Below are 230,686 nucleotides of genomic sequence, written 5' to 3'. Positions count from 1 at the left end.
CGTTCTCTCCCTATTGGGGAGAGATGCCGAAGGCAGAGAGGGGCCTTAACAATTCCGTCAACTCGGCCTGCGTGGCAACTGTCTTATCTTTTGCATACCAACCATGCAGTTTTTCCGCAAGCTCTGGCATCACTACGCCTTCGTTTTTCCACTCGGCCATTAAGTTTTGTAAAACCGCCGGACGTGGACCCCACTTTGGCATCACCAAGTTGCCAGCCTCGTCCAAAATTAACAGTACCGGAATAGCCCTGCCGCCGTTGGTTAAATGCGCATCAATTAAAGGTAAGTTTTTATCCCTCAAAGTCAATTTCAACTCAATTTTATCTGGCGCAGCCAAAGCCATTTTATTGATTACCGGCACTATTTGGGCTGCGTCTCCGCACCAACCCTCGGTAATTACCAAGAACTTATATTTACCTTTAATGCCCTCCAAAGTAGCCAATAAATCTGCACTAAGTGCCGTCGTTTTATCTACCCTATTCATCCGCTGCACATTCATTTTACTGTAGTGCAACATTGCTTCTGAATGATCTGGACCTGTTGTTTCGCCTTTGGCCAAAAGCTCATCTACCAAATTTCTGTAGCTAGGGTAGTCTAGCGCTTCTTTATCAAAAATATTACTGTAATCAAGCATAAAAACGCTGTAATAAAATGGTTACGCCTATTCTTTTAAATCTTTAATTAACGAGATTTGCCCCCTCATTAAAATTACATTAAAACTCAACCGAATTTAAATGGATAGGATTAAGCGCAAAGTTCTTTTATTAGCTGCTGTTATTTGTATTACAACTGTAAAAATTTATGCCCAAACTGGAGGCACTGGTAAAATCAGTGGCAAAATTGTAGACGCTCAAACTAACGAAACAATTCCTTATGCGTCGGCGGTACTTACCGACAGAAAAACCAAAGCTACCGTAAAAATTGTACAAACCGATTTAGATGGCAATTTTACCATTTCCAATATTGCTAATGGCGTATATACTTTTAAAGCAAGTTACATTGGCTACCAAACCATGGTACGAGATTCTGTTGCAATTACAGGCGCCTTAAAAAGCATCAACTTCGGTATTATTAAAATGAAAACTGGCAAGGGCAACATTCTAAACGAAGTTACCGTTACCGCCCAAAAACCAACTATGCAATTGGGCATCGATAAAAAAATATTCTCGGTAGACCAAAGCGTGGTGAGTGAAGGTGGCTCAGCTACAGATGTGCTTCAAAATGTGCCTTCAGTACAAACTGATATGAACGGAGGTGTGTCGTTGAGAGGTTCAGCAGCTAGGGTACTTATCGACGGTAAGCAATCGTTAATTGGCGGTGGTGATGTAGCTCAGATTTTGGCTTCAATTCCAGCTAGTTCTATCGAAACCATTGAGGTAATTACCAATCCATCTTCAAAATACGATGCTGAAGGCCAAACTGGTATCATCAACATCGTACTAAAGAAAAACAAAAAACTGGGCTTAAACGGAAATGTAGCCATTACCGGTGGAAATAGGGACAATTACAATGCTTCTACCAACCTAGCGTTTCAAAACAAGAATGTAAACCTATATGCCAATTATAGTTATCGTTATGGTAACCGGCCTGGATTTGGTTTCAACAATACGTATTACAGAAACGAAATAAGAGGCATAGGATACGTTACTCAGGACAATAATTCCAACGAGCTGGAGAAAGGCCACAACGTTAAACTTGGGATGGATTACAACCTCACTGACAAAAGTACGGTGAGTGTTTCCGGAGGCTTTAACTCAAGAAACAGTGTTGAGGATGAATTTATCGGTATTAACGAATTTAGTGCGAGCAACGCACCTGTTAACCTTTCTAATCGAGTTAATAGCAGAGACCGCAGCGGCAACAACTACGATTTAAGTGTGGACTTCTTACAAAAATTCAAGAAAAAAGGCGAAGAACTTTCATTCAATGCCAGTTTCGCTACTGGAAATAACGATACGTACCAAACTTTTGACACCGACCGTTACTTTACCTCAGGAGCGCCTGTTACTTCTCCTTTTATACAGCAGATTACTAGCAGACCAAGCGATAATAAAAATTACAATATTCAGTTAGATTACATTTTGCCTTTAACGGAAAAATCTCGCCTAGAGGCTGGATATCGTACGCAATACCGTATTTCTAATAGCAGAACACTTGCAGATTCAGTGGTAAATAACATGTATATCTTTAGTCGCACCTTAAGTAATGATTTTAACAGCGATGACTACGTACACGCACTTTACTTAAACTATCAAAACCAAATTAAAAACTTTGGCTATCAGATTGGTTTAAGGGGTGAAGATGCCGCGTTAAGTACCGAAATGGGCGCTTATCTTCCAGGAGGAAATATTGCTTATACACCTGGCCGAGTAGCTTATACCCGTTTGTACCCAAGTGTGTTCCTAACTCAAAAACTTAAGAATGAGCAGCAGCTTCAACTGAGCTACAGCCGTCGTGTAAATCGTCCTCGTGGATGGGATACCAATCCATTTTTAGATGTATCAGATCCAATTAACTACCGCCAAGGTAATGTGAATTTAATGCCTGAAGATGTGCATGCGTTTGAATTGAGCTACAGCAGATTTTTCAAAAACTTCTCTTTAGTTTCTACCGCTTACTACCGTCAAACCAACGATGTGATTCAACGAATTAGATATGAACTTGAAGGTGGCATTAACTTAACCATTCCTCAAAACTTAACCAGTGCTAAAAACAGTGGTCTCGAATTGATTGGAAAGTTAGACTTATCTAAAAAGTGGAACATGACTACCAATTTCAATTTATACCAACGTAAAATTGAAGGGGTGGCCGAGTTTGGCACTTCAGACGTAGATGGCGTAGCTTACAATGCAAACATGACGCATAACATCACACTTCCTTACGCAATTACTTTACAGCTAAGGGCTGATTATCGTTCGAATGAAGTTACAGCACAAGGCACTTTCAAAGCCATGTACGGTTTCGATGCGGGTGCAAAAATGGATGTACTGAATAAAAAAGCTAGCTTAAGTTTCAACATCAGAAACTTATTTAATACTCGTAAGTTCCAAATGGAGTTCCAAAACACAGGTTCAAGCATTGATTTTAGCAGAGCTAGAGCCGGAAATATGGCTTCGTTAACTTTCTCTTACCGTTTTGGAAAATCCGATTTTACCCAAAAGAAAAAGAAACAGCAGGAAGCACCGAGATCTGACGAAGAAACTTTCTAAACAGATTGAAACATTTAAAAAGAAAATAAAAAAAGTCCCAAAGAAATTTAAACCTTTGGGACTTTTTAGTATCTTAAACTTAAAAACTTAGTAACATTCCATTTACGATATAGTTTAAATTGATTTCTAATCAGTTTCTAATTATATTGCATATTATATTTTACTGATATAGAACACCATAGACTTTGAAGAATTTTCTTGCCCTTGCCTTTTCTACCTTACTTTTAATTTCTTTTCAATCTAAATCGCAAACTACAGATAAAGGGATAGTCAGGGGAAAGGTTATTGAAGAGGTTGGAGCTTTGCCGATCCCATTTGCTGTGGTAGCTTTATTTGAAAGTGGTGCAGAGCAGCCATTAATTACGCTGCAAACAGATGAAAATGGCTTTTTTAAGTTTAGCAACGTCAAATTCGGCACGTATAAAGTAAAAGTAAGTTATGTTGGTTTTGGAGCACTATTTGTTAACGAAGTTGTGCTTAGCAAAGCTGATGCAGACAAAAACCTAGGTTCACTGAAACTCGCAGCTGAGCAAAACAACTTAAACGAAGTAGTAATTACCTCAGAAAAACCAGTGATTGAAGTTGGTGCCGATGTAATTACCTATAATGTAAGCTCAAGTATATTGGCTGAAGGAAGCACCGCAACGGATTTACTGAAAAACGTACCCATGGTTGAGGTAGATATTGATGGCAATACCACCATTTCTGGCAAACGCAGCACCCGGGTTTTTATTGATGGAAAGCCGTCTGACTACATGACCTCCAACATCGCTGATCTATTAAATGTACTGCCATCTGATGCCATTGAGAAAATTGAGGTGATGACAAACCCGCCAGCAAAATATTCAGCGGACGGCGAAGGGATCATTAACATTGTGATGAAAAAAGGTTTCAAAGTTGGCTTTAACGGAAATGTTGGACTAGCTGCAGGAACGCAGGGGAACAACAATGCCAATGCAAATGCATCGTATCGAGGCGAAAAATACAGTATTACCGGCGGCGGCGCATACAGAACTGGATTGGGCAGAAATAGCAGTGAAAGTTACAGAACCAATTTTTTCCCAGACACCACTTTTTACTACAATCAATTTAACAACTCGAGAAGTGAAAGTAATGGCGGCAATTTTAGAGTGGCTTTGGATTGGGATATCAATAAAAAACAAAACCTTCGCTTAAATACCAGTTATAATGTAAATGGAAGTAATAGCTTATCAGGAAACGATTTTTATTACATTAATGAAGAAGAAATCACTAAAAGGTTGCGAAACCAAGTGAACACTGGTGATAATAGCAGCAATAATTTTGTTTTTAATGCCGATTATAGCCTCAATACCGATACCGCCGGAGGGAAATTAACTGCTGGATTTACTGTAAATGCTAACAATAGCAGTGGGATGCGTAATTTCGAACGTAGCTATGCATTTCCTACGAACCTTAGTCCTAGTTTGCAGCAAAATGATAACGAAACTGGGAATCGTGGAGTCAACTTTAACTTAGATTACGATAAGCCTGTATTTAAAAAAAGGGATCGTTTGGAATTTGGAATTGCCTACAATTATCGTAAAAATGACAACGATTTGTTGGTGCAGAACTTTAATTACAAAACACAACAGTACATCAACAATGCCGAGCTAAGCAATCAGTTTTTCTACAACGAAAACATCTTAGCGGGTTATCTTTCCTACAATTATCGTAAAAATGGATGGTCAGCAAAGGCCTCCATGAGAAGCGAGTACACCAATGTCAACTTTGACCTCTCTACTGGCGAAGTATACAATGTCAGTCCTTATTTAAGCTTTTTTCCATCTGCTTCTATCAACCGTTTTTTTAAAAAACGATATAATATCGGCGCCACTTACAGCGTCCGTATTAATCGCCCAAGAGAAAACACTTTAAACCCTCAGGTAAACAATGCGGATACGTTGAATATTTCTTACGGTAACCCCGATTTGTCGCCGTCTTATACCCACCAATTTGATTTAAGTTTTGGTGCATTCGGTAATCAATGGTCTTTTACACCAAGGATCTCCTACTCTACCGCTAGCGGTGTAATTGAAAGGTATCGTTTCGTAAACCCTAACGGAATTTCAGAAAGTACTTTTAGCAATGTGGGCACCAATTATTCATTGGCGTTAATGTTAATTGGTAATTATCGACCAACTAAAAAAATATCCGCAAATGGTAATTTCAGTTTAATTCAAAGCAATTATACTTCTACTTTAAATAGCGCACTAAATCGTGGAGGGATCAGCATTAGAGCCAGAGGCGGTTTTTCAATGCAGCTGCCCTATAAAACTGCATTCGAAGCTAATTTGAATTACAATAACAATGTGAGCGCCATTGGGCGAAATAGTGCATCTATTAACACCAGTTTTGGTGCAAGGAAATCATTTTTCAAGAATACGCTTACTGCTCGTATCAGTGCTAATGATCCTTTCAGAGGCCGTAGAAATACTACTTATAACGAAGGCCTAAATTTTACTTCGAACACGTACGGTGTAGCTAATACCAACAATTTTGTTTTTAACCTCAACTATCGATTTACTAAAGTAAAAACCAACAAGGTGAATGTTCCTCCTCCGCCAACTACATCGAAAAGCAAGGAATAAATCATAATGATTATGTTTGTGCCTTTGTTATTGTGAAGTTTTAAAAAGATGAACGAAGAAAACCCTTGGCAAACGCTAAGTAGCGAAGAGAAATATAGCAACAATTGGATTTCTGTAACGGAACATCAGGTAGTTAACCCAAGTGGCGGCAGGGGAATTTATGGAGAGGTGCATTTCAAAAATATTGCCATCGGGGTATTACCGCTAGATGAACAGGGTTACACTTTACTAGTTGGCCAGTATCGCTATCCTTTAAAAGCATATAGTTGGGAAATCCCAGAAGGCGGTTGTCCAGAAGGTACTGATCCTGAATTAAGTGCCAAAAGAGAACTACTGGAGGAAACGGGATTAATAACAGGGCAATTAATAGAACTACAGCGCATGCATTTGTCCAATTCCGTTAGCGACGAACTGGCTATCATCTACCTAGCAAAAGACCTTACTCAAGGGCAAGCAGCACCGGAAGAAACAGAAGATTTACAATTGCTCAAACTGCCATTTGAAAAGGCCTATCAAATGGTGTTAAACGGTGAAATCACCGATAGTATGAGTGTTGCCGCGATCCTAAAAGCATATATTTTGCAAACCGAAGGCCTACTGTAACGTTGGCAGATTTATAAATCTTCCTACCTTTGCATAAAAAATTACTGAAAAAGCAATTGATGAAGAAGCTACTAGGCTACATTTTAACGCCAATCTTTTTTTTAACGTTCGGTTTATTTTTGGGTATTTTCCATCCCATCCAGTGGGTATGTTACAAGTTTTTTGGATACAAAGCACACAAATCGTCGGTGGATATCCTCAATTTTTTCCTTACCTACTCACAGCTAACCTTGCTTAATTCGGTAAGTTTTAAAAATAACCAACAGTTACCAACGGATAGGCCCATTATTTTCGTGGCTAACCATCAAAGCATGTACGATATCCCGAGCTTAATTTGGTTTTTACGCAAGCATCACCCTAAGTTTATTTCTAAAATTGAATTGACTAAAGGCATTCCATCTATTTCATTCAATTTAAAATACGGTGGCGGCGCTAACATCGATAGAAAGGACAGCAAACAATCCATCGGCGAGATTATTAAATTGGGCCGTAGGATGAATGAAAAGAATTGGAGCACCGTAATTTTTGCAGAAGGTACGAGAGCTAAAGATGGCCAGATGAAACCTTTTCAAGTTGGCGGAATTGCCACCTTGCTTAAAATAGTACCAAAGGCAGTAATTGTTCCAGTGGCTATTGAAAATTCTTGGAAGATTGTTCGTTTTGGGAGCTATCCGCTAGGCACGCTACTTCCATTGAAATGGACCGTATTAGCGCCAATTGAACGTGAAGACAAACCTGCCGAAGAATTGGTATTACAAGCCGAAAACGCAATTAAACAACATATCGGGCAGTAGCTATTCTTAATATCTTTGAAAACTGGAGCTATAAAATTAAAAAACTCATTTTACATAAATAATCTGAAGACTTCGTAAGTTTTTAAGCAAAAAATTTCGATATAAATAAGTTTTACGTAGTTTTAATGAAAAGCCCTAACAATTAACTTGACTACTGACCGAGCATTATATAAAATTTATATACCAAATGAAAAAGCCATAAAGTTCGATCGAACTTGGCTAGCAATAATTGTTGGAATTTGTGCTTTCTTATTACAGCTACTGCCGATTGAATTCGGCGCAACAACTTCAAAGATATTTATCATTTGCATTTTTGTATTTTATATAACCCAACTTGCAACGCGTTGGACTTATAAACCATTATACGGCGAATTAAAAGGTGAACTTGAATTTAATCTAGATGGTATCATCGTTGATGGGTATAAGTTCAATTTAGACGACATCGCGAACATCGAAGTGAACATTTTAGAGTATTACGGGAAATATGTTGGCGGTGGAAGATATAGCTTAAGTAGAATATTTTCACAAGGAGTTAAAAACCAATTAAGCTTCAGTACCGTAACAAATGAGTTTTATTACTTTAATTTCAGGCTTGAGAACAAAAACGATTATAAGAAAATGGAGCCTTTTTTAGATAAATACTTCAACGAAAAGAAGATGAGCTTTCGCTCAAAATACAATGCCGAACGAACGGAAATATTTAGTTAGTTTGTAAATCTACATATAACAACAAGTCTAGTTTAAACCTTATGCAAAGTGTGTAAACACAAAAATTCGAAGTCATTTTTATTTAGACTTTGTGCAGTGGATGGCTGCCACACTATTAATTAGGCTCAACCTAAATCTGCAAAACCTTAAACGTTCCTACTGTCTATCAGCTTGAAAAACGCATCTCTGTAAGTATCGCCAACCGGAATCGTTTTACCTCCGATGGAAATCCTACTGCGTTCAATGCTTTCTATTTTATCCACCGCAATAATGTAAGACTTATGCACCCTGATAAATTCACCTTTGGGTAAGGTTTCCTCCATCTTCTTCATGTTCTGCAGTGTAATTACACGCTCTGTTTTAGTGAAGATCGAGATATAATCTTTTAAGCCTTCGATGTAAAGAATGTCATCCAACTCAATTTTCTGAATCTTGTGCTCGGTTTTCACGAAAATGAAATCCTGAATTGGTGCAGCAGCAGTACTTGCAGGTGCAACCGGTTCAGGAATTGGTGCAACTGCCGCAGCTTCTTGCTTCTGATGCTGATTGCGTACCTTCTCCACTGCTTTATAGAATCTATCGAATGCAATTGGTTTTAATAGATAATCTGAAACATTCAAATCATAGCTTTCCAATGCATATTGCGAATAAGCCGTGGTTAAAATGTAGCTTGCCTTATTGCCAGCAATCTTTAAAAATTGTATTCCAGTAAGCTCTGGCATTTGAATATCTAAAAACACCAAATCAATATTTCCTTCTTGTACCAACTGCATAGCCTCAATGGCGCTTTCGGTACGTTTTACTAGGTCCAAAAATGGCACTTTAGCTACGTAATCAGCAATAATATCAAGCGCTAGCGGCTCATCATCAACGGCAATACATTTCAAAATCATAAATCAAGCATTAGTTCTGTGGTGTAATGAGTGGGTGTGTTTACAATATTCAGTTTATATCGCTCCGGATATAACAGTTGTAACCTACGTTCCACGTTATTTAGTCCAACTCCGCCTATGGCATCTTTATTGGTTGTATTTTTCTTATTAGTTACGCTAAAATGCAAAATTTTCTGGTTTGCAATAATATTGATTTTGATAGGATCAGACGGATCATTAGCCACGCCGTGCTTAAAGGCATTTTCTACAAACGAAATTAAGATTAGCGGAACAATTTGCTGTCCATCAATTACGCCGTTAATGCTAATTTCTACCGAAGCCCCGTCCTTAAATCTTAGTTTTTGCAGCTCCACATAGCTTTCTACGTACTCCACTTCCTTGTTCAAACTTACCCAACTATCATTACTTTCATAAATCATGTAGCGCATAATTTCCGAAAGCTTCAAAATAGCATCCGCTGTTTTATCTGATTTTTGATAAGCCAAAGAATAAATGTTGTTTAAAGAATTGAATAGGAAGTGTGGATTCAACTGCGATTTCAAAAACTGCAATTCCATATCCTTTTTTTCACTTTCTAAATTACGTTGTATGCGTTCGTTAGAAAACCAATCGACTGCAAATTTGATTACACTACTGGACACCAAGAAAAAGCCAGCAATAAACACTACCGAAATGATATAACTTGCTAAAGGAATATGCTGGATTTTATCATCAGCTTTGTACTGAAGCACATACTCTGGATAAAACTTAGCTACTGCAACCTTTATCGCTACGCTTACGGCAATTAGTAAAATAAAGCAAACAATAAACCAAAGGTATTGCTTCCTTTTTTTAATAAGTTCTGGAATTAGGAAAATGTAATTGATGTAAAAAACAGCGACATTAACCGCCCCAAAAACAGCGTAGTCTATTACAATCTCTTGAACGGCAAATTTCTTTTTCGAGAAAATCATTATTGCGGCAACCAGCGTTCCAATAATTCCCCAAAAAATACAGTTTAATATTAATGATGCTCTGCTATTATTCTTCATGTAATTTGTAGAAACTTTATCACCTAAACTACCTATAAGCGCAACGTCAACCAAGCACATTCGACCAACAGGCATTTTTTTTCTACGAATAGGCGATTTATTCGACAAACTGGCATTTTCACCGTTTATCTAGGATATTTTGCAATTGGTCTAAAACATTTTCACAGCATTTTAAGAATTATTCTATTTGTTCAAGCAAAGCGAATAAGTTATTTCAACCCAAACGATTTGCATTAAACTTAAAACCTTAAAATGATGAAAAAGTTAACAAACGTATCGCCTTTCCTACTTTTATTAGTACCTGTATTTGTGGTAATGTTAATTGCTTTTACAACAAACGGAAACATTGCTGGCAATGAAGATAATTTAGCTAAAGCTAACACTTCAGCAAATTCATCAACTATAGCAAAAGCCGCTAACGTAATTTTAAAATAAGGATGAACCAATTTGCCATACAAACTGTTGGGCTTAACCACCACTTTGGTTCGCAAGCCGTAGTTAAAGACTTATCTTTACAAGTACCAAAAGGCAGTATTTATGGCTTTTTAGGACCAAACGGAGCTGGAAAAACCACTACCATAAAAATTCTGCTGAATTTGTTGCAGTCGCCAACTGACACTGTTTTTGTGTTTGGCAAAGAATTGAATCACAATCGCATTGCTTGCTTGGCAAAAATGGGATCATTGGTGGAGCAGCCAGCAATTTATGTACACTTAACAGGCTTAGAAAATTTACGCAATCGCTGCATTTTATTAGGAATCAACAAAAGTAAAGCCGATGAAATGCTGGCTTTGGTTGGCTTAACTGAGGCGGCACATAAAAAAGCAGGCAAATATTCGCTGGGGATGAAACAGCGCTTAGGAATTGCCTTAGCATTAATCGGCGACCCCGAATTGCTACTGCTTGATGAGCCAACCAATGGACTAGATCCCAATGGGATTATAGAAATCCGAAACCTGATGATTAAGCTAGTTACCGAATATGGGAAAACCATCTTAGTATCCAGCCATTTACTTGCAGAAATTGAGCGAACCGCTACACATGTAGGCATCATCAACAAAGGGCAGTTACTTTTTCAAGGCACCATCAATGAACTTCAAGATTTAAGCAAGCCAAGTGTTAAAATAGAAGTTGACGACCACGCCTCAGCAATCAACTTATTAAAGACAAACGGACTGGAGATCATCAATGAAGAGGATGGAATTATCCATGTATCATACACCAGCAAAGCTGAAATGGGTAAACTAAATACTTTATTGATTCAAAATGGCTTGACCGTTTACAGTATCGGCACCGAGAAAAAGGACTTAGAACACTTATTCCTCGACATTACATCGAAGAATTAAATGATAAGCGCCAATTTCCAATGACCAGCGGAATGATAACCAATAATCAAGCGCCAATTTTCAAACAACCAAACAACTAACCAACCAAACACAACCATATGCGGTCTTTATACATATCTTTTGTTTCAGAATTTTACAAGTCACGCAAAACATTAGCTTTTTGGAGCGCTATCTTGCTACCATTGTCAATTTGTTTAATTATTGCGCTAGGTTTTATATTTAAGTACGACAACTTGGTGAAGTACCCTCCGCAAATGCTTTGGTTTTATTTTATTTATCCTATTGCGGGTATAATGGGTTCGCTTTTATTACCAATACTGGTGATATATAACACTTACGCCATTACCAATATGGAATATAAAGGAGATACTTGGAAAAGCCTATTTTCATTACCTCTACCCAAATTATCAATATATTCAAGCAAGTTCATCTACATTATATTTCTTACCTTTTTAACCATGCTCTTGTTTTCGGTGTTCATTATTACCGCAGGTTACAGTATCGAGTTATTTAGACCTCAACTTCATTTTAGTGGATTTAATCCTACGGAAATTATTTTCAGATCTTTTACTAAAATGTTTCTTTCATCTATTGGAATTATATCCTTGCAGTTTTTGATGAACCTGCTTTGGAATGACTTTTTAAAGCCTTTTGGATTAGGATTTTTATTAACCATTTTCGCATCTATCGCCGCAAATATGAACTGGAAATATGCGATCTACATTCCTCAAGCATTTCCGAGCCTAACGGTAATGAATATCATGAATTCGAAAAAAGGAATTGAATTTGCCATTTTTGACCAAGCCATTGCGCATAGTTTAATATGTGGCCTGGTGGTTTTTGTGGCTGGTTACTTCATTTTATTGAAGCGAAATATCAAATAGAAAATTTTAGTTTAGTTTTAGTTAATTTAGGAAAGGCGGCTGGTTACCGCCTTTTCGTTTTTTATCTGATAGGTTTGGGAATTACCACCAAACTTTCGTGCCCATTTTCATCTACGGATTGTACCCCAAAAAAATAATTATCCTTCGAATAGTTTAAGGTAGCCTGATTTTCCTTCACGAAAAATTTACGTTCCCAAAACGGACTAGTGGTTTCTCTCATCAGCACATAGTAGCCATAAGGAACTTTTCCTTTTGGAGCATCCCATTTCAATTGCGTTTTATTGGTAAGCCCCGAAGTTACCACGCCAACATTTTCTGGCTCTTGTGTTGACAGCGCTAAATTGGCCATTACCGACATATTCATCCGAGTTACTTTCTGCAGATAAGTATAATCCACGTACTCTGGTAAATCACCAAATTTAAAGCCGTTCTCTGTTCTGATATCTTGATGCTGTCTGTTGAAATCTTCGTTCATTTCCGTAATTCGAACAGCAGTAAATCCCTGCAGTGAAAAAGAAGTATGATCCCCGCCTCGTAAAAAACGATCTCTTCTATAAATCAGCTTCACGTCTAACTGATCTACGTATCGCTCTGCGACTTCTTTGATATACCTGGCCGCTTGGCGAGCATTACCATCGTTTTCGGTCCCAGCAGATTGTCGTGCCGCAGCCTGCGCTGGGGTTTCTAAAGCAGACACACCTTCGCTAAATACACGCACACTCCTGTTGTCTTTGAGGTCAGTTTCCATTCCATAAGAATTACCAACAATATCGTTATTCAACAACAAATGAACATTCCAGCCTTCTGCCTTAGCTCTTTTAGCCAAATTAGCAGCTCCGTATAGGCCTTGCTCCTCGCCTACAAAAGCAACAAAAACCAAAGTACAGCTAAATTGATGCTTGCTCATTACACGAGCCATCTCCATCACCGCAGCCACACCAGAGGCATCATCGTTCGCTCCCGGAGCAAAATCTTTGACGTTCATCACGTCGGTTACCCTAGAATCGTAATGCCCTGATACCATCAGCATTCTTTTGTCACTAGGATCAGTGCCTGGCAAAACAGCCATTACATTTTTTAACACCACAGGTTCTTTGATACGGCGACCATCCGCCGGTTGCGTAAAAGTGTCGAAAGAAACTTGCAATCTGCCGCCACTTTCAGCAGCATATTTTTCGAACTCGCTTTTGATCCAATTTCTTGCTGCACCAATACCTTTAGTTTTACTCAGTGTATCACTTAAGGTATGTCTGGTATGGAAAGAAACCATTTTTCTAATTAAGGTTTCCAAATTACTTGCCGACACTTCGTTAAGCATGCCTCCAATTTTCGGATCTCTCACGTCTGTTTTTTGCGCAAAGCTCACTTGCGAAGTGATAACGAATAAGCCTCCGAGTAATAATTTTCTAAAAAATTTCGTCATAGTTACCAGTTGTAAAATTCTGAATAGAAAGTTACAACTATTTAGCATTAGCTGTAAATTCACACCATATTGTTACTTAACCTAAACTAATTATTTTATGATAAAGAAATTTACCATTGGCGCATTGGCCGTTGCATTTTCTTTCAATGCAATTAACGTTAATGCGCAAGAGCCTGTTAACACAGAGGCCATTCAAAAAATCAGAAAAGAAGGCTTGGACAACTCGAAAGTAATGGACATTGCTTTCCAAATTACTGACGTGATTGGCCCACGCCTAGCCAATTCGCCCGGCATTAAAAAAGGTAGAGATTGGGCAGTGAAGTATTTCAATGAGTTAGGCCTTAAAAACGTTAAACAAGAAAGCTGGGGTGATTTTGGCAAAGGCTGGTCGGTAGAAAGATACTACGCAGCAACTACGGCACCTTTTTACCGTCCAATTATTGGCTATCCTAAAGCTTGGACGCCTGGCACTAACGGCCCAATCAAATCAGAAGTGATATTAATAAAAGCCGATACCGTTACTGATTTAGAAAAATACAAAGGCAAATTAGCTGGTAAAATTGTGGTAATTGAATCGGTAATGGTGCAACCGCTAAAAAACTCTTACACACCTGACGTAACGCGTCACACTGATGAGAAGTTAGCTGAAATGGCTGCTGCTGAGCCTGCTGCTCCAGGTCAAGGCCGTGGCAACAGAGGTGGCAATAACAACCAAATGGCAATGATGATGCGTATGCGTCAAAACCGTGCTGCTATTAATGAAATGCTCCTTCAAGAAAATGTAGGCTTAATTTTAACTTACGCCCGTGGTAGCTACGGCACTTTTTTTACCAGCAATGGAGCATCATACGCAGTTGATGCTAAACCAGTAGCTCCTGAGTTAGAGGTTTCTGCAGAAGATTTCTTGCACATTTTACGTTTGCTACGTGCTGGCCAGAAAGTAGAAGTTGAAGCTGACGTTAAAACCACTTTTTATCCTCAGGATGCAAAAGGCTATAACGTAGTAGCTGAAATTCCGGGTACTGATAAAAAATTGAAAGATGAAATTGTGATGATTGGTGGCCACTTTGATTCATGGCACTCTGGAACTGGCGCAACTGATAATGCAGCCGGCTCTATCGTAATGATTGAGGTAATGCGTATTTTGAAAGCCATCGACTTTAAACCGAAAAGAACCATCAGAATTGCACTTTGGGATGCTGAAGAACAAGGTCTATATGGCTCTAGAGGTTACGTGAAGCAACACTTTGCCGACCCAACCAAAATGGAGTTATTGCCAGAGCATGGAAAATTAAGTGCTTACTATAACTTAGATAATGGTACCGGAGCTGTACGTGGAATTTACCTACAGGGCAATGCTTCCGCTAGAGATATTTTCCAAGCGTGGTTAAATCCGTTTGCTGATTTAGGTGCTAAAACAGTTACCATTAATAACACTGGCGGTACAGATCATCAAGCTTACGATGCTGTTGGCTTACCTGGATTCCAATTTATCCAAGATCCAATGGACTACAACACACGTACACACCACACCAACCAAGATACTTACGATAGATTGGTAGAAGATGATTTGAAGAAATCAGCAACAATCATTGCTTCTTTCGTTTACCATACTTCTGAGCGTGCTGAAAAAATTCCACGTAAAGAATTACCAAAACCAGTAGCTCCTAGAAATTAACATGCAACAACGATGCCGCCCTCAAGGTGGCATCGTTGTTTTTAGGGATTTATATGCTAATTGGAAGCTTTAGAAAGCCCTGTTTCAAATTCAAAAACCAATTCCTCTGTCAATTTAGCTCCATTCCAAAGTGTCAAATAACTTTTAATGTAGTTCATATCGAAATTTGAATTTATCAGATGCTTCTTTTCTCCATCCCCTCCATTAATACCGTCGGCCCCATTTAAGCCATTTTCACCGCGTGGTCCTGCGTAGCACCTTCCATCACACCAACTACAGCCACTTCTACCGGGATTTCCGCCTTCGCCACCTTCACCGCCCGAAGCACCAAAACCTTTGTAACCACCTTTTCCTCCGTTTGAGATAAAAGAGAAAAAATAATCATTGGGAGTGTTAAAACCATGAAATCTAAATTCAAATTTACCGCCATTTCCTCCATTACCACCGTTACCGCCGTCGCCTCCCTTTCCGCCTCGCCCACCTTTATGTCCATTTCCACAGCCACTTCTACAATCAATCGTGCCAGACGAGCAATTACGCCCTCTATCTCCTTGTGCTCCTTTTCCACCCACCTTTCCATTGCCGCCTTTTCCTCCAGCTTGGCCAGTTAAATCTATAGACATAGGACCGCCAATAGTTTTAACCTTATCAGTAACAAACATTACACATGTTGCCGCATCCAATCCGGCACCGCCGGCATGTCCATTTTCACCATTGGTGTTTCCGTCATTTCCAGAAACCGCCACTTGGTTGTCTCCCGAAAATGAAATTATTTGAGATTTTTCATGCTCATACTCGTTGCAAACAATTGTTGTATTTGAAGAATTGAGCACAATTTTAGAATTAATGAGATTTAGCTTATGAAAAGCAAAAAACACCTTTTGATCATCTAAAGGCAAGGTTAAGGTTGCGTTTTTCAATGTTAAGCTTCCCCGCAGCTGTAACTTCGTGTAAAGTTGATTTACATTTGAAAAATCACTCGGATCTAAAAGAGCCGCAAAAGGTGCATGAGCATCAAGCACCGACTGGATGCTTAAATTGCCTGTTAGTTCAATACTTACCATATCCATTTAATTAGAGTTAAAGATTTACGATATTAAATTTAAGCTCATAAAAAGCTTATTTCTAAGCAAATACGCGTTCCTTAAAAGCCCAAACCACCAATTGATATGCATTTCTAAATCCCATTCTCTTCACCATATTCCTCCGATGTGTTTCAACTGTTAACTTGCTAATAAACAGTATGCCTGCTATTTCTTTGCTACTATAGCCTAGCGAGATTAACTTTAATATTTCAATTTCTCTTGCGCTAATTGTACCATGAGGAAAATCATTGTTAATTTGAATTGTCATTGCTCTTTTTTTATCCAAAATTATTTAGAGCCAAGTATTTTAAGTGAGCTGATAATACCCTAACTTACAGGGTGTTTTTACGGTACTGAAGTAGTTTAAAAAGCACGAGATTTGGAAAAAAATAGATATAAACAATCATGATTATCAAACTAAACAACGAAGAAAAAAAAATTACGGGTAAACCTTTCAAAAAAGCTGAAGTTAAGGAAATGGTTAAAGCATACAGGCGAACCATTGTTGACCCTAAAAAAGAATTTAAATTTGCGCATTTCACAGTGAAGGAAGTGCTGCAATTATGCATAGAGAACAATGTTTTGCCAGAAAGCGTATTAAAACTACTAAAAACACCAAGTGTTGGCTCAGAATATGGTGTTAAAATATATATGGGCAAACATGTGTCTGAAAATACCTGCCCAACCAATCGAGTTCCCGACTATTTAGGCCTTAATACTGCTATTTTATGTAATACCGAAGTGATCAAATTTAAACACTATTTGGATATGCTTGATGACGATAAATCAATCTCAATTCCCTTAGTGCCAGATCCAGGAGATGCAATAGACCAAGCAACGATATGCCCTCCAGACTGTCCTGAAGAAACTTACCCCGACCCGAAAGATGGATATGACCTAGGTGCATAATTTGTATGGATTTATTAAAGATACCTTTTTCTATCATTATAGAATGGATGTGCTTTTTTGCATCCATTCTATTTATTCCTAAAAAAGTACAGCCAAGCTATTGGAAGGCATTTATCGTGTATTTAGGCATTTTAGCCATATTCGAAACTTGTGCCCATTTAGTTGTTAAAACATTTCCAACCTTTAAAAGCAACCATGTCCTTTACAATGGGTTTTTACCTATCTATTGCTTTTTCCATTTTTGGATATTTTCAAAAGTTATCAATCTAAAGAGAATTAGAATCATTTGCTTAACACTAGCTGCTCTGTTATCTATTGGATATATGATCGAGTGGTATCATCAAGGCTTCGGCTCATATTTTTATAGAACAAATACTGCCTTTAGCGGGCTGGTAGTTTTACTTTGTATCACCTATTATTTTAGCCTTTTTAAGCAGGAGGAATATCATGATATTTTAAAAGATGCTGCGTTTTGGTTCGTTACAGGCTGCCTTATATTTTACGCAACTAATACTACTGTAAATGCCTTTTTTGCCGAAATCATTCGTGTAAAGATAAAGGGACAATTATCCATTCGTTATGCAATAATGAATATCTTAAATATCCTGATGTACAGCTGTTGGATGAAATCATTTTTATGCTTAAGGAACAAACGAATTTATACACGAGCATCATTCTAATATCGCTCATTTTCTTTATCATAGTTATAGGAATTATAGTACTGGTAATTACCTATTACCGAAAAAAAAGAACACATCTGGAAGAAAAGAAACTGCTTAACCAAAAGTTTGAATCAGAGCTATTGAAAACGCAAATAGAGGTTCAAGAACAAACCATGCAACTTATTGCCAGCAATTTACACGATAACATCGGACAACTGCTAAGTCTGACCAATTTGACCTTAGGCTCTGTTAATGTTAGGGAAGAGGAAAAGGCAGAGAAAAAGATCGACACCTCAATTGAGCTGGTAAATAAATCTATCAGTGAATTAAGGGCCCTTGCCAAGTTACTTCATGGTGAGCAGTTATTAGAATTAGGCATTGCCGCAGCTATTGAACAGGAAGTAAGTTGGCTAAGCAAAGCTGAAATTTACCAGGTTCAGTTTGAAAACGAGATGAAAGGAACGAGCCTGTTATCTCCACAAAAAGATCTCGTGATTTTAAGACTTTTCCAAGAGATTGTAAACAACATAGTTAAACATGCGCTGGCTACAAAAATTGAGATTAAACTGCATCAACAGGAAGATTGGATTTTTTTAAGTGTAGACGAAAATGGAATTGGTTTCGATTATGATGAAGCGAGAAAGAAAAATAATGGTTTAGGATTATATTCCATCGAGAAAAGAGTTAAAATGATCGGAGGTTCTTTCGATCTTCAATCTTCAATAAATAAAGGCACAAAAATTATTATCCAAATACCGTACCCATAAAATGAACGCAGAAAAAATAAAAATAGCTTTGGTTGATGACCACACCCTATTCAGATCAGGTTTGGCAAATCTGCTAACTGAATTTGACGAAGTAGATATTGTTTTTGAAGCAACCAATGGGACAGATCTGCAAGCAAAAATTAAATCCCAGCCAAATGTGCAAGTGATATTAATGGATATTAACATGCCAGTTATGGACGGTTTTAGCACCACCAAGTGGATCAAAGACAACTATCCGAAGAGCTATATTTTGGCATTAAGTATGTTTGAGGATGAAAAATCAATTATCAATATGATTAAAGCTGGTGCAAATGGCTACCTGCTTAAACAATCAAAACCTCTTGAAGTAATTACCGCCATCAAGCACATTGTAGAAAAAGGCTTCTACGTAAACGAACTAGTGACCGGTCGCTTATTGGTTTCGGTAAAAAATGATCATCCCGCTTTTACACTCACTGAAAGAGAACTCACATTTTTGCAACATTGCAGCACCGAACTTACCTACAAAGAAATTGCTGCTTTGATGAACGTTAGTCCACGCACAGTAGATAACTATCGCGAATCGCTCTTTTTAAAACTAAACCTAAAATCAAGAACAGGCCTGGTAGTGTACGGCATTAAAAACGATTTGATCAAAATCTAAGTTGGTTCATTGGTTCATTGGTTCATTGGTTCATTGGTTCATTGGTTCATTGGTTCATTAAGCTGAATCTGTGACGATTTGATGGTTTAATTACGCTCCAAAAACTCTCCTTTTTCCGTAATCTCCTGGATAAAATTTGCCAAAAAATTTTGATAACTAAAATATTAGTTATACATTAGATTAAGATATCTAATTAGTTAGGTGCTTTGCAAGGCCCTCACTTAAAAATTTACAATAATGGAAATTAAAGATTTAACAAGAGCAGAGGAACAAATTATGCAGGTAATGTGGCAGCTAGAGAGCGCTTTCGTAAAAGAAGTAATCGACCAGCTACCTGAGCCGAAACCGGCTTACAATACCGTATCAACCATTGTGCGCATTTTAGAAGTAAAAGGCTTTGTAGGTCATGAGGCTTTCGGTAAGGCGCACAAATATCATCCGCTGATTTCAAAAGAAGAGTACAAGAGACATGCTACCGAAAAACTTTTGGGCAACTATTTTGAAAACTCTGTTGAAAGTATGTTTTCATTTTTCGTAAAAGAAGAAAAGCTTGACTTAAGCGACGTGGATGAAATCCTCAAAATGATTAACAAATTCAAAAACAAACCGAAATGAGCTGGTCACACTATTTACTGCAAGTTAACATCTATTTGGTAGTTTTTTATGTCTTTTATAGACTATTGCTTGCAAACGAAACCTATTTTGTATTAAATAGGGTTTACCTGATTTGTGCTGGTATTTTCTCACTGGGCATACCATTTATCCAATTAGATTGGTTTAGCGAACGGGAAATTAGCCAACAGATTTATGTCAGTGTTGATCAAATTAACCAATTTATAGGCAATGCTTCTGTTGTAACCGAAGAGAAAAACTTCAATTGGGGCAACGCCATTGTATTGGTTTACTTGCTAGGTGTACTTCTTTTCTCGATGCGTTTTATTGCACAGTTAATTGGGGTAACAAAAATGCTTAAGGATTTTACTAGCGGATTGGCATTTTCGTTTTGGAACAAAAAAGTAGTTGCTGAAAATCTACCAGAAGCGGCTACAGTGCATCATCATGAGGATATACACATCAAGCAATTTCACACCGCCGACGTCATTTTCTTCGAAATTTTAGGAATTGTTACATGGTTTAATCCCATCATCTATTTTTACAAAGCAACCGTAAAAGCTATACATGAATATTTAGCAGATGAAGCTGCTGCCAAGTTTCAAGGCGACAAAGAAGCTTACTCTATGCTTTTACTCAATCAGGCTTTTGGCATTAACGTTAACACGCTCACCAATGGGTTCTTTAAAAAATCGATGATCAAAAAAAGAATTTTTATGCTTTACAAAGAAAGATCAAAAAAGACGGCCATTATAAAGTATGGCATATTCGTACCATTGTTCGCATCAGCTTTGCTATTGTCATCGGCAACTATTAGTAAAAACGAACAAATTTTGGCAGCCGCAAGTGAAATCCCACTGAACGAAGTGAAGACTGTTGTTTCGGAAACACTGGAACTCCCAAAAGAAAAGCCCACGGAAGTGCGCTTAGCCACTAAAGTCATCGCTAAAACAGCGAAAAATGATAACTACGAAGCATTTTATAAATTTTTAGGCAACAATATCAAGTATCCAAAAGAAGCAATTAACAACAATGTGCAAGGCAATTTAGTGGTAAGCTTTAGTGTTAAAAATAAGAAAATTGAGGCTGTTGTAGTGGAGCCGAAAATTGGCTATGGAGCGGATGAAGAAACGGCAGCAACAGTAGCCAAGTATAGCGGCGATGTATTTACCGATGGTAAGTATAGCATGCGTGTAGAATACAGATTGAATGGTGCATATACCGAAATATTTAACCAAAATGCAGTGCCGAAACAAGGCTACAATACACTTAATCCCATCACTATTATGGGCTATGCAATAGGCAACCCGGAAGATAGGATCTATAGCTTCGTCTCTCTAAAAAACCCTCCTAACTATCCCGGCGGAATTGTAGAATTTTACAAATTTTTAGGAGCCAATATCAAGTATCCAAAAGAAGCAGCTGAAAACAATATCCAAGGCAATGTGTTTGTATCGTTTGTTGTAGAAAAAGACGGCTCTGTAACCGATATTAAAATTGATAGGAAATTAGGCTACGGGACAGATGAAGAAGCTGTTAGGGTACTTAAACTTAGCAGGAGATGGAACCCTGGTCTTCTTGATGAAAAACCAGTGAGAACGAAATATAGTATTCCCATTAAGTTTGCGCTAAATAACGGTCAAAAAACTATGCCTAAGGCAATGGGCGAAAAAGTAGACGTAGCAACCTTTTTCAATAGAGCAACATTTCCTACTGATAATGCACCGCTCATTGTGTTAGACGGCAAACTGTTCGACGGACAGATTAAAGACATAAAGCAAGATGACATTGAAGCCATAACGATATTGAAAGACCAATCGGCCGTTGCTTTATACGGCATTTCCGCAAAGAATGGAGCTATTTTGATCACAACCAAAAATGGTCCTAAAGCAGTAACAGTAAAACCAAAAGATAACAATTAACGTGAGTTAATATTTAAGCCCTTCATTGTGAGTTACAAACCGTTCCATAGCTATACTAACTTACGCTTAAGATTGCTTATCCGAATTATCGGGGCAGGCTGTACCTCGTAATGACGATATCTGCTAATCTAAAGCAATTCATATATTGTTAGGTGGCTCAAATACCCAAACTCAATAATAACATATACTGAATTTCAAAAGCCCACAGGCCAATAACAAACAAAAAGCCCTGCCAAAAAAAAAATCGGCAGGGCTTTTAAATATCTCCTATGTCTCGGACAACTAAAGTTAAGTAATTAATTTCAATTTTCCGAATTTACTATGCTCGCATACAATCAATTACGACTGGAACATTTTGCCTTTTACCTTACGTTCGTTCTCTGTTAAGAAAATTTTACGTAAACGCATACTTGCAGGAGTTACCTCAATATATTCGTCAGCTTGGATGTATTCCATTGCCTCCTCTAAAGAAAACTTAATTGCCGGTGCAATACGAACGTTATCATCAGAACCTGAAGCACGCATGTTGGTTAAGGCTTTACCTTTAACGGCGTTGATCACTAAATCGTTATCACGAATGTGCTCACCCAAAATCTGACCTTCGTAAACATCCACACCTGGATCAACGAAGAAACGACCACGATCCTGTAATTTATCGATAGAGTAAGCAGTAGTTTGACCTTTATCCATAGAAATCAATACCCCATTCATACGACCAGGAATAGTTCCTTTCCAAGGCTCGTAAGCTTTGAAACGGTGTGCCATAATCGCCTCGCCAGCGGTAGCAGTTAAAACGTTGTTACGCAAACCAATAATACCACGAGAAGGAATTTCGAACTCCAAGTGCTGTAAATCGCCTTTTGGCTCCATAATCAACAACTCACCTTTACGTTGAGTTACCAATTCAATTACTTTACCAGAAACCTCAGCAGGTACATCTACAATTAAAGTTTCAACTGGCTCATGTTTTTTACCGTCGATTTCTTTTACAATTACCTGCGGTTGTCCTACTTGTAACTCGTAACCTTCGCGGCGCATCGTTTCAATTAAAACCGACAAGTGAAGGATACCTCTACCGTACACCAACCAAGCATCAGGAGATTCCGTTTCCACCACTTTAAGGGCCAAGTTTTTCTCCATCTCTTTCAACAAACGATCTTTGATACGTTGCGAGGTTACCAATTTACCTTCTTTACCAAAAAATGGCGAGTTGTTGATCGTGAACAACATGTTCATCGTTGGCTCGTCAATTTTGATTACTGGTAATTGTTCCGGCGCTTCGAAATCAGCAATAGTATCACCAATATCAAAACCGTCAATACCTACAACGGCACAAATATCTCCCGATTTAACCTCGGTAGTTTTTACCTTACCTAAACCTTCGAAAGTATATAATTCCTTAACTCTTGATTTTACCAATTTGCCATCACGCTTAATTAAGGTAACTGGCTGGTTTTCTTTGATGGAACCTCTGTGTACACGGCCAATAGCAATACGACCTACGAAAGAAGAATAATCTAACGAAGTGATCTGCATTTGCAAAGTACCATCGTTTACTGGCGCTGCAGGAATGTGCTCTACAATAGCGTCCAATAATGGGAAAAAGTTATCTGTTGGCTGCTTGTAATCGGTGCTCATCCAACCATTTTTAGATGAACCATAAATTACAGGGAAATCCAACTGCTCTTCCGTAGCTTCCAAGTTGAAGAACAACTCAAAAATTTGCTCGTAAACTTCTTCCGGGCGGCAGTTTTCTTTATCAACCTTGTTTACCACTACAATTGGTTTCAAACCTAAAGCCAAAGCTTTTTGCGTTACGAAACGAGTTTGTGGCATAGCGCCTTCAAAAGCATCGCAAAGCAAAAGCACGCCATCAGCCATTTTCAATACACGCTCAACCTCACCACCAAAATCGGCGTGACCAGGAGTATCGATAATGTTAATTTTAACGTCTTTATATTTTACAGAAACGTTTTTAGAAACGATAGTGATACCGCGTTCGCGTTCCAAATCGTTATTGTCCAAAATCAAATCTCCGGTTTCTTCGTTATCACGAAAAATAGAACAGGCATGTAAAATTTTGTCAACCGTGGTGGTTTTACCGTGGTCAACGTGTGCTATAATAGCTATGTTTCTAATCTTTTGCATTGTATGCGCTTGTATTTAAGGGCGCAAAGGTAGCAAAAAAAGCTGAAAGCCGAAAGCAAAAAGCACATTAAAAGCTGTTAAGTTTTTGTAAATCAATTGCATCGCATATCGGCAATGAAAGTCCCGCTTTTTGGCTTTAGTCCGCTACCTCGCTACGCTTTGGTATGCGGGCTACCGCCTGCAATCGGGTTTAGTTCACAAAATTCTTACTAAATTAGGGCAACAAACAGCTACCTTGCCATGTACCAAGCCAAACTAATTATCCATAGGGGCAAAAATCGTATTGCCGTTTATTTTGAAAACAAACCCGAATTTATTGAACGCTTTAAAAAACTGAAAGGCGCCACATGGAGCGCAACACTTAAGGTATGGCATTTGCCAGACACCCCAACTTATAGAAAGCAGTTTAAAATTGCGCCAGCTGCAACACAAAAAGATAATACCGAAACATTACTTAAGTTTAAGCAGTGGCTAATGAGCAGACGCTATAAAACACTATCCAAACTTATTTAAATGCCTTGAGCGTTTTCTTTCAATTTTTTAAAGACAAATTGCCTAGCCAAATTAACAATGAAGATATTATTGTTTTCAACCAAAAATATATCTTAACTAAGCAGCTATCATCATCTTACCAAAACCAAATGGTAAATGCTATTAAATTATATTTTGGCATCATTTTAACCAAAAAGATAAATATAGCGAAAATACATAGACCAAAACGCGAGAAAACCTTGCCCAATGTTTTAAGTAAAGAAGAGATAAAAGCCATATTAAATAGTCATATTAATCTAAAACATAGAGCTATGCTCAGCCTAATTTATGCCTGTGGCTTACGTAGAAGCGAGTTACTAAGTTTAAAACCGTCGGCCATAGATAGCAAAAGAGGTGTATTGCTAATTAAACTGGCCAAAGGCAAGAAAGACAGAATAGCACCGCTGTCTGAAAAATTATTGGTTTTACTTCGGGAGTATTATAAACTTTACACTCCTAAAACCTGGCTTTTTGAAGGGCAAGAACCCAATACCCCTTATTCTGAAAAAAGTTTACAAAGCGTACTAAAGCAAGCACTAATAAAAGCTCGCATTAATAAACCGGTGACTTTACATTGGCTAAGACACAGTTACGCCACACATTTGTTAGAAAGCGGAACCGATTTACGCTACATACAAGAGTTGTTGGGACACCGTAGCAGCAAAACTACAGAGATTTATACGCACGTAAGTACAAAGAGCTTACAAAATATAAAAAGCCCTTTTGACGATCTGTAATTTTGATTACATTTAACTGAATAAACACAGACAAATACAGTCTGTTTTGGTTGGCTTTGTCTGACAAAATCAGATGTATATGTTAGTTGGCAACCATATTATGACACCCTGCTACAATGAAAATTACGACAATATTAATATTAGCTGTTCTTCTTTCAAGTCTGAATCTTAATGGACAAAACCGAATTATTTTCGGTAGAGTGATTTCTGAGTATTTAGAACCACTTCCAGGGTTAGATATTGAAAACTCTGATAATGTAATTCTTGGAAAAACAGACATGGATGGATTTTTTAAAATTAGCATCCCTCAAGAAACTGATAGTTTGTTGTTTCGCTATGTAGGTATGGAATGGACTGACATTAGATTAAAGAAAGATTGTGATACAGTTGAAGTTGTAATGATGTATGATGGAACATATGATTTTATGACTTCTAAGAAAATCGATAGACTTCGTAAGAAACGATTTGATAAATTACTAACTGTCCATTCTGAAGCTGTAAGAAATGGACTTTTTAAAAATAACAATATCTGTTACGACAGAGATTTTAAAGCAGACAAGCCAGATTTAGACAGAATTAGCAGAGAATTAAAGGAATTCGGAAAAATAAATAAAAATGACTTTAAAGATTTAAATATTGGAGACATTGTAAAAATACCATTTGGATTAGATACATCGAAAAAAAGAATAAGTACTAATTATTCACCTTGTAGGAATTGTACAGATGAAGATTATGATTACGTAATTAAAGGAAAAATTATAAATAAACACAGAAGAAAGCTAATTCTAGAAATTAAAATTACAGAAATGCAGCCTTATGATTCTTTGGAATATAGAGGAAAGATTTTAAATGTCGGCAGTGATTTTAAATATGAGATGAAATACTTCGAAGTGATAATTGATAAATAAATACGGTTGCCAACACATGGTATAGTGCATGCGGGTTTCAGAGGTTCTCGAGCGTTTGTGGCTCGTAAAAAAAGCTGGTGTAAACTGATAGGAAATCGCTTCGTAATCCCGCACGACACCATACCATAAAACGTTGTGCGTCACCTTACAAAAACTATGCAGACAGAAGAACAATGTAAACCAAACCAACGATTTCTCTTTGCCGATGAATATTTTTCGGACAAAGCAATTGCAATTTGGCAAACTGAATGTATAAAACGTTGTAAAGACAAGCCGAAGGGACAAGCTTATGAAAAGTATATTAACTGGATACGAAAGGAGAATGAAATAGCTGTATTTACATTATACGCCTATGCAGACTTTGACATTCCTAAAAATTTTGATATTATATTTCATTTAGAGAATCCAAAAGATTTTATAAAAATTGACTATGAACTAACTCAAAGTATTCACGAAGCTTGGTTTCCATTAGACACAATTGACGATGGACATAAGCATCTTTGTGTGTTTTCGTTTGACAAAGCCATACCTGAAATACTTAAAACTTTGCATAAAGGGGACGACAAATTTTCAACTTCACCTAAAGCACAAAAGAAATTAGGTTTTTGTAATTCGAAAGACTTTGACGAAATAAAAACGAGCCTTGAAAAAAAACTTGAATTGAGGAAATTATATGGAGAAGAATGGTGGAAATATGACAATGAAGAATAAAAAGGCGAACGCACAACATCGGTTTGGCAATATGGCGGCTGAAGTGCTTCTATGAAACATTTGTACAAGTTTCAACATTCGTTCTTCTATTGAACTTTTGTGATAAAAATCCGCCACATCGCCAAGCCGAAAACCGTTATATGCTATGCTAAAAACGACCGTACATACATTCAACAACCTTGACAAATGGTTGTCCGACAACTTCTATTTTGAGGACGGACACGTTTTGGCAATCAAGGAAAATCCTCTTGAAATTATTGTTGGTTATAACGTTAAAGCAAACTATAAGGCAAATTCAGAAAGACACATTTTGCCCTTCAAAATCACTCCATCTAAAATTTACGAATGGACTTTTGACAAAGATGTGGTAAATGTTGGTGACGACAATTACATCGAATGTATTGAAGCAAGTGAAGTTGAAAATGGTGTTTGCATAGAATTCTCAACTCCTGCGACTTTTCGACTAGTAGCTGACAATCTCGAAATTGAAGAACAAGAATTAGTAAAAACGACTTTTAAGCCTTGGGCAAGCGAGACAGAAATGTATTTGACAACTGAACTTACAGAAATTCCAAGACCTGAATTTTGGAAAGAAAAATTAAGCAAATACGGACACTACATTTTGTTTCGTTTTTACGCAGGTGACGAAAGACAACCAGAACAAGTTCCATATCCAGACTACCAAGGCTACTACATACAACTTGCGGACAGAATTAGCTCGACACAAGAAGGAATTTTTCTAAAACATTTGAAAATGGAGAACGGAAAATTGAGTTTGAGTTTTGAAAATAAGGACGAAGAATTGAAAAATGTTTGGGACGACTTAACGATGGTTCTAGCAGACTTACCAAATGCTAAAATCAATAGCGGAAATTGTGAATTTACAGGAACAAATTGGAAACAGTATTTAACCGATAAAGTATTACCGACAACTGAATGAAAAGAAGCACAGCATATAACAAGGGTTCCTATGTAAAGCAGTTTTCCTAGAACCAAGTTAATCATTCCTTTTAAATATTCCAATAAATTGACATTTGGGGACTAAATTAATGCTCCTCAAACACCTCGATAATCATTAAGCTCAGGCTCCTATGTGTGGCTGCTTCTACGCGGAAACACCACCTGCACCCGTATGGTTGTATTGATTTTAAATACAGCTACCTGCTTTGCGGTGTGAAAGCATCAAGCTTCACAACCCATGTTTTGTAGTCTGGATTTTGTTTTTTGATGAGCTTTTAACAATTATGTTTTCTATATATATATCCTTTTTATGCCATAGCCTGTGGTTTTTGGTGATTGATCTGATAAGGTTTCCCTGTTTTGATAACCGACAGGATACGGTTCAATAATTTTCTGGCAATCTTAACTACAATACTTTTTGGGTTCTTGCCAATATGTGTACGGTAATAGGACTGCATCTGTGGATCTAGCCGCAGGGCAACCCAAGCAGCTTCTATAATATAACTACGTAGCAAACCTCGGCAACGTGGGGTTACCCCAAACACATTCTCTGTACCTCCGCTATTGCGCATCATCGGTACCAGTCCAATGTAGCTCGCAAAACTTGCCTCGTTGCCAAACCGCCTAATATCGCCCAGTTCGGCAATTAAGGCACTGGCCAAATAACCGCCAATACCCGGAATACTTTTAAGCAGATAATAATCCTGTTTATGGTGTTTACGGCAATGTGAACGTAGCTGGTTGGCCAGTTCCAGATATTCGCCATAGATAAACTCGTAAACACGCAACTTACTGTTTAGGCATTGCTGGCCTGTAGCAGAACGCCATTCGATGTGCTTAAGCCATTCGATAAACGACTTGGTCCAATTGGGATTGTCATGGGCCTCGGGAATTTTTATGCCCTGATAAAGCAGCAAGCTCTTGATGTGTGTTTTAGCCGACCGAAGCTGGCGGGTAATGGCAGCCCGATGCCTTAAAAGACTTTTTAGTTCGTCTTCCCAATCAGTTGGAATATGAATAGCCTTCAGTTCGCCCAACGATAGTTGCCTGCTCAGGTTACGGCAATCAAGTTTATCGGTCTTCTGGTAATATTGCTTGTTGCTGGTGGGCACATCTGCTGGGTTTACAACCGTTACATCCCAGCCCATCTGCATAAAATAACGTGCCGCACTAAAACCACAACAACCAGCCTCGTAGGTGAGCGCTATATCGTAACCGGGAAAGTTCCGCTCAACGTAATCATAAACCACTGAAGGGTCTGCCGGAACGGTGAAACTTTTGTGGTCGCTAATATCACTTCGGATATGAACCGACCAGCTTTTCTTGTGAATGTCGATACCAATGTATAACTTCGGTAAAGCAGTAATTTCTGTTGCCATATTTCAATTGTTTTGGTAGCTAATTAACGTTAGACTACATCTTTTTTGGATGGAACAGGATTGCTGCTTTTACATGGGTGCTTTGCGTCAGGCGGGCTGAAGTGCAAAATTCAACGGCAGTTTTTCAATTGAACTTTAGTAATAACATCAACTTTTGTGCTTCGATTTCCCGCCCGAACGGAAAGCCCGAAGACGTTATAGCCAATTATAAGATGATGAGTATATCAACAAATGAACGGAATTAAAAAACATAGAGGACTTAAGCGTTACTACAAAAATCTTGCTTCTAAAATTGATGATTGGTCTGGGTTAAATTTTACTGACCCAAAATTTGCTTGGTTTGACCTCTGGCACACACATTTCGACTGGCGAGGTTATGGAAATGAAAGTTTCAAAAAACGCAAGCCTCATTTAGACAAATTGTTCAGACATTTTGAATTGTTAGAACAAAAAGTAAAATGCTTGGAAACCGACTTTCAAATTTGGGCTACAATACTTGACAGTGAAAGTGCTAACGACGCATTATTTTTACATACGCCAAATCCAAATCATGACAATTTTCCTTGGATAATTAAACAGCTTAAAAAGGAAAGTACGTTGACCAATTCGAATTTGGATAAATATTTGAACGAATTACAAGGTTATGAAAAGCTTTACGGGCAGGCCGACGAGCCTTTCTGTGTACTCTATAAAAAGAATGTAGGTTTAATCAACTGGCTATAACAACAGGTTTAAGTTAAGCCTCGGGCGAAGTAAAAACTCCATAATTTGGAGTAATTTATTTAGATTAGTGAGATAGGTTCTGTTTTGCAAATAATAAGGCTCAACTTAAACCTGCAAACCGTTAGCTGGCATTTTACCGACAAACCTAAAAAAAAAGTATGAACTTTGACCCGACATATAATTATGGCGACACTGACCTAACAAATGACGAGAATTTAGTCCGCTGGAAATTTAGCGAACTAATAAAGAACCTAATAACCCTATCAAGTTCAGCAGAGCGGCAAGCAGAAATCATAGGAATTGGTGCGACTTGTGATGAAATGGCAATAGACTTTGACACTTACTTTACACTTGAATATCAAAATTATTTAGACAGTGGGCTCTTGACAGTTTCACAAGTTGAAAAACTTCAAGAACTGGACAATTATTTTGAAGATAGAAGTGGCGACAAATCGCCTGACTTTTGGGACGACTTCCTTTTGGAAAAAAATCCAGAATGGCAAAATGTTCGTCAAATGGCAAAGTATATACTGGAAGCATTAAATATGATTGATCTGACTATTGAATTTGATAGAACGGAAAAATATGAAACAACAAGATTGACAATACAAACAACAAAAACGAGACTGGTAAAACAAAACGCCAGCTAACAAGGGTTCCTATGTAAAGCAGTTTTCCTAGAACCAAGTTAATCATTCCTTTTAAATATTCCAATAAATTGACATTTGGGGACTAAATTAATGCTCCTCAAACACCTCGATAATCATTAAGCTCAGGCTCCTATGTGTGGCTGCTTCTACGCGGAAACACCACCTGCACCCGTATGGTTGTATTGATTTTAAATACAGCTACCTGCTTTGCGGTGTGAAAGCATCAAGCTTCACAACCCATGTTTTGTAGTCTGGATTTTGTTTTTTGATGAGCTTTTAACAATTATGTTTTCTATATATATATCCTTTTTATGCCATAGCCTGTGGTTTTTGGTGATTGATCTGATAAGGTTTCCCTGTTTTGATAACCGACAGGATACGGTTCAATAATTTTCTGGCAATCTTAACTACAATACTTTTTGGGTTCTTGCCAATATGTGTACGGTAATAGGACTGCATCTGTGGATCTAGCCGCAGGGCAACCCAAGCAGCTTCTATAATATAACTACGTAGCAAACCTCGGCAACGTGGGGTTACCCCAAACACATTCTCTGTACCTCCGCTATTGCGCATCATCGGTACCAGTCCAATGTAGCTCGCAAAACTTGCCTCGTTGCCAAACCGCCTAATATCGCCCAGTTCGGCAATTAAGGCACTGGCCAAATAACCGCCAATACCCGGAATACTTTTAAGCAGATAATAATCCTGTTTATGGTGTTTACGGCAATGTGAACGTAGCTGGTTGGCCAGTTCCAGATATTCGCCATAGATAAACTCGTAAACACGCAACTTACTGTTTAGGCATTGCTGGCCTGTAGCAGAACGCCATTCGATGTGCTTAAGCCATTCGATAAACGACTTGGTCCAATTGGGATTGTCATGGGCCTCGGGAATTTTTATGCCCTGATAAAGCAGCAAGCTCTTGATGTGTGTTTTAGCCGACCGAAGCTGGCGGGTAATGGCAGCCCGATGCCTTAAAAGACTTTTTAGTTCGTCTTCCCAATCAGTTGGAATATGAATAGCCTTCAGTTCGCCCAACGATAGTTGCCTGCTCAGGTTACGGCAATCAAGTTTATCGGTCTTCTGGTAATATTGCTTGTTGCTGGTGGGCACATCTGCTGGGTTTACAACCGTTACATCCCAGCCCATCTGCATAAAATAACGTGCCGCACTAAAACCACAACAACCAGCCTCGTAGGTGAGCGCTATATCGTAACCGGGAAAGTTCCGCTCAACGTAATCATAAACCACTGAAGGGTCTGCCGGAACGGTGAAACTTTTGTGGTCGCTAATATCACTTCGGATATGAACCGACCAGCTTTTCTTGTGAATGTCGATACCAATGTATAACTTCGGTAAAGCAGTAATTTCTGTTGCCATATTTCAATTGTTTTGGTAGCTAATTAACGTTAGACTACATCTTTTTTGGATGGAACAGGATTGCTGCTTTTACATGGGTGCTTTGCGTCAGGCGGGCTGAAGTGCAAAATTCAACAGGAGTTTTTCAATTGAACATCAGTAATAATATCGGCTTTTGTGCTTCGAAATCCCGCCCGAACGCAAAGCCCGAAACGTTGGTGGCAAGCTTAAACAACACGTAGTAATGAAAATAACGCAAGACAAAAATTTCCATAAGTTATTTGAAACTGACATTTATCTTGTTGGACATATTTTTGAAACTACTTACCTTATTGACAAGACAAATGAATACTCAATAATCTTAGGAGACTCCTACGGAGACCCATCTTGCGCATTAATCGACAAAGACAACAAATGGTGTTTGGTTGGTGGCTCGACTTTAATTCTGTGGACACCAGACAATACAGTAGAAATTAAAGATGATAACTTATATTGGGCTTCTAAACTTAGGCAGACAGACACAAATAAAGCTCATATTCTTATTGACCGTTGGGCTAATAATTCATCAATTTGGGAAATAGATATCAATTCTACTGAAAGAAAAAAATTATCGGATTTTGACAATTACAAAAACAAAGAGTTCACAGAAAATATCGATTGGTAGTAAAATAAAATGAATGAAAGTAAAATCATATTTTGACGAATTTTAGGCAGGAAATAAAACAACAATGACAAACAGAACAAAAAAGCCCGCTACCAACAAGGGTTCCTATGTAAAGCAGTTTTCCTAGAACCAAGTTAATCATTCCTTTTAAATATTCCAATAAATTGACATTTGGGGACTAAATTAATGCTCCTCAAACACCTCGATAATCATTAAGCTCAGGCTCCTATGTGTGGCTGCTTCTACGCGGAAACACCACCTGCACCCGTATGGTTGTATTGATTTTAAATACAGCTACCTGCTTTGCGGTGTGAAAGCATCAAGCTTCACAACCCATGTTTTGTAGTCTGGATTTTGTTTTTTGATGAGCTTTTAACAATTATGTTTTCTATATATATATCCTTTTTATGCCATAGCCTGTGGTTTTTGGTGATTGATCTGATAAGGTTTCCCTGTTTTGATAACCGACAGGATACGGTTCAATAATTTTCTGGCAATCTTAACTACAATACTTTTTGGGTTCTTGCCAATATGTGTACGGTAATAGGACTGCATCTGTGGATCTAGCCGCAGGGCAACCCAAGCAGCTTCTATAATATAACTACGTAGCAAACCTCGGCAACGTGGGGTTACCCCAAACACATTCTCTGTACCTCCGCTATTGCGCATCATCGGTACCAGTCCAATGTAGCTCGCAAAACTTGCCTCGTTGCCAAACCGCCTAATATCGCCCAGTTCGGCAATTAAGGCACTGGCCAAATAACCGCCAATACCCGGAATACTTTTAAGCAGATAATAATCCTGTTTATGGTGTTTACGGCAATGTGAACGTAGCTGGTTGGCCAGTTCCAGATATTCGCCATAGATAAACTCGTAAACACGCAACTTACTGTTTAGGCATTGCTGGCCTGTAGCAGAACGCCATTCGATGTGCTTAAGCCATTCGATAAACGACTTGGTCCAATTGGGATTGTCATGGGCCTCGGGAATTTTTATGCCCTGATAAAGCAGCAAGCTCTTGATGTGTGTTTTAGCCGACCGAAGCTGGCGGGTAATGGCAGCCCGATGCCTTAAAAGACTTTTTAGTTCGTCTTCCCAATCAGTTGGAATATGAATAGCCTTCAGTTCGCCCAACGATAGTTGCCTGCTCAGGTTACGGCAATCAAGTTTATCGGTCTTCTGGTAATATTGCTTGTTGCTGGTGGGCACATCTGCTGGGTTTACAACCGTTACATCCCAGCCCATCTGCATAAAATAACGTGCCGCACTAAAACCACAACAACCAGCCTCGTAGGTGAGCGCTATATCGTAACCGGGAAAGTTCCGCTCAACGTAATCATAAACCACTGAAGGGTCTGCCGGAACGGTGAAACTTTTGTGGTCGCTAATATCACTTCGGATATGAACCGACCAGCTTTTCTTGTGAATGTCGATACCAATGTATAACTTCGGTAAAGCAGTAATTTCTGTTGCCATATTTCAATTGTTTTGGTAGCTAATTAACGTTAGACTACATCTTTTTTGGATGGAACAGGATTGCTGCTTTTACATGGGTGCTTTGAAATAGTGCGGCGAAACTGCAAAGTTCACCAGTTGTTCTTCGGTTCAACTTTTGTACAAAATTGAGGTTTTGCGCTTCGATTGCCCCACAATCGCAAAGCCCCGAAACGTTATGTGCAACCCTGAACGACCGAAAGTGCTAACAAGAAACAGACAGTTTTAATGATTGATAAACAGACAACTTTAGATAAATTAAATGCCTTTAAAAAGCTGGACAAGTTCTCGACTTCAGCTTGGGAAGAACGGGGACTAAATCCTTCTGACAGCGAAATGTGCAACAGACTTCAAAGTTTGTTCAACGACTGTGCAGACAATTTAATAGAAGCAACAAATTCGGACTTTAAGCTAAGACAACTTAAAAGCATTTTAAAAAGCTGGCTAGACAGCGTTAATAGTTCGGACTATGACACCGAAGAACGAGAATTTATTTGCGACTATTTCGACCAACTTTCTAAAATTATTTCGGTTGACTTCAAGGACAATTTGAATAGTTGGCTTTATGGAAAAGTGCTTAACACCTTATTTAAGGTGACTTCTTTTTTTAAAGGACAAGACAAAATTATTGAAACCTTATCACAGGACTGCACTTTGTGCGGTTCAAAACTTGAGACGTTCATCACACGAAAAGAAGAAGGTATTCCCGACTATAATTGGACAATAATTCAGTGTAATAACTGCAATGAATTCAATTTACTTTCAACTGGACCTAATATTAAAGAACTACGTTTTGGAAATTACAAATCAATTGAACAACTATCAAAGACAGAATATACAGAAGAACAAGCCAACGCAAGACTTGAACAAATAAAATTCTTTAGAAAAAAATGACATTAAATCGGACGACATAAAAAAGAAGGGCAGCACATAACACGGGTTTTGCGTCAGGCGGGCTGATGTGCAAACTTGAAGCTTTGTGCTCCGAAACCCGCCCGAACGCAAAGCCCGAAACCGTTATGGGCAAGGCTAAGAGACCGCATCAGTAAAGACAATGAGACAAGAAATTGACAAGCTTTTTAAGGAAATAGATGAAAGACCACTTTTCTATATTGAAAGTGGAAGCCGACTTTGGGGCATAGCAAGTCCTGACAGCGACTTTGATGTTCGTGGCTTTCATCTTCAATCAAAACGACAATATTTCGACTTCAAAAAACACCGCGACATCATCGAAGTAATGGACGGTGACTTTGATTTTGTTTCCTACGATATCGACAAAATGTTTGGACTTTTAGTAAAAAGTAACCCGACTGTTTTTGAGTGGGTTAGAGCGAACATTGTTTACTTCAACGAACTTCCCGACTGGACAACTTTTCAGCAGGACGTAATTAAAAACTTTGACTTTAGGGCTTTGTTTCATCATTACATTTCTCTTGCAAAAGGAAACATAAACTTAATGGAGACAGGTAAAAAGTTTACTTACAAGACAGCGTTCTACTGCATTCGTGGACTTTTATCGGCTGACCTTGCAACTCGACAAATTATACCCGAGCTTTTAATTGACGACCTTTTCAAACAGTTCGACAACGACAACGATGTTTTGAAAATCGCAAAGGATAGTTTAGAAAGAAAAAAGCAGCAGACCGAAAAAGAAGAAGTATTAGAAAACGAAAAGCAAAAAATATTGACTGCAATCAAAGAGTTTACAGGACAACTTGAAAGCAAAGCACCTGGCAGCAGTAACAACCGACAAAAATTAGAAAGCGTTTTGACAGATTACAGTTTTAACTTAAAGACCAAATTTTACGGACAATGAGAAGAAGCCCAGCACATAACAGCACCTACAAGAAATTGGCGGTTCAGTGGTCAATTGAAGCTTTGTACTTCGTATCAAGTTTTGTGCTGGCAGACAGTTTTGAGCTTCGAAATCGCCAACTTCTTGTAGCTGCAAAACGTTATGCGGCATTTTAAGACGTCCACATAAAAAAACAGAATATGTTGACCATTGAAAAAATTAAAAAGGACTTTTCATACATAAAAGCTTGGACGGGTAATTCGGAAACATATCACGACTCTCCAATTTTTGAAGGTTACGGGAATTTGTGTGACTTGTATTTTAAATCAAAAGACAAGCAAATAAAACAAGAACAAGTTGACAAATACAATGAATTCAAGGAGAACTTTAAAAGTCACCTATCTGACATTGAACAGTATATTTTAAGTTCATTGAAAAATTCAGAAGTGAACATAGAAAACACAATCAGACAAACAAAACTAACTCTGGACATAATTGAAATTCCTTTTGACAATTTTAAATATGACTTGGTATTGGTATGTGGTAAAACTTATAAAAAGTTCTTTTTTCTGACAAGAAATATAGATATAAGGGTTGAATTCAAGAACGGACGAATAAAATCAATTCAAAGAAAAAAAGATACGACTGAAGACAATGAATAACGAAAGAAAAACGCCCTATAACAGCCGTTTTGCAAAAGCGGGGGGTTCGTGCTTCTATGACAGTGAAGTGCTAAATTCAAGTTTTGTGCATCTAATGAAGTTTAGTGCTGAAAATCCCCGCCTTCGCAAAGCGGCAAAACGTTAGCTGCAACTTTATGAGAACAGTGCGAACATTAACAATATTGCTTTTATTTTGGCTGACTGCAAACCCAACAGTTGCACAGAATCTTCCTATCGTGCGACAAGACCACCCTATTTATCAGCTTGAATCACGACTAATGAAAGGGGACAAATCCGCATTATTTGACATTGCACCATATTTTGATAGTAAGCAAAAAGTAATAGAATTTTTAGGGTATCACCGACTTGAAACTTTTGAATCAGAAATTGCAAAAAGAGTTGTTTCAGAAAATTCTTTATTCACAAATGAAGAATTTAGCATTACCGATTCCTCGACGACAAAACAGTTCACCGACTTTCTTAATCTAAACAAAGACAAAATTATTTTCTCAAAATTGGCTACATCGTTTTTGATTACACCGCTTGACAAACGAACAGTATCCTTTGAAATTAGGGCAGTATCAGAAACAAGAAAACAAGAACTTCAAGACAGTGCTAAAGCACTGCTAAACCTTGTTTGGGTTAAAGAAAACAAGATTGATTCTTTAATTGAGCGGAGAAATCCTATTTTACTATTAACAATTGCTTCCGAACTTTTTAAAATAAGAAGTAGATTTAATCGCTACTATTTTTGCGAAGAAGAATTTATCAACCTACTTCAATATTTAACAGGGACTGAAATAGGAGTTAAAAATGAAAAAGGAATAATCTCTTGGCATATTGATAAAGACTATTACCCAGAATCCAAATTAAATCTGCTTATTTATTTTTCTAAGTATTATTCTAAATATTCTTGGAATGAAAAGAAATCTATTTTCGTAAATCCAAATCAAGAAATCAAACCCGTTGGAAAAGAAGAGCAACTTTTCCAATTACTTAATAGCAAAAATGATTCAATTGCAATTGATGCGTTTACTCAACTTACTGTTTGTAATCCTTCAATTGTTACTCAACTTGCTAACGAATATCAAAGTGCAGGTATTGATAAAAGCTATGTAATTCCAACTTTCCCTTACAAATTCTTAAAACAACTTGTATTGCTGACAGCTTATTGTAAAGAAAATAATATTAATTTCGTTGGGACGAAAGAGCTACAGAAAAATATTTCGTTATTAAAATCAGATTTGTCGTTTTCAGCACGAAGAAAATTAGAAGATACACTTATTAAAACACTTGCTCTTGGCGACATAACTGCGTTTGAATATTGGGCATTGATTTATGAACAATCTTGGGGATTGACTTATTCAGCAGGAAGAATTTTAGATATTTTCTACTCAAACCATTTTTCTAAAATATTGAAAAATGACAAACAATTAAATTTGTATCTGAAAAAATCTTCGCTATTTGACAACCTTGGTATTATTGGCGTGTGCAACAACTATCTGAAAAAGTTCACATACTTGAAAGAAAACGGAGTAGTAAGATTAAATTCGCTGCAATCCACCGATGCAGAAATTAATACCCAAATTGAAAAAGCAAAAACAATTTGCTATCAACCCGTAAAAATTCCTAATGACACTATGAAAGTTAATAATGCAAATAAAGACTTTGTAGTTAATAACATTAGACAAAATATTATTGCAATTAAAAAAATAAAAGACGAAGAAAAAATGGAAGATTCGCTAACTGAATTACTCTCGAAAATAAATTACAAACAGATTGGCGAAGCAATGAAAGAAATTGAAGATATAATGTTTAAAGAATCTGAATGGAAAAAATACTCTTTCCTTGAAAGAGATTTCGGTTTTTTCATTTATGACGACTTTAACACAATTACAACACGGAAAGAATTTCTTGCTGACTATGAAAAATTTTCAGAATTTAACTTCTACAAGAATATGCTTACCAAAGCAGGGACAAATTATTTCAATGATGAAAAGACTTTAGATTATGACAAAATATTTGATGCACTCAAATATAATGTAGTAGTTGCATTTGTTGGTGGAGGTGGGGGGAGATACGATAATGAAGTTTATGCAATAATCAAATTATTAGAGTTGACACACAAAACGACATTAGGTTATCCTGAAAAACTATGTAACTCAAATGGTATTTATGGTTGCGACTCACAAGATAGAGCAAATTATTGGATACAGTATTTGATAGAAAATAAATTACTAAAACTGACACACAATGAGCCGATATCTTTTCATTACGAATAAAAAAGCAGCCGCTAAAAAGGTCATTGCCAAAAGCGGGGCTGAACGGCTTCGATTGGACATTTGTGCAAGGTTCAACATTCGTTCATCGGCTGAACTTTTGTGCTAAAAATACCCGCCTTCTGCAATACCCAAACCGTTGGCAGCAATTATGATGACAGAACGTAAACTAAAAATCATATTCGGACTTTTATCAATTGGACTTTTGACAACACTACTATTCAAGTTGACAAATGCCCCAGGAGGAATGGTTTTGTCCGGACTTTTTTTAGGCGTGATGATGATTGTAGGAATTATTATTGGTTGCTCAATAGTTTCTGGAATTTTAAGACTGATTTTTAAACAGACATCTTTCTTGACAATATTATTCATTACGACAACCATTTCATTTTTAGTCTTCCATTACCAATTGTACTCACCGACCTTGATAGTTGTAGTTCCCGATGGCTATAGAGGTGAAATCAATTTGGTGTTATCAAACGTGGACGACAATATTTTGGCAGTTGACAGTAATGGAATTGGATATTTGAACGAATGGACGTTTGACAAGACATATTCAAGACCAATAGTTAAACAAGCTGACGGTAAGAATTTAGACGAATATTTAATTGGATTTAATCCTTCGACATTTTTTGGAAAAGGAAAATCTTGTTGCGTTGGAAAGCGTGAAATTCAAAGCTTATCATTTAAAATTGGAACTAAACCACATCTTGAAGATGAATACTTTGAAAGCAAATCTTTAACTGAGCTTGCAGACAAAAAGAAAACCATTTTCACAGAACTGGACAAACACACAGTAATTCAAACAGAAGCGACAATTATTGACACGAAAGAAAAATAACTGCTGGTAACATAGGCTTGTCGCTATGGCGGTTTTAGGAATGAGTTGAACGACAGAATTTTACATTAACTTTTAGAACAGGTTTTGGCGGAGTTAAATCGCCACAGCAACAAGCCCTATCCGTTATGTGGCATTTTAAAAGACAGACACCAATGAAAAAAGAACTATCAATATTGACTTTCGTTTTGACAATCTCTTTAACCAGTTGCGGACAGAAAAAAACCGAAAATACAAGTCAAGAGAAGCAAACGTTCATTAAATCCCTTAACTTATTACGTCAGGACTTTTTGGACAATCCTGAAAATTGGGAAAACAAAACTTTGCCTGACTTTTTGAAAGCATTAAGTGCATACACAGAAGCCGTTCAAGGTCATTAAGACAATATGAAACTAAATGTAAACGCTGACAAAACCAGACTGGCAGACTTTTGCAGACATTTTAAAGGTGCTAAAATCTATGAGTAGACAACTGACAAAACTTAATTTTAAACTTTGGTTAGAATTTGAAGAAGTTGATCCGAATAACTGGGATATTGAAAACGAGTTTTGCAATATTCACGTTGACTTAGAAGACGGACGGCATTATGGAATTAATGTTTGGACTTATAAGTTTTTACAAACCGCAATTGACGATGACAAGAAAACAGGACAAAATTTAAGCGGACTTTATCAAAAACCGCCTGACTTATTTGTGAAGGAATTGACAAGAGAATGTATTCAAGAAACAATTGAAGACTTACTTAAAATTGGCGATTTAGAAAGGGTTTTGAACCCAAGCATTTATGACAAACGAAAAGAGAAATAGAAAACTGGCAGTAACAGCCGTTTTGCAAAAGCGGGGGTTTTGTGCTTCTATGACAGTGAAGTACGAGATTCAAGCTTTGTGCATCTAATGAAGTTTAGTGCTGAAAATCCTCACCTTCGAAAAGCGGCAAAACGTTACAAGCAACTATAATGATACGACACTGTATAACAATCATACTGACTTTTTTGACGCTGACTTTTATTTACGGTCAGACAAAGAGGACTTCGTGTGACTGCCCCAAAACGGAATTTGCAGGTACAAAAGCTGACACGACTTTTCAACTTTCAAACGGCAAGACAATTGTTTTGTGTGGTTACAAAAATCCAGACAGTAAACCGACAACTTTTTCTGAGTTCATTCTTTCAGTTTGCGGACAAGACACAATCATTGACTTTTGGGGTGCCGTGCTGACCTGCCGACTAAAAGTTAAGAAAGACACATTGCTTGTTGACGAACTTCAAAACTTGCCGACAGGAAAGAGTTTTAAATTTCAAGAAACTGTTTGGACAACAGAGAAGATATATTTCAGCGGACAAAAAACCATTAGAAAACTTGTAATAAACCGACAAATCAGAAAATACAATCAAAACGAAATCCAATCCGTCTTGAAAACCTACGAGACTGCAAAGCTCGGACTTGATGACAGTAAAATGGAAATTGCAAACAAGTTATTCATCGCGACAATTTCGGGCGACAAAAAAGCAAGACTATATTTCAAAGAATTTAAAAATAAGTTCGGGACGCTTGACGGAGCATTTGCAGAAGAATACAGCGACTTGACAGCAATGTTAGAACTATGGGACAAGAAAGAATAGCTGCTTGCAACACGGGTTTTGCGTCAGGCTGGGTGACTTGCAAACTTGGAGCTTTGTGCCTCTATTCAAGTTTAGTGCTGGTTGATCCCGCATGTGCGGCACTCCGAAATCCGCCACTGCGCCAAGCGCCAAAAAACGTTATGGGCAAGGCTAAAAGACGTACCACGTGAAAGCAAAAATATTCTCACATAGGCAACTTATCGGCACGACAGTTTTGCAAGTCGGTGACGAAAGTATGGGCGGAATATTCGGAGAGTTTACCCCTACAGAAATATACTTTGACAAAATACAGAAATATGTTTGGGAATTTTGGCAGACTAGTAAGCCAGACTATCAAAAGTGGTATTCTTTACGACTAAATGTCCAATTAGAAAATGGAGTTTTTCTCTTTCCTCAAGGTGGATATACAATTGACGACATTAAAGAACTACCTAACGAACCTAAACGTATTGACATAGTAGGATTGGAAAATAAAATTCTTCAAGACTTTTTACAAACTAACCCTCCAAGACCTTTTGTTGAAGAACCTTGGAACGAATTACAGATAGAACAGAAAATTGCATTTGAAGACGAACTAAAAAAGGAATTAGGTATAAATGTGAAATCATTCCTTGACATTATCAGAAAGCCAGAGAAACACATACTGTTTGACAGTGAATTTTCTGCATTTTGCCACGACCAAAGAAATGACGATGTTTTGTTTGAAATTAGGAAACCTAAATTTGAAAAGCAATTTGCATTAGTTCATTTAACCTGGACAAGTAAAAAAGAAAAAGAAGGTTATCCTAACACGACTTTTTATTCAGACTTTGACGAATTTAAATACTCAAAAATGTATGCCGACAAAGCTAAGTGGGAAGATTAAAATGACAACTTAAACAAGAAGCCCGCCCCATAACATCTGTTTGGCATCATTATAACAAAATGAACTACAAGGAATTCAAGGAAATAATAAAGTTTCAAATTAATAATTTGACAGACCAAAAATGTATTGCGTTTGGTTTATTGATTTGTAATCGACTTTTGCCTGAATATCAAAACTTCTACGACCAAAATAAATGGGGCAACCCCGACAAACTGAAAGAAGCAATTGAGTTTTGTGAATCCTCAAAGTCAAATATTATTACAGACAATAAAATCTTAGCTGTTCTAATCGAACAAGTTGAATCTGTTATTCCTGACACTGAAAATTTTGGTGACTATTCAGGAAGTTGTGCTTTATATTCAAGTGCGTCTGTTTTAGAATTATTAGAATACTTTGTAGATAAAGACAAAAGTCATATAATAAATATTAGCGAATATATGACCGACACAACTGACATCAAAATACGAGAAAGAAATTTTGAAATTGCAAATGAAGAAGTCGGAGAACATGATGATATGATAAACGAATGGAAACTACAAATAGAACTGACAAAATAACGTCGCCTAACAACAGGTTTAAAAAATTGCGGGGCGAAGTGCTTTATGTGCCTTTATACTTTTTTACTAAATTTAGTGCTGTGGATAATTTATGCAAAAAATAAGGCTCAATTTGAACCTGCAAAACGTTACCTGCCATTTTAATGCCCGAAACTGCAAACATAAAACGACAATTTTTTAACTCACTAAAACGTGGGACAGGCGAAGCCTATTTATTAGTGAAAGACAATCCGAATATTGACTTTTCGAATCACGTTATAAAAGGGGCTTTGAATAATTACGCTTATGACGGACAATGTGAAGGAAATCGGGCACAATATATCTTTGACATTATTTCCATATCAAAACAGAAAGACAAAATTCGTAAAGCTATTTTAAAAGGTTTAGCGACAGAACAAAACGAAACTTGGAATTTGACACATTTGTTTGCACTCGCAAAACTTTATGCTCAACAAAATGACACGGAAGTAAAACAAGCAATTTACGATAGATTTTTAAACAATCCAATTGAAGGTTCTGATTGGGTTGGTGCTTATGAAATATTAGAACTTGACGGACTAAACGGCCTGTTTTATGTTGCCGAAAAATTTGGAAAATACATAGAACAAAATCCTGACGATTGGCAGGACGATTGGATAATTAAACGTTTTCAGGAAGAAAACAAAAGCATAAAAGTTTACGAAGAACTTAAAAAGAAAGCCAAGACAAACAAGTTCATTCGCATTTATCTTGACAATATAAAACGAACAAAAGCTAGTCAAGAAAAACACAAAACAAAACCAACAAAATACAAAGACATTATTGACGAAGTCTTGAACATTAAACCGTTTATCTCTTTCAGACGAAAAAGAAACTTAACAGACGAAGAAATAAATCAGGTTGCCAAACAACTCACTAACGAAACGAATAAATCAAATATTGAAAAACTGTTAGATATTTTTGATTATCACAAATTTCCTTACGACAGCCAAATAATTTTAGACTTGGCAAAGCAAAAGTGGACAAGCAAAAACAGAATTGTTGAATATGCAATCAACGCATTAAAACATTTAAAAAGCAAAGACATTAGAACTTTTGCTATGGACAAAATAAAGGACACAAAAAATCCGAATAACTATTTAGAAATTTTGGTTTCTAATTACAAAAGTGGCGATTTCAAACTATTAAGCCAAATTGCAAATCAGACAAAAAGTGAACATAAAATTGAGCAGTTGGCAGGGATTTATTCAGACATTTTCAAAGCCATTAAAACAAAAGAGTGTAAAGAGCCACTTGAAGTCTTATACAACAAAATGAATTGTGCAATTCACCGAAACGGAATTGTTGAAATTCTAATCGAGAACAAGGTAATAAGTGACAAAATTAGACAAGAAATAAAGTTTGACTGTGACTTAGAAACAAGAAAACTAGCAGTATGAATATAAAAATGGCAGGTAACATCGGCTTGGCAATATGGCGGCTGAAGCGCTTCCTTGAAACATTTGCGCAGGGTTCAACAGCAGTAATTCTACTGAACTTTTGTGCTAAAAATCAGCCACATCGCCAAGCAAAAAAACGTTAGCGGCAAGCTTAAACGAAACTACATAAATCTCAAATATGATTTCAAATATAATTACTGAACAAAAAGTAAAAGAAGCTGAAAATTTGCTTTTAAACGCAATGAATAAAAGCGATATTGAAATGCTAGATGAATTGCTTTACGATGATTTGCTTTTTGTTCTCCCAAATGGAGAAGTGATAACAAAGCAAATGGATTTAGAAACTCATAAATCTGGAAAATTAATTTTGGAAGAAATAAATTCCTCAATTGACAATATAAATTTTATCCAAGAAAATGTTGTGGTCACTTTGAACTCAAAAATCAAAGGAAAAATGTTAGACCAAAATTTTGAAGGCAATTTTAGATATATTCGTGTCTGGAAAATCTTTGATGATAAATTGAAAGTTATTGCCGGAAGTTGTTTGGCTATATGAAAGCTAGCCGGTAACGCTAGCTAAGTTCCCGGTTAATTGTTCGTTTTATTTTACTATTTTCGTTTTGTGCAGGGTTCAACAGCAGTAATTCTATTGAACTTTTGTGCTAAAGAGCCCGCCCTGCTGTAGGCAGAAACCGTTATTGGCTATGTAAAGACACTGCAAATAATAATCGAAATTCTAAAAAATTTAAGAATGTACAGCATCGACCTATCATTTGTAATTGTTTTAACAATTGGCTTTCTAATCTACAATCCCATAATGACATTAATTTTCGTCAAACGAAGGTATAATGGCAACATCAAATTTGGGAATGTATCTAGTGACAAAACCGAATTATTGATATTTCTTATGGCATTTATAGGACAACTTATATTTACTGTTTTCAAGGATCCGAGCATATGGTGGCTGATATATTTTGTCACCATAACGACCCTTGTATTAGTAGACAAATTTGAAAAAAGACATTCTTCGAAAAAACACAACCACTAACAAGGGCTTAAGTTACCCCCGTACGATGCAAAACTTTGTTCTTCAGTAATTAATCTTTAAGTTAGCACTCAGGCTCTCACATCTCTCCTATTTCGAGCGAAACTTAAAGCCACGAACCCTTATGTGCCATTTTACCAGCTGACAGTATAATGACAACAATAATGACAAAAAGAAATAAATAATATGAGAAATTACTTTCAATTTTATTATTAACATTATCGGTGACGAATTTGCTTGGACAAAATAATTCACCAACAAACAAATCATTCCCGACAAATATTCAAGAAGGTAGTGAAAAAGAACTTAATAAATTTGACGGCAAAGTAGTGGCGTTTGACGGGACAATTGAGAAGATTGAAAACAGTAGAAACAACACTCCATTTTACAAACTAAAAATTGCGGGCGACAATTATTTGTGGACAGTTTTAATGTTTAAAAATGAAGCAAATAAAATTGGTGACAAAGTTAGGGTTGTTGGGTATTTAAGAACAAACGAACCAAATGAAGACGAGAAAAAATATTTAGACGGAAAATATATGGTAATTGCTTTTGGACTAATTGACTTTAATAATTCAAACTTTTTATTTTTTGGTGGCGCAGGACAACAAAAACAAGAATGGATAGACGGAAAAATACCAAGTGCGAAATAAAAACAGCAGCTAACACGGGGTTTACGTCAGGCGGGGTGACGTGCACACTTGGAGCTTTGTGCTTCTATTCAAGGTTCAGCGCTGGTTGATCCCGCATATGCGGAACCCCGAAACCCATCCGAACGCAATGCCCGAAAAGGTTACCAGTAATGCTATGACAGACTACGAACTACAAAATATCGACCCCGACGACATAAGCGATTTACTCGTTAAAGTTGAAAAGTCATTTGACATTAAGTTTGGCGACACCGAACTAAAGCACATTTCGACTTTTGGTGAACTGTGTGATCATATTGCAAATAAAATCCAACTTGACAATTCAGACGACTGTACCAGTCAACAAGCATTTTATAAGTTACGTGACGCAATTTCATTTACACTTCAAATCGACAATAAAACAATTTCTACAAACTTTTCGCTTGTAGACATTTTGCCAAGAGAAAGCAGACGTTCACGGACACGAAAGCTGGAAGAGCAATTAGGTTTTAAACTTAATATTTTGCGACCACCACATTGGGTTACAGGGACACTTGTAGTTATATTACTTGCTTCTCTTGTTGGACTCTTCCTTAATTGGCAAATCGGGCTTTTAGGACTTGCATTTTCAATCGCAGGCCTTTCGTTAGCAAGTAAAATCGGAAACGAGCTTGACTTACAAACAGTTGGGCAAGTTGCAGAAAAAATGGCAAGAGAAAATTACTTAAAGTCAAGACGAAACCCAAAGACATTTAATAAGAACGAAATTGAAAAAGTTCTGTCTGACTGGTTTAGTTATGACCTTGACCTAGACAAAAGTAAGTTAACAAGAGAAGCTAAATTTGTGTGACCACACAAAGAAGCACTACTGGTAACAAGGGTTCCTATGTAAAGCAGTTTTCCTAGAACCAAGTTAATCATTCCTTTTAAATATTCCAATAAATTGACATTTGGGGACTAAATTAATGCTCCTCAAACACCTCGATAATCATTAAGCTCAGGCTCCTATGTGTGGCTGCTTCTACGCGGAAACACCACCTGCACCCGTATGGTTGTATTGATTTTAAATACAGCTACCTGCTTTGCGGTGTGAAAGCATCAAGCTTCACAACCCATGTTTTGTAGTCTGGATTTTGTTTTTTGATGAGCTTTTAACAATTATGTTTTCTATATATATATCCTTTTTATGCCATAGCCTGTGGTTTTTGGTGATTGATCTGATAAGGTTTCCCTGTTTTGATAACCGACAGGATACGGTTCAATAATTTTCTGGCAATCTTAACTACAATACTTTTTGGGTTCTTGCCAATATGTGTACGGTAATAGGACTGCATCTGTGGATCTAGCCGCAGGGCAACCCAAGCAGCTTCTATAATATAACTACGTAGCAAACCTCGGCAACGTGGGGTTACCCCAAACACATTCTCTGTACCTCCGCTATTGCGCATCATCGGTACCAGTCCAATGTAGCTCGCAAAACTTGCCTCGTTGCCAAACCGCCTAATATCGCCCAGTTCGGCAATTAAGGCACTGGCCAAATAACCGCCAATACCCGGAATACTTTTAAGCAGATAATAATCCTGTTTATGGTGTTTACGGCAATGTGAACGTAGCTGGTTGGCCAGTTCCAGATATTCGCCATAGATAAACTCGTAAACACGCAACTTACTGTTTAGGCATTGCTGGCCTGTAGCAGAACGCCATTCGATGTGCTTAAGCCATTCGATAAACGACTTGGTCCAATTGGGATTGTCATGGGCCTCGGGAATTTTTATGCCCTGATAAAGCAGCAAGCTCTTGATGTGTGTTTTAGCCGACCGAAGCTGGCGGGTAATGGCAGCCCGATGCCTTAAAAGACTTTTTAGTTCGTCTTCCCAATCAGTTGGAATATGAATAGCCTTCAGTTCGCCCAACGATAGTTGCCTGCTCAGGTTACGGCAATCAAGTTTATCGGTCTTCTGGTAATATTGCTTGTTGCTGGTGGGCACATCTGCTGGGTTTACAACCGTTACATCCCAGCCCATCTGCATAAAATAACGTGCCGCACTAAAACCACAACAACCAGCCTCGTAGGTGAGCGCTATATCGTAACCGGGAAAGTTCCGCTCAACGTAATCATAAACCACTGAAGGGTCTGCCGGAACGGTGAAACTTTTGTGGTCGCTAATATCACTTCGGATATGAACCGACCAGCTTTTCTTGTGAATGTCGATACCAATGTATAACTTCGGTAAAGCAGTAATTTCTGTTGCCATATTTCAATTGTTTTGGTAGCTAATTAACGTTAGACTACATCTTTTTTGGATGGAACAGGATTGCTGCTTTTACATGGGTGCTTTGCAATCGTAGGGAAACTGCAAAGTTCAACGGTTGTGCTTCTATTCAAGTTCAGTGCAGGTTGATCCCGCATGTGCGGAACTCTGAAATCCACCACAACGCAAAGCCGCAAACCCTTAGATATTTTAAGAAAAATTGCGTAAAAAAGACAGAATGATTTGGAGTAAAGTTAAAAAGAACGTTGAAAGTAAGTTTTCAAAAAAGCTGAATAAAAAAATTCAACTTTATATAACTTCATATGGAACAGCATATGATGTTTCTGACCTATTCAACAGAGGTTGGATAACAGTAAACGGAAAAGAAGTCGTAAACTTCTCAACGCCTGATTCGTTTTACTTAAATGGAAGCGATTTTCATTTTGCAACGCCAGCTATATATGGTAGCTCCGAAGAAATAAAGTATACCGAGAGAAATAAAAATACTTTATCAGAAAAGGGAGAGTTTTCGAAGTATGACTTAACACATTGTTGTTATGCTTACCTTGACTTAAATATTGATGAAGCAATAAACCATAAAAGTCCAATCATAAATATGTTAGCTGTTTTAGATAAAAGACTTGGCAAAAGAAGATTGTTGAAACTAAATGAAATGGAACTACATCCTTTAGTTAGATATTTTTTGAATATAAGATTAGAATCTGAAGTAACGCAAAAACAATAGTGGAAAAACAAAAAAAATCTGCTAACAAGGGTTTTGCTTCAGGCGGGCTGAAGTGCAAAATTCAACAGTAGCCTTCAATTAAACATTAGTAATAAATTAGCTTCTGTACTTCGAAACCCGCCCGTACGCAAAGCCGCAAACCGTTGTAGGACATTTTAAAAGACGATCCCATGCAGACAAGAAAACATACAGCTTGGAAGAATAACCGAAAGTTCGGTGACGTTTGGGGTGGACGAAATTTTCCAAAGCTTGCTGACAAAATATTTAACAGAAAACATAATTTAACTGCACCAAAAAGTGACGAGGCAACGCCAATTTATATCGTTGACAATCCTTCCAGAGACTTCTACTTTCCTGTGACAGCTGACGAAATAAAAGCAACTCTTGACAAACTACCCAAAAACCACACCGCCCATTTGACACATATTTGGTTGCAGAAAATCAAAAAGACGGATTACGTAAATGGTGACACCTTTCAAGGTTCTTTTATTTGCGGTAGCAAAGTTTATTTAATTGTTCTACATCCATTTCCGACTGACAATAAAATGAGACTCGGAAAAAACAAACCATTACAAAAGACACTTAACTTTTACAAAAGTTATACGACAGATTTAAAGGAAGACAAAAATGGCTGGTATTTACAATGGACAGAAGAAACGATTAGAAAATATTTTTTAGAAAGTTTATTACTTCACGAAATTGGACACTCACTAAACAGTTTTTACAAAAGGTATTGGAGCAAAACTACAACAACTAAAATTGAAAATTACGCAGACAATTACGTTTCGGTATGGGCAGACAAATTAAGAGAAATATATAAACCAGATGAGAATAACGCCATATAACAGCAAATTTACAATAGCCGGGGGGGGGGCGCAAAGTCACAAAACGTCGGCCTTCATTTTAAACGAATACCAGAGAAAAGGACTAAATTGTTATGAAATATATTAAACTAACTTTTATTGCATTTGGACTTTTACTTTTGGGTTGTAACCAAACGGACAGTAATAAACAGTCAACTACAAAAAATGAAAAACCTATTGACACTGCTTACAATTCAACACTTCAAGACGAGAAAGCAACTAGTGACGAACTTAAAGAATACGAAATTGACATCATAAAAGCTGTAATTACTTTATTCAAAGAGAAAGATATTAACAGAATTTCAAACAAAATCAGTTACCCATTATACAGGCAATATCCAATACCACCTGTTAAAGACAAAGAAGAATTTAAAAAGAGATTTAGCGAAATCTTTGACCAAATCCTAATTGATAAAATTGCAAATTCCAAAATCAGTCAATGGTCTGAAGTGGGTTGGAGAGGAATAATGCTTGACAACGGTGATTTGTGGATGGCGAATTCTGACGGAATAATAACAACCGTAAATTACCAAAGTGACTTTGAAAAAAAATATAGAACTAATTTGATAACTAAGGACAGGTACAACTTACACGTTTCATTAAAAACTTTTCAAAGCCCTGTCTATAAAATAAAGACAAATAAATATCTAATTCGAATTGACGAGCTATCTAACAACAAATACAGGTATGCTTCTTGGAAAGTTGACGAAAAAGAAAATTCAAGGCCCGACATGGTTTTAAATAATGGCCAATGGGAACACCTGGGAAGCGGTGGGAATCACGTTATTACTTTTGTAAATGGGATTTACACTTATAAAGTTTACCGAAATATTGTGGGAGAAGACAATTCACCAAACATAACACTTGAAATTGAAAAAAATGGAGAAATAATTTTAACAGCAGACGGGACGCTAATAATTGAATAGACACCACGAACCGCCAACGGCCGTTTGGCGCAAGTGCGATTTTTTTGTGGCAAATCCACATTCACGTTTCACAAGAAATATTATCTTAGTTGAACATCATCAGTTCTGAAGTTCGCAACTGACGCAAAGCCCTGCACCGTTAAGCGATAGCCAGACCTACAATTATGAAGAATTTCATTACAACTAAAATTGCCTCTACACTTATTGCAAATGGATATCCATTAACCAACCTAATTGTTTCAGAAAGCTTAAATATTGATGGTGGAGAAATTTGGGATAAAGAGGTAGCCTTTTTGAATTGTGATATTGAAAACCTCACCTGTATAATGGTTTATTTCAACAGACCAGTAACCTTTAAAAATTGTCATTTTAACAATGCTTCATTTAATTTCTCTTACTTCCAAAAAGGCTTGACTATTGAAGATTGCATTTTTGACAAATATCTTGACTTTGAAGCTGGCGGGCACAATGAAATTGGCACTCCAATTATTATAAAGAATAATGAATTTAGAGAATTTGTAAATTTTTTCGACTACTGGTTTACAGGCGAAGTGGAAATTACCAACAACAAATTTTTCAAAGGGACTAACATTGCTAGTAAAAATCAATATATAAGTTTCGACATACCTCCAGTTTTTAAAGAAAATATTGGGCTACTAAATCTTGAAAGTGAATGTCGAGAAGAAGAACGATAAATTCTACTACTTATAACAACAGGTTTAGGTTAAGCCTTTGACGAAGCGCTAATACGAAACTTTGAAGTTATTTATTTAGATTAGTAAGATAGGTTCTGTTGTACAGATAATTAGGCTCAACTTAAACCTGCAAAACGTTAGGCGCAAGCAAATCAAACAGCTATGAGACACAGTCTAATTTTTCTGACAATAATTGGACTACTATATTCATGTAATCAGTCTGACAAGAAAACAGTTGTCCATGATAAGGCAGCTCAAGCACAACATAATGATACGGCAGTAACTAGTGCTGAACGGAAAATTATAATTAAAGAACTAAAACGACTTCAAGTAATTTTTACTGCTATTGACAAGGAAAAAGTTGCTGACATTTTCGGTTTTCCAATCTCTGAAGAAAACTTAGGTATATACATCGACAACAGTAGTTTTAATGAAAACCTGAAGAAAAACAGTAACAAGATAACAAGAAGCATGTTTATTAGTTCTTATTATGATATTTCAGAGAGTTTACAAATTGATCAAATAAGCCACAGATGAAGCAAATGAAAATTACGAAGGAACGTATTTTGTTTATGACCTAGCAGACAATAAAGTGATAACATTTATCCAAGAAAATGAATTCCTAAACTATTTGACAGCTCATAACTTGGAAACTGGATTAGAATTTAAAGATTTCAGCTATTATTATAAAAAACACTGGAATGGCTGGAGATTTTGGTTTTTAGCATAACATTAGTCGTACGTATAGCAACAGGGGTCAAGTTAAGCCTTGGACGAAGTGCAAAGGATGATCTTGCACCAATAACAAAGCTCAAATTTAAACCAGCCCAACTTTCATACGCCAATTCTAAAATGACATCTTCTTTAAATTTATAAAACTTCTTAATGAGAACTTCGGACTCCTTGCTTCGATCGTTTTCTTATTTGGTCTCCTATCCTTCATAAATAGTTCACGTGACGAAAGCAGAAATTAAGCGGACCAAAAATTGCCAAAAATGCGACTTTTTCGCCCATTTTTCAGTTATTGACCTACAAGCATTAACTTACAGTAGATAACGTTTTATTTCTCACTCTAAAAATTAAAATTATGAAAAAGAAATCTTTAATTTTTTGCCTCGCTGTATTGTTAACTGGCGCAATTTCCTTTACTGCTAATGCAGTTACCGAAGAAGGTAGCGAATTTAGTTTCACCACATCATGTGGCACACACACCGCCGTATTTTACGGCACTCCGTCACAGCAATGGTCGCAAGCAGTAGCTTATGCCGAGTCCTTCAGCGGCTGCGGCGGCGAAGTACCATTTATTATTAGATTAGCTCCAGCTGAAAATCCACCATCGTAACCTTAACAAAATTACATTTAAAGGCTGTTTTCGGACAGCCTTTTTCATTAGCAGCGTTTTACTTAGGCATTAACTATATTGGTGCTTTGTTTTCGACGCTATATTTAACAACAGAATTCAGAGAAAGCTACTATGCTCAAACACAAAACTTATTAGGAAATGTAGCAATAAGTGCAACAGAGATTGCATTGTTTGACCGTTTACTGAAACAAGATATAAACGACTTAAAAGAGGAGTGTATTTTTAGCAGTGGTTATGTATTGCATACGCTCGAAGCGAGCATCTGGTATATGCTGACAACTGACAATTATAAGGATGCTGTTTTGAAAGCGGTAAATTTAGGCGAAGACAAGGACACTACGGGCGCACTCGCTGGACTTCTTTACGGACTTGATAGTATTCCAACAAATTGGTTAACACAAATAGCAAGATATAAAGACATTGAAGAACTTTCGGAACGGTTAGCCGAGCATCTTGCTAGTAAGCTACAAAGAACCCTTAAACATTAGCAACAATAATCTCTGGCAAAAAGCTATTTTTAAACCAACAATACACTCCCCTACTAATAATGACAGTCGAAAATAGAAATGCTTTATTGACAACATTGTTTTACAGCATATCAGTGTCAGCAATTGTGCTAATGAATAATTCTGCACAGTTCAAATCTGGACCTTGTACACCAGGCTTAGATTTATTATCATTCTTTCTTTTAGGACCAATTAGTACAGTGCTTTTAATTAAGAATGGACTCTATGCTTTTTGCTATAAAAAACAAACCAAACTATCATTCCTCATCCACTTAGTTTCATTAATCATTTGGCTGCTAGTATTATTTTTAAACTAAATCCAACAGGCCTGCTAAATCCTTATTCCAAATGTTATCAATGCTCCAAAGAACGAAATTTGCAGTAGCAACACTCACCATCATTTTTTTATTGGGCTGCAACGCAACAAACCAAAGCGCAGAAGATTGGAAATCCATCACTATTGGTTATTATGTATTTGATTTTCCCAGCGATTTTGAATTGGTTACTGAAAAAGGTATTGACTCCTATGTCGGTAAAATAAAAAATGACAGCATGCAGTTTGATTTCGACTTCGGGATGTATTCTAATAGCCTAGAAAAGTCGCCCGAAGAATATCTGCAAAACGGAAGTTGGCGTGAGGATCTTAGTTTAAGATTTATGGAAGACGGCATTACGTACAACCAAAACACACTGCCAAAGGTAAAAGTTTTACTGATCCGCCCTGCTACTTTAAAAGATAGTTTGCTAGGAAAAGGCTGCGATTATGTTGCAAAATGCCAACATGGGGCTACGCAGTTTAACCATCCTATTTATTTGCCAAATGAAATTAAGCAGCTAAATTTCCTGATTGACACGGTGGATCATCACTACAAAAAAGTAGTGTGGACAAAAGCGCCAATGAAAGGTACCGCCTCAATTTATTTAAAGAAGTTGAACTGCGATAATTTAAACACACAAAGTTTAGCCCTATCAATGTACAGCAGCTCCTTAACTGCCAAGCAACAAGAAATGGCTTTAAAAATTTTTAAATCTGTACGTGTGAAAAATAAATAATAGCCCTAATTTAGGATATGAGATCTATCCTAGTTTTAATTTTATTGGGCTTAACAGTTTGCGGAAGATTACAAAAACCAATTGAACAATCGCAACCAAATACTGGCAAAATACAAGAATCAAAAACAAGTCTAAAAACCGACAGCGTTTACTCTTTTAAATTAAGAATTGACACATTGCATGAAATCACTATTAAAAGGGAATATGTGAACCATTCAAATTACCATCAAACCTTCTATCTGAATAATGAAAAAATATATACAGACACAACCAACTATCTTGTCGACAGTAGCAAATACAGCAAGGTAATTGCCGAAAATGGCAATGTTCTACTTTTTATGGAGTGTGATGGGCGACCAAACTTAGATTATATATCCGCTTATGCCATTGATATCAAAAACAAAAAAATGACTTATCTGTCTTCAAGCGTTTTCAATGATGAACCGGGAGGCAAAACCAAACCCTTTACTGACATTGATGGAGATGGATTTTTGGAATACGGCGGTTTCGACTTATCGGAAAAGCACCCACACCCGGATTCTATGTACTACCATCCTTCTAAATTTTACGAAATCAAAAAAGGTAGGCTGCTTTTCGACAGCCTACTCACTAAAAAAGAAGATATAAAGGAAAATGGAATTTACCTCGCTCAACCACTTGATAAAAATGGCTATTGCTGTCAGGTAATAAAAAGGCCGAGGTATAAACGCTAGTCAATTAGCAGTTGCATGCTAAGTCTGTTTTAACGAGTTTTACCCGCCATAATTGTAAAAAGAAACGATAAGGCATAAAAATTAAAATGAGTTCTATTAATTTCCCTTTCATCAATAGCCTTAGCCGGAACAAAGCAGCTTCAATTTTTATAGCTTTAATTATCATTAGCAGTTGCAACAATTCAAATAAATTAAACCCGGCGATTGCAGCCGAAAAGCATTACTTCTCTGCCATAGCAAATAATGACGTTAAATTATCTACTGCTAAAAAAGGTGAATGGCGGTTTGAACATAAAGAGGCTATTCAAACCTTTGAAAGCTACCGTATGCAATCGATTAAAAATATAGATACAAATCGCAATACCATTTACTTAAAACCCATTGGCAAATTTACCTTTCCGCAGGAACAGGCGCTTGAACTTACTAGGCTATATTTGAGCATCTTTTTTCAAACAAAAACAGTGCTATTAGAAGTAGATACAGATAGTGATATTCCCAATAGCGCCAAACGATTAAGAGATAACCATTTTCAATTATTGGCGCCATACCTGCTAGACTCCGTTTTAATGCAGCAAGTACCTAAAAATGCACATGCCCTTATGGCATTTACCGCTAAAGATTTGTACCCATCAAACAATTGGAATTACATTTTCGGGTTGGCATCTTATCAGAACAGAGTTGGTGTAAGCTCAATTTATCGGCTACAAAGTGCGGATTTAAATAGAAGTGAAAGTTCAACATTCCTACGCAGACTATTGAGCGTTTCAAGTCATGAAATTGGCCACATGTTTAGCATCAGCCATTGCGCTGTATCTGCCTGTGTAATGAATGGCGGCAACAGTTTAAAGGAATTAGACCTGCAGCCCAACAGACTTTGTGCTGAATGCCAAAAGAAACTATTTTGGCGTTTACGTTACAACAATAAAAAAAGACTGGAAGAACTTTGTCGCTTTCTTTCAGAAAATCACTTAAAGCACGACTATGAGTTATTAGCTAGTGATTTAAAAGCCCTCAAGTAAATTGCGCCTAAAATATCCACCAAAAAAATCATTAAAAAGAAACGGGGACTCGGCATACCACCTTGTCCCCGCCATCTAAATTAACGCTCTCAGATATATAAACTCATTTGAATTACCTTTATTGCATGAGCAGAAAAATATTTTCATTTTTTAAAAAGTGCACCAAAGCAAAAGCCCCGAACTAAGTCCGAGGCTTTGCTATATAACAATCAAAAATGAAAAACTATGGCATTAACACAGTGTCAATTACGTGGATTACGCCATTAGATTGGTTTACGTCAGCGATAGTGATTTTAGCATCATTACCTTTTGCATCTCTTACGTATAAATCTTTACCTTTTGACCAAAAAGTAAGGTTTTCGCCTTGTACGGTTTTCATTGTTGCTTTACCGTTTCCTTTTTTAACTGCAGCCCAAACCGCTTTAGAGCTATAGTTTCCTGCCAATACGTGGTAAGTTAAAATTTTGGTTAACATCGCTTTGTTTTCTGGTTTAACCAAAGTTTCTACTGTGCCTTTTGGCAATTTGTCAAACGCAGCATTAGTTGGTGCAAAAACAGTGAAAGGTCCTTTTGATGATAATGTTTCTACCAAACCTGCTGCTTTTACCGCTGCAACTAAAGTAGTGTGATCTTTTGAGTTAACTGCGTTTTCAACAATGTTTTTTGAAGGGTACATTGGAGCTCCGCCAACCATTACTGTTTTTTCTTTTGACATTTGAGCCGAAGCATCATTTCCTACAAACATTACTGCTAATGACAATGCGCCTAAGGCTACAATTTTTGATAACTTTTTCATACTATTAATTTTTTTGATGGATTAAATTGTTTTTCTCACATTTACGGAAACCGATAGTTGCTTGGTTTTTTATTTTTAATTTTTTTTGAAAGGATTAGTCTGATCTGCCTCAAAATCAAGGCTAATAGAATTCATGCAGTATCTTTTTCCAGTTGGCTTAGGACCATCATCAAATACGTGACCTAGGTGTGAACCACATCTTCCGCACAATACTTCGGTACGTACCATATTATAGGATAAGTCTTCCTTATATACTACACTACCTTTTGCTCCGGGTTCAAAAAAGGAAGGCCATCCGCAGCTGCTTTCAAATTTCGAATCCGAACGGAACAACCTGTTACCACAAACTGCACAATAGTAAGTGCCTCGTTGATTAAACGTATTATATTTTCCAGTAAACGCTTTTTCCGTAGCACCCTCTCTTGCCACAGCGTATAAATCGGGTGATAAAATTTTTTTCCATTCTGCGTTGCCCACTTTAATTTTATTGGTAGCCGTACGAGAATAATATGGATTTTTGGCCTTCTGCTGCGCAAAAACGGCAAATGCTGTGCTAACCAACAGTAGCACTAAGCATTGTTTTATGATTGTCTTCATTGCTTTAATTTTATTTTTATTTACGAACACCAATCAAAAACAGATTTTATTTGTTTCAACTATCATACAATTTTATATTTTTGTCACAAGCAATTTTATTTTTGAACACTCAGGTAAAGCTTTCTGAACAAGAAATTGTTTCGTTACTGCTTCAGCAGGACGAACGAGGATTTAATTATCTCTACGATAATTATTCGGCAGCGATATATGGGGTTGTTACCAGGGTGGTAGCTTCAAAAGACTATGCCGATGAAGTGATACAGGATGTTTTTGTAAAAATTTGGAAAAACATTGCTCAGTTCGACGCAGAGAAAGGCCGTTTATACACTTGGATGATCAACTTGGCACGCAATACGGCCATAGATTATGTACGATCCAAAGGGTTTCAGAACGAACAAAAAAACCAAAGTATTCCAGATTTCGTAAATGACAGTAATCAGTACTCAACTACGGCAAATGTTGACCACATTGGTTTGAAAGATGTTTTGGCTCAAATTAAGCAAGATTGGCGAGAACTGATTGATTTAGCCTATTTTAAAGGTTATACACAACAAGAAATTGCCGAAAGGCTTGATATTCCAATTGGAACTATCAAAACAAGAACTAGAAACGCCCTCATTGAATTAAAAAGATTGTTAAAAGACCACAGGTAACATTGGATATTAAAGAGTACATAGCATCAGGCATTATCGAAGCCTACGTAATGGGACTAGCCTCTGAGGAAGAAGTTCGCATTTTGGAATGCGTACAAAAAAATAATCCAGAGGTTAGGCAAGCTATTTTGGAGGCTCAAAGTACTCTGGAAGACTTTGCCTCTCAACAAGCTATTGCCCCACCTGCCGAATTAAAATCGACCATTTGGGCCAAAATTTCTGAGGAAGGGGCTGAAAAACCACAATCTGTAACCGTGCCTCAACAAATACAGGAGGAAGAAGAAGTTGCCAGCATTCCGCTGTACCCACCACAAAATACCGTAAGCCCAAATAAAACGTTCAATTGGTTTGCGGTAGCGGCAAGTATTTTATTAGTGGCCAGTGTAGCATTTAATTTTTATTTAAGCAATAATCAAAAGGCTACACAGGAGCAGTTAGCTTCTTTAATTACTGAGCAAAAAAACAACACCATCGCTTATCAGAACTTAAAAAGTAGATGGGATATGGCTAATGATCCTACCGTAAAAACAGTGCCCTTGTTAGGTGTTGAAAAACATCCTGACATGAAGGCAATGGTATACATGGAGGAAAAATCAAAACAAGTGTATTTAACTTTGGAAAATATGCCTGTTGCACCAGAAAACCAACAATACCAGTTATGGGCCATTGTAGATGGCAAACCGGTAAGCTTAGGTGTATATGACCAACAAGCCAAAGAGGAAATGCAAAAAATGGCCGTAATCAATGCAGCCCAAGCTTTCGCTATCACACTTGAAAAACGTGGCGGCAGCCCTACCCCTACCATGGAAAACATGTATGTGATGGGTAAGATCTAATCGATCCAAATCTTCGTTTATTGGCAGTTTCCCAAGCGAGGGTTATCTAAAGAAGCACATTTAAAAAGGTATTTGCTTTGCGGATAAGCCGCCGATGGATTATCATTAACTACTAACGAAGGTAACGCAACGCCTTTATAGCTTGGCATGGTAATTTGCGCTGCCGAGCCATTACCTAAGCAAACATCTTTTGCCGCAGCATTTCCGTTAAAACTGTAGTCAATCATGGCATCCAACAATCGGTAAACGGCATAATAGTCATAAGCATCTATCCCAGTTCTCGTACTCGGCAAAACATGATCCGCCACGTAGTTGTAGCCATTAATGGATGCTGATTTCACCAACACAAAATCCTTTTCCGCGTTGGCAATATTGCAGTTTTTAAAAATATCGATAGCCATGCGATGATCGTTGGTATCGTCATCATCGTACACTTGCGTAAGCAGTTTCGTGTTGGCAGGGAAACCCTTCAGCTGCGTATCGTTTAACCAATAGCTGTACCATTGTGCCATGGCAAATATAAACCTTCCATTTTGGCCCCAGCCCTCTTCACTAAATGCTTTTGAAGCCAAGCCAAAAGATGCGCCACCACCAAAGGAATGTCCCACAAAACCAACTTTTTTGGTATCGATAAGCTGCGGATAATCTGTTACTGCTTTTTTGAAACTTTGCCACAGTGTATTATACCTCGAATCAATATCAACCCCCGTTGTTGGATAAGGCGCAAAAACAACTACATAACCTTTTTTAGCGATGAACTGATAGAGGCCTAAGTTATAGTTCACATCCTCGCCGCCATAAGGATGCGAGTAAAATAGCACAGGCCTTGGCCCTGAAACTTCCTTTGGATAAAAAATAGTGACTTGCTTGCCCGTATAAGTTGGGCTAGCGAAACTTACGGTAGCTACGGTGTAAGTGCCTTCCGCACCATATCCGCTTTGTGGCCTAGAAATTGGCCCCAGTAAATCGTCATCTGTTTCTACCGGAGCTGTATCGGTACTGTGTTTAGAACAAGATAAAAATGCAGCTAAAGAAAGTAGCGCTAAAAGGTAAATTCTTCTCATAGAAAAAGTCGTTTAATACTTACTTGGAGAAGAAAAAACCCATTAGGTTTAATCCAAATAAACATTTATCCGTTAGTCCTACTTGAGCTAGTGAAATATAAATTAGAAAGATGTCCTCTTCGCAAATGCCCATTCCAAAAACTTAGGAAAAGCCCTGCCCCAAGTTGGCACATCGTGTTTACCACCAACCATCTCGTAGTAAAAAATATCATCTGGGCGCTGGTAGCCCTTTTTAACTAGCTCTTTAATTACATCAATGGTGTCATCTATGGAGTCGATGATAAAGTTTTGATTTCTATCTGCTTTCTCATCTTCAGTTCCCGTCATTAACCAAAATTTCAGGTTTGGCTTTCCTTTGGAATCAGCTATCATTTGATGCAAAATTCGGTCACTATCGGTGTAGCCTTCACTCAAATCTTTTCTACGCCACCAAAAAGAACCCGAAAAAACGCCTACCACATCGAAGATATCACTATGGTTCCAGGCCACATCAAAAGCAGTTAAACCACCTAATGAAAATCCGGCGAAGGCCTTTTTACCATTGATGGGCTTACCTATTTCTTTCTGTAAAAAAGGCAGTAGCTCGTTAAGTACAAAGTCCGTATATAAATGAGATTTACTTCCTCTCTTTTTAAAATCAAGCTGATTTGCTACGCCATACTCCTGCAAACGATCTTCTCCGGCCTTAATTCCAACGGCAACCACAGGTTCTATCAGCCATTTGGCATAAAGAGATTTCAAGCTTTCTTCTAGTTGCATTTGCGCTAAGTCCTGTCCATCGTTAACTAAAAGTAGATGCAGCACCTCATTACCAAGTAGGTTTTCAGGCATATACACTTCTATGTCAACAGTACGTTGCAGCGATTTAGATTTGAGTTGGTAGGCAGTTTTAATAACGACAAGTTTAAATTTACAGAAAGACGAAGCTCCTGCGCTTCAATCTCAATTAAAGTGCAAAGTTACCAATAACTCAAAAAACAGGCAACCCGATTATTGAATTTGTGTTTTTAAATATTTGTAAGATATTTTTTGTGCGTTGAAAATGATTTACTTATCTTGATAAAACAAATCCATTGCCCATGAGAGAAGAACTACAAAAATGGTACAGCCCTAGTCTCAATAAAGACATGGAGACTTTGGTTTTTGGTCATGCCGGACATCCAGTTATTTTGTTTCCAACCAGTATGGGCCGCTATTATGAAAATAAGGATTTCAAGCTGATTGATGCCGTAGCGAACTTTATTAACGAAGGGAAAATCAAAGTTTACTGCCCCGATAGTGTTGACGCTTTGAGTTGGTATAATAAAAACATTCATCCAGCAGACAGGGTAAAAAATCACATTTGGTACGACAAATATCTGTTGGAAGAGCTGCTTCCGCTAGCGAAAAATGAAACTGGACGTTCCAAAGTAATTACCGCTGGATGCAGTTTTGGTGGTTACCATGCGGCTAATTTTGGCTTCAGACATCCTTGGGCGGTAAGCCATATTTTCAGCATGAGCGGCGCTTTTGACATTACAGGACAGCTAGATGGTTTTTACAACAATGATGTTTATTTCAATAATCCAGTTGATTATTTGCCAAATAACATCAACCCAGAACTTTGGGAGTTAAAAATTGTTCTAGGAGCTAGCGACCGTGATATTTGCCGACAAGACAATGAAAGATTATCTGGAATTTTGCACCAAAAAGGCATTGACCATTGGTTAGATATCCGACAGAACGCAGACCACGATTGGCCGATATGGCGAGACATGTTCCCAGAATATATTTACCAACTATAACGCGGTCAAGTATTAGGATTCAGCTGCCTGTCAGCATTAAAAAACATTACAACTTTAAACGTTACAACAATAATTAAAAACATAATATACCAATGAAGAAAATAGGAATCTTATTTGGCCAAGAGCGTTCATTCCCTCAAGCTTTTGTAGATCGAGTAAATCAAAAAGCAGTTGCCGGAATTACAGCCGAATTTGTAAAAATTGATAAAGTTTTTCAAGCTGAACAACCTGAATATGCCGTAATCATAGATCGAATTTCTCAAGATGTTCCGTTTTACAGAGCCTATTTAAAAAATGCGGCCATGGGCGGCACTGCAGTAATTAACAATCCGTTTTGGTGGAGTGCCGATGAAAAGTTTTTTAACAACGCCTTGGCGGAAAACATTGGTGTTCCCGTACCTAAAACAGCACTGATTCCTTCGAGGGAGCACCCAGACGACACCAACGAACAATCATTTTCCAACTTGGTAATGCCTTTTGATTGGGATGCAATTTTCGAATATACCGGTTTCCCTGCCTACATGAAACCTTTTGATGGTGGCGGCTGGAAAGAAGTCTATAAACTGCGTAGTAAGGAAGAGTTTTTCGAAAAACACAGCGAAACAAAGCAAACTGTAATGATGCTTCAGGAAGAAATTATTTTCGAAGAGTATTTTAGATGTTATTGTATCGGTGGAAAACATGTGCGCATCATGCAGTACGAACCACGCAACCCGCATCATTTGCGCTATGTAGTTGATGGTCCAAAACCGAGCGAAAAGCTACTAAAAACCATCGAAGAATATACCTTGAAACTAAACCAGTATTTAGGTTATGATTTCAATACAGTAGAATTCGCTGTGCGCAATGGTGTACCAATAGCCATCGACTTTTGCAACCCAGCTCCAGATGCGGCACTTGAAAGTGTAGGCGCTGAAAATTTTGAATGGGTGGTGGAAACCGCAGCAAATTATGCCATTGAAAAAGCCTTGGAACAAGAATTTGGCAAAAACAACCTCACTTGGGGCAATTATGTAAAAAGTAGTGCTGCAGGAACTCCTTTAACAGGCAAAGCACCTAAAGCCGCAGCGAAAGCTAAACCAGCGGCCAAACCAAAGGCGACAGCAAAAACAGCAACTAAAAAATCAACCAAATAAAACCAATTTGACTATCTATGAATGAGTTTACCTTAGGGATAGAAGAAGAATACATGATTGTTGATCCCGTAACAAGGGAACTAACGTCACACGACCAAAAAATTGTAGAGGCTGCTCAAAAAATCCATAAAGACCAGGTGAAGGCAGAAATGCATCAAGCGGTAGTGGAAGTAGGAACCGGGATATGCAGGAACACTACCGAAGCGAGGCAGGAAATTTCGCAACTGCGTTACACTGTGGCTCAACTTGCTGGCGAGCAGGGACTACGTATTGGTGCGGCCGGGACCCATCCGTTTTCCCATTGGGAGAAACAGCTCATTACAGAGCACCCGAGGTACAACGAAATTGTGAACGAGCTGCAGGAAGCGGCCAGATCCAATCTTATTTTTGGACTGCACGTTCACGTGGGTTTTCAATCTAGGGAATTAGCCGTACATATTGCCAACCAAGTGCGCTATTTTTTGCCGCATGTGTTTGCCTTATCTACCAATTCCCCTTTTTGGGAAGGAAGAAATACTGGTTACAAGTCTTTCCGCACCAAAGTGTTCGATAAATTTCCACGCACCGGAATTCCTGATATTTTCAATAGCATTGAGGATTACGATAATTATGTTAAGCTTCTCATCAAAACCAACTGTATTGACAATGCCAAAAAGATATGGTGGGATATCAGGGTACATCCATTTTTTGAAACTATTGAGTTTAGGGTATGTGATTGCCCCATGCTAATTGACGAAACAATGGCTTTCACGGCCTTATTTCAAGCTTTATGCGCTAAACTTTACAAATTGCGTTTACAGAATTTAAACTTCATTTCCTACAGCAGGGCACTCATTAATGAAAATAAGTGGAGGGCGGCACGTTACGGAATTGACGGAAATTTGATAGACTTTGGTAAAGAAATGGAAGTAAATTGCCGAAATTTGGTGCTCGAATTATTAGACTTTGTTGATGATGTAGTAGATGAGTTAGGCAGCCGCGAGGACATTAACTATGTACACCAAATTTTAGCGAATGGCACCGGCGCCGATCGGCAATTGGCTGTTTATGAGCAAACCAAAAGCTACGAATCGGTAGTGGATTACATCACAACGCAAACCTTAATTGGTGCAAAATAAAAATGAGCGATTTAAATAGCATAAAGATAGCCGTTATAGACATGAATAATGGGTTCCCTAACCAGGGAATGAGGGGCATACACGAAATTTTACATCGATACAAAACCCATCACCAACTTGATTTAGTAGTAGATGTGTTTGACATCAGACAAAAAAATGAAGTTCCAGATTTAAGCTACAACATCTACATCTCTAGTGGTGGGCCCGGCAATCCTTACGATGGCGAAGGGCAGCAATGGGAATCGGATTTTTTCGATTTACTGGATAGGATAGATGATTTCAATTTGATCCATAACGAAAAGAAACACGTCTTCTTAATTTGCCATTCTTTCCAGCTGGCCTGTAGGAAATATGCTTTAGGGGAAGTAATCCAGCGCAAATCAAATGCATTTGGCATTTTCCCAATTACGATGACCGCTGATGGATCAAAAGAAAAAGTTTTCAACGGATTACCTAATCCATTTTTTTCAGTAGATAGTAGAGATTGGCAAGTGGTTCAACCGAACCAAGTGGTATTTGACAAAATGGGCGCAAAATTATTGGCAATAGAAAAGGAAAGACCTCATGTAGACCTAGAACGCTGCATGATGGCCATCCGTTTCTCGCCTTACATGATTGGCACGCAATTCCATCCCGAAGCAGATCCGGTTGGTATGAAAATGTATTTGGAATTACAGGAAAAAATGGACCTGATCATTAAAAATCATGGTAAGGAAAAATATGATGACATGATTGGCAGTTTAGAAAACCCTGATAGAATAATGCTTACCCAAAGTGTTATTTTACCTAATTTTTTAGATGAAGCCATCAATACCCTACAAGCAGTTTAGGCAGCACAACCGTCATTGCGAGGTACAGCGTGCTCCGATAATTCGGAGAAGCGATCTCATCAAAACTGAAATGCTTTAAGATTGCTTCGTACCTCGCAATGACGAAACCAACAACGCAATTACCATGACAACGAGCCACAGAAAAACATTCAACGGTAACTTTAGCGAAGGAAAATATCAAAATTTCTTAAGCCAGTTGGATGAAGATTACCCCAAAATCACTTTCCGGGTAGCCGAATCGCCATTGTTTATTCCTGACGATTTAAAGCAGAAATTGATAAGGGCTGGAGATGAAATCATCCGCACAATTAAGCAGCCGAACTTCAAAAATCTTACGCAAAAATCAATTCCAGGCAACTGGGAAGTTCCCAATGAAAATGACCACCCACATTTTTTAACCTTTGATTTTGGACTGTGCAAAAATGCTGACGGAGAAATTGCACCTATGTTGATTGAGTTGCAAGGTTTTCCTTCATTGTATGGTTTTCAAGCACATTTGGCCAATACTTACAAAAAAGCTTACCAGCTTGATTCCAATCTAACGCCCTACTTCAACGGATTAAATGACCAGCGTTATTGCGACTTGCTCAAAAAAGTAATTGTTGGGCCTCATGATCCAAAAGAAGTGGTATTGATGGACGTAGATGCCCCAAATCAAAAAACTGCAATCGATTTTTTTGTTACAGCAAGTAAAATTGGCATCAAAATACTTTCTATTGAAGATATCACGCAAGAAGGGAAAAAACTTTACTATAGCGATGGAGGCGAAAAGACGCAGATTAAACGCATCTACAATCGTTTAATTTTTGATGAAGTAGCCAATGATCCTAGCGTTTTCAACAAGGGTTTTGATCCTCGGGAAGACTTAGAAGTAGAATGGATAACACATCCTAATTGGTTTTATCGCATCAGTAAGTACACTATGCCTTTTTTGCATGGCGAATTTGTTCCCGAAACCAAGTTTTTAAATGAAGTAGCGGACATTCCAACAGATTTAGAGAACTACGTGCTTAAACCTCTATTTTCATTTGCCGGTATGGGTGTAATCATTGATGTTCAACCTGAAGATCTTGCTAAGATAACTGATCCAGAAAATTGGGTATTACAGCGAAAGGTAAGCTATGAACCAGTGGTGCAATCACCAAGTGGAGGCGTAAAAGCAGAAATACGCTTAATGTACTTGTGGCCTGATGGCGAGGAGCCGCAGCTTTGTATCAATTTGGCACGTTTAAGTCGCGGAAAGATGATTGGTGTACGCTACAATGCAGATTTTGACTGGGTTGGCGGTACTGTTGGTTTAATGAATGATACTCCATAAGTCGTTTCTAAATGAAGCTGCTTTTTACACTCTTCCAACAATTTGACATCCAGCAATTACACAATTAAGCTATATTTGTAAACATGGATATTCAGTTCATATTGATGATAGCGATTTTTATACTGGCCTTAGCCTATATCGGCAGGTTGGTGTATCGTAGCATTAGTCCAAAAAGTAATTCTTGTGGCACTGGCTGCGGTAAATGTGCAGCAAACTTTGATCAAATCCCTGATTTAAAAAAATAGTTGCTATGGTTGAGAAATTTGCCGCCTATTTAAAAAGCCGAATGCCAATTACAGCGCAGCAAGCTGAAGAAGCTGTAAGTTGTTTAAAAACCAAGCAAGTTAAAAAAGGGCAGTTTTTACTTAGTGCCGGCGATTTAAAAAGTGAAGCCTATTTCGTGAACAGCGGTTTACTACGCTATTATTCCGTAGATGAAAAAGGCAAAGAGCACATTATCCAATTTGCACCAGAAGATTGGATGGTATCTGACAGGGACACCACTGTTTTCAATGAGCCTTCCATCTTTTTTATTGATGCCATTGAAGATACCGAAGTTGTGGTTGTAAAGGGCGACTTTTTCCCTGCCATGAAAAACATAATTCCCGAGATTTTAGAACTGAATATTTTGATGCTGCATAATTCCATTCGGTTTATGCAAAAGCGAATCAACATGTTATTAAGCGCCACTGCTGAAGAACGCTACCTTGATTTCATTAAATTGTATCCTAGTTTAACGTTACGTGTACCACAGTGGATGATTGCTTCTTACTTAGGAATTACACCAGAGTCATTAAGCAGGGTGCGTAAAGATTTGGCTAAAAGGCACTTCAAATAAATGGATTAACTGCTTGAACTGGCTATTTGACTAACTGATTGGGCAATGAGCTAGTGAACTAGTGAGCCAATGAACCAAATTAATTACTTAACATACATCAATGCTTCGCTAAACAGCTTGCCTTAACTTTGTGTTATTAAATAGAAATCATACAAAATAAAAATATTATGGCAACAACTAAATGGGCGTTAGACCCAACCCACAGCGAATTACAGTTTAAAGTAAAACACTTAATGATTACTACCGTAACTGGAAGCATTAAATCTTTCAGTGCAGAACTTGAATCGGAAGGTGAAGACTTTACCAATGCGTCAATTTCTTTTTCAGGCGACATCAGCTCAATTGACACTGGCAATGGAGATAGAGATGGTCACTTGAAAAGCGGTGATTTCTTTGATGCGGAAAAATATCCTGCTATCAGCTTTAAATCAACTAGTGTTGAGAAAGATGGCAGCGACTATATTGTTAAAGGCGATTTGACCATTAAAGATGTGACTAAACCTGTAAAATTAAATGCTGAATTTGGCGGTATCGCAACGGATCCTTGGGGAAATACCAAAGCTGGGTTTACTTTAAGTGGAAAAGTTAACCGTACTGAATTTGGCTTAACCTGGAATGCAGCCTTAGAAACTGGCGGTGTAATGGTAAGCGAAGAAGTTAAAATTTTAGGCGAATTACAGTTTGTGAAACAAGCTTAATCTGATAAAAAAATGCCGAGAAATTTCTCGGCATTTTTTTTATCTCTTACTCTTATTAGTTTTTCTGGATCAAGCAAACGGCATAAGCTACTACACCCTCTTCCCTACCAATAAAACCCATTTGTTCATTTGTGGTAGCTTTAATGGAAATATCTTCTACACTAATGCCAATGGCTTCTGCAATGTTCTCTTGCATTTGAGGAATATGTGGATTGATTTTCGGTGCTTCTAAACAGAGCATCGCATCAATATTACCTACCTCGTAGTTTTTCTCTTTGAGAAGTTTCACAGTTTCTTTTAATAGCACTAGGCTGCTAATTCCCTTCCACTGCGGATCTGTATTTTTAAAATGGAAACCAATGTCTCTTAAATTAGCCGCACCAAGGAGGGCGTCGCAAATGGCATGGAGTAAAACGTCAGCATCAGAATGGCCAAAAGCGCCTTTATGATGCTCCAAATTTACGCCTCCAACCACAAATGGATGATGATCTTTTAATTGGTGAACATCAAAACCAAAACCTACTTTAATACGCATCATTACTTTACTACCTTATCAATGGTCCAGGCTAATGAAAATCTTAATGTATTAGCTAGAGGGCTATTTTGAGGATTGGCTACTAAATAAGAGAAATCAAGGTTAAATACGTTGTACTTTAATCCACCTCCCAAAGTGAGGTACCTTCTGTCTCCTTTTGCAGGGTTTTCGTAAAAATATCCAGCCCTTACTGCAAATTGCTGGTTGTAGGTATACTCCACACCTGTAGATATGCCGATTTCCTTCAGTTCTTCTTTGAAACCGCCAGGTGCATCAGCAAATGAGCCAAAAATACCAGCCGGTACAGAACGATTAGGATCCTTTCCTGCAATAATTTCACCATTGGTATCTCTAACAGGCTCTGTTGGAACCATTAACTTATTGAAGTCAAGCGCAAAAGTGAACTGGTTATAATCATCAATGATAAAAGTTGATGCGCCACCCAATTTCATATTTGCAGGCAAAAATCCTTTATTTTGCGTTTCCGCGAAACTCATTTTAGTACCAATATTCGATAAGTTTAATCCCGCGGAAAGAATCGCATCTTTTCCGAATAACACGGTTGGTTTTTTGAAAAAAGCGGAAACATCCACAGCAACTGCAGTGCCCGCCTTCTGCTGGCTACCGCTTCCCAAACCTGGAGTTAAATTCGAACGAATAAATCTAGCTGAAGTGCCAAGCGAGAAATTTTCACCAAATTTGCGAGAATATGTAGCATCAAATGCCAACTCATTTGGGTTAAAATTTCCTTGTGTAATTGCATTTTCATCGGTAAAAGCAATGTCTCCTAAAGAAAAATATCTTAACGAAGCACCAATCACTGTACGTTCGTCTACTTGATAGAAACCACTTAAATAAGCAAGGTTAATATCTGGCACCAAGTTCTTTAGCCACGGACTGTAAGACAAACTAACGCCGTAAGGTCTTTCCAAAAAGGCAAGCTTAGCCGGATTTATACTCATTGCATTTCCGTCAGGCATAACCGCTACACCGGCTTCGCCCATGGCACCAGCTCTGGCATCAGGTGTAATCAATAAAAAAGGTACATAGGGATAAATACCATTTGTTTGCGAGGTACTACTACCGGAAGTCTGCTGAGCTAAAACTTTATTTCCTGCGAAAAACAAAAAAAGCATCAAGGCCCAGCTCAGGGATTTCAATTTCATCATAAACCGTTTAATCAGCGCAATTTAACATAGTGTTTGTTAATTTCAAAAAGTATCTCACAGGTTGTTTGAATTTCTGCATGCTAAACGTTCAATGTCATAGATTATTATGCTTTATCACTTTTTAATTTAAAGCGAGGCTATATGGTTCTTAAGGACACTAATTGACTAGCGCACACATCAAAAATTTCTATTAAAGAGCCTCAACTTGGGCAATTTTTTCCGTGGTTTTATTTTTTTTAATAACTACTAACAATATAACTTTTCTTTAATCGTTAAGCATGCTTAAAGAACAAACAATAATTATTTCCAAACTACACAATAAAAGGCTTTTATATTTTTTTTATCCAAAGAAAGAAGATTTTTGAAATCACAATCTTTTTTTGTGTATTTTTATCCACTAAAGTGCAATTTGCAATATATGAATAGAATTTACTTATACGTTGTCGTATCATTATTTGGCGTTGGGGCGTTAAGCTCATGCGGTGGTGGCGGCTCTAAAGGCGGTGCCTATTCCGAAAAAACGGGCTATGCTTATAACCAACGTGAAAATGGTGGTTTCGAAGTAAAAAAGAACTTTAAAAGAGGACCAGGACCTGGTTTAATAGAAATAGAAGGTGGTGAGTTTATTATGGGCGGCAGTGCAGTGGATGTTCCGGGACAGGATATGTCTGCCTATAACTACAAACGCCAAATAACAGTTAGTTCATTCTATATGGACGAAACTGAGGTTTCTAACACTGATTGGCTGGAATACCTTCACTGGATTAAAACAACATTTAGAGGCAAACCACAATTAACTGAGTACTACTACGAAGCTCTTCCAGACACTTTGGTTTGGAGAAAGCCGCTTTCGTATAATGAACCATACGTTAACAACTACTTAAGACATCCAGCTTACGGAGACTACCCCGTAGTAGGTGTTAGCTGGTTACAAGCTTCGGATTATTGCGTTTGGCGTACCGATAGAGTGAATGAATTTATTCTAAGACAAAAAGGTATTATGACGCCTTTTAGAGAGCTGAACAAACCTGCCGGAAAAGGTGCTAATGCTAACGCTAACGCAGGAGCAAAGTCAGATATGATTTACAATACGGATGCCTATCTTAATGGTCAGATTAAGGACACAGGAAAAAATGCTCCTCTCGACCTTAGCGCAACAACTAATCCTAACGGTAAAGGAAAAGCATTAAGAAATGTTAGGTTAGAAGATGGTGAAATTTTCCAACCCTACCGTTTGCCAACAGAAGCTGAGTGGGAATATGCAGCCCTTGGGTTAATAGGTAATACACAATATGCGAACATTAACGAAAAGAAAATTTACCCATGGAACGGCTTAGGTATCGCTTCGCCTAAAAAATCAACTCGAGGAATGATACTAGCTAACTTTAAACGTGGAAAAGGGGATTACATGGGTGTTGGCGGTTCACTTAACGATAAAGGAAGTATTACTCAATCTGTTCGTAGTTTTACACCTAATGATTTTGGCCTTTACAATATGGCTGGAAACGTGAATGAGTGGGTACAGGATGTGTACAGATTGAACACTTTTGAGGCAACTGAAGGACTTAATCCGTTTAGAGGAAATGAATATTCAGATAAAGAAAGGGATCCTCAATCAAGTGTGATTAAGTTAGACGGCAAAGGCCGACCTGTAATGAAACCTGCTGCTTCGGGAGTAAAGCAATCATGGGCTCAACTGCAATCTAAATATGTAGATTCCACTTACAAAGCTGACCAACGAGGTTTTAAGGATGAAGAGAAGAATTTATCCAACGGAGAAGTTATTACTTTATACAACAACAAATCAAGAGTGTACAAAGGTGGCTCTTGGAATGACCAAGCAATGTGGCTTAATCCTGCAGCAAGAAGATTTTTACAAGAGGATGAGTCTACTGCCGATATTGGCTTCCGTTGCGCAATGACGATGTTAGGAGCTCCAGAGGTTAAATCTGCTGGCAAGCCGCAATTTAGAAACAAACCTGCTAAACCATTTAAGGTTAAATAAGGAGTTGCTGTTTCAGTAACATTAAACATAAACGAGAAAGGCTTCCAAATTGGAAGCCTTTCTCGTTTATCATCTATTGAAAATTTAGCTGAAATGAATTAGTACAGCATTCTTTTCGATTTTATCTCCTTTTGATATTTCCACTTTTTTTATTGTTGCATCGGTTGGAGATTTAATGATATTCTCCATTTTCATCGCTTCTAAAACTAACAAACTATCGCCCTTTTTCACCTCTTGCCCCTCACCTACTAAAACGTTTAATACCAACCCGGGCATTGGCGCTTTAAGCTGTGCTATTTTATTGGAATTAAGGTTTTCCATCCCCAATTGTTTCAGCAAAAGATCAAGTTGTGTGGAAACATTAACATGATAAACATTACCATTGACCTTAATTTTAGCCAGCTTCTCCAAGCGGTCGAATTCTACAACTTCTACGTTATAGGACCGTCCATCGTAGATGATATGCTGAGTGCTATCATTTAGCTTTAGCACATCTAATTCCATCGGCTTGTCATTTATGCTCAGTGCCCCATTGACCATCTCAATGTTATACTCCAAATTATTGTTAACGGTTACTTTATTCATGTTAATTAGTTAAAGCATATTGAATTAAATTAGCGCCCATTTTTAGCGCATTAGCTCTACTTTCTTGCGTATCCGAAGGGTACGTGCCATAATCTTCCCACCCATTGCCTAAATCGCACTCATAAGTATAATAGCAAACTACCCGGCCCTGATAAATCAATGCAAAACCTTGAGGCCGTTTATTATCATGCTCATGAATTTTCGGCAAACCGTTAGGAAACTTGAATTTTTGATTGTAGATCGGGTGATTAGCCGGCAACTCAACAAAATTAAGCTCAGGAAAAACTTTCTTCATTTGCGTCCTGATAAACTTATCTAAGCCATAATTATCATCAATGTGAAGAAAACCACCGCCAACTAAATATTTTCTCAAGTTAGCAACTTCTTGCGCATTAAACGATACATTGCCGTGGCCAGTCATATACACAAACGGATAGTTGAAAATTTCTGCACTTCCAACATCAACAATTGCCTCGTCGGCAACAAAGTTAGTAGCGATATATTTATTGCAAAATGCGATAAGATTTGGCAACGCGGTCCTGTTGGCATACCAATCGCCACCCCCTGCATATTTGAGCTTACCTAATTTGTACGTTGGTGGCGCCGTGAACGATGTTAATAGCAAGAACGCCAAAGCCACGGCACACCTAACTATCCTGTGGTTAAGAGAAACGCAATTGATGGTTTTGGTAACTGATAACCGTACACTAGCAAATGACCACTTCATTATTGTCTATTGATAAAATTCACCTCGAAGCATGCAGCTAACCCAGCAGTTTCTGTACGAAGGCGTGTATCACCTAAAGTTACTGGTTTATATCCGCTTTGCAAAGCAAGTTCTATCTCTTCGGGACTAAAATCGCCTTCTGGACCAATTAAAATCAAGTATTTTTGATGCGGAACAATGACATCAACAATGGCCTGCTTTTGTGTATCTAGGCAATGTGCTATCATTTTAACTTCGTCAGATGTCTGTTTAAAGAAGTTTTTAAATGAAATGGCTGCATTAATTTTTGGATGGTAAGCTGTTAATGATTGTTTTACTGCAGAAGTGACTACTTTTTCTAAACGTTCTTCCTTCACCACTTTTCTTTCAGAACGGTCGCAGATCAAAGGGGTAACTTCGTCAATACCTATTTCGGTAGCTTTTTCTAAGAACCATTCCAACCTATCCATATTTTTAGTTGGCGCAATGGCGATATGAAGATGGTGATTGCGCTTGCCGAATTCCGATTGCTTGCTAATTACCTGCAGCTTAACTGCCCGTTTTGATATTTCAAGGATTTTTGCTTCATAAAGCCCGCCGATACCATCAATTAAATGTACGATATCGCCAACTTTTAAACGCAACACCTTATTACAATGATTACTTTCTTCCTCGTTTAAGGTGTAGGTATCTGAGGCAATATCAGGCGTGTAGAACAAATGCATCCTTAATGTTAAAAGTCAAAATTAAAAAGTAAAACGGCAATTAACCAATTTAAACGATTCGACAGTTAACCCTTTTAATGGATATCCAACATATCGCTTTTATTGATCACAATCTCCAACTTCACCGTTTCAATATTCTGTTCGGTTTTTTTAAGGATAGTAAACAAGTAACCATAACACTCTTCCCTATCGCCTACTTCAGGTATTTTACCAAAAGCGTGAGATACCAAACCACCTACCGTGTCAAAATCTTCATCTTCGGGCAAGTCGTGTGGCAAATGCTCATTTACATCGTAAACCGTAGCGTAAGCGTTTACCACAAATTCGGTATCGCTAATTTTCTCTACAATTGGTTTCTCCTCATCATACTCATCTTGTATCTCCCCAACAATTTCCTCTACGATATCTTCAAGCGTTACCATACCTGCCGTACCACCAAACTCATCAAGTACAATGGCAATCTGAATACGCTTTTGTTGAAGCTCACTTAGTAAGTCGTTAATTTTCTTTGTTTCTGGAACGAAATAAGGCTTTCTGATGATATCTGCTAACGACCAATCTTGATTGCTTGCCAGCAAAGGCAACACATCCTTTGCGTGGATAATCCCTACAATCTTATCAATGATTTCATCGTAAACCGGCATACGGGAATAACCTTCAGAAATGATCTTCTCTACCACTACTTCCTTAGAAGCATCAAGCTCAATACCGGAAATTTTGGTACGCGGCACCATGATATTTTTAACTACACGCTCATTGAAATCGAAAACATTCTTGATCAACTCGTGCTCGTTATCTTCTAGCGCTCCACTTTCTTTGCCCTGCTCCAATAAGTACTGTAACTCCTCATTACTGTGCAATGACTCATGACCGCCAGAAGTACTGATTCCAAAAGGCTTCAAAATAATGGTGGCCAATCCGTTCAATACCCAAATAGCAGGTTTTAATACGATATAGAAACCTTGTAGCGGCGCTGATACAAACAAAGTTGTCGCAACTGGCCGTTGTATAGCTAAAGATTTGGGAGCAAGCTCGCCGAAAACGATGTGCATAATGGTAATTACCGAAAATGCTACGATTGTTGCAGCAGTGTGCAATACCGCATCGCTAACGGTAATGTCTAAACTGTTGAACATGTTTAGAAATATAGTGTGCATTACACCTTCACCAACCCAACCTAAGCCAAGTGATGCCAATGTAATGCCCAACTGTGTAGCCGCCAAATATCCATCGAGGTTGTGAATAATATTTCGGGCCATTTTGCCCAATCTGCTTCCAGATTTTGCCTTGATTTCAATTTGCGACGCCCTTACTTTAACAATTGCAAACTCGGCTGCAACGAAAAAGCCGTTCAACAACACCAAAAATAATGCAAACAAAAGGCGCCACCCAATTGAACCACTATCGGTTTCGGTTGGAGTAACCACAGCCAAAACAGAAGTTGGTAAATTTGCACTAAACAATGCCACTAAGGGCGTACCGACGGAGTAAATCATTAAGAATTATCTAAATGTGTTATTATAGAGCTCAATGCTCTCATTGATTACCTTATGTGCATATCTAACGCCTAAAAGGTGCTCAATGGTAACTTGTTTATTTTCTAAGGCCTTATAATCCTGAAAGAATTTTACAATCTCTTTCATGGTATGCGGAGGTAGCTCGCCCAAATCATTGATATGGTTAACCGACGGGTCATTTTTTGCTACCGCAATAATTTTATCATCTTGCTCTCCATTGTCAATCATGTGCATTACACCTATAACTTTAGCTTCAATAATAGTCATAGGATACACATCTACTGAACACAATACTAAGATATCCAATGGATCTTTATCATCACAATAAGTTTGTGGAATAAAGCCATAGTTTGCTGGATACATTACTGAAGAGAACAATACTCTATCTAACTTGATTAAGCTAGAATCTTTATCTATTTCGTATTTCGCTTTTGATCCCTTTGGGATTTCTATTATTGCATTTACTATTTCTGGCAAATTATCACCAGGAGATACGCTGTGCCACGGATGGGTTTCGTCTTTAATCATCTTTTTCTTTAAACTCTGTTTCTTCTAAATTATTGGTATTTTTTGATATTCTATTTCTTACAAAGGTGATTACTAGAGGAATAGTGGTAATGGCGATAAATCCAAAAATGATATAACCTAAATATTCCTCAATCTGCTTTGCAAAACTTTTACCTAAAAAATAACCCAGCAAAGTTAAGGAACAAATCCATAAAAGTGCACCCGAAACATTATAGAGTACAAATTTCTTAAAATCCATCCTGATAATGCCGGCAACAATAGGTGCGAAAGTTCTAACTATTGGCACAAACCTTCCCATAATTAAAGCAAATGCGCCTTGTTTACGATAATAATCTTCTGCCGTTTTTAGGAATTTCTTTTTAAAGAAGAAGGTATCTTCTTTGGTGTGCAATACCGGTCCTGTTTTTCTACCGAACCAATATCCTGTAAAATTTCCGGATATAGCTGCAATGATGAGCGTAAATACTAGTACGTAAATGTTAACGTCCAATTTACCAGTTGCCACAAACATCCCTGCTAAAAACAGCAGATAATCTCCTGGCAAGAAAAAACCAAAAAACAAGCCTGTCTCAGCAAAAATGACGAAAACAACCAAATAGAAACCACCTTCCCTAAGGAGTTTTTCAGGATCTATAAGATGCTGCAGATGGTTCCAAAATTGCTCCATAGTTACAATTATTCGTAAAACTACAAATAATATTCTATATCGCTATGCTATATTAAGTTTAAAATAAGCGAAGGATAAACACCTAAAATCAAAATAACTACGGTTGAAATTACCAGTACAACTTTATATTGTACAGGAGTTTCCAATTCAATCTCCTTACCTTCTTTAAAGTAAACTGCTATGATTACCCTAAAGTAGTAGTAGAAACCAATCAGGGCATTTAAAATAGCAATTATTACAAGAATGATTTGGTAGTTCTCCAAAACATTTAGGAACATTACATACTTACCGATAAAGCCCGCAGTTAACGGAATACCGGCTAAGGATAACATGGCAACAGTCAAAGTTAATGCTGCCAATGGATTGCGCTTAGCTAGGCCGTTGAAACTCTCTATATCATCGCTACCTGTTTTTTGCTTTACATTGATTAATACCGCAAATGCCACAATACTTGCGAATGTGTAAGCAGCTGCATAAACCAAAACATTACTAGCCGAATTTGAAGTTAAAACTACAAGTGAGAACAGTAGGTAGCCTGCATGTGAAATACTCGAATAGGCAAGCATCCTTTTAAAATTCTTTTGGTAAAGTGCTGTAATATTACCTACACATAAAGTGATGATAACAATCACTAACAAAGCTGGCATCCAGAAATCGTGTAATGGTTCAAAAGCGCCAGCGAACAGCCTTAAAAACGCTGCAAAACCTGCGGTTTTCACTACCGTTGACATGAATGCAGTAATCAGTGAAGGTGAACCTTCATACACATCTGGTGTCCAGAAATGGAAAGGTGCTGCACCAACTTTAAAGCACAAACCAACCATCATTAAAATTATCCCCGGGTAAAAAAGAGGTGACACGTTGGTCATGTTGTTCACCAAGTTTGTTTGTATTGCATCAATATCAAACGAACCCGTTGCCCCATAAACTAAGGCTATACCGAACAATAAAAATCCGGTAGAAAAAGCACCCATTAAAAAATACTTCAATGATGCTTCATTGGAAGCAAAATTCAATTTTCTAATCCCTGCCAGGATATACAAACATACCGACATGATTTCAACACCAATAAAGAGCATTGAAAGGTTTTTATAAGAAACCATGATGATAATGCCACAAAGTGCGAAGAGAATTAATGTAAAATATTCTGCAATGTTAGAACTGTTATCTGCAAAATAGCGCTGCGTAAGTAGGAAAATCAACAATGTGCCAATGATTGAAATACCTCCAAAAGCTAATGCAAAGTTGTCTATCTGCATCATCGAAAAATATACCGTTGGTTGATCCCAAGCACTAACTGTAAAACCTAAAGCTACCAACAGACCAAGCAAGGTGATAGGCAATAAAGCTTTTTTCGCTTTAAACAAACCAGTATAAAGAACTACTAAAGCCGTTACGGCAATGGTGATAATGATATTCATGCTTAGTTAATCCCTGTTAATTTATGATTAATCTGTTCCAATAAGTGTTGTACCGAGGCATCTGACAATTGCAATAATGGCTTAGGATATACGCCGATAATAATGATAAGTGCACAGATGGTATAAAGCACCACCTTCTCAGTTCCTGCAATATCTTTAAAGCTGGCAGTTAAAGCGTTCGTTTCGCCCAGCATAATTTTTTGATAGCTCCTCAACATGTATACCGCACCGAAAATAATGGTTAAACCAGCCACAGCTCCCAACCAAGCGCTGTAGTTGTAAACGCTCATCAACAATAAAAATTCACCAATAAAGCCATTCGTACCTGGCAAAGCTACCGTTCCCAAAAGAATGATTAAGAAAGTAATCGCTAATTGCGGTGCCACTTTCGCTAAACCGCCCAACTCATCAACTTTATTAGTTTCTAAGCGAGATTTAATGATATCCAACACGAAGAACAATCCAACCACGTTAATACCGTGACTTAACATCTGAATCATACTTCCTTGTAAACCTTGTTGGCTAATGGTAAAAATACCCGCTGCAATTAACCCAACGTGGCTGATTGACGAATAGGCTACCAAGCGCTTAGCGTCTTTTTGCCTGAAGGCGATGATAGCCGCATATACGATACCGATAACCGCTAAAGCCATTACTACTCCAGTCCAATCTTGAACGCCATGAGGTACAACTGGCAATAACCATCTAATTACACCGTAAATACCCATTTTTAGCATAATCCCTGATAGCAACATAGTACCAGGTGTTGGCGCTGTTGTATAGGTATCTGGCTGCCAAGTGTGAAATGGAAAAATTGGCATCTTAATCGCAAATGCAATAAAGAAAGCCCAGAAAATCCACCCTTGTTGAGTAGCATCCAATTGCAATTTGTAGAACTCAGCTATTTCAAAATTATTAGCCGGATTTTGAAGGTACAAATAGATAATTCCCAAAAGCATGAATAAAGAACCTGCAATGGTATACACGAAAAACTTCATGTTAACTTTGATGCGATCTTTACCGCCCCAAGTAGCACAAATGAAATAAATCGGGATTAAAGCAGCTTCCCAGCCAATGTAGAACAAGAAGGCATCCATCGCAGTGAACACCAAAAGTAAGCCACTTTGCATGAATAAAATCAATGCGTAGAAAGCATTGGCATTTTTATATTCGTTTTTAAAGCTAGCTAAAATGATCAACGGTGTTAACACGTTTGTTAATAACACCGTAACCAAGCTAATCCCATCCAAACCAACGTGGAAATTAATGCCTAGCTGTTGTATCCAAGTGAAATTGGTTTCAAATTGTGTGCTTGCATCTGGAATAAATTTAAACAACAAACCAAGGGCTACCGCCAATGAGAAGATTGAAAAAATTAAAGCAGCTACCTTTGCTGTGTTTTGCTTAGCAAATAAAGCTGTGACTATTGCACCAGCTAAAGGTAGGAATATGAGTATTAAAAGTTCCATTTATTAAGATCTGAACTGATTTTAAGCGATAGACAAATAAGTGTAAAGCATTAAAGCTACCACACCAACAACCATCATAATGATGTAATAACCAACATTTCCCGACTGTAACAAACGCAAGCTTTTGCTTCCTTCGTTGGCCGTCCAACCTAAACCATTTACTAATCCATCAATCACTTTGTTATCAATGATTTTATAGAAGAAGTTAGAAAATGCGTCTAAAGGTTTTCTAATGATAGTATCATAAATCTCATCCAAATAAAACTTGTGATAAGATAATTTTTCTAAAGCAGTTCGAGGAGCTTCGTCTGCTACCGGTACTTCAGCCTTTTTAACATACTTGCTATAAGCTAAAAGGATGGCAACAACTGCCGCTAACATTGAAACTCCCATTAAAGTAAACTCTGTGTTATGGCTTAGCTCTAAATGATTTTGTGTCACTTTTGCACCAGTTAACCAATGCGCTAACCACTCATTTCCACCAAATACATGAGGAATATTCAAAAAACCTCCAAGGGCTGCTAAAATAGCCAAAACTACTAATGGAAGTGTCATCGCCTTTGGTGACTCGTGGATGTGCTCTTCTGCATGATGCGAACCTCTGAATTTACCGTAAAAAGTTAAAAACATCATACGGAACATATAAAAAGCGGTTAAAAATGCTGTTAGCACTCCAACACCCCACAGCACTGGACTGTATTGATATGTATGGGCTAAAATTTCATCCTTCGAAAAGAAACCAGAAAATGGCGGTATACCTGCAATTGCAATTGTTCCTACCATCATCGTAGCGAAAGTAGTTTTCAATTTAGATTTCAATCCACCCATGTGGCGCATGTCCTGCTCATGATGCAATGAGTGAATTACTGCTCCAGCGCCTAAGAATAACAAAGCTTTGAAAAAAGCGTGAGTTAATACGTGGAAGAATGAACCTGTGTAAGCGCCTACTCCCAAACCTAAGAACATGTAACCAAGCTGAGATACCGTAGAGTAAGCTAGCACTTTCTTGATATCAGTTTGAGTTAATGCAATTAACGCCGCAATTAACGCTGTTGCTGCTCCAATAATGGCAATGATATTTTGTGCAATTGGTGCTAAATCAAACACAACGCTTGAACGGGCAATCATGTAAATACCGGCGGTTACCATGGTGGCTGCGTGAATTAACGCTGAAACTGGTGTTGGTCCAGCCATCGCATCTGGCAACCAAGTAAATAGAGGCAACTGTGCTGATTTACCACAAGCTCCGATAAACAATAATATCGCAATAACAGTGATGGTATCGTTTCCAGGCAACATGTTTACTGCTTGAGGGAATACTTTAGCAAACTCTAAACTTCCAAAAACTTGGAACATTAAAAATACCCCTAAAAGGAAACCTAAATCACCAATACGGTTCATTACAAACGCTTTTTTAGCGGCACTTGCATAACTGCTGTTGGTAAACCAAAAACCGATTAAAAGGTATGAACATAAACCTACGCCTTCCCATCCGATAAACATTACGATGTAGTTTGATCCTAAGACCAAAATCAACATAAAGAAGATAAATAGGTTTAAGTAAGCGAAGAACTTCCCAAAACCAGCATCCTCATGCATATATGCACTTGAGTAAACGTGAATCAAAAATCCGATGCCAGTGATGATTAACAACATCATTGCACTCAAAGGATCATACAGAAAGGATAATGGAATATGTAAGTTTCCTACACTAATCCAATCGAATAAGTTAACGGTAAATTGTTTTTCGGCGCTTGAACTAAGCTCCATGAAAAAACATACGCTAAGAATAAATGAAGCTAAAACCACCCCACTGCCAATTACGCCAACTACTCCTTTGCTCAATGTATTGCGACCTAAGCCGTTTATCACAAAGCCTAAAAGCGGAAGAACTGGAATTAACCAAAGTAAACTTGTAATCATTTTATTTTATTAGAATTACCACTTAAGGCGATTTAATACATTAATATCTATTGATTGTGTGTTGCGATATACCATAACGATGATACTTAAACCAACGGCAACTTCAGCAGCGGCCAAGGCCATGATAAAGAACACGAATACTTGTCCAGATGGATCATTGTGATGTACCGAAAATGCTGCTAAAAGCAAGTTGACCGCGTTTAGCATCAACTCAACCGACATGAAAATTACGATAGCATTTCTTCGTGTTAGTACACCAACAACGCCAATGGTAAAGATAATGGCACAAAACCAAATGTAATGGTTTAATGGTACCGACTGCATATTTTCAAATAAACTACCCATTTGCTTTTTCCTCCTTTTTGGTTAATAGTACCGCACCCACCATTGCACTTAACAGCAATAGTGAAGAAAGCTCAAAAGGTAACATGAACGGCCCAAAGAGCTCCTTACCAAGGTTTTCTACCAATCCTAAACTTGGATTTTTTAATACTAGCGGACTGGTAATTGCCACCGATTTCAAAGAACCAATTAAAGTAACTACCAAACATCCACCGGCTACTATGCCTATAATTTTAAGCAAAGCCGATTTATTGGGCTCATTTTCTTTATTGAGGTTTAATAACATGAGCACAAATAGGAAAAGTACCATAATGGCTCCCATGTAAACAATAAAATTAACTACTGCTAAAAATTGTGCGTTTAGCAATACATAATGAACCGTAAACGTAAAGAACGTTAAGATTAAGTATAGCACACTATGGATTGGATTTTTTGCAAAAACCACCATCAGCGCAAATATTACGCTTAGTGTTGCTACGAAATAGAATACTGATGTACCCATTAATTTTTATTTAGTTGTTTCAATTTTACCGTCATTGCGAGGCACGAAGCAATCTTATTTGTTTTACTCTATCATTGTTAGGATTGCTTCGTTCCTCGCAATGACGGAAAGGCTTATTTCTCTAGTGGAGCTTCTACCAATTTATCTTTACCGTAAATGAAATCTTTACGCAGGTAATCTGCAGGCACAATTGGTCCATCTAAGTAAATGGCCTCCTTAGGACAAGCCTCTTCACATAACCCGCAGAAAATACAGCGCAACATGTTAATTTCATAAACCGATGCATATTTCTCCTCACGATAAAGGTGTTTCTCATCGTTTTTACGCTCAGCGGCAATCATGGTAATTGCTTCTGCTGGGCATGATAACGCACAAAGACCACAAGCGGTACAGCGTTCTCTACCCTGCTCGTCTCTTTTTAGGGAGTGCATACCTCTCCAGTTGATGGAAAACTCACGTTCCTGCTCTGGATATTTAACGGTAGCTGGCTTCTTTAAAAAGTGGCTGATAGTAGTTTTTAAACCACTTGCAATTGCTGGCAAATACATGCGCTCTGCCAAGCTCAAGGGTTTTGGTACTAATACTTTTTTCTTATTGCTTAATGATTCCATGTCGCTCTAAAAATTATTTACTATAGCAATAACAATTCCTGTAATTACAATATTTGCGATGGCAAGAGGAATTAAACCTTTCCAGCCTAAGCCCATCAACTGATCATAACGGAAACGAGGGATAGTCCAACGTACCCACATGAAAAAGAAGATAAATGCAAATATTTTCATGAAGAAGATAAAAGACCCAAATAATGGTGCCCAAGTTGGACCCCAATGCGCCGCAATGTAATCCATACCTGGATAGTTATAGCCTCCAAAGTATAGTGCTGCCATTACCGTTGAAGAAACAAACATGTTGATGTACTCAGCAAATAGGTAAAATCCTAATTTCATTGAAGAGTACTCCATGTGATATCCACCATTTAACTCGGCCTCACATTCAGGTAAATCAAAAGGTGCACGGTTAGTTTCAGCAAAGGCACAAACCATAAAAATAAGGAAGCCTAATGGTTGCTTAAAGAAGTTCCATGTGAACCATCCGTCAGCCCAAAAACCATGTTGCTGAGATACAATCTCTTTTAAGCTAAGTGTATTGGTTACCAAAAGCAAAGCAATGATGGAAAGTCCCATTGCAATTTCGTAACTGATATTTTGCGATGCAGCACGGATAGCACTTAACAAAGAATATTTGTTGTTTGATGCCCAGCCACCAATCATTACGCCATAAACACCTAATGAAATTACGCCAAAAATGTATAGTAAACCCACATTGATATCCGTTACCTGCAAGGCTACAGTTTTACCGGCAATTTGAACATCTTGTCCCCAAGGAATAACCGCTGTACCTATACAAGCACAAAGCATGGCTAAACCAGGACCTACCATAAACAGCCATTTATTAGCGTTCGCAGGTACAATTTCTTCTTTCATGAACATCTTTACCCCATCGGCCAATGGCTGTAAAATACCAAAGGGACCAGCTCTATCAGGGCCAAGCCTATCTTGCAAAAATGCAGCTACTTTACGCTCAGCATAAGTAGAGTACATTGCAATGAGTAAGCTAATGGCAAATAATGCTGTAATTAGGATAAACTTCTCTATAACAAAATCGATTTCCATTAGATTTTAGTAGTTTTTTCTAGTTCACGTTTATTTGCTTCTTGTAACGACAAGTTTTCTTTAATTACCGGAAGCGGTTTAAATGTTTCGTAATGGTTTGAAGCAATTACTGAAGTATCAGGAATGTGCGTTGGATGCTCTAAAGTCCAATCAGCAGTTTTCTTTTTATCAAAACGACATTCGTTGCAGATAAATTCTTCCACCTCACCAAACTGATCTTTTCTGGCGGTTACACGCAACACATCTTCGCCTTTGTACCAAAGTGTTACCTTACCATTACATTTTTCGTGTGTACAATTTCTGTGTGCATCAATTGGCTTAGTAAACCAAACACGGTTTTTGAAACGGAAAGTTCTGTCAGTTAAGGCACCAACCGGGCAAACATCAATTACGTTTCCTGAAAAATCATTATCTACCGCTGTTTGGATATAGGTAGAGATTTCTGAGTGATCTCCGCGGTTTAAGATGCCATGAACACGTTTATTGGTAATTTGATCGGCAGTAAACACACAACGGTAGCACAAAATGCAACGGTTCATGTGTAATTGAATTTTATCGCCGATGTCAATTCTATCGAAGGTACGGCGTTCAAACTCGTATCTGGTTTTTTGCAAGCCATGCTCATACCCAAGGTTTTGCAAATCGCACTCACCAGCCTGATCGCAAACAGGGCAATCTAACGGGTGGTTAATTAACAAAATCTCTACTACGCCAGCACGTGCTTCTAAAACTTCAGGCGATGTAATATTTTGCACTTCCATACCGTCCATCACTGTTGTACGGCAAGATGCTACCAATTTAGGCATCGGTCGAGGATCTTTTTCAGAACCTTTGCTCACCTTCACAATACAGGTTCGGCATTTACCGCCACTGCCTTTTAATTTGGAATAATAGCACATAGCAGGAGGTACGATGTCGCCCCCAATCTGGCGGGCAGCATTTAAAATGGTAGTACCATTTTCTACCTCTACTGTTATTCCATCAATGGTTACTTTAACTAAATCACTCATTCTTTAAGTCAAAAGTGAAAATTAAAAATTAAAAACCTAAGTGGTTTCTAACTATTCTTTATTTAAATTAATGATTATTGAGGCTACAATTTTTGAAATTTCGTCAACCTTTACCAATAACCCTTTTATTATCTCTCTATCTATTTCAATGACTTCCGTATCTCTAATCAAGCAAAGCCAATATTTTGTCTCATTTGCGGATTTTAATGCAATTGCATAAAAATTCCTAAAATCTTTTTTTGAACTTCCTGCCTTAGCCTCTACCAAGTTAGCCCCTACAGAAGTCGCACTTCTTAATAGTTGGTCAGCAATGGAAAAGTATAGTCTGTCAAATTTTGCGTTGGATATCAGGTTAATGATCGCTTTCGAAAAATGATAAGCTCTCTTTTTGATATCGTATGTCTTTTCATCAGACATTTTTACTTTTTAATTTTGACTTTTAACTTCTTCCGGAGCTTTCTCAATCGGATTAGCATAATTTGCTAAACCATAATTAGTACTTTGGCTTTTCATTGGCTCTTTTACATGCCATTCAAATTCATCTCTAAAATGCCTAATAGCACTTGCCACCGGCCACGAAGCTGCATCGCCAAGCGGACAAATGGTATTACCCTCAATTTTACGCTGTACATCCCACAATAAATCGATATCTTCCATCGTTCCATGGCCAAACTCAATTTTATGAAGGATTTTTTCTAACCAACCTGTACCTTCTCTACATGGAGAGCACTGACCACAACTTTCGTGATGGTAGAAACGTGAAAAATTCCAAGTGTTGCGAACAATACATTGATCTTCATCAAAAGCGATAAAACCACCTGAACCTAACATGGTTCCTGTAGCAAAACCACCTTCCGATAATGACTCGTAACTCATTAAGCGAGGTTCGCCATTGGCATATTTCAAGGTTAAATTAGCTGGCAAAATTGGTACTGATGAACCTCCGGCAACAGTCGCTTTTAGTCGTTTACCATTGGCAATGCCACCGCAATATTCATCAGAATAAATGAACTCTTCCACCGGTAAACCCAACTCTATTTCGTAAACGCCAGGCTTAACCAAATTACCCGAAGCTGATATCAATTTAGTTCCTGTACTTCTACCAATACCAATTTTAGCATATTCATCACCACCATCATTTACAATTGGTACAACGGCAGCTATGGACTCCACATTGTTTACTACCGTTGGGCAGCCATACAAACCAGCAATTGCGGGAAATGGTGGTTTAATACGTGGATTTCCTCTTTTGCCTTCTAAAGATTCCAGCAATGCAGTTTCTTCTCCGCAGATATAAGCACCGCCACCCGGCTGTACATAAAGTTCTAAATCATAACCTGTGCCGAGGATATTTTTACCTAAAAATCCAGCAGCTTTAGCTTCAGCTATAGCACGCTCCAGAATTCTAATTTGAGGCATCATCTCCCCTCTTACATAAATATAAGAAGTATTGGCGCCCAAGGCAAAACTCGATACAATCATCCCCTCAATTAACGCATGAGGAATATGTGTCATTAAATACCTGTCCTTAAAAGTCCCTGGTTCAGATTCGTCTGCGTTGCAAACCAAATAACGTGGCACACCCTCTGGCTTTGCCAAAAAGCTCCATTTCATTCCGGTAGGGAAACCTGCTCCACCACGACCTCTTAGTCCAGATTTTTTCACCTCCTCCACAATTTCATCTGGAGTTAAGGTTTTTAATGCTTTCTCAACAGCACGGTAACCGCCTTTTTGACGATAAACCTCTAGCGTGTTGATGCCGGGCACATTGATATGTTCTAATAATAGTTTACGTCCCATTTTGTTAGATATGAGATGTGAGATGTGAGATGTAAGACTAGGTGTCCAATCTCAAACTCAAATCTATTGTCGCAAATCTTTATTTTTTAAATCGTCTATTAATTGATCTACCGATTGCTCGGTTAAATTTTCGTAAAACGTATACTCCGGACCAATTTGTAAAACCGGACCAAAACCACAGGCGGCCAAACACTCTACACCTCTCCAACTGAAAAGTCCATCAGCAGTTACTTCGCCTTCTTTTACGCCTAATTTTTGCTCAATATGGTTCATGATTTTTTCGGCTCCTACCAAACAACATGGTCCGGTACGGCAAACCTCCAAAACGTATTTCCCTTTAGGTTCTAAAAAGTACATCGTATAAAAACTTGCTACTTCATAAACCTCAATTGGCTGAATGTTAAGATATTCCGCAACTTTATCCATGGCGGGCACGCTAGTCCAACCGTATTCTGCCTGTACCAAATGTAACAAAGGCAAAAGAGCAGATTTTTGTCTTCCTTCAGGATAGCGTTTTACAACTTCATCAAACTTAGCTAGCAAAGCTGATGAAAATTCTACAGGTTGTGTTTCTTCTACTTTAAGCATCTAATTCTCCTGCAATAATGTTCATACTACTCATGTTGATAATGGCATCAGATAACAACATACCCTCGCTCATTTTAGCATACATTTGGTAGTTAATAAAACTAGGTCTTCTAAAATGCAGACGATAAGGGCTTCGGCCGCCATCGTTAATTAAATAAAAACCTAATTCACCATTTCCTCCTTCAACTGCGTGATATACTTCCGCTTTCGGCGCATCAATTTCTCCCATCACAATTTTAAAGTGATAGATCAACGCTTCCATGTTATTATAAACTTGTTCTTTTCCAGGAAGATAAAAATCAGGCACATCGGCATGGAATACACCTTTAGGCTCCGATTTTATTTTTTCCATAGCCTGTTCAATAATGCGCAAGCTTTGCCACATTTCCTCGTTACGCACTAAATACCTATCAAAGATATCGCCGCTGGTACCCACCGGAATTTCGAAATCAAAATCCTGATAAGAAGAATATGGCTCGCTGATACGTACATCGTAGTCAATTCCTGTTGCACGCAACAATGGACCTGTCCAACTGTAGCTTAGTGCATTTTCTGCTGTTACCTCTGCTACACCTTTGGTACGATCGATGAAGATTCTATTGCGGTTTAGCAAGCCTTCAAACTCACGCATCGCCACTGGAAACTCCTTCAAAAACTTATTGATCTTCGCAAAAGCGACATCGTTAAAATCTCTTTCTAAGCCACCAATACGACCAATATTAGTAGTTAAACGAGCTCCGCAAATTTCTTCGAAAATCTCGTAAATATGTTCTCTATATTGGAAAAGATAAAGGAAAGTGGTAGTTGCTCCAGTATCTTGCGCAATAATGGTATTACAGATGATATGATCTGCAATACGCGAAAGTTCCATGATAATTACCCTTAAATAATCTACCCTTTTAGGCGTTTGAATATTCAAAAGCTTCTCTACAGTCATGTGCCAACCCATATTATTAATTGGCGATGAACAATAGTTTAAACGATCTGTTAAAGGGGTAATTTGATAAAACGGACGATGTTCCGCAATTTTTTCAAAAGCCCTGTGAATGTAGCCAATAGTGGAAACACCACTAACGATACGCTCGCCATCCATTTGCAAAACGTTTTGGAAAACACCATGTGTTGCTGGGTGTGTAGGCCCTAGGTTTAGGGTTACCAATTCACTTTGCGGATCGTTATCTGTATATACTGGTTGATTGTAACTCATAACTATCTACCAAAAAATTCGTCTTTTTTATCTACCCTGTTTGGATCTTCCAACGGGTATTGTTTCAGCATAGGGTGCACGCCCAAGTCATCCATGTTTAATATTCTCCTTAAATCTGGATGTCCTTCGAACTTCACACCAAAGAAATCATAAGTCTCTCTCTCCATCCAATTTGCACCGTTCCATAATACGGTAGCACTAGCAATTCTAGGATCTTTTTCGTTTAAGAATACTTTAACACGAACCCTAATACCGCTCACCATGCTATGCAAATGATAAACAACAGCAATATGTTCCTTTTCAGGATAGTGAACCGCAGTAATATCAGTTAAAAAGTTAAAGTTGATACGACCGTTTTCTTTAAGGAAAGAAAGCACGTCAATTACTTTATCTTTAGTAGTGGAGAAGGTTAACAAGCCATAAGGCTCTGAAACATCAAAAAGCTGCTCTCCAAATTTCTCTCCAAGGAGATCAATCAATTCTGTATTTGTTGCTTTAGCCATTATTGTATTCCGTAACTCGCTAACAATTCTTTGTACTCAGGAGAATGTCTTCTTCTGCCCGATTCATTTTTCACTAAATCCTGTATGCGCTGGAAGCCATCTAAGATAGCTTCTGGTCTTGGTGGACAGCCCGGAACGTAAACATCCACCGGGATGATCTCATCAATACCCTGCAATACCGAATAAGTATCAAAAATGCCTCCGCTTGATGCGCATGCACCAACTGCCATAACCCAACGAGGTTCTGCCATTTGAAGGTACACTTGCTTTAACACCGGCCCCATTTTCTTGGCAATGGTACCCATTACCATTAAAACATCAGCCTGGCGTGGCGAGAAGCTTAACCTTTCTGAACCGAAACGGCCAAAATCATAATGCGAACCCATGGTAGCCATAAATTCGATACCACAGCAAGAAGTTGCAAATGGTAGCGGCCACAATGAATGTGAACGGGCTAAACCAATTGCTTTGTCTAAAGAAGTGGCAAAAAAACCATTTCCTTCAATGCCTGGAGGCGCCTCAACTATTTTGATTTCACTCATGCTAATAAACAAAAATGCTTGTCCAAATATAATTAGGACAAGCAGCAAATTTACAATATTTAGTAGGAATTGGAGGTTAACAGCATCATTTAGAAACAATCTAAATAATTAGCTTTTAACTTTCTAATGCCAATCTAATGCTCTCTTTTTTAAGATATAGATAAAGCCTAATAATAGTGTTCCCATAAACACAAACATCTCTATTAATCCATTCCACCCTAGCTCTTTAAAGTTAACCGCCCAAGGGTACATGAAAATTACTTCCACATCAAACAATACAAATAAAATGGCTACTAAAAAATACTTAATAGAAAATGGCTGACGGGCATTACCAATTACTTTAATTCCTGATTCGAAGGTGGTAAGTTTATCGTTGGTTTTCCTTTTAGGGCCTAAAAAGTGGGTAGCTACAAGTGTTACCACAACAAAACCTAAAGCTACAATTACCTGAAATATAATAGGAATAAAATCTTGCGCTGTACTTTGTGCTTGCATAACAATGATGATTTTTGGCAAAATTAAAATAAAAAGGCAGGATTACAAATCCTGCCTTATCTATAAGCTTATAAATATTATTTCTTAATTGGAGTTTTTTTAGCTGCTGCGCCACCGCCTGCTAAAAACTTCAAGTTATCTGTTGCCAAGGCATTTGCTGGATCAAGAGCTAAAGTTTTGTTAAAATATTCCTTAGCCTTTTCTTTATCCGTAGCTGCCCAAATAGCACCTAGATAGTTGTAAGCTTCAACCAACTGCGTTTTAGAAGCTGCTTCTTTACCTTTTGATGTAATAAGTTCAATGTACTTCTCGTAGTAAGGCACTGCTAACTTACCAGTGTTTTCCGCATCATCAAGATTTTTGTTAACACGAGCTCTGTAAAGGTATGCCACTTCATAATCGGGAGCTAACTTGGTTAACTTAGAAAATGCAGTATCAGCTTTAACCAGCATATCTTTTGAAGTTGTATTACCTCCTTGATTGGCATAAGCCCAAGCAAAGTAATTAGACGCACCTAAATAGTAATAAGCCATTGCTATGTTAGGGTTTTTAGAATTTGCTTTAACTACTTTTTCGTATACTTCTGAAGCTTTAACAAAGTTCTTAGCAGTATAATATTTATTACCAATAGTAGCTAACTCTTCAACTTTAGTTGAATCCAACTCAACAGCCTTAGCAATATTAATATAAGCCAAGCTGTCTTGACCTAAGCTTTGTTGTGCTCTACCTAAATAAAGATAATCTGAACCGATGATACGAGAAGCATCTTGAGTTCTACCGAAAAGCTCATTCATGTATTTTAATCCTTGCTCGTAGTTTTTGTTTTCGATTGAAGAATAACCTCTCATCCTTGTTACTACGAACGTTTTAGGATTTTTTGGATCCGGCGCATTCAAAGTAGCTACCTCTTTTTCTAAAGTTTCAAAATCGCTAGCATACACTAAGAACTGGGCGTAACGTAAACGAGAATCAAAAGACTTATCAGTTAAGTCTAGATACTTTCTCATATTTTGTAATGCTTCAGCTTTTTTAGCTGGACCATTTTTTGGATCTGCAAAAGACCACTGCATCTGAGCTTCTGCTAACTCTCTGTAAGCAGGTCCGTAATTAGGATCTGTTTCGATCACTTTTTTGATTTCAGTTTCAGCTTCAGCAAAAGCAAATGCATCTTTATACATTTTACCGATTTGCACGTGAGCTCTAGATAGATTTGGATTGATATCTAACGCTCTTAAATACATCGGATAAGCTTCAGTGTTCTTTCTTTGATAAGCATAAAAATCAGCTAAAGCCAAGAAAGTCTCAGGATCTTTATCTTTTGAATCTAACTCGTCAGCTTTTTGTAAGTTAGGCAACGCCTGAGCATAATCAACATTTTTCTGATCAATGTAAGCTCTACCAATCGCTAAGTAAGTCTGATAATCTTTAGCTTTCAAGCCAATAGCCTTATCAAAGTTAGTTTTAGCGTTAGCAGCATTGCCTTGCAATAAATCCGTTTGGCCTAAACCAACAAAATTCAAAGCATTTTTAGCATCTGCGGTAGTACCATTGGTAAACGCCACTCTTGCTGAGTCAATATCATCTGTTAATAAATAAACTTTCCCTAGGTTAAAGTAGTTGTCACCTTCTTTAGGTTGATTTGCCACTAAAGTTTTTAACATAGATGTTGCTTTTTGGTATTGTTCAGCATCTATTGCTTTTTTAGCATCGGCTAAACTTTGAGCAAATGAGGCAGTGCTACCCATCAATAATAAGCCCGTGGCCAAGGCTATGTTCTTCTTAATCATTTTCATTGTCTGCATTTGTTAATTTAAGAAATACTGCGACTGCATATTTACAGCTTTCTCTATTTCCCTAAGTTGATAAATTCTATTTTTTGTCGTTAGTTTTAAAGTTAAATTCTCTTTCGGCTATTTTGTGGGGTCCTAGACCCGACTTCAATACTATTAATTGTCCGCGTTGACTTAGTAACCAGTTTGCAAAACCCGTGCCTAAACCATTTGTTCCTTCAGCGTTTATTACGTAAACATTTCTTAAAAATGGATATTTTCCATTAATCAAATTACCCTGTGTAGGCTGATAAAACGCATCTCCGCCCTTTTTATTGGGTAAATTTTTAACCGCTAAAGTTTTAACCTGCCCTAAATAAGCTGAAGCGCCTTTAACATTTTTTAACAACCAGCTTACTCCAATTACTCCGATGTAGCCTTTATTGTCAGCTACATACTTAATTACGTCGTCGGTTGTTTTTAGTGTATAAACGCCTTGCTTCGGCAATTCTTTAATGCCTGCTGAATCTATAAAATACCTGATCGTACTCGAATAGGCGTTATCAAACACTAATTTTTTACCGGAAGTTGAGGTACCACGCATCACATTGTAGGCTTCTTCTACAGTTATCGTAGAATCAGGCACGTCTTTATTTACTATTAACGCTAAGCCATCAATTGCAAACCTGTCTGTATAAATTGGGCTATTCTTTCGCTTGTAAAAAGATTCCTCGGCAGGTTTTAACATTCTCGACAAGATAAGCATTTTTATTTTGCCTTCCCTAAATTTTGGCAAAATCTCATTTTCGTTGCCAACAACTACCTTTACGGTAGCATCTGGATAGTCGGATTTGAACACTTCGATTTGATCATCAAGAATACGAGCATAGGTTTCATCAACTAATATTGTTGTATTACCCGAAGTACGCGTTTCACTAACCTTATCTTTATCTGTTTTCCTTCTACATGAAAAACAGGTAAAAGCAAAAACCAGAACGAGTGCCAAGCTCCATACTTTTCTCATTATAATCTATTATCTCTTGTTATTCTAAAAAATCTAATCGCTGCGTAAACAATTAATACCACGCTAAAAGCAATACGGTATTTTTGAGGAAACTTCTCTGAGTCTAAGTTCATTTGATCACCAAAAAAAGCCACAGCTATTGCCAAGGCAAAAAAGATGATGATCATTGCAACCCCTAAAATAAACAGAAATCGCTTTTGAGGCGATTTCTGTTCTGAATTATCTGAATTAAACATGCTTAACTATTGTTGCAAGCTAAATTTAATTGGAATGTTATACTTAACACGCACCGGTTTACCATTTTGCATACCCGGATTCCAACGTCTACTTAACTTTAATACACGTACTGCTTCTTCATCTGTACCGTAACCCAATTTTCTATCAATTTTGATATCGGTTAACGATCCATCTTTTTCTACGGTGAAGGATACGAATACGTTTCCTTGTATATTGTTTTCAGCAGCCATTGGTGGATATTTAATGTTATCTCCAAGGAATTTGTAGAATTTTTCGATACCACCTGGATAAGCTGGAGGGTTCTCCATACTTACAAAGTTGTATACATTATTATCTTCTACTACTACCGCTTGTTTAGGACCTTCACCTGCTGTAGTAATCTGTACTGGTTCAGCAGTTGGGTCACCTTCAATTGTTTTCTGACCTGGGTCAGCTTTTTTCAAATCCTCAACGGTTGGTGGTTGCTCATCACGCACCAAATTGTCAGGTTTAACAATTGGCGGAGGGAACTTCACCTGATCCTGCTTTGGTGGTGGCGGCTCCACTGGTGGAGGAGTTTGCACCTCAGGATTAATTGGTGGAGGTGGTTGCATAACTACCTCGGTTACTTTCTCTGGCGGCGGTTCAGGAACCAATCCTTTAATTAAAGCATAAAGCCTTGGAGCCAGAAAAAGGAATACGAAAATTGCCGAAGCAATAAACAACGATTTAGTTGTATTAGAAGCGTTAGTTTGACGAAGCTCGTAAGCACCGTAAGCCTTGTTCTTCTTTGCAAATACAACGTCAATCCATTCCTTATTAAATAAATCTATTTTAGACATTGCTCAATTTTTTATTTAGTTATCAACTCACTATAAAATCCCTTTGGATTTCATAAAATCTCTTTCGCTATCCAAAAGATGCTTAGGATCATCATCAACGGCAGGTGCGCTGATATTGGTTTTAGTGATATTGATTTCATCCATGATGTCTACAAAGTTTTTGTAAGTAGCACCATCGGTTGGTTTAACAATCACTACAATATCTCTACCTGTTGATTCTTTAACTTCCTTTTTGTTCTTTAACAATGAAGCTCTAATGTTATTAAAACCTTCAATTGTTGGAGCCGATTTACCAGCCTCTCCCATATACCAAGCAATCCTATCATTTTTGCCCAATAAAATGGTCATCGTCTGCGACTCTCTAAGTTCAAGCCTGTTTTCATCCTTTGCATCCTTATCAGGCTTTGCAATATCCATAGCCTGTGGCTTTGATAACGACGTGGTTAACATAAAGAAGGTAATCAAAAGGAAAGCTAAATCCACCATCGCAGTTAAATCTACTTTGGTTGATTGCTTCTTACTCCTTACCTTGCCTTTGCCCCCGTCGTTACTGGAGGTATCTAATTCTGCCATTGCTTAAATCTTATTGTGCACCGCCTTCAGACGATGTGATTAAACTAAACTTGTTAATTTTCTGTCTTTGAAGCAAATCAACTACCTTTCTAACTACCGGATATTCTTCGTCTGCGTTTCCTTTGATACTTAAACGCATGTCGATACCGTGTAATTCAGAAGTTGCATAACGAGCCTCTTTAATCCAATTAAATAACTCGTTGTTGTTAGTTGTATCCAAAGGAATACCTGATTGGATACCTGATTTGTTTCTTTGCTCTCCATTCATGGCTAAGAACTGTTTTAAGTTTCCAAACGGCACACCAAATGAAGATACAACTGCAAATTTTTGCGCTTCTTCTTCGGTGAATGTTTGACCATAAATGTTGCCCATTCTAGCAAGTGTTGCTTTTTTTACGTCTTGACCAACGATTTCTAAGAACACTTTGCCTCTACCAATGCTCACAATAGAGATATCTTTATCTGGCACTTTAAATTGTACCGAAGAAGACGGAGTTGTAATCTCCAATGGATCTGGCTGGCGGGCAGTAGCTGTTAAAATAAAGAACGTAAGCAACAGGAACGACACATCGCACATGGCAGTCATGTCAATCGAGGTACTTGTTCTTTTAACCTTTGCTTTCCCCATAATCTAAAAATTATTAATACTTTAACTAATGATGCTATTTGTTCCGGTTTTCCATAAAGCCGGCAAAAGAAAAATTAAATAATTCTTATTTATGCGTGCTAGCATAAGTTTGGATGATGCTGAAACCAGCTTCATCAATAGCATAAGTTAATTTATCGATTTTAGAAGTAAGGATGTTATACATGATGATCGCGAAAGTTGAGGTAGAGATACCCGTTGCTGTGTTGATCAAAGCTTCAGAGATACCAGTTGCTAATGCCGCTTGATCTGGAGCACCTGAGTTAGCTAAACCACCAAACGCCTTGATCATACCTGTTACTGTACCTAATAGACCTGTTAATGTACCTACAGATACTAATGTAGCAATTACAGTTAAGTTTTGCTCTAACATTGGCATTTCTAAAGCAGTAGCTTCTTCGATATCTTTTTGGATAGCAACAATTGATTGCTCAACATCTAAGTTAGTATCAACTTCTACTTCGCTGTATTTTTTCAAACCTGATTTGATTACGTTAGCAACCGAACCTTCTTGTTTATCACACTCAGCCATTGCAGCTTGGATGTTACCAGTGCTTAAGAAAGATTGAATTTTTTTAACGAATCCTTCTAAATTACCTTTACCAGTAGCTTTACCAATAACGATTAAACGCTCAATTGAGAATACGAATACCATTAAAAGCATACCAATTAGGATAGGCACGATGAAACCTCCTTTGAAGGCCATACCACCGTAGTTACCTGGGTGAGGAAGGAATGAGTGAGTATCGTCATTGTAGAAAGCTAAAGATAGTGAGCTGTTTGCTTTAGCTACGTCTTCTGGAATGTTAAAGTTAGATGGTTTACCTAATACGAAGATAAAAAGGGTTACACCAATAATAATACAGATTGGAATAACTAGGGTAGCAAATAAGTTAGACGCTGAAGCGCTGCTCTCTTTTTTAGCTGGTGTAGGTTTTGGTGCGTTTGCCATTTTTTTAATTTTTAGTTTTAGTACTTGTTTTTTAAATTTCTAATTAAATAAATAAGTTAATACACTCAACGCAGCCTAGGCCGAATTGTTGCGGAAGCAAATTTATAATTTTGATTTAAATTACAAATTAAATATTCGCTACACAATTAATTCGTTACTTAAGCTACATGAAGCGTGCATAACTAAAAAAGATTGCCCTTTGAGACAATCTTTACGCAATTAAAACTAAAAATTTAATTAAATGCAAATTTTTGAAAGAAAAAAAAGTGTTACACCACCATTTCTTTAAGCTGTGGCATGCCTTTTTTCATCTCTTCATCGGCAAATTCTTTAAAGTCCTCAAAGTTGTCTAGAAATGCTTTTGCCAACTCGTTTGCTTTTGTATCATAGGCCGTTGCATCACTCCAAGTGTTTCTTGGATTTAGTACTTCTGTTGGCACATTAGCGCAAGAAGCGGGCATTGCTAAACCAAAAACGGGATGGTTTACAAAAGTTGCATTTTCCAAATCACCGTTAAGTGCGGCAGTAATCATAGCTCTAGTGTAGGAAAGTTTCATTCTACTTCCCACGCCATAAGGGCCTCCGCTCCAACCAGTATTTACCAGCCAAACATTAACTTGATTTTTTTTCATTTTTTCGCCCAGTAATTTTGCATACGCTGTAGGATGCAAAGGCAAAAACGCTTTTCCAAAGCATGCAGAAAAAGTAAGTTGTGGTTCGGTAACGCCAGTTTCAGTACCGGCTACTTTTGCAGTGTAGCCTGATATAAAGTGAAACATGGCCTGTCCAGGTGTTAGTTTTGAAATTGGCGGCAATACTCCGAAAGCATCAGCAGTTAGGAAAAAGATATTTTTTGGCACTGGTGCTACCGATGGTTCCATTGCATTGCTAATGAAGTGCAAAGGGTAAGCCACTCGAGTATTTTCCGTTTTATCGATGTTAGAAAAATCCACATGACGCGAATTAGGAAAGTAGTTGATATTTTCTAATAGCGCACCAAATTTAATGGCGTTAAAAATTTGCGGTTCTTTTTCAGCTGTTAAATCAACACACTTGGCGTAACATCCCCCTTCGAAGTTGAATATGGTGCCTTCGCCCCAGCCATGTTCATCATCTCCAACCAAGGCTCTATTAGGATCGGCAGAGAGTGTGGTTTTACCTGTTCCTGAAAGACCGAAAAACACCGCAGAATCTCCATCTTTACCAACATTGGCCGAGCAATGCATTGAAAGGGTGTTTTTTTGATGTGGCAATACGAAGTTAAGCACCGAAAATATGCCTTTTTTTATTTCTCCAGTATAAGCTGTACCGCCAATAAGTATAATTTTCTTAGTAAAGTTTAATATGGAGAAGTTCTCTTGTCTGGTGCCGTCGGTGGCTGGATTGGCCAAGAATGAAGGAATGGCGATAATGGTCCATTCTGGCTGAGTTGGCATTTCCTCATCCTCATTATACCTTAAAAATAAATTGTTGGCAAAAATATTCTGAAAAGCATGCTCGGTAATTACCCTGATGCTAGTTGCGTAGTTTTTATTGGCACAAGCGTAGGCATCCCTTACGTAAACCTGCTTGCCTTCTACAAACGCTACCATTTTCTGGTAAAGCGCATCAAAATAATGCTCACTAATTTTGATGTTCACATCTCCCCACCAAACAGTTTCGCGGGTTAGGTCATCATCAACAATAAATCTGTCCTTTGGTGAGCGGCCCTTGAATTTCCCTGTGTCAACAGCTAAGGCTCCAGAATCGGCTAATGTCCCCTCGCCATTCTTGATTGCTTCTTCGACTAATTCGGGCACACTGAGCTGGTATTTGAAATCCAACGCAGAAAGCCCCAGGTAGTCTAACTGAGGTTTTTGGTTTCTATACTTGGTCATATTTTTGGTTTAAATATGCCGCAAAGCTAAGGAGTTATTTATCCAAAAAACACCAAATTGTGATAAAAATTTTACTTATTGTGTCAATTACACTATTTAATATTTATCTGACATACAGATATTTAAACACAAAATTAACCGCCAGACTTTTTGATTTTATATCCTTCCTTTTGAAGATATAAAAAGACTTTTTCCTTAAAATCGCCCTGCAAGATTATCTCACCGTCTTTTGCATTTCCACCAACACCACATTTCGTTTTTAGCGTTTTAGTTAATTGCTGCAAATCTTCATCAGTACCAACAAAACCAGTAACCAAGGTAACCGTTTTACCTCCCCTATTTTTTCTATCGAGCATTACTCTCAAATCTTGCTGTGCATTTGGTAAAGTATCCTCAGCTGCGCTATTGGTATCTTCGTACACAAAGTCAGGATCAGTTGAAAACATGATACCGCTAAAATCATTAAATGTCTTTTTCTTTTTCATGCTATCTACAATGGTTATTAGTTCACTAGTTGATTGGTGTATTAGTCACCCATCTTGTATCAGTTTGAATTTCTAAGGCTGCGTTAAAACATTTAACGAAGCAGGCACTATTTTTATTTCCAGCATTTCGCCTAACTGAAGCGGCTCGCCATCTAAATGTACCGCATCCGGGGCATTGCGCTCAATACGAATGTGTTTTCCTCTGATAATTTTTACCAAGCTTGACTGGTGTGTTTTTGCGGTGATCATTTGGAAAGCCAACAAAGGTAACTTTAGTAAGGATATAGGATGAATGATACAAACATCCAAATAGCCATCAGTTAGTGAAGATTTAGGCGATATATATACATTGTTGCCGTATTGAGATGAGTTAGCGATACTGATCGCAAATGCTGGCTTATCGTGCTTCACGCCATCTATCTCAATCCGATAAGGCTGTGCTTTGTAGGTGGTGATTTCTTTAAATCCTAATTCCACATAGCTTTTTAAGCCTCGTTTTTTGTTGCCGGCAAAAACCGAACTCAAATGGGCATCAAAACCCATTCCTGCCATATTAAAGAACTTTTTACCGTTTAGCTCGGCAGTATCAATAGTTTGGGACTGTGCTGCATTAATTAAAGCAATGGCCTTTTTGGGATCAAGAGGGATTTTTAAGAACCTGGCCAAACCGTTGCCTGAGCCAAATGGTACAATACCCAGTACTTTATCACTATGCACCAATTTACTTGCTACCTCATTGATAGTCCCATCGCCCCCTACAGCCACAATGATGTCGTAATTTTTCTTTTCTGCCTCTTCGGCAAGCTCAGCGGCATGCCCCACATATTCAGTAAAGGTGTAAATAGGTGCAAATTTTTCCTTGTCAAGATATTTATCTATCAAAGCCGGCAAAGTAGATTTCTTTTTACCGCCCGAAATAGGATTAATGACAAATAGGATATTGGACTTGCTCACCGACATAAATAATTAGCGCACAAAATAATTGATAATTTTTGAGTATTAAAATTTATTGTAGTAGTTTTGCGGCGTTAGAGTGGACTGATTTGCTCATCCCTAGTTTTGGATGGATTGCAACCACGTAAAAAAAAGTGCTAATTTATTTCTACACTTCTATTTACCAGCCTATTTGGGTAGCCAGCCATTTTAACTTTTATTGTTTTTTTATTTAATAAAATTTTAAGATGTCTTATTTATTTACATCAGAATCAGTATCTGAAGGTCACCCAGATAAAATTGCTGACCAAATTTCTGACGCTCTAATTGATAACTTTTTAGCTTTTGATGCAGATTCGAAAGTGGCTTGCGAAACCTTAGTTACTACTGGTCAGGTAATTTTAGCAGGCGAAGTGAAGTCAAAAACATATTTGGATGTACAACAAATTGCTAGAGATGTGATCGAAAAAATCGGTTACACCAAAAGCGAGTATATGTTCGAAGCAAAATCATGTGGTGTGCTTTCTGCTATTCACGAGCAATCTGCGGATATTAACCAAGGTGTTGATAGAACCACTAAAGAAGAGCAAGGTGCCGGCGATCAAGGAATGATGTTTGGTTATGCTACCAACGAAACTGAAGATTTTATGCCTTTGGCTTTAAACTTGTCGCACAAATTATTACAAGAGCTTGCTGTTTTGAGACGTGAAAACAAGGAAATCACTTATTTACGTCCAGATGCTAAATCGCAAGTTACGTTGGAGTACGATGACAACAACAAACCAGTAAGAATTGATGCTATTGTAATTTCTACTCAGCATGATGACTTTGCTGATGAACCTGCAATGTTGGCAAAAATCAAAGAAGATATCATCAACATCTTGATTCCTAGAATTATTGAAAGCAATCCGCAATACGCACATTTATTCAATGATCAAATTCAATATCATATTAACCCAACAGGTAAGTTTGTAATTGGCGGGCCTCACGGTGATACTGGCTTAACTGGAAGAAAAATTATTGTAGATACTTACGGTGGCAAAGGTGCTCATGGTGGTGGTGCTTTCTCAGGTAAAGATCCAAGTAAAGTAGATAGAAGTGCGGCTTATGCTACACGTCACATTGCTAAAAACTTAGTTGCAGCTGGCGTAGCCGATGAAATTTTGGTACAGGTTTCTTATGCTATTGGCGTAGCTAAACCAATGGGAATTTACATTAACACTTACGGCACAAGCAAAGTAGGTAAAACCGATGGCGAGATTGCCAAAATTGTAGAGGATATTTTTGACATGCGCCCTTACTTTATTGAGCAGCGCTTGAAATTAAGAAACCCGATTTATAGTGAAACTGCTGCCTACGGACACATGGGCCGCAAATCGGAAACAGTTACTAAGACTTTTAAATCGCCAAATGGCGAACAAAAAACCTTAAATGTAGAGTTATTTACTTGGGAAAAACTGGATTATGTTGACCAAGTTAAAACCGCATTTGGTTTATAAGATCAAAAATCACCTGGCACAACACTACGGATATGGCCAGGTGATTTCTTTTTAAAGCTATATTCCTTTAGCTTTCATAAAACTTTTTTCCTCATCGAGTATATACTTATCGTCAATAGCGTAGGATTTAATTTTATTGATTTGCATTTCATCTAAAATGTCTACAAAGTTTTTATAAACCGAAGTGCTTGTGGGCTTAATGATGACATACAGGTCTTTGAATTTTGAATTTTGATGATCTTTAGCGACTAAAGCGCTTTGCTCCAAAATCGCCTTCCGTATTTGCGAGAAATTTGCCACCTTCATTAGACTATTACTGGCTTCGCCCATATAAAAAGCCAGTTGGTTATCTTTTCCTAATAAAATGGTCATTGTTTTTGATGCTGGATAGGGTGTTCTGACTTGCGTATTAGCTGTTGGATCAGGCTTTGCGATATCCATTGCATTCATCTTACCTAACGAAGTGGTGAGCATAAAAAACGTAATGAGTAGAAAAGCTAGATCAACCATTGCAGTTAAATCCACACCCATTACAGGTTTGCGAGTACTTCCTTTTACGGCCTTGCCGTTTTGAGGAACATTAAGAGTAGCCATTAGTTCATTTTTTAAAGATGATGGCTACACTCAATTTATTCCATAAAGATTTTACTTAATGGCAGTAATTACCCCACATCCTATACGAGGTCCGGAATTTCCTGTAGGTTGTGTTTCGTAATCATCAATGCCTCCGTGTACTATAATTCCCCTGCCGATGATATTGCTAGGTTCATCTGCTGCAACGCTCCATCTATTACTGCTTATTGATATTTTAGCCTGCCCTTTGCTATCAAGGGATATGTTACCGATATCACCCGAGTGAAAACTTTCAGAATCCCATTTGCCATGCTGTTCGTTGGTAGGGTTCCAGTGCCCATGAGTATTTTCCCCCATGTTACCGCAATCGCCGTGCTCGTGAAAATGAACTGCTACGCTGCTATCCGCTTTTTCAGGAAGATTAATTTCCATATCCATCTTGACTTTCCCATCAGACATTTGAAAAAACTCAACTTTGCCTATTTCGGCATTATTTGACGTGGCATTTAATGTAGCCGCCGCTACTTTTTTATCCTCTGTTTTACAACTAACAATTGAAACACTTATTAAGAGTAGGGCGTAAGAAAGGTACTTTTTCATCATTTAAATTATTTAATTAGAGTTCTATTGATTGACTTTGAACGTATATAAGTGGTTAATTTACAACAAGTCGATTTCGATTTGGTTTGTAAAGACGGTTCATTTTAGGTAGTTAGTGCAAAACCATTCGCTTAAATGGTTGTTTTTAACTTATAAATTTAACGATTATGGAACAGCCAGTTGAAATGAATACCCTTAGCCAAATCTTAGAGAAACTAAGAAAAAAAGGCATAGATCACGAGTTAAAGATGACCGATCACGGTAAAATGCAATCAAAAGATTTGAACAGAATTTACAGTACCGATGACCTAACTATAGTAAAAACCTATAGGTTTGAGGGAATGTCGGATCCGGCGGATAACTCTGTACTTTATTTAGTAGAAGATAATGATAAGAACATTGGATATATTTTGGATGCCTACGGTGCATATTCGGATAACGATGGAGCAGCATTTGCAGACTTCCTTAAAAAAATCAATACTGCCGATAGAGATGAGCAAGAACTGTTCAAGTGAGATAATCAATAGAAATCTCCCAAAAAACTAATTAATAGCCCATTAACCCCAAATTAATGGGCTTTTTTATTTCTTAAGTCAAATTTTAGGCAAGATTAACTATCTTTAAGGCAACACCCATTTTTGTTAAACCTAACGAAATAAATGAAAAAGCCTGTTACCATTAAAGAGATTGCAAAAAAACTTAATCTATCTTTCTCTACCGTATCAAGAGCTTTACATCAACACCGTAGTATTAGTGCTGCTACACAACAAAGAGTGAGGGAAACGGCTGCAGAGTTAGGTTATGAGCCTAACCAGACGGCCATATTTTTTCAGCAAGGTAAGACTTTTACGATTGGTGTGATATTGCCTGAATTGGAAGAATCCTTTTTTGCAGAGGCGATAAGTGCCATTGAAGATATCGCTTACGATAGTAATTACACTTTGATGGTTGCTCAATCTCACGATGATGAAAATCGGGAAAAACTGTTGGTAGAAAAAATGAGAAGCCATCGAATTGACGGGCTATTAGTTTCTGTGGCTAAAAACACCAAGAATTTCGATCACTTTGAGCTATTAAAAAATTATGGAATTCCAGTAGTTTATTTCGATAGAGTACCTCCGCTAAAAAACATTAATTATGTGGCGAGTAATATAGAAGCTGGGAGTATGGAAGCTGTAAATTATTTACTCAAGCGAGGTCATCGAAATATTGGTTTAGTCAACGGCCCTCAATCTTTAGTTTCTAGCGGGCAAAGAAAGGAAGGCTATATTAAAGCGATGCAAAAAAACAGGCTAAAGTTTGATCCAACTTTTGTTGTGAACTGCGATTTAAGTGAATCAGGAACAATTGAAGCATTACAAACACTAGTAAAACATAAACGTAAGCCAACAGCAATTGTAGGCTTTAATGATTATGTAACCGCTTTTGCTATTAAGGAAGCGCTAAAGCTGGGCATCAAAGTAAATGACGATATTGAGTTTGTGAGCTTTTCAAATGCACCAATTACCAAATACATGCAATATCCACCTCTAGCATCAGTGGAGCAGTTCCCGGCAATACAAGGACAAAGGGCAATTAATACCTTGTTGGATTTAATCAAGAACAAAGATGATGCTGAGCAAGGATTTTATAAAATTGTAATAGAGCCAGAATTAAGGGAGCACCAGTAAGCTATTAATAATCAGCTGGTAAAACTTAGCGACTTTAGCAGCCGCTATCATCCAAAGCAAACGTATTTTTCCGCTCCTTCCACTTACCTGCCGTAAAATCCGGAAATTGTTGCGGTTTATTTCCTTCTTTTAAGGATTTTGTGGAAAGCGGCGTAATTACACTCATCGTTACTGAATCATAAACATCAATTGGTGTTTGCTTTTTATCTCGCACCGCAATTACAAAGGCATTGAAAACAAACCAATCCATGCCGCCATGACCTGCGCCAAGTGCATTGCTTTCATATTTCTTCCATAGTGGATGGTCATATTTTTTGAACCAGTCCTCCGCTTTGTCCCAACTATGCGGTTTAGACACTCCCTCGATATGAACCGATTTATTGACATCCATCCACAAACCATTAGTGCCCTGTACCCTGAAGCCCAATGAATAAGGACGCGGCAAGTGAGTATCGTGTGTTAACATTACAGTTTCGCCATTAGCACAATTGATCAAGGTGGTGGTAACATCGCCGTTTTTATAATTGATCTTTGCATTTGGATGACCAGGAGATTTTGACTCTACATAACTGGCTAAACCTCTGGCTTTTGAGCTAAACGATACCAAATTCGTAAATCGGTTGCCTCTGTTAATGTTAATGCACTGCATAATTGGTCCAACACCATGCGTAGGATACAAATCACCATCAACATCGATATTGAACTGGGTGCGCCATTGCGCTTCACTTAAGGCATTTGGACCAAACTCTACACCACCACCATAATATTGTTTGCCATTATTAAATAGCACTTCTCTTAAGTCGTGCTGATAGCCACCTTCCAAATGCACCAACTCTCCAAAAACATTTTGCCTTACCATGTTAAGTGCAGCAAGCACATCCCTACGGTAGCAAACATTTTCCAGTGTCATGTAAGGCATACCGGTTTTTTCTGACGCACGTACAATATCCCAATGTTCTTTTACCGTTAAGCCTGCAATTACTTCGCAGCCAACGTATTTTCCAGCATTCATAGCATAAATCGACTGCTCGCAGTGAAATTGCCACGGTGTGGAGATGATTACGCCATCAATATCTTTACGATCTAGCAGTGCTTTATAAGCATCTAAAGAGCCAGTGTATTCTTTTGCTGCAGCTTTGCCTGATTTTGCAATGGCAGCTCTACAGATTTTTAAGGAGCTTTCCTGCGTGTCGCAAATAGCTACAATTTCCACATCATCCCTTAGTAAACCCGCATTAATGTGATTCATCCCCCTAGCGCCCACACCAATGTAACCTAAACGAACTTTTTGTGTATCTTTTGCAAATAATGCTCCAGAAGGTAAAATACTGAAGCTTGCTGACGCAAGTGCACCGGTTTTAATAAAGTCTCTTCTTTCCATACATTTGGTTTTGTTTGGTGGTATAATTTTCGGTTAAATTATAAAAAATGACAAAGGAAACAGCACGGTGCATTGCATATTTGCTACGCAAACGTTTGATATCATTCTTTAAGCTATCTTAAATTAGTATGGAAAAAACTTTCAGTCACGTTTATCAAATTGGGCATTTCAACATCAAAGTTAACTTTAACAAATTTGTTGTAAGTATTGATTTTACACCATTTGAGCACGGCGAAGATTTAAAGTATTTGTATCGTTCAAGCAGTAGCTTGATCGCTATGATTAAGGTGCGTTACCACGAACTTTTCGGCCAAAATCTCCTTATATCCAACGATTCGTTTGTTGCAGAAATTTGGGGACATTTAATTGCTTACCGTATATCCATTAGGGTTAAAAGGCGTATTAAATTTAAACCCATACAAAAGCTCACCAAATTTGTCGCATTCAGAAGCGGCGTGGTTGATTGTGGAGAAAGCGCAGTGGATAGCAACAGATGGCTTTGGGATTTGTTAGGCAGGCTCTTCTTTAAGCATTATCGCTAACATAGTGATCTTTACTGTGAATAACAATTAGTTGACGCAATTACGCTATTTAGTTGAGGGTAAAAGGTACTTCATTAAAAATTCCGCCGCTGCGTTTTTCACTGTTAAAAGATTAGAAAATACCATCCAGTGATGTGTTTCATCTGGAACTACCAAATATTCCACTTTGACGTTTTGCTCCTTCAATCGGTTAACCAAATCTAGACTTTGTGTAAAAGCCACATTTTGATCATCGTCGCCATGGATAATCAAAACTGGTGATTTCCAAGTATCCACGTATTTCGAAGGTGAAGAGTTCCATGCCAATTGTGCTGCTAAGGAAGCATCTGGAGGAAGAGGCTCATCTGTTTTCCTTACTTCACGATTATGTACGCCATGAATATCTACCCCAACTTTAAAGATATCCGAATTTTTTGCCAATGCAAACGCTGTTAAATAACCGCCATAAGAGCCGCCAAATACGCCAATTCTATCTACATCTATATCTTTTTGCTGAGCGAGCCATTTCCCTGCGGCTAAAATATCCTTATATTCAAAAGCTCCCAAAACGCCTACACTATCAGGATTTTGAAACTGATAGCCATAGCCGGTGCCCATTCTGTAGTTTACGGCCAATACCGCAATACCTTTACTTGCTAAAAATTGGTTTACAGCATAATCGTAGAAATAATAATCCATAAAATGCCAACCTAAAAACATTTGTCGGCGTGGGCCACCGTGAACATAAACCACTGCAGGCATTTTGCCTTTCACATTTTTTGGCTTAAACAGTTGCGCATAAAGCTGGAAGTTATCTGCTGATTTTAACACTGCTTGTTGTGGATTTGCAAGCTTAGAATAATCAAAGCCTTTAAAAAACTCTGCAGCAATGTTAACGGTAATGGACTGTTTCGCTACATCTAGAACTGCTGGAGCTGGAGGTTGCGTTGAAGTGCTGTGAATGTATGCAATCTGTTTATTAGCATTGATAAAAATTGGATTCGAACCAATGTGATCACCTTTTGTAAGCATTTTGAATTGAGTACCATCAGTATTAACAATGCCAATATGCTTTCTGTCGATGTCCTTTATGTCATTTCCAAAGTTGGCCGCAAAAGTGATTTGTTTACCATCTTCGCTAAAATTAACTTGATCTACAGTAAAATTGCCTTTGGTTAGTTGTAAGAAATTTTTACCATTCGGCTGTACTGAGTAAAGATGTGGCCATCCATCCTGATAACTCAAGAAAACAAGACTATTAGCGGTTGGCCAGCTCAAATTTGCACCACCTTGCCATGCTGGATATGAACCTTCTAAAGTTTTAGGCGCTCGCCAAATTTCAGTTACATTTTTACCTTCTGCATCGGCTACCATTACAGTCCAGGGCTTATGTTTCCTTGCCGTTACCGAGTCCACTTTACCGCCGGTTGCCGGTTGTCTGATAAAGGCAATGTTATTTCCATCGGGCGACCACTGCGGAAAATCATCACGCTCGAAAGATGGCGCAATCCAATTAATTCGGTCTGCTGATTCATCAAAGATCCCAATAAAACTATGTGTACCCCGTCTAGAAGCAAAAGCTATCTTTTTCCCGTTAGGCGACCATTGCATTGCTCTCGGATTGCCTTTTACATAAAACAACTGTTTCGCTGCCGCATTTCCGTCGATAGGTACTGACCAGATCTGATCTCTATTGACAAAAGCGACGGTATTAGATTTTGGATTAATTACAGGATAATCGCCTTCACTTAAAAGCTTCACTTCACCTGACGATAAATTAATGCTATATAATGCGATTTTTGTTACGCCAGTGCCAGAGTTTGGATTAATTGGCCTAACTGTTCCATTTCCACCATGATCGCCACCGCGAACGAAAACTGCCCATTTTCCGTCCTTACTGATATTCAAATTGGACAATTCCTGACCATCGTCGGCACTAAAATTAGTTAACTGTAGCGTATTAGCGTATGGGCGAGCACTTTTGTACACATTACGTATTCCCGACTTGTTCACCACAAAAAAAACATCTCCGTTAGTTGGATTTGCCGCTAAGTTAGAGATGTAAGGTGTTTTAAGTATATCAGACAAGCTATACGACTGTGCAAAACAAGTTGCAACGATACAGAAATAAGCTAAAAGGATACCTGAAAGACGTTTTAACATACTGCAAGGATTACGATTGGGAATAATGATGAAGTTAGCAATAAACTTCTATTATTACACTATCAAGATAAGTTATGAACCTTTAAACAAAGTAAATTTGGACTTTTAAACAAAGTGATTCTCGTTTTTTATATTCACTTTTGCTATTGGTAATTTCAATAATTATTGGTGAAAAAAATCTTCAAAATTCTTAAATACATCATGTTCGTTTTATTAGGCATCATCATTCTGCTTGCTATTTCTACCTATTTCTATATGCGTTTGCCTAAATTTGGAAAAGCGCCCAGCGTCAAGCGTTTAGAACGCATGATGCAATCTCCAAACTATAAAGATGGCAAATTTCAGAATATCAGTTACACACCAAATTTAACAGAAGGATATTCGATGGTGGGTATCCTGGTTGACATGTTCTTTAAAAAGCATCCACGACGCAAGCCTATCGACCCCATACCTTCGGTTAAAACAGACCTGTTAAATTTACCGAAAGAGGCTGATGTGCTGGTTTGGTTTGGGCATTCATCATATTTCATGCAAATCAATGGAAAACGATTCTTAATTGATCCTGTGTTCAGCGGAAATGCATCGCCTTTGCCCGGCACTACCAAATCGTTTAAAGGCAGTGATGTTTACGGCGTGAACGATTTTCCGAATATCGATTACTTAATCATTAGTCACGACCACTACGACCATTTGGATTACGAAACCATTGTAGCCCTGCGCAGCAAAGTTGGAAAAGTGATTTGCGGCCTAGGGGTTGGAGAACATTTTGAGCACTGGGGATATCAAGCTGAGCAGCTTATTGAAAAAGATTGGAATGAAAGTGTACAGCTGTCCGATAACTTCACAATCAATACCGTACCGGGAAGGCATTTTTCTGGCCGTGGATTCTCCAGAAATAACACCTTGTGGACATCCTATGTATTGGAAACTCCTGTAGGCAAAATATTTATTGGTGGAGATAGCGGTTATGACACGCACTTCAAAACCATTGGGCAGCGCTTTGGCCCCATTGATTTAGCCATTATGGAAAACGGACAGTACAATGTAGCTTGGCAAGCCATACATACCTTACCTCATGAAACTTTACAAGCGGCAAAGGATTTAGGCGCTAAAAGGTTATTTCCAGTACACTCTTCAAAATTTATGCTGGCTTTACACGAGTGGGATGAACCTTTAAAAGAATTGACTAAACTTAACAATGATACGATACCATTGGTGACACCGATGATTGGCGAAATAGTTGATTTAAAGAACCAGCACCAAACGTTTAAGCAATGGTGGAACACAGTAAAGTAAATACGTCACAACGAACTATTGAGCTAACTTCCTGCTATATCGGACCGGAAATATCTCCAGAACAATTTATACCGGAGCATATTTTTATGTATTTGGCCAAAGGCGAAGTAGCCGGTTACGATGGCGACTCGAAGTACACCATGAAATCAGGCGAATACTGCTTGATCAGAAAAAATTATCTGGCAAGATATACAAAACAGGAGCTTAATGGTGAATTTGAAAAAGTTGTTGTGGTATTTGACGAAGCCTTCTTGAAAGCTTTTCAGCAAAAGTACCAAATCAATAAAGGCAATACCTTAGCTAAAGGTGCCTTTGTTGAACTGGCAAAAACGCAATTGATTACTAATTTTGTGTATTCTTTAATGCCGTATTATAACGTTGGCCATCAAATTGACGAAGCCTTCGATTTATTGAAAAGGGAAGAGCTATTGTTAATTTTGCTACAAACAAACCCGCAGTTGGACGATATTTTGTTTGATTTTGGTATTCCACAAAAAATAAACCTGGAAGCTTTCATGAACAGAAACTACAAGTTCAATGTGGGCTTGGAGCGTTTTGCCTACTTAACAGGAAGGAGCCTTTCTTCGTTCAAAAGAGATTTCCTTAAAATTTTCGCTGACACACCTAGCAGGTGGATTGTTAAAAAGCGACTAAAGGAGGCGCATTTTCTTATCCAAAAGAAACAGCTTAAACCTAGCGAAATTTATCTGGATTTAGGATTTGAAGATCTTTCTCACTTCTCCTTCGCCTTTAAAAAGTTATTTGGCTATGCGCCGAGTAAGTTGATCGGCTAAGCTTGCCAATTGCGCAAGACTATAGCATTCTATTAAAACTTACGCCATTATACACTTCACTTTAAATAGGATATTGAGCGGAAAAAAGGCTGCAAAAGCAAAAACCCACTCAGATTATCTCTAAGTGGGTTTCTTGCGGTCCGGACGGGGTCCGAACTTTAGCTCTGTGCGGTCTGGACGGGACTGGAACTTCCGCTCTTTAAACCGCCTAGAAGCCACTATTTTCGCGCTACTTTCATTTTGCCATTTCATCACCAAAAAAAGTGGTAAACGAATTGGTAAACATAATATTTAAATCCTTTTGGATCAGTTTCAATGAACAATTTATATTACAAATATAATAAATTATCCCACATAGCCCATTAAAATCCTTAAAACCTAAGTGGTGGGGAGTGAACAAAACCAATACAAAGCGAAAGCTACATAACACAGCGCTTAAGTGGCTTCAATTATTAAATCCTAGGATAAATCTAGTTCTTGGCCAATACCGTCTCGCTGTAATTTACCTTGCCATCCTTATCGATCTGTGCCAAACGCACATATACCTGCGCTTTTGCCCCATCCAGTTTTTCCAGGCCCTCTCCGTTCACTTCCTGCTTGGCGCAGGCAGCGACTATGCATACTGCGAAGATCATTAGTCCCACTTTCATCCAACGTTTTCGAACGGCTGGCAATAGCAACAGCCCAAAGATGCCAAAACCTGCCAGAGCAGTTCCAGCAATTGGAATAGCTAAGCTGTAGTCTAGTGCCGTAGCGGAGTTACCATCGGTAGCCTTGGATTTCACCGTTGCCAGTGCTGTCCACGACCGGCCATCATTGGAAGTCTCCACCACAAAACGGTCGCAATTGGATTCGCTCAATGTTCTCCAGTCCAACTTTAAGCTTCCTGCATTAAATTTTGCAGAGAAGCTATGCAGTGTCACGGGCAGTACCGTGGTAAAATGTCCCGTAGGTACTGTAACCGCCGTTCCATTTCCGGATGGCACCCTAGTCCAGTTGGCCACATTCATCACCGCCGAACGGATCGCCGCCGCATTGGCATATGGCTTTCCAGCTCCATTGAAGTTAGCTGACTCATAGTTGATGTAACTACTTCCAGTATAGTGCGCTCCTATGAAAAAGGCGCTCTCTCCAGCTACAAGGCCGGGTGGGATATTTGAGTTTGTAGTACTGAGCGTTGATGAAGGATGGCCAACCATATTCAGGTTGTCCCAATCGGCACTGCTGGTGATCAGTACAAAACTCCCCGACTGCACAGTGTTCCAGTGCAGACCAGCGATCATTACAGCGCCAACGCCATCAGGTTCGCCTCCCCCCTTTTGGAAAATGAAGAACTGGTCTCCAGTATTGCCCATAGAAAGCCTTGGTGAAACCGCCGCAGGCGTACCTATACTGGACCCATCAACTGTAGCGGCGTAAAAACCTGGAGTAAGTGTCAGCACCACCTCTTTACCGGCCTCAACAACTGCTGTAGTAGTCAAGGACATAGATCCCTCGGTATTGGCGTTGGCCGCAAACCATCCTCCCTTATAGCCCCTATCGGTAAAATAGAGTACCGTTCCCACTGTTATCCTCTTCAGTGCAACAAATGAAATCCTATCAAACCGTGGCCCGGTAGTAGTAATTCCAGGCTGGGCGTCATAGCCAGTAAAGAGCAGATCACCAGCAGCAAGATCGGTCTGGGCTTTCGTTTTTCCAGCGCCAAATAAAAGGGTTAGGGCAATTAGCAGGCCCATAGATTTTGAGCAGTTAATTTTAAGCATATTTTATCGTTTTAGTTTGCAAATTTATATCTATCCGCCCCACAACTCCATTTGGTGCAAACCTACTGATTTAATTGCGGATCCGCCAACTGCAATTGTAATTGCCCAACACTGATCCGTTTCTTCAGCTTATTGCTTTTTTAGATAGAGCGAGATGGTTATCTACCGACTTGATGGCAAGTTGCAACAGGTAATCTTTTTTATATCAAAAACTTAGAGTGGCAACATTATTGCTTGTTTTTGATAAATTTTGTAACTTTGTCTCAATGGCACTAGCAGTCAACATATCGAATATCTTCCCTCCGTATCTTTTTTGGGATATGGATGCGTCCAAATTGGATGTCAAATCGGACAAGGATATTATTATCCCGCGTGCCCTTTTTGCCACCACGGCAGATAGTTTCGAGAATGACATTAAGACGCTAGAAAGTCTCTACACAAGAGCACAAATTTTGATAGAGTTAAAGGCTACTAAAGAACGGATTAGCAATCAAGTATGTAATTTGGTTGCCAAAAGATACCACGTAAAGCAATTTTCGAGGTTCTAATGTCGGCAGTTTCCGCAGAATTATTACAGACTATAAAAGAGTTGCAGAGTTTGCCATCATTGACTCATGCAATATTGGGCGGTGGAACAAATCTCGCCATCAGATTTTCCCATAGACAATCTATAGATATAGACTTTTTCTTCTCTGGAATTATTGGAAAAGCAGGTTTTCTCGAAATTGAGAAACAAGTGAAGGATTATTATAAAGATCGGATTTTTGGTCTATCCTATCCATGTGATGAAAGTGATCAGTTCACGTTTATGCGCTTTTTTGTACGTATTAATGGTGGAAATGCCATTAAAGTAGAGCTAATGCAGAATGCCAATTTTGTGGATGTTATAGAGGAACTTGAAGGAGTGCGCATGGCAAGTATTTGTGACATAGGGCTGTTAAAGCTGATGGCGGTAGCTAACCGAGCCAGCCAAAAGGATGTATATGATCTGGATTATATAACAGAACTCGTCCCGTTGGCTGAATTGATGGATTTACTTAAAAGTAAGCGGGAAAAGTTTTGCAGCGACCAGCACAAAACAATTTTTGACCTCGATGGCGAAATTAGTCCAATAGAAAATCCATTACTTCTCTTAAAATTTGAAGAAACAGCACTCGTTAGCCAATCTCGACCCGGCCATGCTGAGCACCGGGTAGTACCTATGAAAACGCAAAAAAACTGGCAGGTAGCACGAAGTAGCTATAGAAGCAAAATAAGAAAATATTTTGGACAAAAAGGAATTGATTTTCCTTCTATAGCACCACTTAATTAAGACATTGATAGTTCTACAATCATTTGCAAAGCAACTATCAAACTAAGCAATAGAAAAAACATAGCCTACTGGCTAAGTGATAGTCCAGGAGTGTTCATCACAAAGATTTTCCAGCTCGCTATCTACAACTCTTCGACATAGGCAGATTTTGAAAAATTCCTTTGCATGCTCTCAGCGCAATAAAAAAGCTATTTGCAAGTCACATTCCATAAACGCCTTTATGATTTGGGGGAACTGCAAAAGTGCAGGACCGAATCCTTGACTGGGGATATACTAAAAGTGGCACCTAATTTCGCTTAACAGGCATCATTTGAGAGATTTAAAAGGGTTTAAACGTAGAAATCATTACTCTGGGTTAAATGGCCCACCGACATGCTTTAGAACTTCTTAAATTTGTCTCACATCGAAAAATTGCCGCCCGCTCTGATATAGTAGATTATCATTAGTGATTTTTGCGTATAAACGGAGGCGATGTAGCCATTTGCACAGCAAAGAGCTTTGGAAAGAATAGCTACTTGAAATTCTCTGAAGACAAGATTACGAATATCGTATTATCAGCGGCATGGGCTTGCAAAAGCTGAGCAATAGGTTTGGTGGCCGGTTTGAAACGAAAAAGCAGTGCTTACTTTTGAGGAAATCTACACTCTTGCGCCCATCGATGCGCTAAGCGCATTCGGCATATACATCCCTGTCAGAACGCTTTCCAGTGATATTGACAGCGGGAAGGGCACGAGATATCCCAGTCTCTTGTTTCCTATATTTTCCGAATGTTATTGTGGCCTGATCCAGAACTAGCAGGCCATGGTAGATTGGATAACCAGTCGTAATAATTATATATTATTGGTCTGGTGAAACTTTTTATGGATATATTTGTTTATCAATTAGTTTCCCTCTTCCTGTTCTGGACCCCCTATTGTTATTTTGTTTTCAACAAAGCTATGTTGGTTTTTGATTAAATTCTTTACATTTGTTGCTAAGAATTTTAGCAAAATGTCAATCCTTTCAGATAATCTGCGGTATTTAAGATATATCAACAAGCTGTCGCAAAGGGAGTTTAGCGAAAAAATCATAGTCAGTAGAGGAAGGTATTCGACCTACGAGCAAGAGGTGGCTGAACCGCCTATTGACGTCCTTAAAAGAATCGCTTCCTACTATCACATCAGCATTGACCTGCTGGTAACTGCAGACCTCCAGAAAGTTCCGGAGGAAGAGATCAAACTGGTGGAAAGTATTATTTGCAAATTCCGTTGATAGGATGTTCTAGCAACTGACAAATCTCATTTTTGCGAACAAGAATCATTTAACTATATTTATTGTTGGCTCTACCAAAGGGCACGATTAAACGCTTTAATTAAAACCAATCACGATGCCTAATTTCGAAGAGGCTTTTCTTGAAATCAGAAGATATCTATCCCTATGGGCAACTGAAGTTAAACTAGCAAACGCTTCAGGATATTTTAATATTAATAAGATATCGGAAAGTACCGCAATGTCACTACTCAATCTTGTATTTGAGCTTGAACTTAGGGATCTTAACCGAGAAAAAAGCAACTATCCGGGGGTTGATCTAGGGGACGACAAAGTTGGGAAATTGGCTTTCCAGGTGACTTCTCAAACGGATAATTCAAAATTGCTCGGAAGCCTTAATACTTTTGTGACGCAAAACTACGGGAAACGTTATCCCAATGGGATAAGATTTTTCATCATAGGTAATAGGATAAAAAAAAGCAAGAATACCGCCCCTTTTTCTAAATACCTCGACATATTTGATCACAACCAACATATCTACTATCTGGATGATCTCATAGAGATTATCGAAGATATATACCACAATGATGAAAAGCGTTTCAACAAGATTAAAGCTCTTCTGGAAAGAGAATTTGGTATATCATCCCCATTGGTTGCTAAACCAGTCATCGACTTCAACTCGGCTTCGGAAAGATACACATTCTACAAAAGACTTATTGTTGGCAAGTATCGTGACACGGCAAATAATTTTGTTCAATTTGATTGTAAATTGAACGGTACGAAAATTACTTCCAACGAACTGAGCCAGATTGTCAGGAAAGATGATGGTTTATTAATCATTGGTCCTTCGGGTTGTGGTAAATCAATGCTATCAAGAATGCTAGCCATTAATTTTCTCGATGATGGGGTAGCCTTAATTTTTGAAAGTAAATATTATGATTCAGACCTTGGTACCCTGCTCGAAAAATCAATTACGCCATTTGGATTCAATTCCATCACTGATCTTTTCGGAATAGCAAGGGAACTTGATCTACAAGTTCTTATGATATTTGACGGAATTAATGAATGTGATATTCAAAAAAGACCGAAGTTATTACTTGAGATAGAGAAAATCAAACTTGATCATAAGGTAAAAATATTGCTTAGCGATCAGCAATATGATCCATTATTCGGCTCACTCAACCTTCCGCGGATTGACATCAATTTCCCGTCATTTGAGACCAAAAGAGCCATTACCGGAAAATACAGCGGAAAAATGGTCGGGGATAAATTCGACCTCATCTTGGAAACCATTTCAACATCAATGGAAGCTAAAATGTTGGGAGAGATTACGGCTGAGAACATCGACCGGATGAGCAGGTTTACACTTTTCGAGGTTTTCATAAGGCAAAAACTCGGCGCAGTACAAGCAGATGGATTTGAATTCATGTCGCATATCGCAAGCATTCTATCGGAGGAAATTTCTTTTAGTATACCAGAGCGCAAAGTTGAAGAAATTCTGCGTTCGAATGCCCTACCCTATTCCATTTATGAGAACTGTATCGAGGCTAAGATTTTGGAAAGAACAATGGGCAAGACCAGTTTTTACCACGAGATGTTCTATGATTTCTTTGTAGTCGAAAGTATTATCCGATTTTCTCCTACCTCTAAATCAATACTTACACACCTAAACGCACCCAAAAACTATGATAAGAAATCTTTGATTATTGGAGCAATTACCGATATATCGATCTTGAACGAAGTATTGGCACAAATTATCGACGTAAATCTTCTTAATGCACTTTACGAAGGGGAAGCTGGAGAGTTCGTGAAGAATTGGGCAATGAGAAAAGTGGTCGATACCATTGAAATGGCAGGGAAGGAAATTGAAGGACTAAGATATGAACTCACTAACAATGAGATTGATGCAGTTAGTTTTGTAGAGGAAACACTCACAAAATGGACAGATCAAGAATATGCTTTCATAAAATTAATACCATATAGATTATCAGAGGGAGAATATATACTTGAATTCTCCGAAGTGATAGAAAAAATGGATAAAAAAATGCTGGAACAAATAAAAGAACTTAAGGAAGCATGCCGGAGCCAGCAAATTAGTGCATCATCTGCAGTGTTTGTAGCGACCTATCAAAGCCACTCCCAAAAGAAATCTGCGATCTCTTCCATAATGGAAAAATTGCATTCCGGATTCCTCCGTTTTGATGACGGTCCAACCTTTCCAAAAGAGGCGTTAGATTCGTTGTCTGACAGCGCCCCCATCAATGTGGGAAAATTCTTCTTCATAGTTGTATTACTTAGATATCGTGACGAGTTGCAACAATTTTATCCTTATGTATTAGATCTAATCAAAAACAAATGGAGAAGCACTCCACACCCCCTATTATTTGCTGTTCTTGACTCAATCTATTTTTTTCCAAGAAATGAGGCAGAACGACAAGCGCTCATAGATGGTCTAGATGAAATACAGGGTCAAACCACTAATGCTTGGCTATCCACATCAATATTTGATGCGCTTTCTGCAATGGGTGCTTTGGAAGAAGATACTGAACGACATATCTCAGTTGCCGAACATGAAATAGATCAAGTCATCTCTGAAGATGAATCAGATGAAAATTGCAAAGAAATTTTCAGCCTTTATTGTCGTCAATTTGATCATCCTTACAGTAATGCCTACCATACAGCGATTTTAAATCTAACTAAAAAAAAGAAAGATAAATTCTTTCGTATGGCTTTAAAGGGTCTTTATTTTCCATTCTTCGGAGCAACGCTTTTATCCGATGCTTTCAAAATGCTCGAAGACAAAATGTGTCCGCTCATTGTTAGACTGACAGAGGTACCCATTACAGATAGGACAATACCACAAGATGCATTTCAACTTTTTCTTATGTCGCATATCATATTGGGCAAATTCAACTACCCTTTGGTTAGTCGGTTTAAAGAAGCTGCAGACCTAAGCGAACGATCCCTTTACGCTGCGGCCGAATTATGTTACTGGCACAATAGAACTGACCTTGAGCCAAAGCAGCTCAAAGCTTCCGCGAACAAGGCTGTCGAATTCCTTTTTGAAAAGTCCAATTGCTATACGATCGATACTTTACGCCAGTACAGATATAATATCGCCCAGATAACCATTAGGAAATTATTTGAACGGAAGTCTGTAGTGTTGTTTGAAGAGTCATATAAGGATCTTGTCGTTAAAAGGAGTATTGAAGCAATAGAGAACTTAGGGGGGCAAAAGCCGATAAAATCCATTAGTTTCAACGACGATCCGAATATTCATGCGATCGACCTTTTGCAGCAATATGGAGACGCATCGGTAATAGAACCACTGAAGAATTTGTCTGGGCATCCCAAGTATGGCAAAGATGCAGTAAAGGCCATAAAGAAGCTCAGCACATCAAACCAATAAAAATGAAACACGCTTTAATTGGCTACTCCTATCAGCAGCACGTCACATCGCTTTTTCTGTCTTTAATGGATTCGAAGAGGAAAATTGACTCGTTGGAGATTGAAATTAATACCAACCACAAATTTGATGATGTAAGCCTTAATTTGGGAAACGAACAAGTGTTTTTCCAGATCAAGGATTTTGAAGAGATTTCGATAGACGATCTCGAAGTGTCGCATCAGAGTATAAACATCAAAGGGAAGCCGCACCGATTGGCACCAGGCAAAAATGCCATCTTCTTCAAGCAGATAAATTTGGAAACCGATAGCGAAATTTTAGGTTTTCGTTCCAAGTTGTTCAATGGCATTCATATCGTTTCGATGAATAGGTCGGAAATCGATCAGGCCATAGAGGATTTGTACGAAACCGATCCATGGCGAAAGAACATCATTTCGCAGTTCCTGAACAAAAAGTTAGATAAACGGGAGTTTGTCATCCAACGAAAGGATCTGCCCCTTGTCAGCCACTACAGTACCCAATTATCAGAACCAACGGTTATAGTCTCAAGATCTATCCTAAGGGATGAAAAGGTATTGCTTATCGAAGGAAAGCCCGGTGTAGGAAAAAGCCATTTGGTAAACCTTTTGACCAAGACTACTGCAAATTTTATACTCTACCGATTCTGGATTTCCAACCAGGACCCCCACAAACAAGATCGGCTCATTTTTGAGAATTTCATTGTCGACCTATCAAAACGATTATTTACCGATTTTGTCAACCGTAGTGAAGATGATATAATTTCCGAAATATCAAATAGGAATGCGACGTTTATCCTAGATGGACTAGACCATGTTGAGAACTACAACAACACTGATCTTGAACGGTTTGTCAGATTCATTGATAGGATAAAAGAAAGGACAAGGGCTATCATATTGAGCAGGCCGCTCAGGCAGCGACCAAATTGGAAGAGACAACTTTTGGAAAATTGGAATTTGGAGCAGACCAAACAGGTCCTAGAAGAATTGTACCATATTGAATATGAAATAGCGGATAGCATATATAAGATCACGTTGGGATATCCAATACTGGTAAAGTACATTTCGGAGCACTACAAAAAATATGGGACGATTCCCGATACCAAGAGGTTCGAAGACATAAACAGTTACTACGACCAGATCGTGTCGCAAGAAAAAGGGAAACAGGCCTTGGCGCTCTTCCTATGTACCAGTTCATTTCTAATGCACTCAGAGGTTTCATTATTACTGGGAAAGGAAACGTCCCCCCTGATCACGGAGTTTATCAGTGAGAGGCCGTATCTTTTTGATCTAAGGCTGAACAGGATCACCTTGTTCCACGACAGCTTTCATACCTATCTCAGGAATTCAGCAATTGACTACAGTACGATGGCGGAACGGATTTCTGAGCAAGTCTACCAGTCGATAATGGCCGGTGAAAAACGGTTCCAATCGAGACTTTTGAACTTCGAATTTTCTATCGACCAGTGCAGGTCGATTGTCCAAAAATTTGCATCATTAGATTACTTCAAAATACAAATAGGCAATGTAACTGACTATGAGGCATTCAGGGATCTGTACACAAATATACGTCAGTTGCTTTGTAAGCTGGAACCGAAGGACCTTAGTATCGAACAGTACTATGATCTAGGCCTAATTTTAAGTCTTACCGTGCGAGACCATGGCTCGTCGATCAATGGATTTTACTATATCTATGCCCGGGCTCTTTTAATGAACGGAGTTAACGAAGAACACATCACCAGTAGCAGATACCTCTTTGGAATGCTCTACTACCTAAATACAGGTGATGGAACTCACATGGAAAATCTTAAAAGCAACAGCTACTTTGAAACTTCCGAGTTCTTCCGCGAACTAAAAAACGATATATCAAAGGAGAACGATTATTTTAGTCACTATCACCGACCTCTTTCTCCAAAGACAATAATAGACGCCCTATCCAACACAGAACTTGCGAGCAATAGAGACAACCTTGTTTATATATTGGCAGACCTATACGTAAACCGTCAGGATGATCAACAGTGCGTTTCACTCCTGGAAACCATCGAGAACTATATGGAGGGAAAAGAAGACAGGGCAGTTGAAGAACTAACGGAAATCACTGCAACAACCGCATTCAAACATCACCGCGCCACCCACGTTTTGAGTGATGCGAAGCGAAGGCTACTCGCTATCGGAAAGTGTAGCGAAACAAATGATTTCATAAACTTATCATTAGGAGATCTAATAAAAAACGGTAGGTCAAAAGGCGATTACGAACTGTGGACCGAGGTTGTTGATTATCTACGATTGTCAATCTATCAAAATCGTAAGATAGACATCGAATCGATATCGGGTTTTTGGACTAAGTATGATAAACGTCACGATTACACTTTCTTAAAATCGCCAGGAGCTTTGATTCCATTTGAAGAGCTGGGCTATCTTGACTGGAAAGATAGCGTCAGCTTCCTGATCGAGATACAGGGAATCTCCGAAAAGGGTTATAGGTGGTTAGTTGGATCTTACATTGAACAAAAGGGTGTCGAATTTCTCGAACCGCTTTTGAATGAATTCGATCATACTCAGCTTCGCACGTCCTGGCTATTGCTTCCGCCAGAATTCCTGAACGTACTACCTATGGAAGTTTTTGACGCTGAGCTTGACGAACAGATGTATTATCACAGAAGTAGCAGGACAATTGAGGTACACGATATCATCAATGCCCTAAAGTCCGAGAAGGCTTGGCTAGTCAAAAGGGAGTTGAAACTGGCGGGATTCAAAATCAAGATCGACACCGAACACCCAGAAATAGAATTTGTCAGAAGTACAGGCATAAACATTCAAATTCATGAACGTGAGCAATATGACGATGACATACTGAACGTAGAACAAAGTAATGAGCCGTTAAAAACAATCATAGATGTAGCCAAAGAGACCGACGACTACTATTGGGCCTTACCCAAACCGGAAAAGTTTCATTGCTTCGACCAGGCCGACATCCGCAAAAACATCAATCAGATCTTCTTCCATGGCCTAACTGCGAAGACAAAAAATTCCGAAGCATTTCATAGTGCATTCTTCCTTTCTGGAAACATGGTAAAAATCCTTCACGACGCCAAAGTCAAAGTTGATTATGGCCGGCTATTCAAGAGTTTTTGTGCTTTTATTGACCTTTCGCATTTTCAGCTCCAGTAGTTTTTTGACAAAAGAATGGATGTCAGAAGCCATCCATTCTTTTGTTGTTATTATCCAATTAAGGATTTAACCTCAATGCTCCTGATTCGTAACCGCTTCCGAATGAAAGGCGAATACCACCACCGAAACTTATCATCGTGATCGGTATAGCTTGGGGCGGCTGTTGTCCGCTTCGCAGATCCTCAACGGTAAACCTGCCTTTCTTTCCAAGGGTGGTCTGGTAGTCACCAAAGGCAAAAATTTCGAATCCGGATGTAATCTCATAGGAGGCCTTCGCCCCCATCAGCGCAGTCCAGGCATTGGTACGCTCTGTCTTGGCAGCCGATTGATCAAATACAAATGTAACCGGGTTAGTCGGCCCGCCACCGAACGGACCTCCGCCGGTCTGATTCTGTATAACAACGGTCTGTTTTCGGGTATAAGTTGGAAATTGCTCGAATATCATCCCTGCCTTTGCGTAGAGTTCCAACCCCAAACGTCCTTCTCCAAGACGATATACTGGTCCTAATGCCACAGTATAATACTTAAAACGTAGCGGAGAATGGTAAGTATTTGAAAGTGTTGAGGTGCTTGTAGCGTCCTGTTCTGTTACAGGATCAGGTGTCTGGTGCGGGTTTCTGGCAAACCTTGCATCTATACCTATACCTAGTCCACTGCCCGGAAAAAAATAGCTGCCCGACAGACCCATTACATAACCGTTTCTTGCCCTAGAAAGACTATCTCGATACGCTGAGGTGGGATTGCTTACTCCACCAAAGAAGCCAAACTTAATAAGACTGCCCTGCGACCACACATTGTCTGCAAACGATAATGCCACTATAAACAATGTGATGGATCTGATCAAAAAAGATGTTTTCATAATCTAAAAATTTAAAGTGGAACCATAATTTATCATTGACATATCAGCCGGAGCAGAAAATTGTTACCCTAATTGATCCGAAAACGATCTATGTACTATGGCAATCGGCAGAAAAAGGCCGCAAGCTTAGGTATGTCGCCAGACCTAAGCTTGCACCGATTAAAACGCAAAAACGCCATTCCGCCCATAGGGTGGAATGGCGTTTTTGCCGCCCGATAGTGTTCAATCACCTACATAGTCTATCAGTGCTGTTACCAGTTCATAGCGTTTGACTACAAAATCCCCTTTCCTTTCGGCGCAAAGGGCATCATGGTATAGGTTTGTAAGCCATCCCTGGGGAAGGCCTATTTCTTTTTCAAGGGTGCAAAATCCGTTAAAGCCGAGTTCTACGCCCGCCTTATCGACTGCTTTTTTTACCAGTTCGATAAGGTCAATTGCATTATACATTGCCATTCTATTTGTTTTTATTTAATTGTATACAGCTATTTTGGCGGAAGCTTTGCAAGAGGTCTTTTTGCCGAGCGGTCATAATTGACCTGATATCCATTCGATTGCAGAATTCCCTCCAAAAGGTTACGGGCATTTGTGGCATCCCAATCGTCCGTTTTGGTCATGTCCAAGTAATGAAGCCCTTCAAAATCCCTTACCATCCGTGCTATAATGCTCAATGCACGATATGCTGTTTTATCTGCCAGATTGCTCATATTGCTTTCCCTTTAATTCCAACAGCTTGTTGTACAGGTCGAGCCAGTACAACTTCCGCTGTTCGTCCAACACCTTTGGCGGATCGTGCCGAAACTCTTTCATCAGTTCGGTCTGTTCGAGCGCACCATCCAAATCCGTTACCTCGATCTCGAAGCCGTTCAGATCCCTTAAAATCGTTTTCATCCTAGTACCTTGTTATTAAAAGTGGTCCGTGCGATCGCACGGACCGAATTTTTAGTCTTTTTTGATGGCGTCCTGCAAACCCTTAATCCGTTCTTCCAACCGATTGTGGCGTTTTTGATACTCGGCTTTATGAACTTTCTCGATTTCAGCGAGTTCATCGGGCACGTGCTGGCGTGCAAATTTCTGTAGCAGGTCAAGCCCCGCACCTGTCTGTTGGGTAAGGTGCTGAACGATAAAGTCACGGCGTATGAGTGTCTTTTGTTCCTCGGTCAGTTTACCGCTAAGTTTGAGCCTGTCCTTTTCTTCCAAATAAAATTTCTGCTTCAATCCAAAGTCGGCAAAGTGATCCTTTTTGAGTGCAGACAGCATCAAAAAATATAGTGCCTGTTCCTCCAGATCGCTGAACTTATCCCTATAGACAGCTTTGTGAACCAAGCTTTTGGTATCGGCTACAATCTTCTCCTGCTCGATTTCCTTAAAGCGTTTGTCCTTGTATCTCAGCTTTTCTATTTCCTTCTCGGGGTCGTTGGATTTGGTTTCAGGGCTGCCCTGCACATAGCCCAAAGTGATCTCTCTTTTGCTCACCTGCACACATTCGACGATCTTTCCCTGTTCGATCAGTTCGGCAAGCTTCGCCATTTCCTGTTGATAGTTTTCCTCCGACCGCTGAAACTCTTCCATTGACTCTGCGAACGATTCTGCATCCCCGTCCTGCTCTGCAATCGGCAGTACTGGTGGCTTCGGATATTTGCGAAAATCATCCTTTGATACTACTGTATAACCCGCCTCGACCAGCATTTCGTTAACACTATCATTGGAGTTGTAGCCAAAACATAATAGCCGTTTTGGATCATCATCCGCCAACTGCTTTGCCCTTTCGAACAGGAAAGCCGTGTTTTTTTCCTCCAAACAGGTTCTTTGACCACAATTGCCCTGCTCGGCAGGTTCGCCAAAAAGTGAGAACAGACTGCTGTTAAATGGACATTTGGCACAATCCGTCTTATCAAAACCATACTCTTTTAGGGCGGTTGTGTACTTGTTAAAGATTGCCTTTGATAACTGTTTTACTCCGTACGTACGCCAAGAGCCGAAAGTATTTTCATTTTCGAAATGTTGCGTAAAAATTTCCTGTTGGGTTTCGGGCGCAAACTTGCATAGTTCCAGAGCTACACCGACATTGATCACCTCTGAGGAAAGAAGCGCTTTAAATTCTTCCAAAAGGTCATTGAGCGCCAATCGGCTACGGATGTATTTTTCGGACTTGCTGAACTTCGCACAGAGGGCGGCAACATCATATTGTCTCGTTTCTGCGAGATTTTTAAAGGCTGCCGCTCCTCCATCGGCGGAACATCGCTCCGCTGCAGGTTCTCGACTATGGCAATATCTACCATTTCATCATCTGAAAGCACCCTTACCTCGGCAGGAATTGTTTTCTTTCCCGCCAGTCGGGATGCTCTGATACGGCGCTCGCCAACTGCCGTTTGGTACTTTGTTCCTACCTTGCGTAGCACGACTGCCTGTATAACTCCCGTTTCGGAAATACTTAGCGAAAGCTCCCTCAGTTCTTCCTCGGAAAATGAGGTACGGGGGTTAAATGGGTTGGGTGAAATCTGCGACAGCTGGATATCTACAATCTTTCTGTCATTTACTGCTGTACTCATCATACTAATTTTAAAAATGAATAATAGTGGTGGTCTTTATAAGTTTACCGTTGATCGGGTCGATTTGGTAACCGTTGTTCTGGATAATCTTCATCAGTGCATTGGCCGAAGCGCACAGGTAGGCATCATCCATACTGGACATGTGGAGATTGGCAAAACCTTCGATCTGCTTAAGGAGCTTGCCGATTTGGCGCAATGCTTTCGGCTCGGTTTCCATCGCCCTCAAACTGAGCGCTTGGTCTTCTTCCTCATGCCATTGTCGCATTAAGCGATCCCAATGTATTTTATCACGCCGTTCAAGCTCGGTCGCATCTGCCCCCACATATCCCAATTGTGCAGTCGTTCGATTTTTCTTGTGCCATGCAATCTCCCTAAGAAGGGATTTTGTTCCGCTTCGTGCCGTTCCCAAACCCCTGCCGATCAAATTGATTCGAAAATGTTCATGCAACAATTCTTCGAGTAATTCCGCATAGATTTTGCTCCTTACGCCTGTAATTGGGCTTTTTACTGCCGAAACGTACAGGTTATAAATCCGCTGACTGTAGCGGTATTTATCATTTAAATCTGATACTTTCATATTTGTCCCTTATCTGCCAAAAAACTCATGATAGTGAGCCTAGCCCTTATATTAGTCTGTCGGATATATTCCATTGCACCTCTTTTCCGTGTATAGGAATGGCTTCCCACTTTCCACGAAGTTTTTGTGCGATGGATGAGCGACGGGGTATTGTAAGCGTTGTAGGTCGTTCCAAGAATTTCTACCTCCTTTTTGAAATTTGGGGCGACGCTTACGAAAATTGCTCCACTTTCCTTATCGGGATACCAACTGGACAGAAGGATCTTACCCTGCTCGTCCTGGATGTTAAACCACATAAAATCCCTGTCGTTTAGAATAATGAGGAAGAGGTTGTCGAGAACGAAATTTTCGTCCAACAACACTTTTTCCTCATACTTCCGATATTTGATCGTTACAATTTTCATCCTAACCATTTCTAGGGTTCATACTTGTAGAGTGCCTGTACGAAATGGTAAAAACGGCTGTTCTTTCGCTCCTTTTCTGCGTATTTTTGGATGCAGTCTACCGTGAACAGGGCATTGGGATAATCGAAAAGCTGGTCAGCAAAACGTCTCGGCTTCAATAGTTTATTGCCCTCGCCCAAAACCCTTCGGTTCGTATCTTCGGCGACCTTACACCAAAAGTCAACCGTAATCATTTCATTGTCCCAATCTTGTTTGATTTTATCCCTGTCCTCCATCAGTACTTTGTGCAGGGATTTGATGACCCGTAATATTTCGGGCAGTTCTTCGGGAAACAATTGGGCCAATAGATACCCCCGTTCCGGATTAGTCATATTTCTAATTGTTTTCATCACATATTTATTTAAAGTAGCGACCGCCAAGGCGGTCGCTTTTGGTTCAACCTATGTGTGTTTTGTACCACACTAGAAACTGTTTAGCGCTATAAATACCATTGTTGTTCAAATGCCTTTGCCAAGCCCCCTCAGACCTGCACCAACGGAAGCTGAATCTTTTCTTTAGCTGTTGCCTTACCTCTTCGGATGGTATGCCGTCAAAAATCAACTGTATCCGATTTGCCTCAACGTTCTGCACTATTTTTACCCCTTGCACTTCGACCGTCTCTGTTTCCCTGTTTTCGAATTTTGCGAGTTGTGCCCTGCGGATTTTCAGCCGTCTGATATTTGCATTGTTGTTTGTGAGCCTATATAAGGGATACCCCACCCCGTGGAAGTGGTCGGGCGTGTTCAGCATCTGCCAAATTGCTTCGGTTGCGCCCTCTAGTTTCAAAAAGCCCTCTTTATCGTTCTTTCTGATACACTTGTTAGCCGACTTCATAAATGCCTGTAATTTTTCCAGTTGTGAAATCTTCGCATCGATCTTGTCCAATGCTTCGGGGTCGTCGGAAGAAATGGCGGTGTTGCTTTCGATGGTCTTGGCCTTTTCCCTGTAGTGGTCTGCTTTCTTACTGGCATCAATCGACCTTTGAAAGGTATTGCCGATTTTTGCCCTGTAATTTCTGTCACGCTTTTCCGAATGGTGGCCTACCAAAATTGGTTGCCCCATGGGAATAACAGAAGCCATTTCGCTTGCCGTTTGGCTCAAAGCGTTCGCTTTCGCTTCATTTTTTCTTGCCTGTTCCTCTGCGTGGTCGATTCTGTTCTGTTTACGCTCTTCAAAATTGTGTTTCATAACCTTTTATTTTTCTGATTACTTTTTACTTCCTTCGGGGCGATTTTGAGAATGGCACTTTCGGGGCAACGTTCGGTAGCAGTTACCTGCTTTATAACCCCTTCGATTCCCGACATCGAAACCACCGTTAACCGCACCTTCCCGCCTTCGTGCGCGACCGTTACCGTGAAGGTTTCCAGCCCTGAAAACCCCGTTTTTCCAATCCCAAAAGCCGATTTTTTTTGGTAATGAGAGGAGGAGCCGTTTCGTACTACCTTTTTCCCGTTTTCAATGCGATATGTTTTCGTGACTGACATTTTTTTTTTTCGTCTAAAGAGCCGGAGTATGCCGTGTTTCGTTTCGTGAGCCCGCTTTACGCCGCGATACCGACTGCCACAAGGTTTTGGTGACAAATACTACCCCCTTGCGGGGTGGAGATTTTTCACCAAACTCGCTATGACCTTGGGGCTGTCGGGAAGCGGAAGTCCCTTTGCTCACAGAAATGAAACACGCTGCATTCCGGGGCTTGGACGGCAAAGAAGGGAAGCAACGAAAGCAGCATTGAAAACGAGGAAGGAAATCACCTTTAATCCATTATTGCCTAAATCATCCCAACTTTTTAATTCGTATATCCATCACCAAAATTTTAGCAACCCCAGCATCCAGCACCTAGAGAAAGGGCAAAAAAAAATGGCGGGAAAATCCCGCCACTACATCACATGTAACCACAAAAACTTAACTGCCCACCGAACCATCCAGTAGCTCGTGCAACTTTTGCTGCAACAGTTTTTTATCGGGCAGCTGTGTTCTGTATTCTGCCACCATCGTTGGGGAAAGGCTTCTGCTCATCGCATATTCTACCACTTCCTGGTCACGGTTCTTGCAAAGCAAAATCCCGATGGAGGGATTTTCGTTTTCACGCTTTACATCACGGTCGAGTGCCTCCAAATAAAAATTAAGCTGCCCCAGATGCTCCGGCCTGAACTTTTCCGCTTTGAGTTCAAGTGCAACCAGACATTGCAAACCACGGTGGTAGAACAGCAGATCGATAAAAAAATCTGACATACCGACCTGAACGCGGTACTGCTCACCAACAAAAAGAAAGTCCTTTCCCAGTTCTACAATGAAGTCTTTCATTTTCCTGATCAAATTCTTTTGAAGGTCGCTTTCATTGTACTGTTCCGGGAGGTTCAAGAATTCAAAGATGTAGCTGTCCCTAAAGGCACCTGCAATATTATTTTCCATTTCTCGCGGCAGTGCTGCGAGTTTTGCACCACCGAGCATTGTACGTTCAAAAAGCGAACTGCTGATCTGCCTTTCCAGTTGTCTTGAACTGTACCGTTCCCGAATGGACATCTTGATATAAAACTCACGTTCTTCCATCACAGTTGTAGCCCCCATAATGATCATATTGTGTGACCAACTGATTTCTCGCAGCAGTGCTGCGAGTTTTGGCTGGCCGATATAAGTTTCGTAAAACTGTTTCATGCGCCAAAGGTTCGAATGCGAAAAACCTTTAAGTTCCGGTTCTTTCTTTTTGATATGAGCTGCCAGTTCCGTTACAATTCCCTTTCCCCATTCAGCGGTTTCGACCTTTGCTGCAATGTATTTCCCTATCTTCCAATACAGGTCTATCAATTCGGCATTTACTACCCTAAATGCCCTTTCCCGTGATTCCCTGATCAGTTTGATCACTTCATTAAATCTGTTCTCCATTACAAACTCCTTTCTCCATTATTGTTTTTTAATTACCAAATCCTTTAATGCCGGATCGTTCATCAGACGTTCCATTTCCGAGTAGATAATATCCTCAATATCCTGCTTGATCTGCATATAGTTTCGCTGTACCATGGCAGGAGTTACATTCCTTACTTCGGGTATCGGCACATAGCTTTCCTCTTCGGCCTTGATGGCCTGGTGATCATTTATAATTTCGCAATGGAATGTTTTCAGTTCGATCTTTTCCGTTGGATTGTCGGACACCATTCCCACGAATTCGCCACTGCTCAATCCCGAAATCTTGGATGCTGGAATGGCACTATCCAACTGTTTTGATCTGCTGATCGAGGTGTCACCGCAATTGATGGAATAACTTACCCGGTCCTGCATGATCTTCCCAAAGCGTTCGGATAACGAACGGGCAGTATCGCCAACTACCTGCCCCGATATAATATTCCCGGTAATGTTCACGATTACGTCGGCCTGTTCCCGCCCGTAATCCTTGCGCAGCTGGCTAAAGTCCTGTACGCCCAGACAGGTAGAAACCAAGTTACTACGGGCAGTAGCAATGAGCGAGTCGATACCGTTGAGGTACAGGGTCGGGAACTCATCGAATATCAGCGAAGATTTCAGTTTTCCTTTCTGGTTCACCAGTTTTACCAAGCGGTTAACGTACAGGGAGATCACGGCTCCGTAGGTCTGTATCTTCTGCGGGTTGTTCCCCATGCAGATGATCTTGGGGTCGTCTGGATTATTCAGGTCCAGCGTAAAATCGTTTCCGGAAAGCACATAGTACAATTGCGGAGAAGCCAACCTTGCCATAGCGATCTTGGCCGATGCAATCTGCCCCTCCAATTGCTCCATTACGTCATTGAGGTAGGCATTTACAAAGGGGTTGATCAATACCTCGATTTCCTTTTCCGAGCGCAGCAGCGTAAACAGACTATCGTAGTCTACCTGCATGAGTTCGATAACGTGCGGCAGGGTGCAAAACTGTCCATCATTGTACTTACGGAGATACCAGATAATGGCGGTTACAAAGTTGATTGGGGACTCGACAAAGAAATCTCCAGTCTTGGAAATCCACTGTTTATTAAGCCCCAATAAAATGGTCCTGGCGCTTTCCGCCGCGTCGGTAATATCGACCATTGCCGCAGGATCAAGCGCATTGCCACGGTGCGAGCGGTTCAGGTCGTCAAAGTTGATGTAGAAAAACTTCGGTACTTTTTTAAATACCCCCTTGCTTTTCAGCCAGTTATTGTAGGCAATCCGGGTAAGATCATCGAACTTGAAGTCGTACACGAACATTGTATGACCCTTGGCTATGTGCTGGGTAATAAAGTGCCTGATTACGAAATAACTTTTTCCGGCTCCAGGTGTGCCAATTACCAAAGACCCGCGATGCGGATTGATCACATTGATCCAACTTTCACGGTATTTGTTCTTCAATCTGTACCTTGCCGGAAGGTTCACCGAAAATTCGTTTTCGATGTACCGTTCCTCCTGGGGAAAAGTCTCCTGCTGGTCGTTGAAAATATCTTCGTTCAGTTTGTCGCGGATGATTCGGGAAAGCAGGGTTCCTCCTGAGAGTATCAGCAAAAATCCCAGCGAGGTTACGCCCATATAAAGCGCAGCCACGTATACCATCTGCATTGATACCACAAGGCATAGGTAGCTGGCAAAATAAACCACCAATCCGCAGATAATGTAGGCAAATGCAGTTCTGTAGCCGAGCTTTTCATCTTTCTTTCCACGTCCGCCAATGAGTGAAATGATAAGGAAGCCAAGGGCAATGAGCTTGGAGCGAATGAAGCTGCCGAAAAGCCCTGTGCGCTCAATGTTGCCCATCAGGTGATCGGTCAGCTGAACGGTAAGCCCCCAAGTTTTAAAAGCACCGTAGCAGTAATAATAAAAGTGCAATGCCAGAATACTGATTGCAATAAGCCTGGTCAGATCCAATATCTTACCAAGGGCCTGTTGGTTCTCTGTTGATGACATATCATTTGATTTAAGGGTTATGCTAATGTTGATTTGTTTTCTTCTGTTTTAAGCGTTACCGCTAGCGGTAGATATTCCTTCTTTTCTTACGCTTTTTCTTTTTCTGCTGGCGCAGTTCGTACGGGATATATTCAGGGGTGTACTCTATGCGTATCAGGCAATCAAGCAGGTCGGTAAAGAACGATGGCGCGGTACTTGCCGATGTCCAGTTAAAGGCGCTGGAAGTGGTATCGACATTAGCCGCCTTTGCATCTATTTTATGGGAAACTTCCCGTAATTGTTCGATATTCACGCCACCAGCTTCAAGTCGCGATTCCATGCATCGTTCCTGGACCATCTTCGCACTATAGGGCTTGCCCAGTTCGCTACCATTCAGCACACATTTTCCCGCGTGGTCTACATAGGTCAGTCCATAAACCAATCCCTGTTCGCTGCGGCGCATGACGAGACTGATCTGATTAGTGGCAAGTGCTTTTTGAAGTTCTTCCAACGAGGTCACTGGAGATTTAAAGGCCATATCGACAGCCATCCTCACGCGACTTTTACTTGCTATACTCTTCTCCCTGTTTCCATCAAAGTATTCCCGCAGGTTTGAAAGCGTAGGTTTGTTATAAAAACTGCTGGCCTTAATAGGTACGCCAATCGGTTTTTGTTCTGCATCCAGCAAGCGATAAAGCAGTCCGCCACGTTGATAAACACGGGAATCTTCCCCGCCACGATCTGCCCGAATGTTGTATAATCCAAGTACTGCATTGAGTTCGGCAAGGCTGGCATATTTGTACTTTGGCAGAATATTGACCAATACATTCTGTATGGCTTTTTTGGTCTCCAACTTTCCGTATTCCACGACCTTGGCAGATATCGGTTCCTGTCTGTACTGTTGGGCAGTATCCTGGTCCTGTGCACGTACCAAACCAAATTCCTCTTCGATGGCTTTACGTGCCGGTTCGGACTTGCGCTTGCCGATCAGATAGGTGTTGATGTGCGAGCTGTCACGCCGTACCGTAGTGGTTACGATATGAATGTGGGGATGTGCCGCATCGTAATGTTGGTACACCAGATAGGGCTGTTCCCCGAAGCCGATTCCCTGCATATATCGGTCAGCAATCTCGGTCAATTTCTCCTTTGTCAGCCCCGTTTCCGAGGGCGAAAAGTTGAGCGAAATGTGCATTGCCTTTAGCCCGGCACGGTGGTTCAATTCGGCCTGCCTCTGCATGCCCTCCAGTTTCAAACTAAAGCCCATCCGCTCGGGATCGAAGGGATAATTCCCAGCAGCAATGCATACTGCTACGCCCTTTCCAACCTTGATCTCGTTGTAGCTGATCATGCGGTTCAGCGAAGTTCCCTGACTTATTTTCGCAACCATAGTTCAACGGTTTTTTGGATCTGCAATTTGATTTCTTCCAGCTTGTTCAGCATGGTACGCTTTTCTACTTCGTGGGTGGTAAGCCAGCGCATGAACTGGGGAGTTTCCCGAAGTACGTGCAGCTTTTTTACGGACTGGTTAAAGTTCACGCCAATACGGTTCAGTTCTTGGCGCAACAGTGCCAGTTCAGCGATCAGATCATCTACCGATCTGTTCCGGTAGGTGGTTACTACTGGCTTTCCAAAAATCAGACTGCGCAGGTAGTCGCTCAGTTTTCTAAAGGTGGTCTGCTTCCACTTTTTTTCGATTCCCTGATACTCATTTGAGGTCAGGCGAAGGCCGACAATTCGGGTTCTTCGTGGTTCTTTTTGTTCTTCCATCACTATTCCTCCTCTCTAAAAAAAACTCCAAAGTCATCAATAGCTGCCCAGGTAAAAAGCAGTCTTCATCATGACCAATTATCTTCCCAAATCTCCCCCCGCCGAGTTCCGAGGCTAAAGGGGGGGCAAGATCGATTTGTTTAACAAATCAACATCTTGCCGTTCGCGGCGAAAGCAGGTGAACGCAATAATTCAATCCTGTGGAGTAGAAAAATGGTTCTGTGAAATCCATTTGCTGTCTGCTGTTGCCGCAAACGTTGAATAAAGTTACAGAGGTAGTACTGCATTTACACATCAACTAAAGATTCTTAAGTCTTCAAAATGAATAGGTTGATGTATTTTTGTAACGATAAATGATTGTTTAATTTAAACCAAAAGTGATGGCAGAGACAAATGTGTTCGCTCAGGTACTGGAAATGGTCCTGAGTACACCCGGGATGACGGATGTGGTTAGGATTGACTTTAAGATCTCCAGAAAAAATGTGTTGCTATTGAGTAACATTATCGACCGGGGACTTAATTCGAACGGCAATGAAAAGGATGGCGGACTGCTTGCCAACATCGCCAAGGAAACCTTGGACGAACTCCAGGCAATAGGCAGCGAGTGTCTTGAAAAAGCAGGACTTGTTGAGCTGAGTAACAAGCTCAAATCTTTGGCGAAATCGTAATTTTTTTCAACCCCCGATCCGAAAGATCGGGGTTTTATTTTTTAGTTGATTCTAAGTATAGAGACTGGACTTGATGGAGTAAGGATGATATTGTTATATTTGAGTTGAGTACCAATTTAACGCAATCAATGGATCACACTACTACTGAACACCAAGCACAACAGCCAACGACTAACAATCCCGCACCGAGTGCTGCCGGGTCTCCATTAAATTCACTATCTCCAATTGACGATGCGGACAAGGATGGCAGCTACAGCAAAATGCTACTTTGGGCTTTGAACAACCGTGAGGAAAAAGACATTAAAAACATTGCTCTAACAGGCCCGTATGGTTCTGGAAAAAGTAGCGTACTGAAGACTTTCGAGAAGAAATACGCTAGCGATGAACTGGTATTCCTGAACATTTCACTGGCTACTTTTAAAGAGGAAAAAGGCGAAGCCGCTAGCAAGCTTAAAAAAATAGGTAGTGGTAACACCGTTGGTCCGCATGGGCAAGAGGATAACGACCAAAATGGCCATACGACCGCGGCAGAAAAACAGGCACTTTTACGCTTAGTAGAGCTTAGTATTCTACAGCAGATTTTTTACCACGAAAAAGATGAGGATATTCCAGATACAAGGTTTAAAAAAACAAGAAGCTTTTCTGAAGAAAGTGCAAAGTGGCTAACGTTAAGTATCTTTCTTTTTCTTACTTCTTTGGTTTACCTACTCTACTCTAAAGCGATTTGGAGTTCGTTTAACATTGAATTGCCCGAGTCTGGAAATTCCATGCTCAACATTATGGCTTGGGGCATTGTTCTTTGGATGGGTTTTTCATTTATCAAACAATCCATTCGCCCCCTGAGAAGCATCCAGTTAAAAAAGTTCAATTTTCACGATGCCGAATTTGCGATGGACGATAACATCAGCAAGTCGATTTTAAATGAGCACTTGGACGAACTGCTATATTTTTTTGAAGTAACCAAATATACCGTGGTGGTGTTCGAAGACTTGGATCGCTTTGAGCAGACAGAAATCTTTACCAAGCTAAGGGAACTCAACCATTTGATCAACTACTCGAAGAAAATGAACAACCGCAAAGTAGCGTTTGTATATGCTGTTCGCGATGACATGTTCCGTGATAAGGATCGGACCAAATTTTTCGACTTTATCATACCCATTATCCCTGTAGTGAACTCTACCAACTCGAACGAAATCTTAAGGGATATCGTTAAGACAAATGCTTACCACATAAAAGAGGATCTGCTCGACAACATATCGCTTTATGTGGATGATATGCGGCTGCTGTTCAACATTATGAACGAGTACTACCTTTATCAAAACAAACTGGATAAAAATCTGGACCAAAACAAATTACTTGGCATCTTAATCTACAAAAATATTTATCCAAATGATTTTGTAGACCTAAGTAACAATAAAGGCTTGCTCTACAACGCAATCCACAAAAAAGATGGGTTTATCGCAGACCGCACTGACGAATTAAATAATGAAATAGAAGCCATAAAAAACGAGATCAAAAGGCTTGAAGGTGTTAGCATCACCAACGCCACGGAACTTAGAAAGTTGTACGTACTTGGTTTTTTACAACAATACCCGGATGCGAACGCTTTTAAGCTGAATAATATTGACTACCGGATTGAGCAGTTAAGCGAAGAAGGAATATTTAACGTGCTGATTGGGAATACTAATAGAAAATATGGCCATAAGGATTATTATAATAATAATGCTTTTTCGGACGCTTCTATAGCGTTTTCTAAAATAGAAGCCAAAGTGGACCCAACAGCGACCTATGCAGAAAGATTAGCCCACATAGAGGACCTTAAACAAGGAAAAATTGATGAATTAAAAATCAAGATCAATAACATTCAAAATCAAATACAGTCGGTTAAGCACACCCCAATTAATACCTTACTTAAAAACGATCTGGTCGAGATCAAAATGGATGACGATGCACAGCAGCAATTGGTCAGCGTACTATTGCGTGGCGATTATATCAATGAGAGCTATCAAGACTATATTTCTATTTTCTATCCTGGTAGCTTAACCAAAACAGACCGCGATTTCATACTTAATGTTAAGGCACACAAAAGGGTCGACTTTGATTTTCAGCTGAACGAGATTGACCAGGTGATCAAAAAGATACCAGATTTTGAATTTGAAAGTAATTATATATTGAACTATAGCTTGGTAGATCATGTGCTTACCAAAGCAAGACATGCACAAACTAGAACCAAAATCATGACCCTGCTTTCTGACGAAAGTGAAATTGCTCTATCTTTTATGGATGGCTATAAATCATATACCAAACATGGCGGACTATTTATCAAGACCTTGGCAAAAGAGTGGTCAAACATCTGGGATTTCCTCAGAGGCAAATCACTTTTCAAAGATGATTACTTTAAACTGATTATCGAAAATGCAGAGTTGGAAGACCTTAAGAGAATTGCAAATAAATCTCCACTGGTCGAGGACATTCGAGAGCACGACAGCTTTTTAAGTATCAGCAAAAACGAGGAAAAACTGAAAAAAATAATTGAAACTTTTAAGATTAAATTTACCAGCTTAGCTCTAGAAGATGTCCCAAAAACGCTTGTAGATTTTGTGTTTGAAAATAATTACTATCAAATTAACGAAAGCAACATACAAACCTGGCTAAAAGCTAAGGGCAATTTTGTGGAAGAGGAGTTCTACCAACAAAATTATTCCTCTTTCAATAGGCAGGGTAAAACTTTACGGCCACTAATAGATTATGTTGACACGAATTTAAGCCACTACCTCAGCACCGTATGGCTTAACCTTGGGAGCGCTCAAAGCGAAGATCCAGAATACCTGTCATTTATCATCAACTCTTCAAACTTAGCGGCAGAGCTTAAGCGCGAAATTTTACTGAAAAACACAACAAAACTAGCTGATATCATGGAGTTTGATGAGCTTGACATTAAGCAGTTGGTATTGGACATGGGGGCTATTGAAGTTAAGTGGCACAACTTGATGAACTATTTTGCCGCAGCCGAAGATGTATTCGATGAGCATCTGGTAAATTTTATCAATCACGAGGACAATGCAAAAGCGTTGTCGGAAGAGCGTTTGGAATATGATAAAGAAGATGAGGAACAGCGCGTTTTGGCAGACAAATTCGCAAAGGCCTTAGTCCTATGTGACGATATTGATGATAGTTTTTACGCTGGCCTTATCAATCGCATGCCATGGTGGTATGGGAACTTAGATTTCACTGCACTGAGCGAAGATAAAGTAAAAATGCTCATTTCAATTTTGACTGTTACAAAAGCAAACTATAATCGCATGCGTGAAAATTTTAAAAATCTTTTGATCAATCTTTTAGAAAGAGATCCTAAAAAAGTACACGATAACCCCGATGATTTTGAAATGGATGAAGAAGACATCGCAAAGATTTTAGTTTCACCAAAATTTTCCATCAAGCAGAAAAGTACTATTGTTCACCGCTTAAATGAAGAAACAATTATTGCAAATAGGAACCTAATCAATCGGATCGGCGTATTGGCAGCTATCAGCGATGAAATGGAAACCAGCAAACCTATGGTTACCGCCGCATTAAAATCTGAAATGCCGACACCAGATAAAGTTATCCTATACAATAAGAAAAAGAGCCTTTACAATAAAGCAGAATTCTTTGAGCTGATCGAATTTTTTGGAAAACCCTTTAATGAAATTAAGCCAAATCATAAACAGCTAGTAATTCAGGATATTCCGGAAAATTGGAAGTTTGCAAGCAATATCCATAAGCTTGGCTTTACTTATGCACCAACCACCGAAGACAAAGGTATTCGTATCCGTAACTTAAAAAAAGAAAAAGCATAGATTTAAACTGTACCAGCTAAGAAAAGTAAAATTTTATTTCTTCCGCAGTTAGTAAGCCAGAGTTAATTAGGGCGTTGCTTATATTGTACGGGAACCTAAATAATGAGCCTAACTAAGCACTTTTTCCAAATCGTTCTTCAAAAGCTCGATTCTTGTATCCAGTCCATTCCTTACAATTGCTTTTTTTAAAATATCCATTTTTCTTAGAACAATTGATTTCAAATAGGCGGCACGATTTTCTTCAGACATCGAAAGAAAGTTTTCATCGTTTAGAACGATGGGAATACCAATCGATTTTTCCTTTTTCCTATAGGATTCTATTTCCTGTAATTCCTTCAATAAGTCGGGGATTGGATTTACATAGAACTGGAACAGGATTATCTTCAAATCATTACCATAATCTGGGTATTCCAGTTTCTTAATTTTTTCGATAAATCCCCCCGAAGCCCATAGGAAGCTCCTAATATTCCTGCCGATTTGAAAAGCTGTATTTTTTTCTTGCTCCGTCCACTTCGAGTCGGCAGTACTGGAAAGAAAACCGCCAAAAATATTTTTTTCCTCCATCTTAATTCACATTTAACTTAATGGCCTTTCAATATCAGATTTAGACCATAGCCCCACTGATAAGTATAAAGTCTGTTCGGACTTGATAGTCTGCAAATACGTATCACATCGGTGTTTTACATACCTGTTTTGAGCACTAATTTAGAAGTAATATCTTTTGTAGAAACTCCGGTCCTAAAAATAAAACTAAGTCTAAATTTGCGAGATTGCCTTGTACATTTGTTATCTGTACTATTTTAACATTTTGTAATACTTTTCTTACCTGTACTCGCAAAGGTCAACCGTTGTAGTTAAATTTGATCACATTACGCTTTCTTCTTTTGGCTTCTATTTCCTAATTGAAAAAGCGCCGCTTTCCACTTAAATAGACAACATGAAAAAACCTTTACCACAACTAAAGCGCGTAGCTGCAGTATCGTTATTGGTACTTGCCGGACTTGGCGCAAAAGCACAAACCTTCTGGACGGACGATTTTGAGAATACTGGTTCACCCAGCGGAAGCTCCATCAGGACGCCGAGTATTTCCTATACCAACGGCTCCTCCTACTTCAACAGGATCAACAAGAACAGTCCCGGAATTAGCTTTTACAACCTTGCGGCCTATACCAACGTTACCGGAGATTATTACTGGGCGGGACAGGACCAGGACGACGCCAACACTAAACAGCCGGAACAAAGTATCACCTGGACCGAGATCGATATTGCCGGAAGGACCAATATCCAGTTCAAGGGCAAATTTGCCTTTAACAATGATTCCGATGCCTGGGAAAACCAACAGTATCCGGGCAGCACTTTTTCCCATACCGACTACATTATCTTGGAATATGCGATTGATAACAGTACCACCTTTACGCCACTGATCCATTTTAAACCTGAAGATATTACCGCAGGCACGGGCAAAAGACTTTCAAGGGATGTGGATTTCAACGGCATTGGTGACGGAGCTGCATTTAGACCATCAAAGGCATTTGCCTACTTCACCCAATCCATCAGCGTATCGGGCACTAAGTTAAAGTTGAGATTGCGCGTTTATTCCAACGGCACACCAGAAGAATGGGCGATAGATGATTTTTCCCTCACCCAGCTCAATCCGCTTCCGGTGAAACTCAGCGATTTTAGCGCCTCCAAACTGAATAACGGGGTCAAACTAAAGTGGCAGACTACAAGCGAGACTAACAGTAGTCATTTCCAGATCTTACGATCGGCAAATGGGAAAGACTTCAGCGAACTGGGGCAAGTCGCATCAGCAGCCAACGCCAACCTTGGGGCAATCTACGGTTTCAACGACCCACTTCCACTGGCCGGCACCAACTACTATCGATTGGTTCAGGTTGATTTGAACGGAACAAAAATAGAAGTAGGACAAACCGCCGTTGATTTCGGACTTTCGGATAAGGTCGTGGTGACATACCCAAACCCGGTAAAGGACAAGCTTTCCGTCGTGTTTCCACAACAAGCCAAAACGCTTACGCTGGCGACTATTGATGGAAAGATCTGCTATCAACTTGACCTCAAAGCGGGAACGTTGCAATTGTCCATACCAACAGAAAGCCTAAGCAGAGGCACGTACGTTCTTCGTACAGTGATGGCAGACGGCTCGGTGTCCAGCAAGACCATCATCAAACCATAACATTTCTTCTTGGTAAGAAACAAAAAAGGCTGGCAACCTGATGTTGCCAGCCTATATGCATCAAAGCAAGATTGAAAATGGGCAGACTTGAAAGTTGGGCGTTGGGACTACCACCACAGAAAGAAGATTATCTCGCTAAACTTATCCCAAATGAAATGGCATGGTTTTGTTTAAATAAAGGTTCTTCTTTACCATTTCCGTAGGTCACATTAAGCCCAAGATTGGGCGTTAAATAAAAGTCAAGCTTACTGGTGAAATAAGTGTACTTCTTTTGCGGATTTACAGTGCGATTGTCCGAGTATACATAATTGAATTTAAACGAGTTTGTCCAGTTTATACGATTAAAGTCTTTGCCTTTCTTAGTCTTGACATTCCAGGCAATCATCTTCAAATAAACAGGAATAGTTAATCTACCATAATCGTCGGTACTTGCAACGCCAACCTGGTGCCTAACACCATTTGAGTTTGAAATTCCGGTGAGTAAGTTTAGCGTCAAGCCGGTATTAACCATTTGGTACTTAATGTACGTGCTGGTGGTGAAATAATACAATCTGTCCTTAAAGGTTTTATCTGCGATGAGTTCCGGCGCACCTTCCATAAACCATGAAAATTTAAGTCCCTTAAAATCATAGGCCAAACCCACAGGCAAACCCACGGCAATGTTATTCGGTGAGCTTGCTACTCCCGAACCAATATTTACATCCATCGTCGGCTTTAAATAATAACGCCAGCGCTTGGTCGAATTTATCAGCTCGTTGATGAAATAGTAACCACCAGCTTTTTCAGTTTGTCCCGGAATCCTATTCAAATCAAAAGACAAATTCAAAGTTGTACTATCCTTTGCTACAAATGTGGTACCATAGCCAATGGAGAATAGCTTTTCCTGGGCAAGGCCCGTAAGGGAAAAAATGGTAAACGCGAATAAAAAATAGATCTTTTTCATAGTTGCGCGTAATAGGATGAAACATTGGAAATCAAATCCGAAACCGTTTTTACCGACGAGAACAAAGCATTTGTCATCGCTGTCATGTCAATCTTACTAAACTTTCGCTTGATTTCACCAGCCAGCGCATCGGCCATGAAAGGAGAAAAAAACTTATCCAGCTTATCCGTCAGCTGAATTTCTTCAAACGTGTATCTAGTGTTCAGGGCAATCATCTCCCGCACACCTTTTTCATACTTGTTCATAATAAATAGTTGTTAAGCGTTAATACTTAACTAATATACAATGAATTAGTTAGTAAATAAAAGGTGTTTTTACTGTATAAAAAGGGGGTGTTTTTACTGACAATAGCACTATACGCTTTCTCTAAATAATTCTTGAACTCGACCAATCGGTCGTAAAGTGGTCTATCGATATGGTCTAGGTGCAAATCTTTCCACGCAGTGGGCCGAAGTGGCTCTCCAGGAAAATCCTAATATCGTTTACCAAATGGGAGGGATTAATTTGAAATGGTGGGTTGGCAATCGTGCCGATCTAAAATAACTTTCCAATTCCTTAACACTGATCTGTTTATTGTCTGACATCTTTAAAATCCTTTTTCCAAAGTTGAAGATATCTGGAACCTGTTGCAGGAAAATGTTAATCTACTTCCCGAAATAGTATAATTAAAGCGTTTTGCGTTTCTTGTAGGTCCGAAGCTAAATTTATTAACCAGTTTAATACTATGCCACTATGGAAGCACACCGCTATGTGATCTTAGTTGTACAAACTATTATTGCACTACTTGCCACAATTTACATTAATCTGCATGGGCGTTTTAACGAATTTCACAAAGCACTGGTAAGCCCATTATTTTACATTTCATTTTTGTTGAGCTTTATCATTGCCCTGCTGATGTTGTTTTACATCGATATGCTCAGTACTAATCTTTCGAAAAGGTATCCCTTTGCCAAAAACAAGCTATTTCACCTCATCTGGCACTTGATATTAGGTGTCACGGCTCCCACTATAGCAAACCTGATATTGATGATGGGATTCTATACCTTAAGTGGAAGGAATTTGTTAGATACCTATTATATCAATGATGACCTTCCTATCGTATTTTTCTATCTCTTGTTCATCAATGGGTTCTATTTTGTTTGGAATATATTGAAGCCCTTTATAAAAGGCCATCAAACTCCGGATACCACAGAGCCACAAACGGAAACTCAATCTGGAACTGATCAGCAATATCTTCTAGTTTATAATTATCAGGGCACGACCTTTAAGCTACATATTCCCAGCGAGGTACTTTACATCTATACGGAAGCACGAAATACAAAAGTTTTCACGGTAAAAGGCAACGAATATTTCTGCGCCAAAACATTAGCTGGTTTGCTTAAAGATCATTCTGCTGTCGGACTTTGCCAGGTAAACCCATCGGCTATCATCAACCTGCTGGCATTGAAAGGCCATACCCCCGGTAACAGGTCTAAAACCCTAATGCCAGTATTTAAAGCTGAACATGATCTCGTAATGTCTACCCGAAATCTGGACACTCTGCGAATTACCCGGAAATATATTCCTGATTTAAAAAGCAGGTTCAACAGTCACGGCAATTATCCTCCAGGTCAAAATTCATAAATAGCAAGCAGAAAAAACTTGTAGTGTAAAGTCCTGTGGCGTGTGACGCAAACATAAGGACGGCTCAAGCACTAATTTTGGCGGATGGCGCAAAATCTCAATTTACGACTTGTTTTACTGGAAAATAGCGTTTTACCTTTACCACATCCGGCAACGGAGAAAATACAAACGGTAAACTATTCGCACCATGAAAGCACGCACTATCACACTCGAAATTATCATTGGTCTTTTGGTACTGCTATGGGTATACGCCGCACTAAGTAAATGGGCAGATTACCATGCCTTTTATCGACAGCTTGCCTGGAACAAGGTAGTTGGCGGTTACGAAGATTTTCTCTTTTACTTTCTGCCAGGAATTGAACTTATTGCAGCACTTACACTCATTTTTAAACCAAGCCGGATTTATGGCCTTTGGCTATCAGCTGGATTAATGCTGGCATTTACAGGATATGTTTTTTATGTGGTTTATGTGGACCAAAGTAAAGCTACCTGTACTTGTGGAGGTGTAATCTCGGCAATGAGTTGGAAACAGCATTTCGTATTTAATCTTTTTTATCTGGCAATAAGTTGTGTTGGAATTTATCTGCACAGAACAATACTACAACCACCCAATAATACAAAGCATAAACTGGGCGTAGCCGAAAACCCAAACCAAGAGTAGGCATAATTTAACAACTTTCACTATGAAAAAGTTAACATCAACACTGGGCGTATTCGCCCTAGCAATTGGAGCAGCAGCAGCAATGGCAATGGCACCAGCTCCGAAAAAAGCGGAGGTAAAAACTGCAAGTGATCCGCACTGGTTTCAAATTGGGAGCGGAGGATATCTTGGGCAAGACTCTGAAGCGAACAAGCAAATTGAATGCGGAACACCGGAAACGATGGACTGCACAGTTGGATACGAGGAATACGATTTCCAAAACAATGTTCCTCTCAGTGATCCGATTCCTTTAAGAGGAAATAAGCAATTGTAGTTAAGAAGGCAACCTTTACAGGTTGCCTTTTTCAATATCTTCTAATACGATTACTTTTCTCTTCCTAATAACCTTCTCAATTTTTAGATCGAAAGTTGCCAGTTCTTGATTCATGATGTCAAGATTCGATAGATTCCAATTTAGTTCAAAATTAATTTTTTTGCTCCGATCAACTTCGAGCAGTATCGGATTTTCGCTGGTTCCATTAATGTTTAATTCTAGAAACATTGGAATAGCATCATTGGCAATGATTTTTTTTGCTTTGTAAAGACTGACCATATAGCCTTTTTTTTGATCTATACGGTAAGTTTTTGTGTACCTATCCCCATGGCCATTTGGGCTTATTGCATAGCAAACAATATCCACCAACTCTTCGCGGCTTTTAATATTAAAAAACTTATCAAGATCTGCAACCATAAATTTGCTGAAACCTTTCGTAGTCGAACCTGGATACATTAAATCATAACAAAATTGGAATACAGTATCAGCAACGGTTTCTACTTCTCCTTTTACAGGACAGCTATCTTTCCGTACAAATCTTGTCGGCATATGTCTCATTTCCCAGGAATTATTTGAATATGCAAAATCATATAAACCAAAAAGTGAATTGTTATTGTTAAATACTCGCACTATTTTGTTTACTGAATCGACTTTAGACATTGCCATAGCAGAAAACTCTTTACGATACTTACTAAAATATGAGTAGAATAAAATTTTATGCTTGTTCTGTTCGTACCTCACCAAGATATCAGGATTTACTGCTCGCCGAATGTCTGTATTTAATTCATCCATCTTGGTGTCAAGAGATAATCGCTCGTCATTAATTAGCTTTCGTATGTTTTGAGCATTTGTTGAATTTCCATCTGTAATGGCAACAACTTTTCTATGTTTATCTATCCAGACTTGTTGTGGATACTTAATTGCAGGAAAATATTTTTTTAATAACGTGTCCGCTACTACTTGAACGAAGCTTATTTCTTTAGCGATTATGTTAGTTCTCCAAAATTCTTTGACATCATTAATTTTCTCAAAAGTCACTGGTAAAATTTGCAATTCTTTTGAAAATATTTTTTGAAGACTGTCTAATTTAGGCATGGCACTCACGCAGGGCGCACAACCAATGTACCACTGATCAATTATTATGGCTTTGCCCCGAAAATCGCTTAACTTACCGCTTCCATCTTTATGGTTCAGCATTTTTTCTAAAACAAGATCTGGAACAGTGTCTCCAATTTTTAACGGCTTTACTTGCGCTTTTGAATAGAAAAAAAAGATGGCAAGCGCAATTGTAATTATATGTTTTAATTTCATAATATTTAGTTATATCCTGGATTCTGTAATAAATTGGGGGCTGCTTGAATATCACTTTCAGGGATTGGAAACAATTTGCCTGTCGATTTCCACTCCGGCTTTAAAGGAGTTAATATTTGATCAAGTTTGCCTGTTCTGCGTAGGTCAAAAAAGCGTAAACCCCATTCCGCAAAAAGCTCTAATCGTCTTTCTGCAATGATAGCTTCAACCAAACTTTGTCCAGACAAACCGCTTAAACTCGCTAAACCTGCCCTATTTCTTATTCTATTTAAATCATCTATGGCTGTTGCATCATTTATGTAAGCCTTAGCTTCAGCTCTATTCAAATAGATTTCTGCTAGTCGGATCATCATCTGACATTCTGTTTTCGTAGAATTAGTTTGAACTTTATATTTGTAAGGATAAAAATATGTTACTCCAGAAACGGTCTTGCCGGCAATCCATGAAGTTTTTCTCTTGTCAACAAGTGTAAATGCATTTAACAAGGTAGGCTGCAACTGATGGGTTGGCCGTAAAGTTGCAACTGCAAACGGAATAAAGGTCAGTCCTTCAAATGTGTTAGTGCTTGAGCTACCGGTAGTAGTTTGCCAAATTGCTTCGGTGCTGGTAATCAAAAAAGCTCTATTTAAGTCTGTTTCTAGGCTATATACGGAACTTTGATTTATCACTTCGTTACTATTTTCCAAAGCATCATTCCAACGACCTAAATAAGTGTTGATCCTAGAAAGAAAAGCAGAAACTACAATGCTGTTGACACGGTATCGTCCAGTAGAAGGATAAGTTGTCTTTAAGAGATTTTTAGCTTGGGATAGATCAGCAAAAATCTGCGTTTGAACCTCGGAAATTGATGTTCTTCCCATTTTTATCACAGCATCATAATCCTTGGACGTTAGTACCAAAGGAACGTCGCCGAATAGGCTTATTAAATTCCAGTAGCAGTATGCACGAACAAACAAAGCCTCTCCCAGCAATTGATTAACAACCTGAGCAGCAAGTTGTGAATTTTGCAGACCGTCAATAATTGAATTACTTTGATTAATTACTTGATATGCTTTATTCCAAAAGTTAAAATTTACATAAGAGTTTTCCTTACTAAGTTTACTATTTGCAAACTCCTGAATTGTCGTCGTTGTTGTATTTGCAGGCAAAAGTTCATCAGCGTAAAGACCTAGATATATTGTATTACCTCCCGAAGAAAAATGCCCATTTGAATTAGATAAAGATATATACAAGCCATTTACTGCCGCTGTAGCAGTTTCAGCAGTTAGAAATATAGTCGAACTTGCAACCTTATTGGAAGGTGGTCCAACTGTTAGGAAATCTTTGCAGCTTGAGGAAGCGGTAAAGATAATAACATAAATTGCGATTATTTTAGTTTTCATTTTAATAGCTTATTTGAAGTCCAATATTATAGGTCTTAAGAGGGGATGCAATTGAAGGGTTTTGTGTTTCTGGATCATACCCTTTAAAGTGATTGAAGGTCAGCAGGTTTTGGCCCTGAAGATATATGCGTAGATATTTAGCTCCAATTTTTTGACAAACCTTATTATCTAAAGCATAACTAATTGATAAATTCCTCAATCGAATGAAAGATTGATCGCTATAAGCGAAACTGCTGTTAGCCGTGTTACTTGCTTGCGTTCCTGCGTTTGCCGATGATATTTTAGGTAAATCAGTCATATCGCCAGAGGTTTTCCATCGCTCATTCAAAAATTCTGGAATGTTACGCATAGTACCCGCAGGGATTGACACACCATAGAAATAGTAGATTGGGTCTCTACCTAACTGTTTTTTAAAATCGAAAAACAATTGTACCTCAAACCCGTCGCAAGTGAAGGTGTTTTGCCACCCACCATAAAATTTAGGATCAAGATTGCCATTTATTTGGTAATCCAAAACGTTTAAAGAATTGTCGTTGTTAGCATCTAAGAATTGTAATAAACCTGTCTGCGTATTAACGCCAAGTGCTTTGTAATTATAGATGCTATTTAGGGATTGTCCAACAACGAACGCACTGTTGTAAGCCGAAGTTTGGATTCCAGGGAATGACCGCAAGACATTCTTAGGAAATGTTAAGTTTAAGTTGCTGCTCCAATGGAATTTTCCTTTTGTTATTGATCCTGATAAAGTAAGTTCCCAACCTTTATTTTCAACCTCTGCTGGAAAATTTGCAAGTACTGATGTAAAGCCGGTTATTGCAGGAATTTTGTAGCTTACCAATTGGTTTCCACTTCTATTTTGAAAATAGCCAACTGATAAGAGAACTTTATCTTTCAGCAAACCTAGATCTATCGCCGCTTCTAATTTTCTATTCCTTTCCCAAGCGTAATCGGCATTATAAAGGTTTGAAGGTACTAAGCCAGTGGAACCAGCATAGTTATTAGAGGGTGCGTTCCATGTTTCGACAAATTGGTAATCGCCAATTTGATCGTTTCCAGTTACACCATAACTTCCTCTGATTTTCCCAAAACTTAAAAAAGGAATGTCATTAAACCATTTTTCGGAGGAGAAGATCCAAGCAGCACCAATTGCACCAAAGTTGGCAAACTGTTTTCCTGGTCCAAAACGGCTGCTACCATCACGTCTACCAGTGAAATTGATCAAATACTTGTCTTTTAAATTGTAATTAATTCTTCCGAAGACTGCATTGTATCTATACAAGGACGAGGCACTTGTTGCATCAATAACGGCTGCCGCATCAAAGTTCTCCAGTAGGGCTTCGCTACTGTATCCGGTCCCAGAGACAGATAAACGGTCGTTACCTCTTGAAAGAAAGGTCATTCCAACCAAAGCGCTTAATTTGCCTTTCCAAATCTGCCCCGTATAATCCAATTGTGGTTCGATATTCCAATTTGTGAACTGGTTTTTTGCAAAATCGGCAGAGTGACCTGGGGTTGTACTGGTAGGACTTTTGGCATCAGCAGGAGAAAGTGATTTTTCATTGGTAAACTGCTGGTTATATCCCATTAATACCTTCGCTGAAAATCCATTCCAAATTTTATAGGAAGCGTTCAAGCTTGCTGCAAGGTTGTTTGTGCGTATGGTGTAGGTTTCGCGTAAATATGCGTAAGGGTTTTGGAATGTTACACCGTTATAAGTCCATTGCAATTTTCCATTGGTATCAAAGAAATCTGGTGTATTCGGTGATAGAAAGGTGTTAAATGTCAAATCAGACGATGGAGCACGGTTTTCAACCGTAGTGAAGTTTCCAGAAAAGCTTACGTTAAAACGCTTATCATCGGAAGTATGGTTAATATTAGCCAACATGCTCCCACGTTGGTTAGGTAAGCTGCCCGGGAAAACGGAAGTTTCCCTGTAATATGTTCCGCTTAGTAGAAATTGAGTTGAACTACTTCCTCCAGATAAAGACAGATTTGCGTTAGATGTGTGACCCGTTCCCCCCAAAAATTCTCTTTGGTAATCGGTGTAACGGTTTTGGTCAAAGACTAAAAGGTCGGGGGCGTTACTTATCGTAGGATTCGTTGCAGCATTGGCAAAAGCTTCTTTGCGCATTGCGATATACTCTTCGGTATTTAGTAGAGGCAAAAGTTTTCCAACCTGTGCAATACCCTGGTTGAAGGTGGCACTAATTTGTGTTTTGCCAGCCTTACCTTTTTTTGTAGTAATTAGTACTACTCCATTTGCGCCACGACTACCGTAAATAGCTGTCGCGTCGGCATCCTTTAGAACTTCAATGCTTTCAATGTCTGTCGGATTGATGGTGTTGAATGGGCTAACTCCTGAACCTTGATTGAAATTATTGATTGCTGAGTTCAGCATTTGCACATTTTCGTTTGCTGCGGCAAATGGAATTCCGTCAATCAAAATTAGTGGCTGTGATCCCTGGGCAATGGAGTTGCGTCCACGTATCTGAACGCTAAAGGAAGAACCCGGTACGCCAGATTGTTGCGTAACCACCAAACCCGGCACGCGGCCAATCATTGCCGCCAATGGATTGGATACGGGTTGGTTGGCAATATCCTTTGCAGATATGGTTCCTACGGAACCGGTGTTTAACCTACGGGTGGTTGTACCATAGGCAATCACCTGTACCTGATCCAGTTGTCCGGACATTTCCACAAGGGTAACGTTAATTACAGGGCTACGCTGCACTTCTTGTTCTACAGTAGTGTAGCCTAAAAATGAAAAAACCAACACTTGTGTTGTATTGGCGTTAATGGTGAAGTTTCCTTTGCTGTCGGTTGCAGTTTGTCGGCTGGTGCCTTTAACTGTTACCGTAACGCCCGGCAAAGGATCGCCCCGTTCATTCGTGACCTTTCCAGTAATGTTTTGCTGTACTTCAGAGTTTGGTTTTATCCCCGGCTTTTCGGTAACTACAATGGTTTTCTCCACTATCTCGTAGGAGAGGGGCTGGTCTTTAAAAATTTGCTCCAGTGCCTCTTTTAATTGAGTACCGTTAAGTTTTAGGGTTACCGTGTTGCCTTTGGCTATGCTGTTGTTTTTGTAAAAAAATTGGAAGCCTGTTTGCTTGCTTACTGTTTGCAGCACCGTTTTTAAAGGCGTATTTTTTGCATTAAGGTTAATGTTTTGCGCAAGCACATTATTAGCGGTAACCTGCAAACAGGCAAGAACAATGGCCAATATGGTTAAGTGGATGCGCATAAGAGTTCGTTTGAATGCCAGTGATAATGGCAATGGTGAAGCTTTAGCCTTGGACGAGCCATGCCGCAAGCTTTGAAAAAAATTCATAACTTCGTTCGGGTTTAGTTGAAAAATCTGTGTAGTAACGGTTTAGATAGCTTACCCTTATGGCTGGCCACGTCTGCAAACGGTGCCAGCCTTTTTTTATGGGCTTATTAACTACCTAAAAATTAAAAAATACGTGTTTTACTTCATCAAGTGTGAATCTCCTTTCGTCTCATTTGGTTTATTGGTATGTTAGTTAGTCAAATTACGGTTCAATAATCAGTTTGCGGCTGTTGCGCGCTGCCACTAGTTTGGTTTTTACCCCGGTAAGTTGCAGTATGCGCAACATGGCTGATAGGTTTGATGTTCTGGCAACACTTCCCGTAAACAACTCCTGTGTTGGCTTTCCGTTGTACTGTATGTCCACATCGTACCATCTGGATACTTCTGCAAGTACGGTCTGCAATGGTGCATCACGGAAGAAGAGCATGCCGTTTTTCCAGGCCAAGGCACTTTCCATGTCGGCACTTGAAACTTCCAATCCGCCATTGAACAACACGCTTTGTTGTCCTGGGCTGATGGTTTGAGATTGCTTCGTTCCCCGCAATGAAGATACACGTACGGAGCCTTCTTCAAGAGTGGTTATCGTTCTATCGGCTTGATAAGTGTTCACGTTGAAATGCGTTCCCAAAACCTTGATCTGTTGATCGGCGGTTTCAACTATAAATGGATGTTTTGCATCTTTTGTTACCTCAAAATAAGCTTCGCCGGTTAGCACTACCCTACGTTCGGCACCTGTAAAGCGTGTAGGATATTCAATTTTGGTCGCAGCGTTTAACCGAACTTTGGTGCCATCGGGCAGCTGTAATTGATACTCACCGCCACGAGGTATGCTAACAACGTTGTTTTGTACCTCATCACTGCCCGGAGCTTGGTCCTGGTAAATCAATTCGCCATTGCTGGTTTTGCTGATCACGGTACCTGCTACTTTGGCAAGTTGCCCGGTGTTGGCATTGTCCAGTACAATGGTTCTGCCATCGGCTAATGTTAATGTTGCCCGTTTTCCTCCGGGTGCAACATCGCTAATCACCTGCGCATGCTCATTTGTGGTGCTGATCATGTCTCTACTGTTGTACTTGTATACAAAGTATAACGATCCGGCTAAGGCGGCGGCGGCGGCAATCCACGGATACCAAAGTTTAAGTATGCTTCGGCGTTGTTTGCTGTTAATTTGTTTGTTGATACGTTCGAGCAAATTTTCGGTTGGCTCATGCAATTGATCCAAATTACTTGGCACTGGTGCATCAAGGTACTTTTCGGTAAGTTTGGAGAGCAAAGTTCGGTCAGCTTTTTCCAGTTCCAGAAAAAGTTCATCCAATTCAGCTTTTGTAATTTTGCCGGACTGGTGTTTGCCGAATAGTTCTTCAATTCTTTCCATGTCAAATACCCTGTTTTTTGATAAGACAATCCCCAAAGGGAAACTGACTATCGGGATTTTAAAAAAAAGTGCCAGCGGCCTGAACCGCTGGCGGAGCGTTATTTACTAATCTCTGTACTCGTACTCAAAAGTAAGCGAACCTGTTGCCTCGTAGGCGCCAGCTGCGTTGGTACCGACAATAATGTTGTTGTTCAGCTTTAGCCATTTTGTAGACTGATCTCTGTGTGGGGGAACAATCAAGGCAATTTGCAGCATATTCCTAAAGCAAATGCCGCAGTTGTAACCGTAGTTACTGGCTGCCGAGCTGCTAGTTCCGCTTAGGAAGGTGGCTTGATCTGTAGAAAGGTTAAAATTGTCGGAAACCCAGGTTTTAAAGCTAGATTCTACTGCCGAAGCTTCGGCAAGGCGGTTGGTTGTGGTCATCGCATAGATTTCCGCAATCTTGGCGGCAACGCCGTCAGGTGTCAAGTTTTGTTTCATAATGATTTAATGATAAAAATGTCTACACGGCGGGCCCATCCGTTTGGTGATAAGACAAGCGTGAAAACAAAACTGACTATCGGTTAATCAAAAATAAATTAAGGGTATGTTGCAACACTCTGGGAGCGGGTTACAATTGTTGAAGGACAATGAGCAAAGCCAACGGAGCCAGTACTTTTCCTGATCTTTCGAAATGTGCCTTAACGGCACTTACAGCTTTTGTAAGGTGGTTGTGTACCGTATTGGAACTTACGTTCATGAGTTCGGCGGCTTCCTGATAACTGCGTCCCTCAATTTTACAAAGGATGAAGGCTTTCCGGCGCTGTTCGGGCAAAAGCGCTATGGCTTGGTCCAATAGTGTTTGCGTTTCGTTCAATTGAAGCAATTGCTGGGTACTATCGCTTATTTCTGAACTCACGGCTTGAACCTGTTCATATAATCGGCTTCGGGTTTTTAGGCTTTTGAAAAAGTTGATAGCCATGTGTTGAGCCATTCGGTACAAATAAGCTTCGAACGATTGGTGTATAATTATCTGCTCACGCTTTTCCCATACCTTGACAAACAGATCCTGGATGAGTTCTTCGGTTTCCTCAGTGTTTTTGACCATGCGTAACAAGCGCCAATAAAGTGGTTTTGCATGCAAGCGGTAAAGTGTATTGAATGCCGCACGATCTCCTCTTCTCAAAAGCTCAAGTAGTTCTTGTTCGTTGCTATGGGAATCGGTTAGTGGCATTAGGTCAGTTGGTTAACTCAAAGTTAACGATTAACTTTTTTAAAATGAAATAAGCTTAAAAGTCCCGATAGTGTTATATGCAAAAAGAGGCCCATACGGACCTCTTTTCGTTTACTGTGCTTATGGCAAAAGCTTGTTCAGTAACTTATGGTGATAAAAGTAATGTAAAAAACAATACTGCACGCATTTGTAACTAAATTTCTCAAATAAGAGAAGATAGGTAACATTGCAAACTTCGGAGAGCGAACAATTTGTTATCTGCTGAAGCTGAACCCCAAATAGACCGCTGCTACAAAACCTATATAACCGTCATGGCTTTTTGATGTGTGGCCGTAATCTCCGCTTATTGTCTCGGTTTTGCTGGTATACGACGACGACAGATAGCCTACACCGATATGAGAACCCAGATAGAACACTTTTGATAACCTGAATTTTACGCCGTATCCCACATTCAGTGCCAGGTTGTCGAATGCTTCGGACCTCCTTGTGGGCTGTGGGATAGTATAAGGAGTTCCGGAATAGATAAAGCTGTCGTAGGCATTGTACTCGTGAAAGTAGCCCAGGTTGAACAGTACATAGGAACTGAACCAGTGTTCGTCACCTGCCAGATAGCAACGGTAATTAAATTCAAGCCCCAAGTTTTTTTGATCGGCGTTGAATGAGCGACCTACCCGGAACTGCGGTCCCAGATCAAATTGGTGCTTACTGTATTTCAGCGTGAAAAGTACTGCGGTAGGGAATCCGTACCTGGTCAGTGATTGGTTTATCGAGATACCATAACCGATCTTCTCTTTATACCTTACGCTGTCGCTTTTGTTTTGGGCAGAACTCAGCGCTGCATCGTTTTGGGAGCAACCAAGTAATGGCAGTAGAGCGCAGATGATGGTTGCAATTCTATTTCTCATATTTTAAAGTTTGATTGGGTTCAACTAAATCTACGGTAAACCAAATGAAAGGTTTTCTTTTGTTCCTCCCAGAGGTGAATCCACTCGCCGTAATATAAAAAATGGCATTTTATGCGGCGGAATACCTGTCTATGGTTATCTCCCGGACTGACATACAGCACAACATAATCGCCTTTCTTAACTACACAGCTTGGAAATATGTAGAAAAGGTAGTCGCCTTGGTAAAGATAGTGTCCTCTCAGATTTCCATTTTTGGTTACTTCGAAGCAAATGCGCTGTTTAGCTAAAGTGCCAATGTCCAGCATATCGGTTAATTGCAGCAACACTGGTTTAGGATTTCAATTGTTTTCTTCTTTCCATCAGCCCAACTAAAATCTCTCCGGCGAGCACATTGATTTTTTCAGTGTCAGCGATGTCTATATCTAGTATCCGCTCTATCTGATCCTCGTACCAGTCCCTGTTGTGCGTGTATTGCAGTTCGGTATTGATACCAACAAGCGGAAAAACGGTCCTGTACAAATTTGGCTCGAACATCGACATATCAATGCCCGCGTTGATGTAGCTTTGCAGTAATTTCCTGCATTTAAGTTCTGCTACAATAGCAGATATTATGGCCTCAAAAAATGGTTCGACTACATTTTGTTTCATCGTGGATAGTACATTGTTAGATCAACCACCCGTATAAGTTTGTCGGGTGGTGTACGATCTCATTTGTTACTTGGCTGTTAAAACATCCAATTTTAATACTTCTGCGATAACCTCGCTGGTTACATCCGTACCGCCGGCGAAAAGTGCTGATTCCTGGTCTATGATGTACTGTAATCCCTTTTTGCTGGCTATGGTCTGCACGGCATCCTTGACGAGCTTGTAGGTGCTTTCGTTCAGTGCCGCATTCATTTTTTGCAGGTTTCCATCCAGTTCCTGCTGGCGGTCCTGTAAGTTCTGTTGCATTTTTTGGATTCGGCTTTCTTCATATTGGTTCACGGTTGCGGACTTATCTGCCTTACTGCCCATATAATCGTTATAAGCTTTTTGCAACTGTTTGTCCAGTTCGATCAATTCGGCTTCGCTCTGCTTAGTGATTTCCTGGATTTCCTTCAGGGCTTTCTTTCGTGAGGGAATGGTATCAACTACTGTTCTGGTGTTGACATGACCAATTTTTGTTTGGGCTAAAGCTGTGTTCCCCCCAACGCAAAGCAGGAGGAATAAAAATATAGTTAACTGTTTTTTCATTTTGAATTGTTTTTTAATTATTGTTTTTCCAACGATCTGCTTGCGACATTGAAACCATCTATTTGTATGGAGTAAGTATATTTTCCAGGGGATAAAGCGGGCAATTCCACCTGACCGTGTCCTCGTTCGTTTAATATCCACTTTTCAACTAGTTTTCCGTACGTATCGTAAAGGTTCAGTCCTGCTTTTCGTATGTTTGGGTGGACATAGAAACGGATGATGGCATGATCTTTAAATGGGTTGGGAGTATTCTGATACAGAAGAACTGCACTTGTATCGACAGCGATATTAACTTCTTTAGAATTACGTACTACATCAATTGCCGTCAGTTCCTGTTTTTCATAAATGATGTAATCTGTACCATTTTTAGTGGCTACCACCCTTTGAGCATTTTCGACATCGAACGAACTTCGTTCAATATTTTGAGCAAAAGTGTTTGACGCAAGGAAAATGGTTATTCCATAAAATATTGTCTTCATAGGATTGAATTTAAATGTGATGTTTTAAATATGGTACCGGATCTAAAGTCCGATACCATACTGTCTTACGCAAGTTGTCAGGTGTAAAAATTATTGTTTCATCATTTTTTTGGTTGCTACTACCTGTCCGTCTGCTACGAGCGTATAGGTGTAAACACCTGTACTCAAATCGGAACCGAATACGGTAATGCTTCCCAGTCCTCTTTCGACCACTTCAACCGAGTTCATAAAGCGACCATTTCCATCATAGAAATGGATCTGTGCTTTTTTCACTGTCTCAGGGATGGAGAAGTTGATTACAGTTTGCTCAGCAAAAGGGTTCGGAACGTTCTGGTCGAGCACGATCGCATTGCGGTTGCTCAACGTTACGTTCAGGTTCTTGCGAACCTCTTCCTGCGCTGCTGGTGTGTTCGCCTGGATCGCACTATGGCTCAACTGGCACAAATAAGGCAGGATACCAGATAAACAGTTCTCCAATTGGGTCAAACGGTTGTTCAGATCGTCAATGGTTGTTTGTTGTGCGTTGATCGTGGAATCCTGTTCGGCGTTCTCCGTAACCAAAACATCAATAATCGAATCTTTGCTTTCAACTTCACTGTTCAATTCTTCGATTGCCTCCGCCAAAATAGGAACTACCTTTTCGTACTTCACATGCAACAAGCTATCGTCAGCCTCGAAAGTTAATCGTGGGTCGATGGTCTGGATTTCCTGTGCAATAAATCCTACCTGGTTTAAGCTGTCCAAACCAAGTTCATGGTGAACAGTGTGGTCCCAATCATAGGAAACACCACGCATAGCCAGCACTTTGTCGAGCGAACCAGTCAAATTCTGTACGTTGGTTTTGATAGATTCGTCGGAAAGGGAAATCGCATCTACCTTTTTGTTCAGTTCAATGATCGCAGCAGTGTTGATAGAAATGAATCCGTTATAGTTCAGTGCCTTGTAAGTTACTGCCGAGTCGATCGGATTTCCAAGGGAATCAATAGATGATGGATGATAGCTCTCGTAGACCAAGCTAGGGAAAACATTGGCAACATCCTGTGCAATGTATCCGTACTGCAAATGGTTGTCAAAATTCATCTGTGGGTAGTGGGTAGTATCCATCGTGTAACTTACTGGCTTCAACAATTGGATCAATTTAAGGGTGCTGTTCAACCTGTTGACATTGCTCTTGAACATTGAATCAGAAGTCTGTACATAAGACGCCGTTGTTTGGATAAGTCCATCAAAATAGCCTGCACGAGCAAAACCTCCACCGGTAGCGGAACCGTAGACACCGTACGCTATACCGACCGATGAATTATTGTCGGCATGACCCACTACACCATACGACGCAAAAGGGTCATTTGCTCTAAAGTAGCCACCATAGCTGCTTGATGCGCTAGCATAGCTGCCCCTCCAGGCATATCCTTTAGCACCGAAGTTCAGCGCTGCGTTGCGACCTTCGAACGATCCACCTGTATTGCTTATTCTTTGGATGAACTGGTTTCCCTGGGCGATGCCAAATGCACCGATATATTCCGTTCCCTGAACTGTTCCTATGTCACGGTTATCGGCGTGCGAAGCAATCGTTGAAATGGAAAGCGTCGTGATTTCTTTCTGATAGACGTTAAATTTAGCAGGAAGCGGTGTACTGCAATTATACCCAACTGCAACCTTATTTACGGTTGTATTGGTAGTAGGGGTCAAATTGCTGAAATAAAAATTCTGTGCGTTGAGGTTAATTCGCGTTGGAGCAAACAAAGCTCCCGCTGTAGCTGGCGCACCACAAATAGCTCCGATACTTGGCAATGGTTGCCAGGTTCCGTCCCCAGCAAGGTACTGTTGGGTACTTCCAGAGAATCCAAGCTTAGATAGGGTAAGGTCGTTCACATTTGCTGCGTTGATCTGTCCAAGCATCAGGAATTGACCTCCAGTAGTTGAAACGTTACGGAAACGGGCGTTGCCGTTTACGTCAAGCCTTTGCGTAGGCTGGTTTGGATAACTCAGTCCAATGGCAACATTTCCTGCACCGGAAAAGATCATATTGTTCCCACCTAACTGAACTTGTCGGTTCGTGGTGAAAGGAGTACTGGTACCTGGAGTTCCGATATACTCGTCTCCCAATCGGATAATGCTTCCCGGGTTTCTGGATGTACCGTTATCGGCAAAGAAGATAGCCCCACCTGCTGGACCTTGTGGACCCACTGGACCTTGCGGACCTTGTGGGCCAGTTAAGCCAATCGGCCCCTGTGGACCTGCCGGACCTGTTGCTCCTGTTGGACCTGTCGGACCAGTGGGACCTGTTGCACCGATTGGCCCCTGAATACCTGCGCAGTCGCCAGGGCTTGGACCGCCGCTACCATCAAGATCTTCGGTCGCAATGTCGAAAATTCCATCCTCATTAAGATCCCAACAATCAAGCCCGTCAGATGTCCTGTTAACATAGATCACGTCACCATTACTATTGACCGCAAGTACACCGAGTCCTGGATTATTCGTAACCGGAGAGGTCGTATTCAAGTTCGTAAAGCGAAGTCCCGAACTACCGCCCGCGACATTGGTTGCACCCCAGGAGTTTACTTCCACAGTTGCTGTTGGTGTTTGGCTATTTGCAGCAGGTCCATACAGGTTCGCATTTGGATCGCCACCGATCCCGGTATACACACCGTCAGTTGCAGTAGGCGTCATTCTCATTGCCTCCAGACCGTCCGCTGTTCCTGCTTCGCCCGAGGCTCCATCGTTTGTGGTAAAAATATACCGCATATCAGAGTATCCCACGCTACCCCAGGCCAAAGTTCCAATATTCGTTCCATCGAAAACTCCCAGGTACGTGTGTGCTTCGGGTGCAGAGGCGTAAGTTCCCATATCCATCCAGGAGCGCCAGCTGTTAGGCCCATTGAATCCCAGGTGGAGCAAACTTCTTGGTTGGGTCAGGGAGGTTGAACCGAGATAGCTAATGGCAACACGGGTAACGTTTGGAGAGCTGATACTTGACGCATAAGCAAAACCTTCGGTATTGATCAATGCTCCACGGCTGGTGATACGCATCCGTTCTCCAGTTGCAGTTGAACCGCCACTACCGGACCATGCGGTCTGGATGATGAAAGGTGTATGTTCCTGCCATTGCAGGTATCCGTGCTGGCGACTACCCGTAGGTGCTACAAAGTTCTGCAGTCCTATCTTCAAACCGTCTGTTCCTGTCTGCCCGGTACCAGGGAGGCCACCGCCTCCAATATTCGAAATTTGCACAAAAGTGGCCAGACCACTTTCAGCATTGATATGCATACGGTTCTGTGGTTTGTTTACGTCCGTAAACAATGGACCCACACCGATATATCCTGCCGGGAAACTAAGTTCATTCATTGGCCCGGACGCCGTCATACGCATCATTTCATAGCCATTCTGTGAATTCCCAAGTAGTGGCTGAACAGCACCGGGAAGCGTATTCTGCGTTGTTCCGAACAGGAAACGAAGGTTATCAGGTCCATCCGTACCTCCGGCATCGTCGCTCCAGTAAACCACAGCATCGCTACGGTTGGTACCTTCGGGCTTCATCCCAACGTACATCGCATCTGAATTTTCGCGGGATAGCACCCCGGTTTTCATCCATCCACGAAACTGGCCACCATTAAAAATTGTGTTGTTCGGCCCTTCCAGGTGGAGCATCGTCAATGGTGATTCAGTAGCGAAATAGTTATTGAAGCCAATTCCCAAATGGCCTCTGACATCAACCATATAGTTCGTACCGAGGTAGTTGAGCAGTTCATCCCCATTGAGGCGCATTCGGGTTGTGTTGTTTGTCCTAAAAAACAATGGATTTACTCCATTTGTTGCATTCCAGCCCAAAAATTTGGCAGCTGTATAGTTGTTGCCGGTTACACCAGCATCTGAACTTTGTGAATGTAGTATTGGAGACATCAAAAGTGCTCCAAGTGTAATTAGAAATATTTTTTTTATCATAATAAGATGTTTCTTTCATCTTATTAATTGTACAAAACCCGTTTTTACTTCGACCTTACCAACAATTTTGTAAAAATATACGCCATCATTACAATTACTTCCGTTAATATCCCTTCCATCCCAACTAATGATATTCGACTTGGACACGCCATTAAAAATAGTTGACCCCCATCGATTTAAGATGTAAAATTCAGTATCTGAAGGGGATTTAACTTCCCAGGTGTCGTTTATACCGTCATTATTGGGCGTTAATACATTTGGTATAATACCAAAAGACATTTCATAGACACTGATGTCATCTATATAATAATAGCCGAAATCGGCTTGTAGGGGATTAAAAAGTTCAATTTGGGAACTATTGTCATCAAAGAATAAGCCAATCGTAAGATACTTTTCCCCACCTTGGGCGATGTAACTTATCTTTACTTCAACCCAATCAGTCGTGTCGCATAGTGCAGAGTTGGTAGGAAAAACTTGTATAGGCAAGAAAGGAATCGGAGTTCCATAAGGCCCACCAATCGCCGTATTTGAAAAGGCAATTCCAAGATTTTTTATACAGTATCTGGAACTTTCAGCTAAACTGAAGAATCCGCTAAAAATGTATTCCTTTTGAGCCGTTAATTCAGAGAGCAACTGAGTTTGGATGTACTCTCTTTGATTCTCGTTGATATTCTCAAAGCCGCTAACGATACCACAATATCCATTCCCAGAATGAGCATTTTGATACCCTACAGTATTCATAGGGACGGAAACAGCAGACAAACCGCAACTATTAAAGTAGTCACTTGAACCACCCGTCGCTGGTATCCAATCTGAAACGGTGAAATCAGCAAGCCCCGAAGGACAGCTTTGGAACTCTTCGAAACTTCCATTCGGCACTAAATTCTCCTGCGCAGTAACAAACTGAAGGTAAAAAAGTAATATAATATGTAAAAAAGGTTTTATCAATCAATAAGTTTGTTATAAAAGTAATCGTTTGTTTCTATCCGAAATCGCTTCGGACAGGGAAACTCGACACATTCCGTAGACGAGCCTCCGTTAAAAAGGTTGGATTATTTTCCCATAGATTGTGAATTATTAGTGGAACAAAATAGTGATCGTTCAATGTCCATTCGGGTAATGGACTTCCGGAACTGTATGCATTCCACACACAGGCGTAGCATTCAGCTACGTGTTTCCGCCAATGAATAGATTTCTGTTTGGTCTTTAGTTTTTAGAGCGTTAATATGAGTTCAAATTTAGCTACGCAGTACATAAGCTATTTATGTTCTACGAATAAAGCGTGACAAGAATGTCAAGGATTTTGTAGTACTCTTCCAGGCTGACTGGAAGGAAAGCAAAGCGCGTTGTAAGCTGCTTCAGTAAATAAGATTTAGGCCGTTTGATGGCTTAATTCGAGATTAAAAATTTCTTATTTCCGTTAAAAGTATAAATTCTACTTATATATGGGTACATATATAAGGTTATTTTTAAAACCCTTTTTATATTATTTTGTTCAATGGCATCAAATGAAGACAAATTATTATTTGAATTACTGGGCAAACGTATTAAGGAATTGAGAACAAAGGCGGGTTATTCTAGCCAGGAAACTTTTGCCTATGATGCCGAAATTCCGAGATCGCTATATGGTCGATATGAAAAAGGCTCAAACATAACCGTTTCAAGCTTATATCGTATCTTGAAAGCTCATAAACTGTCTTTTGATGATTTTTTCTCCGAAGGATTTGACGAATTAAAGCAGGAATAAATTTCTTCTTTATATTCTGATTATCAAATTGGCATCGGCTCTTGGTGTCCACCCAAAAGATCTGCTTCTTTTTTGATCTTACTTCCATAAATAATATTTTACGCTTTAGATTAGTGTACCGGGAAACCCAAATGACAATTGATCGTTACTATTGTCACGCTTGAAGGGTTCCCCAGGTTAACCACTATTCACTGATGATAGCACAATCTGCTATCACTGACCGTTTGGATCAATGCAAACTTATGGGGCATAAATAGAATTTTATCATTTTACCGCCGTAGTTTGAACGTAATTTTAAGTGGAGCCCTCTACGGCGAACGTACGGCTATCGGTAAACATTGGCTAACAGAATGTTTTAGCGACATTAGCACCGACATTTAAAAAGGAGAAAATTTTTGTTTGAAATGTAATTTGGCTCTAGGGAGTACCATTAAAATTCTAATGATTTTACCGCCGTACGTTGGACGTATTTTTAACTAGAGCCGACTACGGCGACCCTACTATTCTAGATAAACAGCGGCTTGCAGGATGGTATGGCTTCGATTAATTTAATCTGCTAGTTCAAAGGGAGCAAATTTTTGTTTGAAATGTAGTGCACTGACGGTATTTGTCTTTCTATAGATTTCGGAAGCGTGTTTGGAAATGGTTTTCTGTGCTACGTATAGTATTTCTGCAATCTCTGAAAATGTTTTATCGCGAAGGATCAATGATGCCACTTCAAGTTGTCTCCTTGATAGTTCATACGAAAATATGTCTCGCGAATCTGTAAAAAAACCTATCCTTGTCAGTGCTTCATTTTCTTTTCTTTGCTCTAAGAATAGGCGATAGACGTATGCTCCAACTGTCAGCAGGAAAAGTACGTTGACTAATGAAATGTTAAGGCCGTGGTATCCAGTGATAACGGTAATTAAAGGATTGGCCGACATCAGCAATATGGCCGCATAACTGGAATAGATCATAACCTTTTTTTCTTTTGCTATCTTCACACCGTGGCGTTTTCTTAATTGTACTTCAAGTGAAATGCAGAAAGCAAGGGTTAAAATTATAGGCAGTGCGAGAAAAAGACCTTCTGCGATCCTGTAGTTTCCATCAAAGATATAGGTAACAAAAATAGCAGAGAGATAAGCTCCAATAATTATCGGTAACATAAATTTTCCACTAGCTTTCTTTTCTTCTTTTTTATTGAATTTGAAAGACAGGTAAAGTGTATAATAAAGTGCTAAAGCAATTCCACAGCCATTTGCCAGCACTAGTTGTAAACGAATGTCTATTGCCCCTGGTTCGAAAATGGTATAAAAGCTTACTGCATTGAATAGTAAAAATCCAGCTATCAGCAAGAGAAATCGCCAATCTGACCGTTTGTAGGTCTTTAGCATAAGATCAAAGAGGTGCCAAGATAATATTGCGCCTTGTAAGAATATGAATGTCAAGAGTGTATATCGCAAGGTAAAGTCGAGCATCGCAAACAGCGTTATAGATTTCGGCGGTAAAGTAAATTCATAAATTCGAAATACGCTACCGTATTTACCACATAAATTGCAAATACGATTACCGTATTTACCACATTAATTTCGAAACAGCGATAAAAAACCGCACAAGGGATTGTGCGGTTTTGTATTTTCAACTCACCAGTTTTAGGGTAATTTATAGATCATCGTGAACGTCAGTTCACCAGTTGCCGTCGGGTCTCCAACAAGTCCCGTCGTTAGTTTAGCCGTACTTTTCGATTCTACATATTTTGCATATGCGGGACTTGGCGAATCAGGATACACAAGGGTAATATTCAATTGGTACAGAAAGCAAAACCAGCATTGGTCACCGAAATATTGAGCCACCTGACCGTTCAACCCGTTCAGGTATACTTTTTGGTCGTTGGTCAATGTAAAATTATCGGTTACAAATTTTTTAAAATCAGTTTTCACGGCTGTTGCCTGTGCCGCTAGCCGAGCAGGTGGTAGTGCATAAAGATCAGCGATTAGTTGGCTCACGCCATTAGGTGTAAAAGCATAACTCATTAATAAAAAGTTTTAAATTGGACAATAGTAACAGTCTAAATATATAATCAAATTCTATATATTTTCGCTGTGGTAAAATAAATTACAATGAAATCTGCAAAATCTCGCTTTGGTATTGCTTTCCGCATAATCATATCAGCCCTTATAACCTTTTATTTAGGGATTCACGGAGATAAGCCAGATTTAATAGCTCGTGTAGTCACACAACCAAACTTTTATCTGTCTTTAGTGGCAAGTTTTCCGGTCACATTTGCAATTGTCTACTGGATTCATTGGATCTCGCTCGTTCTTGATGAAAATTATGACTGGCGTTTTAAGCTTTTTAAAAGGAGTCTTTTACAAGCATTGCTGGGATTAATCGTTCCAGTGTTGTTTGACCTTCTTTTTGTCACTGCCTATACACTATTCAACCCCGAACATTTTGATAGTAATGAATTCTTCAATATTGATTTGCCAATGATTGCGATTTTAATTGCATTCCTAAACGTGATTTATGCGGTACGGTCGTTATTGGCGGATCCAAGGGGAACAGCAGAACAGCAACCAATGAATTTAGATCAATCGCCTACTATTCTCGTTCATTACCGTAAAGTCACAAAGCGATTGGATGTCAAACAGGATATTTTGTACTTCTACTTGTCAAAACCGAAAGTTATGGTAGTTACCAATGAACGCGAATACTCTTTGGGCAAGGGAACAATTAACGAAATGGAGCAGCTTTACTGCTCTTTCGGGTTCTGCCGGATCAGCAGCCGAACGCTGGTGAATATGTCAATAGTAAAAGATCTCGTGCCAGCCACCACCCGTTACAATTCCAAACTCGAATTTTTTGACCCTTCGGTGATACCCGATCCGGATAGTGACGATCTCCTGGTTAAAGGTGAATATCGTGAAAAGGTAGACGCCCAACTGGCTAAACGCAATACCAATCAAAGTATTCCATTTCCAGCATAAACCTGCCTGCAAATCTGGTTACTTTTTTGCAAATCCGGTCACTATTTTGGATGTGTGTACTGGGATTAGCTTTTATTCTACCAATTTGTCTATTTGGTAAAGATACATTTGCTGAAAACAGCTATACATCTTCAAATGACACATAAGCTTCTTGCAATCGCCATTGCGTTTTCCTTCGGCATTGCCACTTACATTATGATACGACAGATTGGTTCTACAAATGCTAGATCCAATAGTGACATTGTTAACGATATTGAACACTCCACTGTCAACAAATCACTTAGCGCTGACAGTTCAAAACGAAAGAAATATAACTTTCGCTGAGGAAGAAGCCACGTGGTTTTTGAAATTGAAACGTATGACAAACGTATAATATTTGTCGCATCTTAAGTAAATCGACCTAAATCAAATTCATGGGTAACAAATTTTATCAATCATTGATATAACATTGGGAGCAGATTATAAGGTGGAATAGAATGTTTTTAAATATTGTATTCCACAAAACCTGTTTTCACTAAACCGAACAGCTATTTGGGGAAACCCAGATGGCTATTTTTTTGGTTTTTTTTTGATTTTGTGGGATTTCTATAAACAACCCCGCAAAAAGATTAAAGTCTTAACAATGGTTTAATAAAAAGTAAATTTTATGTTTGGCACTAATGATAACGACTATTCATCCAGCTATTCGCTGGAACTACAGGACAAACTACTATTGGCCGTTGTATCGATAAGAACAAAAACGGCGAAAATAATTCGGCAGGATTTATTCAGCACCTTACTTGCTAGCGCAAGAAAGGAAATAGGCGAAAAAGTACTTGATCTGGAAAAGCAAGCTACTGGATATCCCCACTCGCGCCCAGTTATTGACCTTGTGCTGCGCAAGCTCCAGGAATTTGCAACTGGCGAAGAGGAAGAACTTACTCCCGATGTAATGAAGATCACCTATCACCTGGAACTGGTTTCCAGATTGGAGCGTTTCAACTGGGAGAACCATCAGTTAGGCTTATTTCCTCCCCTGGACGAACTGCTGGTCTACCTGAATTTCAATAGCAAGTCCTACACTACCTTGTTGCAACAATGGCTAAAGAAAAGGGTACTACGGGCGGAGAGCCTTAACTTAAAGCTCCACGAACTGAACCTGATCTATACCAATTTTTTGCAGCTGCACCGCAAGCCAGATGTCCAGTTCAACGACGAAGATCCGGACGTTACAACAATAATGGTGCAATGGTTTGAACACGAAAGGCAGTTCATAGAAAATGAGATCAAAATTTTTCAGCTGGAGCACGAGCATAGCGTTCCTGGTACGGGGAAAATCAAATGGAAGCTATCCAGCGACCAACTTGCGATCTTCGTTCGGGCCTGTTTTGACTGTGGTATTATAGAAGCCAAATCAATGAGTGCGGTCTATCAATTCATCATTCCCCACATCAGTACAAAGCATCGTGACGACCTCTCCCCGTCAGCTGTCCGCACCAGTGCCTATAATCCAGAACAGGTAGATAAGGATGGCCTAAAAAGCAAATTGCAAAGTATGATGAAATGGATAGATGGCTATTAAAATAAATGGGCTGCTACAACAGCAGCCCTTCATCGGCGAATGAGTAATACCCATCTGCCGCAATTATTAAATGATCCAGTATTTCAATCTGCATCAATTTGCCAGCTTCAGCTACATTCTTCGTATATCTTCGATCTGCTTCGCTAGGAGTTATATTTCCAGTTGGATGATTATGCGCCAGGACAATTCTATTAGCCCCCATCACAAGGGCTGTACTGAAGATTATACGCGTATCCATGTTTACGTGATCAATCCCGCCAGTTGCCAACTCCACTATCGCCAATACCCTCAGCTGGTTGTTAAGAAGCAAAGCCTTACTCTGTTCCTGATATTCTAATTTACCAGGATTCCAGTATTTCATAAAAATCCCATATGAGTCTGCGGAACCTGAAATTTTAGGCAGTAATTTTCTGTCAACCTTAGTTTTATAAACTACTTCAACTTCCGATACCTGCCAGTCTCCCAAATTTTTCAATGATTTCATAATGCCATTATTTAATTGTTAATAATGGCACCCTGATCCGGGCAGGCGCAAGCAAGCGCAAGAAGCAACGCAATAAAAGCGCAAGCGATTATGGCGGAATTTCTTGCGGCGCTCCGCGGCGCCTTGCCCGAACTTTGCCTTTTATTGACAATAAAAACCACATTTTAATTGGCTGATCATCAATCACTAACAACTACCTACAACTCGGAACAGCTAAATTGTGATTTATCCGCTTTTGTTAACCCCCGTACTTTGTCTCAGCAATTCGTTGCAGACTAGATGTTTAACTAAATCAGAAAGATATGTTGAGTAACATTAGCTGGATGCAATTTTTTACAGGTATGGGATCACTGCTAGTTATCTATTACCTCTATGTAGCGGTGCGCTACTATCCCGACAAATTGAAAGGCTTGTTTGCCGGAAGAAAAAGGACTGAAATAAACCCTTCGTTCTTGCAGCACGACGGAAGTGAACCCACAGACGACACACAAAGCTCCGAAGAGGAATACGATGAGTTTAAGGAGATCGAAAACCTGGTAAGCACCTTACAGGATGTTATCCGAGAAGGTTCCGAAAATATAAATGAAGTTGGCGACTTCAAGAAAGAGATCGCAGTTGTGCTCCGAAGAGCCTACGATCTTAAGGAGTCGCCCTACCGACCATCTATCAATGAACTGATCAAATCAGAATGCTCAAAGTACCGAACATTTACGCTAAGTGAAAAGGAAGTAGATGCATTGTGGGACGAAACAGTGTAAATGTTCATAGCGGAATGGAATTCCCCGACCAAACCAGTGTGATGGAAATGTGATGTGGGGTTTTGAGCCGGCGAACCATTCCGCTTTTTAAGAGATAGCACCAGTAATTCAATTTAAAATTTTACTCCAAAAATATAAGGGATTTGGCGATTCCATCTTCGGAATTCGCCCCCTAGACCACCAATCAATGAACTGATAAAATGCAATGTGCAAATCAGCATTGCCGAAGATCAGTGTAAATGTTCAAAGCGGAGCGCTTCCCCAACCAGACCAGTGTAATGGAAGATGTGATGTGGGGTTTAGTGTCGGCTGAAGCACTCCGCTTTTTTAATTAATCACCAAAAATCAATTAGGTATGAAAACGTGCAGAGGAAACAGTGGGGACCATCTAAAAAAAATGATTGCGCTAACAGCTTTGTTAGCAATGCTCACACAAAATTTACTGGCCCAGGATGGGCTTGCCGGGATTAACCAGGCAAATCAGGAAGTAAGAAGCTATTTCAGTGCGGGAACCAATTTGATGTACGCCGTTGGCGCATTGCTTGGACTGATCGGGGCTATCAAGGTGTACCAGAAATGGAATGCGGGAGATCCCGATACTGGAAAGGTAGCTGCAGCCTGGTTCGGAAGCTGTGTGTTTCTGGTCGTAGTAACTACGGTAATTCAGGCATTCTTTGGTGTGTAACCGTAAACTGACGCTCAATGGAAACAACATTGAAAGAAAGATTGTGGGAGTATATCGCACTTCACAATCCGGAGCTAAAGTTTGAATTACAGGAAGAATACCGTGTAAGTGCATATCTGGAAGAGAAGATCGCCGAAGTGATGCCCGAAGCGAACTACCTGTCGTCAAACGGGATGGACGTGGTGACGGTAGCCGAAATATGTATGGAAAGGCTGACCGAAGAATTAAAGCCTTCCAAATTTCTGTATGTGAAAAGGATCCTAGAGGACGAGTTTCCAATAGCGTATGATGCCTTACAGCAGAGTTACCTGCTTAATTACGAAGTGCTCAATATTCTGGAAAGTTGTAGAGAAATATTTGAAAGGTTCGGATTTAATGAAAATACCGGAATTCAAAGAACGCTCCGCTACGCCATTATGAATGAGATCAACCACTATCTAAGTTAAGCTTGGGGATAAGGGTATTGCGCAGGTGCACGAAAGTACACCTATTAAATAAAATAATACGATGGAAAAGGCCACTTATCAAATAAATAAAGGGATCAATAAAAGTATTGAATTCAAAGGTCTGAAGGCACAGTATATCTGGTATGTAGGCGCTGGTATGGTAGGTGTGCTCATACTGTTTGCCCTGCTTTATTTCATTGGCATCCCGTCCCTGATCTGCGTTCTAATTGCGGCTGTTCTGGGAGGTGGAGTTGTTGCCAAAGTTTACGCAATGAGCAACAAATATGGTGAACATGGGCTGATGAAGGCTCTCGCAAGGAAGAAGGTTCCAAGTGTGATCAAGATACGGAACAGGAATATTTTTTTAACCACAAACCATAGAAAAAATGGCAATGCATGAATATGAAAGAGAAATGCGCAGCAAACTCTTGTCAAAAAGTGAGTTGAATCAAAACGAGCGTGCGCTGCTGGATAGGCTGAACGGAAAACAGCCAACGTTGGACATCTGCGGACAGATTTATTTCGTGAACTGGCATCTACGGACTTTGGAACGAAAGGATGATTTTTCAACCCTTGGTATTTCTTTCGATGACCTTGAGCCTTATTATGATGACGATTTTACCCGTTGTGATATTCCCTATAATAAGAAGACACATCAATTAGTTGAGGATTTTGATCCAGATTTAACTGAGCTTCCAGCGGATACAATAATCGTTTCATTTCCAACACCTAATGAGATGGATGTTGTTGGAAGCGTGCGTGCGGGAGAGGGCTATTTGGAAGATCGCCTAGAGGAAACTCCGCAAAGATCACACTTTGAGGCCAAGGAACTTACCGGAAAAAAAAGTTGGCTAGTCAACAACATCAACTCTAATCGGAAGGAACGAGGGCTACCACCTTTAAGAAGGAGTGGACGTTCACGAGGCAAAGGAATTTAAAAAAGACATAAAACAGCTCACCTCCCAGATTTAAGTACCATGTAAAATAATAACATAGACCTAAGTCCAAACAACAAAATGAGAGAATAGATCAATCTAACCGGGCATACGCCCCCTAAAGGAAATGTGAAGATGGAAAAAGTGTTGAAGGAAGTGTTTCCAATAATGGATGTGGAACACAATTGCATATTGAGCAATAAAGGTGACGTAACGGTAGCTTTCCGTGCGGAACTACCGGAAATATTCACCTTGTCGAACGAGGAATACGAGACGTTCCACCACACCTGGGTAAAGGCTATAAAGGTGTTGCCCAAACACAGTGTGATGTGTAAACAGGACTGGTTTGTTCAAACCAAGTACAATGCAGATTTTAAAAAGGAAGACACCAGTTTCCTTAGCCGCAGCAGTGAGCGGTTTTTTAACGAGCGCCCTTTCCTCGACCATAGCTGCTACATCATGCTGACCAAAATGCCCAATGGCAGAAAACCTGCTACCTCATTATTCTCCAATCTGACCAGAAGGAACATTGTTCCCGAGGAAACGATCAGTAAGACATTGTTACAGGAATTCCTCGATTGTGTTGGTCAGTTCAAGCGCGTCCTTGAAGACAGTGGGTTTATCAAGCTTTTTAGACTAGAAGCCGAACAATTGATGAGCCAGCCCACACAGGTGGGGCTTATTGAAAAATATCTCTGTCTAAACGAGCGAAAAAACGACCTGGTTTACGGCGACATCTGTTTTGGTGAAGGATTGCAAGTCGGGGATAAACATTGCCTGTTGTATACATTGGGAGCTGCCGAAGACCTACCGGGGCAATGTGCGAGTAAGATCACCTACGATAAATATTCTACTGACCGTACCAAATTTTCTGTAGGTTTTGCAAGTCCTTTGGGGCAACTGCTTTCCTGCAATCACCTCTACAGTCAGTACGTATTCGTGGACGACGCCCATAAGACGCTCAAACAACTGGAAAGCAAAAGGCTACGATTGCAATCACTTTCGGCTTACAGTCGTGAAAACACCATTTCACGCGATGCCACAAATGATTTCCTTAACGAAGCGATCAGTCAGCAGCGCCTTCCTGTAAAGGCACACTATAATGTGCTGGCCTGGACGGAAGAAAAGCAGGAACTGAAGGAACTCCGCAATATGGTTTCCTCGGCCCTGGCCCAAATGGATGCTTCAGCGAAATTGGAAACTGTTGGCGCACCACAGATATTTTGGGCGGGAATTCCTGGAAATGCTGCCGATTTTCCGATGAACGACACTTTCGATTCGTTTGCCGAACAGGCAACGTGCTTTCTGAACCTGGAAACAGGCTACCGAACTTCAATCAGTCCAGTGGGTATCCGTTTGGGAGATAGGCTTACAGGAAAACCGGTCCACGTTGACATTTCCGATGAACCGATGGAAAAAGGCATTTGTACAAATCGCAATAAATTTCTAATTGGCCCCTCAGGTTCCGGGAAATCTTTCCTGACAAACCACATCGTCCGGAGCTACTATGAACAGGGAACGCACATCGTACTGGTGGACGTTGGACACTCCTATAAAGGATTGTGTGATATGTTGCAGGGCTATTATTTTACGTACAGTGAAGAGAACCCGATCCGTTTCAATCCGTTCTTTATTGGCGAAGGTGATACTTTGGATACCGAGAAAAAGGAAAGTATCAAAACACTTTTGCTTGCCCTTTGGAAAAAGGATGATGAGGAATTTAAGCGTTCGGAATACGTAGCGCTTTCAAATGCCATCAGCGGTTATTTCGATGAACTGGAAAAGAACAGCAGCCTGTTTCCCTGCTTTGATACCTTCTATGAGTTTTTGAAGGAAAAATATGTACCAATCCTGGAAGCGGAAAAGGTAAAAGACCGAGATTTTGATGTCAATAATTTTCTTTATGTCCTACGGCCGTATTACAAAGGTGGCGAATTCGATTACCTGCTCAATGCAACGGAAAATCTGAACCTGTTACAAGAGCGGTTCATTGTGTTCGAGCTTGACAACATTAAAGACCATAAGATCCTGTTTCCAGTGGTTACCATCATTATAATGGAGGTTTTCATTAGCAAGATGCGAAAGCTGAAGGGCCAACGAAAAATGATCTTGATTGAAGAGGCCTGGAAGGCATTGATGACCGAAGGCTTTGCCGAGTACATCAAATATCTTTTCAAAACTGTCCGCAAATTTTTTGGCGAAGCCATTGTGGTAACCCAGGAAATCGAGGACATTATCAGCTCGCCAGTAGTCAAACAAGCGATAGTCAACAACTCGGATTGTAAAATCTTGCTGGACCAGAGCAAGTACCAGAACAAATTTGACCAGATACAGGAGCTATTGGGACTGACCGAAAAGGAAAAAGCACTGGTACTGTCAGTTAACAAAGCAAATGATCCTTCCAAAAAATACAAAGAGGTATTCATATCCTTGGGTGGTGTGCTTTCCAAAGTTTACAGAACTGAAGTATCTGTGGAGGAATACCTGGCCTATACCACAGAGCAGACCGAAAAAGTAAAACTCAGCCAGTACACCGAGAAATTCGGTGGAGATATCCGCAAAGGCATTATGGCGATGGCCGATGCGATCAGGAATAAATAGTAATCCACAAAATCAAATACAATGAAGCAGCTAAGAAAAATAGCGATGGCACTCGCCTTTGTGGCAGTGATCATCTTGCCGACGCAACAAGCCCACGCTGGGATCATCGGATTGATCAAAGCGGTATTGACCAAGGCTATAAAAGCAGCGGATCTTCAAGTTCAGCGGAAACAGAACAGGGTGCTTGATCTACAGAACGCACAAAAGAAGCTGGAGAACAGTATGGCTAAACAGAAGCTGAACGAAATTTCCGATTGGGCGCAAAAACAAAAGCAGCAGTACCAACAGTATTTCGACGAACTGAAAAAGGTAAAGGATGCCATTCGTGATTACCAACGTGTAAAGGACATTATTGCGATGCAATTGCGGATCACAAATGAGTATGGCAAAGTTTGGGAGTTGATCAAAAAAGACAAACATTTCACCGCAAAGGAATTGCAATATATGGAGCAGGTCTATTCCGGAATGTTGCAACAGACGCTTCAAAATGTTAAACACCTCCGCAATATTACCACTTCCTACTCCACACAAATGAGTGATGGAAAACGCCTCGAGCTTACCAATGCCATTGGCGAAGAGGTACAGCGCAACTATGACGATCTGCGCCGCTTTAATGCCAGCAACATACAATTGAGCTTGTCAAGGGCTAAGAGCCGACAGGATTCAGACCAGATCAGGGCACTTTACGGAATTGGACAAAATCGATAGCTATGAAAACGATCATCTTAACAGCCATTGCCTTACTGATAACCGGTATTTCAATGGCACAAAAGGGCAAGGAACTTAAAATCCAACTGGAACAGTTGGCAAAGTACCAGATACAATCGAACGCAGTAAAAGAGAAAAACCGGATTGACGAGCAGGGACTGAACAACATCAGCAGGTATAAAAATGGAACCTCAGTGCTCTACAGCGAGTATTTCAAATCCCTTTTTACAGTAAATGGAACTGTCAAACACAGTGACAAGGCCGTGTATATACGCGACGTGATCAATGAGATCAAAAGGTTTTTCCCTTTCTCAATTAGCAAAGCGTCCAGTAGCGGATTATATGAGCGTGGAGAGGTAGCATATTTCCAGAAGGTCTACGATAATGTGCTGCAAGACTGTAATGACATTATTAGAAACCTGAACGCGGTTACACAAAACAACCAGCTCGAAATGACCGATGACCAGCGCCTAGAGCGGATTGACCTCCTGCACGACCGGATGGTCAGTGCCTATATGTTCTCACGCAAATTCTGTGATCACATCGAAAACGTCAAACGTGCCCGGGAAAAGGAAAAACAGGATGTCCAAAAGATGGAACAGCTCTACGGGATTAGTAACCATAAAAAAGATAAGCAATGAAAAATATCGCATTCACGGTAGTGGTCTGGTCGATGCTATCGATTAGCCAAAGCAACTGTGCACTGGCACAGACGCAGGAAGCCAAACAGCTTGCCCTTAACATCGCAAAGTTGAAACAGATGAAAAGCATACTCACCCAATTTAAAGATGCTTATCAGATACTGAACAACGGTTATAATGAGATCAGGGATATTTCCAAAGGCGACTACAATCAACATAAGGAATATCTCGATGGACTGCTGAACGTAAGCCCTACCGTTCGCAATTACAGCCGCGTACCGGCGATCATTAAGTATCAATATCAACTGGTATCGGAAAACCGTAACGCCTACGCCCGTTTTTCTTCCAGTAAGATATTCCGTCCGGAAGAGCTGGCCTATATGAGCAAGGTGTACAACCAGCTGCTTAACCAGAGCCTGAACAATCTAAAGGAACTGACGACCATCCTTACCAACGGCAAGACCAGGATGTCAGATGATGAACGCTTGCAGGCTATCGACAGGATCTATCTGGATATGGAAGAGAAACTGAATTTCCTACGATCCTTCAACAATTCTACGGGCGCACTGGCACTACAGCGCCAGAAGGCAAGCAATGATGCAAAAACAGTGGAAACCCTTTATGGAATTAAATTTTAAGCATATGAAAAAGCTATTGAAAATTACTGTGGTCCTTGTGCTGGCGACCATCCCTGTCTTGGCCTTTGGGCAATCGTCGGACAGTGGGGTAAGAAGCTTCCATACCGTATTGGAACAGATCTATGAGGATATGATGCCACTTTGCAGCGACCTGATCGGTGTGTCACGGGCCATTGCGGGATTTGCGGCAACCTGGTATATCGCCTATAGGGTGTGGAGACACATCGCAAATGCGGAACCCATCGACTTCTTTCCCTTGTTCCGGCCCTTTGTACTGGGATTTTGTATCATGATATTTCCGTCGGTGCTGGCAATGATCAACGCGGTAATGAAGCCAACAGTGACCGGAACTGCTGCAATGGTAGACAATTCGAACAGCGCAGTGGCAGTGCTGCTAAAAAAGCGTGACGAAGCCTTTCAAAGGAGTGATGCCTGGCAAATGTATGTAGGTGTTAACGGTATGGGCGATCAGGACAAATGGTACCGCTATACCCACGACGGAGCGGACCCTGCAGAACAGAGCGTATTGGAAAGTTTGGGAAATGGATTTTTGTTCAATGGACAGAAAATAATGTTCGCCTTCAAATATTACATCAGGCAATTATTCAGTGAAATACTCCAGATCATTTTTGAAGGTGCGGCGCTTTGTATAAATACCTTAAGGACCTTTCAACTGATCGTCCTTTCGATACTCGGACCACTGATCTTCGGACTTGCTGTTTTTGACGGTTTTCAGCACACATTGACCGCTTGGCTGGCACGGTACATCAATATTTTCCTTTGGCTTCCGGTGGCGAATATTTTTGGGGCGATCATCGGAAAGATCCAACAGGAAATGATCAAGTTGGATATCCACCAGATGAATACTACCGGCGACACTTCATTCTTTAATGAAACGGACACCGCCTATATGATCTTTATGATTATTGGCATCATCGGATATTTTACCGTACCAAGCGTGGCCAGCTATATCGTTCAGGCAGGTGGCGGTGGTGCGCTGCAGACCAAGGCAACCGGAGCGTTCAACACAGTTTCGACCAGTCCAATCAAATTGATCAAAAACAATATGTAGTATGTTTAAGAAAGCAAAAAATATCGACCAGGCATTTAGGCAGGTGCGGAACTTCTGCTGCCTGATGCTGATCTGCTGCCTGATTATTACGTGCATAGCCATATTCAAAAGCTACAGCACTGTTTCTTCAATGCAGCAAAAGGTGTATATCCTGGCCAATGGAAAAGTTTTGGATGCGTACGCGTCAGATCGGAAGGACAACGTTCCCGTGGAGGCTCGCGACCATATCCGCACCTTCCATCAGTTTTTCTTTACGCTTGATCCGGACGACAATGCCATACAGCAGACCATTACAAAGGCGCTGTATCTGGCCGATGGATCTGCCAAAAGGCTGTATGACGACCTACGTGAAACGGGGTATTATTCCAATCTCATTTCGGGAAATATCAATCAGACCATTTCCATTGACAGCGTGCAGGTAAGTACAAGCGATTATCCGTTCAGGTTCCGTTGCTATGCAACACAGGAAATCATCAGGCCAACGACCATTACCACGCGTAGCCTGATTACCGAAGGTGCTCTGCGTAACGTATCGCGAAGTGACAACAACCCGCACGGGTTTTTGATCGAGCGCTGGAGCACGATCGAAAACCGGGATATCAAGACAGAGAATAGAAGATAAAAAGATGAAGTATGGAAAAGCAAAGTAATAAATCAGCTGGGCAAAAGGAAAAACTTGCGGTTAAGGTTTTCCGCAAAGTGGGCTCATTAATGGGCAAGGCGCAATCGGTCTGGGCTGAATGGATGAACCAAAGAACAGCAGGCCTGTCCAGAAGAACCCTATATATCTCATTGATCCTTTTTGTGGCGATCAGTATTGCCTACAATTCGACGGTACTGGTGGGTGGAAATTCTGCGTCGATGGGCTTTGGAAGCATTGAGGTTCCCAGTAAGGCCCCGCAGCCGCAAATAATTGATAAGGCCTTTCAAGCGGAAATCAAAAGGGTGAAACGCTTCACCAAATTTATGGATAGCCTACAAGGTTCCCCCTCGGGGAAGAAAACCTATGACAGTATTATGAAAGCTCGTCCAGGACTGCTGGATAGTGCAAAAGCAATGGAAAATTGGATCAATAACTTTTAAAGAGCGGATATGAAAACAGACGCAAAACTGGCACGGGAAAGAAAGTTCTATACCGTGCTTCCGATTATCGCCCTGCCTTTTCTCACGTTGTTGTTCTGGCTGCTTGGTGGCGGAAGCGGAGTCAATGGACAGGAAATTTCGGAAAAGGGAATCAAATCGCTGAATACGGAACTGCCTGTCGCAGGAACTGAGAATGGCCCGAAGGATAAATTGGCCTACTACGAGCTTGCCGAAAAGGATAGCGCCAAATTGTTGGAACAGATGCGGAACGATACGAATTATCGTCCGGGAGCAAATGGTTACTATGGTTCTTCCGGAATGCCCATAAACAATTATGGCGATCCGACTACACAGCAGATCTATCAGAATTTAAGCAACCTGGAAAGACAGATGCAGACTGGTTACGCCCAAGCTCCCCCAAGATGGCAGGATTATAACTATGAAAGTCCGAAATCCTACAGTGGCAGATCATCAAGCTCAACAGGTTATGGGAATATAGGTATGGACCAACCTGAGCACGATCCGGAGCTCGACCAGTTGAATGCGATGTTGGACAAAGTGATGGAAATCCAAAATCCCGAGCTTGCCAACGAAAGATTGAAAGAAACGACGGAGAAAAGACGCGGACAGGTGTATGCCGTCACTACCCCAAAAAAAAGTCAGGAAATCACCTTGTTGGACGGAGATAACAAGGAACAGGTTGGTAACGGATTTTATGCCCTGGCCGAAAAAAATCCTGCTAATGCACCTCAGAACGCTATTCGAGCAGTGGTTCACGAAGATCAGATTATCGTAAATGGTTCTACCATAAAAATGAGACTGGTCGATGAAATAGCGGTCAATGGCGTAAATATCCCAAAAGACAACTTCATTTTTGGTACTGCCCAACTGAGTGGCGAACGCCTCGTGATCAAGATCGAAAGCATCCGTTTTGGCAGATCGCTATTCCCGGTTGATCTGGCCGTGTTCGACCTGGATGGTTTGGATGGAGTTTATATACCTGGGTCGATCACACGCGATGCCGTAAAGCAATCGGCAGACCGACCGCTACAATCCATCAGCCTGAGTTCGCTTGACCAGTCCTGGGGCGTACAGGCGGCTGGTGCCGGTGTTGAAATGGTCAAGGGAATGTTCTCCAAAAAAGCCAGGCTGGTAAGGGTAAAAGTTAAGGCAGGATACCAAATCCTTTTAAGGGACGAAAAGCAAAAGCAAAGTTCCGGCAGATAAGTAATCGTTAAATCAGAATAGTATGAAAAAGTTAAGTGCAGTAACGAAGGGATTGTTCCTGTTCCTGGTGTCATTTGGCTCCGTTGCGCAGGAAAATATCCAAAGAAAGCTTTTGGAACAGTCTTCCTATAAGCTGGAAATAAGCAACACCAAGACCAGCAATATCATATTTCCATATGCAATTGTCAGTGTTGACCGTGGGAGTGCCGAAATTCTTGCCCAGAAAGCGACCGGGGTAGAAAATATTCTACAGGTTAAGGCTGCAAAGACGGGGTTTACGCCTTCCAATCTGAGTGTAGTAACAGCGGACGGGAAACTGACCACATTTGTTGTGAGCTACGTTGAAAATCCCTCTTCGATCAACCTTTCTATTGATGGCAACGCTAAGTCCAGGGAAGACAATATTTTTCTCCCGAAGGAGAACATTAACGAGGCGGAGGTTCGAAAATATGCGGAATATGTTTTCCAGAACAAGGAATATACGGCCAGTTATGGGAAAAACAACAATGGCATAGGCCTTAACCTGAAAGGGCTGTTCATAAAGGATGGTATCCTTTATTTCCAGTTCAAGGTTAGCAATTGGTCAAATATTTCCTATGATATCGACCAGTTCCGCTTCTTCATCCGCGATCAGCGCCGGACAAACCGTACCGCATCCCAGGAAATCGAGGTGTTGCCAATATACGTAAACAAGGAACCGAACCGTGTGGTTGGCAGATCCTATGACATTTACGTATTTGCATTGCCAAAATTCACCATACCGGACCAAAAGTATTTTGCCGTGCAGATGATGGAAAAAGATGGTGGGAGACATTTAGACCTAAAGATCGGCAATAGCAAGATTTTAAGGGCACGTCCGCTGCGATAAACACAAGGACATGTTGGTACGAGAGCAGGATTTTTCAGAATTCCAAATATTTCTGGAAAATCAAAGATGGAATAATGGCTATGAATATGTAGCCTATTTAGACGACGGCTTTGTGGAAGACAGGTATGAAATTGCTTGCTTCGCTACCCATCAAGAAGCATTAGCATACTGCCAAGACGAATCTACAGATTTAGATCGGTACGAAGTATTGAGCATTCGTTCAGCCTACCGGGTTATGTCAGAAGGGCCAAAAATCTGTCGGAATGGCGCTATTGACGTAAAAGCCATGGTAGATGCCCATTACGAAAAATTGCAAAATGAATTAATAACAGAAAAAAAGAAAGGAGTAAAAATGGAAACACAGGTTTTTAATGAGGACAATTATAGTTTTCTCAACAGCCAGCTCGAAAATATGGGCTTCACAGATTATCCCCAGAATGAGCTTATCAAGAAAATGAAATCAAACCGCACGGAATTTTCTATCAGCCAAAGCTTTGATTTCAGTACGCACCTGGGGCCCAACACGGGCAAGGCAAGCGCCACACTGCAATTCAGTAAATCCGAAGAAACAGGAATGTACTTTTTTAATCGTTACGATATGGCAGTGGTGAGAAGTAACGAACAGGATTTGACCACGCAGACTTTTTATACGAACAACCGAATCACGGTAAAGGAGGCATATAACCTTATGAACGGGCGATCGGTATTCAAAAAAATAAAAAATAAGGATGGTGAAGAAAGAGAAGTGTGGTTGCAGCTGGATTTCAGAAACACCGATAAAAACGGGAACTTCCTGTTAGCCAGATACGGTAAGGAATATTTTGATCTTTCTAGCCAGTTGGACAAGTATGCTTTTAAAGGACTGGAATATGCACAGAGCAAAGCTGAATTCTCCAATAAGCTGAAAAAGGGAAACCGCCAAAAAGCGACATTGGTTTTCCCCAATGGCAAGGAAAAAAACTGCTTTGTCCAGGCAAATCCGTCCGCACGTAGTTTGGTTTTCTTTGATGAAAATCAAACACGTTTGAGACCGGAAAAAATTCCAATGGCACCGCAAAGACCGGAAACGGTTGCCGAAGAGAGTCAGCAAGGTCAAACTATGCAGCAAGCTCCTGGAGTTACCCCGGAAACTCCGGCACATGTCGGCCCGAAAATCGCTGAAGCAGCTACCGTGCAACAACCGGAAAGTGGACAGTTAGACAAGGGGGGCCAGTCAGAAGATCTGCAAAAGACCGAAGGTTTGGTTGATGGTATGGATAAACACGACAAACCATCATTTGAAAGGCCAGAAGAAGGAAAATCTGAATCCGCAGGACAGGCCGAAGAAAAAAAAGAAGACATTAATATCTTCACTAAACGACTTTCGGAAGAAGCTGAGAAGTCCGGTCAGCAAAAACAGAAAGCGGAAAAGACCGAAGATCAGGAGGCGGGCACCAAAAAGCAGCGCCCAGGTCGTCGAAGATCAATGTCCGCATAATGTACATTAATTAATATCGGATGCGATTTAAACCGCATCCGATTTCTACTAACTGCCATTATTAATTGAAAAAACCATTGAGTTATGGAAAACAGGCTTGAGGCAGAATTATTGCGTTTGCAGGAAGCTGACGAACGTTTTAAAAAGACATTTTCTTTTGATATGTCATCTAATAAGGCTTTGTCCATAGAGAGATTGCGCGATTATGACAGGCTTATCGCCAAGTACGGCAATACACGTGATCCCAGGGAACGTTTGACGATCAGGGTACTGAAATTTGAACGGAGACGGATGGAGAAACAGGTATATCCGAATAGGCTGTTCAGATGGTTTCGAAAGATATTTATCATTCCGGTAAGGAGGTACAATCTTGAACGACAAGAGCGAAAGCTGGAGCAAGCAAATAAACTTTCGGTTTCCGAGCAACTAAATAGGATCGGCCTCGGGGAACATTATCGCAGAGTGGAAAGGGAAATGAAAAATGGCGAAGTTCAGTTTACTGTTCCGGTTTCCCGTCACGTAAAAGAAAATGAGTGGATCAACCACAATCTCTCATATGAGCGAAATTCTTTTGGAGAATACAATCTGGTTTCTAATAGAGTACAGATCGTAGACGAAACAGAACCGAAGAAAGCAAGGCAACAGATCTTTAAGCCAGGGGACGGAACCTTTGTTGACGAACAGGAAAGTTATAACCTGCTAAATGGCCGGGCAATCCAGAGAGATGGTAAATGGCTGAAACTTGATCTTAACGATAGGGACACGGAAGGAAACTACCGTGTAAAGGAGATCACTAGCTCATTTGATGTGGATCGGTGTCTAAAAGATCTGGGAGCGAAGGAATGGAACAGTACCGTGCAACGGGAAAAGCTTGCAGCAGACATAAGAAAGGGCAACCGTTCGCAGGTTACTATTGGCCGGAAGCAATATTTTGTTGAGGCCAATCCGCAGTTCAAAAAAATAGATATCTACGATCCGAATCTGCAAAAGATATCGGTCGCCGAAGTCCATGGCAAAAAAACCGTAAAGGAGAGCCTGGCACAGAACGGCAGCAAAGTTAAAGTTGCTAAATCTAGCGCAATGCGGATGGCATAAAATTAATAGTTATGGAAAGTTTAAAGCTTTTAACGAAATTTTTTGAAGCCGTAAAGAATGACGGAAGGATAAGTATCACCCATATCGGGCTATACGCGTCACTGGTTGAATACTGGCAGTCAAATGGTTGTCAGCACCCGATGAAGGTTTTCTGTCATCAGGTAATCGACATTGCAAAGATATCGCACGTAACTTATCGGAAATGCATCAATGAACTCAACGACTATGGCTATTTAAGGTATGTGCGTTCTTGCAAAAGAACTAAGGCAAGTGAGATTTATCTCAACAATAGTGTTTAATATTCAAAATTTTTTAGTGATGGGAAAAGAGTGGGAAGACAGATTAGCAGACAACGAGATTAAGAGTTTTTTCATCCTAATGATGAACGACCTAAAAAAAGAGATCCTAACCGAGATCAAGCAAGTTGTAACGCAGGGACAAATTCCAAATATCCAGAAATGGATAAAATCAGTTGAGGTGAAAAAACTGCTTAACGTATCGCACGGCAAACTGCAGACCATGCGAAATTCAAAAACCATATCCTTTACCAGGATTGGGGGAACGATTTACTACAATATGGAAGAGATCGAAAAAATGATGCAAGGTGGAGGTAACAGGAGATGAAAGATCAAACATTTAGCCCCGGAATAGGTTCTATGGTCCCTCCCGAAAGGAAACATGTTGAGATTTATTTCATTGCTCAAGGCGCTACAGAAGAGGATGCCGCAGAATTCTATGATCTATATAAAAAAAAAAATGGCGAAGCAACAAGGGTTTGCCTATTTCAAACTGGAAACAACATGCCTGGAGAAACATATGGTATGGAAAATAAAAAAGGCTTCGGACTCGAAGCCTTTTTTTACAGGGACAATGTCCAATATCACTCACCAGCGTTTTATCCCGTCATTATAATAAACTAAAGGCTGCCACTTGGCAGCCTCTTCATGATGCCCAATTTGTAACAGCGTGCTGCCCGTCGATATCCTTCATCTGATTATGGACAGAACTCATGCTCTTCATTAGTCGCTCCTTCCCTACCTGGCAATACTGTTTGGTTGTTTTCATAGATTGGTGTCCCATCATCAACGAGACGTCCTCCAATGGCAGAAAAAAATGATTTAGCATAATGTGCGCAAAGGTGTGCCTTGCCAAATGAGTTGTCAAAGGCCTGGAAAAGCCAGCAATTGTACCAACAGGCTTGAGGTAGTCATTGTATTTTTGGTTGCTAATTATCGGAAGTAGCTTTCCAGTTTTCAAAACAAGCGGGTGATCATGGTAACGATTTACAATCTCTTCGACTATCGGCAGCATCGGCACCAATTCAGTGCTCATGGTTTTCTGCCTGTCACGGACCAGACACTTGCCCCGACCGCCATGGTCGACGATATTTGCCGCTGTCAGATCGGCAAGCTCGGCGTATGCAAATCCCGTAAAGCATTGGAAAATGAACATATCCTTTATGATGTTCAGCTTATCGTTTTCGAAAATCTTAGCATGAAGCTTTATTACATCGGAATATTCCAATGGGGTTACCTTTTTAGATTTGGGATTGTACTGGAAGTTCTGTACCCTATTCTTGTCGAGCCACTCTTTCTCAACAGCATAATCCAAAAATGCTTTTAGATGGATTACCCTCCTTTCAGTAGTAATTGGACTCAAAGGCTCTTCTTTGTGCAACGTAAGATATGCAACCAACTCTCTGGCAAAATCCTGCTTAATATCTGACAGAAGAATATCTTTTCCACCAGAGTAATAACTGATGAAATCTAGGATATGTTTTTTGGAAGTCTTCCAAGTTGTGTGCGTTGACGACTTCATCAGTTTGGCATTAACCTGTAACTGAAGTTCTTCCATCTTAGCATCTACCACTTCCACAAGGGTATGCTTAGTTTCCTTCTGCTTTTTTTCCTCCAATGCACTCCAATTGGCCGACTTGCCATTGAAGATATTCTTGACCATTTGTGGCTGAACATACTGATATTCCCGGCATAGATTTTCAAAGATCCTTTCCAAGTCCTTCTGCACCTCTAAAATCCTAAAATTAATATCCTCTGCTTCCCTGCTCCCTTCGGTATTCCTTTTGGTTTCTGTATCCCAAAACTCTGGTGCCATTTTCTTACCGATTGACAGATCGACGTCCTCTCCATCGATTGTTATCTTGACGTAAAGGGGAGCTACACCTTTTTTGTCCAATTTTGCCTTGAACAGCCAAAACATTACGGACATTTTCTGATTGCTTTTCATCTTTCACTTCTTAAGGTTAAACATGCGCCTAAAGCGGCGTGAAGTCCTTAAAACCGACCTTTTACGGAAAAACCGTTTACCTAATTTACGGCACCTACATGGTAAATGAAATGGTAAACATAATCCCTAAACTGCAATGAATTATTTTGTACAGTTTATTTGAAAATGTTTGATGAAAAATGCGTGGAAACAAAAAAAGCGCACTGTATAGTGCGCTTTTAAAGGCTTTTAACTTGACCTTGCGGTCCGGACGGGACTCGAACCCGCGACCTCCGCCGTGACAGGGCGGCATTCTAACCAGCTGAACTACCGAACCGTTTTCCTTACTTTCAGACGTCCGTCTTTCCGTTTGGGTCTGCAAATATAGCTTGTTTTATTTGTTTTGCAATAAAAATTTTAAATTATTTATAACAAGCTGTTTTTCAGTGATAAAATTTTAAATCCAAAAAATTAAATCGTTCTTACTCCTTATACTTTTAAAGAAAAGAGCCTAGTTAACTGCTCCCTCTTTCATTTTTTCTGCATTTTCAGCAAACTGCAGCTTATCAATCAGCTCTTGAATTTCACCATCCATAATAGCTGGCAAGTTGTAAAGCGTTAAACCAATACGGTGATCCGTTACACGTCCCTGCGGATAGTTGTAGGTTCTAATCTTCGCTGATCTATCTCCCGTTGAAACCATCGTTTTACGTTTAGCCGCAATGTCACCATGTTTTTTCTGTACTTCTAAATCATATAACTTAGAGCGCAACATCTCCATAGCCAGCTCGCGGTTGGCCAACTGCGAACGTTCCACCTGACAAACTACCACAATACCCGATGGCCTGTGCGTTAATTGCACCTTCGTTTCTACCTTATTTACGTTCTGTCCACCAGCACCACCTGAACGAGAGGTCTGCAAATCCACATCAGCAGGGTTAATATATACATCCACCTCCTCGGCCTCTGGCAACACCGCTACCGAAGCCGCCGAAGTATGCACACGTCCCTGCGTTTCTGTATCAGGCACACGCTGTACACGGTGTACACCACTTTCGTACTTCAAGGTCCCGTAAACATCATCTCCGCTTACCTTTAATACCACCTCTTTATAACCTCCAGCAGTACCTTCAGTTACATCCATTACCTCTACTTTCCAACCTCTGGTATCAAAATAACGCGTATACATACGGTACAAATCGCCCGCAAAAAGCGCAGCCTCATCACCGCCGGTACCACCTCTAATCTCAAACACCGCATTTTTAGCATCTTCTGGGTCTTTCGGAATCAGCATCAATCTAATGCGCTCTTCCATTTCCTCCTGTTGCACCAACAAAATGTCCTGCTCCTCCTTCGCCATTTCACGCATCTCAGGATCTTTCTCGTTGCTTAAAATATCTTTATTGGCCTCAATGTTGCTCATTACGTTTTTGTACACCTTGTACTCCTCCACAATCTTCGTAAGGTCTTTATACTCCTTGTTAAGAGCGGCAAAACGCTTCATGTCCTGTATCACATCAGGATTACTCAATTGCTCTTCTACATCTTCCCAGCGCAACTTAATGGCTTCTAATTTATCTAACATATTTTTATAAGAAAATCACTATCAATATTCCAATTAAAGCAAGCCCCGCTTTCCGCTCCTCCCGATAAAATCGGGGATCCGCTTCAATCGGGTTTATTACACTAAAAACAGTGCAAAAACGACACGCTTTAATTATCGGACAGCAAAAATACGGCTTTTTCGCTTAACACCGCAATTAATTTATTGCCCACCGCAACCTGCTTAATTGGTAATGTTATGGGCATTTTTTGCTTGCTACTCTCCAAATTACCTGGCTGATATTTGAACAGCTCAGTACCCTTGAAGTAAACAATGGTATTGCTGGTAATGTTGAAATCTGAAAGACTATCAATTGGCAAATCCTTAACGAAAGCACCAAACCTGTCAAATTGCAGTATGCCACCACTTTTGCGCTGCAAGAATACGTATTGGTCAGATGCGGCAATCTTCTTCGCGTCTACCACTTCATCAAATAGTTGAAATAAATTTGCCGATCTGATATCTTCTGTAAAATTACTACTAAGTTTAATCAGCACATTAGCCGTTCTTTCGAAAATCCAAAGGCTATTGTTATTTCCGGATGCTACTGCCGACACCAATAAGTTGCCATTTTTTGCAAAGGAGTAGTTGGTAATTTCATTCAAATTATTGTTGAGCACCACTACCTGCTGAAAGTCGGCGTAAAACAAAACTACTCTTAAAGGATCGGAGACATCTACACTTTGCAACCTTCCGAACCTGTTATTGCTATAGCGCCATTTCAATCTGCCGTTCATGTCGTACTTCAACAGCTCATCCCTTGCGGATAAAAGATAAACGTTATCCAGGTTATCAACATAAACCGACCTGGCAACGGTATCAATTTGAGCTACTTGTTTGAATTGTGCGTTGGCCGTACTGTTTTGGAACAGCACCACAATTAAACAATTACACAGCACAACAATTAACCTTCTCATCTTTCAAAATACGCTAGCTTCAATTTTTCGCCATCAAACACACCGTACGAATTATAGTTTAACCACTCGCCAATGTTAATATACGTGCTGCTTTCGCTTAGTTTAATGGTTAAGGGTAAATGCCGATGCCCAAACACAAAATAATCAAAATGCTGCTTGCTCAATTGCTCTTTTGCATAAACTGCCAGCCATTCCTTATCTTCTCCAACAAATACCTCTTCGGTTTTACTGGCAGCCCTACTATGCGCCGACCAACCGTTGGCAATACCCATTCCAATACGCGGAGGCACCATGCCAAACAACCACTGGCATATTGGGTTCCTGAAAATCTTCCTTAAAAACTTGTACTTCTTATCTCCAGGACCTAAACCATCACCGTGGTGCAAAAAGAACTTCTTGCCATTTCGTTCAATCAGTAATTCATCGCTAACAATCTCCATCCCTATTTCCTGAGTAAAATAATCTTTCACCCACATATCATGATTGCCTTTGAAGAAATAGATTTTTATGCCGCTATCCGCCATTTCGGCTAGCTTACCCTGTAAACGTACAAAACCCTTAGGCACAACATATTTGTACTCGAACCAAAAATCAAACACATCGCCCATTAAAAATAGTTCGCCACAGGTAGGCTGTATAAAGTTCAACCACCTTACAATACGGTCTTCACGCTTTCTGCTCTCTGCATGGTTTGGAGAACCCAAGTGAAAATCCGATGCGAAATATATGTTCTTAGTCATGTAGGTTTCAAATTTACAATTTTAGATTTTAGATTATGGCATGTAATGAATTTGTAGGCTTGCATAAAAGTCGATTTAGATTTTTGCAGCTTTAAATTAAAGTCAGTAAACCAGCTCAAAACCAATAGATTTCAGTTTATTTTAAGCGCAGGCGTTAAACATTAGCAGATGAAAAAGGCTAAATCTATAGGATTTATAGAAATTATTGCATTCTATCTAGAATTCATCTAAATAGCTGCATGTTTTTATAACTTAATTTTGTACTTTTGCACAAAATTTTTAAATATGATCTCTACTGATATAGCTATTATTGGCGCCGGACCGGTTGGTTTATTTGCAATTTTTGAAGCGGGTTTGTTAAAGATGCGTTGTCATTTAATTGATTATTTACCACAGGTGGGCGGTCAGCTATCAGAAATATATCCTAAAAAACCTATTTACGATATCCCCGGATTTCCTTCGGTTTTAGCGCAAGAGCTTATTGACAACTTAATGGAGCAGGCAAAACCTTTTCACCCTGGTTTTACTTTGGGAGAAAGAATTGAAGGTTTGGAAAAAAGAGGCGAAGCTGATTTTGTACTAACCACCAACATGGGAACCGTAATTGAGGCTAAGGTAGTAGTAATTGCTGGCGGATTAGGTTGTTTTGAGCCACGTAAACCTGCAGTTGCTGGATTAGAGAAATTTGAAAATGGCCGTGGTGTAAATTATATGATCTTGGATCCGGAGAAATACCGTGGCCAGAAAATGGTAATTGCCGGCGGTGGTGACTCGGCGTTGGACTGGACTATTTTCCTTGCTGAAGTATGTAGCGAATTAACTTTGGTACACCGTAGCGAAAGCTTTAGAGGTGCTCCAGACTCGGTAGCGAAAGTGATGGAACTTGCAGAAAAGGGCAAAATCAACCTAGTGTTAAATAGCAATCTTAATGCGGTACATGGTGAAGGCAAATTGGAAAGTGTGGAAATTATCCATAACAAAACCATGGAGACAACTAGTGTTGAAGCTGACCACTTGATTCCTTTATTTGGCCTTAGTCCTAAATTAGGCCCAATTGAGCAATGGGGACTCAACATTAGTAAAAGTGCAATTGAAGTGAATGTTGATGACTACTCGACCAACGTACCCGGGGTTTACGCCATTGGCGATATCAATACTTACACCAACAAACTGAAATTGATCTTATGTGGCTTCCACGAAGCCGCTTTGATGAGCCACAGCGCTTATCAGTATATGAACCCTGGTGTAAAATATACCATGAAATACACTACGGTTAACGGTGTAAGTGAATTTTAAGCATTAAAAACAGCAATCGAAAATGAGCGATATCAATATTACCGTAGAAGATAGAGAAGGCAATGTAGCTGAGCTGGTTGCCCCAACAGACATGGGTCTCAGCTTAATGGAATTTCTTAAAGCTAGCGAGTACGATGTTTTAGCAACTTGCGGCGGCATGGCTTTATGTGCTACATGTTGCGTTGATGTACTTGAAGGCGAGGATAAGCTCAACGAAATGAGTGACGATGAATACGCTATGCTTGATACACTTCCTGATTTACTACCAAACTCTAGATTGGCATGCCAACTACAGTTAAGCCCTGCAATGGAAGGCTTAAAGGTAAGGTTACATGCAATGGACTACTAGTCCTCCTCTTTGCTCCTGCATCTCGTTACAAAACAGCTAGTTAATGTGAGTACTGCTCTCACCTAGCTCAACTGACCCTGAAATGAATTCAGGTTGACGGGGTTATGGGTGTTTCGCTCTGAACACACCGTACTGAAAAGAAAAATTATGCAGTATTTAGTCACCTTTCAATAGAAGAACAACTAAGATATTGACAAACAACCTTACAATAAGTTCATTAACAAGCAGATAACCGCTTTACGTTGAAGAATTAACGTATAGATAGTTCCCTTTAAACATTTTCACTAACATTAATCACTGCTTCTCTCCCTCAAAGGGAGAGATGTCCGTAGGAAAGAGAGAGGGTACCTCGCAAGATTTAAATCTACGAGTCTACATTTAAAAATAAGATTGAATCTAGTTTGAAGACTCGTTTGCTTTCAGTATAGGGCTGCCAATGGTTTTGTAATTGCCATCACCTTTTAAAATAGCCAGCATTTGATTTTGGTTTTGAAATAGAGATTTAGCTTTTGCAATTTCCTTATCATACTGAAATGCCTGCTCAATCCGACCTTTTTCTTGATAATAACGACTAATAATTTGGGTTTCCAGTGCCCGTTTGATCTCTAGCTTATGTGCCGCTAAATCATTTTTCTTTGCATTGGCTATCTTTGTCTTCAACGCTTCCAAATCGGCTTTAATCACCGATTTATCATCTCTATCCACTTCTTTCTTTAGCTCATTAATTAAGCGCTCACTTCTTGAAGTATAGCTATAATCTTTATTACCCAATGAAGCAATGAATTGACCGTACTGTGCATCAGACACCTGAAAATCCTTGGCTGAAGCTACAGTATGATTTTGTTTCTTAAAACTATTTGCATAGTCAAAAAATAAATTTTTATTAAGTAATGATATAGTTACTGGGCTGTATTTGTCTGCATCTACCACTATATCTGGATAAACTCCGGCACCGTCATATACAGTACGTCCTGCTTTTGTGCCGAAGGCTTTCATGGTGCTATCTGCAAATTTCTGTACTGAGCCATCTTGTTTTCGATGGGCATAATCTAATGCCTGGATACATCGCCCAGATGGCGTATAATATTTAGCCACTGTAACCTTTACCAAGCTGTTGTAAGGCAAATTAAAGGTTTGCTGCACCAATCCCTTTCCATAGCTGCGTTGCCCTATTACAATGCCCCTATCGAGGTCTTGGAAAGCGCCTGCCACAATTTCTGAAGCAGATGCCGATGAACCATTGATTAATACCACAACAGGCAAAGTTGGTGCGATGGCATTGGCCATGGTTCTGTAGCTAATACTTTTTTCGGGGTTGCGACCTTTTTGGGTAACCACCAGTACGTTTTTATCTACAAATAAATTGATAATTTTTACTGCTTCCTGTAAAATTCCACCGCCATTGTTTCTTAAATCTAAAATAAGTCCTTTTGGTTTTTGCTTAGTAATGCTTTCCAGTGCATCTTTAACTTCTTGCCCTGAATTCTCCAAAAACTTATCTAAACGGATATAGCCAATTTGCTCGTCGAGCATCCCGTAATAAGGTACATTTTTCTGCTTTATTTCTTCTCTTACAATCGTTTTTTCAATCGTTTTTCCTTCCCTTACCAAGGTTAGCGTAACCGGCGTACCTTTTGGACCACGCAGCAGCTGGCTAATCTGGCTTCTTTCTTTTCCTGTAGTCTCTACGCCATTGATTTTTGATATCTGATCACCAGGTTGTATATCGGCTTTATAAGATGGATATCCCTCACTTACTTCATTCACGAACAATTTACCGTCAATAGTTAGCGTACCTGCGCCAATACCGCCGTATTGTGTACTTACGTATTTTAGTTTATATTCTTCAATTTCCGATTCAGGTACGTATTCCGTATAAGGATCCAAACTTTCTAACATGGCATCAATACCTTGTTTCATCAATTGCGATGGGTTGGTTTCATCTACATAATTGATATTGATTTCCTTATATAAAGAAGCAAACACGTCCAGGTTTTTGGAGACCTGAAAAAGATCTTCTTTAAACGCCAAGGCAAATGTGGTAACAATTAAGATGGCACCAAAAAGTGCAATTTTTACTCTCTTCATGAAATCCGTTTTAGGTGAAACTCAATTGATGGCACATCATTATTGAATTTACATTAACTAAGCATAACAACGTAGTTGTGCTTTAAATTGAGAAGTAAATTTAACAAACCATTATGATTTTTCAAATCATATGGAGTGTGTTTAAAAGATGGGAGGTGTGTTAGGGACGTTACAATCTATTTCCGTCAGGATCTGCCAATGCTTTACGAATGGTAAATTCGATATAAGCCGCATCGCGATTTACCAGCTTAGCTAAGGTGTGCACCAATTGATCTTCTTGCCCAGGAGTGAAAGGAATTTCTACTGCAGCTAGTTCACGATATTTCCTTAAAAACTTTGTTTTAACTTTTTGCCAGTTCTCGGTAGTAAGCGTAAAATTTGCCATTGGTGAATAATTTTATTGAGCAAAGATAATTAATTTGACCGGCAGTAAAATAAAAAAGCCCCAATTAATTGGGGCTTTTTTATTTTAAGCGTTATCGATTTTCGGTGAAATCGAGGAATAACGCGGGATAACTTGTTGTTCCCACCAGATCACCCCTAACTGTAAAGGTGTAAACCCTGTTTTTTAGCAGTGTTGTAGCGGTGGTTCTAGTAACCGATTTACCAGTAGCTAAATCCGTACATTTTAATGTGTTATAAACGCCAGAAGGTACTCTAACAAATTCAGAAGCCGATTTATAAGCAACACCATTTATCGGAGTTGTAGTATCGATTACATCAACACCATCAACCTTATAGGTTCTAGTTATTTGTAAAGATAAAGTGCTCGTATTTGGAGCTGGATTTACCAACCTGATGTAAGCAGCTGCTGTATCAGGTTCTGGAAGTTTATCTTCAACTATAAATCCGTCAGCTTTCTTAGTAACAGGATCAAAATAGCCATTCACGTAAAAGCTATAGTTTCTTCCAGATACCACATTTGCTGACACTTTCGCAATTTCCAAATCAGGGCCAAAGCCATAAACCGTACTTACTACAGCGGTTGAAGGAGATTTAGCAGTTAACACTACCTGACCAGCAGGAGCTAATGCGTAACCCCTAGCCGGACTAAGATTTCCCATAGTAAGGGCATTAGGGCTTTCAGTTCCTGTAGTAGATACCACAGTAGCAAACCTTACATCATTTGCGTAAGCATTGAAAGTTACGGTAGTAGTGGTTGGTGCCGGTGTAGCGCTCCTAACATAGGTAAAATTATAAACTTTAAATTGAGCACCACTATATGGTGTTGTGATATCTTCTACCGCATTTTTTTTACACCCTAAAAAAAGTATGCTGAGTAGAAATAAAAATGATATCGATTTATTTAAATTTCTCATGTTTGAATCCAATTAATTTTTTTCAAAAATCCACATTATATCAGTATGGTAGCTGTCTTTATCACCTCCGATTTTCTTAAGAGTTTCTAGATTCCATACCCACTCAGAGTTGTATCTAGGTCTAATTCTGTAAACCGGTTTTCCTTGGTTAGCAGTAGCCAAACGACTTTGGTCAGGAATTTGAAATCCTCTGAACACCTGATCTGTTGTGCTGCCTGGTTCCAAATCCGTGTAGTGATATCTGCGTAGGTCAGTCCATGCCTCATTAAACGCCCATCCCCATTGTGCAATATATTTCTGTAGCATAATATCGCCCAGTTTCAAATTGTTTGCATCTGTAGGTATCGCTGCCGATGAAAGGAAAGCAGTTTTCTCTGTGGCAGTAATGGCCGTAATTGCAGAGTTAGCTGCCTCAGCATTTGCAGTATTTACAAAGTCTATATGTGCAGAGATTCCATTTTTATACGCAGCTAATGCAGTTGGTTTATCTCCTTTTCTAAAAGCTGCCTCAGCTTTAATAAACTGTAACTGTGCGTAGGTCATCCAAGGAACGCTAGACTTAGCATTGAATACATAGTTACCTGGTAAATCTATTCCAGAAACGTTATTGGTTCCCCAAATTGTTTTCGGTGCAGTGTTTCCTGTAGTAGGAACAGCAAAAGTAGCCTCTCCACCATAAAAACCACCGTCGGTAGCAGGAAAAATAAGTCTTCTTAAACGTGGATCAACAACACCATTAAACTGAGTACCATTAAGCGTTTTTAAGAAGAAATTTGTTTGGCGTACCGATGTAAAGTTACCTCTATCTGGACTTAAATAATTTTTAGAAGCATTAGCTAGTCCTGTATACTTAAACTTAGCATCATCAGCATTACTAGCGAATGATTTGTTTACAGCATCGATGATAGCATCTGGATTATAGGTGGTTTTATTCGAAAAGTGATTTAAAGCCATAGCTTTTAATCCATAAGCAAATTTTAACCATTTTTCTCTGTTTCCATTGTAAATGATATCATTAGCACCGATATATGCAGCGTCAACTTTGCCGTCGGTTCTCTGCAAGTTAGTAATTGCTAAATCTAATTGCTTAATTATCTCGCCGTAAACATACTCTTGGCTATCATAATCAAAGGTTTTTCTACTGGTATCAAATGCTTGGCTTACTATGATTTGACCTTGCAATACCGTTAAATTTAACCATCCCCAAGCTTTAAAAACATGACCTATACCTAGCAAATCCCATCTTTGTTCACTTTCAGAGATTCTCATCATATCATTTAAATTGTAGCCCATTAAAAAGTAAACTACTCTCCAATGTTCTGCTGCTGGGTCAGAAGCCGAATAAAGGTATCCGTGTCTATCCCAAGTGTCCAATGCAGTAACTTCGCTCCAAAATTGAGCATATTTACCTACATAGCGACCATCAATTGGTGCCGCAAAGCACCCATGTAAAAGCAGCAATCCTGTTCCATCCAAAAAAGATGTAGTCTAACGTTAATTAGCTACCAAAACAATTGAAATATGGCAACAGAAATTACTGCTTTACCGAAGTTATACATTGGTATCGACATTCACAAGAAAAGCTGGTCGGTTCATATCCGAAGTGATATTAGCGACCACAAAAGTTTCACCGTTCCGGCAGACCCTTCAGTGGTTTATGATTACGTTGAGCGGAACTTTCCCGGTTACGATATAGCGCTCACCTACGAGGCTGGTTGTTGTGGTTTTAGTGCGGCACGTTATTTTATGCAGATGGGCTGGGATGTAACGGTTGTAAACCCAGCAGATGTGCCCACCAGCAACAAGCAATATTACCAGAAGACCGATAAACTTGATTGCCGTAACCTGAGCAGGCAACTATCGTTGGGCGAACTGAAGGCTATTCATATTCCAACTGATTGGGAAGACGAACTAAAAAGTCTTTTAAGGCATCGGGCTGCCATTACCCGCCAGCTTCGGTCGGCTAAAACACACATCAAGAGCTTGCTGCTTTATCAGGGCATAAAAATTCCCGAGGCCCATGACAATCCCAATTGGACCAAGTCGTTTATCGAATGGCTTAAGCACATCGAATGGCGTTCTGCTACAGGCCAGCAATGCCTAAACAGTAAGTTGCGTGTTTACGAGTTTATCTATGGCGAATATCTGGAACTGGCCAACCAGCTACGTTCACATTGCCGTAAACACCATAAACAGGATTATTATCTGCTTAAAAGTATTCCGGGTATTGGCGGTTATTTGGCCAGTGCCTTAATTGCCGAACTGGGCGATATTAGGCGGTTTGGCAACGAGGCAAGTTTTGCGAGCTACATTGGACTGGTACCGATGATGCGCAATAGCGGAGGTACAGAGAATGTGTTTGGGGTAACCCCACGTTGCCGAGGTTTGCTACGTAGTTATATTATAGAAGCTGCTTGGGTTGCCCTGCGGCTAGATCCACAGATGCAGTCCTATTACCGTACACATATTGGCAAGAACCCAAAAAGTATTGTAGTTAAGATTGCCAGAAAATTATTGAACCGTATCCTGTCGGTTATCAAAACAGGGAAACCTTATCAGATCAATCACCAAAAACCACAGGCTATGGCATAAAAAGGATATATATATAGAAAACATAATTGTTAAAAGCTCATCAAAAAACAAAATCCAGACTACAAAACATGGGTTGTGAAGCTTGATGCTTTCACACCGCAAAGCAGGTAGCTGTATTTAAAATCAATACAACCATACGGGTGCAGGTGGTGTTTCCGCGTAGAAGCAGCCACACATAGGAGCCTGAGCTTAATGATTATCGAGGTGTTTGAGGAGCATTAATTTAGTCCCCAAATGTCAATTTATTGGAATATTTAAAAGGAATGATTAACTTGGTTCTAGGAAAACTGCTTTACATAGGAAGCCATGTTAGTCATCATTGGTCCTAAGTATAGATTAGGAGCAACAATATCTGGTGCATTAGGGCTTCTATTTACATCTAGCCATTTTTTACAACCTGTAGAGGTAATAACCAAAGCTATTAACAAAGTTTTTATTACAATACTTTTCATAATCAATTTATTATAGACCAATTCTAACTCCAAAATTTATACCTGTTGAGATTGGGAAGTTACCGAAATCAATACCCATACCGCCCGCACCAACTGTTGCAGCGTTATTTCCATTAGCAATTGGGTCAGCTCCTGAATAATTGGTGATCAAGAACACATCAGTAGCAGTTACAAACGCTGATGCCGATTTAAAGAATTTTTGTCTCGCCATAACCTTACTTGGAATTACATAAGATAAAGTAATATCTCTCATTCTAATCCAGTTTATGTTTCTTTCGATAAATAACTCTTCACTAATTCCTGAATAATAGGTGCTATCAAAGAATGGATTTACTACGATATTGTTTACTGTTGGGTTAGCTGTATTCTCCAATCCATCACGTAACACACCTTTAATTACTCTAGGTGTTTCCCTATCTAATGTTCTTAAAGCCAAACCTCTTTGCGTTAAGTAATGCTCTGTAGCATTTAACACATCTCCACCTTTTCTAATATCTATCAAGAAAGAAAGTCTGAAGCTTTTGTAACTGAATTCGTTAGTTAATCCTAAAGTCCATTTTGGCCAAGTATCTGTACCGTTAACAATATAATCTGCCGAACGATAAGGCAAACCAGTACCAGGATTGATTAGGATTTCACCAGCGTTATTTCTAAGATAGAATGTACCAGAGAACGCCGTTAGAGGCAAGCCCGGTCTAGCTGTTTTTCTAATCCCACCATACAACCAAGTGTCCGAGTTATAAGACTCTGGCAAATCCCTAGGTAATGAAATCACTTTCGATCTTGATACGTCAAAGTTTGCAATTACGTTCCAAGTGAAATCTTTTTTCATTATTGGTTTAAAGGTCAACAATGTTTCGTAACCATGGTTTTGAGTTACACCACCATTCATATCAGCTAACACGAAACCAGTTCCATAACTCGCTCTGATATCACGTACAATTTGCTCAGACGTTTTCTTCTTATAATACGTGAACTCTACATTAATTCGGCTGTCTAAAAATGATAGCTCGGTTCCGATTTCATATGAAGTAGCCATTTCAGGTTTCAAATTAAAGTTAGGACCAGTAAATCCGTAACGATATCCACCAACGGTATTGTTTTCATATAAAAGTGCCGGGTAAATTTTGTAAGGTCTAGAGTCTCTACCTACTTGAGATATTGCAGCTCTAATCTTTCCATAATTTAATACGCTTTTTATAGCACTTAATGCTTTTATATCCGTAAAATTGATACTAGTTGAAACCGATGGATAGAAGAACGAGTTGTTCTCTACTGGCAACGTTGACGACCAGTCATTTCTTCCTGTTACTGTCAAATAAGCTATTTTATTATAGTTAAATCTAGCTTGACCATAAACTGAAGCTACCCTTCTTTGTACTTGAGTTGTTAATACCCTTCTAGTGGTAGCATCGGTGTTGTTTATTGAAGCAAAATCTGGCTCTAGGAATTTCTCGCCATATCCAGCAAGTGCATTACTTTCTTCAGATTTAGCTTCAGCACCTCCCAATAGATCAAGTCTAAATTTCGGAAACAGATCTTTCTGATATTGAACAAAACTGTTAACGTTTAGGTTTTTAGTGTTTCTGGTGATCTGATCAAACGCACCACCCCTTAACGCAGCTCTTGCCGATTGTGGATGTTGGAATGTAGCACTCTCAAAACTTCCGATATCAAAACCAACCCTAGTAGTAAAGCTTAAACCTGCTGTTGGTTTTATTACAAAACTAGATGCAGCGAAAACCCTATTATTGATATCTCTTAAGTTATTTTTATTGATACTGAAGTAAGGGTTATCAATTTCATCTTGTGGAGCTAAGTTTGAAAAAAACTGTCTTCTTAATCCACCAGCGGTAAGGTAATCTTTTGCATCATCAGTGGCAGGCCAAATCAAAAGACCGATTAATGGGCCACCAGCTCCTTTAAATACTTTATCATTTGAAGAGTAGCTATATGTTAACGACAAATCGATGTTAAACCAGTTGTTAACTTTTGCATTTGTTGCACCGCTTAGTGTAAACCTGTCGTATCCTGTATTAGGTACTACACCATTTTGGTTCGAATAAGTTGATGAAATTCTATAAGTAGCTTTATCACTTCCCCCCTCGAACGAAAGATTATGTTTTTGCGTTAGCGCTGTTTCGAAGAAATTCGAAATATTATCGTAGAACTGAGTTCCCGGTTGATATTTAGGCCCGAAATATGAAGCACTGGTGAAAGCGGATTGTCCACTTAAACCTAAACCATACTCTCTTTGAACCTCAGGCATTTTTGTAACCTGATCAATTCTAAATGCATTACTATAGTTTATACGACCTTCTCCAGCTTTTCCTCTTCTTGTGGTAATTAGGATCGCTCCATTTGCTGCGTCAATACCATAAAGTGCAGCGGCTTCTGGCCCTTTCAAAATAGTGATGTCCTCGATGTCCTCCGCACTAAAATCTGAAGATCTGTTGGAAAAATCAACCCCCCTGTTTTCAAACGAAGTAGAGGATGTTGTACTAGACGCCAATTCGCCGGTAGCAAACGTACTGTTATCAGATGGGATACCATCAATAACAATTAAGGGCTGGTTATTACTGTTAATTGAGCTAATACCCCTCAATGTAATGGTACTTGATGCACCAGGCACACCCGATGTGCTATTCACTTGCAAGCCGGCAACCCTACCTTGTAATCCATTGATAAAGTTTTCCCTTTGAGTTTGCGCCACTTCTGTACCTTTAACAGATTGACTGGATGTTCCTAAGGCCTTTTTAGATTCCTTTATACCCAAAGCTCCCGTAACCTCAACTTCTGCTAGTTGGTTGGCATCATTTTTCAGCACAACATCGATTACGTTATCAGTTCCAACCTTCACCTCCTGACTAACTGTTCCAATAAAGCTAAAGACAATTGTTTGTCCTACATTAACTTTTATGGAATAAACTCCATCACTAGAAGCCGTTGAGCCTCCAGTGGCACCCTTGATCCGTACTGTAGCACCTGGAAGCGGTAATCTTGCCTCATCAAGTATCTTGCCCGTAATAGTCTTCTGCTGTGCCATTACCTGCAATGCCAAGAGAAAGGATCCCAAGAACAGCATGAGTAATTTTTTTTTCATAAACTCTCGTTTGGTTAATTAGTAATTAATTTTTGTTCGTTGATTTTCATTGATTTAGAAAAACGCATATTAACGCATTAAGCTTAAATCTCACGTAAATATCACAAATGTTTTCCAGTTAAAAAAGAAATTTTAACAAATATTTAACAAAAAGAATTAAATTACCGTACAAACCCCGCAAAAATCCGCATAACATTCGCACTCCTTTCAAGAATTTAACCTGTTTTAATTATTTTTTACTACCTTAAACCCTGTTAAATACCACTAAAAAATGTTAAAAAAAGAACGGCATAATATCATTATGCGTCAAATTAATCTCCACAACCGCGTTTTAAGTTCGGATTTAGTAGAGTTATTAAACGTATCAGAAGACACTATAAGAAGAGATTTACAAGAATTAGCTGACGAAAATCTTTTAAACAAAGTACACGGAGGCGCTCTTTCGAAATCCTATCAATCTACTTTTGATGATAGTAAAGTGTATGCTAAGGATGCGAAAATTGCCATTGCCAAAAAAGCCTCTTCTCTGATCAAAGACGGTATGGTTGTGTTAACCGGCGGAGGAACAACCGTTATAGAACTTGCTAAACAGCTTCCGCAACACATCCATGCAACGTTTATTACCATAAGCCCATTAGTTGCGGTTGAACTGGCCAAATACGAAAAAATCGAAGTAATTTTAATAGGTGGTCTGTTTGCTAAAAACTCTCAAATTAGTTACGGCGGCCATGTAATTAGTCAATTAGCAGATATAAGAGCTGATTTATGCCTCATGGGAACTAGTGCTTTGGATCCGTCAGATGGTGTTACAGATACAGATTGGGAAATTAACCAGCTGAAAAAAGCAATGATTGCTTCTTCTAAAAAAACGGCTGTTTTATGTATTTCTGAAAAGTTGGGAATAACCCTTAGATTAAAAGTTGCGGGACTTGAAAACATCGGCTACTTAGTGACCGAGTTAGATCCAAGCAGTGAAATTTTAGCAGCTTACCAAACCAAAGGTTTACAAATTATATAGTAAGTCTTAAAGAAAAAAGGAGCTTCTCTAATTGAAAAGCTCCTTTCTCTTTTTTAAAACGCTGGGTTCGCAGGTGTATTAGGATTGTTATCTCTTTCTTGATTCGGATAAGGCATGAATTTTCGCTTCATTTCAGCATCTGGCCTGCCAAACCTTCTCATGTCTTCCAATTTTAATCCCGACATAAAAAGTTCAATGCATCTGTGTTTGTAGATCAAATCTAGTAGCTGGGTTTGCGTATAAGGCCCCACTAAAGCTGGTAAATTTGCATTAACCCCGTAAATATCATTGTTTTTTGTTACCACTTTATTCAGTTCAGTTAGTGCATTCCCTAGATCCGGAACAGCCTGACGTGCATAAGCTTCAGCTTTAATCAACATCATCTCTCCAGGTAAATAAACTGGAATTTGGGTGAAGGTTGCATCTCCAAAACCCTTTATGCGCACCGTTGTATTCACCGTGGTATAAAAACCTATTCTACCATCTCCTGCATCAGGGACATTAGCTCCGGTTTGACCTAAACTCAAATTTTTTGGTTGTATAACGTTGTTGGTAGAAGTTGAGATTTCAAAAATCGGGTTAAGATTAAGTGCATCGTAGGTAAAAACAGATTTTTTAGTTAAATCCACCGCATTTGCAGCAGTTAACGCTAATGCATAATTACCCGTAAATAAAGCATATCTAGCTTTCAAGGCATTTAACGTGTTAACGATATCAATACCCGAAGGAACATTACCTAAGAAAGAACTGCTAATAGCATTTGCAGCAACTACATTTAAAGCATTATCTATAGTGGAAATTGCCTTGCTATAACCTTGCGCCCTAGTAATAAATTGAACATTTTTTCCTGTTCCATCGGGCACCCTTTCCCAATATTCGGCTAAATTGCCGAGAGCCAATGCCTTGAAAATGCTGGCATGAGCAATTAAACCTGCTGCGTAATTTTTATCTGGCAACGTTGCTGCGTTATTAATTACATTATCCGCATCGTAAATTATCTTGTTTGCGCTAGTCCAAACATTGCCTACTATGGTGTTATCGCCATCAACTTGAACGCCACCAGCAGCTAATCTTTCTTCGTTGGTGTTACCTGTGTTAACAGAAATAACTTCATTTGTAGTTAGTCCATTTAACGTAATGCCAGCATAAAGCAAACCTGGTCTTGTTGTTGAATAATTTTTTTGTAATCCAACGGTAACGCCGGTTAATCCTTTAGCCGAGCTTAATACTTCGTTTGCCGTAGCTGCGTTAGGATTTAAATATTCCTTGTTGCATCCCAAAGTAAACATAGTTGCAGTTAAAAGAAATGCGCAACCTATATATCGTGATTGTAAATGTTTCATAAAAATGATCTTAAATTAAAACTTTGCCTGTAAACCTATAGAGAATGTGCGAGGGATTGGAACTGATCCAAAATCAATATTTCTTAACAAGGTTGATTGGCCTCCCGAGTTAAGCTCTGGATCGTATCCCTTATAATTATCCCAAGAGATCAAATTTCTTCCACTTAAGTTAACTGCTAAGTTTTTGATGAATTTAACTTGCCCAACATTGTAGCTCAAAGAAATTTCTCTCAACTTTACAAAAGAGCCGTCGTCTATACGCCATTCTTCTACGTTATACGCTCCCGCAACATAACCTCTTGGCAATTTACCCATTTGTTCCGCTTCAGCAACCTTTCCATTACCAACACCTTGACGAGTTCTCCAATCTGCATTCCAAACATCTCCTCCTTGTACAGCATCCAACTGTATGCGTAAGCTTAATTTTTTATACGAAAAATCGTTTACAAATGATCCTGTGTAGTCAGGATTTGGATCTCCAATAACTTTTCGTTGGATATTATTTGCAGCCTGGCCTTCGGTTAGTGGAATACCCGACGCATTTGTGGCAATAGTACCATCTGAATTACGCTGGAAGTAAGTTCCATAAAATACACCGATAGGATAACCATCAATAATTGATACCGGAGCGCCTGGGTTTGTAGCAAAAGTTTGCCTAGCGCCAGAGCCAGTAATTTTATTTCTGTTTCGGTTGTAGATTAAAGTTGAAGTCCATGTGAAATCTTTTGTTTTAAGCGGTACTCCCGTCAGCATCACTTCCACCCCTTTATTTTTTAATTTGCCATCTATATTGTCCAGCAAACTAGAGAAGCCATTTGTAGGGGCAATTAATACTTGCAACAATAAATCTGTTACATTTTTATTGTAGTAATTGAATGTTAATCCTAACCTGTTATTGAAAAATGACATATCTGTACCTACTTCAAACTCTGTTTGGCGTTCAGGTACCACGTCTGTATTCGCCAAAACAGAAAGCGAGCCTAGCGTAGTTTTACTGTTTAGAGAATTTGGAGTGTACACATTGAAACGGTCATACGCTCCAATACCTGTTAAGTTTCCAGATTGCCCATACGCGGCTCTTATTTTAAAGGCATTCCACCATGACGAAACACCTAAGTTTTTCCAATATTCGGCTGATGATAATACATAACTGATATTAGCCTTCGGATAAATTTGCGTTCTGTTATTCTCACCAAACACAGTTGACTGGTCAACCCTAATTGCACCTGTTACAAACAAATGATCTTTGTACTTAAAGTTCTGTTGTAAATAAGCACCACTAATAGAAAACTCTGATCTGCTATCGGAACCCTGTAACATGGTACTAGCTCCATTCACTACCTGTACAAAAGGGGCTAAACCACGTCCATTTGTTAAACTGTATAAGTCTTTTTGATACTGATATGATCCTCCCAACTGCGTAGTTGAGCTTAATACGCTTGAAATTTTAGTGTCGTAGGTAAAGTTAAGCTCATTATTGAATAAGGTTGTAGTTGCATTTGCAGCGCTAGCATATCCGTTTAAAGAAGGATCTAGCGTTGGACCACCACCCCAAAATCCGGTACTCACGTTGTACGCAAATGGTGGAATAAATGTGGTACCATTCTGTATCGAATTGTCCACACCCATCGTATAATCAATAGTTAAATTCTTAATTGGGTTAAGTTTCAACCCTGCATTTGCGATGATACGATTCGTAAATTGGCGCTGCTTAATATCTTCAATAACTGATACTGGATTAACACGGCCTCGCTCGCCAACAGCCTTAAGATTACCCAGCGCATCTCTAGCGAAGATATCGTGAAAGTTGCCTATGATCGTTACAGAATTCATAGGAGAGAAAAAAGAATTTCCATCAGGCTTTTCATTGGCATTACTATGAATATAGTTAAATCCTACGTTCATCTTTGCCCATTTGTTAATTGTCTGATCAACATTAGCCCTAAAGTTAATTCTGGTAAAATCAGTGTTCTTAATGATTCCTTGATTAGAAAAATAACCCGCAGAAGTATAAAACTTCGTGTTATCATTACCTCCAGACACAGATACTGAATTGTCCGTACCTACTCCTGTTCTAAAAATATAATCCTGATAATTATACCTAGTTACCGGTGTAGTTGTAGTTAATGCCGGTGAAAGTACATCTTGAGTTTGCGCTGTTGGTCCATCGGTTGGCCCGCCAAATTTAGTAGGAGATTGATTGACTTCTACCTGCTTACGTAATTCGCTAATTACTAAACTCGAATTAAAACTCACTTGAGGCACGCCACTTTGACCACGTTTGGTAAAAATTTGGATTACTCCGGCGTTAGCTCTAGAACCGTAGATGGCTGCCGCGGCCGCCCCATTCAATACCTCTATGCGCTCTATATCGTTAGGACTAATATCTACCATTCTATTCTGTCCTATACTTCCAACGAAATTACCACCATCGTAATTTGAAGATGTATTGGTAACTCTCTTGGTTGAGTTGTTAACAATTACACCATCAATGATGTATAATGGCTCTGAAGAAGAATTGACAGAGCTAACCCCTCTTAGCCTTACTGAAATACCACCAGCTGGATCGCCAGAGTTTTGACTAATTTGGGCACCTGGTGTCTTGCCTTGTAGTGATGCTAATGCATTTCCGCTAGGAGCTCTATTTAAATCATCTCCCTTAACACTACTTACATAACTACCTAATTGCTTACGCGTAGTACCTTGCGAAGTACCCGTTACAATTACTTCATCAAGTCCCATGGCATCCTGTGTTAATGAGAAATCAGCAACAATATTGGTACTTGAGCCCAAAGTAATTTGCTTGACAATAGTTTTATAACCTATAAATGTGGTTGATAGCTGATAATTTCCCGGCGCAAGACTTACCGTTAACGAGTATGTGCCGTCCACATTGGCAGCTACAGCAAAACTAGTCCCTTGGATTCTTACCCCCGCTCCTGGGATAGGTGCTTTGCTTCCCTCTTCCGTAATTTTCCCGGTAATGGTGTATCGGCTATTTTGAGCATTTGCCGTAATGAATAACAGCAAAAAAAGTGGTGCCACAAGGAAAATCCTTAGTGCTGCACACCATAAAGTGTTGAATTTCTTCATACCTGATTAAATAAATGGTTAGTTATCTGGCAGTAAGCCAGCTTTCGCAACATTAATGTTACTTGAGATAAATATCCATATTTATTTCAAATTGGCAAGGAGAAAAATTATAAACAAATTAACATCTACAAAGGCAAACTAATCTTTCCCATACAAACAGAAGGCACTCCGGCCCTATCGCCAAAATTAACCGGCTCACCGCCAATGGTTTCATTCGCTAGTAAGGCAAATAAAACCGCTTCTTTTGCATCCGGATTAATTGAAAGTTCGGATGTACTTTTAAACGAAATTTGCGGCAATGCTGCTTTCAAAAATTTTAGCAATAATGGATTGTGCATGCCTCCACCACTTAAATAAACCACTGGGTTTGACATCTCACCAAGCACTCTTTTAATAGCATTGATTATTCCTTCGGCGGAAAAACGACACAACGTTGCCATTACATCTTCTCTTGATAAACTTTCTGTCTTAGTCGAAAATTGTGCCTCTTGAAGATACTTCATGCTGAAAAGCTCAGGCCCAGTAGTTTTTGGAAATGCAGCGGCGAAAAAACTATCTTCTAGTAGCTTGTTTAACAGTACTTCGTTAACTTCACCACTCTGTGCAATGGCTGCATCTTTATCATAATATAAGCCCTCAAAATATCGCTGTACATATTGATCCATCAAGGTATTGCCTGGTCCCACATCGGTAGAGAAAACTTTTGAAGCATTTAAGCTCCCCGGCAGGTAGGTATAATTGGCAATACCACCTATATTGAGCATAATTCTATCTTCTCCCCTTTCAGAGAAAATCAGATAATCACCATATACTGCCAAAGGTGCACCTTCACCGCCAGCGGCAATATGCTTCTGCCGGAAATCACTCAAAGTGATAATTCCAGTGTGAACAGCAATATGATCGCCATCGCCAATTTGTAAAGTTGCATTAGGAAATTCATCTCTACAGTGCAGTGACTTAGGGGCGTGATAAATCGTTTGCCCGTGACTGGCAATAAAATCAATATCGTTGTTGGTATAGCCCCATTCGGCAATTGCTTCATTTATAAGCTTAGCATGGGTTATTGCCACCTGCTCGTTCATTAAGCAAACCATTTCTAAATCCACTTCTCTTTTGGAGAAAATCGATTTTACCTGCTTTCTAAAAGTATCCGTGTAATCTGCGGTTTTAAATCGCAGCAGTTTAATCTGCGCCTTATCGCCGTATCCTTTAAAAGCACATAATGCAATATCAAGTCCATCCATGGATGTCCCCGACATTAAGCCAATGATCAATTTTTCTTCCTTAATGGATTTCTGGTAAAGGTTTGCGATTTGGTTCATCTCTTAAAAATTATAACTCCGCCAAATAAACTAAAATTATATTTAAGTTGACGAGTGAAGCTTAGTTTATCACTTAACGCTCTACACCGGGAATACATATTAAAAAAGTTTTTTAATTTTTTTAAAAAGTGCAAACGCTTTAAATGGGGTTTAAAGGCACATTTCACCTAAACTTGTCATTTTACCGTAGTTAGCGCTATTTTTTTTTATAGTTAACTGTTCTATATTTACTGCTCCGTTCAATAAAAACCAAGATTAATGGCAAGATTAAATCTCTTAGAAGAAACGAGGTTCGAAAAGCTTCCTGTAAGTATTTTTAAAAATCCGAAAGAAGCATCATTAAGTGTTGCAAACCGTATTGCGTCACTTATCAAAGACAAACAACAAAAAGGTGAAAATGCAGTATTAGGTTTAGCCACAGGTGCTACACCAGTTGCGGTTTACGCCGAATTGGTAAGGCTGCACAAAGAAGAAGGCTTAAGTTTTAAAAATGTAATTACCTTCAATTTGGATGAGTATTATCCAATGCAACCTAATTCCGTACAAAGTTACGTGACCTTTATGAATGAAAATCTTTTCAATCATATCGATATCGACAAAAACAACGTACACATTCCTGACGGCACCTTAAAACTTGAAGAAATTCCAGCTTTCTGTTTAGATTATGAAAAGAAAATAGAAAGACTTGGCGGACTGGATATTCAAATTTTAGGTATTGGTCGTACTGGTCACATCGGTTTCAACGAGCCCGGATCTGCACCAAACTCAGGCACACGATTAGTAACTTTAGATGACTTGACACGCCGCGATGCTGCCCGTGACTTCGGTGGTAAATCTAACGTACCAACCAAAGCCATCACCATGGGTATTGGTACTATCTTCAAAGCCAAAGAAATTATCTTAATGGCTTGGAACAGGAAGAAAGCATCAATTATCAAGAAAGCGGTGGAAGGAGAAATTTCAAGCGAAGTTCCGGCAACTTATTTGCAACTATCTGATAATGTAGAGTTTATTTTAGATGAAGACGCGGCTGTTGATCTAACGAGATTTAACACTCCTTGGTTAGCTAGAGATTGCGATTGGACGCCAGAATTGACCAGAAAAGCAGTAATTTGGTTAGCTAGGCATTTAAAGAAACCTATCCTTAAATTAACGGAAGACGACTATAACAACAACGGTATGGCTCAGTTAGCAACGGAGCAAGGCCCAGTTTATGATATCAACATTGACATCTTCAACAAATTACAGCATACCATTACTGGTTGGCCAGGTGGAAAACCTAATGCCGACGATAGCCAGCGTCCAGAGCGAGCGAATCCTGCTAAAAAAAGAGCTATCGTATTCTCACCACATCCTGATGATGATGTGATTTCCATGGGCGGAACCTTTATCCGTTTAGCTGATCAAGGTCACGAAGTTCACGTAGCATATCAAACATCGGGAAATACCGCAGTATGGGATGATGATGTATTACGTTTCGTTGAGTTTAACATAGATTTCTCTGAAAAAATGGGAATTGATCAAACTCAAATGAGAAAAACTTACGATGATATGCGTGAGTTTATGGCCAATAAACGTCCTAATCAAATTGATACAGAAGAAATTAAACTGGTAAAAGGTTTAATCAGAAAAGGTGAAGCTATCGCAGGCGCTCGTTTTTCGGGACTTCCTGATGAAAACATCCATTTTATGGCCTTACCTTTTTATGAAACTGGTAAAGTAAAGAAAAATCCAGTTTCTGATGTAGATGTGGAACTAACCATGGAATTACTGCAAAAAGTAAAGCCGCAACAAGTTTTTGCCGCTGGCGATTTTGAAGATCCACATGGCACACACATTGTATGTTTCAATATCATTGTTGAGGCGTTAAGACGCTTAAGAGCTACCGAAGATTGGGTAAATGATTGTTGGTTGTGGATGTACCGTGGTGCTTGGCATGAGTTTGAACCGCATGAAATTGAAATGGCTGTACCTTTAAGCCCTAACGAAGTAGAGCGCAAAAAATTAGCCATTTTCAAACACCAATCTCAAAAAGATATTCCGGTTTTCCCTGGGGATGATCCCCGTGAATTTTGGCAAAGAGCGGAAGACAGAAACCGCGAAACAGCAAAAATTTACGATGATTTGGGATTAGCCGATTACGAAGCAATGGAAGCTTTTGTGAGATACCATTATTAATATCGGACCATTATCATTGCCTTAGTAAAGCGAACATAATTTCACTGCATTACCACTCCGAAATAAATTCGGGATGACGAATTAGGTGAGTAACAACAAATATCTTCTATCTTTAGGCTAACAAACTAAATGATAGAAGATATTTTTATTTAAAACAGTATGGAAACTAAACCACAACGCCTCTTATCACTCGATTTTTTTAGAGGATTAACTGTCGCTGCCATGATTTTGGTAAACAACCCCGGTAGTTGGGCGCATATCTATCCTCCCTTGGAACATGCCGAATGGCATGGCTGCACACCTACAGATTTAGTATTTCCATTTTTTCTTTTCATCGTTGGCGTGTCTATTGCTTATGCTATGGGCAGTAAACGAGAAGACCACACTACGCATTCAAAAACCATCTTTAAAGCACTAAAGCGATCTGTCACCTTGTTTTTATTAGGTTTTATCTTGGCATTTTTCCCGCGTAACTTTAGCGATTTCAATTTCTTGGAAGCCTTAAGTACCGTTCGTATTCCTGGCGTTTTACAACGCATTGCGGTTGTCTTCTTCATTTCGTCGGTATTATTTTTAAAGCTGAGCGATAAGAGGATTTTCCAAACTATGGTGGTATTACTTTTTGGTTATTGGGCATTAATGAATTTTGTGCCCGTACCCGATTTTGGCCCGGCAAATTTGGAAAAAGAAACCAACTTAGGTGCATGGCTTGACCGAACTATTTTGACGGAAGCCCACTTGTGGAAATCCGCTAAAACTTGGGATCCTGAGGGGATTTTAAGTACCCTGCCCGCTATCTGTACATGTCTATTTGGTGTTTTAGTAGGTGTTTATTTAAAGAAGAAAAATATCGAACCAGCAACCAAAATTGCTTGGTTATTTTCAGTAGGTACTTTGGCGGTAATTGGTGGTTTATTATGGGGATTGCAATTTCCCATCAATAAAGCTTTATGGACCAGCTCATATGTGCTCTACACTGGCGGCTTGGCCACTATTATTTTATCGCTTAGTTATTGGCTAATCGATGTAAATCAGTACAATCGTTTTACTAAGCCTTTTGTAGTATATGGCGTAAATGCCATTACCGTTTTCTTTTTATCGGGCTTAATGCCTAGGTTAATCAACATGTTTAAGGTTGATTTTGAAGGTGAAAAAGTTGGCGCATTGAGCTATACCTATAAAGCGTGGTTCGCTCCAGCATTTTCAAACCCTTTAAATAGTTCATTAGCTTACGCCATTGCATTTGTAATGTGTTGGTACGTAATTTTATGGGCAATGTATAAAAAGAATATTATTATTAAGGTTTAAGATTGATAGGCGCAACGGGCAAAGCCCCAAAGACACGATGCTTAAATTCGCTTCTAAAGCCAACTATCTGATTGTAACTTTTGGTGATTGATTTCATCTAACATATAATTAACATTTACCCGCTTAACTAAATTTATAAAATGAAGAAAAATCTGCATTTAGTTGCCGTTGGTGTGCTTTCTTTGGCATTAGTACATCCAGCAATTGCCCAAAAAAAACCAGCAACAAAAGCCACAGTTGTAAAAGCGGCTACCAAACCGGTTGCCAGTGCTGTTTTACCGGTTGACCCTGATGTAAAAATCGGAAAACTTCCAAATGGCTTAGTGTATTACATCCGCAAAAATGCCGAGCCAAAGAACAGAGCCGAATTGTATTTAGGTAATAAAATTGGCTCTTTAATGGAAAACGAAGATCAATTAGGCTTGGCGCACTTTACCGAGCATATGGCCTTTAACGGAACCACTGATTTTCCTAAAAACGAAATCATCAATTACCTGCAAAAAGCAGGGGTACGTTTTGGTGCCGACTTAAACGCCTATACCGGATTCAACCAAACCGTTTATCAATTACCAATTCCAACTGATAGCGCAGCCGTTTTTAAAACTGGCTTCAAAATTTTAGCCAATTGGGCCGGAAAAGTATCCATGGATGGTAAGGAGATTGATAATGAACGTGGCGTAATTATAGAAGAAGACCGTCAGCGTGGTAAAAATGCGCAGCAAAGAATGAGCAAACAATTGTTGCCTTTCTTATTAGGTGATTCGAGATACGCAAAACGCATTCCTATTGGTGACGTAGATTTACTTCAGAAATTTACCCACGATAAAATCCGAAACTTCTACAAAGATTGGTACCGTCCTAACTTGCAAACTGTAATAGCAGTGGGTGATTTTGACGTGAACGAAGTAGAAAAATTGATTATCGAGAATTTCTCTGGTTTAAAAAATCCAGCCAACGAAAAAGCTCGCACTTATTATAATATCCCTGACAATGCGCAACCTTTAGTTAAAATAGCGACTGATGCCGAGCAGCCTTACAATGTTGCTCAAGTAATTTATAAACAAAAGCAGGGACCTTTAAAAACAGAAGCTGATTATAAATTGCAACTAATGCAAAATATGGTTAACAGCATGTTGGGCTCTCGCATTAATGAAATTATGCAAAAGGGAAATGCACCATTCTTATTTGCTCAAAGTGCTTACGGTCCTTACCAAGGCGGCATGATTTGGGATTTAAATGCATTACAAACCGTTGCAGTTGCTAAAACCGGTGCCGAATTGGAAAAAGCCTTAACTGCTGCTTTAGCGGAAAATGAGCGTATGGCAAAATTTGGCTTTACGGCAGGTGAGTTTGAAACGGTGAAGAAGAAAATAGAAGCCAGCAACGAAAAGCAGTTCAAGGAAAAAGACAAAACTAAATCGAGTGCTTATGTACAACAGTATTTGAACAACTTCTTAATCGGATCTGCCATTCCTTCGGAGGAATTTACTTACGCACTTACCAAAAAGTTGCTTCAAACTGTTACCCTAGCTGACGTAAATGCTGCAGCCAAGGCGATGGTTACAAAGAACAACCAGATCATTGTTGTACAGGCCCCTGAAAAAGAAAAAGCTAACCTACCTAGCGAGGCTGCCCTAATTGCTACATTAAAAAATGCTGGCAATGGCGTTACACCTTACGTAGATAATGCGGTAAACAAACCGCTTATCGCTCAAATGCCAAAAGCAGGAACTATTGTAAATCAAACTAAAAATGAGAAAGTTGGTGTAACAATGCTTACTTTGAGTAACGGCGTTAAAGTAGTATTGAAACCTACCGATTTTAAAAACGACCAAGTAATCTTCACCTCGTTTGGTAAAGGCGGGTCGTCATTAGCTAGTAATGATGATTTTGTTTCTGCAGATAATGCTAATTTAATCGCCCAAAGTGGCGTAGGTGATTTTAACCCTACCCAACTCAGCAAATATCTGGCTGGAAAATCAGTTGGCGCAGGTGCGTACATCGCTGATTTGTACCAAGGTTTTTCTGGATCATCATCTCCGAAAGATTTGGAAACTGCTTTTCAATTGATTTACGCTTATGCAACCAACCCACGCAAGGATGCGGACATCTTTAACAAAAATGTAAGCGATATGAAGGTAATTACGGCTAATAAAAGCAGTAACCCTAGCAGTGTTTACGCGGACACCGTACAAGCAGTAATGGCTAATTACAACAAACGTGGCATGCCTACTACGTTGGCTGATCTTGATAAAATTAGCTTAGATAAGGCTTTTGCCTTTTACAAAGATCGATTTGCTGATAATGGCGGACAAACTTTTGTTTTCGTTGGTAATTTTGACGTGGAGAAAATCAAACCATTGATCACCACTTATCTGGCTAGCCTACCATCTTTAAACAAGAATGAGAATTTTGTAGATAACGGTATAAATCCGCCAAAAGGCAAAGTAAGTAAAACCGTTAAAAAAGGTTTAGAAGACAAAGCTACTGTTCAATTAATTTTTCACGACGACTACACTTTTAATGCAGATAACAACGTAATGCTTGATGCATTGAAAGCTTCATTGGATATCAAAATTACTGAGCGCTTACGCGAAAAAGAAAGTGGCGTTTATAGTCCTAGAGTTTCATTAAGTTTAGAAAAATATCCTACGGCACATTATTACTTTACCATCTCATTCAATTGCGCTAAAGCAAATGTAGAGAAACTGGTTAATGCGGCGCTAGAAGAAGTAAGTGCCTTTAGACAAAACGGTGTAACTACTGAAGACTTGCAGAAGTTTAAATCTGAGGAATTAAGGCAAGAGGAATTGAGTTTACGTGACAATGGCTATTGGTTAAATTACTTGTCAAATCGTTTAAAATATGGCGATAATATTGAGCAGGTACTAGATAACAGCAAACGTATTAACGGCGTAACCGTTGAAGCTACCAAAGCGGCTGCCCTAAAATATTTAAGTGGCGATAATTATATCCGCTTAGTATTGGAACCTGAAAAGTAGGTTGCTGCAACAATAAACTTCAAGAAGGGGCTGTTTCGAAAGAGATAGCCCCTTTTTTGTATCGCAAGATTCTTGCAGATCTATCAACTCTGGGTGATTTTTCGGATTAAGATAATTTCAATTACTTAGCCTCTACACCAATAGGCCCACTGGGGTCACTCTCGTTTTTGAGTCTGTCCAATGCGGTAACCAAATAGCTGTAACGCTTACCTTTTTCTACGGTCGTATCTAGAAAAAACGTATAGTCTTCAAAACTAATTTTGACGATATTGCGTGCATCCAGCGTATTTATCTTCTCCCCCTCATTAAATCTGTACACTACATATCCCGATGCCGTTTCACCATCCTTAGCTCTCAAAGGTTTAATCCATTTTAATTGTACCCCATCCGCAGTTGCATCGGCTGTTAAATGTTGAGGTTCGTTAGGAGCCACATCATCAAGCCAAGGCATTTGAGGAGGTAATGCAGGATATTTATAGAAATCATTTCTTAAAGAATCAGCAAATCCCCTGGCTACCGTAGATAGTGATTTAGAACTAAAATACACGCTTCCTTGCACTCTGTTATTTGCCCTAATGGCCCTAATCTGATTAGGTAGCTCATTGGGTTTTGCCCAGGCAGCTTCTCTTTTTGTGGTTCCATTGTGCACTAGATAAGCCGCCTGCCCAATATACAGATGCCTGCCAAAAGTATTGTTGCCCCACCAATCCAGTAAAACTTTGAATGGCGCCGCCGCTCTCGAAAACGAAAAATAAATCTGAGGATTGATGTAATCTACCCAACCTTCCTTTATCCATTTCCTTGAATCTGCATATAGTTCTCCATAATTGGATAATCCATTGGTTTTTGAACCTAAAGTATCTTCCCTAAAATTACGCCAAATAGCAAACGGACTTACCCCAAACTTCACATATTTTTTATAGTGATGTACGCTGTCGTTAACCATTTTAACTAGCAGGTCTACATTGTTTCTTCTCCAATCGTCTATTTTCGTAAATCCATTAGGGTATTTGGCAAAAGTAGCGCTATCGTTAATTACTTGCCCAGCAATACGATACGGGTAAAAATAATCATCGAAATGCACCCCATCAATATCGTAGCCTTTCACTACATCCAATATTACTTGAGTGATATATTCTCTATTTTCAGGCAACCCTGGATCAAAAAGTTTTTGTCCACCGTAGGTATAAAATAACTCTGGCTGTTTGTTAGTGATATGCTCTGGGTTAGTAACCGATCTAGCTGACATCGTAGCTCGATAAGGGTTAAACCAAGCATGTAATTCCATGCCCCTACTGTGGGCTTCTTTAATGGCAAAAGCTAATGGATCATAACCTTCGGCTGGTGCCAAGCCCTGCTTACCCATTAACCAGTGGCTCCACAACTCTCGTGATTTAGCGTAAACTGCATCTGCCGTAGGTCTAATTTGTAACAAAATTGCGTTTAAACCCTGTTTCTTATGTTGTTCCAAAATACCAATTAGCTCTTGCTTCTGCTGGTCAACACTTAGCCCAGGTCTGGACGGCCAGTCGATATTAGTAACCGTCGCTATCCATACTCCTCTAAACTCACGCTTCGGCGCAATTTTTATTTCGCTTTGAGCGTTAACTGATATTACAACTATTAAAAGTAGGAATGATATTAAAAAAAGTTGCTTAAGCGAGATTTTGGGCATGTACAAACAATTTGGTGATAAGCTATAAAGGTTAACGTACGTTTTCGTCTTTGCATACAAAAGTGACATTATTTTTATACATTTTTAGATTTTTTGCTAAGTTAGCATTTACATTAACGCTGCAACTTTACTTTTTGGAGATTAAAACACAAGATGCAAACACAAGAAAACGCCGTGGATAACAAGGTAGATCGGAATAAAGTTTACTTCTTAATCATTGTTATTGCAGCATTGCTGGGCATAAATGGTTATTTATATTTTAAAGATCAGCAGCAAAGCAACAGGTTTGTAACCATTAGTACGGAAAAAGACCGCTTAAAACTTGAGGTTGAGAAAATTGAGGTAGAATTAGACAGGGTTAACCTGCTTAATGTGACGCTGAACGATCGCCTAATTGAAGAGCAGAAACTTGCAAGAAATAAAATTGCTGAACTCAAGCTAGCGTTAAAAAAAGGCGAGCTTACGCAGAAAGAGTTGGACGAAGCTCACAAACAGATCAATACGCTTCGTGACTTTGTTAAAAGCTATAACAATCAAATTGCCATTTTAGAGCAAGAAAACTCCTATTTGAAAACAGAAAGAGACAGCTTAAAATCTAGCTTGAGCAACTATAACGAGCAGGCAGAAAATCTACGTCGCGAAAATCGAAATCTTAACAAGAAAATTAAAGCTGGTTCTTCTCTAAAGGCATCCAATATTAGCATTGTTGCTTATAAGGTGAAAGATAATGGCAAAACTTCGGTGGTTACCAAAGCAAATTCTACTAACAAATTAACTATTGATTTTGCGATAGCTCCCAATGAACTTGCTGAGAAAACCTACCATAAAATCTATTTGAGGGTAATTGATCCAGCAGGGAACTTAATTGCCAACGAGAATAACATGTTTGAAGCTGATGGCCAACAAATGCAATACAGTGACGCTATAGAGATTTCCTACAATAACGATGAAACTAGGTACAAAATCGATTGGATTAATCCTAAAACTTTCATAAAAGGTGTTTATGCCATCTTTTTGTATGCAGATGGTTTTCAAATGGGCAGGGCCGAAATTGAATTAAAGTAAAACTGTTTTTTGCTGATCAGCTGCTAACTGCACTTCTGGAGCACTGCGTAATTTGAACGTGGCAGCTAATATTTTTAACCACACCAAAAAATACGGTACGCTAATCATCTTAATAGCAAACGGATGTAGCGTTGTGTAATCTGGAAATACCATTAAAGGAAAATCAAAGGACACCAATATCACTGCCGCCAATAAAATTGTCCGCCAAACACCTTTATCGCTCAATAAATACCAAATGCCAACACCTGCAATGGCTACAATGTAGGTGCAATCTTCCGACCCTGAACTAAACAACACCGGAAAAATCAACACAGAAGCCAAAATTAACAGCTGAAATCGCTCATCTTTATACTTTGAAAAGTTGAGGTAGCTCAGTGCAAACATCAAACAGCCTACAATCAAAAATGGCGTATTGGACATTGGTCTACTGACCATATTCCGCACAAAGCCCATGATAGAAATATCATTAGTTAACGAGCCGATGTTAGTCGCATTTTTGGCTGCCAAAGATATTGACCACTCTTTATAAGATTGTACAATGTAAGTGGGCGATGAAACTAGCATCGGTAAAAAGAACAAAATCAAAAACCACATGATTAGATAGGTGATGAATGACTTTTTATCTTTGATAAAGAAGAAAAAAGCTAAACCCACAATACCGTAGAGCTTAATCATCGTACCCAACGCAATTAGAAAAGCGGACCAAAAGCCGTTGTGTTTATCCCTCAGCGTATATGTTAAAATAATAAATGCTGCCGTAGCCGGATTAAACTGTTGGCTCAACATAGAAGATGCCAAGCATGGTAGCGCAATAAAATAAATGAGGTTCTTATTAGGAAGTTTAATGGACTTTATAGACCAAAAAAGCATCAAACAGTTGAAGATATTCCATAACATGAAACCTAACCACCTAGGTAACATCGCAAATGGCGCAATAAACAATCCAAATATTGGTCCGTAGTGATTGGCATCATCGTGAACGGTGGGATAGGCATTATACAATGACTTCTCTCCAATTAAATTGAAAAATGTATTTTCAAAAATTAGATAGTTGTTGAGCCTATGCCTCAATATAGATTGGATAAAGCAATAAATGGAAATAGAAAGCCATAGGCCTAATGCCCATTGAGCATACTTTTTACTTCCCGTTTTCACAACAGTTTGGTTAGCTAGCATTTGTGTGTTAAAATTAGCAGCACAAAACTATAACATTTCTGTTACATTCAAAGCAAACTGTGTCATTAAAAAATAAATTATCCAAGGCAGACTAGAATTTCAACTTAATACGGTTATCTTAATAGATTTTGAATGGCTTGATTAACTTGTTCGAAGCCAAACTGACTTAAAGTATGGTTCATTCCCGCAGCTATTTCATCATTCATCAAATTGCCTATGCTGCCTTCGTGACTGTGTTTTACTTCGTACATTGGTTTAAAAGTACCCGTTTCAATTTGCTGACCAACTAATTTATAGGCATCTCTAAAAGGCATACCATTTAACGCTAGTTCGTTAACTACCTCCACGCTAAATAGGTAATCGTACTTTTTATCTTTCAAAATATCGTCTTTAATGCTGATGTGCTGGAGCATAAATGTGGCGATTTCCAAACATTCATTCAACGAGATAAATGCAGGGAACAAATTCTCTTTCAGCAACTGTAAATCGCGATGATATCCCGAAGGCAAATTGGTGGTCATCATGGCAATTTCATTAGGCAAAGCCTGAATTTTATTACAACGAGAACGGATCAGCTCGAAAACATCTGGGTTTTTCTTGTGTGGCATGATACTGCTACCGGTGGTCAACTCGGATGGGAAACTGATAAAACCAAAGTTTTGATTAATGAACAAACAAACATCCATTGCCATTTTGGCCAACGTTGCCGCCACTGACGACATGGCCTGTGCTAAAATTCGCTCAGTTTTGCCACGACCCATTTGGGCATAAACTACGTTGTGATTTAAGCTTTCAAAACCTAAAAGCTGGGTAGTTAAAGTTCTATTTAAAGGAAATGAAGAACCATAGCCCGCAGCAGAACCTAGAGGATTTTTGTTAGTGATTTTCCAAGCGGCAAGCATTAACTCCATATCATCAGCCAAACTTTCAGCGTAAGCACCAAACCACAAACCGAAAGATGATGGCATGGCAATCTGTAAGTGCGTATAGCCCGGCAGCAACTTATCTTTATGTGTTTCACTTAAGTTGATCAACTGGTTAAACAACGCTTCGGTATTACCCACCATTTCCTCAATGCAACTACGGAAATACAGTTTTAAATCCACCAAAACCTGATCGTTGCGTGAGCGCCCGCTATGAATCTTCTTTCCAGCTTCTCCTATGCGTTGGGTTAACAACCACTCTACCTGGGAGTGTACATCTTCTACGGTATCTTCGATTACGAAACTACCTGCTTCTATCTCCTTGTAAATCTCCTTCAAAGCAGCTTGCACTTCCGTAAGCTCATCAGCAGTAAGCAAATTGATGGTTTGTAGCATTTCCGTGTGTGCTAAAGATCCCAACACATCAAATTTCGCCATTTGCAAATCCAATTCCCTGTCTTTCCCTACAGTGAAATTTTCTACAAATTGGTTTACATCAATATTCTTTTGCCAAATTTTCATCGCTTACGTCCTGTTTTACACGCATTTTCATTCCAGCCTAGCAGAGTTCTATTTATTAGATTTATCGCTATGCTTAGAATGACAAAGCCGCTGTTTTAAATTCCTGCAAAAATACAATAATTACCTCAAGAATAAGGAGCACAATAGAGATATTAAAATTGAAACATTGTTGCATTTACAAATAGCGATTTTCCAATTATTACTCTACATTTGTGTAACCACTAATTACAAATTATGAAGAAAATAACTTTAGCGCTATTCTTACTTGGCGGATTGGCCACTCAAGCCATTGCACAAGTTAAACCTGCCTTAACTTGGAAAGACGTTTCTAAATGGAACTATAACCGAGGCAGCGCACTTTCTGCTGATGGCCAATGGACCGCTTGGGCTACCGGACCAACAGAGGGAGATTTGAAACTCATCATCAAAAAAACTTTTGACACTTTAAGCAGAAGCTATGCTATTGGTGCCACTCCAACCATGGCTACCTTCTCCAAAAACTCGAAATATGCTGCTTTTAAAGTGTCCGCAAAAGATGCTGAAGTAAAGGCCGCAAAAAAAACGATGAAGCCGCTTTACGATAAGTTAACTATTGTAAATTTAGCAGATGATAAACAAACAAGTTTTGAAAGGGTAAGATCCTTTGCTTTCGCTGGCGAGGCTTCCGACTGGATTGCTATTCAATTTGCTGCTTTGGAGAGTGCACCAAAAGATAAAGATGCGGCCAAAGGGACTGACATGCTCCTTTATCATTTAGCGAGTAAAAAGAGCTTCAACTTAGGTAATGTTAGCGAATACGCATTTAACAAAGCGGGTGATAAACTGGCTTACACTGTAGATGCGAACGGGCAAAATGGTAACGGCGTTTTTTTGAGAGACATGAAGACCGGAACCACTACGGCATTGGATAATGACAAAGCAACTTACAAAAGCATTAACTGGAATGACGAGGGAACTGCTTTTGCATTGTTAAAATCTAACAAAAATGAAAAATATAAGGATGATGTTTGGAGCGTTATCGGCATCAATAAAATTAATGGCGACTTAACCGCAAAAGTAATTTATAACGGCGTTGATGATACTAATTTCCCTAAAGGAATGGGTATTAACACTAACGCAACGCCTTATTGGTCGGAAGACCAAAGCACTTTATTTTTTGGCATCAATACCTTGCTTGCCAAGGAAGATAAAAAAGCTGATACTGCCGCTAAAGCAAAACCTGATGTAAAATTAGATAGTACTGCAAAAGCTAAAACAAAACCAGCGCCAGTAGCAGAAGCTAAAAAAGACGATATTGAAAAGCCAGACATGATCATTTGGAACTGGCAAGATAGGCGCTTGCAATCTGCACAACAAACTCAAGAAATGAGAGATAAAAACTTTAGTTATGTAAGTTCTTATCGCGTTGCGGACAAAAAATTCACTCAATTAGCGGATAGCATAATGCGTTCTGTAATGGTTGCGCCAAAACAACTTTACGCCATTGGTTACGACAACAGCAAGTATGAACTGATGGGCAATTTGGATGGACAAAGTTATACCGACATCTATCTAATTGATCTTAAATCTGGAAGTAAGAAACTATTGTTCGAAAAAATGTATGCTACTAATGGTGGCCGTTTAAACGTGGCTCCAAATGGCAAAATAGCGAGTTATTATGTAGATGGCGTGTTTTATAGCATTAATTTTGAGAATGGCCAGAAAGCAAATTTAACCGGAAAAATTAACGCTTCATTTGTTGATCAGTTGGATGATCACAACGTGAATAAACCTGCTACCTCAAATTACGGCTGGTCGGCTGATTCGAAATATGCGTTGGTCATGGACAACTACGATCTTTGGAAAATTTCTGCCGATGGCAAATCGGTTACCGCATTAAGCGATAATTGGAAAAGCAAAAAAATGCAGGTATACGGTAGAAATAGAATTTACACGGAGGAAAAAGGGACTGATTTAAGCAAAGATCAATACTTCACTGTTTTCAATACCAAAACCAAAGACATGGGACTTGGCTTGCTTCCGGCAGGAAAATCGAAAATACAGGTTTTATTTACCGATGCCAACGCTTACAACCAGCTTACTAAAGCTGAAAATGCCAAGGTTTTTGCTTTCAGTAAGAGCAACTATGCCCAATCACCAATTATTTACAGCAGCGCATCGGCTGATTTAAGCAATGCAAAAGCGGTAAACACCAACACCCCTGACCAAGCTAAATATGCGTGGACTACCGGCGTTAAGCTGATTGATTACGTTAGCGCACATGGAGATACTTTACAAGCAGCCTTATATCTGCCAGCAAACTACGAAAAAGGGAAATCTTACCCAACCATTACTTATATCTACGAACGTTTAACAGACGGCTTAAATAACTACAGCATGCCAAGTTTCCCGGGCGGAGGTTTTAATGCTGCAATGTACCTAAGCAACGGATACGCAGTACTTATGCCAGATATCAAATACAAATTGAACGATCCTGGCATGTCGGCAGTAGCCTGCGTAGTGCCTGCAGTTAAAGCTGCTATTGCTACTGGCATTGTTGACGAGAAAAATGTGGCTATTCATGGGCACTCGTGGGGAGGTTACCAAACTTCGTTCTTGATTACGCAAACTAACATTTTTAAAGCTGCTGCTGCTGGTGCGCCGTTAACCAACATGATTAGCATGTACAGCTTAATCTACTGGAACAGCGGCGGTACCAACCAAGCCATTTTTGAAGCTAGCCAAGGCCGTTTAACGCCAGGTTACTGGGATAACTGGGATGCTTTTGCCCGCAACTCTCCTATTTATCACATCAAAAAGGTGCAAACGCCTTTATTATTACTTCATAACGATAAAGATGGTGCTGTTGATTTCACTCAAGGTATCGAGTACTATAATGGTTTAAGAAGATTGAACAAACCTGTGGTAATGATTACCTACAAAGGTGAAAATCACGGTATCGCTAAATTGCCAAATCGTAAAGATTATGCAGTACGTATGATGGAGTATTTCGATTACATGTTGAAAGGCAAACCAGCTCCTGAGTGGTGGAGCAAAGGAGTTAACCGTTTAGATATGGAGAAACACCTAGAAACTAGGGCTTTTGAAGAAACTGAAAACTAACGAAAGGGCGGTGAAGTTTCACCGCTTTTTTTATTTGGTATGGAAATAGCTTCTACAGGTCATCTAAGCTTTATGAACAGATTTCTGATATCCCTAATTGCCATAGTTGGCTGCATATCTTGTAGAAAGCCATTTAACGTACAGCACTTCCATGAAACGGTATTTATTGATTCTGTATCGCTAGACACTACGCTAAAACCTAGGAAAAAGGATACTCAAATAAGATACTATCCGGTTTATTATACTGGTCCGTTACAAGACACTATTCACTTGGGAGAAAAGCTTCCTAGCCATGGAGAAAATAAAAATTTTCAAGATTTTGTATTAAGGAGTCTTGACGAAGTAACGCTCACTGTAGATACTTCTATCAAACTAAATAACCTTACGATTTTCGAAAGCTATCGTACAGGCGATGATACTTTTGCTAAACGAGTGGACTCCATTATAAAAGAGCCAGCTTATGCCATTATTCTGCAAAATCGAAGCGACTCTACTTTATTTTTGGGACATTTCAACTATTTGAGAAGTATAGTAATGCAATATCAAGATAAATCAGGAAAATGGAAGGACGTTGAAAAAGCTGCATTTGCTTATGATACATGCCTTACTTTCGCTAAAAATATAGTTGTTGGGCCTAAGCAGATTCTTGTTGCAAAACTAATCGAATATGAGGGCAACTTCGCTCCTTTGTGCCGACTGAAACTAATGAATTTTGATCAAACTTGCTATTCCAATACTTTTCATTTTAAGCTCGACAAGTCTATTATTAATCAAAACTAATTTTAATTCTCTCTTTTATTACTGGCCACTCGCTTTTTAAAATGCTGTAAAAAACCGTATTGCGAATGAAGCCGTCAGCTATTTTCATGTGCTGCCTCAACGTTCCCTCCTCTGTTGCGCCTAACTTTAATATCGCTCTGCGAGATCGTACATTACGTTCATCGGCTTTGAGCTCAATTCGATTTAAACCTAAAGTTTCAAAACCATATTTTAGGATTTCGTATTTCATTGCTTTGTTCAAACCAGTGCCTTGAAATTCCTTTCCGATCCAAGTCCAGCCAATTTGTCCGCGTTCATCTTTCCAGCTAATCTCGGCTAAGCGAGTACAACCTGCCACTTTTCCAGATTCAGCATCTATAATTATCCAAACTGCACAAATTCCAGCAGCGCCATCAGCCAATGCAGACTGGATATACTGATGTAGATTTTCTCGGATGCTTAAATCTTTAAGGCCATAAATCCAAAGTGCCTTTTCCTGAGCAATCGGCCAAAGCAAATCTTCATCGCTTTGCTGCAAAGGACGTAAGATTACTTTTTGGTTTTGAAGGGTTGGGGATAAATTGTCCATTTGGAGTTGTCGTGGTGTTGGGTTTAATTTCTTTTAAAGTAGTTTCTTGTATTAAATGTAGTCTTTCCCGCTAACTTAATCATATTTACGAAAATGGTAAAATGGCGGCAATTAACCGCCATTTCTACTTATATGCTTGCAATAAATGGTGCTTTCCGAATGTATGCTTCACTTTGCAATTGCTCAACAATAAAGTTAGCCAAATCCGCAGCACTAACTTGATCACCAGGGCAATTACCAAGATCTACCTTAATTCCTTTGGTTATCTCAGTTTGTTCAATTAAAGGCAGTCTTACTAAAGTCCAATCTACACTACATTGCGCCAAAACTTCATATTCCAATTGCTTATCGTTAGTGGTTGGAGCGTAGTTAACACGCATCCAATCGCTAGCTTGTTGAACCTTTTCGCTTTTATAATCATTTGGCACGTCAACACTCAAACCTGTTGTTACGATATATCTTGTTATTTGCAGTTTGTTCATGGCATGTAAGACATTCTTAGTAGCTGTACTAAAAATTGGTGATTCGCCTTTGGGCTGTCCGAGAGTACTCAGTACCGCCGTGCAACCTTGTAGTAAACGTTCTATATCTTCAGGATTTCTGGCGTCACCTTTTATTTTGTCAATAGCTGGATGATGAAGCTCTAATCGATCAGGATTTCGCAATAGCATTTTTATACTAAAACCTTCCTTTAATAATTTTTTAGTTAGATATTTTCCTGATTTTCCTGTGCCGCCAATTAAGGCAATATGATGATGATTAGTCATGATCTCTTATAAATATTTAGATAATAAAATGAACCTTCGAACATCTATATGTTCGATAAATAAGCGTTGTAGCTTGCTTGGTTATATTTATTAAGAGATTTTAATACTCGAATTTAGACAACAAAATTTGAATTCAAATGATTTTGTTGTCTAAATTTTTGATATGTTGATGAAGATGCTAACATGTGCATTACTCTTCAAACATGATTTTAATGATGTCGGTAATTCATTGGTGCAGCATACACAACCCGATTGGCTATCGTAACTCAAAAAAATCTAACGCTTTAGATTGCTTCGTCGTTCCTCCTCGCAATGACGCTTAGGCATAAAGAGGTAAGATTACTTTTCGGTTTTGAAGGGTTGGGGACAGGTTTTGGTTTGTCACTTTAGTTATTTGTACCGTTAATTAGTGCGTCATACCACATTCGATGGGTATCGTAACGGAAAAAAAATATAACGCCTTAAGATTGCTTCGTCGTTCCTCCTCGCAATGACGCTTAGGTGTTAAGTCAAATTGTAATTCGTCAATCTAAAATCTACAATCCCACCACTGGCTTTAACATGGCGATATAGCCTTCAATGCCCTGTCTTATTTCATCGACGTATAAAAATTCATCTGCCATGTGCGAGCGACCAGAAAAGCCTGGACCGCATTTTAAAGATGGAATTGACAATAAAGCCTGATCCGACGTAGTTGGTGAGCCATAAGTGTTTTTCCCTAAGGCTATACCCGATACCACAATTGGATGGTTTTTATCTATGGATGATGGTTTCAATCGTACAGATCGAGGTTTCACTTCGCAACTGACATGCTGCTTAATAATTTCTACCACTTCTTCATTCGTGTAAGCATCAGTTACGCGAACATCAACCGTGAAAGTACAATTGGCAGGTACTACATTGTGCTGCGAACCAGCGTTAATGATAGTCACCGTCATTTTAACCGGACCAAAAACCTCCGATACTTTTGGAAATTGATAAGTACGGAACCATTCGATATCAGGCAGTGCTTTGTAAATGGCATTTTCGCCCTCTTCCCTTGCTGCGTGACCCGCTTTTCCATGTGCGGTGCAATCAATTACCAGCAATCCTTTTTCAGCAATGGCCAAATGCATTTCAGTAGGCTCGCCAACAATGGCAAATTCCAACTCTCCCAAATCTGGGATTACCAATTCCAAGCCGTTATTTCCAGAGATTTCTTCTTCGGCTGTTGCCGCCAAACAGAAGTTATATTTCAAACCTTCCTGCTCGTAGAAGTATAGAAAAGTAGCAATTAGCGACACCAAACAACCACCAGCATCATTACTGCCCAAACCAAACAATTTACCATCTTCAATAGCAGCATCATAAGGGTCTCGGGTATAGCCCGAATTTGGTTTTACCGTATCGTGATGCGAATTGAGCAAAATTGTAGGTTTAGCAGCGTCGAAATGCTTGTTATAAGCCCACACATTATTAAGTTTTCTGTGTGTCTGGATTCCATGCTCACCTAAAAACTGTGCAATTAAGTTGGCGGTTCTATCTTCTTCCTTACTAAAAGACTGAATGCGGATTAAATCCCGCAACAATTCCGTACTTTCTTTAATTAGTTTTTCAATCATTCTATTTACGATATTAGAATTACGATTTACGATTTTGTTCGTTCCTGCGAATAGTAACTATTGATGCCACTATTATCGATAACAATTCATTTCCCTCATCCCAGTTACTTCGAATAAATTCTCTCTCATTAGGATTGAATCGTTCCAACAACTCCAGAAAGAACTTCGTTTCATCTACTCCTCTTCGACTATCTTTAATTTATTTATGAAATCTGCAGTTGATTTTGCTCTACATGCAGCCCTATAGTTTGCTCCAACTGAACTAGAACATCTTACTAATTGATTTGAATAATTTTTATTTATAACGTTATATGGCAAATTTGAAATTAGCTTAGCGATTGAAATAGAATATGCTTTTGTTCGCTGTTTTAACGTCTCACTATTCATAATCGTAAATCTAAAATCGCCCGTCGTACATCCTTTTATTCATTATAAAGTCCACCAGCTTTTTTAGCCGACAGCTTAATTCCTTTAATTAGTGACGAACTGAAACCATTATGTTCCATTTCATTTAACCCAGCAATGGTACAACCTTTCGGCGAAGTTACCTTATCTATTTCAGTTTCGGGGTGTGTTGCATTGAGCAGAAGCAAATCAGCAGCTCCTTTTGCGGTTTGCACTGCCATTTTCAAAGCATCGTGGGCATGGAAACCAATCTCTACACCACCTTGAGAAGCTGCTCTAATGCTGCGCAAAAAGAACGCGATGCCACAAGCACACAAAGCCGTAGCTGAAGTCATCAAATCTTCCTGAATGGTTACCACAGCACCAACGGTTTCAAAAAGAGTCACCACTTCATTCAAATTCTCTTCCGAAGCATTATCTGTAGCTACGCAAGTCATGCTCTGCCCTATTGAAATTGCTGTATTTGGCATTGCTCTAATCACCTGCACATTATCGCCCAACTCCTTGCGTACATCGGCACAGCTAACGCCCGAAATCACAGATACAAATAACTGCTTTTCTGGATTTACGGCCGGAGCCAACTGTGTTAACACTTTTTTTAATTGTTGCGGAAGTACTGCCAAAACAATGATGTCAGCACCTTCAATCGCGGTGAGGTTATTGTCGCTTACGTTAAAGCCAGCAGCAATTTCTTCGGTCATCAGTTTAACATTCCTACGCGTTAAAGTGATGTTTTCGGCTTTGCAATAAGTTTTGTTCACTAGTCCTTTCGCTAGTGAAAGTCCGATGTTTCCGCTACCGATAATGGTTATTTTTTTATTCATTTGATTACACCGATTTTATAATTACACGGATTAATATTTATAATGTCATACTGAGCGAAGGCGAAGTATTTGAAAAGCAGTGGCAGTAGTTCTTTTTATCGTTCGTCCCGCTATTCGCTACAATCTTTTTTAACTTCTTGTCATGCTGAGCTTGTCGAAGCACATTTCATCGCTCACAATGCTTCGACAAGCTCAGCATGACAGATAACGAAAGCTTTTGCTAAAAAAAGTATTTTCGCTACTATCAGGTTTAGAACTAACAGCCTTTGCTATTTACCTCCAAACTCAACTTAATCCCGTCATTGCGAGGCACGAAGCAATCCTACAACGATGGGTAAGCTATCCAATCATTCGCCTTAAGATTGCTTCGTGCCTCGCAATGACGAACTAGTCTACCTACTTCAACAGCTTAGTGCCAAAACTCCCTTTTTCGATCTCAGTCAACTCATCGGCTTTGCCAATATAAACCGAGACCACGCCTTTATTGATGGCTTCAAAAGCATTGTGCAATTTGGGAATCATTCCTCCAGCCACGGTTCCATCAGCTTTTAAATGTTCAAAATCAGTTGAACGGATTTCTCTTACCACCGTTGTTTCATCGTTTACATCTTTCAGCACACCTTTTTTCTCAAAGCAATATACCAAATGTGTTTCATAAACGCTCGACATGGCCACCGCCACCGCTGATGCAATAGTATCCGCATTGGTGTTCAACAATTGCGTTTCTCCATCGTGGGTAATGGCACAAAATACAGGTACAAATCCGGCTTGCAGCAGGTTTGTTAACGATGATACAGAAACCGAACTTTCATCCAAATCGCCCACAAAACCATAGTCAATTTCCGTTCCCTCTAACTCTCCCTCTTTTGGAGCCACTTTTATAATTGGTCGCTTTTTGGCTTTAATGATATTTCCGTCCGCACCTGTTAGGCCTATTGCATTAGCTCCCCTAGCTTGCAACTGCGCCACAATATTTTTATTGATTAGCCCGGCGTACACCATAGTTACCACACGCAAAGTGGCAATATCGGTAATCCTACGCCCATCTATCATCTTGGCTTCAATACCTAAAGAAGCACTGGTTTCGGTCGCAATCTTACCTCCACCATGAATAAGGATTTTAGGCCCTTCTAAGCGAGTGAAATCCTCCAAAAAATGATGTAGGTTTTCGGAATTATCAATAACGTTTCCGCCAATTTTAACGATGGTTAGTTTTTGCATAAATTTTTGTTAGGTTGTTGAAAGGTTGGAACGTTTTAAAGTTATAATGTTGCCAAATTCTATTCTGACCAAACTGCCAATTCATAGCCGTCAGGGTCGGTAAATTGGAAACGTCTACCGCCAGGAAAGCTAAATATATCTTTCACAATTTTTCCGCCAGCAGCCAATACTTTTTCCAAAGTAGCTTCAAGGTCTGATGAATAAAGTATTACCAAAACAGTTCCGCTAACTGGTTTACCTGTCGTAAATCCGCCATCAACGTACTCGCCTTCAAATGATGTATAGTCTTGCCCATAGTCGGTAAACTTCCAACCAAAACATTTGGTGTAAAAATCCTTTGCTCGGTTGATATCTGCCGATAGGAATTCGATGTATTGTATCTGTTCGTGTTTTAGTTTTTGCATAATATCATATTTCGTCATTGCGAGGAACTGCTTGCTCCGATAATTCGGAGAAGCAATCTTAAATCGTTCACTAGTTTATCGCTTATTAGTTCAAGTCGTCAAACAAGTCTAGTCATGAAGGATTTAGACTTGTTATGATATTTATTTTTTGTTGTCTATTACCTCCCTTAATTCTTTTTTCTTCATTAATGGCTTCTTCAATGCTTGGAAAGAACTTGAAGTAGACAAGTTTGTAGCATTTGTATTTTGATGTAAAACTATTTTGGTAGAAGTTATCTTTATGTTGCCAAACTCTGTGTCTTAAATCAGAAGTAATACCAGTATAATAAACGCTATTGAATTCGTTTGTCATAATATAAACATAACCACCTTTTCCAATCATACATTTTTGTATTTTCAGTGCCAAGTGCTACTACGAGTGGCGAAGAAATCAATCCCAATGTGGCAGCAAAGTTAATCCACCCACTGTTGTAAGATTGCTTCGTTCCTCGCAATGACGAAAAGAGTTTACAACTCCTCCAGCATTGCTTTCAACACTGCTTGTGCCGACCATAATCTGTTGCCCGCTTCGTGAATAACCAAGGAATTTGGCCCATCCAATATTTCAGAAGCTAATTCCAAATCACGGCGAACAGGCAAACAATGCATCACTTTTGCGTTACTGGTTAGCTTCAATTTTTCGTTGTTCATCATCCATCCATCGGGAAAATCTAACAATTGACCATAATCTTTATAGCTGCTCCAATTTTTTACGTAAACGTAATCCGCATCAGTTATTGCCTCATCTAAATTATAGGAGATCTTAGCACCAGGTGTGAAGCTTTCTTCCAATTCAAAACCTTCTGGTTGAGCAATCGTAAAATCCACCATTCCTTCTGCTTGAGCTCTGCACATCCACTCTGCAAAAGAATTTGGCACTGCCTGTGGCAAAGGCTTAATGTGTGGAGCCCAAGCCAGTACCACTTTAGGCTTGGCTTTTGCTTCCACTCGGTAAGGTTCCCAAGTTTCGTGAATGGTGATCAAATCTGCTAAACTTTGTAAAGGATGTCGAGTTGCACTTTCTAAGCTAACTACCGGTACACCACAAAATTTCACAAATTTATTGAAGAACTCCTCGTTATAATCTTCCTCTCTATTTTGTAGTTTCGGAAATGAACGTAAGCCCAAAATATCACAATATTCGCCCATAACTGCCGCCGCTTCACGTATGTGCTCAACCGTAGTGCCGTTCATAATTACGCCGTCTTGTGTTTCTAAAGCCCAGCCTTCCTTATCCATGTTCATCACCATTACATTCATCCCTAAATTAAGAGCTGCTTTTTGGGTGCTTAAACGGGTGCGCAAGCTAGGGTTCATAAATACAAGTCCTAGCGTTTTATTTTTACCTAAATCGCTATGCGCATACGGATTTGCCTTGAGTGCTAAAGCACTTGCTACTAATTGTTTGATGTCGGTTACATCATTTACGGAAGAGAATAATTTCATCTTAAGCAAAAAGTTAAAAGCGGAAAGCAAAAAGCCTTTCCTAGTTTACTGTCTAATTTTATTCAAGAGGCCAATCAACATTGCTTTAACCTCATCAATTTATCAATGTCGTCATTGCGAGGCACGAAGCAATCTTACAACTTTAGTAAGGCATGCTGCTTTAAGATTGCTTCGTGCCTCGCAATGACGGGTCGGTTTGTTTTACTTTACTAATTTACCGAATGCCTCCAAAAACTCATCAGCGTGTTCCTTTGTTAAATTCAAGGCTGGCAATAAGCGAATTACATTGGGTTTAGCTTCTCCGGTAAAGATGAAATGTTTAAACAACAAATCCTTTTTAACGTGAGCTAATTCTTCAGGTAACTCAATACCAATCATTAAACCTCTACCACGCACCTCTTTCACTTGCTCAAACTTCTGTAATTGCTCAATTAAGTAAGTCCCCACTTCTTCGGCATTTTTCATCAAGTTATCTTTCTCGATTACTTCTAGCACTGCTAATGCCGCTGCACAGGCTAAATGGTTGCCACCAAAAGTGGTGCCCAATTGCCCGTGCCATGGTTTAAATTTTGGAGCAATGGAAATTCCGGCAATTGGAAACCCGTTGCCCATTCCTTTTGCCATGGTGTAAATATCTGCTTCAACACCTGCCCAATCATGCGAATAGAACAAGCCGGTTCTGCCGTAGCCACATTGTACGCTATCAGCAATATAAACCGCATTATACTCATCGCAAATCGAACGGATTTTTTGCAAGAAACTTTTTGAGGCTTCCTTAATTCCGCCAACACCTTGGATGCCTTCGATGATTACCGCAGCGATTTCATTTCCATGTTTCGCAAATTCTTCAGCCAATGCTTGCTCATTGTTGAAAGGCAAGAATATGATGTTCTCGGTTTCGTTCACTGGTGCAACGATCTTCGGATTATCAGTAGCGGCAACAGCTAGAGATGTACGGCCGTGGAAAGCTCCTTTAAAAGCAATCACTTTCTTTCTTCCATTGTAAAACGATGCCAGTTTTAGTGCATTTTCGTTGGCTTCGGCTCCCGAGTTACATAAAAATAACTGGTAATCGGTTTTTCCTGAAACCTGTCCTAATTTCTCCGCCAACTGTGTTTGCAAAGGAATTTTTATAGAGTTAGAATAAAATCCAACTTTATTCAACTGCTCAGTTAAACGTTGCACATAATGTGGGTTGGTATGGCCAATGCTAATTACCGCATGACCGCCATACAGGTCTAAATATTTTTGTCCGTTAGCATCCCAAACATTGCTTCCAGATGCTTTTGTGATTTCTATATTGTTTAATGGGTATACGTCGTATAAGTTCATTTTTATATCGTTTGTGTAGAGCCGCATTACAATGCGGCTTTTTTTAAATAACATATTTAATGAGCCCCACAAGTGCGACTCTCTTGTTTTTTTACATAAGCCACATCATTATGTGGCTCTACGGGCTAGGTTCAAATCATCATTTGCCCATTTTTCAGGATTGTTAATAATATATTGCCGGACGGCTCGTAATTCCCTATCATCCCGTATAATCCGGTCATGAAATCTGGTTTGCCAATCAAACTCTATTTGGTTATTATTTGCATACCGTTTTACAGATGCTTTAAAGGCCCTAATAACTGCTCCTAAATTTTGTGATTGACTTCCGAACTTATTTTCAGTCCAATCAGACTTCTCTGGGCGGTTAAAAAATAAAATTCCATGTAAATGATTAGGCATGACTACAAATTCATCTAATTCTACAAATGGATAGTGCTTTGGAATTTCTTGCCAAAAATCATTTGCAATTTGACCAATTTGCGTTAACCGTAGAGACGGATAATGGCGCATATTATTCTGGTTTGGAGACGGATAATTATCCGTCTCTACGGGGGAAATATTACCAAAATAATGAATGCGGTCTTTGGTACAAATGGTCACAAAATACAGTCCATGCGAACTGTAATCAAAACCTTGTAAACGATTTGACGGAATTCTATATTTATTTTGGAATTTATCGTCCACTGTAATTTTTAAAAATTCGCTGCCTTTAAGCGCAAACCGGTTGTTTGTTCCAAGCCAAACATTAAGTTCATATTCTGAACTGCCTGGCCGCTGGCGCCCTTTAAAAGGTTATCAATAATGCTGATGATAAATAATTTATTGCCGTGTTTCTCTAAGTGAATTAGGCATTTGTTGGTATTTACTACCTGCTTTAAATCAATATTTTTCCGACTTACATGAGTGAAAGGGTGATTGGCATAATAGCTTTCGTAAAGTTCGTATGCTTGTTCCTCCGTTAAATCACTTTCCGTATACATGGCCGCTAAAATTCCTCTGGTAAAATCGCCACGTTGTGGGATGAAGTTCAGCGCCTCTTTCACTTCACCTTGTAGTTGAACTAAGCTTTCTCCAATTTCATTGAGGTGCTGATGTTCAAAAGCTTTGTAAACCGAAAGATTATTGTTTCTCCAGCTGAAATGTGAAGTTTTGCTCAAACTTTGCCCTGCTCCTGTTGAGCCCGTAGTAGCGTTGATATGTACCTCGCTTTGCAACAAACCTCTTGAAGCCAATGGCAACAAACCCAACTGAATACAAGTAGCAAAACAACCCGGATTAGCAATATTTTGTGTCGAAGCAATTTTGTCTTTATTCAACTCCGGAAGTCCGTAAATGAACTCTCTTTCCAAATTTTGAATTTTGAATTTTGAATTTTGAATTAATCTGAAGTCCTGTGATAAATCGATGATTTTAATTCGCTCATCGATTGGATTTGCTTCCAAAAACTTCTTCGCATCGCCATGCCCCACGCAAAGAAAAAGCACATCAATATCTGGAGAGATCTGGTCTGTAAATCTCAAATCAGTATCGCCAAGTAAATCGGTATGTACGTCTGAAATTAGATTGCCAGCGTTACTGCTGCTATTTACAAAAGCAATTTCTACTTGTGGATGATTCACCAAAATACGCAGCATTTCGCCGCCTGTGTAACCTGCTCCTCCAATAATTCCTGCCTTTATTTTCATTAGTTTAGCTTTAATTTTCGTCATTGCGAGGAACGAAGCAATCCTAAAGCGATAAATACTTACTAAAGTTGTAAGATTGCTTCGTTCCTCGCAATGACGCTGTTCTTTTTTAACCTTCTACTTCTCCGAATTCACTTTATGCCAAATCATCACTTGGTTACCGAAAATTTTAGAGAATCCTTTTACATCTTCACCGCTCCAAGCGTTGTTCATTTCGCCGTAGCTTCCAAATTTATTGCTCATTAAATCGTTAGCACTTTCGATGCCTACAATATGGAAACGATAAGGCAACAACTCAACAAACACTTTTCCATTTACAGTACTCTGCGTAGAAGTTAAGAAAGCTTCCATATCTCTCATAATTGGATCGTGGAATTGACCTTCGTGCAACCAGTTACCGTAAAATGAGGATAAGTTTTCTTTCCAGCTTAACTGCCATTTGGTTAAAGTATGTTTTTCTAATGCGTGGTGTGCTTTAATGATCACCATCGGTCCTGCTGCCTCGAAGCCTACACGACCCTTAATGCCAATAATCGTATCACCAACGTGAATATCCCTACCAACACCAAAAGGCGCTGCAATAGCTTGTAATTTCTGAATTGCCCTCACCGGTGCTAACTTCTCGCCATCAACTGCTACCAACTCCCCTTTTTCGAAGGTTAGCTCTACTTGCTTCGCTTCGGTTTCCGTTACTTGCGTTGGCCAAGCACTTTCAGGTAGGGTTTTGTTTGATGTCAATGTTTCTGCACCGCCTACTGATGTTCCCCATAAACCTTTATTGATCGAGTACTTAGCCTTTTCAGCAGTATATTCTACGCCATGCTTAGCTAAATATTCAATTTCCGCTTCGCGGGATAATTTCAAATCTCTAATTGGTGTAATGATCTCCACATTTGGAATCAAGATATTAAAGATCATATCGAAACGTACTTGATCATTACCCGCACCGGTACTACCGTGAGCTACATAATCCGCACCAATTTTCTTTACATAATTAGCTATGGCGGTGGCTTGGCATACACGCTCTGCACTTACCGATAATGGATAAGTAGCATTTTTCAATACATTACCAAAAATCAAATACTTGATGCTATCGTTGTAATAGTTTTCGGTTTCATCAACCGCAGCATGCGACGTTACACCTAAAGCATAAGCCCGTGCTTCAATTTCCTTTAGCTCCTCTTCAGAAAATCCGCCAGTATTTACCACTACTGAATGGACTTCTAAATCTCTGTCCTTAGTTAAATGAATGCAACAGAATGAGGTATCTAAACCTCCGCTAAATGCTAAAACAACTTTTTTCTTCATCTTGTATTTATTTTAATGGTACTCTCGTCATTGCGAGGTACGAAGCAATCTTACAACGTGTAATACTTTCGCTTTAGGGTTGCTTCGTACCTCGCAATGACGACACTCTATTTCAATTTTATTTATTTATCAACGCCAAAAATATCAATAGTGATTTTAGGTCGCCGCCTTTATTTTTCTCGATTAAACGCTGCTTAATGCGCATAAAACGTTCATAAAGCTTCGGTTTTTTCTGCAGCTCTTCAGCAAATTCTTTCGCAGCTTCGTGTTTTTTCTCTTTCGGATCGTACAACATCGCCGTACACATACAGTTTTTGCGTTCCTTCATTTTTAAAATTTCGAAGTTAACGCAGCTTTGACAACCTTTCCAAAACTCTTCGTCTTGTGTAAGCTCCGAGTAAGTAACCGGCTCGTAACCTAAATCAGAGTTGATTTTCATCACAGCCAATCCAGTGGTCAAACCGAAAATTTTTGCTTTAGGATAGAGCTTTCTTGACAAAGCAAAAACTGCTTCCTTGATTGATTTCGCTAAACCTGCTTTGCGATATTTAGGACTCACAATTAAGCCCGAGTTGGCTACAAATTGCCCGTGGCTCCAAGTTTCGATGTAGCAAAATCCCGCCCAAGTGCCATCTTTGTGAAAAGCAATAACGGCCTTTCCCTCCTGCATCTTGCCAGCAACATATTCTGGTGTCCGTTTAGCGATACCTGTCCCTCTAGCCTTTGCTGATTCAGCCATTTCTTCAACTATTTCTTCAGCAAAAACACGATGTTCAGGAAGTGCGACTTGCACTATAAAATCGTTAATGTTCATTAATTCTTTAACGAAAAAATAAGGTATTCTTGTTAATTGGGTTTTTATTGAGGATCAATTCCTCACGGGTTTAAGTTCCCTAGGGGTAAGACTTAAATCCTCGGCGTAAAGATTTGCCGACTAGTGGTAATGTAAGATATGGGTCGCAAACGCTCAATAAAATAACCATTAGTTGCCATGTTTTTGGCATCTATTACAGTTAGCTTATGGATATTTTGTTTGCTCATTTTAATCAAAAATCAATCCTCCCGAACCGATTGTGGCGCAAAGGTTTAAATAAAAATTGAGTTGTGCAATACAATTCGTATTTTTTTACATTTTGTTTAAGATTATTTAACGCCCTCATCGTATGATGTTAACAAACATGTAGCGTTTAGGTTTAGTTTTTCGTAACTATGTTATAGCTATAGAACGATGAGTTTCATTTTAACAAAGTTTAACATCAATATCAGAGCGATAAAACCAATATTTGTATATTTGAATTCCATTACTAATTGCTGTCAGTAACGATGGCCTACATTTTTTAGACATGAATACACTTTTTACCAAGTTTTCTTTAAAAACATTATACACCTCGTTGGCCATTTTAGTAGTTGCTTTGCTCGCTGCTTGCGGTAAAAACGATACAGAAACTCCTAATATTGGCTCTTTCAGCGTTTACAACACCTCACCTAGTTTTACTACTTACGATGTGTACATTAACGGAACTAAATTAAATCCCAGTGCCTTGCCTTACGCAGGCGGTGTAAAATATACTCAGCTTATACAAGGCTCCTACGAAGCGAAGTTTACCATTGCAAACGAAACTGCAAACGTATACACCAAAAGCAATATTGCAGTTGGAAATAATATATTCTCTACCCTTTACTTAACTGGAACTACTGGAAATTTTGATGGCTTGTTGCTTACTGATGATTTTTCCAATGCATCTACCGAAAAAGCGTACGTTCGTTTCATTAACCTTTCGCCAGATGCGCCGGCTTTAGATTTGGCGATAAAAGATGCCACTACAAGTTTAACCACGAACAAAGCGTACAAGGGATACAGCAGTTTTATTGCGGTGGATCCAGGGGCTAAAGTATTGGAAATTAAACTTACCAATGGTGCAACTGTAAAAGCTAGTGTTAACGAAACACTTGCTAAAGGTATTTTCTACACTGTTATTGCTGGTGGTAAAATTACGCCTAGCAGCGATTTAGAAAGACCTTTCAATGGTCAAATCTTAAAGCACCAATAGGCTAACTTACCTATTTCATTCTGCGCAATTTACCTATTTTGGCCATGCTTATTTGCGCTTACCTAACGTGGGAGAGATACTTTTTTTCCTACCGATAGCTATTCCTTTTCACATTTAATTGACGCTACTTCAATAGCGGATCATATCTACATTTAGACCTAGCTTACATGTGCCTCATGCACCGAT

General features: G+C 39.5%; 224 protein-coding genes, 1 tRNA gene and 1 pseudogene. 108 read left to right on the top strand and 118 right to left on the bottom strand.

Translation table 11 applies throughout. The annotated features are described in order from the left end of the window. Positions 1–10 precede the first annotated feature (10 nt). Positions 11–634, bottom strand: coding sequence for a thioredoxin family protein (locus tag ACY2A0_RS09660; RefSeq protein ID WP_461789250.1), 624 nt, complete (start codon positions 632–634; stop codon positions 11–13). Positions 635–734: 100 nt separating this feature from the next. Here ACY2A0_RS09660 and ACY2A0_RS09655 point away from each other — a divergent pair, with 100 nt between their 5' ends. From ACY2A0_RS09655 to ACY2A0_RS09635, 5 genes are all read left to right on the top strand, one after another. After that, the gene (locus ACY2A0_RS09655) at positions 735–3,209 is read left to right on the top strand and encodes a TonB-dependent receptor domain-containing protein (RefSeq protein ID WP_461789249.1); all 2,475 of its coding nucleotides are present in this window, start codon (positions 735–737) and stop codon (positions 3,207–3,209) included. Between the two features lie 185 nt (positions 3,210–3,394). After that, positions 3,395–5,818 carry a TonB-dependent receptor gene (locus ACY2A0_RS09650; RefSeq protein WP_461789248.1) on the top strand — a complete coding sequence of 808 codons (2,424 nt, stop codon included), beginning with the start codon at positions 3,395–3,397 and terminating at the stop codon, positions 5,816–5,818. A 48-nt stretch (positions 5,819–5,866) separates the two neighbouring features. Continuing rightward, entirely contained in the window at positions 5,867–6,421 is a 555-nt protein-coding gene (locus ACY2A0_RS09645; RefSeq protein WP_461789247.1) for an NUDIX domain-containing protein, read from the top strand. Between the two features lie 59 nt (positions 6,422–6,480). Further along, positions 6,481–7,215 carry a lysophospholipid acyltransferase family protein gene (locus ACY2A0_RS09640; RefSeq protein ID WP_461789246.1) on the top strand — a complete coding sequence of 245 codons (735 nt, stop codon included), beginning with the start codon at positions 6,481–6,483 and terminating at the stop codon, positions 7,213–7,215. 147 nt (positions 7,216–7,362) lie between these two features. Next, a complete protein-coding gene (locus ACY2A0_RS09635) occupies positions 7,363–7,923 on the top strand; it encodes a hypothetical protein (RefSeq protein ID WP_461789245.1) in 561 nt (186 codons plus the stop codon). Between the two features lie 146 nt (positions 7,924–8,069). On the opposite strand, the gene ACY2A0_RS09630 is transcribed toward ACY2A0_RS09635, so the two are convergent. Continuing rightward, a complete protein-coding gene (locus ACY2A0_RS09630) occupies positions 8,070–8,816 on the bottom strand; it encodes a LytR/AlgR family response regulator transcription factor (protein WP_461789244.1) in 747 nt (248 codons plus the stop codon). Next, positions 8,813–9,922, bottom strand: coding sequence for a sensor histidine kinase (locus ACY2A0_RS09625; RefSeq protein WP_461789243.1), 1,110 nt, complete (start codon positions 9,920–9,922; stop codon positions 8,813–8,815). Before ACY2A0_RS09625 ends, ACY2A0_RS09630 begins: the two co-directional genes overlap by 4 nt. A 177-nt stretch (positions 9,923–10,099) precedes the next feature. Between ACY2A0_RS09625 and ACY2A0_RS09620 the strand changes: the two genes are divergently transcribed. From ACY2A0_RS09620 to ACY2A0_RS09610, 3 genes are all read left to right on the top strand, one after another. Next, on the top strand, positions 10,100–10,282 hold the full coding sequence (locus tag ACY2A0_RS09620) for a hypothetical protein (protein ID WP_461791431.1): 183 nt from the start codon (positions 10,100–10,102) through the stop codon (positions 10,280–10,282). 2 nt (positions 10,283–10,284) lie between these two features. Beyond that, the gene (locus ACY2A0_RS09615) at positions 10,285–11,193 is read left to right on the top strand and encodes an ABC transporter ATP-binding protein (protein ID WP_461789241.1); all 909 of its coding nucleotides are present in this window, start codon (positions 10,285–10,287) and stop codon (positions 11,191–11,193) included. 98 nt (positions 11,194–11,291) lie between these two features. After that, a complete protein-coding gene (locus ACY2A0_RS09610; protein WP_461789240.1) occupies positions 11,292–12,077 on the top strand; it encodes an ABC transporter permease in 786 nt (261 codons plus the stop codon). Positions 12,078–12,138: 61 nt separating this feature from the next. Here the strand turns inward: ACY2A0_RS09610 and ACY2A0_RS09605 are convergent, their stop codons facing one another. Then, positions 12,139–13,500, bottom strand: a complete 1,362-nt coding sequence (locus tag ACY2A0_RS09605; RefSeq protein WP_461789239.1) for a M20/M25/M40 family metallo-hydrolase — start codon at positions 13,498–13,500, stop codon at positions 12,139–12,141. 97 nt (positions 13,501–13,597) lie between these two features. Between ACY2A0_RS09605 and ACY2A0_RS09600 the strand changes: the two genes are divergently transcribed. After that, the gene (locus ACY2A0_RS09600) at positions 13,598–15,178 is read left to right on the top strand and encodes a M28 family metallopeptidase (RefSeq protein WP_461789238.1); all 1,581 of its coding nucleotides are present in this window, start codon (positions 13,598–13,600) and stop codon (positions 15,176–15,178) included. A 56-nt stretch (positions 15,179–15,234) separates the two neighbouring features. Here ACY2A0_RS09600 and ACY2A0_RS09595 read toward each other — a convergent pair whose 3' ends face one another. Both ACY2A0_RS09595 and ACY2A0_RS09590 read right to left on the bottom strand, forming a co-directional pair. After that, positions 15,235–16,248 carry a hypothetical protein gene (locus tag ACY2A0_RS09595; RefSeq protein ID WP_461789237.1) on the bottom strand — a complete coding sequence of 338 codons (1,014 nt, stop codon included), beginning with the start codon at positions 16,246–16,248 and terminating at the stop codon, positions 15,235–15,237. Positions 16,249–16,303: 55 nt separating this feature from the next. Then, positions 16,304–16,531: a response regulator transcription factor gene (locus tag ACY2A0_RS09590; protein WP_461791430.1), complete on the bottom strand. Its 228-nt coding sequence runs from the start codon at positions 16,529–16,531 to the stop codon at positions 16,304–16,306. 137 nt (positions 16,532–16,668) lie between these two features. Between ACY2A0_RS09590 and ACY2A0_RS09585 the strand changes: the two genes are divergently transcribed. The 6 genes from ACY2A0_RS09585 to ACY2A0_RS09560 all read left to right on the top strand — a co-directional run bounded on the left by ACY2A0_RS09585 (position 16,669) and on the right by ACY2A0_RS09560 (position 21,778). Continuing rightward, complete coding sequence (locus ACY2A0_RS09585; RefSeq protein ID WP_461789235.1) at positions 16,669–17,172, top strand: hypothetical protein; 504 nt, start codon at positions 16,669–16,671, stop codon at positions 17,170–17,172. A gap of 5 nt (positions 17,173–17,177) precedes the next feature. Beyond that, on the top strand, positions 17,178–17,852 hold the full coding sequence (locus tag ACY2A0_RS09580) for a hypothetical protein (RefSeq protein WP_461789234.1): 675 nt from the start codon (positions 17,178–17,180) through the stop codon (positions 17,850–17,852). Continuing rightward, the gene (locus tag ACY2A0_RS09575) at positions 17,810–18,601 is read left to right on the top strand and encodes a sensor histidine kinase (protein WP_461789233.1); all 792 of its coding nucleotides are present in this window, start codon (positions 17,810–17,812) and stop codon (positions 18,599–18,601) included. The genes ACY2A0_RS09580 and ACY2A0_RS09575 overlap by 43 nt, the downstream gene beginning before the upstream one ends. Before the next feature lies 1 nt (position 18,602). Next, positions 18,603–19,244 (top strand): response regulator, encoded by a 642-nt coding sequence (locus tag ACY2A0_RS09570; RefSeq protein ID WP_461789232.1) that lies wholly within the window; start codon positions 18,603–18,605, stop codon positions 19,242–19,244. A gap of 237 nt (positions 19,245–19,481) precedes the next feature. Then, entirely contained in the window at positions 19,482–19,859 is a 378-nt protein-coding gene (locus tag ACY2A0_RS09565; RefSeq protein WP_113639318.1) for a BlaI/MecI/CopY family transcriptional regulator, read from the top strand. Continuing rightward, positions 19,856–21,778, top strand: a complete 1,923-nt coding sequence (locus tag ACY2A0_RS09560) for a TonB family protein (protein WP_461789231.1) — start codon at positions 19,856–19,858, stop codon at positions 21,776–21,778. The genes ACY2A0_RS09565 and ACY2A0_RS09560 overlap by 4 nt, the downstream gene beginning before the upstream one ends. A gap of 339 nt (positions 21,779–22,117) precedes the next feature. On the opposite strand, the gene typA is transcribed toward ACY2A0_RS09560, so the two are convergent. Continuing rightward, entirely contained in the window at positions 22,118–23,926 is a 1,809-nt protein-coding gene (gene typA / locus ACY2A0_RS09555) for a translational GTPase TypA (protein ID WP_461789230.1), read from the bottom strand. Between the two features lie 240 nt (positions 23,927–24,166). Between typA and ACY2A0_RS09550 the strand changes: the two genes are divergently transcribed. From ACY2A0_RS09550 to ACY2A0_RS09530, 5 genes are all read left to right on the top strand, one after another. Then, positions 24,167–24,439 (top strand): hypothetical protein, encoded by a 273-nt coding sequence (locus ACY2A0_RS09550; protein ID WP_461789229.1) that lies wholly within the window; start codon positions 24,167–24,169, stop codon positions 24,437–24,439. A 5-nt stretch (positions 24,440–24,444) separates the two neighbouring features. Beyond that, on the top strand, positions 24,445–25,194 hold the full coding sequence (locus tag ACY2A0_RS09545) for a tyrosine-type recombinase/integrase (RefSeq protein WP_461789228.1): 750 nt from the start codon (positions 24,445–24,447) through the stop codon (positions 25,192–25,194). Positions 25,195–25,310: 116 nt separating this feature from the next. Continuing rightward, positions 25,311–26,102: a hypothetical protein gene (locus ACY2A0_RS09540; protein ID WP_461791429.1), complete on the top strand. Its 792-nt coding sequence runs from the start codon at positions 25,311–25,313 to the stop codon at positions 26,100–26,102. Positions 26,103–26,258: 156 nt separating this feature from the next. Further along, positions 26,259–26,813: a hypothetical protein gene (locus ACY2A0_RS09535; protein WP_461791428.1), complete on the top strand. Its 555-nt coding sequence runs from the start codon at positions 26,259–26,261 to the stop codon at positions 26,811–26,813. Between the two features lie 145 nt (positions 26,814–26,958). Then, positions 26,959–27,753: a hypothetical protein gene (locus tag ACY2A0_RS09530; RefSeq protein WP_461791187.1), complete on the top strand. Its 795-nt coding sequence runs from the start codon at positions 26,959–26,961 to the stop codon at positions 27,751–27,753. Between the two features lie 328 nt (positions 27,754–28,081). Here ACY2A0_RS09530 and ACY2A0_RS09525 read toward each other — a convergent pair whose 3' ends face one another. Next, positions 28,082–29,152 carry an IS110 family RNA-guided transposase gene (locus tag ACY2A0_RS09525; protein ID WP_461791193.1) on the bottom strand — a complete coding sequence of 357 codons (1,071 nt, stop codon included), beginning with the start codon at positions 29,150–29,152 and terminating at the stop codon, positions 28,082–28,084. A 231-nt stretch (positions 29,153–29,383) separates the two neighbouring features. On the opposite strand from ACY2A0_RS09525, the gene ACY2A0_RS09520 reads away from it, so the two are divergent. Together ACY2A0_RS09520 and ACY2A0_RS09515 are read left to right on the top strand one after the other, a co-directional pair. Continuing rightward, positions 29,384–29,875: a hypothetical protein gene (locus tag ACY2A0_RS09520; RefSeq protein ID WP_461791427.1), complete on the top strand. Its 492-nt coding sequence runs from the start codon at positions 29,384–29,386 to the stop codon at positions 29,873–29,875. A gap of 158 nt (positions 29,876–30,033) precedes the next feature. After that, the gene (locus tag ACY2A0_RS09515) at positions 30,034–30,525 is read left to right on the top strand and encodes a hypothetical protein (RefSeq protein WP_461791426.1); all 492 of its coding nucleotides are present in this window, start codon (positions 30,034–30,036) and stop codon (positions 30,523–30,525) included. Between the two features lie 309 nt (positions 30,526–30,834). Here ACY2A0_RS09515 and ACY2A0_RS09510 read toward each other — a convergent pair whose 3' ends face one another. Further along, positions 30,835–31,905 (bottom strand): IS110 family RNA-guided transposase, encoded by a 1,071-nt coding sequence (locus tag ACY2A0_RS09510; protein WP_461791193.1) that lies wholly within the window; start codon positions 31,903–31,905, stop codon positions 30,835–30,837. 223 nt (positions 31,906–32,128) lie between these two features. Between ACY2A0_RS09510 and ACY2A0_RS09505 the strand changes: the two genes are divergently transcribed. Further along, positions 32,129–32,548 (top strand): hypothetical protein, encoded by a 420-nt coding sequence (locus ACY2A0_RS09505; RefSeq protein ID WP_461791425.1) that lies wholly within the window; start codon positions 32,129–32,131, stop codon positions 32,546–32,548. A gap of 405 nt (positions 32,549–32,953) precedes the next feature. On the opposite strand, the gene ACY2A0_RS09500 is transcribed toward ACY2A0_RS09505, so the two are convergent. Then, a complete protein-coding gene (locus tag ACY2A0_RS09500; protein WP_461791193.1) occupies positions 32,954–34,024 on the bottom strand; it encodes an IS110 family RNA-guided transposase in 1,071 nt (356 codons plus the stop codon). A gap of 246 nt (positions 34,025–34,270) precedes the next feature. Between ACY2A0_RS09500 and ACY2A0_RS09495 the strand changes: the two genes are divergently transcribed. The 15 genes from ACY2A0_RS09495 (at position 34,271) to ACY2A0_RS09425 (ending at position 46,602) form a co-directional block, all read left to right on the top strand. Then, positions 34,271–34,936 carry a DUF4844 domain-containing protein gene (locus ACY2A0_RS09495; RefSeq protein WP_461791424.1) on the top strand — a complete coding sequence of 222 codons (666 nt, stop codon included), beginning with the start codon at positions 34,271–34,273 and terminating at the stop codon, positions 34,934–34,936. A gap of 160 nt (positions 34,937–35,096) precedes the next feature. Then, the gene (locus ACY2A0_RS09490; protein ID WP_461791423.1) at positions 35,097–35,858 is read left to right on the top strand and encodes a nucleotidyltransferase domain-containing protein; all 762 of its coding nucleotides are present in this window, start codon (positions 35,097–35,099) and stop codon (positions 35,856–35,858) included. After that, positions 35,855–36,013 carry a hypothetical protein gene (locus ACY2A0_RS09485; protein WP_461791422.1) on the top strand — a complete coding sequence of 53 codons (159 nt, stop codon included), beginning with the start codon at positions 35,855–35,857 and terminating at the stop codon, positions 36,011–36,013. The genes ACY2A0_RS09490 and ACY2A0_RS09485 overlap by 4 nt, the downstream gene beginning before the upstream one ends. A 24-nt stretch (positions 36,014–36,037) precedes the next feature. Continuing rightward, on the top strand, positions 36,038–36,499 hold the full coding sequence (locus ACY2A0_RS09480) for a hypothetical protein (protein WP_461791421.1): 462 nt from the start codon (positions 36,038–36,040) through the stop codon (positions 36,497–36,499). Between the two features lie 155 nt (positions 36,500–36,654). Continuing rightward, on the top strand, positions 36,655–38,781 hold the full coding sequence (locus ACY2A0_RS09475) for a hypothetical protein (RefSeq protein WP_461791420.1): 2,127 nt from the start codon (positions 36,655–36,657) through the stop codon (positions 38,779–38,781). A 148-nt stretch (positions 38,782–38,929) separates the two neighbouring features. Then, entirely contained in the window at positions 38,930–39,619 is a 690-nt protein-coding gene (locus tag ACY2A0_RS09470) for a hypothetical protein (RefSeq protein ID WP_461791419.1), read from the top strand. Between the two features lie 152 nt (positions 39,620–39,771). Then, positions 39,772–39,996 (top strand): DUF7660 family protein, encoded by a 225-nt coding sequence (locus ACY2A0_RS09465; RefSeq protein ID WP_461791418.1) that lies wholly within the window; start codon positions 39,772–39,774, stop codon positions 39,994–39,996. Positions 39,997–40,075: 79 nt separating this feature from the next. Then, positions 40,076–40,423: a hypothetical protein gene (locus tag ACY2A0_RS09460; RefSeq protein WP_461791417.1), complete on the top strand. Its 348-nt coding sequence runs from the start codon at positions 40,076–40,078 to the stop codon at positions 40,421–40,423. A 185-nt stretch (positions 40,424–40,608) separates the two neighbouring features. Next, entirely contained in the window at positions 40,609–41,238 is a 630-nt protein-coding gene (locus ACY2A0_RS09455; RefSeq protein ID WP_461791416.1) for a hypothetical protein, read from the top strand. Positions 41,239–41,404: 166 nt separating this feature from the next. Continuing rightward, the gene (locus ACY2A0_RS09450) at positions 41,405–42,103 is read left to right on the top strand and encodes a hypothetical protein (protein ID WP_461791415.1); all 699 of its coding nucleotides are present in this window, start codon (positions 41,405–41,407) and stop codon (positions 42,101–42,103) included. Positions 42,104–42,162: 59 nt separating this feature from the next. Continuing rightward, positions 42,163–42,660 carry a DUF416 family protein gene (locus ACY2A0_RS09445; RefSeq protein WP_461791414.1) on the top strand — a complete coding sequence of 166 codons (498 nt, stop codon included), beginning with the start codon at positions 42,163–42,165 and terminating at the stop codon, positions 42,658–42,660. Positions 42,661–42,803: 143 nt separating this feature from the next. Continuing rightward, a complete protein-coding gene (locus tag ACY2A0_RS09440; RefSeq protein ID WP_461791413.1) occupies positions 42,804–44,078 on the top strand; it encodes a hypothetical protein in 1,275 nt (424 codons plus the stop codon). Positions 44,079–44,256: 178 nt separating this feature from the next. Beyond that, on the top strand, positions 44,257–44,634 hold the full coding sequence (locus ACY2A0_RS09435; protein ID WP_461791412.1) for a nuclear transport factor 2 family protein: 378 nt from the start codon (positions 44,257–44,259) through the stop codon (positions 44,632–44,634). A 713-nt stretch (positions 44,635–45,347) separates the two neighbouring features. Further along, a complete protein-coding gene (locus ACY2A0_RS09430; RefSeq protein WP_461791411.1) occupies positions 45,348–45,776 on the top strand; it encodes a hypothetical protein in 429 nt (142 codons plus the stop codon). A 154-nt stretch (positions 45,777–45,930) separates the two neighbouring features. Then, on the top strand, positions 45,931–46,602 hold the full coding sequence (locus ACY2A0_RS09425; protein ID WP_461791410.1) for an acyl carrier protein: 672 nt from the start codon (positions 45,931–45,933) through the stop codon (positions 46,600–46,602). A gap of 334 nt (positions 46,603–46,936) precedes the next feature. On the opposite strand, the gene ACY2A0_RS09420 is transcribed toward ACY2A0_RS09425, so the two are convergent. Beyond that, a complete protein-coding gene (locus ACY2A0_RS09420; protein WP_461791193.1) occupies positions 46,937–48,007 on the bottom strand; it encodes an IS110 family RNA-guided transposase in 1,071 nt (356 codons plus the stop codon). Between the two features lie 235 nt (positions 48,008–48,242). On the opposite strand from ACY2A0_RS09420, the gene ACY2A0_RS09415 reads away from it, so the two are divergent. The 10 genes from ACY2A0_RS09415 (at position 48,243) to ACY2A0_RS09370 (ending at position 55,887) form a co-directional block, all read left to right on the top strand. Next, on the top strand, positions 48,243–48,749 hold the full coding sequence (locus ACY2A0_RS09415; RefSeq protein ID WP_461791409.1) for an SF0329 family protein: 507 nt from the start codon (positions 48,243–48,245) through the stop codon (positions 48,747–48,749). A 170-nt stretch (positions 48,750–48,919) separates the two neighbouring features. Beyond that, positions 48,920–49,594 carry a hypothetical protein gene (locus ACY2A0_RS09410; RefSeq protein ID WP_461791408.1) on the top strand — a complete coding sequence of 225 codons (675 nt, stop codon included), beginning with the start codon at positions 48,920–48,922 and terminating at the stop codon, positions 49,592–49,594. Between the two features lie 92 nt (positions 49,595–49,686). Continuing rightward, positions 49,687–50,538 carry a hypothetical protein gene (locus tag ACY2A0_RS09405; RefSeq protein ID WP_461791407.1) on the top strand — a complete coding sequence of 284 codons (852 nt, stop codon included), beginning with the start codon at positions 49,687–49,689 and terminating at the stop codon, positions 50,536–50,538. A gap of 164 nt (positions 50,539–50,702) precedes the next feature. Further along, positions 50,703–51,233 (top strand): hypothetical protein, encoded by a 531-nt coding sequence (locus tag ACY2A0_RS09400; RefSeq protein ID WP_461791406.1) that lies wholly within the window; start codon positions 50,703–50,705, stop codon positions 51,231–51,233. 162 nt (positions 51,234–51,395) lie between these two features. After that, complete coding sequence (locus ACY2A0_RS09395) at positions 51,396–51,770, top strand: hypothetical protein (RefSeq protein WP_461789227.1); 375 nt, start codon at positions 51,396–51,398, stop codon at positions 51,768–51,770. Between the two features lie 550 nt (positions 51,771–52,320). Next, the gene (locus tag ACY2A0_RS09390) at positions 52,321–52,575 is read left to right on the top strand and encodes a hypothetical protein (protein ID WP_461789226.1); all 255 of its coding nucleotides are present in this window, start codon (positions 52,321–52,323) and stop codon (positions 52,573–52,575) included. An 86-nt stretch (positions 52,576–52,661) separates the two neighbouring features. Further along, positions 52,662–53,084, top strand: coding sequence for an ADP-ribosylglycohydrolase family protein (locus ACY2A0_RS09385; protein ID WP_461789225.1), 423 nt, complete (start codon positions 52,662–52,664; stop codon positions 53,082–53,084). A gap of 375 nt (positions 53,085–53,459) precedes the next feature. Continuing rightward, positions 53,460–54,155, top strand: coding sequence for a hypothetical protein (locus ACY2A0_RS09380; RefSeq protein WP_461791405.1), 696 nt, complete (start codon positions 53,460–53,462; stop codon positions 54,153–54,155). 17 nt (positions 54,156–54,172) lie between these two features. Beyond that, on the top strand, positions 54,173–54,868 hold the full coding sequence (locus ACY2A0_RS09375; RefSeq protein ID WP_461789223.1) for a hypothetical protein: 696 nt from the start codon (positions 54,173–54,175) through the stop codon (positions 54,866–54,868). A gap of 86 nt (positions 54,869–54,954) precedes the next feature. Next, positions 54,955–55,887 carry an archaemetzincin gene (locus ACY2A0_RS09370; protein WP_461789222.1) on the top strand — a complete coding sequence of 311 codons (933 nt, stop codon included), beginning with the start codon at positions 54,955–54,957 and terminating at the stop codon, positions 55,885–55,887. Between the two features lie 223 nt (positions 55,888–56,110). Here ACY2A0_RS09370 and ACY2A0_RS09365 read toward each other — a convergent pair whose 3' ends face one another. Together ACY2A0_RS09365 and msrB are read right to left on the bottom strand one after the other, a co-directional pair. Then, positions 56,111–56,683, bottom strand: a complete 573-nt coding sequence (locus ACY2A0_RS09365) for a fasciclin domain-containing protein (protein ID WP_427532766.1) — start codon at positions 56,681–56,683, stop codon at positions 56,111–56,113. 75 nt (positions 56,684–56,758) lie between these two features. Further along, a complete protein-coding gene (msrB, locus tag ACY2A0_RS09360) occupies positions 56,759–57,280 on the bottom strand; it encodes a peptide-methionine (R)-S-oxide reductase MsrB (RefSeq protein WP_461789221.1) in 522 nt (173 codons plus the stop codon). Positions 57,281–57,381: 101 nt separating this feature from the next. On the opposite strand from msrB, the gene ACY2A0_RS09355 reads away from it, so the two are divergent. Beyond that, on the top strand, positions 57,382–57,933 hold the full coding sequence (locus ACY2A0_RS09355; RefSeq protein WP_461791404.1) for an RNA polymerase sigma factor: 552 nt from the start codon (positions 57,382–57,384) through the stop codon (positions 57,931–57,933). A 2-nt stretch (positions 57,934–57,935) separates the two neighbouring features. After that, positions 57,936–58,769 (top strand): anti-sigma factor, encoded by an 834-nt coding sequence (locus ACY2A0_RS09350; RefSeq protein ID WP_461789219.1) that lies wholly within the window; start codon positions 57,936–57,938, stop codon positions 58,767–58,769. 17 nt (positions 58,770–58,786) lie between these two features. On the opposite strand, the gene ACY2A0_RS09345 is transcribed toward ACY2A0_RS09350, so the two are convergent. Both ACY2A0_RS09345 and ACY2A0_RS09340 read right to left on the bottom strand, forming a co-directional pair. Then, a complete protein-coding gene (locus ACY2A0_RS09345; RefSeq protein ID WP_461789218.1) occupies positions 58,787–59,833 on the bottom strand; it encodes an alpha/beta hydrolase family protein in 1,047 nt (348 codons plus the stop codon). 102 nt (positions 59,834–59,935) lie between these two features. Next, positions 59,936–60,727, bottom strand: coding sequence for an alpha/beta hydrolase (locus tag ACY2A0_RS09340; RefSeq protein ID WP_461791051.1), 792 nt, complete (start codon positions 60,725–60,727; stop codon positions 59,936–59,938). A gap of 185 nt (positions 60,728–60,912) precedes the next feature. Between ACY2A0_RS09340 and ACY2A0_RS09335 the strand changes: the two genes are divergently transcribed. The 8 genes from ACY2A0_RS09335 (at position 60,913) to ACY2A0_RS09300 (ending at position 67,555) form a co-directional block, all read left to right on the top strand. Further along, positions 60,913–61,617 (top strand): esterase family protein, encoded by a 705-nt coding sequence (locus ACY2A0_RS09335; protein ID WP_461789217.1) that lies wholly within the window; start codon positions 60,913–60,915, stop codon positions 61,615–61,617. Between the two features lie 92 nt (positions 61,618–61,709). Continuing rightward, entirely contained in the window at positions 61,710–62,753 is a 1,044-nt protein-coding gene (locus ACY2A0_RS09330) for an ATP-grasp domain-containing protein (protein WP_461789216.1), read from the top strand. Between the two features lie 17 nt (positions 62,754–62,770). Next, positions 62,771–63,871, top strand: coding sequence for a carboxylate-amine ligase (locus ACY2A0_RS09325; protein ID WP_461789215.1), 1,101 nt, complete (start codon positions 62,771–62,773; stop codon positions 63,869–63,871). A gap of 2 nt (positions 63,872–63,873) precedes the next feature. After that, a complete protein-coding gene (locus ACY2A0_RS09320; RefSeq protein WP_461789214.1) occupies positions 63,874–64,701 on the top strand; it encodes a type 1 glutamine amidotransferase in 828 nt (275 codons plus the stop codon). Between the two features lie 124 nt (positions 64,702–64,825). Next, complete coding sequence (locus ACY2A0_RS09315) at positions 64,826–66,019, top strand: hypothetical protein (RefSeq protein ID WP_461789213.1); 1,194 nt, start codon at positions 64,826–64,828, stop codon at positions 66,017–66,019. A gap of 83 nt (positions 66,020–66,102) precedes the next feature. After that, entirely contained in the window at positions 66,103–66,264 is a 162-nt protein-coding gene (locus tag ACY2A0_RS09310; RefSeq protein ID WP_461789212.1) for a FeoB-associated Cys-rich membrane protein, read from the top strand. Positions 66,265–66,269: 5 nt separating this feature from the next. Beyond that, positions 66,270–66,857 (top strand): Crp/Fnr family transcriptional regulator, encoded by a 588-nt coding sequence (locus ACY2A0_RS09305; RefSeq protein WP_461789211.1) that lies wholly within the window; start codon positions 66,270–66,272, stop codon positions 66,855–66,857. A gap of 167 nt (positions 66,858–67,024) precedes the next feature. Then, positions 67,025–67,555: a YceI family protein gene (locus ACY2A0_RS09300; RefSeq protein WP_461789210.1), complete on the top strand. Its 531-nt coding sequence runs from the start codon at positions 67,025–67,027 to the stop codon at positions 67,553–67,555. Positions 67,556–67,610: 55 nt separating this feature from the next. Here ACY2A0_RS09300 and ispF read toward each other — a convergent pair whose 3' ends face one another. After that, positions 67,611–68,090, bottom strand: a complete 480-nt coding sequence (gene ispF / locus ACY2A0_RS09295; protein ID WP_461791050.1) for a 2-C-methyl-D-erythritol 2,4-cyclodiphosphate synthase — start codon at positions 68,088–68,090, stop codon at positions 67,611–67,613. A gap of 2 nt (positions 68,091–68,092) precedes the next feature. Then, positions 68,093–69,259, bottom strand: coding sequence for a type IX secretion system outer membrane channel protein PorV (porV, locus tag ACY2A0_RS09290; protein WP_461789209.1), 1,167 nt, complete (start codon positions 69,257–69,259; stop codon positions 68,093–68,095). A 418-nt stretch (positions 69,260–69,677) separates the two neighbouring features. Between porV and ACY2A0_RS09285 the strand changes: the two genes are divergently transcribed. After that, entirely contained in the window at positions 69,678–71,264 is a 1,587-nt protein-coding gene (locus ACY2A0_RS09285; RefSeq protein WP_461789208.1) for an SUMF1/EgtB/PvdO family nonheme iron enzyme, read from the top strand. Positions 71,265–71,348: 84 nt separating this feature from the next. Here the strand turns inward: ACY2A0_RS09285 and ACY2A0_RS09280 are convergent, their stop codons facing one another. The 31 genes from ACY2A0_RS09280 to ACY2A0_RS09130 form a co-directional block, all read right to left on the bottom strand. Then, the gene (locus tag ACY2A0_RS09280) at positions 71,349–71,849 is read right to left on the bottom strand and encodes an acyl-CoA carboxylase biotin carboxyl carrier protein subunit (RefSeq protein WP_461789207.1); all 501 of its coding nucleotides are present in this window, start codon (positions 71,847–71,849) and stop codon (positions 71,349–71,351) included. Between the two features lies 1 nt (position 71,850). Beyond that, positions 71,851–72,576 carry a DUF4159 domain-containing protein gene (locus ACY2A0_RS09275; RefSeq protein WP_461789206.1) on the bottom strand — a complete coding sequence of 242 codons (726 nt, stop codon included), beginning with the start codon at positions 72,574–72,576 and terminating at the stop codon, positions 71,851–71,853. After that, positions 72,576–73,280: a 16S rRNA (uracil(1498)-N(3))-methyltransferase gene (locus ACY2A0_RS09270; protein WP_461789205.1), complete on the bottom strand. Its 705-nt coding sequence runs from the start codon at positions 73,278–73,280 to the stop codon at positions 72,576–72,578. Before ACY2A0_RS09270 ends, ACY2A0_RS09275 begins: the two co-directional genes overlap by 1 nt. Positions 73,281–73,354: 74 nt before the next feature. Next, positions 73,355–74,674 (bottom strand): hemolysin family protein, encoded by a 1,320-nt coding sequence (locus ACY2A0_RS09265; RefSeq protein ID WP_461791049.1) that lies wholly within the window; start codon positions 74,672–74,674, stop codon positions 73,355–73,357. A 108-nt stretch (positions 74,675–74,782) separates the two neighbouring features. Continuing rightward, entirely contained in the window at positions 74,783–75,325 is a 543-nt protein-coding gene (locus ACY2A0_RS09260; RefSeq protein ID WP_461789204.1) for an inorganic diphosphatase, read from the bottom strand. Continuing rightward, positions 75,318–75,992 (bottom strand): DedA family protein, encoded by a 675-nt coding sequence (locus ACY2A0_RS09255; protein WP_461789203.1) that lies wholly within the window; start codon positions 75,990–75,992, stop codon positions 75,318–75,320. The genes ACY2A0_RS09260 and ACY2A0_RS09255 overlap by 8 nt, the downstream gene beginning before the upstream one ends. A gap of 47 nt (positions 75,993–76,039) precedes the next feature. Further along, positions 76,040–77,413, bottom strand: coding sequence for an NADH-quinone oxidoreductase subunit N (locus ACY2A0_RS09250; protein WP_461789202.1), 1,374 nt, complete (start codon positions 77,411–77,413; stop codon positions 76,040–76,042). A 2-nt stretch (positions 77,414–77,415) separates the two neighbouring features. Then, entirely contained in the window at positions 77,416–78,882 is a 1,467-nt protein-coding gene (locus tag ACY2A0_RS09245; protein WP_461789201.1) for a complex I subunit 4 family protein, read from the bottom strand. Between the two features lie 21 nt (positions 78,883–78,903). Then, complete coding sequence (gene nuoL / locus ACY2A0_RS09240; protein ID WP_461791048.1) at positions 78,904–80,802, bottom strand: NADH-quinone oxidoreductase subunit L; 1,899 nt, start codon at positions 80,800–80,802, stop codon at positions 78,904–78,906. An 18-nt stretch (positions 80,803–80,820) separates the two neighbouring features. Continuing rightward, positions 80,821–81,150: an NADH-quinone oxidoreductase subunit NuoK gene (nuoK, locus tag ACY2A0_RS09235; protein ID WP_113638474.1), complete on the bottom strand. Its 330-nt coding sequence runs from the start codon at positions 81,148–81,150 to the stop codon at positions 80,821–80,823. Further along, complete coding sequence (locus ACY2A0_RS09230) at positions 81,143–81,649, bottom strand: NADH-quinone oxidoreductase subunit J family protein (protein WP_113638475.1); 507 nt, start codon at positions 81,647–81,649, stop codon at positions 81,143–81,145. Before ACY2A0_RS09230 ends, nuoK begins: the two co-directional genes overlap by 8 nt. 113 nt (positions 81,650–81,762) lie before the next feature. Next, complete coding sequence (locus ACY2A0_RS09225; protein ID WP_113638476.1) at positions 81,763–82,260, bottom strand: NuoI/complex I 23 kDa subunit family protein; 498 nt, start codon at positions 82,258–82,260, stop codon at positions 81,763–81,765. 6 nt (positions 82,261–82,266) lie between these two features. Then, positions 82,267–83,322: an NADH-quinone oxidoreductase subunit NuoH gene (gene nuoH, locus ACY2A0_RS09220; protein WP_113638477.1), complete on the bottom strand. Its 1,056-nt coding sequence runs from the start codon at positions 83,320–83,322 to the stop codon at positions 82,267–82,269. After that, positions 83,322–84,332 carry an NADH-quinone oxidoreductase subunit G gene (locus tag ACY2A0_RS09215; protein WP_113638478.1) on the bottom strand — a complete coding sequence of 337 codons (1,011 nt, stop codon included), beginning with the start codon at positions 84,330–84,332 and terminating at the stop codon, positions 83,322–83,324. The genes nuoH and ACY2A0_RS09215 overlap by 1 nt, the downstream gene beginning before the upstream one ends. A gap of 51 nt (positions 84,333–84,383) precedes the next feature. Further along, positions 84,384–84,749: a four helix bundle protein gene (locus ACY2A0_RS09210; protein ID WP_461789200.1), complete on the bottom strand. Its 366-nt coding sequence runs from the start codon at positions 84,747–84,749 to the stop codon at positions 84,384–84,386. 9 nt (positions 84,750–84,758) lie between these two features. Beyond that, on the bottom strand, positions 84,759–86,132 hold the full coding sequence (nuoF, locus tag ACY2A0_RS09205; protein ID WP_461789199.1) for an NADH-quinone oxidoreductase subunit NuoF: 1,374 nt from the start codon (positions 86,130–86,132) through the stop codon (positions 84,759–84,761). Positions 86,133–86,195: 63 nt separating this feature from the next. Then, entirely contained in the window at positions 86,196–86,720 is a 525-nt protein-coding gene (locus tag ACY2A0_RS09200) for an NADH-quinone oxidoreductase subunit NuoE family protein (RefSeq protein WP_461789198.1), read from the bottom strand. Beyond that, positions 86,713–87,927, bottom strand: coding sequence for an NADH-quinone oxidoreductase subunit D (locus tag ACY2A0_RS09195; protein ID WP_461789197.1), 1,215 nt, complete (start codon positions 87,925–87,927; stop codon positions 86,713–86,715). The genes ACY2A0_RS09200 and ACY2A0_RS09195 overlap by 8 nt, the downstream gene beginning before the upstream one ends. 2 nt (positions 87,928–87,929) lie before the next feature. Beyond that, complete coding sequence (locus ACY2A0_RS09190; RefSeq protein ID WP_461789196.1) at positions 87,930–88,430, bottom strand: NADH-quinone oxidoreductase subunit C; 501 nt, start codon at positions 88,428–88,430, stop codon at positions 87,930–87,932. Next, complete coding sequence (locus tag ACY2A0_RS09185; RefSeq protein WP_097133603.1) at positions 88,430–88,972, bottom strand: NADH-quinone oxidoreductase subunit B; 543 nt, start codon at positions 88,970–88,972, stop codon at positions 88,430–88,432. Before ACY2A0_RS09185 ends, ACY2A0_RS09190 begins: the two co-directional genes overlap by 1 nt. A gap of 123 nt (positions 88,973–89,095) precedes the next feature. After that, on the bottom strand, positions 89,096–89,467 hold the full coding sequence (locus ACY2A0_RS09180) for an NADH-quinone oxidoreductase subunit A (RefSeq protein ID WP_461789195.1): 372 nt from the start codon (positions 89,465–89,467) through the stop codon (positions 89,096–89,098). 77 nt (positions 89,468–89,544) lie between these two features. Continuing rightward, positions 89,545–91,260 carry a tetratricopeptide repeat protein gene (locus ACY2A0_RS09175; RefSeq protein WP_461789194.1) on the bottom strand — a complete coding sequence of 572 codons (1,716 nt, stop codon included), beginning with the start codon at positions 91,258–91,260 and terminating at the stop codon, positions 89,545–89,547. 76 nt (positions 91,261–91,336) lie between these two features. Beyond that, on the bottom strand, positions 91,337–92,260 hold the full coding sequence (locus ACY2A0_RS09170; RefSeq protein WP_461789193.1) for a PstS family phosphate ABC transporter substrate-binding protein: 924 nt from the start codon (positions 92,258–92,260) through the stop codon (positions 91,337–91,339). Then, on the bottom strand, positions 92,260–92,496 hold the full coding sequence (locus ACY2A0_RS09165) for a hypothetical protein (RefSeq protein ID WP_461789192.1): 237 nt from the start codon (positions 92,494–92,496) through the stop codon (positions 92,260–92,262). Before ACY2A0_RS09165 ends, ACY2A0_RS09170 begins: the two co-directional genes overlap by 1 nt. 6 nt (positions 92,497–92,502) lie before the next feature. After that, a complete protein-coding gene (locus ACY2A0_RS09160) occupies positions 92,503–93,318 on the bottom strand; it encodes an energy transducer TonB (RefSeq protein WP_461789191.1) in 816 nt (271 codons plus the stop codon). Between the two features lie 30 nt (positions 93,319–93,348). Then, a complete protein-coding gene (locus tag ACY2A0_RS09155; RefSeq protein ID WP_461789190.1) occupies positions 93,349–93,891 on the bottom strand; it encodes an ExbD/TolR family protein in 543 nt (180 codons plus the stop codon). A gap of 10 nt (positions 93,892–93,901) precedes the next feature. After that, positions 93,902–94,519 carry an ExbD/TolR family protein gene (locus ACY2A0_RS09150; RefSeq protein WP_461789189.1) on the bottom strand — a complete coding sequence of 206 codons (618 nt, stop codon included), beginning with the start codon at positions 94,517–94,519 and terminating at the stop codon, positions 93,902–93,904. A gap of 85 nt (positions 94,520–94,604) precedes the next feature. Then, complete coding sequence (locus ACY2A0_RS09145; RefSeq protein WP_461789188.1) at positions 94,605–95,489, bottom strand: MotA/TolQ/ExbB proton channel family protein; 885 nt, start codon at positions 95,487–95,489, stop codon at positions 94,605–94,607. 269 nt (positions 95,490–95,758) lie between these two features. Next, positions 95,759–97,366 (bottom strand): phosphoenolpyruvate carboxykinase (ATP), encoded by a 1,608-nt coding sequence (gene pckA / locus ACY2A0_RS09140; RefSeq protein WP_461789187.1) that lies wholly within the window; start codon positions 97,364–97,366, stop codon positions 95,759–95,761. Positions 97,367–97,500: 134 nt separating this feature from the next. Beyond that, on the bottom strand, positions 97,501–97,851 hold the full coding sequence (locus ACY2A0_RS09135; RefSeq protein WP_461789186.1) for a translation initiation factor: 351 nt from the start codon (positions 97,849–97,851) through the stop codon (positions 97,501–97,503). Positions 97,852–97,923: 72 nt separating this feature from the next. Then, the gene (locus ACY2A0_RS09130; protein WP_461789185.1) at positions 97,924–98,811 is read right to left on the bottom strand and encodes a diacylglycerol/lipid kinase family protein; all 888 of its coding nucleotides are present in this window, start codon (positions 98,809–98,811) and stop codon (positions 97,924–97,926) included. A gap of 221 nt (positions 98,812–99,032) precedes the next feature. Here ACY2A0_RS09130 and metK point away from each other — a divergent pair, with 221 nt between their 5' ends. After that, on the top strand, positions 99,033–100,283 hold the full coding sequence (gene metK / locus ACY2A0_RS09125; RefSeq protein WP_461789184.1) for a methionine adenosyltransferase: 1,251 nt from the start codon (positions 99,033–99,035) through the stop codon (positions 100,281–100,283). Positions 100,284–100,340: 57 nt separating this feature from the next. Here metK and ACY2A0_RS09120 read toward each other — a convergent pair whose 3' ends face one another. Together ACY2A0_RS09120 and ACY2A0_RS09115 are read right to left on the bottom strand one after the other, a co-directional pair. Continuing rightward, positions 100,341–100,877 (bottom strand): ExbD/TolR family protein, encoded by a 537-nt coding sequence (locus ACY2A0_RS09120; RefSeq protein WP_461789183.1) that lies wholly within the window; start codon positions 100,875–100,877, stop codon positions 100,341–100,343. A gap of 51 nt (positions 100,878–100,928) precedes the next feature. Continuing rightward, on the bottom strand, positions 100,929–101,459 hold the full coding sequence (locus ACY2A0_RS09115; RefSeq protein WP_461789182.1) for a superoxide dismutase family protein: 531 nt from the start codon (positions 101,457–101,459) through the stop codon (positions 100,929–100,931). Between the two features lie 164 nt (positions 101,460–101,623). On the opposite strand from ACY2A0_RS09115, the gene ACY2A0_RS09110 reads away from it, so the two are divergent. Further along, the gene (locus ACY2A0_RS09110; protein WP_113638496.1) at positions 101,624–101,971 is read left to right on the top strand and encodes a hypothetical protein; all 348 of its coding nucleotides are present in this window, start codon (positions 101,624–101,626) and stop codon (positions 101,969–101,971) included. Between the two features lie 144 nt (positions 101,972–102,115). Then, a complete protein-coding gene (locus ACY2A0_RS09105) occupies positions 102,116–103,126 on the top strand; it encodes a LacI family DNA-binding transcriptional regulator (RefSeq protein WP_461789181.1) in 1,011 nt (336 codons plus the stop codon). Positions 103,127–103,160: 34 nt separating this feature from the next. On the opposite strand, the gene ACY2A0_RS09100 is transcribed toward ACY2A0_RS09105, so the two are convergent. Beyond that, positions 103,161–104,507 (bottom strand): Gfo/Idh/MocA family protein, encoded by a 1,347-nt coding sequence (locus tag ACY2A0_RS09100; protein ID WP_461789180.1) that lies wholly within the window; start codon positions 104,505–104,507, stop codon positions 103,161–103,163. 128 nt (positions 104,508–104,635) lie between these two features. On the opposite strand from ACY2A0_RS09100, the gene ACY2A0_RS09095 reads away from it, so the two are divergent. Then, positions 104,636–105,049: a hypothetical protein gene (locus ACY2A0_RS09095; RefSeq protein WP_461789179.1), complete on the top strand. Its 414-nt coding sequence runs from the start codon at positions 104,636–104,638 to the stop codon at positions 105,047–105,049. 45 nt (positions 105,050–105,094) lie between these two features. On the opposite strand, the gene ACY2A0_RS09090 is transcribed toward ACY2A0_RS09095, so the two are convergent. Then, positions 105,095–107,191 (bottom strand): S9 family peptidase, encoded by a 2,097-nt coding sequence (locus ACY2A0_RS09090; RefSeq protein WP_461789178.1) that lies wholly within the window; start codon positions 107,189–107,191, stop codon positions 105,095–105,097. A 201-nt stretch (positions 107,192–107,392) separates the two neighbouring features. Here ACY2A0_RS09090 and ACY2A0_RS09085 point away from each other — a divergent pair, with 201 nt between their 5' ends. Further along, positions 107,393–108,487 carry an MBL fold metallo-hydrolase gene (locus tag ACY2A0_RS09085; protein ID WP_461791403.1) on the top strand — a complete coding sequence of 365 codons (1,095 nt, stop codon included), beginning with the start codon at positions 107,393–107,395 and terminating at the stop codon, positions 108,485–108,487. After that, entirely contained in the window at positions 108,466–109,281 is an 816-nt protein-coding gene (locus ACY2A0_RS09080) for a helix-turn-helix domain-containing protein (protein ID WP_461789176.1), read from the top strand. Before ACY2A0_RS09085 ends, ACY2A0_RS09080 begins: the two co-directional genes overlap by 22 nt. A gap of 470 nt (positions 109,282–109,751) precedes the next feature. On the opposite strand, the gene ACY2A0_RS09075 is transcribed toward ACY2A0_RS09080, so the two are convergent. Continuing rightward, the gene (locus ACY2A0_RS09075; RefSeq protein ID WP_461791402.1) at positions 109,752–111,044 is read right to left on the bottom strand and encodes a hypothetical protein; all 1,293 of its coding nucleotides are present in this window, start codon (positions 111,042–111,044) and stop codon (positions 109,752–109,754) included. A gap of 266 nt (positions 111,045–111,310) precedes the next feature. On the opposite strand from ACY2A0_RS09075, the gene ACY2A0_RS09070 reads away from it, so the two are divergent. From ACY2A0_RS09070 to ACY2A0_RS09050, 5 genes are all read left to right on the top strand, one after another. Continuing rightward, positions 111,311–111,592, top strand: coding sequence for a DUF6922 domain-containing protein (locus tag ACY2A0_RS09070; protein ID WP_427532832.1), 282 nt, complete (start codon positions 111,311–111,313; stop codon positions 111,590–111,592). Beyond that, positions 111,592–112,356 (top strand): nucleotidyl transferase AbiEii/AbiGii toxin family protein, encoded by a 765-nt coding sequence (locus tag ACY2A0_RS09065; RefSeq protein WP_427532834.1) that lies wholly within the window; start codon positions 111,592–111,594, stop codon positions 112,354–112,356. The genes ACY2A0_RS09070 and ACY2A0_RS09065 overlap by 1 nt, the downstream gene beginning before the upstream one ends. Before the next feature lie 990 nt (positions 112,357–113,346). Beyond that, entirely contained in the window at positions 113,347–113,607 is a 261-nt protein-coding gene (locus tag ACY2A0_RS09060; RefSeq protein ID WP_461791401.1) for a helix-turn-helix domain-containing protein, read from the top strand. Positions 113,608–113,722: 115 nt separating this feature from the next. Then, complete coding sequence (locus ACY2A0_RS09055; protein WP_461791400.1) at positions 113,723–117,013, top strand: SMEK domain-containing protein; 3,291 nt, start codon at positions 113,723–113,725, stop codon at positions 117,011–117,013. A gap of 143 nt (positions 117,014–117,156) precedes the next feature. Further along, positions 117,157–120,198: a hypothetical protein gene (locus ACY2A0_RS09050; RefSeq protein ID WP_461791399.1), complete on the top strand. Its 3,042-nt coding sequence runs from the start codon at positions 117,157–117,159 to the stop codon at positions 120,196–120,198. A 58-nt stretch (positions 120,199–120,256) separates the two neighbouring features. Here ACY2A0_RS09050 and ACY2A0_RS09045 read toward each other — a convergent pair whose 3' ends face one another. From ACY2A0_RS09045 to ACY2A0_RS08975, 15 genes and pseudogenes are all read right to left on the bottom strand, one after another. Continuing rightward, entirely contained in the window at positions 120,257–121,057 is an 801-nt protein-coding gene (locus ACY2A0_RS09045) for a hypothetical protein (RefSeq protein WP_461791398.1), read from the bottom strand. 222 nt (positions 121,058–121,279) lie between these two features. Continuing rightward, on the bottom strand, positions 121,280–121,510 hold the full coding sequence (locus ACY2A0_RS09040) for a hypothetical protein (RefSeq protein WP_461791397.1): 231 nt from the start codon (positions 121,508–121,510) through the stop codon (positions 121,280–121,282). Between the two features lie 29 nt (positions 121,511–121,539). Further along, positions 121,540–121,761, bottom strand: coding sequence for a hypothetical protein (locus ACY2A0_RS09035; protein WP_461791396.1), 222 nt, complete (start codon positions 121,759–121,761; stop codon positions 121,540–121,542). Then, positions 121,742–121,945 (bottom strand): hypothetical protein, encoded by a 204-nt coding sequence (locus ACY2A0_RS09030; protein ID WP_461791395.1) that lies wholly within the window; start codon positions 121,943–121,945, stop codon positions 121,742–121,744. Before ACY2A0_RS09030 ends, ACY2A0_RS09035 begins: the two co-directional genes overlap by 20 nt. A 51-nt stretch (positions 121,946–121,996) precedes the next feature. Next, positions 121,997–123,217: pseudogene (locus tag ACY2A0_RS09025) on the bottom strand (hypothetical protein); the annotation flags it as partial. Further along, a complete protein-coding gene (locus ACY2A0_RS09020; RefSeq protein WP_461791394.1) occupies positions 123,127–123,606 on the bottom strand; it encodes a ParB/RepB/Spo0J family partition protein in 480 nt (159 codons plus the stop codon). The pseudogene ACY2A0_RS09025 and the gene ACY2A0_RS09020, both read right to left, overlap by 91 nt. A gap of 10 nt (positions 123,607–123,616) precedes the next feature. Continuing rightward, complete coding sequence (locus ACY2A0_RS09015) at positions 123,617–124,183, bottom strand: hypothetical protein (RefSeq protein ID WP_461791393.1); 567 nt, start codon at positions 124,181–124,183, stop codon at positions 123,617–123,619. Next, positions 124,180–124,587 carry a hypothetical protein gene (locus ACY2A0_RS09010; RefSeq protein WP_461791392.1) on the bottom strand — a complete coding sequence of 136 codons (408 nt, stop codon included), beginning with the start codon at positions 124,585–124,587 and terminating at the stop codon, positions 124,180–124,182. The genes ACY2A0_RS09015 and ACY2A0_RS09010 overlap by 4 nt, the downstream gene beginning before the upstream one ends. 11 nt (positions 124,588–124,598) lie before the next feature. Then, complete coding sequence (locus tag ACY2A0_RS09005) at positions 124,599–124,976, bottom strand: hypothetical protein (protein WP_461791391.1); 378 nt, start codon at positions 124,974–124,976, stop codon at positions 124,599–124,601. A gap of 46 nt (positions 124,977–125,022) precedes the next feature. Then, the gene (locus tag ACY2A0_RS09000) at positions 125,023–125,814 is read right to left on the bottom strand and encodes a DUF3560 domain-containing protein (protein ID WP_461791390.1); all 792 of its coding nucleotides are present in this window, start codon (positions 125,812–125,814) and stop codon (positions 125,023–125,025) included. After that, entirely contained in the window at positions 125,811–126,110 is a 300-nt protein-coding gene (locus ACY2A0_RS08995; RefSeq protein ID WP_461791389.1) for a hypothetical protein, read from the bottom strand. Before ACY2A0_RS08995 ends, ACY2A0_RS09000 begins: the two co-directional genes overlap by 4 nt. A 418-nt stretch (positions 126,111–126,528) precedes the next feature. After that, entirely contained in the window at positions 126,529–127,509 is a 981-nt protein-coding gene (locus ACY2A0_RS08990) for a PDDEXK nuclease domain-containing protein (protein ID WP_461791388.1), read from the bottom strand. Between the two features lie 18 nt (positions 127,510–127,527). Next, on the bottom strand, positions 127,528–129,510 hold the full coding sequence (mobC, locus tag ACY2A0_RS08985) for a conjugal transfer protein MobC (RefSeq protein WP_461791387.1): 1,983 nt from the start codon (positions 129,508–129,510) through the stop codon (positions 127,528–127,530). A 61-nt stretch (positions 129,511–129,571) separates the two neighbouring features. Continuing rightward, a complete protein-coding gene (locus ACY2A0_RS08980) occupies positions 129,572–130,876 on the bottom strand; it encodes a relaxase/mobilization nuclease domain-containing protein (protein ID WP_461791386.1) in 1,305 nt (434 codons plus the stop codon). Next, positions 130,861–131,256, bottom strand: a complete 396-nt coding sequence (locus ACY2A0_RS08975; RefSeq protein ID WP_461791385.1) for a plasmid mobilization protein — start codon at positions 131,254–131,256, stop codon at positions 130,861–130,863. Before ACY2A0_RS08975 ends, ACY2A0_RS08980 begins: the two co-directional genes overlap by 16 nt. Positions 131,257–131,636: 380 nt before the next feature. On the opposite strand from ACY2A0_RS08975, the gene ACY2A0_RS08970 reads away from it, so the two are divergent. Both ACY2A0_RS08970 and ACY2A0_RS08965 read left to right on the top strand, forming a co-directional pair. Continuing rightward, complete coding sequence (locus ACY2A0_RS08970; RefSeq protein WP_461791384.1) at positions 131,637–131,924, top strand: hypothetical protein; 288 nt, start codon at positions 131,637–131,639, stop codon at positions 131,922–131,924. Between the two features lie 128 nt (positions 131,925–132,052). Then, a complete protein-coding gene (locus ACY2A0_RS08965; RefSeq protein ID WP_461791383.1) occupies positions 132,053–135,763 on the top strand; it encodes a YobI family P-loop NTPase in 3,711 nt (1,236 codons plus the stop codon). A gap of 108 nt (positions 135,764–135,871) precedes the next feature. On the opposite strand, the gene ACY2A0_RS08960 is transcribed toward ACY2A0_RS08965, so the two are convergent. After that, positions 135,872–136,327, bottom strand: a complete 456-nt coding sequence (locus tag ACY2A0_RS08960) for a hypothetical protein (protein ID WP_461791382.1) — start codon at positions 136,325–136,327, stop codon at positions 135,872–135,874. A 373-nt stretch (positions 136,328–136,700) separates the two neighbouring features. Between ACY2A0_RS08960 and ACY2A0_RS08955 the strand changes: the two genes are divergently transcribed. Continuing rightward, the gene (locus ACY2A0_RS08955) at positions 136,701–137,957 is read left to right on the top strand and encodes a T9SS type A sorting domain-containing protein (protein WP_461791381.1); all 1,257 of its coding nucleotides are present in this window, start codon (positions 136,701–136,703) and stop codon (positions 137,955–137,957) included. Positions 137,958–138,084: 127 nt separating this feature from the next. On the opposite strand, the gene ACY2A0_RS08950 is transcribed toward ACY2A0_RS08955, so the two are convergent. After that, the gene (locus tag ACY2A0_RS08950; RefSeq protein WP_461791380.1) at positions 138,085–138,900 is read right to left on the bottom strand and encodes a hypothetical protein; all 816 of its coding nucleotides are present in this window, start codon (positions 138,898–138,900) and stop codon (positions 138,085–138,087) included. Then, positions 138,897–139,145, bottom strand: coding sequence for a hypothetical protein (locus ACY2A0_RS08945; protein ID WP_461791379.1), 249 nt, complete (start codon positions 139,143–139,145; stop codon positions 138,897–138,899). The genes ACY2A0_RS08950 and ACY2A0_RS08945 overlap by 4 nt, the downstream gene beginning before the upstream one ends. A 487-nt stretch (positions 139,146–139,632) precedes the next feature. On the opposite strand from ACY2A0_RS08945, the gene ACY2A0_RS08940 reads away from it, so the two are divergent. The 3 genes from ACY2A0_RS08940 (at position 139,633) to ACY2A0_RS08930 (ending at position 141,497) form a co-directional block, all read left to right on the top strand. Next, positions 139,633–140,523, top strand: coding sequence for a LytTR family DNA-binding domain-containing protein (locus ACY2A0_RS08940; protein WP_461791378.1), 891 nt, complete (start codon positions 139,633–139,635; stop codon positions 140,521–140,523). Between the two features lie 187 nt (positions 140,524–140,710). Beyond that, entirely contained in the window at positions 140,711–141,184 is a 474-nt protein-coding gene (locus tag ACY2A0_RS08935) for a MauE/DoxX family redox-associated membrane protein (protein ID WP_461791377.1), read from the top strand. Positions 141,185–141,206: 22 nt separating this feature from the next. Next, complete coding sequence (locus ACY2A0_RS08930; protein WP_461791376.1) at positions 141,207–141,497, top strand: hypothetical protein; 291 nt, start codon at positions 141,207–141,209, stop codon at positions 141,495–141,497. 15 nt (positions 141,498–141,512) lie between these two features. Here ACY2A0_RS08930 and ACY2A0_RS08925 read toward each other — a convergent pair whose 3' ends face one another. From ACY2A0_RS08925 to ACY2A0_RS08865, 13 genes are all read right to left on the bottom strand, one after another. Further along, positions 141,513–142,808, bottom strand: coding sequence for a TlpA family protein disulfide reductase (locus ACY2A0_RS08925; RefSeq protein WP_461791375.1), 1,296 nt, complete (start codon positions 142,806–142,808; stop codon positions 141,513–141,515). Between the two features lie 5 nt (positions 142,809–142,813). Next, the gene (locus ACY2A0_RS08920) at positions 142,814–144,190 is read right to left on the bottom strand and encodes a RagB/SusD family nutrient uptake outer membrane protein (RefSeq protein WP_461791374.1); all 1,377 of its coding nucleotides are present in this window, start codon (positions 144,188–144,190) and stop codon (positions 142,814–142,816) included. Position 144,191: 1 nt separating this feature from the next. Then, a complete protein-coding gene (locus tag ACY2A0_RS08915) occupies positions 144,192–147,518 on the bottom strand; it encodes a SusC/RagA family TonB-linked outer membrane protein (protein WP_461791373.1) in 3,327 nt (1,108 codons plus the stop codon). Between the two features lie 202 nt (positions 147,519–147,720). Continuing rightward, positions 147,721–148,893 (bottom strand): FecR family protein, encoded by a 1,173-nt coding sequence (locus ACY2A0_RS08910; protein ID WP_461791372.1) that lies wholly within the window; start codon positions 148,891–148,893, stop codon positions 147,721–147,723. A gap of 105 nt (positions 148,894–148,998) precedes the next feature. Next, entirely contained in the window at positions 148,999–149,373 is a 375-nt protein-coding gene (locus ACY2A0_RS08905) for a hypothetical protein (RefSeq protein ID WP_461791371.1), read from the bottom strand. Positions 149,374–149,503: 130 nt separating this feature from the next. Next, complete coding sequence (locus tag ACY2A0_RS08900; protein ID WP_461791370.1) at positions 149,504–150,106, bottom strand: RNA polymerase sigma factor; 603 nt, start codon at positions 150,104–150,106, stop codon at positions 149,504–149,506. A gap of 254 nt (positions 150,107–150,360) precedes the next feature. Continuing rightward, on the bottom strand, positions 150,361–151,011 hold the full coding sequence (locus ACY2A0_RS08895; protein ID WP_461791369.1) for a hypothetical protein: 651 nt from the start codon (positions 151,009–151,011) through the stop codon (positions 150,361–150,363). 20 nt (positions 151,012–151,031) lie between these two features. After that, positions 151,032–151,337, bottom strand: a complete 306-nt coding sequence (locus ACY2A0_RS08890; RefSeq protein WP_461791368.1) for a hypothetical protein — start codon at positions 151,335–151,337, stop codon at positions 151,032–151,034. 4 nt (positions 151,338–151,341) lie between these two features. Continuing rightward, positions 151,342–151,659 (bottom strand): hypothetical protein, encoded by a 318-nt coding sequence (locus tag ACY2A0_RS08885; protein ID WP_461791367.1) that lies wholly within the window; start codon positions 151,657–151,659, stop codon positions 151,342–151,344. 66 nt (positions 151,660–151,725) lie between these two features. After that, on the bottom strand, positions 151,726–152,244 hold the full coding sequence (locus ACY2A0_RS08880) for an OmpH/Skp family outer membrane protein (protein WP_461791366.1): 519 nt from the start codon (positions 152,242–152,244) through the stop codon (positions 151,726–151,728). 17 nt (positions 152,245–152,261) lie between these two features. Further along, positions 152,262–152,723, bottom strand: a complete 462-nt coding sequence (locus ACY2A0_RS08875; RefSeq protein WP_461791365.1) for a hypothetical protein — start codon at positions 152,721–152,723, stop codon at positions 152,262–152,264. Positions 152,724–152,813: 90 nt separating this feature from the next. Further along, positions 152,814–156,665, bottom strand: a complete 3,852-nt coding sequence (locus ACY2A0_RS08870) for a tail fiber domain-containing protein (protein ID WP_461791364.1) — start codon at positions 156,663–156,665, stop codon at positions 152,814–152,816. Positions 156,666–156,680: 15 nt separating this feature from the next. Next, positions 156,681–157,613 (bottom strand): T9SS type B sorting domain-containing protein, encoded by a 933-nt coding sequence (locus ACY2A0_RS08865; RefSeq protein WP_461791363.1) that lies wholly within the window; start codon positions 157,611–157,613, stop codon positions 156,681–156,683. Between the two features lie 550 nt (positions 157,614–158,163). Between ACY2A0_RS08865 and ACY2A0_RS08860 the strand changes: the two genes are divergently transcribed. After that, on the top strand, positions 158,164–158,412 hold the full coding sequence (locus tag ACY2A0_RS08860) for a helix-turn-helix domain-containing protein (RefSeq protein ID WP_461791362.1): 249 nt from the start codon (positions 158,164–158,166) through the stop codon (positions 158,410–158,412). A gap of 548 nt (positions 158,413–158,960) precedes the next feature. On the opposite strand, the gene ACY2A0_RS08855 is transcribed toward ACY2A0_RS08860, so the two are convergent. Further along, positions 158,961–159,842, bottom strand: a complete 882-nt coding sequence (locus ACY2A0_RS08855; protein ID WP_461791361.1) for a helix-turn-helix domain-containing protein — start codon at positions 159,840–159,842, stop codon at positions 158,961–158,963. Positions 159,843–160,046: 204 nt separating this feature from the next. Next, entirely contained in the window at positions 160,047–160,400 is a 354-nt protein-coding gene (locus ACY2A0_RS08850) for a hypothetical protein (RefSeq protein ID WP_461791360.1), read from the bottom strand. Positions 160,401–160,514: 114 nt separating this feature from the next. On the opposite strand from ACY2A0_RS08850, the gene ACY2A0_RS08845 reads away from it, so the two are divergent. Then, positions 160,515–161,381: a LytTR family DNA-binding domain-containing protein gene (locus ACY2A0_RS08845; RefSeq protein ID WP_461791359.1), complete on the top strand. Its 867-nt coding sequence runs from the start codon at positions 160,515–160,517 to the stop codon at positions 161,379–161,381. 646 nt (positions 161,382–162,027) lie between these two features. Continuing rightward, a complete protein-coding gene (locus ACY2A0_RS08840) occupies positions 162,028–162,942 on the top strand; it encodes a hypothetical protein (protein WP_461791358.1) in 915 nt (304 codons plus the stop codon). A 13-nt stretch (positions 162,943–162,955) separates the two neighbouring features. Here ACY2A0_RS08840 and ACY2A0_RS08835 read toward each other — a convergent pair whose 3' ends face one another. Next, on the bottom strand, positions 162,956–163,426 hold the full coding sequence (locus ACY2A0_RS08835; RefSeq protein ID WP_461791357.1) for a JAB domain-containing protein: 471 nt from the start codon (positions 163,424–163,426) through the stop codon (positions 162,956–162,958). 302 nt (positions 163,427–163,728) lie between these two features. Here ACY2A0_RS08835 and ACY2A0_RS08830 point away from each other — a divergent pair, with 302 nt between their 5' ends. From ACY2A0_RS08830 to ACY2A0_RS08745, 18 genes are all read left to right on the top strand, one after another. Beyond that, positions 163,729–164,184: a hypothetical protein gene (locus tag ACY2A0_RS08830; RefSeq protein ID WP_461791356.1), complete on the top strand. Its 456-nt coding sequence runs from the start codon at positions 163,729–163,731 to the stop codon at positions 164,182–164,184. 397 nt (positions 164,185–164,581) lie between these two features. Next, entirely contained in the window at positions 164,582–164,869 is a 288-nt protein-coding gene (locus ACY2A0_RS08825) for a DUF4134 domain-containing protein (protein ID WP_461791355.1), read from the top strand. A gap of 17 nt (positions 164,870–164,886) precedes the next feature. After that, positions 164,887–165,315 (top strand): hypothetical protein, encoded by a 429-nt coding sequence (locus ACY2A0_RS08820; RefSeq protein ID WP_461791354.1) that lies wholly within the window; start codon positions 164,887–164,889, stop codon positions 165,313–165,315. Positions 165,316–165,376: 61 nt separating this feature from the next. Beyond that, entirely contained in the window at positions 165,377–165,715 is a 339-nt protein-coding gene (locus ACY2A0_RS08815; RefSeq protein ID WP_461791353.1) for a DUF4133 domain-containing protein, read from the top strand. After that, positions 165,702–166,253, top strand: a complete 552-nt coding sequence (locus tag ACY2A0_RS08810) for a hypothetical protein (protein ID WP_461791352.1) — start codon at positions 165,702–165,704, stop codon at positions 166,251–166,253. Before ACY2A0_RS08815 ends, ACY2A0_RS08810 begins: the two co-directional genes overlap by 14 nt. A gap of 132 nt (positions 166,254–166,385) precedes the next feature. Continuing rightward, entirely contained in the window at positions 166,386–168,851 is a 2,466-nt protein-coding gene (locus ACY2A0_RS08805) for a TraG family conjugative transposon ATPase (protein ID WP_461791351.1), read from the top strand. Between the two features lie 21 nt (positions 168,852–168,872). Continuing rightward, positions 168,873–169,559 (top strand): conjugal transfer protein TraI, encoded by a 687-nt coding sequence (locus ACY2A0_RS08800; protein ID WP_461791350.1) that lies wholly within the window; start codon positions 168,873–168,875, stop codon positions 169,557–169,559. Between the two features lie 2 nt (positions 169,560–169,561). Next, a complete protein-coding gene (locus ACY2A0_RS08795; protein WP_461791349.1) occupies positions 169,562–170,200 on the top strand; it encodes a hypothetical protein in 639 nt (212 codons plus the stop codon). Next, complete coding sequence (locus ACY2A0_RS08790; RefSeq protein ID WP_461791348.1) at positions 170,197–170,838, top strand: TerB family tellurite resistance protein; 642 nt, start codon at positions 170,197–170,199, stop codon at positions 170,836–170,838. Before ACY2A0_RS08795 ends, ACY2A0_RS08790 begins: the two co-directional genes overlap by 4 nt. 4 nt (positions 170,839–170,842) lie before the next feature. After that, complete coding sequence (traJ, locus tag ACY2A0_RS08785; RefSeq protein ID WP_461791347.1) at positions 170,843–171,910, top strand: conjugative transposon protein TraJ; 1,068 nt, start codon at positions 170,843–170,845, stop codon at positions 171,908–171,910. A 1-nt stretch (position 171,911) separates the two neighbouring features. Continuing rightward, positions 171,912–172,532 (top strand): conjugative transposon protein TraK, encoded by a 621-nt coding sequence (gene traK / locus ACY2A0_RS08780; protein ID WP_461791346.1) that lies wholly within the window; start codon positions 171,912–171,914, stop codon positions 172,530–172,532. 11 nt (positions 172,533–172,543) lie between these two features. Beyond that, positions 172,544–172,993 (top strand): hypothetical protein, encoded by a 450-nt coding sequence (locus tag ACY2A0_RS08775; protein WP_461791345.1) that lies wholly within the window; start codon positions 172,544–172,546, stop codon positions 172,991–172,993. A gap of 9 nt (positions 172,994–173,002) precedes the next feature. Next, positions 173,003–174,220, top strand: a complete 1,218-nt coding sequence (gene traM / locus ACY2A0_RS08770) for a conjugative transposon protein TraM (RefSeq protein WP_461791344.1) — start codon at positions 173,003–173,005, stop codon at positions 174,218–174,220. A 22-nt stretch (positions 174,221–174,242) separates the two neighbouring features. Next, complete coding sequence (gene traN, locus ACY2A0_RS08765) at positions 174,243–175,088, top strand: conjugative transposon protein TraN (RefSeq protein WP_461791343.1); 846 nt, start codon at positions 174,243–174,245, stop codon at positions 175,086–175,088. 10 nt (positions 175,089–175,098) lie between these two features. After that, positions 175,099–176,565: a hypothetical protein gene (locus tag ACY2A0_RS08760; RefSeq protein WP_461791342.1), complete on the top strand. Its 1,467-nt coding sequence runs from the start codon at positions 175,099–175,101 to the stop codon at positions 176,563–176,565. 84 nt (positions 176,566–176,649) lie between these two features. Next, positions 176,650–177,660, top strand: coding sequence for a hypothetical protein (locus ACY2A0_RS08755; RefSeq protein ID WP_461791341.1), 1,011 nt, complete (start codon positions 176,650–176,652; stop codon positions 177,658–177,660). Between the two features lie 318 nt (positions 177,661–177,978). After that, positions 177,979–178,284 (top strand): helix-turn-helix domain-containing protein, encoded by a 306-nt coding sequence (locus ACY2A0_RS08750; RefSeq protein ID WP_461791340.1) that lies wholly within the window; start codon positions 177,979–177,981, stop codon positions 178,282–178,284. Next, positions 178,281–178,580 carry a hypothetical protein gene (locus ACY2A0_RS08745; protein WP_461791339.1) on the top strand — a complete coding sequence of 100 codons (300 nt, stop codon included), beginning with the start codon at positions 178,281–178,283 and terminating at the stop codon, positions 178,578–178,580. Before ACY2A0_RS08750 ends, ACY2A0_RS08745 begins: the two co-directional genes overlap by 4 nt. A gap of 22 nt (positions 178,581–178,602) precedes the next feature. On the opposite strand, the gene ACY2A0_RS08740 is transcribed toward ACY2A0_RS08745, so the two are convergent. The 5 genes from ACY2A0_RS08740 to ACY2A0_RS08720 form a co-directional block, all read right to left on the bottom strand. Continuing rightward, the gene (locus tag ACY2A0_RS08740; RefSeq protein ID WP_461791338.1) at positions 178,603–179,904 is read right to left on the bottom strand and encodes a phage integrase SAM-like domain-containing protein; all 1,302 of its coding nucleotides are present in this window, start codon (positions 179,902–179,904) and stop codon (positions 178,603–178,605) included. A 242-nt stretch (positions 179,905–180,146) separates the two neighbouring features. Then, a tRNA-Asp gene (locus tag ACY2A0_RS08735) sits at positions 180,147–180,220 on the bottom strand. A gap of 174 nt (positions 180,221–180,394) precedes the next feature. Next, on the bottom strand, positions 180,395–181,468 hold the full coding sequence (gene prfA / locus ACY2A0_RS08730; protein WP_113638531.1) for a peptide chain release factor 1: 1,074 nt from the start codon (positions 181,466–181,468) through the stop codon (positions 180,395–180,397). A 128-nt stretch (positions 181,469–181,596) separates the two neighbouring features. Continuing rightward, positions 181,597–182,403: a hypothetical protein gene (locus ACY2A0_RS08725; protein ID WP_461789170.1), complete on the bottom strand. Its 807-nt coding sequence runs from the start codon at positions 182,401–182,403 to the stop codon at positions 181,597–181,599. Next, on the bottom strand, positions 182,400–183,143 hold the full coding sequence (locus ACY2A0_RS08720; RefSeq protein ID WP_461789169.1) for a UDP-2,3-diacylglucosamine diphosphatase: 744 nt from the start codon (positions 183,141–183,143) through the stop codon (positions 182,400–182,402). The genes ACY2A0_RS08725 and ACY2A0_RS08720 overlap by 4 nt, the downstream gene beginning before the upstream one ends. Positions 183,144–183,428: 285 nt before the next feature. On the opposite strand from ACY2A0_RS08720, the gene ACY2A0_RS08715 reads away from it, so the two are divergent. Continuing rightward, positions 183,429–184,439 carry an NAD(P)/FAD-dependent oxidoreductase gene (locus ACY2A0_RS08715; protein WP_461791337.1) on the top strand — a complete coding sequence of 337 codons (1,011 nt, stop codon included), beginning with the start codon at positions 183,429–183,431 and terminating at the stop codon, positions 184,437–184,439. A gap of 22 nt (positions 184,440–184,461) precedes the next feature. Continuing rightward, positions 184,462–184,788 carry a 2Fe-2S iron-sulfur cluster-binding protein gene (locus ACY2A0_RS08710; RefSeq protein WP_113638535.1) on the top strand — a complete coding sequence of 109 codons (327 nt, stop codon included), beginning with the start codon at positions 184,462–184,464 and terminating at the stop codon, positions 184,786–184,788. Between the two features lie 396 nt (positions 184,789–185,184). Here the strand turns inward: ACY2A0_RS08710 and ACY2A0_RS08705 are convergent, their stop codons facing one another. From ACY2A0_RS08705 to ACY2A0_RS08690, 4 genes are all read right to left on the bottom strand, one after another. Next, the gene (locus tag ACY2A0_RS08705; protein ID WP_461789167.1) at positions 185,185–186,876 is read right to left on the bottom strand and encodes a S41 family peptidase; all 1,692 of its coding nucleotides are present in this window, start codon (positions 186,874–186,876) and stop codon (positions 185,185–185,187) included. 169 nt (positions 186,877–187,045) lie between these two features. Then, positions 187,046–187,261, bottom strand: a complete 216-nt coding sequence (locus tag ACY2A0_RS08700; RefSeq protein WP_461789166.1) for a hypothetical protein — start codon at positions 187,259–187,261, stop codon at positions 187,046–187,048. Between the two features lie 91 nt (positions 187,262–187,352). Continuing rightward, positions 187,353–188,195, bottom strand: a complete 843-nt coding sequence (locus tag ACY2A0_RS08695) for a hypothetical protein (protein WP_461789165.1) — start codon at positions 188,193–188,195, stop codon at positions 187,353–187,355. Between the two features lie 12 nt (positions 188,196–188,207). After that, a complete protein-coding gene (locus tag ACY2A0_RS08690) occupies positions 188,208–189,671 on the bottom strand; it encodes a SusD/RagB family nutrient-binding outer membrane lipoprotein (protein WP_461791336.1) in 1,464 nt (487 codons plus the stop codon). A gap of 45 nt (positions 189,672–189,716) precedes the next feature. Between ACY2A0_RS08690 and ACY2A0_RS08685 the strand changes: the two genes are divergently transcribed. Next, entirely contained in the window at positions 189,717–190,787 is a 1,071-nt protein-coding gene (locus ACY2A0_RS08685; RefSeq protein ID WP_461791193.1) for an IS110 family RNA-guided transposase, read from the top strand. Positions 190,788–191,065: 278 nt separating this feature from the next. Here ACY2A0_RS08685 and ACY2A0_RS08680 read toward each other — a convergent pair whose 3' ends face one another. Continuing rightward, positions 191,066–191,239 carry a hypothetical protein gene (locus ACY2A0_RS08680; RefSeq protein WP_461791335.1) on the bottom strand — a complete coding sequence of 58 codons (174 nt, stop codon included), beginning with the start codon at positions 191,237–191,239 and terminating at the stop codon, positions 191,066–191,068. 10 nt (positions 191,240–191,249) lie between these two features. Continuing rightward, positions 191,250–194,342 (bottom strand): SusC/RagA family TonB-linked outer membrane protein, encoded by a 3,093-nt coding sequence (locus tag ACY2A0_RS08675; RefSeq protein ID WP_461789163.1) that lies wholly within the window; start codon positions 194,340–194,342, stop codon positions 191,250–191,252. Positions 194,343–194,613: 271 nt separating this feature from the next. On the opposite strand from ACY2A0_RS08675, the gene ACY2A0_RS08670 reads away from it, so the two are divergent. Then, positions 194,614–195,360: a DeoR/GlpR family DNA-binding transcription regulator gene (locus ACY2A0_RS08670; RefSeq protein ID WP_461789162.1), complete on the top strand. Its 747-nt coding sequence runs from the start codon at positions 194,614–194,616 to the stop codon at positions 195,358–195,360. Positions 195,361–195,413: 53 nt separating this feature from the next. On the opposite strand, the gene ACY2A0_RS08665 is transcribed toward ACY2A0_RS08670, so the two are convergent. The 3 genes from ACY2A0_RS08665 to ACY2A0_RS08655 all read right to left on the bottom strand — a co-directional run bounded on the left by ACY2A0_RS08665 (position 195,414) and on the right by ACY2A0_RS08655 (position 201,118). Next, positions 195,414–196,703: a RagB/SusD family nutrient uptake outer membrane protein gene (locus ACY2A0_RS08665; protein WP_461789161.1), complete on the bottom strand. Its 1,290-nt coding sequence runs from the start codon at positions 196,701–196,703 to the stop codon at positions 195,414–195,416. A gap of 15 nt (positions 196,704–196,718) precedes the next feature. Then, positions 196,719–199,796: a SusC/RagA family TonB-linked outer membrane protein gene (locus ACY2A0_RS08660; RefSeq protein ID WP_461789160.1), complete on the bottom strand. Its 3,078-nt coding sequence runs from the start codon at positions 199,794–199,796 to the stop codon at positions 196,719–196,721. 125 nt (positions 199,797–199,921) lie between these two features. Continuing rightward, positions 199,922–201,118, bottom strand: coding sequence for an anhydro-N-acetylmuramic acid kinase (locus ACY2A0_RS08655; protein ID WP_461789159.1), 1,197 nt, complete (start codon positions 201,116–201,118; stop codon positions 199,922–199,924). 258 nt (positions 201,119–201,376) lie between these two features. On the opposite strand from ACY2A0_RS08655, the gene nagB reads away from it, so the two are divergent. The 3 genes from nagB to ACY2A0_RS08640 all read left to right on the top strand — a co-directional run bounded on the left by nagB (position 201,377) and on the right by ACY2A0_RS08640 (position 207,606). Further along, positions 201,377–203,296 carry a glucosamine-6-phosphate deaminase gene (nagB, locus tag ACY2A0_RS08650; RefSeq protein ID WP_461789158.1) on the top strand — a complete coding sequence of 640 codons (1,920 nt, stop codon included), beginning with the start codon at positions 201,377–201,379 and terminating at the stop codon, positions 203,294–203,296. 159 nt (positions 203,297–203,455) lie between these two features. Then, positions 203,456–204,604, top strand: a complete 1,149-nt coding sequence (locus ACY2A0_RS08645; protein WP_461789157.1) for an acyltransferase family protein — start codon at positions 203,456–203,458, stop codon at positions 204,602–204,604. 140 nt (positions 204,605–204,744) lie between these two features. Next, positions 204,745–207,606, top strand: a complete 2,862-nt coding sequence (locus ACY2A0_RS08640) for a M16 family metallopeptidase (RefSeq protein WP_461789156.1) — start codon at positions 204,745–204,747, stop codon at positions 207,604–207,606. A gap of 121 nt (positions 207,607–207,727) precedes the next feature. Here the strand turns inward: ACY2A0_RS08640 and ACY2A0_RS08635 are convergent, their stop codons facing one another. After that, entirely contained in the window at positions 207,728–209,281 is a 1,554-nt protein-coding gene (locus ACY2A0_RS08635) for a glycoside hydrolase family 10 protein (protein WP_461789155.1), read from the bottom strand. 153 nt (positions 209,282–209,434) lie between these two features. Here ACY2A0_RS08635 and ACY2A0_RS08630 point away from each other — a divergent pair, with 153 nt between their 5' ends. Then, positions 209,435–210,346, top strand: coding sequence for a hypothetical protein (locus ACY2A0_RS08630; RefSeq protein ID WP_461789154.1), 912 nt, complete (start codon positions 209,435–209,437; stop codon positions 210,344–210,346). Here ACY2A0_RS08630 and ACY2A0_RS08625 read toward each other — a convergent pair. Both ACY2A0_RS08625 and argH read right to left on the bottom strand, forming a co-directional pair. After that, complete coding sequence (locus ACY2A0_RS08625) at positions 210,338–211,522, bottom strand: glycosyltransferase family 87 protein (RefSeq protein WP_461789153.1); 1,185 nt, start codon at positions 211,520–211,522, stop codon at positions 210,338–210,340. The two genes, ACY2A0_RS08630 and ACY2A0_RS08625, sit on opposite strands and share 9 nt — an antisense overlap. A gap of 113 nt (positions 211,523–211,635) precedes the next feature. Continuing rightward, on the bottom strand, positions 211,636–212,967 hold the full coding sequence (gene argH, locus ACY2A0_RS08620) for an argininosuccinate lyase (protein ID WP_461789152.1): 1,332 nt from the start codon (positions 212,965–212,967) through the stop codon (positions 211,636–211,638). Between the two features lie 234 nt (positions 212,968–213,201). Between argH and ACY2A0_RS08615 the strand changes: the two genes are divergently transcribed. Both ACY2A0_RS08615 and ACY2A0_RS08610 read left to right on the top strand, forming a co-directional pair. Beyond that, a complete protein-coding gene (locus tag ACY2A0_RS08615) occupies positions 213,202–216,069 on the top strand; it encodes a S9 family peptidase (protein ID WP_461791334.1) in 2,868 nt (955 codons plus the stop codon). Positions 216,070–216,141: 72 nt separating this feature from the next. Then, the gene (locus ACY2A0_RS08610) at positions 216,142–216,849 is read left to right on the top strand and encodes a hypothetical protein (protein ID WP_461789150.1); all 708 of its coding nucleotides are present in this window, start codon (positions 216,142–216,144) and stop codon (positions 216,847–216,849) included. Here the strand turns inward: ACY2A0_RS08610 and ACY2A0_RS08605 are convergent. From ACY2A0_RS08605 to ACY2A0_RS08540, 14 genes are all read right to left on the bottom strand, one after another. After that, positions 216,836–217,417, bottom strand: coding sequence for a GNAT family N-acetyltransferase (locus tag ACY2A0_RS08605; RefSeq protein WP_461789149.1), 582 nt, complete (start codon positions 217,415–217,417; stop codon positions 216,836–216,838). The genes ACY2A0_RS08610 and ACY2A0_RS08605 overlap by 14 nt on opposite strands. 128 nt (positions 217,418–217,545) lie before the next feature. Beyond that, positions 217,546–218,184 (bottom strand): NAD(P)-dependent oxidoreductase, encoded by a 639-nt coding sequence (locus ACY2A0_RS08600; protein ID WP_461789148.1) that lies wholly within the window; start codon positions 218,182–218,184, stop codon positions 217,546–217,548. Between the two features lie 536 nt (positions 218,185–218,720). Beyond that, positions 218,721–219,785 carry a M20 family metallo-hydrolase gene (locus ACY2A0_RS08595; protein WP_461789147.1) on the bottom strand — a complete coding sequence of 355 codons (1,065 nt, stop codon included), beginning with the start codon at positions 219,783–219,785 and terminating at the stop codon, positions 218,721–218,723. Between the two features lie 174 nt (positions 219,786–219,959). After that, positions 219,960–220,172 (bottom strand): four helix bundle protein, encoded by a 213-nt coding sequence (locus tag ACY2A0_RS08590; protein WP_461789146.1) that lies wholly within the window; start codon positions 220,170–220,172, stop codon positions 219,960–219,962. A 35-nt stretch (positions 220,173–220,207) separates the two neighbouring features. After that, on the bottom strand, positions 220,208–221,014 hold the full coding sequence (proC, locus tag ACY2A0_RS08585; RefSeq protein ID WP_461789145.1) for a pyrroline-5-carboxylate reductase: 807 nt from the start codon (positions 221,012–221,014) through the stop codon (positions 220,208–220,210). A 396-nt stretch (positions 221,015–221,410) separates the two neighbouring features. Further along, entirely contained in the window at positions 221,411–222,235 is an 825-nt protein-coding gene (gene argB / locus ACY2A0_RS08580) for an acetylglutamate kinase (protein ID WP_461789144.1), read from the bottom strand. A 59-nt stretch (positions 222,236–222,294) separates the two neighbouring features. Beyond that, positions 222,295–222,639, bottom strand: a complete 345-nt coding sequence (locus tag ACY2A0_RS08575) for a VOC family protein (protein ID WP_461789143.1) — start codon at positions 222,637–222,639, stop codon at positions 222,295–222,297. A 112-nt stretch (positions 222,640–222,751) separates the two neighbouring features. Beyond that, positions 222,752–223,021: a GIY-YIG nuclease family protein gene (locus ACY2A0_RS08570; RefSeq protein WP_461789142.1), complete on the bottom strand. Its 270-nt coding sequence runs from the start codon at positions 223,019–223,021 to the stop codon at positions 222,752–222,754. A gap of 125 nt (positions 223,022–223,146) precedes the next feature. Next, positions 223,147–224,124: a Rossmann-fold NAD(P)-binding domain-containing protein gene (locus ACY2A0_RS08565; RefSeq protein WP_461789141.1), complete on the bottom strand. Its 978-nt coding sequence runs from the start codon at positions 224,122–224,124 to the stop codon at positions 223,147–223,149. 201 nt (positions 224,125–224,325) lie between these two features. After that, positions 224,326–225,456: an aspartate aminotransferase family protein gene (locus ACY2A0_RS08560; protein WP_461789140.1), complete on the bottom strand. Its 1,131-nt coding sequence runs from the start codon at positions 225,454–225,456 to the stop codon at positions 224,326–224,328. A 108-nt stretch (positions 225,457–225,564) separates the two neighbouring features. Next, positions 225,565–226,140: a transposase gene (locus tag ACY2A0_RS08555; RefSeq protein ID WP_461789139.1), complete on the bottom strand. Its 576-nt coding sequence runs from the start codon at positions 226,138–226,140 to the stop codon at positions 225,565–225,567. Between the two features lie 8 nt (positions 226,141–226,148). Further along, positions 226,149–227,141 carry an N-acetyl-gamma-glutamyl-phosphate reductase gene (gene argC, locus ACY2A0_RS08550; RefSeq protein WP_461789138.1) on the bottom strand — a complete coding sequence of 331 codons (993 nt, stop codon included), beginning with the start codon at positions 227,139–227,141 and terminating at the stop codon, positions 226,149–226,151. A gap of 117 nt (positions 227,142–227,258) precedes the next feature. Further along, positions 227,259–228,449: an argininosuccinate synthase gene (gene argG, locus ACY2A0_RS08545; protein WP_461789137.1), complete on the bottom strand. Its 1,191-nt coding sequence runs from the start codon at positions 228,447–228,449 to the stop codon at positions 227,259–227,261. 118 nt (positions 228,450–228,567) lie between these two features. After that, on the bottom strand, positions 228,568–229,263 hold the full coding sequence (locus ACY2A0_RS08540) for a GNAT family N-acetyltransferase (RefSeq protein WP_461789136.1): 696 nt from the start codon (positions 229,261–229,263) through the stop codon (positions 228,568–228,570). 529 nt (positions 229,264–229,792) lie between these two features. On the opposite strand from ACY2A0_RS08540, the gene ACY2A0_RS08535 reads away from it, so the two are divergent. Further along, positions 229,793–230,500 (top strand): DUF4397 domain-containing protein, encoded by a 708-nt coding sequence (locus ACY2A0_RS08535; protein WP_461789134.1) that lies wholly within the window; start codon positions 229,793–229,795, stop codon positions 230,498–230,500. Positions 230,501–230,686 lie beyond the last annotated feature (186 nt).

Origin of the sequence: Pedobacter sp. (assembly GCF_965249885.1) — a bacterium.
Taxonomy (GTDB): Bacteria; Bacteroidota; Bacteroidia; order Sphingobacteriales; family Sphingobacteriaceae; genus Pedobacter.
The sequence above is the reverse complement of the archived record's forward strand: the minus strand, read 5'-3'. Positions and strand labels throughout refer to the sequence as shown.

What these genes read in the sequence shown, in the direction of transcription:
- ACY2A0_RS09500 (WP_461791193.1), bottom strand. Translation starts at nt 34,024, where the DNA reads ATGGCAACAGAAATTACTGCTTTACCGAAGTTATACATTGGTATCGAC.
- ACY2A0_RS08860 (WP_461791362.1), top strand. Translation starts at nt 158,164, where the DNA reads ATGGCATCAAATGAAGACAAATTATTATTTGAATTACTGGGCAAACGT.
- ACY2A0_RS09515 (WP_461791426.1), top strand. Translation starts at nt 30,034, where the DNA reads ATGAACTTTGACCCGACATATAATTATGGCGACACTGACCTAACAAAT.
- msrB (WP_461789221.1), bottom strand. Translation starts at nt 57,280, where the DNA reads ATGAAGACAATCATAAAACAATGCTTAGTGCTACTGTTGGTTAGCACA.
- ACY2A0_RS09285 (WP_461789208.1), top strand. Translation starts at nt 69,678, where the DNA reads ATGAATAGAATTTACTTATACGTTGTCGTATCATTATTTGGCGTTGGG.
- ACY2A0_RS09460 (WP_461791417.1), top strand. Translation starts at nt 40,076, where the DNA reads ATGAGTAGACAACTGACAAAACTTAATTTTAAACTTTGGTTAGAATTT.
- ACY2A0_RS08590 (WP_461789146.1), bottom strand. Translation starts at nt 220,172, where the DNA reads ATGAATAGTGAGACGTTAAAACAGCGAACAAAAGCATATTCTATTTCA.
- ACY2A0_RS09090 (WP_461789178.1), bottom strand. Translation starts at nt 107,191, where the DNA reads ATGTTAAAACGTCTTTCAGGTATCCTTTTAGCTTATTTCTGTATCGTT.
- ACY2A0_RS09595 (WP_461789237.1), bottom strand. Translation starts at nt 16,248, where the DNA reads ATGGATATGGTAAGTATTGAACTAACAGGCAATTTAAGCATCCAGTCG.
- ACY2A0_RS08895 (WP_461791369.1), bottom strand. Translation starts at nt 151,011, where the DNA reads ATGAGAAATAGAATTGCAACCATCATCTGCGCTCTACTGCCATTACTT.
- ACY2A0_RS09510 (WP_461791193.1), bottom strand. Translation starts at nt 31,905, where the DNA reads ATGGCAACAGAAATTACTGCTTTACCGAAGTTATACATTGGTATCGAC.
- ACY2A0_RS09640 (WP_461789246.1), top strand. Translation starts at nt 6,481, where the DNA reads ATGAAGAAGCTACTAGGCTACATTTTAACGCCAATCTTTTTTTTAACG.
- ACY2A0_RS08715 (WP_461791337.1), top strand. Translation starts at nt 183,429, where the DNA reads ATGATCTCTACTGATATAGCTATTATTGGCGCCGGACCGGTTGGTTTA.
- ACY2A0_RS08680 (WP_461791335.1), bottom strand. Translation starts at nt 191,239, where the DNA reads ATGAAAAGTATTGTAATAAAAACTTTGTTAATAGCTTTGGTTATTACC.
- ACY2A0_RS09565 (WP_113639318.1), top strand. Translation starts at nt 19,482, where the DNA reads ATGGAAATTAAAGATTTAACAAGAGCAGAGGAACAAATTATGCAGGTA.
- ACY2A0_RS09395 (WP_461789227.1), top strand. Translation starts at nt 51,396, where the DNA reads ATGAGACACAGTCTAATTTTTCTGACAATAATTGGACTACTATATTCA.
- ACY2A0_RS09645 (WP_461789247.1), top strand. Translation starts at nt 5,867, where the DNA reads ATGAACGAAGAAAACCCTTGGCAAACGCTAAGTAGCGAAGAGAAATAT.
- ACY2A0_RS08815 (WP_461791353.1), top strand. Translation starts at nt 165,377, where the DNA reads ATGGAAAAGGCCACTTATCAAATAAATAAAGGGATCAATAAAAGTATT.
- ACY2A0_RS08675 (WP_461789163.1), bottom strand. Translation starts at nt 194,342, where the DNA reads ATGAAAAAAAAATTACTCATGCTGTTCTTGGGATCCTTTCTCTTGGCA.
- ACY2A0_RS09410 (WP_461791408.1), top strand. Translation starts at nt 48,920, where the DNA reads ATGCAGACAAGAAAACATACAGCTTGGAAGAATAACCGAAAGTTCGGT.
- ACY2A0_RS08925 (WP_461791375.1), bottom strand. Translation starts at nt 142,808, where the DNA reads ATGAAATTAAAACATATAATTACAATTGCGCTTGCCATCTTTTTTTTC.
- ACY2A0_RS09495 (WP_461791424.1), top strand. Translation starts at nt 34,271, where the DNA reads ATGATTGATAAACAGACAACTTTAGATAAATTAAATGCCTTTAAAAAG.
- ACY2A0_RS09005 (WP_461791391.1), bottom strand. Translation starts at nt 124,976, where the DNA reads ATGAAAACAATTAGAAATATGACTAATCCGGAACGGGGGTATCTATTG.
- ACY2A0_RS09190 (WP_461789196.1), bottom strand. Translation starts at nt 88,430, where the DNA reads ATGGCTAAAGCAACAAATACAGAATTGATTGATCTCCTTGGAGAGAAA.
- porV (WP_461789209.1), bottom strand. Translation starts at nt 69,259, where the DNA reads ATGATGAAATTGAAATCCCTGAGCTGGGCCTTGATGCTTTTTTTGTTT.
- ACY2A0_RS09135 (WP_461789186.1), bottom strand. Translation starts at nt 97,851, where the DNA reads ATGAAAAAGAAAAAGACATTTAATGATTTTAGCGGTATCATGTTTTCA.
- ACY2A0_RS08540 (WP_461789136.1), bottom strand. Translation starts at nt 229,263, where the DNA reads ATGAACATTAACGATTTTATAGTGCAAGTCGCACTTCCTGAACATCGT.
- ACY2A0_RS08885 (WP_461791367.1), bottom strand. Translation starts at nt 151,659, where the DNA reads ATGAAACAAAATGTAGTCGAACCATTTTTTGAGGCCATAATATCTGCT.
- ACY2A0_RS08970 (WP_461791384.1), top strand. Translation starts at nt 131,637, where the DNA reads ATGGCAGAGACAAATGTGTTCGCTCAGGTACTGGAAATGGTCCTGAGT.
- ACY2A0_RS09010 (WP_461791392.1), bottom strand. Translation starts at nt 124,587, where the DNA reads ATGAAAATTGTAACGATCAAATATCGGAAGTATGAGGAAAAAGTGTTG.
- ACY2A0_RS09470 (WP_461791419.1), top strand. Translation starts at nt 38,930, where the DNA reads ATGATGACAGAACGTAAACTAAAAATCATATTCGGACTTTTATCAATT.
- ACY2A0_RS09230 (WP_113638475.1), bottom strand. Translation starts at nt 81,649, where the DNA reads ATGGGTACATCAGTATTCTATTTCGTAGCAACACTAAGCGTAATATTT.
- ACY2A0_RS08910 (WP_461791372.1), bottom strand. Translation starts at nt 148,893, where the DNA reads ATGGAAAGAATTGAAGAACTATTCGGCAAACACCAGTCCGGCAAAATT.
- mobC (WP_461791387.1), bottom strand. Translation starts at nt 129,510, where the DNA reads ATGTCATCAACAGAGAACCAACAGGCCCTTGGTAAGATATTGGATCTG.
- ACY2A0_RS09535 (WP_461791428.1), top strand. Translation starts at nt 26,259, where the DNA reads ATGCAGACAGAAGAACAATGTAAACCAAACCAACGATTTCTCTTTGCC.
- ACY2A0_RS08665 (WP_461789161.1), bottom strand. Translation starts at nt 196,703, where the DNA reads ATGAAACATTTACAATCACGATATATAGGTTGCGCATTTCTTTTAACT.
- ACY2A0_RS09210 (WP_461789200.1), bottom strand. Translation starts at nt 84,749, where the DNA reads ATGTCTGATGAAAAGACATACGATATCAAAAAGAGAGCTTATCATTTT.
- ACY2A0_RS09015 (WP_461791393.1), bottom strand. Translation starts at nt 124,183, where the DNA reads ATGAAAGTATCAGATTTAAATGATAAATACCGCTACAGTCAGCGGATT.
- ACY2A0_RS08915 (WP_461791373.1), bottom strand. Translation starts at nt 147,518, where the DNA reads ATGAATTTTTTTCAAAGCTTGCGGCATGGCTCGTCCAAGGCTAAAGCT.
- metK (WP_461789184.1), top strand. Translation starts at nt 99,033, where the DNA reads ATGTCTTATTTATTTACATCAGAATCAGTATCTGAAGGTCACCCAGAT.
- ACY2A0_RS09375 (WP_461789223.1), top strand. Translation starts at nt 54,173, where the DNA reads ATGAGATCTATCCTAGTTTTAATTTTATTGGGCTTAACAGTTTGCGGA.
- ACY2A0_RS08845 (WP_461791359.1), top strand. Translation starts at nt 160,515, where the DNA reads ATGAAATCTGCAAAATCTCGCTTTGGTATTGCTTTCCGCATAATCATA.
- argG (WP_461789137.1), bottom strand. Translation starts at nt 228,449, where the DNA reads ATGAAGAAAAAAGTTGTTTTAGCATTTAGCGGAGGTTTAGATACCTCA.
- ACY2A0_RS09105 (WP_461789181.1), top strand. Translation starts at nt 102,116, where the DNA reads ATGAAAAAGCCTGTTACCATTAAAGAGATTGCAAAAAAACTTAATCTA.
- ACY2A0_RS08905 (WP_461791371.1), bottom strand. Translation starts at nt 149,373, where the DNA reads ATGAAACAAAACTTGACACCTGACGGCGTTGCCGCCAAGATTGCGGAA.
- ACY2A0_RS09345 (WP_461789218.1), bottom strand. Translation starts at nt 59,833, where the DNA reads ATGAGAAGAATTTACCTTTTAGCGCTACTTTCTTTAGCTGCATTTTTA.
- pckA (WP_461789187.1), bottom strand. Translation starts at nt 97,366, where the DNA reads ATGACCAAGTATAGAAACCAAAAACCTCAGTTAGACTACCTGGGGCTT.
- ACY2A0_RS08535 (WP_461789134.1), top strand. Translation starts at nt 229,793, where the DNA reads ATGAATACACTTTTTACCAAGTTTTCTTTAAAAACATTATACACCTCG.
- ACY2A0_RS09060 (WP_461791401.1), top strand. Translation starts at nt 113,347, where the DNA reads ATGTCAATCCTTTCAGATAATCTGCGGTATTTAAGATATATCAACAAG.
- ACY2A0_RS09400 (WP_461791406.1), top strand. Translation starts at nt 50,703, where the DNA reads ATGAAGAATTTCATTACAACTAAAATTGCCTCTACACTTATTGCAAAT.
- ACY2A0_RS09655 (WP_461789249.1), top strand. Translation starts at nt 735, where the DNA reads ATGGATAGGATTAAGCGCAAAGTTCTTTTATTAGCTGCTGTTATTTGT.
- ACY2A0_RS08900 (WP_461791370.1), bottom strand. Translation starts at nt 150,106, where the DNA reads ATGCCACTAACCGATTCCCATAGCAACGAACAAGAACTACTTGAGCTT.
- ACY2A0_RS09170 (WP_461789193.1), bottom strand. Translation starts at nt 92,260, where the DNA reads ATGAGAAAAGTATGGAGCTTGGCACTCGTTCTGGTTTTTGCTTTTACC.
- ACY2A0_RS09335 (WP_461789217.1), top strand. Translation starts at nt 60,913, where the DNA reads ATGAGAGAAGAACTACAAAAATGGTACAGCCCTAGTCTCAATAAAGAC.
- nuoH (WP_113638477.1), bottom strand. Translation starts at nt 83,322, where the DNA reads ATGGAAATCGATTTTGTTATAGAGAAGTTTATCCTAATTACAGCATTA.
- nuoF (WP_461789199.1), bottom strand. Translation starts at nt 86,132, where the DNA reads ATGGGACGTAAACTATTATTAGAACATATCAATGTGCCCGGCATCAAC.
- ACY2A0_RS09215 (WP_113638478.1), bottom strand. Translation starts at nt 84,332, where the DNA reads ATGAGTGATTTAGTTAAAGTAACCATTGATGGAATAACAGTAGAGGTA.
- ACY2A0_RS09435 (WP_461791412.1), top strand. Translation starts at nt 44,257, where the DNA reads ATGATTTCAAATATAATTACTGAACAAAAAGTAAAAGAAGCTGAAAAT.
- nuoK (WP_113638474.1), bottom strand. Translation starts at nt 81,150, where the DNA reads ATGGGTAGTTTATTTGAAAATATGCAGTCGGTACCATTAAACCATTAC.
- ACY2A0_RS08570 (WP_461789142.1), bottom strand. Translation starts at nt 223,021, where the DNA reads ATGATTGGAAAAGGTGGTTATGTTTATATTATGACAAACGAATTCAAT.
- ACY2A0_RS09030 (WP_461791395.1), bottom strand. Translation starts at nt 121,945, where the DNA reads ATGAAAACGATTTTAAGGGATCTGAACGGCTTCGAGATCGAGGTAACG.
- ACY2A0_RS08965 (WP_461791383.1), top strand. Translation starts at nt 132,053, where the DNA reads ATGGATCACACTACTACTGAACACCAAGCACAACAGCCAACGACTAAC.
- ACY2A0_RS08695 (WP_461789165.1), bottom strand. Translation starts at nt 188,195, where the DNA reads ATGAGAAATTTAAATAAATCGATATCATTTTTATTTCTACTCAGCATA.
- ACY2A0_RS09150 (WP_461789189.1), bottom strand. Translation starts at nt 94,519, where the DNA reads ATGGGGAAAGCAAAGGTTAAAAGAACAAGTACCTCGATTGACATGACT.
- ACY2A0_RS08710 (WP_113638535.1), top strand. Translation starts at nt 184,462, where the DNA reads ATGAGCGATATCAATATTACCGTAGAAGATAGAGAAGGCAATGTAGCT.
- ACY2A0_RS09590 (WP_461791430.1), bottom strand. Translation starts at nt 16,531, where the DNA reads ATGACAATTCAAATTAACAATGATTTTCCTCATGGTACAATTAGCGCA.
- ACY2A0_RS09605 (WP_461789239.1), bottom strand. Translation starts at nt 13,500, where the DNA reads ATGACGAAATTTTTTAGAAAATTATTACTCGGAGGCTTATTCGTTATC.
- ACY2A0_RS09160 (WP_461789191.1), bottom strand. Translation starts at nt 93,318, where the DNA reads ATGTCTAAAATAGATTTATTTAATAAGGAATGGATTGACGTTGTATTT.
- ACY2A0_RS09045 (WP_461791398.1), bottom strand. Translation starts at nt 121,057, where the DNA reads ATGAAAACATCTTTTTTGATCAGATCCATCACATTGTTTATAGTGGCA.
- ACY2A0_RS09065 (WP_427532834.1), top strand. Translation starts at nt 111,592, where the DNA reads ATGTCGGCAGTTTCCGCAGAATTATTACAGACTATAAAAGAGTTGCAG.
- ACY2A0_RS08960 (WP_461791382.1), bottom strand. Translation starts at nt 136,327, where the DNA reads ATGGAGGAAAAAAATATTTTTGGCGGTTTTCTTTCCAGTACTGCCGAC.
- ACY2A0_RS09255 (WP_461789203.1), bottom strand. Translation starts at nt 75,992, where the DNA reads ATGGAGCAATTTTGGAACCATCTGCAGCATCTTATAGATCCTGAAAAA.
- ACY2A0_RS08740 (WP_461791338.1), bottom strand. Translation starts at nt 179,904, where the DNA reads ATGAAAAGCAATCAGAAAATGTCCGTAATGTTTTGGCTGTTCAAGGCA.
- ACY2A0_RS08935 (WP_461791377.1), top strand. Translation starts at nt 140,711, where the DNA reads ATGAAAGCACGCACTATCACACTCGAAATTATCATTGGTCTTTTGGTA.
- ACY2A0_RS08790 (WP_461791348.1), top strand. Translation starts at nt 170,197, where the DNA reads ATGAAAAATATCGCATTCACGGTAGTGGTCTGGTCGATGCTATCGATT.
- ACY2A0_RS08820 (WP_461791354.1), top strand. Translation starts at nt 164,887, where the DNA reads ATGGAAACAACATTGAAAGAAAGATTGTGGGAGTATATCGCACTTCAC.
- ACY2A0_RS08930 (WP_461791376.1), top strand. Translation starts at nt 141,207, where the DNA reads ATGAAAAAGTTAACATCAACACTGGGCGTATTCGCCCTAGCAATTGGA.
- ACY2A0_RS09020 (WP_461791394.1), bottom strand. Translation starts at nt 123,606, where the DNA reads ATGAGTACAGCAGTAAATGACAGAAAGATTGTAGATATCCAGCTGTCG.
- ACY2A0_RS08610 (WP_461789150.1), top strand. Translation starts at nt 216,142, where the DNA reads ATGAACAGATTTCTGATATCCCTAATTGCCATAGTTGGCTGCATATCT.
- ACY2A0_RS09200 (WP_461789198.1), bottom strand. Translation starts at nt 86,720, where the DNA reads ATGCTTAAAGTAGAAGAAACACAACCTGTAGAATTTTCATCAGCTTTG.
- ACY2A0_RS09585 (WP_461789235.1), top strand. Translation starts at nt 16,669, where the DNA reads ATGATTATCAAACTAAACAACGAAGAAAAAAAAATTACGGGTAAACCT.
- prfA (WP_113638531.1), bottom strand. Translation starts at nt 181,468, where the DNA reads ATGTTAGATAAATTAGAAGCCATTAAGTTGCGCTGGGAAGATGTAGAA.
- ACY2A0_RS09080 (WP_461789176.1), top strand. Translation starts at nt 108,466, where the DNA reads ATGGTGGAACACAGTAAAGTAAATACGTCACAACGAACTATTGAGCTA.
- ACY2A0_RS08625 (WP_461789153.1), bottom strand. Translation starts at nt 211,522, where the DNA reads ATGCTAGCTAACCAAACTGTTGTGAAAACGGGAAGTAAAAAGTATGCT.
- ACY2A0_RS09420 (WP_461791193.1), bottom strand. Translation starts at nt 48,007, where the DNA reads ATGGCAACAGAAATTACTGCTTTACCGAAGTTATACATTGGTATCGAC.
- ACY2A0_RS09110 (WP_113638496.1), top strand. Translation starts at nt 101,624, where the DNA reads ATGGAACAGCCAGTTGAAATGAATACCCTTAGCCAAATCTTAGAGAAA.
- ACY2A0_RS08950 (WP_461791380.1), bottom strand. Translation starts at nt 138,900, where the DNA reads ATGAAAAAGATCTATTTTTTATTCGCGTTTACCATTTTTTCCCTTACG.
- traM (WP_461791344.1), top strand. Translation starts at nt 173,003, where the DNA reads ATGAAAACAGACGCAAAACTGGCACGGGAAAGAAAGTTCTATACCGTG.
- ACY2A0_RS09250 (WP_461789202.1), bottom strand. Translation starts at nt 77,413, where the DNA reads ATGAATATCATTATCACCATTGCCGTAACGGCTTTAGTAGTTCTTTAT.
- ACY2A0_RS08655 (WP_461789159.1), bottom strand. Translation starts at nt 201,118, where the DNA reads ATGAACCAAATCGCAAACCTTTACCAGAAATCCATTAAGGAAGAAAAA.
- ACY2A0_RS09185 (WP_097133603.1), bottom strand. Translation starts at nt 88,972, where the DNA reads ATGAGTGAAATCAAAATAGTTGAGGCGCCTCCAGGCATTGAAGGAAAT.
- ACY2A0_RS09310 (WP_461789212.1), top strand. Translation starts at nt 66,103, where the DNA reads ATGGATATTCAGTTCATATTGATGATAGCGATTTTTATACTGGCCTTA.
- traK (WP_461791346.1), top strand. Translation starts at nt 171,912, where the DNA reads ATGTTTAAGAAAGCAAAAAATATCGACCAGGCATTTAGGCAGGTGCGG.
- ACY2A0_RS08840 (WP_461791358.1), top strand. Translation starts at nt 162,028, where the DNA reads ATGTTTGGCACTAATGATAACGACTATTCATCCAGCTATTCGCTGGAA.
- ACY2A0_RS09165 (WP_461789192.1), bottom strand. Translation starts at nt 92,496, where the DNA reads ATGTTTAATTCAGATAATTCAGAACAGAAATCGCCTCAAAAGCGATTT.
- ACY2A0_RS09480 (WP_461791421.1), top strand. Translation starts at nt 36,038, where the DNA reads ATGTTGACCATTGAAAAAATTAAAAAGGACTTTTCATACATAAAAGCT.
- ACY2A0_RS08990 (WP_461791388.1), bottom strand. Translation starts at nt 127,509, where the DNA reads ATGGAGAACAGATTTAATGAAGTGATCAAACTGATCAGGGAATCACGG.
- ACY2A0_RS09100 (WP_461789180.1), bottom strand. Translation starts at nt 104,507, where the DNA reads ATGGAAAGAAGAGACTTTATTAAAACCGGTGCACTTGCGTCAGCAAGC.
- ACY2A0_RS09195 (WP_461789197.1), bottom strand. Translation starts at nt 87,927, where the DNA reads ATGAGTTACAATCAACCAGTATATACAGATAACGATCCGCAAAGTGAA.
- ACY2A0_RS09280 (WP_461789207.1), bottom strand. Translation starts at nt 71,849, where the DNA reads ATGAATAAAGTAACCGTTAACAATAATTTGGAGTATAACATTGAGATG.
- ACY2A0_RS09155 (WP_461789190.1), bottom strand. Translation starts at nt 93,891, where the DNA reads ATGGCAGAATTAGATACCTCCAGTAACGACGGGGGCAAAGGCAAGGTA.
- ACY2A0_RS09325 (WP_461789215.1), top strand. Translation starts at nt 62,771, where the DNA reads ATGAATGAGTTTACCTTAGGGATAGAAGAAGAATACATGATTGTTGAT.
- ACY2A0_RS09330 (WP_461789216.1), top strand. Translation starts at nt 61,710, where the DNA reads ATGAAGAAAATAGGAATCTTATTTGGCCAAGAGCGTTCATTCCCTCAA.
- ACY2A0_RS08805 (WP_461791351.1), top strand. Translation starts at nt 166,386, where the DNA reads ATGGAAAAAGTGTTGAAGGAAGTGTTTCCAATAATGGATGTGGAACAC.
- ACY2A0_RS09415 (WP_461791409.1), top strand. Translation starts at nt 48,243, where the DNA reads ATGATTTGGAGTAAAGTTAAAAAGAACGTTGAAAGTAAGTTTTCAAAA.
- ACY2A0_RS08775 (WP_461791345.1), top strand. Translation starts at nt 172,544, where the DNA reads ATGGAAAAGCAAAGTAATAAATCAGCTGGGCAAAAGGAAAAACTTGCG.
- ACY2A0_RS08800 (WP_461791350.1), top strand. Translation starts at nt 168,873, where the DNA reads ATGAAGCAGCTAAGAAAAATAGCGATGGCACTCGCCTTTGTGGCAGTG.
- ACY2A0_RS08980 (WP_461791386.1), bottom strand. Translation starts at nt 130,876, where the DNA reads ATGGTTGCGAAAATAAGTCAGGGAACTTCGCTGAACCGCATGATCAGC.
- ACY2A0_RS08945 (WP_461791379.1), bottom strand. Translation starts at nt 139,145, where the DNA reads ATGAACAAGTATGAAAAAGGTGTGCGGGAGATGATTGCCCTGAACACT.
- ACY2A0_RS09370 (WP_461789222.1), top strand. Translation starts at nt 54,955, where the DNA reads ATGAGTTCTATTAATTTCCCTTTCATCAATAGCCTTAGCCGGAACAAA.
- ACY2A0_RS09145 (WP_461789188.1), bottom strand. Translation starts at nt 95,489, where the DNA reads ATGGCAAACGCACCAAAACCTACACCAGCTAAAAAAGAGAGCAGCGCT.
- ACY2A0_RS09040 (WP_461791397.1), bottom strand. Translation starts at nt 121,510, where the DNA reads ATGGCAATGTATAATGCAATTGACCTTATCGAACTGGTAAAAAAAGCA.
- ACY2A0_RS08745 (WP_461791339.1), top strand. Translation starts at nt 178,281, where the DNA reads ATGAAAGATCAAACATTTAGCCCCGGAATAGGTTCTATGGTCCCTCCC.
- ACY2A0_RS09610 (WP_461789240.1), top strand. Translation starts at nt 11,292, where the DNA reads ATGCGGTCTTTATACATATCTTTTGTTTCAGAATTTTACAAGTCACGC.
- ACY2A0_RS09305 (WP_461789211.1), top strand. Translation starts at nt 66,270, where the DNA reads ATGGTTGAGAAATTTGCCGCCTATTTAAAAAGCCGAATGCCAATTACA.
- ACY2A0_RS08795 (WP_461791349.1), top strand. Translation starts at nt 169,562, where the DNA reads ATGAAAACGATCATCTTAACAGCCATTGCCTTACTGATAACCGGTATT.
- ACY2A0_RS09390 (WP_461789226.1), top strand. Translation starts at nt 52,321, where the DNA reads ATGAAAAAGAAATCTTTAATTTTTTGCCTCGCTGTATTGTTAACTGGC.
- ACY2A0_RS09575 (WP_461789233.1), top strand. Translation starts at nt 17,810, where the DNA reads ATGCTTAAGGAACAAACGAATTTATACACGAGCATCATTCTAATATCG.
- ispF (WP_461791050.1), bottom strand. Translation starts at nt 68,090, where the DNA reads ATGCGTATTAAAGTAGGTTTTGGTTTTGATGTTCACCAATTAAAAGAT.
- ACY2A0_RS09525 (WP_461791193.1), bottom strand. Translation starts at nt 29,152, where the DNA reads ATGGCAACAGAAATTACTGCTTTACCGAAGTTATACATTGGTATCGAC.
- ACY2A0_RS08975 (WP_461791385.1), bottom strand. Translation starts at nt 131,256, where the DNA reads ATGGAAGAACAAAAAGAACCACGAAGAACCCGAATTGTCGGCCTTCGC.
- traJ (WP_461791347.1), top strand. Translation starts at nt 170,843, where the DNA reads ATGAAAAAGCTATTGAAAATTACTGTGGTCCTTGTGCTGGCGACCATC.
- ACY2A0_RS09620 (WP_461791431.1), top strand. Translation starts at nt 10,100, where the DNA reads ATGATGAAAAAGTTAACAAACGTATCGCCTTTCCTACTTTTATTAGTA.
- ACY2A0_RS09035 (WP_461791396.1), bottom strand. Translation starts at nt 121,761, where the DNA reads ATGAGCAATCTGGCAGATAAAACAGCATATCGTGCATTGAGCATTATA.
- ACY2A0_RS09505 (WP_461791425.1), top strand. Translation starts at nt 32,129, where the DNA reads ATGAAAATAACGCAAGACAAAAATTTCCATAAGTTATTTGAAACTGAC.
- ACY2A0_RS08880 (WP_461791366.1), bottom strand. Translation starts at nt 152,244, where the DNA reads ATGAAAAAACAGTTAACTATATTTTTATTCCTCCTGCTTTGCGTTGGG.
- ACY2A0_RS08660 (WP_461789160.1), bottom strand. Translation starts at nt 199,796, where the DNA reads ATGAAGAAATTCAACACTTTATGGTGTGCAGCACTAAGGATTTTCCTT.
- typA (WP_461789230.1), bottom strand. Translation starts at nt 23,926, where the DNA reads ATGCAAAAGATTAGAAACATAGCTATTATAGCACACGTTGACCACGGT.
- ACY2A0_RS09320 (WP_461789214.1), top strand. Translation starts at nt 63,874, where the DNA reads ATGAGCGATTTAAATAGCATAAAGATAGCCGTTATAGACATGAATAAT.
- proC (WP_461789145.1), bottom strand. Translation starts at nt 221,014, where the DNA reads ATGAATAAAAAAATAACCATTATCGGTAGCGGAAACATCGGACTTTCA.
- ACY2A0_RS09120 (WP_461789183.1), bottom strand. Translation starts at nt 100,877, where the DNA reads ATGGCTACTCTTAATGTTCCTCAAAACGGCAAGGCCGTAAAAGGAAGT.
- ACY2A0_RS09180 (WP_461789195.1), bottom strand. Translation starts at nt 89,467, where the DNA reads ATGCAAGCACAAAGTACAGCGCAAGATTTTATTCCTATTATATTTCAG.
- ACY2A0_RS09550 (WP_461789229.1), top strand. Translation starts at nt 24,167, where the DNA reads ATGTACCAAGCCAAACTAATTATCCATAGGGGCAAAAATCGTATTGCC.
- ACY2A0_RS09540 (WP_461791429.1), top strand. Translation starts at nt 25,311, where the DNA reads ATGAAAATTACGACAATATTAATATTAGCTGTTCTTCTTTCAAGTCTG.
- ACY2A0_RS08920 (WP_461791374.1), bottom strand. Translation starts at nt 144,190, where the DNA reads ATGAAAACTAAAATAATCGCAATTTATGTTATTATCTTTACCGCTTCC.
- ACY2A0_RS09260 (WP_461789204.1), bottom strand. Translation starts at nt 75,325, where the DNA reads ATGATTAAAGACGAAACCCATCCGTGGCACAGCGTATCTCCTGGTGAT.
- ACY2A0_RS09225 (WP_113638476.1), bottom strand. Translation starts at nt 82,260, where the DNA reads ATGGAATCATTAAGCAATAAGAAAAAAGTATTAGTACCAAAACCCTTG.
- ACY2A0_RS09475 (WP_461791420.1), top strand. Translation starts at nt 36,655, where the DNA reads ATGAGAACAGTGCGAACATTAACAATATTGCTTTTATTTTGGCTGACT.
- ACY2A0_RS08720 (WP_461789169.1), bottom strand. Translation starts at nt 183,143, where the DNA reads ATGACTAAGAACATATATTTCGCATCGGATTTTCACTTGGGTTCTCCA.
- ACY2A0_RS08700 (WP_461789166.1), bottom strand. Translation starts at nt 187,261, where the DNA reads ATGGCAAATTTTACGCTTACTACCGAGAACTGGCAAAAAGTTAAAACA.
- ACY2A0_RS09055 (WP_461791400.1), top strand. Translation starts at nt 113,723, where the DNA reads ATGCCTAATTTCGAAGAGGCTTTTCTTGAAATCAGAAGATATCTATCC.
- ACY2A0_RS09000 (WP_461791390.1), bottom strand. Translation starts at nt 125,814, where the DNA reads ATGAAACACAATTTTGAAGAGCGTAAACAGAACAGAATCGACCACGCA.
- ACY2A0_RS08940 (WP_461791378.1), top strand. Translation starts at nt 139,633, where the DNA reads ATGGAAGCACACCGCTATGTGATCTTAGTTGTACAAACTATTATTGCA.
- ACY2A0_RS09085 (WP_461791403.1), top strand. Translation starts at nt 107,393, where the DNA reads ATGTTCGTTTTATTAGGCATCATCATTCTGCTTGCTATTTCTACCTAT.
- ACY2A0_RS09115 (WP_461789182.1), bottom strand. Translation starts at nt 101,459, where the DNA reads ATGATGAAAAAGTACCTTTCTTACGCCCTACTCTTAATAAGTGTTTCA.
- ACY2A0_RS08995 (WP_461791389.1), bottom strand. Translation starts at nt 126,110, where the DNA reads ATGTCAGTCACGAAAACATATCGCATTGAAAACGGGAAAAAGGTAGTA.
- ACY2A0_RS08810 (WP_461791352.1), top strand. Translation starts at nt 165,702, where the DNA reads ATGGCAATGCATGAATATGAAAGAGAAATGCGCAGCAAACTCTTGTCA.
- ACY2A0_RS09070 (WP_427532832.1), top strand. Translation starts at nt 111,311, where the DNA reads ATGGCACTAGCAGTCAACATATCGAATATCTTCCCTCCGTATCTTTTT.
- ACY2A0_RS08755 (WP_461791341.1), top strand. Translation starts at nt 176,650, where the DNA reads ATGGAAAACAGGCTTGAGGCAGAATTATTGCGTTTGCAGGAAGCTGAC.
- ACY2A0_RS08635 (WP_461789155.1), bottom strand. Translation starts at nt 209,281, where the DNA reads ATGCCCAAAATCTCGCTTAAGCAACTTTTTTTAATATCATTCCTACTT.
- ACY2A0_RS09440 (WP_461791413.1), top strand. Translation starts at nt 42,804, where the DNA reads ATGCCCGAAACTGCAAACATAAAACGACAATTTTTTAACTCACTAAAA.
- ACY2A0_RS08955 (WP_461791381.1), top strand. Translation starts at nt 136,701, where the DNA reads ATGAAAAAACCTTTACCACAACTAAAGCGCGTAGCTGCAGTATCGTTA.
- ACY2A0_RS08645 (WP_461789157.1), top strand. Translation starts at nt 203,456, where the DNA reads ATGGAAACTAAACCACAACGCCTCTTATCACTCGATTTTTTTAGAGGA.
- ACY2A0_RS09560 (WP_461789231.1), top strand. Translation starts at nt 19,856, where the DNA reads ATGAGCTGGTCACACTATTTACTGCAAGTTAACATCTATTTGGTAGTT.
- ACY2A0_RS08750 (WP_461791340.1), top strand. Translation starts at nt 177,979, where the DNA reads ATGGGAAAAGAGTGGGAAGACAGATTAGCAGACAACGAGATTAAGAGT.
- ACY2A0_RS09095 (WP_461789179.1), top strand. Translation starts at nt 104,636, where the DNA reads ATGGAAAAAACTTTCAGTCACGTTTATCAAATTGGGCATTTCAACATC.
- ACY2A0_RS09625 (WP_461789243.1), bottom strand. Translation starts at nt 9,922, where the DNA reads ATGCCTGTTGGTCGAATGTGCTTGGTTGACGTTGCGCTTATAGGTAGT.
- ACY2A0_RS09485 (WP_461791422.1), top strand. Translation starts at nt 35,855, where the DNA reads ATGAGAAGAAGCCCAGCACATAACAGCACCTACAAGAAATTGGCGGTT.
- ACY2A0_RS09615 (WP_461789241.1), top strand. Translation starts at nt 10,285, where the DNA reads ATGAACCAATTTGCCATACAAACTGTTGGGCTTAACCACCACTTTGGT.
- ACY2A0_RS08760 (WP_461791342.1), top strand. Translation starts at nt 175,099, where the DNA reads ATGTTGGTACGAGAGCAGGATTTTTCAGAATTCCAAATATTTCTGGAA.
- ACY2A0_RS09405 (WP_461791407.1), top strand. Translation starts at nt 49,687, where the DNA reads ATGAAATATATTAAACTAACTTTTATTGCATTTGGACTTTTACTTTTG.
- ACY2A0_RS09580 (WP_461789234.1), top strand. Translation starts at nt 17,178, where the DNA reads ATGGATTTATTAAAGATACCTTTTTCTATCATTATAGAATGGATGTGC.
- ACY2A0_RS09245 (WP_461789201.1), bottom strand. Translation starts at nt 78,882, where the DNA reads ATGGAACTTTTAATACTCATATTCCTACCTTTAGCTGGTGCAATAGTC.
- ACY2A0_RS08870 (WP_461791364.1), bottom strand. Translation starts at nt 156,665, where the DNA reads ATGATAAAAAAAATATTTCTAATTACACTTGGAGCACTTTTGATGTCT.
- ACY2A0_RS08825 (WP_461791355.1), top strand. Translation starts at nt 164,582, where the DNA reads ATGATTGCGCTAACAGCTTTGTTAGCAATGCTCACACAAAATTTACTG.
- ACY2A0_RS09075 (WP_461791402.1), bottom strand. Translation starts at nt 111,044, where the DNA reads ATGCTTAAAATTAACTGCTCAAAATCTATGGGCCTGCTAATTGCCCTA.
- ACY2A0_RS09520 (WP_461791427.1), top strand. Translation starts at nt 29,384, where the DNA reads ATGAACGGAATTAAAAAACATAGAGGACTTAAGCGTTACTACAAAAAT.
- ACY2A0_RS08640 (WP_461789156.1), top strand. Translation starts at nt 204,745, where the DNA reads ATGAAGAAAAATCTGCATTTAGTTGCCGTTGGTGTGCTTTCTTTGGCA.
- ACY2A0_RS09175 (WP_461789194.1), bottom strand. Translation starts at nt 91,260, where the DNA reads ATGAAAATGATTAAGAAGAACATAGCCTTGGCCACGGGCTTATTATTG.
- ACY2A0_RS09465 (WP_461791418.1), top strand. Translation starts at nt 39,772, where the DNA reads ATGAAAAAAGAACTATCAATATTGACTTTCGTTTTGACAATCTCTTTA.
- ACY2A0_RS09425 (WP_461791410.1), top strand. Translation starts at nt 45,931, where the DNA reads ATGACAGACTACGAACTACAAAATATCGACCCCGACGACATAAGCGAT.
- ACY2A0_RS08565 (WP_461789141.1), bottom strand. Translation starts at nt 224,124, where the DNA reads ATGAAATTATTCTCTTCCGTAAATGATGTAACCGACATCAAACAATTA.
- ACY2A0_RS08670 (WP_461789162.1), top strand. Translation starts at nt 194,614, where the DNA reads ATGTTAAAAAAAGAACGGCATAATATCATTATGCGTCAAATTAATCTC.
- ACY2A0_RS09300 (WP_461789210.1), top strand. Translation starts at nt 67,025, where the DNA reads ATGGCAACAACTAAATGGGCGTTAGACCCAACCCACAGCGAATTACAG.
- ACY2A0_RS09530 (WP_461791187.1), top strand. Translation starts at nt 26,959, where the DNA reads ATGCTAAAAACGACCGTACATACATTCAACAACCTTGACAAATGGTTG.
- ACY2A0_RS08685 (WP_461791193.1), top strand. Translation starts at nt 189,717, where the DNA reads ATGGCAACAGAAATTACTGCTTTACCGAAGTTATACATTGGTATCGAC.
- ACY2A0_RS08630 (WP_461789154.1), top strand. Translation starts at nt 209,435, where the DNA reads ATGCAAACACAAGAAAACGCCGTGGATAACAAGGTAGATCGGAATAAA.
- ACY2A0_RS08835 (WP_461791357.1), bottom strand. Translation starts at nt 163,426, where the DNA reads ATGAAATCATTGAAAAATTTGGGAGACTGGCAGGTATCGGAAGTTGAA.
- ACY2A0_RS08600 (WP_461789148.1), bottom strand. Translation starts at nt 218,184, where the DNA reads ATGACTAATCATCATCATATTGCCTTAATTGGCGGCACAGGAAAATCA.
- argH (WP_461789152.1), bottom strand. Translation starts at nt 212,967, where the DNA reads ATGAAAATTTGGCAAAAGAATATTGATGTAAACCAATTTGTAGAAAAT.
- ACY2A0_RS09445 (WP_461791414.1), top strand. Translation starts at nt 42,163, where the DNA reads ATGAACTACAAGGAATTCAAGGAAATAATAAAGTTTCAAATTAATAAT.
- ACY2A0_RS08605 (WP_461789149.1), bottom strand. Translation starts at nt 217,417, where the DNA reads ATGGACAATTTATCCCCAACCCTTCAAAACCAAAAAGTAATCTTACGT.
- argC (WP_461789138.1), bottom strand. Translation starts at nt 227,141, where the DNA reads ATGAAAATAAAGGCAGGAATTATTGGAGGAGCAGGTTACACAGGCGGC.
- ACY2A0_RS08830 (WP_461791356.1), top strand. Translation starts at nt 163,729, where the DNA reads ATGTTGAGTAACATTAGCTGGATGCAATTTTTTACAGGTATGGGATCA.
- ACY2A0_RS08595 (WP_461789147.1), bottom strand. Translation starts at nt 219,785, where the DNA reads ATGATTGAAAAACTAATTAAAGAAAGTACGGAATTGTTGCGGGATTTA.
- ACY2A0_RS09380 (WP_461791405.1), top strand. Translation starts at nt 53,460, where the DNA reads ATGCTCCAAAGAACGAAATTTGCAGTAGCAACACTCACCATCATTTTT.
- ACY2A0_RS09365 (WP_427532766.1), bottom strand. Translation starts at nt 56,683, where the DNA reads ATGAAAAAGTTATCAAAAATTGTAGCCTTAGGCGCATTGTCATTAGCA.
- ACY2A0_RS08725 (WP_461789170.1), bottom strand. Translation starts at nt 182,403, where the DNA reads ATGAGAAGGTTAATTGTTGTGCTGTGTAATTGTTTAATTGTGGTGCTG.
- argB (WP_461789144.1), bottom strand. Translation starts at nt 222,235, where the DNA reads ATGCAAAAACTAACCATCGTTAAAATTGGCGGAAACGTTATTGATAAT.
- ACY2A0_RS09600 (WP_461789238.1), top strand. Translation starts at nt 13,598, where the DNA reads ATGATAAAGAAATTTACCATTGGCGCATTGGCCGTTGCATTTTCTTTC.
- nagB (WP_461789158.1), top strand. Translation starts at nt 201,377, where the DNA reads ATGGCAAGATTAAATCTCTTAGAAGAAACGAGGTTCGAAAAGCTTCCT.
- ACY2A0_RS08575 (WP_461789143.1), bottom strand. Translation starts at nt 222,639, where the DNA reads ATGCAAAAACTAAAACACGAACAGATACAATACATCGAATTCCTATCG.
- ACY2A0_RS08705 (WP_461789167.1), bottom strand. Translation starts at nt 186,876, where the DNA reads ATGAAGAGAGTAAAAATTGCACTTTTTGGTGCCATCTTAATTGTTACC.
- ACY2A0_RS08875 (WP_461791365.1), bottom strand. Translation starts at nt 152,723, where the DNA reads ATGAAGACAATATTTTATGGAATAACCATTTTCCTTGCGTCAAACACT.
- ACY2A0_RS09570 (WP_461789232.1), top strand. Translation starts at nt 18,603, where the DNA reads ATGAACGCAGAAAAAATAAAAATAGCTTTGGTTGATGACCACACCCTA.
- ACY2A0_RS08560 (WP_461789140.1), bottom strand. Translation starts at nt 225,456, where the DNA reads ATGAACTTATACGACGTATACCCATTAAACAATATAGAAATCACAAAA.
- ACY2A0_RS09660 (WP_461789250.1), bottom strand. Translation starts at nt 634, where the DNA reads ATGCTTGATTACAGTAATATTTTTGATAAAGAAGCGCTAGACTACCCT.
- ACY2A0_RS09315 (WP_461789213.1), top strand. Translation starts at nt 64,826, where the DNA reads ATGACAACGAGCCACAGAAAAACATTCAACGGTAACTTTAGCGAAGGA.
- ACY2A0_RS09130 (WP_461789185.1), bottom strand. Translation starts at nt 98,811, where the DNA reads ATGTCGGTGAGCAAGTCCAATATCCTATTTGTCATTAATCCTATTTCG.
- ACY2A0_RS08615 (WP_461791334.1), top strand. Translation starts at nt 213,202, where the DNA reads ATGAAGAAAATAACTTTAGCGCTATTCTTACTTGGCGGATTGGCCACT.
- traN (WP_461791343.1), top strand. Translation starts at nt 174,243, where the DNA reads ATGAAAAAGTTAAGTGCAGTAACGAAGGGATTGTTCCTGTTCCTGGTG.
- ACY2A0_RS09630 (WP_461789244.1), bottom strand. Translation starts at nt 8,816, where the DNA reads ATGATTTTGAAATGTATTGCCGTTGATGATGAGCCGCTAGCGCTTGAT.
- ACY2A0_RS09270 (WP_461789205.1), bottom strand. Translation starts at nt 73,280, where the DNA reads ATGCATTTGTTCTACACGCCTGATATTGCCTCAGATACCTACACCTTA.
- ACY2A0_RS09275 (WP_461789206.1), bottom strand. Translation starts at nt 72,576, where the DNA reads ATGAAGTGGTCATTTGCTAGTGTACGGTTATCAGTTACCAAAACCATC.
- ACY2A0_RS09490 (WP_461791423.1), top strand. Translation starts at nt 35,097, where the DNA reads ATGAGACAAGAAATTGACAAGCTTTTTAAGGAAATAGATGAAAGACCA.